General features: G+C 36.4%; 220 protein-coding genes, 2 tRNA genes and 3 pseudogenes (2 of these 225 cut by a window edge). 139 read left to right on the top strand and 86 right to left on the bottom strand.

Annotated features, from left to right (window positions below):
- From G415_RS0104815 to hrcA, 9 genes are all read right to left on the bottom strand, one after another.
- On the bottom strand, positions 1 to 713 hold the 5' end (the start) of the coding sequence (locus G415_RS0104815) for a vWA domain-containing protein (RefSeq protein WP_022670477.1). 5356 nt of this gene lie to the left of the window's left edge; the window shows 713 of its 6069 coding nt (coding positions 1-713); its start codon is at positions 711 to 713; the stop codon falls past the left edge of the window.
- A gap of 257 nt (positions 714 to 970) precedes the next feature.
- Positions 971 to 1591 carry a hypothetical protein gene (locus G415_RS0104810; protein ID WP_022670476.1) on the bottom strand — a complete coding sequence of 207 codons (621 nt, stop codon included), beginning with the start codon at positions 1589 to 1591 and terminating at the stop codon, positions 971 to 973.
- Positions 1588 to 2886, bottom strand: a complete 1299-nt coding sequence (locus G415_RS0104805) for a sodium:solute symporter family protein (protein ID WP_022670475.1) — start codon at positions 2884 to 2886, stop codon at positions 1588 to 1590. The genes G415_RS0104810 and G415_RS0104805 overlap by 4 nt, the downstream gene beginning before the upstream one ends.
- A complete protein-coding gene (gene mazG, locus G415_RS0104800) occupies positions 2871 to 3632 on the bottom strand; it encodes a nucleoside triphosphate pyrophosphohydrolase (protein ID WP_022670473.1) in 762 nt (253 codons plus the stop codon). Before mazG ends, G415_RS0104805 begins: the two co-directional genes overlap by 16 nt.
- A gap of 5 nt (positions 3633 to 3637) precedes the next feature.
- Entirely contained in the window at positions 3638 to 4915 is a 1278-nt protein-coding gene (locus G415_RS0104795; protein ID WP_022670472.1) for a DUF445 family protein, read from the bottom strand.
- Positions 4912 to 6006, bottom strand: coding sequence for a molecular chaperone DnaJ (gene dnaJ / locus G415_RS0104790; RefSeq protein ID WP_022670471.1), 1095 nt, complete (start codon positions 6004 to 6006; stop codon positions 4912 to 4914). Before dnaJ ends, G415_RS0104795 begins: the two co-directional genes overlap by 4 nt.
- A 140-nt stretch (positions 6007 to 6146) precedes the next feature.
- Positions 6147 to 8048 carry a molecular chaperone DnaK gene (gene dnaK / locus G415_RS0104785; protein ID WP_022670470.1) on the bottom strand — a complete coding sequence of 634 codons (1902 nt, stop codon included), beginning with the start codon at positions 8046 to 8048 and terminating at the stop codon, positions 6147 to 6149.
- A gap of 3 nt (positions 8049 to 8051) precedes the next feature.
- Positions 8052 to 8624 carry a nucleotide exchange factor GrpE gene (locus tag G415_RS09885; RefSeq protein WP_022670469.1) on the bottom strand — a complete coding sequence of 191 codons (573 nt, stop codon included), beginning with the start codon at positions 8622 to 8624 and terminating at the stop codon, positions 8052 to 8054.
- A 10-nt stretch (positions 8625 to 8634) separates the two neighbouring features.
- On the bottom strand, positions 8635 to 9642 hold the full coding sequence (gene hrcA / locus G415_RS0104775; RefSeq protein ID WP_022670467.1) for a heat-inducible transcriptional repressor HrcA: 1008 nt from the start codon (positions 9640 to 9642) through the stop codon (positions 8635 to 8637).
- 468 nt (positions 9643 to 10110) lie between these two features.
- On the opposite strand from hrcA, the gene G415_RS0104770 reads away from it, so the two are divergent.
- Positions 10111 to 11745 carry an HDOD domain-containing protein gene (locus G415_RS0104770; RefSeq protein ID WP_162138537.1) on the top strand — a complete coding sequence of 545 codons (1635 nt, stop codon included), beginning with the start codon at positions 10111 to 10113 and terminating at the stop codon, positions 11743 to 11745.
- Positions 11742 to 13199 carry an HD-GYP domain-containing protein gene (locus G415_RS10725; RefSeq protein ID WP_022670465.1) on the top strand — a complete coding sequence of 486 codons (1458 nt, stop codon included), beginning with the start codon at positions 11742 to 11744 and terminating at the stop codon, positions 13197 to 13199. The genes G415_RS0104770 and G415_RS10725 overlap by 4 nt, the downstream gene beginning before the upstream one ends.
- On the opposite strand, the gene G415_RS0104760 is transcribed toward G415_RS10725, so the two are convergent.
- Positions 13170 to 14171: a glycosyltransferase family 9 protein gene (locus G415_RS0104760; protein ID WP_022670464.1), complete on the bottom strand. Its 1002-nt coding sequence runs from the start codon at positions 14169 to 14171 to the stop codon at positions 13170 to 13172. The genes G415_RS10725 and G415_RS0104760 overlap by 30 nt on opposite strands.
- 58 nt (positions 14172 to 14229) lie before the next feature.
- Between G415_RS0104760 and tsaE the strand changes: the two genes are divergently transcribed.
- The 5 genes from tsaE to G415_RS0104735 are packed head-to-tail and all read left to right on the top strand — an operon-like array spanning position 14230 to position 19456.
- Positions 14230 to 14643, top strand: a complete 414-nt coding sequence (tsaE, locus tag G415_RS0104755; RefSeq protein ID WP_022670462.1) for a tRNA (adenosine(37)-N6)-threonylcarbamoyltransferase complex ATPase subunit type 1 TsaE — start codon at positions 14230 to 14232, stop codon at positions 14641 to 14643.
- Positions 14627 to 15448, top strand: coding sequence for a shikimate dehydrogenase (gene aroE, locus G415_RS0104750; RefSeq protein WP_022670461.1), 822 nt, complete (start codon positions 14627 to 14629; stop codon positions 15446 to 15448). The genes tsaE and aroE overlap by 17 nt, the downstream gene beginning before the upstream one ends.
- Positions 15445 to 17136 carry a type IV-A pilus assembly ATPase PilB gene (gene pilB / locus G415_RS0104745; RefSeq protein WP_022670460.1) on the top strand — a complete coding sequence of 564 codons (1692 nt, stop codon included), beginning with the start codon at positions 15445 to 15447 and terminating at the stop codon, positions 17134 to 17136. The genes aroE and pilB overlap by 4 nt, the downstream gene beginning before the upstream one ends.
- A gap of 16 nt (positions 17137 to 17152) precedes the next feature.
- Entirely contained in the window at positions 17153 to 18247 is a 1095-nt protein-coding gene (locus G415_RS0104740) for a type IV pilus twitching motility protein PilT (RefSeq protein WP_022670458.1), read from the top strand.
- Positions 18248 to 18250: 3 nt separating this feature from the next.
- Positions 18251 to 19456: a type II secretion system F family protein gene (locus G415_RS0104735; protein WP_022670457.1), complete on the top strand. Its 1206-nt coding sequence runs from the start codon at positions 18251 to 18253 to the stop codon at positions 19454 to 19456.
- Here the strand turns inward: G415_RS0104735 and mrdA are convergent.
- From mrdA to lptB, 11 genes are read right to left on the bottom strand one after another with little or no spacing between them, the layout of a single operon-like run.
- Positions 19431 to 21248, bottom strand: a complete 1818-nt coding sequence (mrdA, locus tag G415_RS0104730; RefSeq protein ID WP_022670456.1) for a penicillin-binding protein 2 — start codon at positions 21246 to 21248, stop codon at positions 19431 to 19433. The two genes, G415_RS0104735 and mrdA, sit on opposite strands and share 26 nt — an antisense overlap.
- Positions 21235 to 21720 (bottom strand): hypothetical protein, encoded by a 486-nt coding sequence (locus tag G415_RS0104725; protein WP_022670455.1) that lies wholly within the window; start codon positions 21718 to 21720, stop codon positions 21235 to 21237. Before G415_RS0104725 ends, mrdA begins: the two co-directional genes overlap by 14 nt.
- On the bottom strand, positions 21687 to 22433 hold the full coding sequence (locus tag G415_RS0104720; protein ID WP_022670453.1) for a rod shape-determining protein MreC: 747 nt from the start codon (positions 22431 to 22433) through the stop codon (positions 21687 to 21689). The genes G415_RS0104725 and G415_RS0104720 overlap by 34 nt, the downstream gene beginning before the upstream one ends.
- 13 nt (positions 22434 to 22446) lie before the next feature.
- Positions 22447 to 23487, bottom strand: a complete 1041-nt coding sequence (locus G415_RS0104715; protein WP_022670452.1) for a rod shape-determining protein — start codon at positions 23485 to 23487, stop codon at positions 22447 to 22449.
- 4 nt (positions 23488 to 23491) lie between these two features.
- Positions 23492 to 25678 carry a RelA/SpoT family protein gene (locus tag G415_RS09875; protein WP_022670451.1) on the bottom strand — a complete coding sequence of 729 codons (2187 nt, stop codon included), beginning with the start codon at positions 25676 to 25678 and terminating at the stop codon, positions 23492 to 23494.
- A complete protein-coding gene (gene rpoZ / locus G415_RS0104705; RefSeq protein ID WP_022670450.1) occupies positions 25663 to 25866 on the bottom strand; it encodes a DNA-directed RNA polymerase subunit omega in 204 nt (67 codons plus the stop codon). The genes G415_RS09875 and rpoZ overlap by 16 nt, the downstream gene beginning before the upstream one ends.
- Positions 25847 to 26500, bottom strand: a complete 654-nt coding sequence (gmk, locus tag G415_RS09870) for a guanylate kinase (protein ID WP_022670449.1) — start codon at positions 26498 to 26500, stop codon at positions 25847 to 25849. Before gmk ends, rpoZ begins: the two co-directional genes overlap by 20 nt.
- A complete protein-coding gene (locus G415_RS0104695; RefSeq protein ID WP_022670448.1) occupies positions 26497 to 26730 on the bottom strand; it encodes a DUF370 domain-containing protein in 234 nt (77 codons plus the stop codon). The genes gmk and G415_RS0104695 overlap by 4 nt, the downstream gene beginning before the upstream one ends.
- A complete protein-coding gene (gene rnr / locus G415_RS0104690) occupies positions 26731 to 28797 on the bottom strand; it encodes a ribonuclease R (protein ID WP_022670446.1) in 2067 nt (688 codons plus the stop codon).
- The gene (gene rpoN, locus G415_RS0104685; RefSeq protein ID WP_022670445.1) at positions 28779 to 30110 is read right to left on the bottom strand and encodes an RNA polymerase factor sigma-54; all 1332 of its coding nucleotides are present in this window, start codon (positions 30108 to 30110) and stop codon (positions 28779 to 28781) included. Before rpoN ends, rnr begins: the two co-directional genes overlap by 19 nt.
- Positions 30107 to 30823, bottom strand: a complete 717-nt coding sequence (lptB, locus tag G415_RS0104680) for an LPS export ABC transporter ATP-binding protein (RefSeq protein ID WP_022670444.1) — start codon at positions 30821 to 30823, stop codon at positions 30107 to 30109. Before lptB ends, rpoN begins: the two co-directional genes overlap by 4 nt.
- Positions 30824 to 30943: 120 nt before the next feature.
- Between lptB and glgP the strand changes: the two genes are divergently transcribed.
- Positions 30944 to 32593, top strand: a complete 1650-nt coding sequence (gene glgP / locus G415_RS0104675) for an alpha-glucan family phosphorylase (RefSeq protein ID WP_022670443.1) — start codon at positions 30944 to 30946, stop codon at positions 32591 to 32593.
- Here glgP and glgB read toward each other — a convergent pair.
- Genes glgB through G415_RS0104635 form a run of 8 tightly spaced genes read right to left on the bottom strand, consistent with a single transcriptional unit; the run spans position 32590 to position 45614 of the window.
- Positions 32590 to 34482 (bottom strand): 1,4-alpha-glucan branching protein GlgB, encoded by a 1893-nt coding sequence (gene glgB, locus G415_RS0104670; RefSeq protein WP_022670442.1) that lies wholly within the window; start codon positions 34480 to 34482, stop codon positions 32590 to 32592. The two genes, glgP and glgB, sit on opposite strands and share 4 nt — an antisense overlap.
- Entirely contained in the window at positions 34475 to 35938 is a 1464-nt protein-coding gene (gene glgA / locus G415_RS0104665) for a glycogen synthase GlgA (RefSeq protein ID WP_022670441.1), read from the bottom strand. Before glgA ends, glgB begins: the two co-directional genes overlap by 8 nt.
- Entirely contained in the window at positions 35935 to 36729 is a 795-nt protein-coding gene (locus G415_RS0104660; protein WP_026939586.1) for an ROK family protein, read from the bottom strand. Before G415_RS0104660 ends, glgA begins: the two co-directional genes overlap by 4 nt.
- Entirely contained in the window at positions 36726 to 38075 is a 1350-nt protein-coding gene (locus G415_RS0104655) for a glycogen synthase (RefSeq protein ID WP_026939585.1), read from the bottom strand. Before G415_RS0104655 ends, G415_RS0104660 begins: the two co-directional genes overlap by 4 nt.
- A gap of 2 nt (positions 38076 to 38077) precedes the next feature.
- Positions 38078 to 39115: a galactose-1-phosphate uridylyltransferase gene (locus tag G415_RS0104650; protein ID WP_022670439.1), complete on the bottom strand. Its 1038-nt coding sequence runs from the start codon at positions 39113 to 39115 to the stop codon at positions 38078 to 38080.
- The gene (locus G415_RS0104645) at positions 39108 to 41087 is read right to left on the bottom strand and encodes an alpha-amylase/4-alpha-glucanotransferase domain-containing protein (protein WP_022670438.1); all 1980 of its coding nucleotides are present in this window, start codon (positions 41085 to 41087) and stop codon (positions 39108 to 39110) included. Before G415_RS0104645 ends, G415_RS0104650 begins: the two co-directional genes overlap by 8 nt.
- Before the next feature lie 7 nt (positions 41088 to 41094).
- Complete coding sequence (locus G415_RS0104640; protein ID WP_022670436.1) at positions 41095 to 43083, bottom strand: glycoside hydrolase family 57 protein; 1989 nt, start codon at positions 43081 to 43083, stop codon at positions 41095 to 41097.
- Between the two features lie 2 nt (positions 43084 to 43085).
- Positions 43086 to 45614, bottom strand: coding sequence for a sugar phosphate nucleotidyltransferase (locus G415_RS0104635; RefSeq protein WP_022670435.1), 2529 nt, complete (start codon positions 45612 to 45614; stop codon positions 43086 to 43088).
- 165 nt (positions 45615 to 45779) lie between these two features.
- Here G415_RS0104635 and mraZ point away from each other — a divergent pair, with 165 nt between their 5' ends.
- The 17 genes from mraZ to tcmP all read left to right on the top strand — a co-directional run bounded on the left by mraZ (position 45780) and on the right by tcmP (position 64487).
- Complete coding sequence (mraZ, locus tag G415_RS0104630; protein WP_026939582.1) at positions 45780 to 46223, top strand: division/cell wall cluster transcriptional repressor MraZ; 444 nt, start codon at positions 45780 to 45782, stop codon at positions 46221 to 46223.
- 1 nt (position 46224) lies between these two features.
- On the top strand, positions 46225 to 47109 hold the full coding sequence (rsmH, locus tag G415_RS0104625) for a 16S rRNA (cytosine(1402)-N(4))-methyltransferase RsmH (protein ID WP_022670434.1): 885 nt from the start codon (positions 46225 to 46227) through the stop codon (positions 47107 to 47109).
- 1 nt (position 47110) lies between these two features.
- A complete protein-coding gene (locus G415_RS0104620) occupies positions 47111 to 47425 on the top strand; it encodes a hypothetical protein (protein WP_022670433.1) in 315 nt (104 codons plus the stop codon).
- A 56-nt stretch (positions 47426 to 47481) separates the two neighbouring features.
- Positions 47482 to 49119, top strand: a complete 1638-nt coding sequence (locus tag G415_RS0104615; protein WP_162138536.1) for a peptidoglycan D,D-transpeptidase FtsI family protein — start codon at positions 47482 to 47484, stop codon at positions 49117 to 49119.
- A 32-nt stretch (positions 49120 to 49151) separates the two neighbouring features.
- Positions 49152 to 50366 (top strand): peptidase U32 family protein, encoded by a 1215-nt coding sequence (locus G415_RS0104610; protein WP_022670431.1) that lies wholly within the window; start codon positions 49152 to 49154, stop codon positions 50364 to 50366.
- A complete protein-coding gene (rsmD, locus tag G415_RS0104605) occupies positions 50347 to 50880 on the top strand; it encodes a 16S rRNA (guanine(966)-N(2))-methyltransferase RsmD (RefSeq protein WP_022670430.1) in 534 nt (177 codons plus the stop codon). The genes G415_RS0104610 and rsmD overlap by 20 nt, the downstream gene beginning before the upstream one ends.
- Positions 50873 to 51382, top strand: a complete 510-nt coding sequence (gene coaD / locus G415_RS0104600) for a pantetheine-phosphate adenylyltransferase (RefSeq protein WP_022670428.1) — start codon at positions 50873 to 50875, stop codon at positions 51380 to 51382. The genes rsmD and coaD overlap by 8 nt, the downstream gene beginning before the upstream one ends.
- A complete protein-coding gene (locus G415_RS0104595; protein WP_022670427.1) occupies positions 51379 to 52581 on the top strand; it encodes a pyridoxal phosphate-dependent aminotransferase in 1203 nt (400 codons plus the stop codon). The genes coaD and G415_RS0104595 overlap by 4 nt, the downstream gene beginning before the upstream one ends.
- Before the next feature lies 1 nt (position 52582).
- Positions 52583 to 54808, top strand: a complete 2226-nt coding sequence (locus tag G415_RS0104590; protein ID WP_022670426.1) for a tetratricopeptide repeat protein — start codon at positions 52583 to 52585, stop codon at positions 54806 to 54808.
- The gene (locus tag G415_RS09865; protein ID WP_022670425.1) at positions 54805 to 56757 is read left to right on the top strand and encodes a penicillin-binding protein 1A; all 1953 of its coding nucleotides are present in this window, start codon (positions 54805 to 54807) and stop codon (positions 56755 to 56757) included. The genes G415_RS0104590 and G415_RS09865 overlap by 4 nt, the downstream gene beginning before the upstream one ends.
- Positions 56738 to 57652 (top strand): RluA family pseudouridine synthase, encoded by a 915-nt coding sequence (locus G415_RS0104580; protein WP_022670423.1) that lies wholly within the window; start codon positions 56738 to 56740, stop codon positions 57650 to 57652. Before G415_RS09865 ends, G415_RS0104580 begins: the two co-directional genes overlap by 20 nt.
- On the top strand, positions 57649 to 58875 hold the full coding sequence (locus G415_RS0104575; protein WP_022670422.1) for a fibronectin type III domain-containing protein: 1227 nt from the start codon (positions 57649 to 57651) through the stop codon (positions 58873 to 58875). Before G415_RS0104580 ends, G415_RS0104575 begins: the two co-directional genes overlap by 4 nt.
- Complete coding sequence (locus tag G415_RS09860) at positions 58875 to 59810, top strand: magnesium chelatase domain-containing protein (RefSeq protein ID WP_022670421.1); 936 nt, start codon at positions 58875 to 58877, stop codon at positions 59808 to 59810. Before G415_RS0104575 ends, G415_RS09860 begins: the two co-directional genes overlap by 1 nt.
- A complete protein-coding gene (locus tag G415_RS0104565) occupies positions 59807 to 61447 on the top strand; it encodes a hypothetical protein (RefSeq protein WP_022670419.1) in 1641 nt (546 codons plus the stop codon). Before G415_RS09860 ends, G415_RS0104565 begins: the two co-directional genes overlap by 4 nt.
- Positions 61448 to 61451: 4 nt before the next feature.
- Positions 61452 to 62288: a 3'-5' exonuclease family protein gene (locus G415_RS0104560; protein WP_022670418.1), complete on the top strand. Its 837-nt coding sequence runs from the start codon at positions 61452 to 61454 to the stop codon at positions 62286 to 62288.
- A 13-nt stretch (positions 62289 to 62301) separates the two neighbouring features.
- On the top strand, positions 62302 to 62595 hold the full coding sequence (locus G415_RS0104555; protein WP_022670417.1) for a hypothetical protein: 294 nt from the start codon (positions 62302 to 62304) through the stop codon (positions 62593 to 62595).
- An 86-nt stretch (positions 62596 to 62681) separates the two neighbouring features.
- Positions 62682 to 64487: a three-Cys-motif partner protein TcmP gene (tcmP, locus tag G415_RS10945; protein ID WP_022670416.1), complete on the top strand. Its 1806-nt coding sequence runs from the start codon at positions 62682 to 62684 to the stop codon at positions 64485 to 64487.
- A 61-nt stretch (positions 64488 to 64548) separates the two neighbouring features.
- Here tcmP and G415_RS0104545 read toward each other — a convergent pair whose 3' ends face one another.
- From G415_RS0104545 to G415_RS10720, 7 genes are read right to left on the bottom strand one after another with little or no spacing between them, the layout of a single operon-like run.
- Positions 64549 to 67176, bottom strand: coding sequence for a DEAD/DEAH box helicase family protein (locus G415_RS0104545; protein ID WP_022670415.1), 2628 nt, complete (start codon positions 67174 to 67176; stop codon positions 64549 to 64551).
- Entirely contained in the window at positions 67169 to 67768 is a 600-nt protein-coding gene (locus G415_RS0104540; protein ID WP_022670414.1) for a hypothetical protein, read from the bottom strand. The genes G415_RS0104545 and G415_RS0104540 overlap by 8 nt, the downstream gene beginning before the upstream one ends.
- Positions 67769 to 69739, bottom strand: coding sequence for a DNA methyltransferase (locus G415_RS0104535; protein WP_022670412.1), 1971 nt, complete (start codon positions 69737 to 69739; stop codon positions 67769 to 67771). It lies immediately after the preceding gene.
- A 28-nt stretch (positions 69740 to 69767) separates the two neighbouring features.
- Entirely contained in the window at positions 69768 to 70943 is a 1176-nt protein-coding gene (locus G415_RS0104530) for a TniQ family protein (RefSeq protein ID WP_022670411.1), read from the bottom strand.
- A gap of 12 nt (positions 70944 to 70955) precedes the next feature.
- Positions 70956 to 71864, bottom strand: coding sequence for a TniB family NTP-binding protein (locus tag G415_RS0104525; RefSeq protein ID WP_022670410.1), 909 nt, complete (start codon positions 71862 to 71864; stop codon positions 70956 to 70958).
- A gap of 7 nt (positions 71865 to 71871) precedes the next feature.
- The gene (locus G415_RS09855; protein ID WP_022670408.1) at positions 71872 to 73752 is read right to left on the bottom strand and encodes a Mu transposase C-terminal domain-containing protein; all 1881 of its coding nucleotides are present in this window, start codon (positions 73750 to 73752) and stop codon (positions 71872 to 71874) included.
- Positions 73734 to 74423, bottom strand: a complete 690-nt coding sequence (locus G415_RS10720) for a heteromeric transposase endonuclease subunit TnsA (protein WP_022670407.1) — start codon at positions 74421 to 74423, stop codon at positions 73734 to 73736. Before G415_RS10720 ends, G415_RS09855 begins: the two co-directional genes overlap by 19 nt.
- A 184-nt stretch (positions 74424 to 74607) precedes the next feature.
- Here G415_RS10720 and G415_RS09845 point away from each other — a divergent pair, with 184 nt between their 5' ends.
- From G415_RS09845 to G415_RS0104450, 14 genes are all read left to right on the top strand, one after another.
- A complete protein-coding gene (locus G415_RS09845; RefSeq protein WP_022670405.1) occupies positions 74608 to 75312 on the top strand; it encodes an ATP-binding protein in 705 nt (234 codons plus the stop codon).
- A gap of 108 nt (positions 75313 to 75420) precedes the next feature.
- Positions 75421 to 76212, top strand: a complete 792-nt coding sequence (locus G415_RS11130) for an ABC transporter permease (protein ID WP_022670404.1) — start codon at positions 75421 to 75423, stop codon at positions 76210 to 76212.
- Positions 76209 to 77081, top strand: coding sequence for a tetratricopeptide repeat protein (locus G415_RS0104500; protein ID WP_022670403.1), 873 nt, complete (start codon positions 76209 to 76211; stop codon positions 77079 to 77081). Before G415_RS11130 ends, G415_RS0104500 begins: the two co-directional genes overlap by 4 nt.
- Positions 77050 to 77943: an ABC transporter ATP-binding protein gene (locus tag G415_RS0104495; protein ID WP_022670401.1), complete on the top strand. Its 894-nt coding sequence runs from the start codon at positions 77050 to 77052 to the stop codon at positions 77941 to 77943. Before G415_RS0104500 ends, G415_RS0104495 begins: the two co-directional genes overlap by 32 nt.
- A complete protein-coding gene (locus G415_RS09840) occupies positions 77918 to 78976 on the top strand; it encodes a glycosyltransferase family 9 protein (RefSeq protein ID WP_022670400.1) in 1059 nt (352 codons plus the stop codon). The genes G415_RS0104495 and G415_RS09840 overlap by 26 nt, the downstream gene beginning before the upstream one ends.
- 414 nt (positions 78977 to 79390) lie before the next feature.
- Entirely contained in the window at positions 79391 to 79858 is a 468-nt protein-coding gene (locus G415_RS09835; RefSeq protein ID WP_022670399.1) for an AAA family ATPase, read from the top strand.
- A gap of 67 nt (positions 79859 to 79925) precedes the next feature.
- Positions 79926 to 80180, top strand: coding sequence for a hypothetical protein (locus G415_RS0104480; RefSeq protein ID WP_022670397.1), 255 nt, complete (start codon positions 79926 to 79928; stop codon positions 80178 to 80180).
- Positions 80181 to 80269: 89 nt separating this feature from the next.
- Positions 80270 to 80539 carry a type II toxin-antitoxin system Phd/YefM family antitoxin gene (locus G415_RS0104475; protein ID WP_022670396.1) on the top strand — a complete coding sequence of 90 codons (270 nt, stop codon included), beginning with the start codon at positions 80270 to 80272 and terminating at the stop codon, positions 80537 to 80539.
- Positions 80540 to 80544: 5 nt separating this feature from the next.
- Positions 80545 to 80670, top strand: a complete 126-nt coding sequence (locus tag G415_RS11325; protein ID WP_162138535.1) for a type II toxin-antitoxin system RelE/ParE family toxin — start codon at positions 80545 to 80547, stop codon at positions 80668 to 80670.
- 54 nt (positions 80671 to 80724) lie between these two features.
- Positions 80725 to 81513 (top strand): ABC transporter permease, encoded by a 789-nt coding sequence (locus G415_RS09830; protein ID WP_022670395.1) that lies wholly within the window; start codon positions 80725 to 80727, stop codon positions 81511 to 81513.
- Positions 81503 to 82210, top strand: coding sequence for an ABC transporter ATP-binding protein (locus G415_RS0104465; protein WP_022670394.1), 708 nt, complete (start codon positions 81503 to 81505; stop codon positions 82208 to 82210). Before G415_RS09830 ends, G415_RS0104465 begins: the two co-directional genes overlap by 11 nt.
- On the top strand, positions 82185 to 83387 hold the full coding sequence (locus tag G415_RS0104460) for a CDP-glycerol glycerophosphotransferase family protein (protein WP_022670392.1): 1203 nt from the start codon (positions 82185 to 82187) through the stop codon (positions 83385 to 83387). The genes G415_RS0104465 and G415_RS0104460 overlap by 26 nt, the downstream gene beginning before the upstream one ends.
- Entirely contained in the window at positions 83380 to 84726 is a 1347-nt protein-coding gene (gene ispD / locus G415_RS0104455) for a 2-C-methyl-D-erythritol 4-phosphate cytidylyltransferase (protein ID WP_022670391.1), read from the top strand. The genes G415_RS0104460 and ispD (G415_RS0104455) overlap by 8 nt, the downstream gene beginning before the upstream one ends.
- A complete protein-coding gene (locus G415_RS0104450; RefSeq protein WP_022670390.1) occupies positions 84713 to 85423 on the top strand; it encodes a CDP-alcohol phosphatidyltransferase family protein in 711 nt (236 codons plus the stop codon). The genes ispD (G415_RS0104455) and G415_RS0104450 overlap by 14 nt, the downstream gene beginning before the upstream one ends.
- A gap of 8 nt (positions 85424 to 85431) precedes the next feature.
- On the opposite strand, the gene G415_RS09825 is transcribed toward G415_RS0104450, so the two are convergent.
- The 6 genes from G415_RS09825 to G415_RS11320 all read right to left on the bottom strand — a co-directional run bounded on the left by G415_RS09825 (position 85432) and on the right by G415_RS11320 (position 90110).
- A complete protein-coding gene (locus G415_RS09825) occupies positions 85432 to 86289 on the bottom strand; it encodes a UbiA prenyltransferase family protein (RefSeq protein ID WP_022670389.1) in 858 nt (285 codons plus the stop codon).
- An 89-nt stretch (positions 86290 to 86378) separates the two neighbouring features.
- Positions 86379 to 87053, bottom strand: coding sequence for an ATP-binding protein (locus tag G415_RS0104440; RefSeq protein WP_022670387.1), 675 nt, complete (start codon positions 87051 to 87053; stop codon positions 86379 to 86381).
- A gap of 216 nt (positions 87054 to 87269) precedes the next feature.
- Positions 87270 to 89048: a glycosyltransferase family 39 protein gene (locus G415_RS0104435; protein WP_162138534.1), complete on the bottom strand. Its 1779-nt coding sequence runs from the start codon at positions 89046 to 89048 to the stop codon at positions 87270 to 87272.
- Positions 89049 to 89147: 99 nt separating this feature from the next.
- Positions 89148 to 89324, bottom strand: a complete 177-nt coding sequence (locus tag G415_RS11030; protein ID WP_022670385.1) for a hypothetical protein — start codon at positions 89322 to 89324, stop codon at positions 89148 to 89150.
- A gap of 231 nt (positions 89325 to 89555) precedes the next feature.
- Complete coding sequence (locus G415_RS0104425; protein ID WP_022670384.1) at positions 89556 to 89885, bottom strand: hypothetical protein; 330 nt, start codon at positions 89883 to 89885, stop codon at positions 89556 to 89558.
- Positions 89886 to 89897: 12 nt separating this feature from the next.
- On the bottom strand, positions 89898 to 90110 hold the full coding sequence (locus G415_RS11320; RefSeq protein WP_022670383.1) for a prepilin-type N-terminal cleavage/methylation domain-containing protein: 213 nt from the start codon (positions 90108 to 90110) through the stop codon (positions 89898 to 89900).
- A gap of 397 nt (positions 90111 to 90507) precedes the next feature.
- Here G415_RS11320 and G415_RS10715 point away from each other — a divergent pair, with 397 nt between their 5' ends.
- From G415_RS10715 to G415_RS11155, 3 genes and pseudogenes are all read left to right on the top strand, one after another.
- On the top strand, positions 90508 to 90696 hold the full coding sequence (locus G415_RS10715; RefSeq protein WP_026939576.1) for a helix-turn-helix domain-containing protein: 189 nt from the start codon (positions 90508 to 90510) through the stop codon (positions 90694 to 90696).
- Positions 90697 to 90714: 18 nt separating this feature from the next.
- The gene (istA, locus tag G415_RS10445) at positions 90715 to 91263 is read left to right on the top strand and encodes an IS21 family transposase (protein WP_026939575.1); all 549 of its coding nucleotides are present in this window, start codon (positions 90715 to 90717) and stop codon (positions 91261 to 91263) included.
- Positions 91264 to 91292: 29 nt separating this feature from the next.
- Positions 91293 to 91391, top strand: a pseudogene (locus G415_RS11155) (ATP-binding protein); the annotation flags it as partial.
- Positions 91392 to 91486: 95 nt separating this feature from the next.
- On the opposite strand, the gene G415_RS0104405 reads toward G415_RS11155, so the two are convergent.
- Positions 91487 to 92563 (bottom strand): ATP-binding protein, encoded by a 1077-nt coding sequence (locus G415_RS0104405; protein ID WP_022670382.1) that lies wholly within the window; start codon positions 92561 to 92563, stop codon positions 91487 to 91489.
- A gap of 159 nt (positions 92564 to 92722) precedes the next feature.
- On the opposite strand from G415_RS0104405, the gene G415_RS0104400 reads away from it, so the two are divergent.
- Positions 92723 to 92797: transfer RNA gene (locus G415_RS0104400), tRNA-Val, on the top strand.
- A gap of 5 nt (positions 92798 to 92802) precedes the next feature.
- On the opposite strand, the gene aspS is transcribed toward G415_RS0104400, so the two are convergent.
- Positions 92803 to 94590 carry an aspartate--tRNA ligase gene (gene aspS, locus G415_RS0104395; protein WP_022670380.1) on the bottom strand — a complete coding sequence of 596 codons (1788 nt, stop codon included), beginning with the start codon at positions 94588 to 94590 and terminating at the stop codon, positions 92803 to 92805.
- Positions 94581 to 95816 carry a histidine--tRNA ligase gene (gene hisS, locus G415_RS0104390; protein ID WP_022670379.1) on the bottom strand — a complete coding sequence of 412 codons (1236 nt, stop codon included), beginning with the start codon at positions 95814 to 95816 and terminating at the stop codon, positions 94581 to 94583. Before hisS ends, aspS begins: the two co-directional genes overlap by 10 nt.
- A gap of 207 nt (positions 95817 to 96023) precedes the next feature.
- On the opposite strand from hisS, the gene G415_RS0104385 reads away from it, so the two are divergent.
- Entirely contained in the window at positions 96024 to 97316 is a 1293-nt protein-coding gene (locus G415_RS0104385) for an ammonium transporter (protein ID WP_022670378.1), read from the top strand.
- Here G415_RS0104385 and G415_RS0104380 read toward each other — a convergent pair.
- Genes G415_RS0104380 through G415_RS0104370 form a run of 3 tightly spaced genes read right to left on the bottom strand, consistent with a single transcriptional unit; the run spans position 97313 to position 99584 of the window.
- Positions 97313 to 98455 carry an MFS transporter gene (locus tag G415_RS0104380; RefSeq protein WP_022670377.1) on the bottom strand — a complete coding sequence of 381 codons (1143 nt, stop codon included), beginning with the start codon at positions 98453 to 98455 and terminating at the stop codon, positions 97313 to 97315. The two genes, G415_RS0104385 and G415_RS0104380, sit on opposite strands and share 4 nt — an antisense overlap.
- Positions 98452 to 99021, bottom strand: coding sequence for an elongation factor P (gene efp, locus G415_RS0104375; protein ID WP_022670376.1), 570 nt, complete (start codon positions 99019 to 99021; stop codon positions 98452 to 98454). Before efp ends, G415_RS0104380 begins: the two co-directional genes overlap by 4 nt.
- Positions 99022 to 99032: 11 nt before the next feature.
- Positions 99033 to 99584, bottom strand: a complete 552-nt coding sequence (locus G415_RS0104370) for an HD domain-containing protein (protein ID WP_022670375.1) — start codon at positions 99582 to 99584, stop codon at positions 99033 to 99035.
- Between the two features lie 156 nt (positions 99585 to 99740).
- Between G415_RS0104370 and G415_RS0104365 the strand changes: the two genes are divergently transcribed.
- From G415_RS0104365 to G415_RS0104350, 4 genes are read left to right on the top strand one after another with little or no spacing between them, the layout of a single operon-like run.
- A complete protein-coding gene (locus tag G415_RS0104365) occupies positions 99741 to 100229 on the top strand; it encodes a shikimate kinase (RefSeq protein WP_026939573.1) in 489 nt (162 codons plus the stop codon).
- Positions 100226 to 101770, top strand: coding sequence for a glycosyltransferase family 39 protein (locus G415_RS0104360; protein ID WP_022670373.1), 1545 nt, complete (start codon positions 100226 to 100228; stop codon positions 101768 to 101770). Before G415_RS0104365 ends, G415_RS0104360 begins: the two co-directional genes overlap by 4 nt.
- A 19-nt stretch (positions 101771 to 101789) precedes the next feature.
- Positions 101790 to 102581, top strand: coding sequence for a sulfide-dependent adenosine diphosphate thiazole synthase (locus G415_RS0104355; RefSeq protein WP_022670372.1), 792 nt, complete (start codon positions 101790 to 101792; stop codon positions 102579 to 102581).
- A gap of 59 nt (positions 102582 to 102640) precedes the next feature.
- Positions 102641 to 102952, top strand: a complete 312-nt coding sequence (locus G415_RS0104350; RefSeq protein WP_022670371.1) for a flagellar basal body protein — start codon at positions 102641 to 102643, stop codon at positions 102950 to 102952.
- Between the two features lie 51 nt (positions 102953 to 103003).
- On the opposite strand, the gene G415_RS0104345 is transcribed toward G415_RS0104350, so the two are convergent.
- From G415_RS0104345 to G415_RS0104315, 7 genes and pseudogenes are all read right to left on the bottom strand, one after another.
- Positions 103004 to 103387 carry a desulfoferrodoxin gene (locus G415_RS0104345; protein WP_022670370.1) on the bottom strand — a complete coding sequence of 128 codons (384 nt, stop codon included), beginning with the start codon at positions 103385 to 103387 and terminating at the stop codon, positions 103004 to 103006.
- Positions 103388 to 103410: 23 nt separating this feature from the next.
- Positions 103411 to 103578, bottom strand: a complete 168-nt coding sequence (gene rd, locus G415_RS0104340) for a rubredoxin (RefSeq protein ID WP_022670369.1) — start codon at positions 103576 to 103578, stop codon at positions 103411 to 103413.
- Between the two features lie 11 nt (positions 103579 to 103589).
- A complete protein-coding gene (locus G415_RS0104335) occupies positions 103590 to 104093 on the bottom strand; it encodes a ferritin (RefSeq protein WP_022670368.1) in 504 nt (167 codons plus the stop codon).
- 11 nt (positions 104094 to 104104) lie between these two features.
- Positions 104105 to 104611 carry a rubrerythrin family protein gene (locus G415_RS0104330; protein WP_022670367.1) on the bottom strand — a complete coding sequence of 169 codons (507 nt, stop codon included), beginning with the start codon at positions 104609 to 104611 and terminating at the stop codon, positions 104105 to 104107.
- A 204-nt stretch (positions 104612 to 104815) separates the two neighbouring features.
- Positions 104816 to 105268 (bottom strand): annotated as a pseudogene (gene bcp / locus G415_RS09815) (thioredoxin-dependent thiol peroxidase); the annotation flags it as partial.
- The gene (locus G415_RS0104320) at positions 105265 to 106449 is read right to left on the bottom strand and encodes an FprA family A-type flavoprotein (protein ID WP_022670365.1); all 1185 of its coding nucleotides are present in this window, start codon (positions 106447 to 106449) and stop codon (positions 105265 to 105267) included. The gene G415_RS0104320 and the pseudogene bcp, both read right to left, overlap by 4 nt.
- A gap of 14 nt (positions 106450 to 106463) precedes the next feature.
- On the bottom strand, positions 106464 to 107114 hold the full coding sequence (locus G415_RS0104315) for an N-glycosylase/DNA lyase (RefSeq protein ID WP_022670364.1): 651 nt from the start codon (positions 107112 to 107114) through the stop codon (positions 106464 to 106466).
- Positions 107115 to 107258: 144 nt separating this feature from the next.
- On the opposite strand from G415_RS0104315, the gene G415_RS0104310 reads away from it, so the two are divergent.
- The 5 genes from G415_RS0104310 to G415_RS0104290 all read left to right on the top strand — a co-directional run bounded on the left by G415_RS0104310 (position 107259) and on the right by G415_RS0104290 (position 113219).
- Entirely contained in the window at positions 107259 to 108617 is a 1359-nt protein-coding gene (locus tag G415_RS0104310; protein ID WP_022670363.1) for a TrpB-like pyridoxal phosphate-dependent enzyme, read from the top strand.
- Positions 108618 to 108769: 152 nt separating this feature from the next.
- Entirely contained in the window at positions 108770 to 111565 is a 2796-nt protein-coding gene (locus G415_RS0104305; protein ID WP_022670362.1) for a molybdopterin-dependent oxidoreductase, read from the top strand.
- A gap of 14 nt (positions 111566 to 111579) precedes the next feature.
- Entirely contained in the window at positions 111580 to 112188 is a 609-nt protein-coding gene (locus G415_RS0104300) for a 4Fe-4S dicluster domain-containing protein (RefSeq protein ID WP_022670361.1), read from the top strand.
- Between the two features lie 14 nt (positions 112189 to 112202).
- On the top strand, positions 112203 to 113072 hold the full coding sequence (nrfD, locus tag G415_RS10710; RefSeq protein WP_022670360.1) for an NrfD/PsrC family molybdoenzyme membrane anchor subunit: 870 nt from the start codon (positions 112203 to 112205) through the stop codon (positions 113070 to 113072).
- Positions 113073 to 113143: 71 nt separating this feature from the next.
- Positions 113144 to 113219 (top strand) — tRNA-Gly (locus G415_RS0104290).
- Positions 113220 to 113224: 5 nt separating this feature from the next.
- Here the strand turns inward: G415_RS0104290 and G415_RS0104285 are convergent.
- The 11 genes from G415_RS0104285 to G415_RS0104235 are packed head-to-tail and all read right to left on the bottom strand — an operon-like array spanning position 113225 to position 122204.
- Entirely contained in the window at positions 113225 to 115483 is a 2259-nt protein-coding gene (locus G415_RS0104285; protein ID WP_022670359.1) for an endonuclease MutS2, read from the bottom strand.
- On the bottom strand, positions 115480 to 116430 hold the full coding sequence (locus G415_RS10705) for an HD-GYP domain-containing protein (protein WP_022670358.1): 951 nt from the start codon (positions 116428 to 116430) through the stop codon (positions 115480 to 115482). Before G415_RS10705 ends, G415_RS0104285 begins: the two co-directional genes overlap by 4 nt.
- A 3-nt stretch (positions 116431 to 116433) precedes the next feature.
- On the bottom strand, positions 116434 to 116955 hold the full coding sequence (gene cobO, locus G415_RS0104275) for a cob(I)yrinic acid a,c-diamide adenosyltransferase (protein WP_026939572.1): 522 nt from the start codon (positions 116953 to 116955) through the stop codon (positions 116434 to 116436).
- Positions 116942 to 117550 (bottom strand): TorD/DmsD family molecular chaperone, encoded by a 609-nt coding sequence (locus tag G415_RS10700; RefSeq protein ID WP_022670356.1) that lies wholly within the window; start codon positions 117548 to 117550, stop codon positions 116942 to 116944. Before G415_RS10700 ends, cobO begins: the two co-directional genes overlap by 14 nt.
- Positions 117551 to 117567: 17 nt before the next feature.
- Positions 117568 to 118452 carry an aspartate carbamoyltransferase catalytic subunit gene (locus tag G415_RS0104265; protein WP_022670355.1) on the bottom strand — a complete coding sequence of 295 codons (885 nt, stop codon included), beginning with the start codon at positions 118450 to 118452 and terminating at the stop codon, positions 117568 to 117570.
- A gap of 1 nt (position 118453) precedes the next feature.
- Entirely contained in the window at positions 118454 to 119311 is an 858-nt protein-coding gene (gene rapZ, locus G415_RS0104260) for an RNase adapter RapZ (RefSeq protein ID WP_026939570.1), read from the bottom strand.
- Between the two features lie 3 nt (positions 119312 to 119314).
- Positions 119315 to 119785: a PTS sugar transporter subunit IIA gene (locus tag G415_RS10695; RefSeq protein ID WP_022670354.1), complete on the bottom strand. Its 471-nt coding sequence runs from the start codon at positions 119783 to 119785 to the stop codon at positions 119315 to 119317.
- Positions 119782 to 120294, bottom strand: coding sequence for a ribosome hibernation-promoting factor, HPF/YfiA family (hpf, locus tag G415_RS0104250; RefSeq protein WP_022670353.1), 513 nt, complete (start codon positions 120292 to 120294; stop codon positions 119782 to 119784). Before hpf ends, G415_RS10695 begins: the two co-directional genes overlap by 4 nt.
- Positions 120295 to 120313: 19 nt before the next feature.
- Positions 120314 to 120667 (bottom strand): NifB/NifX family molybdenum-iron cluster-binding protein, encoded by a 354-nt coding sequence (locus tag G415_RS09790; protein ID WP_022670352.1) that lies wholly within the window; start codon positions 120665 to 120667, stop codon positions 120314 to 120316.
- A gap of 17 nt (positions 120668 to 120684) precedes the next feature.
- Positions 120685 to 121029, bottom strand: a complete 345-nt coding sequence (locus G415_RS0104240; protein ID WP_022670351.1) for a J domain-containing protein — start codon at positions 121027 to 121029, stop codon at positions 120685 to 120687.
- Positions 121026 to 122204 carry a M24 family metallopeptidase gene (locus G415_RS0104235; protein WP_022670350.1) on the bottom strand — a complete coding sequence of 393 codons (1179 nt, stop codon included), beginning with the start codon at positions 122202 to 122204 and terminating at the stop codon, positions 121026 to 121028. The genes G415_RS0104240 and G415_RS0104235 overlap by 4 nt, the downstream gene beginning before the upstream one ends.
- A gap of 96 nt (positions 122205 to 122300) precedes the next feature.
- On the opposite strand from G415_RS0104235, the gene dnaG reads away from it, so the two are divergent.
- The 8 genes from dnaG (at position 122301) to G415_RS10690 (ending at position 133246) form a co-directional block, all read left to right on the top strand.
- Positions 122301 to 123989, top strand: a complete 1689-nt coding sequence (dnaG, locus tag G415_RS09785; protein ID WP_022670349.1) for a DNA primase — start codon at positions 122301 to 122303, stop codon at positions 123987 to 123989.
- Positions 123970 to 124569, top strand: a complete 600-nt coding sequence (locus G415_RS0104225) for a DedA family protein (RefSeq protein WP_022670348.1) — start codon at positions 123970 to 123972, stop codon at positions 124567 to 124569. Before dnaG ends, G415_RS0104225 begins: the two co-directional genes overlap by 20 nt.
- Positions 124570 to 125118 carry a class II aldolase/adducin family protein gene (locus tag G415_RS0104220; protein WP_022670347.1) on the top strand — a complete coding sequence of 183 codons (549 nt, stop codon included), beginning with the start codon at positions 124570 to 124572 and terminating at the stop codon, positions 125116 to 125118.
- On the top strand, positions 125115 to 125855 hold the full coding sequence (locus G415_RS0104215) for an SIR2 family NAD-dependent protein deacylase (RefSeq protein WP_022670346.1): 741 nt from the start codon (positions 125115 to 125117) through the stop codon (positions 125853 to 125855). Before G415_RS0104220 ends, G415_RS0104215 begins: the two co-directional genes overlap by 4 nt.
- A gap of 120 nt (positions 125856 to 125975) precedes the next feature.
- Positions 125976 to 126752: a nuclear transport factor 2 family protein gene (locus tag G415_RS0104210; RefSeq protein WP_022670345.1), complete on the top strand. Its 777-nt coding sequence runs from the start codon at positions 125976 to 125978 to the stop codon at positions 126750 to 126752.
- Positions 126753 to 126772: 20 nt separating this feature from the next.
- Positions 126773 to 127717 carry a hypothetical protein gene (locus tag G415_RS0104205; protein ID WP_155825434.1) on the top strand — a complete coding sequence of 315 codons (945 nt, stop codon included), beginning with the start codon at positions 126773 to 126775 and terminating at the stop codon, positions 127715 to 127717.
- 12 nt (positions 127718 to 127729) lie between these two features.
- Positions 127730 to 131578: a hypothetical protein gene (locus tag G415_RS0104200; protein ID WP_022670343.1), complete on the top strand. Its 3849-nt coding sequence runs from the start codon at positions 127730 to 127732 to the stop codon at positions 131576 to 131578.
- Positions 131579 to 131590: 12 nt separating this feature from the next.
- A complete protein-coding gene (locus tag G415_RS10690) occupies positions 131591 to 133246 on the top strand; it encodes a WSC domain-containing protein (protein WP_022670342.1) in 1656 nt (551 codons plus the stop codon).
- A gap of 311 nt (positions 133247 to 133557) precedes the next feature.
- Here G415_RS10690 and clpB read toward each other — a convergent pair whose 3' ends face one another.
- Complete coding sequence (gene clpB, locus G415_RS0104190; protein ID WP_022670341.1) at positions 133558 to 136164, bottom strand: ATP-dependent chaperone ClpB; 2607 nt, start codon at positions 136162 to 136164, stop codon at positions 133558 to 133560.
- Positions 136165 to 136240: 76 nt separating this feature from the next.
- Complete coding sequence (locus tag G415_RS0104180) at positions 136241 to 136684, bottom strand: Hsp20/alpha crystallin family protein (protein WP_022670340.1); 444 nt, start codon at positions 136682 to 136684, stop codon at positions 136241 to 136243.
- Between the two features lie 206 nt (positions 136685 to 136890).
- On the opposite strand from G415_RS0104180, the gene G415_RS0104175 reads away from it, so the two are divergent.
- The 10 genes from G415_RS0104175 (at position 136891) to G415_RS0104130 (ending at position 147610) form a co-directional block, all read left to right on the top strand.
- On the top strand, positions 136891 to 137733 hold the full coding sequence (locus G415_RS0104175; RefSeq protein ID WP_022670339.1) for a DnaJ C-terminal domain-containing protein: 843 nt from the start codon (positions 136891 to 136893) through the stop codon (positions 137731 to 137733).
- A gap of 3 nt (positions 137734 to 137736) precedes the next feature.
- Positions 137737 to 138123 carry a MerR family transcriptional regulator gene (locus tag G415_RS0104170; RefSeq protein ID WP_022670338.1) on the top strand — a complete coding sequence of 129 codons (387 nt, stop codon included), beginning with the start codon at positions 137737 to 137739 and terminating at the stop codon, positions 138121 to 138123.
- A gap of 95 nt (positions 138124 to 138218) precedes the next feature.
- Complete coding sequence (locus G415_RS0104165) at positions 138219 to 138662, top strand: phosphate-starvation-inducible PsiE family protein (RefSeq protein ID WP_155825432.1); 444 nt, start codon at positions 138219 to 138221, stop codon at positions 138660 to 138662.
- Position 138663: 1 nt separating this feature from the next.
- Positions 138664 to 140397, top strand: coding sequence for a proline--tRNA ligase (locus G415_RS0104160; RefSeq protein WP_022670336.1), 1734 nt, complete (start codon positions 138664 to 138666; stop codon positions 140395 to 140397).
- Positions 140394 to 141764, top strand: a complete 1371-nt coding sequence (locus G415_RS0104155; protein WP_022670335.1) for an aminopeptidase — start codon at positions 140394 to 140396, stop codon at positions 141762 to 141764. Before G415_RS0104160 ends, G415_RS0104155 begins: the two co-directional genes overlap by 4 nt.
- Positions 141764 to 143872 (top strand): HD domain-containing phosphohydrolase, encoded by a 2109-nt coding sequence (locus tag G415_RS10685; protein WP_022670334.1) that lies wholly within the window; start codon positions 141764 to 141766, stop codon positions 143870 to 143872. Before G415_RS0104155 ends, G415_RS10685 begins: the two co-directional genes overlap by 1 nt.
- Positions 143869 to 145263, top strand: coding sequence for a beta-Ala-His dipeptidase (gene pepD, locus G415_RS0104145; protein ID WP_022670333.1), 1395 nt, complete (start codon positions 143869 to 143871; stop codon positions 145261 to 145263). The genes G415_RS10685 and pepD overlap by 4 nt, the downstream gene beginning before the upstream one ends.
- Positions 145263 to 145757, top strand: a complete 495-nt coding sequence (gene mobB, locus G415_RS0104140; RefSeq protein WP_022670332.1) for a molybdopterin-guanine dinucleotide biosynthesis protein B — start codon at positions 145263 to 145265, stop codon at positions 145755 to 145757. Before pepD ends, mobB begins: the two co-directional genes overlap by 1 nt.
- Positions 145758 to 146798, top strand: a complete 1041-nt coding sequence (locus tag G415_RS0104135; RefSeq protein ID WP_022670331.1) for a glycosyltransferase family 4 protein — start codon at positions 145758 to 145760, stop codon at positions 146796 to 146798.
- Positions 146795 to 147610, top strand: a complete 816-nt coding sequence (locus tag G415_RS0104130) for a lysophospholipid acyltransferase family protein (RefSeq protein WP_022670330.1) — start codon at positions 146795 to 146797, stop codon at positions 147608 to 147610. The genes G415_RS0104135 and G415_RS0104130 overlap by 4 nt, the downstream gene beginning before the upstream one ends.
- A 26-nt stretch (positions 147611 to 147636) precedes the next feature.
- On the opposite strand, the gene G415_RS0104125 is transcribed toward G415_RS0104130, so the two are convergent.
- Positions 147637 to 148620, bottom strand: coding sequence for an Rpn family recombination-promoting nuclease/putative transposase (locus G415_RS0104125; RefSeq protein ID WP_022670329.1), 984 nt, complete (start codon positions 148618 to 148620; stop codon positions 147637 to 147639).
- A gap of 111 nt (positions 148621 to 148731) precedes the next feature.
- Here G415_RS0104125 and G415_RS0104120 point away from each other — a divergent pair, with 111 nt between their 5' ends.
- The 12 genes and pseudogenes from G415_RS0104120 to yihA all read left to right on the top strand — a co-directional run bounded on the left by G415_RS0104120 (position 148732) and on the right by yihA (position 156942).
- Entirely contained in the window at positions 148732 to 149262 is a 531-nt protein-coding gene (locus tag G415_RS0104120; protein ID WP_022670328.1) for a D-glycero-alpha-D-manno-heptose-1,7-bisphosphate 7-phosphatase, read from the top strand.
- Positions 149232 to 149831, top strand: coding sequence for a thiamine phosphate synthase (thiE, locus tag G415_RS0104115; RefSeq protein ID WP_022670327.1), 600 nt, complete (start codon positions 149232 to 149234; stop codon positions 149829 to 149831). The genes G415_RS0104120 and thiE overlap by 31 nt, the downstream gene beginning before the upstream one ends.
- Entirely contained in the window at positions 149819 to 150784 is a 966-nt protein-coding gene (gene moaA / locus G415_RS0104110; protein ID WP_022670326.1) for a GTP 3',8-cyclase MoaA, read from the top strand. The genes thiE and moaA overlap by 13 nt, the downstream gene beginning before the upstream one ends.
- A gap of 1 nt (position 150785) precedes the next feature.
- Positions 150786 to 151259: a cyclic pyranopterin monophosphate synthase MoaC gene (gene moaC, locus G415_RS0104105; RefSeq protein WP_022670325.1), complete on the top strand. Its 474-nt coding sequence runs from the start codon at positions 150786 to 150788 to the stop codon at positions 151257 to 151259.
- 139 nt (positions 151260 to 151398) lie between these two features.
- Positions 151399 to 151791, top strand: a complete 393-nt coding sequence (locus G415_RS09770; RefSeq protein ID WP_022670324.1) for a DUF2914 domain-containing protein — start codon at positions 151399 to 151401, stop codon at positions 151789 to 151791.
- A gap of 13 nt (positions 151792 to 151804) precedes the next feature.
- Positions 151805 to 152344 (top strand): annotated as a pseudogene (locus G415_RS11405) (PAS domain S-box protein); the annotation flags it as partial.
- A complete protein-coding gene (locus tag G415_RS11400; RefSeq protein WP_420319350.1) occupies positions 152321 to 153016 on the top strand; it encodes a methyl-accepting chemotaxis protein in 696 nt (231 codons plus the stop codon). The pseudogene G415_RS11405 and the gene G415_RS11400, both read left to right, overlap by 24 nt.
- Before the next feature lie 12 nt (positions 153017 to 153028).
- A complete protein-coding gene (gene leuC, locus G415_RS0104090; RefSeq protein ID WP_022670322.1) occupies positions 153029 to 154303 on the top strand; it encodes a 3-isopropylmalate dehydratase large subunit in 1275 nt (424 codons plus the stop codon).
- Entirely contained in the window at positions 154300 to 154791 is a 492-nt protein-coding gene (locus G415_RS0104085) for a 3-isopropylmalate dehydratase small subunit (protein WP_022670321.1), read from the top strand. Before leuC ends, G415_RS0104085 begins: the two co-directional genes overlap by 4 nt.
- Positions 154792 to 154799: 8 nt before the next feature.
- A complete protein-coding gene (leuB, locus tag G415_RS0104080) occupies positions 154800 to 155885 on the top strand; it encodes a 3-isopropylmalate dehydrogenase (protein WP_022670320.1) in 1086 nt (361 codons plus the stop codon).
- Positions 155882 to 156355: a metallophosphoesterase gene (locus G415_RS0104075; RefSeq protein ID WP_022670319.1), complete on the top strand. Its 474-nt coding sequence runs from the start codon at positions 155882 to 155884 to the stop codon at positions 156353 to 156355. The genes leuB and G415_RS0104075 overlap by 4 nt, the downstream gene beginning before the upstream one ends.
- Positions 156283 to 156942, top strand: a complete 660-nt coding sequence (gene yihA / locus G415_RS09760) for a ribosome biogenesis GTP-binding protein YihA/YsxC (protein WP_022670318.1) — start codon at positions 156283 to 156285, stop codon at positions 156940 to 156942. Before G415_RS0104075 ends, yihA begins: the two co-directional genes overlap by 73 nt.
- Positions 156943 to 156980: 38 nt before the next feature.
- Here the strand turns inward: yihA and G415_RS0104065 are convergent, their stop codons facing one another.
- The 6 genes from G415_RS0104065 to tig all read right to left on the bottom strand — a co-directional run bounded on the left by G415_RS0104065 (position 156981) and on the right by tig (position 163206).
- Entirely contained in the window at positions 156981 to 158060 is a 1080-nt protein-coding gene (locus G415_RS0104065; RefSeq protein ID WP_022670317.1) for an ATP-binding protein, read from the bottom strand.
- 70 nt (positions 158061 to 158130) lie between these two features.
- Entirely contained in the window at positions 158131 to 159480 is a 1350-nt protein-coding gene (gene hslU / locus G415_RS0104060) for an ATP-dependent protease ATPase subunit HslU (protein ID WP_022670316.1), read from the bottom strand.
- Positions 159481 to 160023, bottom strand: coding sequence for an ATP-dependent protease subunit HslV (gene hslV, locus G415_RS0104055; RefSeq protein WP_022670315.1), 543 nt, complete (start codon positions 160021 to 160023; stop codon positions 159481 to 159483).
- Positions 160024 to 161271: an ATP-dependent Clp protease ATP-binding subunit ClpX gene (clpX, locus tag G415_RS0104050; RefSeq protein ID WP_026939566.1), complete on the bottom strand. Its 1248-nt coding sequence runs from the start codon at positions 161269 to 161271 to the stop codon at positions 160024 to 160026.
- Entirely contained in the window at positions 161258 to 161878 is a 621-nt protein-coding gene (gene clpP / locus G415_RS0104045) for an ATP-dependent Clp endopeptidase proteolytic subunit ClpP (protein WP_022670313.1), read from the bottom strand. Before clpP ends, clpX begins: the two co-directional genes overlap by 14 nt.
- The gene (gene tig / locus G415_RS0104040) at positions 161875 to 163206 is read right to left on the bottom strand and encodes a trigger factor (RefSeq protein WP_162138533.1); all 1332 of its coding nucleotides are present in this window, start codon (positions 163204 to 163206) and stop codon (positions 161875 to 161877) included. Before tig ends, clpP begins: the two co-directional genes overlap by 4 nt.
- A 127-nt stretch (positions 163207 to 163333) precedes the next feature.
- Between tig and G415_RS0104035 the strand changes: the two genes are divergently transcribed.
- The 8 genes from G415_RS0104035 (at position 163334) to G415_RS0104000 (ending at position 171509) form a co-directional block, all read left to right on the top strand.
- On the top strand, positions 163334 to 163981 hold the full coding sequence (locus G415_RS0104035) for a response regulator transcription factor (RefSeq protein WP_022670311.1): 648 nt from the start codon (positions 163334 to 163336) through the stop codon (positions 163979 to 163981).
- Positions 163982 to 164019: 38 nt separating this feature from the next.
- Positions 164020 to 164919, top strand: coding sequence for an ATP-binding protein (locus G415_RS0104030; RefSeq protein ID WP_022670310.1), 900 nt, complete (start codon positions 164020 to 164022; stop codon positions 164917 to 164919).
- 71 nt (positions 164920 to 164990) lie between these two features.
- Positions 164991 to 165350, top strand: a complete 360-nt coding sequence (locus G415_RS0104025) for a hypothetical protein (protein ID WP_022670309.1) — start codon at positions 164991 to 164993, stop codon at positions 165348 to 165350.
- Positions 165350 to 169156: a VWA domain-containing protein gene (locus tag G415_RS0104020; protein ID WP_022670308.1), complete on the top strand. Its 3807-nt coding sequence runs from the start codon at positions 165350 to 165352 to the stop codon at positions 169154 to 169156. Before G415_RS0104025 ends, G415_RS0104020 begins: the two co-directional genes overlap by 1 nt.
- A complete protein-coding gene (locus G415_RS0104015; protein ID WP_022670307.1) occupies positions 169156 to 169614 on the top strand; it encodes a prepilin-type N-terminal cleavage/methylation domain-containing protein in 459 nt (152 codons plus the stop codon). Before G415_RS0104020 ends, G415_RS0104015 begins: the two co-directional genes overlap by 1 nt.
- Positions 169595 to 169963 carry a type II secretion system protein gene (locus G415_RS0104010; protein ID WP_022670306.1) on the top strand — a complete coding sequence of 123 codons (369 nt, stop codon included), beginning with the start codon at positions 169595 to 169597 and terminating at the stop codon, positions 169961 to 169963. Before G415_RS0104015 ends, G415_RS0104010 begins: the two co-directional genes overlap by 20 nt.
- On the top strand, positions 169960 to 170997 hold the full coding sequence (locus G415_RS09755) for a PilW family protein (protein ID WP_022670305.1): 1038 nt from the start codon (positions 169960 to 169962) through the stop codon (positions 170995 to 170997). Before G415_RS0104010 ends, G415_RS09755 begins: the two co-directional genes overlap by 4 nt.
- Positions 170994 to 171509 carry a pilus assembly PilX N-terminal domain-containing protein gene (locus G415_RS0104000; protein ID WP_022670304.1) on the top strand — a complete coding sequence of 172 codons (516 nt, stop codon included), beginning with the start codon at positions 170994 to 170996 and terminating at the stop codon, positions 171507 to 171509. Before G415_RS09755 ends, G415_RS0104000 begins: the two co-directional genes overlap by 4 nt.
- Positions 171510 to 171549: 40 nt before the next feature.
- Here G415_RS0104000 and proC read toward each other — a convergent pair whose 3' ends face one another.
- Complete coding sequence (gene proC, locus G415_RS0103995; RefSeq protein WP_022670303.1) at positions 171550 to 172353, bottom strand: pyrroline-5-carboxylate reductase; 804 nt, start codon at positions 172351 to 172353, stop codon at positions 171550 to 171552.
- 108 nt (positions 172354 to 172461) lie between these two features.
- Between proC and G415_RS10675 the strand changes: the two genes are divergently transcribed.
- From G415_RS10675 to G415_RS0103895, 20 genes are all read left to right on the top strand, one after another.
- Positions 172462 to 173211 carry an eIF2B alpha/beta/delta subunit family protein gene (locus G415_RS10675; protein WP_022670302.1) on the top strand — a complete coding sequence of 250 codons (750 nt, stop codon included), beginning with the start codon at positions 172462 to 172464 and terminating at the stop codon, positions 173209 to 173211.
- A 5-nt stretch (positions 173212 to 173216) separates the two neighbouring features.
- Positions 173217 to 174158: a radical SAM protein gene (locus tag G415_RS0103985; RefSeq protein ID WP_022670301.1), complete on the top strand. Its 942-nt coding sequence runs from the start codon at positions 173217 to 173219 to the stop codon at positions 174156 to 174158.
- A gap of 63 nt (positions 174159 to 174221) precedes the next feature.
- A complete protein-coding gene (locus G415_RS0103980; protein ID WP_238321442.1) occupies positions 174222 to 175760 on the top strand; it encodes an ATP-binding protein in 1539 nt (512 codons plus the stop codon).
- A gap of 63 nt (positions 175761 to 175823) precedes the next feature.
- Positions 175824 to 176810, top strand: a complete 987-nt coding sequence (locus G415_RS0103975; protein WP_022670299.1) for a class II fructose-bisphosphate aldolase — start codon at positions 175824 to 175826, stop codon at positions 176808 to 176810.
- Positions 176811 to 176812: 2 nt separating this feature from the next.
- Positions 176813 to 177994 (top strand): methyl-accepting chemotaxis protein, encoded by a 1182-nt coding sequence (locus G415_RS0103970; protein ID WP_022670298.1) that lies wholly within the window; start codon positions 176813 to 176815, stop codon positions 177992 to 177994.
- Positions 177991 to 179169 carry a hypothetical protein gene (locus tag G415_RS09745; RefSeq protein WP_022670297.1) on the top strand — a complete coding sequence of 393 codons (1179 nt, stop codon included), beginning with the start codon at positions 177991 to 177993 and terminating at the stop codon, positions 179167 to 179169. The genes G415_RS0103970 and G415_RS09745 overlap by 4 nt, the downstream gene beginning before the upstream one ends.
- Positions 179162 to 179548 carry an acyl-CoA thioesterase gene (locus G415_RS0103960; RefSeq protein WP_022670296.1) on the top strand — a complete coding sequence of 129 codons (387 nt, stop codon included), beginning with the start codon at positions 179162 to 179164 and terminating at the stop codon, positions 179546 to 179548. The genes G415_RS09745 and G415_RS0103960 overlap by 8 nt, the downstream gene beginning before the upstream one ends.
- 48 nt (positions 179549 to 179596) lie before the next feature.
- On the top strand, positions 179597 to 181264 hold the full coding sequence (gene ilvD, locus G415_RS0103955; RefSeq protein ID WP_022670294.1) for a dihydroxy-acid dehydratase: 1668 nt from the start codon (positions 179597 to 179599) through the stop codon (positions 181262 to 181264).
- Between the two features lie 18 nt (positions 181265 to 181282).
- Positions 181283 to 183727, top strand: coding sequence for a leucine--tRNA ligase (gene leuS, locus G415_RS0103950; protein ID WP_022670293.1), 2445 nt, complete (start codon positions 181283 to 181285; stop codon positions 183725 to 183727).
- Complete coding sequence (lptE, locus tag G415_RS0103945) at positions 183724 to 184233, top strand: LPS assembly lipoprotein LptE (protein ID WP_081639323.1); 510 nt, start codon at positions 183724 to 183726, stop codon at positions 184231 to 184233. Before leuS ends, lptE begins: the two co-directional genes overlap by 4 nt.
- Positions 184234 to 184584, top strand: coding sequence for a phage holin family protein (locus G415_RS0103940; RefSeq protein WP_022670291.1), 351 nt, complete (start codon positions 184234 to 184236; stop codon positions 184582 to 184584). It begins immediately after the preceding gene.
- Positions 184577 to 185674 carry an NAD(P)H-dependent flavin oxidoreductase gene (locus tag G415_RS0103935; RefSeq protein WP_022670290.1) on the top strand — a complete coding sequence of 366 codons (1098 nt, stop codon included), beginning with the start codon at positions 184577 to 184579 and terminating at the stop codon, positions 185672 to 185674. Before G415_RS0103940 ends, G415_RS0103935 begins: the two co-directional genes overlap by 8 nt.
- A complete protein-coding gene (gene rimO / locus G415_RS0103930; RefSeq protein ID WP_022670289.1) occupies positions 185671 to 186972 on the top strand; it encodes a 30S ribosomal protein S12 methylthiotransferase RimO in 1302 nt (433 codons plus the stop codon). The genes G415_RS0103935 and rimO overlap by 4 nt, the downstream gene beginning before the upstream one ends.
- 89 nt (positions 186973 to 187061) lie before the next feature.
- Positions 187062 to 189011 (top strand): DUF505 domain-containing protein, encoded by a 1950-nt coding sequence (locus G415_RS0103925; protein ID WP_022670288.1) that lies wholly within the window; start codon positions 187062 to 187064, stop codon positions 189009 to 189011.
- A 104-nt stretch (positions 189012 to 189115) separates the two neighbouring features.
- Entirely contained in the window at positions 189116 to 190228 is a 1113-nt protein-coding gene (locus G415_RS0103920; RefSeq protein WP_022670287.1) for a polysaccharide deacetylase family protein, read from the top strand.
- Complete coding sequence (locus G415_RS0103915) at positions 190225 to 191292, top strand: glycosyltransferase family 4 protein (RefSeq protein WP_022670286.1); 1068 nt, start codon at positions 190225 to 190227, stop codon at positions 191290 to 191292. Before G415_RS0103920 ends, G415_RS0103915 begins: the two co-directional genes overlap by 4 nt.
- Positions 191289 to 192275: a porphobilinogen synthase gene (hemB, locus tag G415_RS0103910; RefSeq protein ID WP_022670285.1), complete on the top strand. Its 987-nt coding sequence runs from the start codon at positions 191289 to 191291 to the stop codon at positions 192273 to 192275. Before G415_RS0103915 ends, hemB begins: the two co-directional genes overlap by 4 nt.
- Positions 192272 to 193558: a diguanylate cyclase gene (locus G415_RS0103905; RefSeq protein ID WP_022670284.1), complete on the top strand. Its 1287-nt coding sequence runs from the start codon at positions 192272 to 192274 to the stop codon at positions 193556 to 193558. The genes hemB and G415_RS0103905 overlap by 4 nt, the downstream gene beginning before the upstream one ends.
- A complete protein-coding gene (locus tag G415_RS0103900) occupies positions 193559 to 194899 on the top strand; it encodes an aminopeptidase P family protein (protein WP_022670283.1) in 1341 nt (446 codons plus the stop codon). It abuts the gene before it with no gap.
- Between the two features lie 101 nt (positions 194900 to 195000).
- Positions 195001 to 195963, top strand: coding sequence for a sensor domain-containing diguanylate cyclase (locus G415_RS0103895; RefSeq protein ID WP_022670282.1), 963 nt, complete (start codon positions 195001 to 195003; stop codon positions 195961 to 195963).
- Here the strand turns inward: G415_RS0103895 and G415_RS0103890 are convergent.
- Positions 195956 to 196300, bottom strand: a complete 345-nt coding sequence (locus G415_RS0103890) for a thioredoxin family protein (protein WP_022670281.1) — start codon at positions 196298 to 196300, stop codon at positions 195956 to 195958. The genes G415_RS0103895 and G415_RS0103890 overlap by 8 nt on opposite strands.
- Positions 196301 to 196445: 145 nt before the next feature.
- Here G415_RS0103890 and G415_RS0103885 point away from each other — a divergent pair, with 145 nt between their 5' ends.
- The 28 genes from G415_RS0103885 (at position 196446) to G415_RS0103750 (ending at position 223448) form a co-directional block, all read left to right on the top strand.
- Positions 196446 to 197819: an FAD-binding oxidoreductase gene (locus G415_RS0103885; protein WP_026939564.1), complete on the top strand. Its 1374-nt coding sequence runs from the start codon at positions 196446 to 196448 to the stop codon at positions 197817 to 197819.
- Positions 197816 to 199063, top strand: a complete 1248-nt coding sequence (locus G415_RS0103880) for a (Fe-S)-binding protein (protein ID WP_022670279.1) — start codon at positions 197816 to 197818, stop codon at positions 199061 to 199063. Before G415_RS0103885 ends, G415_RS0103880 begins: the two co-directional genes overlap by 4 nt.
- Entirely contained in the window at positions 199050 to 199526 is a 477-nt protein-coding gene (locus tag G415_RS09740; protein WP_022670278.1) for a LutC/YkgG family protein, read from the top strand. Before G415_RS0103880 ends, G415_RS09740 begins: the two co-directional genes overlap by 14 nt.
- A gap of 8 nt (positions 199527 to 199534) precedes the next feature.
- Positions 199535 to 201649 (top strand): L-lactate dehydrogenase (quinone) large subunit LdhH, encoded by a 2115-nt coding sequence (ldhH, locus tag G415_RS0103870; RefSeq protein WP_022670277.1) that lies wholly within the window; start codon positions 199535 to 199537, stop codon positions 201647 to 201649.
- Between the two features lie 15 nt (positions 201650 to 201664).
- Positions 201665 to 203053, top strand: a complete 1389-nt coding sequence (gad, locus tag G415_RS0103865) for a glutamate decarboxylase (protein ID WP_022670276.1) — start codon at positions 201665 to 201667, stop codon at positions 203051 to 203053.
- Between the two features lie 75 nt (positions 203054 to 203128).
- Positions 203129 to 203911, top strand: coding sequence for an oxygen-binding di-iron domain-containing protein (locus tag G415_RS0103860; protein ID WP_022670275.1), 783 nt, complete (start codon positions 203129 to 203131; stop codon positions 203909 to 203911).
- A gap of 5 nt (positions 203912 to 203916) precedes the next feature.
- The gene (locus G415_RS10670; RefSeq protein ID WP_022670274.1) at positions 203917 to 204756 is read left to right on the top strand and encodes a methyl-accepting chemotaxis protein; all 840 of its coding nucleotides are present in this window, start codon (positions 203917 to 203919) and stop codon (positions 204754 to 204756) included.
- A 10-nt stretch (positions 204757 to 204766) separates the two neighbouring features.
- Positions 204767 to 205237: a 5-(carboxyamino)imidazole ribonucleotide mutase gene (gene purE, locus G415_RS0103850; RefSeq protein WP_022670273.1), complete on the top strand. Its 471-nt coding sequence runs from the start codon at positions 204767 to 204769 to the stop codon at positions 205235 to 205237.
- Entirely contained in the window at positions 205227 to 206066 is an 840-nt protein-coding gene (locus tag G415_RS0103845; protein WP_022670272.1) for an oligopeptide/dipeptide ABC transporter ATP-binding protein, read from the top strand. The genes purE and G415_RS0103845 overlap by 11 nt, the downstream gene beginning before the upstream one ends.
- Positions 206054 to 206881 carry an NHL repeat-containing protein gene (locus G415_RS10665; RefSeq protein WP_022670271.1) on the top strand — a complete coding sequence of 276 codons (828 nt, stop codon included), beginning with the start codon at positions 206054 to 206056 and terminating at the stop codon, positions 206879 to 206881. The genes G415_RS0103845 and G415_RS10665 overlap by 13 nt, the downstream gene beginning before the upstream one ends.
- Positions 206878 to 207993 (top strand): tRNA guanosine(34) transglycosylase Tgt, encoded by a 1116-nt coding sequence (gene tgt, locus G415_RS0103835; RefSeq protein ID WP_022670270.1) that lies wholly within the window; start codon positions 206878 to 206880, stop codon positions 207991 to 207993. The genes G415_RS10665 and tgt overlap by 4 nt, the downstream gene beginning before the upstream one ends.
- The gene (locus tag G415_RS0103830) at positions 207990 to 208658 is read left to right on the top strand and encodes a hypothetical protein (protein WP_022670269.1); all 669 of its coding nucleotides are present in this window, start codon (positions 207990 to 207992) and stop codon (positions 208656 to 208658) included. Before tgt ends, G415_RS0103830 begins: the two co-directional genes overlap by 4 nt.
- On the top strand, positions 208627 to 208956 hold the full coding sequence (locus G415_RS0103825; protein ID WP_022670268.1) for a hypothetical protein: 330 nt from the start codon (positions 208627 to 208629) through the stop codon (positions 208954 to 208956). Before G415_RS0103830 ends, G415_RS0103825 begins: the two co-directional genes overlap by 32 nt.
- Positions 208957 to 208972: 16 nt before the next feature.
- A complete protein-coding gene (locus G415_RS0103820; RefSeq protein ID WP_022670267.1) occupies positions 208973 to 209575 on the top strand; it encodes a LemA family protein in 603 nt (200 codons plus the stop codon).
- Entirely contained in the window at positions 209557 to 210894 is a 1338-nt protein-coding gene (locus G415_RS0103815) for a M16 family metallopeptidase (protein WP_022670266.1), read from the top strand. The genes G415_RS0103820 and G415_RS0103815 overlap by 19 nt, the downstream gene beginning before the upstream one ends.
- Positions 210891 to 212228, top strand: a complete 1338-nt coding sequence (locus G415_RS0103810) for a M16 family metallopeptidase (RefSeq protein ID WP_022670265.1) — start codon at positions 210891 to 210893, stop codon at positions 212226 to 212228. The genes G415_RS0103815 and G415_RS0103810 overlap by 4 nt, the downstream gene beginning before the upstream one ends.
- Complete coding sequence (xerA, locus tag G415_RS0103805; RefSeq protein ID WP_022670264.1) at positions 212215 to 213054, top strand: site-specific tyrosine recombinase/integron integrase; 840 nt, start codon at positions 212215 to 212217, stop codon at positions 213052 to 213054. Before G415_RS0103810 ends, xerA begins: the two co-directional genes overlap by 14 nt.
- A complete protein-coding gene (ispD, locus tag G415_RS0103800; protein ID WP_022670263.1) occupies positions 213051 to 213689 on the top strand; it encodes a 2-C-methyl-D-erythritol 4-phosphate cytidylyltransferase in 639 nt (212 codons plus the stop codon). The genes xerA and ispD (G415_RS0103800) overlap by 4 nt, the downstream gene beginning before the upstream one ends.
- Entirely contained in the window at positions 213674 to 214168 is a 495-nt protein-coding gene (gene ispF / locus G415_RS0103795; protein WP_022670262.1) for a 2-C-methyl-D-erythritol 2,4-cyclodiphosphate synthase, read from the top strand. The genes ispD (G415_RS0103800) and ispF overlap by 16 nt, the downstream gene beginning before the upstream one ends.
- Positions 214152 to 214373, top strand: coding sequence for a DUF2905 domain-containing protein (locus G415_RS0103790; protein WP_022670261.1), 222 nt, complete (start codon positions 214152 to 214154; stop codon positions 214371 to 214373). The genes ispF and G415_RS0103790 overlap by 17 nt, the downstream gene beginning before the upstream one ends.
- Positions 214374 to 214384: 11 nt before the next feature.
- The gene (gene yajC, locus G415_RS0103785; protein ID WP_022670260.1) at positions 214385 to 214687 is read left to right on the top strand and encodes a preprotein translocase subunit YajC; all 303 of its coding nucleotides are present in this window, start codon (positions 214385 to 214387) and stop codon (positions 214685 to 214687) included.
- A gap of 16 nt (positions 214688 to 214703) precedes the next feature.
- Entirely contained in the window at positions 214704 to 216308 is a 1605-nt protein-coding gene (secD, locus tag G415_RS0103780; RefSeq protein ID WP_022670259.1) for a protein translocase subunit SecD, read from the top strand.
- Between the two features lie 9 nt (positions 216309 to 216317).
- Complete coding sequence (secF, locus tag G415_RS0103775; protein ID WP_022670258.1) at positions 216318 to 217292, top strand: protein translocase subunit SecF; 975 nt, start codon at positions 216318 to 216320, stop codon at positions 217290 to 217292.
- A gap of 182 nt (positions 217293 to 217474) precedes the next feature.
- Entirely contained in the window at positions 217475 to 220000 is a 2526-nt protein-coding gene (locus G415_RS0103770; RefSeq protein WP_022670257.1) for a [protein-PII] uridylyltransferase family protein, read from the top strand.
- On the top strand, positions 219981 to 220514 hold the full coding sequence (locus G415_RS0103765) for a Maf family protein (protein WP_022670256.1): 534 nt from the start codon (positions 219981 to 219983) through the stop codon (positions 220512 to 220514). The genes G415_RS0103770 and G415_RS0103765 overlap by 20 nt, the downstream gene beginning before the upstream one ends.
- Positions 220515 to 220576: 62 nt before the next feature.
- Positions 220577 to 222472 (top strand): SurA N-terminal domain-containing protein, encoded by a 1896-nt coding sequence (locus G415_RS0103760; protein WP_022670255.1) that lies wholly within the window; start codon positions 220577 to 220579, stop codon positions 222470 to 222472.
- Entirely contained in the window at positions 222469 to 223122 is a 654-nt protein-coding gene (locus G415_RS0103755; RefSeq protein ID WP_022670254.1) for an endonuclease III domain-containing protein, read from the top strand. Before G415_RS0103760 ends, G415_RS0103755 begins: the two co-directional genes overlap by 4 nt.
- Complete coding sequence (locus G415_RS0103750; RefSeq protein ID WP_022670253.1) at positions 223113 to 223448, top strand: hypothetical protein; 336 nt, start codon at positions 223113 to 223115, stop codon at positions 223446 to 223448. The genes G415_RS0103755 and G415_RS0103750 overlap by 10 nt, the downstream gene beginning before the upstream one ends.
- Here G415_RS0103750 and G415_RS0103745 read toward each other — a convergent pair.
- The 9 genes in view from G415_RS0103745 to G415_RS09720 are tightly spaced (at most 45 nt apart) and all read right to left on the bottom strand, a layout consistent with a single transcriptional unit that may run on beyond the window.
- Positions 223438 to 224613 carry an RtcB family protein gene (locus G415_RS0103745; protein ID WP_022670252.1) on the bottom strand — a complete coding sequence of 392 codons (1176 nt, stop codon included), beginning with the start codon at positions 224611 to 224613 and terminating at the stop codon, positions 223438 to 223440. The two genes, G415_RS0103750 and G415_RS0103745, sit on opposite strands and share 11 nt — an antisense overlap.
- Entirely contained in the window at positions 224601 to 225554 is a 954-nt protein-coding gene (locus G415_RS0103740; protein ID WP_022670251.1) for a glycosyltransferase family 9 protein, read from the bottom strand. Before G415_RS0103740 ends, G415_RS0103745 begins: the two co-directional genes overlap by 13 nt.
- A complete protein-coding gene (gene waaF, locus G415_RS0103735) occupies positions 225551 to 226564 on the bottom strand; it encodes a lipopolysaccharide heptosyltransferase II (protein WP_022670250.1) in 1014 nt (337 codons plus the stop codon). The genes G415_RS0103740 and waaF overlap by 4 nt, the downstream gene beginning before the upstream one ends.
- Before the next feature lie 45 nt (positions 226565 to 226609).
- Entirely contained in the window at positions 226610 to 227365 is a 756-nt protein-coding gene (locus tag G415_RS0103730) for an ABC transporter permease (RefSeq protein ID WP_022670249.1), read from the bottom strand.
- On the bottom strand, positions 227355 to 228290 hold the full coding sequence (locus G415_RS09725; RefSeq protein ID WP_022670248.1) for an ATP-binding cassette domain-containing protein: 936 nt from the start codon (positions 228288 to 228290) through the stop codon (positions 227355 to 227357). The genes G415_RS0103730 and G415_RS09725 overlap by 11 nt, the downstream gene beginning before the upstream one ends.
- Positions 228287 to 229255, bottom strand: coding sequence for a tungstate ABC transporter substrate-binding protein WtpA (gene wtpA, locus G415_RS0103720; RefSeq protein ID WP_022670247.1), 969 nt, complete (start codon positions 229253 to 229255; stop codon positions 228287 to 228289). Before wtpA ends, G415_RS09725 begins: the two co-directional genes overlap by 4 nt.
- 1 nt (position 229256) lies before the next feature.
- Positions 229257 to 229973, bottom strand: coding sequence for a methyltransferase domain-containing protein (locus G415_RS0103715; protein WP_022670246.1), 717 nt, complete (start codon positions 229971 to 229973; stop codon positions 229257 to 229259).
- 34 nt (positions 229974 to 230007) lie between these two features.
- Entirely contained in the window at positions 230008 to 230679 is a 672-nt protein-coding gene (locus G415_RS0103710) for a HesA/MoeB/ThiF family protein (RefSeq protein ID WP_022670245.1), read from the bottom strand.
- On the bottom strand, positions 230676 to 230686 hold the 3' end of the coding sequence (locus G415_RS09720) for a MoaD/ThiS family protein (protein WP_022670244.1). Its footprint extends 256 nt past the window's final position; 11 of the gene's 267 nt are visible here — the last part of the coding sequence; its start codon lies beyond the right edge, outside the window; it ends in the stop codon at positions 230676 to 230678. Before G415_RS09720 ends, G415_RS0103710 begins: the two co-directional genes overlap by 4 nt.

The following is a 230686-nucleotide window of genomic DNA, read 5'->3' as shown; positions in this document are numbered from 1 at the left end:
CCGCCTATTTTATCAGAATTATTTAGTTTCTTTAAGTTGCCATTTTCTATTACCTGTATTTTGAATTGTGCAGGGTATTTTTTTGATGATAGGGTAGCAGAGCATAAAAATACTCCTTCAAGCTGTGGTAGGTCGTATAACATGTATTTTGTTGAATATTCTCCGTTTAATTCTTGATTATAGTGGATGGTTTTTTTTAGTTTACCATGCTTTATCTCGCCTTCAATCTCTATATCAAGCCTTGAGTCTTTTGGAATATTTACTATGAGACTTAGGAATTTATCTTCTGGATGCTCTAAGTAAAAATAGATTGGATTGTCATTTTTTGCTTTAAACTCAATCGAACTTCCGTTTTTAAGTATAACCTGCCTTGCTATTTTTAGTTGATGTTCGTTGTTAGGTGAAAAGTCTATCCATATGTTCTCATCTTTTAGTTTTTTTACTGCAAAGAATCCGCTCTCTTTCTCTTTTATTTTAAAACCCAGCTCTTTAAATAGGTTTTTTATTTCTTTATTTTTATCTCCTTTGCATTTGAAAATGTATCCGTATATCCTTTTTCCGAAAAAATATTCGCTGTCGATTGATTTGCTTGTATTTTTACAGAAGCCGATTTTTGTCAGATTGTCTTTGAAGGGCAGTTTGTAATAATCAGCTGAGAAAGAGTTTACAGAGAAAAATATAAAAAACAGAATCAACAACACCTGCCGTCTCATGTTTCCACTCCTTCAATATTTTTTAAGTTATATATCAAAAATTTATCTATTTGTAAACTTTTGATAACTGCTTGTGAAGACTGTTTTACGGTTTCTTTTACCATACAAAAGAGTTTTTATGGAAAATATAGGTAATTCTGTTGAATCTGTTGAGTGGTATTGAATTGTTTGTCTCCCTTCAGCTTTCCGTGTCAATCTCTCTTTTTTAGAATTGAAAGATCTCGGAAGCGATTTTTATTTGAATTCTGTTTTTTGAGTTAAAAATCAACCGAGAAGTATTTGAGTATCTTGATGTAGGCGTCTCTTTCTTCATCTGATGGTTTGTTCTTTGATTTGTAATCAAGTTTATTGAAGAAGTTTTCAAGTAAACTGGAGCTTTCATGAAAAAAGTCCAATGTTTTTTTTATGAGCATCTCTGATAGATTTGGGTTAGAGATTTTTAAAACAGCAAAGAGATGTCTTCTGCATAGAAGGGCGGCCGATTCAAAATATGCTTTTTGTATGTCTTTATCCTTTACAAACTGTTCAACGGCAAGCTCTTCTATCCTTTTTTCCTCTAAACATAATCTACATTCGAATGGCTGATTTAGAAGTTTTTTTCTTTTTCTGGGATTTGTTTCTTTAAGAAGCATAAGGAATTCAGCATCGTTTTTTATTAAAAACTCAAATGTGTTGTTTAATTTGTCTTTCAATCTCTCTATTTTATCTGCATGTCTTTTGCAGATAAAGGGTGCATCTTTTAGAGCTTTAAGTGACGAAATCTCGTGATATCCTTCGCGTTCAAACCACCATAGGAAGTTGTCAAACTCCATTGAGATTGTTCTGCATATCGGACATCTATTTTTATTTAGACTCTCTTTTAATGTTAATGTTATCATCTCAACGCTATGCTTATTAAAATGTAAAAAAACGGCGCAATGAAAATGATAGGTTTGAGTTTGTTTAAAATTTCCTCATCTTTTATCAGGATTATGAAAAGTAGTGGAAGGAATACCGCAGAGCCCCTTATGCCCATTGAGAGATAGCTCCAGCTTAGAATAGCGGAGTGAAGTCCCGTAACCACTAAAAACATGGATGATGCAAGGACTAAAAAACCTGTGGTTTTTATTTCTCTTATTCCTTTTGATGTATTCTTTTTTATAAGGCTTTTTAATACGTCAACATATAGGTTGGTTGTTACTCCAAGAGTCAGACCCGAAGCCGTTCCCAGTGTTATTATCGTTAGAAACGATAAAAACAGAGCGGTGAGTATGGGGTTAAAGTAAAATTTTAGGAAATACGGAAATACAACAACAGTGTTGTTTATTAGTTCTGGATGGTGAATTCTCATATACATGCCGACCAGTATTCCCATAAGCCCGATTGGTGGAATTAATAGGGCACTTAAAAAAGCTCCGTTTCTTGCCGTTCTGACATCTTTGGCCGAGAATATTGCCTGTAGATAAGTTTGGGTTGAAAGAACGCCTATGACCATTGCTATCATGTCCTGAATTGCTTTTGATTTGCCGTATGAAAAGATACTAAGCATGTTTTTATCCGGCAATGAACCGATTAGATTTGATATTCCGTTTTGTTTTATTATTACTATGGACGCGGATAGTAACATTAAGATATACAGCATGAATGTTTTTATCTCCCCTACCAGAGAAGAACTTACTATTCCGCCGCTTAAAACAAATATCAGTATCAGAATAAAGGTTATTATCATGCTTGTTGTTGCATTGAAACCGAACACTGTCTCTATGATTGACATGGCGGCTAAAAACTGGGCTACTATGTGTATATACATACCTATAGAGCTTAATACGCTTGTATAAACCCTTGCTTTATTTCCAAATCTATTGCCTATAAACTCCGATACGGTTACCACCTCTTCGCTTCTGAGCGCTTTTGAGAAAAAAGCTCCCAAAAAAAGACAAGCTACTCCGCTAAAAAGGGTGAATATCCAGGCTGCCAATCCGTACATATATGCCAACTGAACGGTTCCTATTGTTGCTGCTCCACCAACCAGTGTTCCTATTATTGCATTGGACACTCCGAAAGATGTTAGTTTTCTGTTTGCTATAGTGAAATCCTTTTCGCTTTTTACGGATTTAGATTTTAGTATAACAAAAAAAGAAATTATGATGAGCAGTATTACAAATAATAACCTGGTATTTATGATTTCTTGCATTTATCCCACAACTTATCCATCTCTTCTAAGTTTGACTCGTTCAGGTTTTTGTTTTTCTCTTTTAGTTTATCTTCTATGCAGTTAAATCTCTCTTCGAATCTTATATTTGCTTCTCTTAATGCTTCCGATGGGTCTATTTTGTTTAATCTTGCAAAGTTTATCAAAGCAAACATTAAATCGCCTATCTCATGTTTTAACTCTTTTTCGTTTCTGGCTTCTTTTAGCTCGTTAAACTCTTCTTCGACCTTTTTAAAACACTCTTCTGGGCTACTCCAATCAAAACCGACTTTGGCGGCTTTTTTCTGCAATTTATACGCCCTTTCTATTGGCGGGAGTGAAGGCGGGACAGAATCAAGGTAATGTTTTGGTTTTTCTTTCTTTTCGTTTTCTTTTATCTTTTCCCAATTCTTTAAAACTTCGTCTGCATTTTCAATTTTGACATTGCCGAACACATGCGGATGTCTTCTTATCAGTTTATCGCTTATACCGTTTATCATATCGTCTATGCTGAATAGGTTTTCTTCTTCTGCGATTTGAGAGTGAAATACGACATGAAGCAGCATATCTCCTAATTCTTCTTTTATATTTTCTATATCCTTTCTATCCAATGCGTCGATAAGCTCGAATACTTCTTCTATTACATTCTGTTTTAGGGAGTAAAGCGTCTGTTTCCTATCCCATGGACAACCATTCGGAGACCTTAATCGTTTTACGATATTGACAAGCCTGTCAAAGCTTTCGCTCATTTTTATCACCTCAATATGAGTTCTATTATGCCTATTAAGAATCCTAAAATGCCGCCAAATAGGTTTATGTATTTAAACTGCTCTTTGCTTATGTTTAAAACAATCTCTTCAACTTGTCCTATATCAAGGCTCTTTAGTTTCTTTTTTGCATTCTCGGATATGCTGAAGTCGAATATCTTTTGACTCTGTCCCTTTATAATAATCAGCAGATTGTTTATTATGTATCTTGACATTTTCTTTTTAAATTTCGGATTGATAAACTCTATAACATCTCCAAAGCTAATCTTAGACATATTCAATTTTAAAAATGCTATGGATTTTCTTGCGAGTTTTTTACTATCCAATAGTTTTAATATCTCGTTTTTTATCTTTTCTTTTAGATTTAGGTTATCTATGATGCTATCAAGTTTTTCTGTTAATAGTTTTCTTGTATCTTCTAAGTTGTTGCCCGTGTATTTTATTAAAAACTCTTCTAAATTGAGTTTAAAAATGTTCTCATCCATTGACTCTTTTATGCTTTTTACAACACGCTTTTTTATCTCTTTATCCTTGAGAAGAGCTTGAAGTTTCTCTATGATTATCTCTATGATTCTGTCGTTTTCTTCGATTAGTGGTGCAAGCATGGAGACGAAGCTTGCCGTTAGTATGTTAGACTCATCGATGTATGAATCCAAAGATTCAACAATTTTTTTTCTGATAATCTCTTTTATTTTTGGGTCATCTAAGCTATCGGATAGTCTATTTAGCGCTTCTATTGAGAGAATCTCTATATTTGAGTTTATCTTCTCTTTTGTTTTACTTCCAATCAAACTCTCTACTGTTTCAGTTTTGTCTATCAGTAAAAAGGCATTGTAAGTTATGTAATTTATATCAAGTGTAATGTCTGATATTTTCTCATCAATGAGCGGTTTTAATTTTTCTTCTATTAAGCTTTCTATGATTGGTGTGAATTTTTTGTATGGGATGTTTAACGAAGATAGCTTTTTTTCAAGTAGTTCATTTAGAAGTTTATCTGTGTAATCATACAGGAATATTCTGTTTCTCTTTGAATAAATGTATCGTATTAGTTCATCCTTATTTATAATCTTTTTCTCAACGACATCGGCTATCTTCTCTATGATTTCGTCTCTTTTTTTCGGGATTAATCCCGGCGTAAACGGCACTCTGACTTTGCCAATATAATATGGTTTTTTTGGATAGAAGAGCATTTTTATTGCTACATAGTTTGTGAAGTATCCTATGAAAGCACCAATTAAAGGCAGTGAGACTACATCTATGCTCATTTGAATAGGTTTTTCACCTTTTTGAATAGCGAATCTTGATAGTTGATAGTTTCACCTGACTCTTTTGCAAACTCTTCGAGTAGCTCTTTCTGTCTTTTTGATAGTTTTTTGGGTATTATGACTTTGATTTTTACTATCTGTTTACCCTTTTCTCCGTTTAATTCGACGCCTCTGTGTTTTAGGATGAATGTATCTCCATGTTGTGTGCCTGGCGGGATTGTTAGTTCTGTTTCTCCCCAGATTGTTGGAACCTTTATCGTTGTTCCTAAGGCTGCCTGCGTTATTGAGATTGGCACTTCGACGATAATATCTCTGCCTTTTCTTTTGAAAAACTCATGCTCTTTAACATGAACATAAATATACAAGTCGCCGTTTGGTCCACCATTTATGCCTTTATTACCTAATCCTTGAACCCTTATAATATCGCCATCGTCTATGCCCTGTTTTATGTTTATCTGGAGTCTTTCTTCATCATAAACATAGCCTGTTCCACCACATTCGCTGCACTTTTTTGTTATTATTCTTCCAGTGCCATTACATTTAGGGCAAACCCTTCTAACTGATAAAAAACCTTGAGAGTATGCTATCTCACCTGTTCCATGACAGTATGGGCACATCTGTATGCCGTTTTTGTCGGCACCCGTTCCATTACACTTTGGACATGTTCTTCTTCGTTTGATTCTTATCTCTTTTTTTGCACCGAATACAGCTTCTTTAAAGTCTATCGTCAGGTTGATGCTAATATCTTCGCCTTTCTGCGGTCTTTTCTTTCTTTTGTATGAGTAATCACCAAATAAATCACCAAATACACTTGATAAGTCTTCAAAAAGGTCTTCAAAAACCGAACCAAAATCATAGTTTGCAGAGAAGTCTGCATCACCAACCGTGCCAAACTGGTCGTATTGGGCTCTCTTTTTTGGGTCTGATAAAACAGAGTATGCTTCGTTTATCTCTTTGAACTTCTCTTCGGCTTCTTTGTTATCTGGGTTTCTGTCTGGGTGGTATTTGATTGCAAGTTCTCTGAAGCGCTTTTTTATCTCTTCTTCTGTTGCATCCCTTGAGACGCCCAAGATTTCATAATAGTCCTTCATTTTGGAGCCTCTTTAAGTGAAAGAATTTGCTCATTTTCGAGCGTGCTATTATAACAAAACTTTTATCCTTTTTTCATTAAAAAAACAACCCAACCGCTGCCATCCAACGGTTGGGTTGAGATGGTTTTTGCCTTTTCTAATTATTTGTTTTCGTCTTCAACTTCGGCTTCAACCACTTCTTCGTCTGAGCTGCTTGAAGAAGTTGAAGACGATGACGTTGTGCCGCCTTGAGAACCTTGAGCTTTCTTGTAGGCTTCTTCAGCTAACTTATGCGACTTTCTTGCAAGCTCTTCCATAGCTTTTTCTATTTCTTCTTTCGAGTCGCCTTCCATTGCTTTCTTTAGGTTGTCTATAGCTTCCTGAATCTGCTTCTTCTCATCTTCGCTAACTTTGTCGCCAAAGTCTTTTAAGCTCTTCTCTGTCGAATATATGAGAGAGTCTGCCTTGTTCTTGGTTTCGATGAGTTCTCTTCTTCTTCTGTCTTCTTCTGCATGGGCTTCAGCTTCTTTGACCATTCTTTCGATTTCTTCTTCGGTTAAGCCGCTGGAAGCTGTTATTCTTATGCTCTGCTCTTTGCCTGTTGCCTTATCCTTTGCTGTAACATTGAGAATACCGTTTGCGTCTATGTCGAATGTTACTTCTATTTGTGGAACACCTCTTGGTGCTGGTGGAATGCCAACAAGCTCAAATTTGCCGAGTGTCTTGTTATCCTTTGCAAGTTCTCTTTCACCCTGCAAGACGTGTATTGTAACGGTTGTCTGGTTATCTTCTGCAGTTGTGAATATCTGACTTTTTTTTGTTGGTATTGTGGTATTTCTTGGGATTATCTTTGTCATTACGCCACCGAGAGTCTCTATACCCAAGGAGAGCGGCGTTACATCAAGCAGTAATACATCCTTTACTTCACCCTTCAAAACACCACCCTGAATTGCAGCACCTAAGGCAACAGCTTCGTCTGGATTGATGTCTTTTCTTGGTTCTTTACCGAAGAACTCTTTTACTACTTCTCTAATCTTCGGCATTCTTGTCATACCACCGACTAAGATTACATGGTCGATATCTTCAGGCTTTAGTCCTGCATCTTTCAAAGCCAATCTGCATGGCTCGAGTGTTCTTTCTATCAAAGGCATTACAAGTTGCTCGAACTTTGCCCTTGTTATCTTCATTACAAGGTGTTTTGGGCCGCTTGCATCTGCCGTTATGAATGGCAGGTTGATTTCTGTTTCCATTGCGCTTGAAAGCTCTATCTTTGCTTTCTCGCACGCTTCCTTTAATCTCTGAAGAGCCATTGGGTCTTTTCTTAAATCAACGCCATGCTCTTTCTGGAACTCATCAGCAACATAGTCAATTAAAGCTTTATCGAAGTCATCGCCACCTAAGTATGTATCACCGTTTGTGGCTTTAACTTCAAATACTCCATCGCCTATCTCAAGGATGGATATATCGAATGTTCCACCACCCAAGTCATAGACTGCAATTTTTCCTTCTTTTTCTCTATCAAGTCCGAAAGCCAAAGAAGATGCCGTTGGCTCGTTGATTATCCTTAAGACATTTAAACCTGCAATCCTTCCTGCGTCTTTTGTTGCCTTTCTCTGAGAGTCGTCAAAGTATGCAGGAACGGTTATGACAACATCGGTAATTTTCTCGCCCAAATAAGCTTCTGCATCAGCTTTGAGTTTCATTAAGATTTTTGCTGAAATCTCCTGCGGTGTGTACTCCTTGCCGTCAATCTTTATTCGGCAGTCTCCATTTGGGCCTTCAACAACTTCGTATGGAAGTCTGCTTATTGCTTCTTGAGCTTCTTTTGATGAGAATCTTCTGCCTATGAGCCTTTTTACAGAGAAGATTGTCCTTTTTGGGTTTGTTATAGCCTGTCTTTTGGCAGCCTGACCGACAAGGATTTCGCCTTTATCGGTAAATGCCACAACGCTTGGCGTTGTATTGGCACCTTCTGCATTTGGTATTACGCGTGGCTTTCCACCTTCAATGATTGCCATACAAGAGTTAGTTGTTCCAAGATCGATTCCTAATACCTTTCCCATTTTTTATTCCTCCTTTTTATTATTTGTATTATTTTTTTCTTCTTTTTTGCCTGCACTAACGATAACCTTTGCAGGCCTGATGAGTTTGTCTTTGTAAATGTATCCCTTTTGAACAGTTTGTATTACTGTATCCTTAGGCAGCTCTTCTGATTCTTGAATCATTAAAGCATCGTGAAGATTAGGATCAAATGTCTCTTTGTCAGGTTTTATCTCTTCGACGCCGTGTTTTTTAAGCATATCTTTGAATGATTTGATAGAAAGCTCAATGCCTTCGATGATGGCATCCTTGTGCTGATAAGCCATCTCAATGGCTTTTTCAAGGTTGTCGAGTATTGTCAAAAAGTCGTTTATTATAGCTCTTTTTGCTGACTCTTTTGCATCTTCTATCTCTTTAATCATTCTTTTTCTGTAATTGTCAAAGTCAGCAAGCAGTCTTAGGTATTCGTTTTTGAGTTTGTTGTATTCTTCTTCGTAATTGGGCTCTTTTGTCTCTTCGTTCTGCTTATTTTCTTGATTTTCTTGAGCCTGTTCTTGTTGCTGTTCTTCTTTGAGCTGCTCTTTCTCTTTTTCGCTCATTTTTTCCTCCCTATGCGTTGATAATCTCATTTATTTTCTTTTTGGCTGATTCAACGATGTTTAAAATCTCCGTATAATCCATATTTATCGGACCAACAACGCCCACCACACCAACATTGATATCTTCGTATTTATAAGCCGATGAGACAAAGCCTATCTCTTCAATGCCTTCTATAGGCAACTCATCTCCTATTAAGATGATACGCTCGCTGTTCATAACGCTTCTTATAAGCTCAAGCATCGTTTTTTTGTCTTCAAGCGTTTTTACAAGTTTTTTGAGTTTCTCCAAGTCATTTTGAAACTCTGGATATTTAAAGATGTTCTCTATGCCGTCAATCATGACGGTTGGTTTTTTGGCTTCTTCCATCAGTTTATTAATCAACGCTTCGCAAGTCTCTTTTTTGCTGTTTATGTAAGCTTGTAAGTCTTCGTTTATCTCTTCTAATGTTCTATCTGCATACTTTTCTGTTATATACTCTGAGAACTCTTTAAGCTCGTTGTCGTTTAGTTGCTTATCTGTTGAGACTATCTTTGTCTCTATTACATTCCTGTTTGAGACGATGACGCTCAATATCTTGTTTTCACCTATTTTTACGAACTGTATGTTCTTTATTTTTGTTTTTGAAAAGTCAGGCATTGTTATTAAGCTTACAAGCTCGCTTAGTGAAGACATGGTATCTAATATTCTGTTCATTTTCTCATCAAGAGAACCAAAAGCACTTCCCAAAGGCAATCTTTCAAACTCTTCTCTGAGCTGTGGATTGAAGTTTGACAATATCATATCCAAATAAAACTTGATGCCTTTGGGTGTTGGTATTTTACCGCCTGAAGTGTGCGTATGGGTTAGATAACCCATCTCTTCCAAGTCAAGCATTACATTTCTCATTGTTGCTGGAGAAAAGTCAAGGTTGTATCTTTTTGTTAAAACCCTTGAACCTGCTGGCTGTTTGTTCTTTATATAATTATCAACTATAACACTTAACACCAAAATTTTTCTCTCGTTAAGTTTCTCACTCATTAGCACTCACCTCAATAGTCTGCTAACAAAAATAGTCAAAAATCTGAAATTGTCAAGTTTTTGATTCTTTTTTATTGTAGCGGATAATAAGTAAAGGCGAATTTTTAAACATTATATATTGATTAACATCAATAATAAAAATTTTTCTTTACATTGGTTTGAGATACGAATATATTATATTATATGGAACTTGAGAATAGACTCGTAAAGTGTAGTTGTGGTTATTATAATCCTATAAGTGCTAAAGTTTGCGCTTTTTGTGGCAAATCTCTCCAGAAAAACGAGCAAAAGAGTGCTATTCTCGTGTTTGAAAATGAACGTAAAAGTTTTCCTTTGATACGCAAGATAAAAAAACAGGATATTGACCTTAAAACATTCAAACCGACTACAATATTTTTACGTAACATAAATAGGGTTGATTTTCTGTTCTTTGAAATGAATCCGCAAAGTTTGCGGAATAAAGAAATTGTGGAAAGGCTTAAGAACAAATTTAAAACTGCCAAGAGTATTGCGATTGTCCAGAAAAATGAAGATTTTAAAGAGTGGAGCCTTTTAGGTATTGATTATATTGTTGATAAAGTTTCTGTTATCGACGAGATACTAACTCAAGAAAATACATATAAGTTTGAATTTGATTTACCTATCTATTCGATTAAAGAAGTAGAGCAGATTTTAAGTTCCCTTGATAAGGAGTTAAAGATAGTTGTATTTAAGTTTGATAGATTTGAGAATCCCGAGATAAAGAGTTACGGTTGGTTGCTTGAAAGTATATATAATGATTTAAAAAGGTCTGATATCTTTTTTATAGTATCTAAGTTTGGCTTTGTGATTTTGCCGTTTAATCAGGATAGCCCAAAGGGTATAGAGATACTAAAGGATAAGGTAGAATCGTTTGTTGAAAAGAAAATTTCAGATATAAAGCTTAAAACCGCAGAAGTTATAAGTTTTTATAAGAATAGCAGTCTTATCGAGTTAACAGAAGAGAAAAAGTATGCTCAGATGGATATTTTCAAAGTAGAAGAAAAGACTGAGCATCTTTCTGTTGATGACCCTTATGTAATAATGTTTGCTTTAGAAGATTTGAAAGAAGAAGCCGCGCTTCTGTTTTTCGATGCAGATTATAAGAAAAAAGTTGACCCTTTTCTTACATTGAAAATAGCCAGGAGAATTGTGGAGGTTAAAAATAAAGGTTTTTCAAAAGAAGAACTTGAAAAAACAAAGGAGAGATTCGCAGAGAAGGTAAGAATTATATCCGAGAGTTTTGATAAAACTAAGGAACGAGTATTTCTTGATAAACTCTCTGCAGAAACCCAGCTTCTTAGCCTTCCTGAAGTTCAGGCAAATATTATAATGAATTACAACGAAAACGCTTCATTCAAGAGAATAGTGAGAGAGATAGAGAAAGACCCAGCTATAACATCTAAGATTCTTAGGTTTGCCAACTCTGCATTTTTCGGATTTAAAAAAGAGATAAAGAGCGTTGAAAGGGCTGCGATTGTTCTTGGTATGGAGGAGATTTTGGGTATATCGTTAAGTGTTTCATATTTGAGTATGTTTAAATCACGCCTAACTAAAGAGCTTTACAAATACGCTATAGCCACGCTTGCCATATCAAAATATATAGAGCAGAAAGCCAATATCAATGCTTCTATTACGCTCGGTAGTGTTGTTCATGTGATAGGCAATATGTTTTATGCTCAATATATGGAAGGAGATTATAAAAAGCTTATAAAGAGAGTTAAAAAGGATAAAATAAAATACGAAAGGGCAGAGTTTGAGAGTATGCCTGCAAGGTCTTCAGAAGTCGGTTATAAGCTGTCTTCTCTGTGGTCTTTTCCAGAAAGAATAGGGCAGGTTATAAAAAACTGGCTATTCCCTTCAGTTGTCTCTAAGTTTGATACATCTTTACATCTGATACATGCATCTGCTATGATGGCAAGGGCTTTGGGATACTTCTATCCGGGATACTCTTTAGAAGACTTAAATTACTATACCTATAATCTGTTTTTTAAAAAGTTTGGTGTAAATCTCCTTTCTCTGTTTAAGAATTTTGCCGAAGAGATGAGAAGCAAGATTGAAGAGATGATGTATATCTTATCATGAGTATTCAAAAGATAATTGACTCTTTGAGTAAAAAGCATGCCCATGTTGTGGGCGATATATTAAAGACAGATAAGCTCCTTGAAGAAGATGATTTAAAGAGATTTGTAGAAGGTTTATGCACTATAGGCGCTAAGAAGATTCTCTGCATTGAAGATAATAGGGTGATTTTTTCTGGAGATGAGAAGTTCATAGGAAAAGATATATCGATTGATGAGTTTGAAGGTTTAAGCGAGATAGATAAGTATAAAATAGCAAAGAGTTTGTTTGGAGACCCTGAACTTAGAAAATTTAAGGTTTATAGGATATCTAAAAACAGTGGTTTTGTTGTTGTTTTTGATATGAATGTGCCCGAGTATCAGGTTGCTTTGGTTGATTTACTTATGAATTCAAGAAAGTGGCATACGCGGTTTGAAAACAGTGGTTTTGCACGGTTAAGGGTTGCTATAGGTTTTGTTTATAAATTAGATAAAGAAACTTATATGCATTCTTACAGAACAAAAGAGTATTCAGCTTATATAGCTCGTAAGTATGGTATAGATAAGAAAACATTGCTTGACATAAAGATTGGTGCGATATTGCACGATATAGGAAAGCTCTTCGTGCCTTTTAATATTCTAAAAAAAGAAGAGCGTCTGACAGATGATGAGTTTGAAATTATAAAACAGCATCCTTTGTATAGTTATAGAATTTTAAAGGCATTTGGTTTTGATGATTGTGTATTGGATATAGCGCTTTTTCATCATGAGAAGATTGATGGTTCTGGGTATCCTTACGGTTTAAGGGATATACCGTTGTGTGTGCAGATTGTTGCAGTAAGCGATATTTTAGATGCTGTTCAATCAAGCAGAAGCTATAAAGACAAGATGGGATGCAATGTGATTTTGGAGGAGATGAAAAAGTTTGAAGGTAAATTTGACGATAGACTTATGAAGATGGTGTTTGATTTCATAGAGAGCGATGCATTTTTTGCTTTTAAAAACAAATTCAACAAGGTCTCTTCAAGGTATTTTTCGAATTCGGAGTTAGATAACTGTAGTAATATATTTGAGAGATTGAATGTTTTGAGAAGTGAGAATACCGACCTTAAAAAAGAGGTTGAATTGTATAAGGATGTAGCCGCAAAAGTTCAAAGGAAGTATGAGGAAACCATAGAGCTTTGCGAAGGTAGAAAAAAATATAAAAACACCAAACTTGAGGCGACTGTTGATACGATTTTTAGACTTGCATCGGTTGTTGGTAATTTAAAGACCATTGTTGTTGTTGAGAATGAAGGTGTAAGGTATCTTAAAGGTGAACCTTTAAATTTTGATATTCTAAATGATATTGCGAAAGGATACAAAAGGCTAAACATAGAAGGTGTTGATTTAAAAGATAATCGCAAGGTTTATTTAGTGTTTGACAGCGAGATTAGGCTTTCTCCTTCTTTAAGGTTTACTATTGAAGGCCTGTTCTAAAAACGGTATTGCTCTTTTGAGCACATCTTTATCTTTTAGGGTTCTATAGCACTCAAGATCGTAAGGACACTTATCTGCACTTCCGCAGGGTTGACATTTTAAACCTTTGTAAATAAGAATCGTATTTTCGTTTTCTATAAACCAGCCGGCTGTTGGGCCACAGATTACGATGGTTTTTGTTTGTTGACTGACTGCAACATGTGATGCAAACGAATCGTTGCCTATGAAGAATTTAGAGAGTTTAACCAAAGCGGCAAACTGCTTGACAGAAAAAGGTTTTTCTAAGACTATAGAATCTTTTGCAAACTCTTTAACTTTGAAGGCTATAGGTTTTTCTTTTTCTGTTCCATATACGATGATTGGTGTAAGATTAAAGTGTTCTGATAGTGCTTGAGCTGTTTTGCCGAAATCTTCTGCCTGCCACATCTTATTTGGTTTTCTTGCCGTTGGTGAGACGACAAAGAATTTGTCGAATATGCCTTTCTCTGCAAGATAGTGTTTGACATTCTCTAAATCCTTGTTTGAGGAAAAGAGTTTGGGCATGAATCGTTTGGGTTTGTATATGCCAATTGCCTTGAGCATGTCTAATCTTTCGAATGCTGTATATCCGGATGTTGTTTGGTCTATTATGGTGTTGTAGTAGAATTTGTCTTTTACTTCGTCAAATGCAGCCCTTATCTTTGCTTTGGAAAAAAGGGTTATTCTTTTTGATCTTCCTGTTCTCTGAATATCCAAAACAGCGTCATATTGCTCTTTTCTTACTTTAAACCACACCTTTATCTCGTTTATTATGCCTTCTTCTATTGTGTGTATCTTATCTATGAACGGGTTTAGGCTTACTATCTCTTCTGCTCTTTTTGATGTTAAAAAGTGAACTTCAGTTTTTGGCAAGTGGTGTTTTATCGCTTCTGCTAAAGGCGTAGATAGAAGAACATCGCCCAGCTGCTTTATTTGAATAATCAAAACCTTCATCGCAGAGATTATATCTTTAATGCTTGAATTGTAAAGTTATTCATTGTATAAGTTAACTGTGAAAGCTCTAAAAACATTTCTAAGCAAAAGCGAAGAAGATACAAAGAAGGCCGCATATTGGGTTGTTGAGAATTTGGCAAAGAAGGGAAATAAGTGTATTGTTTTTTTGAAGGGTGATTTAGGTTCTGGGAAAACAAGGTTTGTAAAGTTTGCTTTGGAATCCTTAGGTATAAAGGAAGAAGAGTTTAACGGCAGTCCGACTTTTACTGTTATAAACGAGTATAGAGATGGTATTTATCACATAGACCTTTACAGGGTTGGAATAGATGAGTCTGTTGTTGAGTATTTGGAGAATGAAGAAGGGATATTTTTTATTGAATGGCCAGAAGAACTCAACATTGAGCCTGATATAGTTATCGAGTTTGAAATTGAAGGTGAACAAAGGAGAAGGATAGATGTATATTCAAGCTGATACAGATGTTTATTGCGTAATCGGTAACCCTATAAAACATAGCTTATCTCCTGTTCTACATACATACATGTTTGAATATTATGGAGTAAATGCCGTTTATGTTGCTTTTGAACCAGAAAGTGCAGCTAAATCCTTAGACGCTATTAGAGCTTTGGGCATAAAGGGTGCAAACATTACCGTTCCATTTAAGAATGAAGCTTTTAGGCATGTCGATGAGACAGATGATGATACTGCATTTCTTGAAGCTGTTAATACGATAAAAAATGAAAATGGCAAGCTTTGCGGTTTTAATACGGACTATCTTGGTTTTATGGATATGTTTGAAGAATATTCTAAGTTCTGCAGTTCTGAAGATAACATAGTAGTTGTTGGTGCTGGTGGTGTTGCTGTTTCTGTTGTCTATGCTATGTATAAATTGGGTGTTAAGAGAATATATCTTTTGAATAGGAGTTTTGAAAGGGCTAATAGGTTGAAAGAGAAGTTTGAAGGTAAGGTTGAGATTGTTTTGGGTGAGCTGCACGATAAAGATATCATTTCAAAAGCCGATATAATAGTAAACTGCACACCTGTTGGTTTAAATAGTGAAGATTTGTCGTTTGAACTTGATTGGGTTTTTGAGCCGATAATTATTGATGTTATATATTTCGATACGCCACTTATAAAAAAAGCTCAACAGAAAGGGTTGACAGCAGTAAATGGATTAGATATGTTTATTGGACAAGCTTACTACTCATTTAAAATATGGACAGGGATAGAGTTTGACAAAGAGAACGCAAAAATGCTGTTAGGGGATATAGGGCTATGACTACATTATTGGGGCAATTATTATTATGGAATAAAGTTATAACACAGGAGCAGTTGGAAGAAGCTTTAAAAGAGCAAGAAAGAACTAAAAAGAAATTAGGGACTATACTTGTTGAAAAGGGATTTGTTGACGAGAAGACGCTTAATGAGTTTTTAAGTAAACAGTATGGTGTTGATAGTATAGATTTGAGCTCCATAGAAATTCCAAGAGAAGTTATAAAAAAGGTTCCAAAAAACATCGCTCAAAAATACACACTTATACCTGTTGAAGTTGATAAGAATAAGATAAAAGTTGCAATAGCAGACCCAACCAACATATTTGCTTTGGACGAAGTAAGATTTATAACAGGTTTAAATGTTACGCCACTGTTTGCTAACGAGCGTTCTATAATTAGGGCAATAGATAAGTATTATGGAACGACAACTGAGCTTGAAGAGATTGCAGATACCCTGAAAGAAGCCGAAGATGTCAATGTTTTGAAAGAAACTGAAGAGGAAGTTAATGTTGAAGATTTGGAAAAATCAGCAGAAGAGGAACCCATTGTTAAACTCGCAAACACGATACTCGCAAGGGCAGTTTCAAGTGGCGTTAGCGATATTCACATAGAACCTTACGAAAAGGAACTAAGAATAAGGTATAGAATAGATGGAAAATTAAAAACTATAATGACATTTGCAAGGACAATGGCGCCAAAACTTGTCTCAAGATTTAAGATAATGTCTAAGTTGAATATAGCCGAAAAGAGACTTCCGCAAGATGGTAGAATAAGGATGAGAAGTGCAGGTAAGGATATAGACTTGCGCGTATCAACTCTACCAACGATATTTGGTGAAAAGGTTGTTATGAGAGTTTTGGATAGAAGCAGTGTTAAGGTTGAACTTGAACAGCTCGGTTTTGAATCAAACGATTTATCTCGGTATCTTGCGGCTATAAAAAAACCTTACGGTATGATTTTGGTTACAGGACCAACAGGAAGTGGAAAGACGACAACTCTTTATGCATCTTTGAATAAGATAAACAGGGAAGATGTTAATATAATGACTGTCGAAGACCCGGTTGAGTACAATATTGAAGGTATAAATCAGGTGCATGTTAAAGAAGATATAGGTTTAACATTTGCATCAGCTTTAAGGAGTTTTTTACGACAAGACCCAGATGTTATAATGGTTGGAGAAATAAGGGATTCAGAAACTGCTGAGATAGCAATTAGAGCAGCTCTAACGGGACACCTTGTTTTTTCAACTCTGCATACGAATGATGCACCATCAACTGTCATGAGATTGGTTGATATGGGTATAGAAAGATATCTGATAGCTTCGTCTCTTATTCTAATTTTAGCCCAAAGGCTTGTCAGGAAGATTTGTCCATATTGCAAAAAAGAAGTGTCAATACCACCAGCAGCTTTAGAAGAGATAGGTTTTACCAAAGAAGAAGCTCAAACCGTTAAGATTTATAAGGGTGAAGGGTGTGATAATTGCAACGGTACTGGATATAAGGGTAGGGTAGCTTTGTATGAAGTTATGCCTATATCAGAGAAGCTAAGAAGGATGATATTGGAAGGTGCATCAACGGATGAGTTGAGAGATCAGGCTATAAAAGAAGGAATGTCAACATTGAGAATGAGTGGTTTAAAGAAGATAAAGGAAGGTGTAACAACAATCGATGAAGTAATGAATGTCACCTTCTAACAAAAGGAGGAAAGAGATGGGAAAAAAAGCAACAGATTTAGTTGAACTTTTGGAGATAATGCTTGCCAAAGATGGTTCTGATTTACATATAACAGCGGGTGCAAGACCGAAAATAAGAATTCATGGGGAACTTTTTGATATTGAAGAATATGATGTTCTTTCACCTGCGGATGCTCAAGGGTTGTGTTATAGTGTGATGACGGAACTTCAGAGAAAAACATTGGAAGAAAATCTTGATGTCGATTTTTCTTTTGGTATTCCAAAATTCGCAAGATTTAGAGCTAATGTACACATGCAGCGTGGCACAATCGCTGGTGCCTTTAGGATGATACCGTATGAGATACCACCGTTTGAGAAACTTGGTATTCCACCTGTTGTTCAAAAGTTTGCTGAACTAAAAAAGGGTATTGTGCTTGTTACAGGTCCTACTGGTTCTGGTAAGTCAACCACGCTTGCAGCTTTAATTGATAAGATTAATCGTGAAAGAAGGGTTCATATTATAACTATAGAAGACCCTATAGAATTCACATATTCTCACAAAATGGCTCTAATTGACCAGAGAGAAGTTGGAAGCGATGTTCCAACATTTGCATCAGCCTTGAAACATGTTTTAAGGCAAGACCCTGATGTTATACTGATAGGTGAAATGAGAGACCTTGAGACGATTCAGGCAGCAATCACAACTGCCGAAACAGGGCACCTTGTTTTTGCTACCTTGCACACGAATTCAGCACCTGAAACTATAAATAGGATTGTCGATGTGTTCCCGCCAACTCAGCAAGAGCAGGTTAGAACGCAGTTATCCGTTGCTTTACAAGGCGTTGTATCTCAGACGCTAATTAAAAGGAAAGATGGTAAGGGTAGGGTGCTTGCTATGGAGATAATGATACCTAATGCGGCCATAAGAAACCTAATAAGAGAAAATAAAATTCCTCAGATTTACTCAACGATGCAAATGGGGCAGGCTGAATCTGGAATGATAACGATGAATCAATCTATAGTTGCGTTATATAAAAAAGGGTTAATTAGTTATGAGACTGCGTTGGAAGCAAGCAACGATAAGAAAACCCTGCAACGGGAGCTTGATAAAATAAGGTACATGAAGGGGTAAAGTATGCCGTATTATAGATGGAAGGGTAGAGACCCTAAGGGTAGAATGAGAAAGGGTGAAATAATAGCTGCATCTCAAGCCGAAGCAGCAGCTAAATTGAAGCAAAAAAGAATATCGGTTATAAAAATAAAGCCCGCTCCAAAGGATATAGAGCTACCCTTTTTAAAGCCCAAGATAAAGGAAAAAGAGCTTATGGTAGTAACAAAACAGCTTGCTTCTATGCTTGCAAGTGGCTTACCATTGGATGAGTCTTTAAATATAATGGCTGAGCAAGCTGAAAGTAAAAAAATGGGTGAAATTCTGTATGATATAAAACAGAAGGTTGAAACAGGTGCAAGTTTGTCTCAAGCTTTGAAGTCATATAAAGATGTTTTTTCTCATATGTATGTAAACATGGTGGCAGCTGGTGAACAGACGGGTAATTTAGATGGTGTTTTAAAAAGATTAGCTGAAATGTTGGAGAAACACCTTGCTCTAAAAAGGAAAATAAAAGGTGCTCTAATATATCCTACAATGGTTACTATTGTTGCCACTGGTGTTATAGCTTTAATTCTTACATTTGTTATACCTACTTTTGCTGAGATGTATAAATCAAGTGGGATGAGTCTTCCGTTGCCAACACAGATTGTTATTAATGTTAGTATGTTTATGAAAAAATACTTCTGGTATATGGTAGGTGGAATTATTGCTGTTGCAATTGCTGCTAAAATCGGATACAAGAAAAACTATGCTTTTAGAAAATTTATAGATAAAATGCTTTTACATCTTCCTATTTTTGGTATGTTAGCAAGAAAAGGCTCAATAGCTAATTTTACTGTTATTTTATCTTCTTTGACAGCAAGTGGCATAGATATACTTGATGCTTTGGAAATAAGTTCTAAGACTTCGGGTAATGTCATAATAGAAGAGACTTTGCTTGAAGTAAGGGATATGGTTAGAAAAGGTGAGAACCTTTCTTATGCGATGTCTTATTCGGGGGAGTTTCCAGACATGGTTATTCAAATGGTTGCAGTTGGTGAAGAGACTGGAACACTTGACGATATGATGCAGAAGGTGTCTCAATATTACGAAGAGGAAGTTGATAATACGGTCAAAAATTTAAGCACGATGATAGAACCAATAATTATTGTAGTTCTCGGTGGTATAATAGGGTTCTTAGTTGTTGCTATGTATCTGCCGATATTCAAGATTGGTGAGACAATAAAATGAGCTTGAGTTGAATGAGTTTGTCATAGATTATACCAGCAAATGCTGCGGCTTTGGATGAGTATTCTCCATGTTCTAAGAAGACAACGACAACGACCTGTGGCTTGTTCATAGGAGCAAATGATGCAAACCAGGCATGTGGGAAGTATTTTATAGCTTTTTCGGGTTTTATCTTCTTCTCTTTGAGCAGCTTTTTTATCTTTTTATACACTGAGCTTTTTACGACCTGGCTTGTGCCCGTTTTACCGCATATGTTTAAACCTTCTATGCGTGCATTGTATGCTGTTCCGTAAGGTCCGTTTACAACAAGCCATAGAGCTTTTTTTATGTCTTTGTAATATTTGCTTTTAAAAATATATAGAATTTCCCTTTTTGCATCCTTAACAAGAAATGGCTTATATCCTATACCATCGTTTGCTATTATGCTGAAGGCTAAGGCAACTTGAAGTGGGCTTGCAAGAAAGAAACCTTGTCCTATGGATGTCGATATTGTATCACCAATATACCAACCCTGTTTGTATTTTCTATATTTCCACTCTCTTGATGGCAGATTACCCTTTGTGCAATAACTAAAAAGCTTTGGTGATTTTCCGAACCCAAATTTTGATAGATAATAATCTATCTTGTTTATTCCCAACTTCATTCCCACTTGATAGAAATAGACATCAGATGAGCTTTCTATTGCTCTGTATAGGTTTATCTTACCAAACCCGCCTGGTTTCCAGTCTCTATATATGTATTTGCCTATTTTAACCGCATAAGGACAGAATATCATCTTGTTTGGTGTAATTATTCCTTCTTTCAAAGCTGCAAGTGCCATAAAGGGTTTTATTAGTGAGCCAGGCGGGAATGCACCCTGTGTGGCTATATCGAATAGGTTTAGAAGGTGTTTCTTCTTTAGCTTTTCCCACTCCTTTTTGCTCAGTCTCTCTGTAAAATAGTTGGGATTGAATGTATCGCTGTCAACCAATGCAAGGATTGCACCATCTGGTCTCATAACAACTGCAGCACCGTGTAAACCTTCTTCTTTAAACAGTTCATAGATGTATGTCTGGAGCTTAGAGTTTATTGTAAGCGTTAATGTCTTGCCCTTTTTTGGCGGTGTTTCTGAGAGTGTTTTTATTACCATACCGTTTGATGCTGTTTGAACTTCCTTGTATCCCCATTTCCCTCTTAATACTTTGTCGTATTTCTTTTCTATACCTTTTCTTCCTATTAGTTCACCGACTTTTAATGTTGGGTCTTTCTTTAAGTCATCCAAAGAGACTTCCGTTAGATATCCAACAATATTGGCATAGGCAAAAGCATTTGAAGGATATACCCTTTTTGGTGTTACTTCTATGTTTATGAACCTGTTTATCTCTCCTTTAAAAAGCAGGTTAAATACTTCATTTCTTGATATGTCTCTTTTTATAAGAACACTTCTGTAATATGGCGTTAATTTTAGCTTTTTTTCTATGAGAGATGGCTCTATTGATATAATTTGGGCAATCTTTTCTATCGCCTTTTTTGTTAAGTCTGGTGTTTTGTAAATTGATACGCTAAATGATGGTGTGTTTTTTGCATACAAGACACCGTCGGATGTTTTTATATCTCCTCTTGGTGGTGCTATTCCTATGAGTCTTATTGAGTTTTTTTTTGAAAGGTCTAAAAAATAGTTTCCCTTTATGATTTGTAAATAGAAGAGTCGAGCAATAATAATGATGAAAGATACGGCTATTATTAAACTCAAATAGTCGGCACTCTTTTTTACTATATCTGCTTTGTTTAGGATGTATTTATCACGCTTCGCCACTGTGCCTGTCCGTTATTATCAGTGATGTGATAAGTGATGCCAATCTCCACTGCAGAAAGCTTAAAGCAAATACAAACAGTGATACCCATAATGGCATATCAAAAACAAAGAAAACAAAAACAGCATATATGAAACAGACAGTTATAAATACATGCTGTTTATTTAAAGCAAATGCTTTTATAAGGTAAAAAATTAAATAGGAGAACAGGACAAACCCTAAACATAGAACGAACAATCTCTTTAGACTGATTATATCTGCAATAATACCGTATAAAAACGGTATGACGAAGTTAAAGCTTTCGCTATGGAGCTCTGTCTCTGCAGCGTTTAGGAATAGAAAAAATGCTATAGAAAACGGCACGAGATACACAAAATTGACTATCTCTGCTGCTTCAACTGACAAAACAAAGAGAGTTATGAACAGAATAACACCCTTTGCTATTTTTTTCTGCAAACTATTAACACCTTCCATTTGTTAAAAAAGCTCCTTTTTATATCCACAAAAGCAACCTTATAGTATCCATTTACGCTTTTTACCCTTTTTACGGTTCCTATAAACAGGTTTGGTGGAAATATACCCATCTCACCCGTTGTATATACAGAGTCTCCTTCTTTCACTTCAACATTCGGGTCTAAAAACTCAACCTTTGGTGAGTACTCATTGCCCATGTAGAGAGCTCTGAATGTTTGATTGTCGTCTCCGACTATTTTTACATCCGCAACAAATGAAGGATTGAAAACCGTATAGGCCTTGTAGATGTGATTTTTTATTCTCTCTTTTACAATACCAACAAGATGCATGTTGTCTTCCAAGACAAAACAGTAGTTTTTCTTGATGTTTAGCTCTTTGGCTGTTCTTAGATATATGGTTGTGCTGTCGAAGTTTCCTTTAAATGAAAACGATGCTTCTTGAATGTTGCTATCGTTTTTATCTTTGTTTTTACACTCAAGCATGCATTTTGTTAGCTGTTTTCTTAGGTGTTCGTTCTCTTTTTGAACAGAAATGAGAACGAGATACTCATTTATCAACCGTTGAATCTCGTTTAATCCTTTTGATACGGGCAGGCTCGTGATTACTATGCTCTCTTTTACTATGTTTTTAACTTTATAGAATAATCCACCTGCAGCAAGAACAGAGACATTTAGCAGAATAGCTGTAATCACGTATATGATAAGTGTTCTCATTTAAATCTTGTCTTTAATCTATAGCCACTTCGCTGAGCAAGTCTATGTTGTCAAGAACCATACCCACGCCTTTTACAACGGCAAAAAGGGCTTCTTCAAACACTTCAACAGGCAGTCCTGTCTCTTTGTGAATAAGTTTGTCTAATCCTTTGAGTAATGCTCCGCCACCGGTTAACATTATGCCATTATCGACTATATCACTTGCAAGCTCTGGCGGTGTTTTTTCTAATGCATCTTTTACGCTTGCAACTATAACGCTAACTGGCTCTTTTAGGGCTTTTCTTATCTCTTCTGTTGATATCTCTATTGATGTTGGAACACCTGTTATCAAATCGATACCTTTTACCTGAATGAGCTGCTCTTCTTCACCTTCTTCCAAAGGATATGCACTGCCGTATTCTATCTTTATCGCTTCTGCCGTGCTTTCACCAATCAAGATGCTATACTGTTTTTTGATGTAATTCACTATCGCTTGATCCATCTTATCGCCACCAGTTCTAACAGATACACTGTGAACAATGCCGCCAAGCGATATAACAGCGACTTCTGTCGTTCCGCCACCTATATCAACAACCATACTGCCCACAGCATCCTGAACGGGCAAACCGGCTCCGATAGCGGCAGCCATTGGCTCTTCAACCAAAAACACTTCCCTTGCGCCGGCATCTATCGCAGACTCTTTAACGGCTTTTTTTTCAACCTGTGTTATGCCGTGTGGCACAGCTATGATAATTCTTGGCTTAAATATGCTTTTACTTCCTTTTGATTTCTTTATAAAGTATCTGAGCATTCTCTCGGTTACTTCGAAATCTGCTATAACGCCATCTTTTAATGGTTTTATAGCTTCAATGTTGCCCGGTGTTCTTCCAACCATCTCTTTTGCTTCTTTACCAACACTTAAAACCTTTTTTCCACCTTTACTGTCTGTTTTTACTGCAACGACGCTTGGCTCGTTCAAAACTATGCCTTTGCCCTTAACATAAACCAAAGTGTTTGCCGTTCCTAAGTCAATAGCTAAATCATTTGAAAAATAGTTCATTATTGATTTAAACATTTTATCACCGCCTTACTCTTTTGTGGTTTTTGTGAACAAAAAATGATTTTCCTCTCTCTATTTTGAGTATGTTTTCGTCTTTGTTTAACTCTGCAATAAGCTTTTCAAGTTCAAGCCTGTTTTTTATCTCCACATCAAGGTCAAACAGCACCTTCTTATGGGCTTTGTCCAAGAATATGACCTTCAGGTTTTGAAGGTCTATGCCCATCTGATACAAAAGATTTGTGATTTTTGCAAGTATTCCCATCGTGTTGTTTACTGTTATTTTTAGTTTAACGGGCATGCTTTTTTGTTCTATATCGCTGTCCCATTCAACTTCTATGAGTCTGTCGCTGTCGTATCCTACTTTTGCGATGTTTTCGCAATCAACTCTGTGTATGACGATGCCTCTGTTTTTTGTTATGTATCCAACTATCTCATCACCAACAACGGGGTTGCAGCATTTTGCAAGCCTTATCACAACATCATCTATACCATCAACCTTAATCTTATAAACATCCTTCTTCTCTGTCTGTTTTGTCTGTTTTTTCTTTTGACAAGGGAAAACCCGATTTACGACACTTGATGGGTGTATCTTTAAAAATCCAACCTTTTCAAACAGCTCTTGCTCTGTGTTGCAGCCGAAATAGCTCAAGATTTCTGGGAATTTCTCATCTTTCAGCAAGGATTGAAGCGTCTTGTTGACCTTTGCAAGCTCTTTTGAGAGCATTCCCTTGCCTATTTCTGCTGCTTCTTCCTTCTCTCTCTCCCTTACTTTTTGCTTTATTTTACTTCTTGCTTTGCTTGTTACGACAAACCTAAGCCAGTCTTTTGAAGGCAGGTGATTGGCTTGTGTGAATATTTCAACGATATCGCCGTTTGCAAGTTTGTAATCAAGCGGCACTATTCTGCCATTTACTTTTGCACCAACACACCTGTTTCCAACTTCTGTGTGAATGGCGTATGCAAAATCAACAGGTGTTGAGCCTCGCGGTAGGACCTTTAAGTCTCCAGCAGGTGTGAAAACATAGACTTCCCCTCTGAATAGGTCAACCTTTACGGTGTTTAAAAACTCCTTTGGGTTTTTTATCTCTTTTTGCCACTTCAAAAGATGCCTTAGCCATAAAAACTGCTGGTCGTATTTATCTATGATTGAGAGCTTCTGCTCTTTGTATTTGTAATGGGCTGCAATTCCTTCTTCTGCTATTTCATGCATCTGTTTTGTTCTTATCTGTATCTCGACAACCACATCACTTGGGCCAAAAACTGTAGTATGTATCGACTGATACATGTTTGGTTTTGGCAAGGCTATATAATCTTTAAATCTTCCCGGTAATGGTTTGTATTTTTTATGAATAACGCCCAAAGCCGCATAACAATCCTTCTCGTCGTTTGTTATGATTCTTACGGCAAGTAAGTCGTATATGCCATCAAAGTCAACCCTTTTTCTCTGCATCTTTGTAAATATACTGTATAGATGCTTAACCCTGCCGCTAACCGTGCATTCTATATTTGCTTCTTGCATATCTTCTTTTATTTTGTTCTCTATGAACTTTATGATTTCCTGCTTTTTAGATATTGTCTCTTTTACCTTTTTCTCTAACTCTTCATACTCTTTTGGACATAAATATTTAAAGCTTAAATCTTCAAGTTCGCTTTTTAGCCAATAAATACCAAGTCTGTGTGCTATCGGTGCATAGATGTCTAAGGTTTCCTTTGCTATTCTTTTCTGTTTCTCTTCCTTTAGAAAACAGATTGTCCTCATGTTGTGGAGTCTGTCGGCAAGCTTAATTAGAATAACACGCAGGTCGCTTGCCATTGCGACAATCATCTTTCTGAAATTATCAGCTTGATTTTCTTCTGAACTTTTATACTTGACCTTGCTGATTTTTGTGAGTGCTTTTACTAAAAATAGAACATCTTCGCCAAAATTATCTTTAATCTCTTCTTCTGTTGCGTCTGTATCTTCTAAAACATCGTGCAAGAGTGCGGCTATAAGGCTGTTCTCATCTAAATAGAAGTGATTTACTATTCTTGCTACATGAATTGGATGGATTATATAACTTTCACCCGATGCTCTTGTCTGTCCCTTGTGCTTTTGATAAGCATACAAAAAGGCCTTATCAAGTTTCTCTTCGTCATATTTTATCTTTATCTCTTTTTTAAACTCATCATAAAGCTGTTTGATTAAAGGGTCTATTTTTTCTTCCACAGCCCCTCTTTAATTTCCAAAAGGCTAATAACTGTATTTTTATGCCCGAATGCCTTTCTCTCATCAAGCAGGATTTTGTCTCCTCTTAATAGGGAGTTTGCCCTTATTGCAGCAACCCTTACAAGCTCGTATCTGCTTGGGAAATGCTTCAACGCTCCATTTATCACTTCAGACATGAATATTTCCATTGTTCACCTCCAAAAATTTCTCGGTTTGAGTTTTTAGCTCTTCTGCTTTTTTTACAAACTCATCTTCAAAAAACTCAAGCTTACAAAGGCATGAGTCAATAATCGACTCAACCCTTTTGACAGCATCATCTAATTTATCGTTTATTACGCAAAAATCAAAATTTTTTATCTGTTTGAACTCATCAAGGGCAGTTTTGAATCTTATGCTGAGTTTATCCCTTTTTTTGTCTTTTTTGAGTCTTTCTAACCACTCATCAAAAGATGGCGGCAGTATAAATATGCTTACAACCCTGCCTTTAAAACTCTCCATTATGTTTCTTGCGCCTTGAACATCAATGGCAAGAAGTGCATTTTTGCCCTTGTTTAGCACATCTTCTAAAGCCTGTTTACTTGTGCCATAAAAGTTGCCATGCACTATTGCATACTCAACAAATCCACCCTTTCTTATCTTCTCTTTAAACTCTTCTTTGCTTACAAAGTAATAATCAACTCCGTTTATCTCGCCTTCTCTGGGCTCTCTTGTTGTGTGCGTTATAACCCTTTCTATGTCTTCTCTTTTTTGTTGTATTATCTCACAAATCGTTGTTTTGCCTGCGCCTGTAGGTGATGAGACGACGAACATTAAGCCCTTCATTCGTTTACCCTTTCTGCTATTGTCATTACTGCGATGCCAGATAGGATAACATGTCCTGAATCCATTATTATAATTGAGCGTGTTTTTCTGCCCTGGGTTGCATCTATAACTTTGCCTTCTTTTTCAAGTTGTTCCCTTAATCTTTTTATAGGTGTTGATGATGGATTAACGATAGCAACAATTCTCTCTTTGTTTATAAAATTCCCAAATCCTATATTTACAACAGCCATTTAAACCACCGTAAAGTCTATCTCTCCTGCAAACTTGTCAACCGCAACAACCATTACCCTAACATCATCTCCCAACTTGAAGATGCGCTTTTTTCTTTTTCCAACCATTGCATACATATATTCGATATACTGGTAATAATCATCTTTGAGTTGGTTTGCAGGGACAAATCCTTCAACAAAGTGTTCTTTTAATCTTACAAAAAAGCCCGTTGGTATTATCGTCGTTATTGTGCCTGTGAATATCTCTCCAATCTTGTTTTTCATAAATTGCGCTGCCTTTATGTCGTTCATATAGAACATGGCATTCTCTGTTGTTAGTTCTCTGCTTTGAATGATTTTTACTTCACTTTCAAGGTTTTCAAACTGCTCTTTTGTTCTGTTTAAAACGGCTTTTACCATTCTGTGAACAACCAAATCTGGGTATCTTCTGATTGGTGATGTAAAGTGCGTATAGTTGTCAAAATGCAGTGCAAAATGCCCTTTGTTTTTTGTTGAGTATTCAGCTCTCTTTAATGACCTTAGCATCATTTGAGAAACTATCTTTTTGAGTTTTTCATCTTTTACGCTCTTTAGAATCTTTTGTAAATCTTTTGATGTGAACTCATCAGGCAGTTCAAACCTTATTCCCATTTTTCTTAAGAAAGCCAATAAGTTTGCAAGTTTTACTGGGTCTGGGTCTTCGTGAATTCTGCGTATGTAAGTTTCGTAGTGTTTCTTTAAAAAGTCTGCAACGCATAGATTGGCTGCAAGCATAAACTCTTCGATAATGGAGTGTGAAAACTTATGTGGTCTTTCTTGAATGTCTATTATAGCATCGTCCTGCATGATAAAGTATGGCTCTGGTATGTCTAAGTCGAGACTGCCCTTCTTAAATCTGCGTTTTCTTAGGATTGAAGCAAGCTTTTCCATAGCCTTTAGATTCTTTTTTAGCTCTTCGTCTGCCTGCAGTTTATTGTCTAATATGTCCTGAACTTCATCGTATGTCATTCTGCGTTTGTTTCTTATTATGCTCTCTTTTATCGAGTATTTCTTGATTGCACCGTTTTTTGATATGTCCATCTCAACGCTTACGGTTAGCCTGTCTCTGCCTGGAACGAGCGAGCAAATATCGTTTGAGAGTTTAAATGGAAGCATTGGTATGACACTGCCCGGAAAATAGACGCTAAAACCACGATTTAGGGCTTCTTCGTTTAGTGCGCTTTCTGTTTTTACATAGTTTGAAACATCTGCTATATGGACATACAGCTTAAACGAGCCGTCTTCATTCTGTTTTATATCTATGGCATCGTCGAAGTCTTTGGCATCTGCTCCGTCAATCGTGATTGTCGGTAAGTCTCTGTAATCTGTTCTGCCTTTAAAGTCATCTAAGGAAGGTTCTTTTATTCTGCTTAACTCTTCTTCGATTTTGCTTGAAAACTCAAATGGCAAGCCAAACTTATCTACAACAACTTCTATGTCTATGTCTGGATTAAACGGCTCTCCATATACCTTTACTATTTCACCGTTTACGCTTTTTCCTATGTAAGTTATGCGCGCAAGGACAAGCCATCCTTCCTTTAGTTTCTTATCCTTCTCCTTTACATTTACGACAAATGGGATTTTCCTATCGATAGGAGATACAAGCCAACCTTTGGGTTTTTTTATCAGATAACCAATAATATTTTTTGTGTTTCTTTTGGTTATCTTTACGACTTTTGATGTTATGCCTATGCTTTTTTTCTCAAGTTTTACTATTACTTCATCGCCTTCTGTTGCTTTAGCTGTGTTTATCAATCTTGGCAGTCTTATCTCTTCGTCATCTTTTTGAAGGAAGAATGCACCTTCTTTCCTTATGAGTATGCCTTCAAGTATTGATGTGTCCGATACCTTTTTTGGTTTTGCTATTACATATCTGCTGCGTGATATCTTCTTTATTTTACCTTCTTTTTTTAGTTTTTTTAGTTCTCTGTAAAATGCTGTTTTCTGCTTCTTTGGTATGCCTAATGCCCTTCTTAGTTCAGAACCGTTTAACGGCTTGTAATCATACGAAGATAACAGTTTTATAATGGCTATAGAGTATCTTGACATCTTCTCTCCCGAGAGCTTGGAATGTTAAGCTCTTTTCTGTATTTTGTTATTGTTCTTCTTGTGAGTTTTATGCCCATTTTTTCAAGTTTTGCCTTAATCTGGTCATCACTCAACGGCTGAAGTTTGTTCTCTTTATCTATCATCTCTTTTATTATCGACTTGACATAATCCTTTGATATATCTTCTGATACACCGCTTGAGAAGAACTTGCTCAAAGGGATTATTTTGCCTTCAAACAGCATATATTTGTTTGAGACAGCCCTTGTTATAGTTGAGACATTAAATCCTAAAATCTCGGCTATCTCTTTTCTTGTTAGCGGTTTTATTGTTCCATCTTCAAAAAATTGGCTCTGTTTTTCCAATATTACATTAACCGTCTTTAGAAGTGTTTTGTTTCTTTGGGATATGGCGATGATAAACTCTTTGATTTCCTTGTATTTCTCTTCAATAAACTTTTTTGCATCACTGTTTTTTATGTATTCATTGAGCATCTCTTCGTCTATTGCAATCTTTGAGAGAATTTTGTCTTCAAGTGTGGCTATGAGCTTTCCGTTTATCTTTCTTACATACACATCTGGCTCTATAAAGTCTGTCTGTTTAGGTGAGTGGTAATTTTCAAGTGGATACAGGAGAAAACTTTTGAGTGCATTTAGAATATCTCTAAACTCATCTTTATCAAAGCCCGTTCTTTCCTTTATCTTTTCAAGGTCTGGCCTATTGACATCATCCATAGCATCGATGAGCGTTTTTATTTTATCAATCTCTATACCTTCTTCTTCTGCTTGAATCATAATAAACTCTTTTGTGTCTAATGCTGCGCATCCAATAGGTTCAAGCCTAATAATCCTTTTTCTTATAAATTCAACTCTCTCCAAGGATGAGCCTGTTTTGTCTGCTATTTCGTTTATTGTCGTATCCAAAAAGCCCTTCTCGTTGATATTGTATATAATTTCTTTTGCTATCTCCAAATCCTTCTCGTCCAAGTCTATCTCAAATGTCAACTGAGAGAGTAGGGACTCTTGAAGGCTCTCTTCTTTTGATGTTGTGGCTTCAATAATGTCCGAAACGCTCTCTTCTTGGTGGAAATACTCTTTGAACGATTCGTCTATCTCTTTGATTTTTTCGTCTTTGTATGTCTCTTTTGATATTTTTATATCGTCTTCTATCTTTACTATTGGGTTTGATTCGGCTATCTCTTTGAGTTGTTGTTCTATCTCGGTTATGTTCATAGCCAGAATTTTTAGCGATAAATCTATGCGCGGTGTAAGTATAAGGCCTAAATGCGTATCAACGCTGGTTCTTAACTCTATCATACGCAGAAACTCTTGCCTAAATACATATCTATGACTTCTTCGTCTCTTATTAATTCATCAGGCCTTCCTTCCCTTACAATTTTGCCATCGAACAACAGATAAGCTCTATCAACAATGTCTAATATCTCTCTAACATTGTGGTCTGTTATGATTATGCCTATGCTTCTATTTTTTAGGTTTTTTATTATCTCTTTGAGCTCGTCAACGATTATTGGGTCTATACCTGCAAACGGTTCGTCAAGCAGTATGAATTTTGGTTTTGTTGCTAAGGCTCTTGCAACTTCAACCCTTCTTCTCTCGCCACCGGATACGGCATAAGCTGGTGTTTTTCTTATATGGGCAATGTTTAAATCTTCAAGCAGCTTTTCGAGTATTAGTTTTCTTGTTTTCTCGTCTTTATAAACAAACTCAAGTATGGCGTAAATATTTTCTTCAACTGTCATGCCCCTGAAGATTGACGGTTCCTGCGGCAGATAGGAGAGTCCTTTTTGTGCCCTTTTATACATCGGCAGATGTGTTATCTCTTCATCTTCCATAAATATCCTTCCATCGTCTGGCCTTATAAGTCCAGCAATCATGTAAAATGTCGTTGTTTTGCCAGCGCCATTTGGTCCCAAAAGCCCAACAATTTCACCTTCTTTTGCTTCTATATTCACATTATTAACAGCCATTTTCTTTTTATAGCTTTTCTTTAGCCCCACACACTTTAACATGCCAAATGATACATAAAATTTGCCAGTTTAACAAGATTAAAGAGTTTGTGTTTGACTGATTTATCTTGAAAAAATCCAAAATACAGATTAGACTTTTGAAAAACAAAAAGGAGAGATAGGATGGAAAGAGATAAATTATTCCCCTATTTGATAGATGAGAGATTTTCAAAAAGCGTTGCCTATTTTTCTATGGAGTTTGCAATAGACCAGGCTTTAAAGACATACGCCGGTGGTTTGGGCTTTTTGGCAGGTTCTCACATGAGAAGTGCAAATCATAAAAGGCAAAATATGGTGGGTGTTGGGATATTGTGGAGCTATGGCTATTACGACCAGAGCAGAAACGAAGACAATACGATGAAGGTGGAATTCAGAAGAAAGTTTTACTATTTCATAGAAGATACAGGCGCAAGGGTTGAAGTAAAGATAAACGGCAAGCCTGTAATAGTGAAGGCTTATTTTCTGCCGCCAAATGTTTTTGAAACCGTGCCTGTGTTTTTGCTTACGACAGACTGCCTTGAAAACGATTATCTCTCACGAACGATAAGCTATAAACTCTATGACAACAACGAAAAGACACGCATAGCTCAGGAGATTGTTTTGGGTATTGGTGGCGTCAAGATACTCAAAGAACTCGGTTTGAATATCGATATTTACCATCTAAACGAAGGCCATGCCTTGCCGCTTGCCTTTGAACTTATGAAGGATTACCTTGAGCTTGAAGAGTTAAAGAAACACATCGTCTTTACGACGCATACGCCAGAGAAGGCTGGAAACGAAGAGCACGATGTAAAACTGCTTGAAGAGATGGGCTTTTTTGGTGATTTTAAGGCAGAAGAGATACAAAATAAGCTTGATTATCACGATAAGAACTTCTGTCTAACCGTTGCAGCTTTGAAGCTTGCAAAAAGGGCAAATGCCGTATCCAAAATTCATCACAAGGTATCAAACGAGCTGTGGAAGAATATAAAAGGTAGGTGCGAGATTATCAGTATAACAAATGCCCAAAACATGCACTATTGGGCTGATAAGCACCTGCTTACATATCTTCAGGAGCATGAAGATTATCAGCTTGCGGCATGGAAAAAGCATCTAAAAAGACTTCTGTTTGAAGAAGTTGCGGACCAGACAGGTAAAATCTTTGACCCACATATCCTAACTATTGTTTGGGCAAGAAGGTTTGTTGAATATAAAAGGCCGTGGCTTTTGATATACGACATGGAAAGGTTTAGAAATCTCGTAAACAACAAAGATTATCCTATACAGATTATCTGGGCTGGAAAGCCATATCCAGAAGATTATCGTGGCATAGGTATGTTTAACGAGCTTGTTTTGATGGCTAAAGAGTTCAAAAATGTTGCTGTTCTTACAGGATATGAGCTGAGACTCTCAAAGATGCTTAAACAGGGTGCGGATATCTGGCTCAATACTCCAAAATGGGGCAGGGAAGCAAGTGGCACAAGTGGTATGGCAGCAGCGGCAAATGCAGCCATTCACTTCTCCATTGACGATGGTTGGCATGCAGAGTTCGAAAAGGACGAGATAAACTGTTTCACCATAAGGCATGCAGACCCAAACTTGCCAATAGAAGAGCAGGATAGAAGGGATTATCTAACAATGATGGAAAAGCTTGAGACGACAATTCTGCCGATGTATTACGAAGATGAAGATAGATGGCTTGAGATAGTTAAAACAAGCATGAACGATGTTATGGCGTATTTCGACTCATCAAGAATGGCAGTTGAGTATTATGAAAAACTTTATAATCCTTAAAAAGGCTCAAGATAGACAACGGATAACGGCGGCAAGTTTATCTCTATGCTAAACTCTCTGCCATAGCAGGGTATATTTTCTGCTTCGAAGCCTTTTAACTCCTTTACAAAGCCGCCGTATTTTTCAAGCTGAGAGTTGAATATCTCATGCCACATACCACCAAAGGGCAGGGCGAGTCTGTATCTCTGCTCTATACCTGAGAAATTACATACAACGACAATGGTTTCGTCTATTCTGTCAGATTTTCGCAGGAAGGCTATTATGTTTTGAGAGTGATTATTCACATCTAACCACTCAAACCCTTCAGGCTTTGAATCGTAAAGGTATAAAGCCCGTTTTGTTTTGTAAATTTTGTTTAGCTCTTTTATCAAGGTTTGAACGCCTTTATGCTTGGGAAAGTCAAGCAGATGCCAATCTAAGCTTTCGGCATAATTCCACTCTCTAAACTGTGCAAACTCACCACCGCTGAATAGAAGCTTTTTGCCCGGATGAGCCATCATATACCCAAACAACGCCCTTAAATTGGCAAACTTCGTATCATAATCACCCGGCATTTTGTTGATTAAAGAGCCCTTCATGTGGACAACTTCGTCATGGCTCAGCGGCAGTATGAAGTTTTCGCTGAAAGCATACCAGATGCTGAATGTCAGCTTGTTGTGGTTGTATTGTCTGTAAATCGGATCTGACTTGAAATAGTCAAGTGTATCGTGCATCCATCCCATGTTCCATTTAAAACCAAAACCCAAACCACCCGAATAGACAGGCCAGCTAATCTTTGGAAATGCACTGGACTCTTCGGCTATCGTCATTATGCCGTCAAACATGCCGTAAACCGTCTTGTTGAGCTCTTTTAAAAATTCAATGGCTTCTAAATTCTCCCTTCCGCCGTATTGATTGGGTATCCACTCGCCGGGCTTTCGTGCAAAATCCAAGTATATCATGCTTGCCACACCATCAACCCTTAGCCCGTCTATGTGATACTTCTCAAGCCAAAAGACAGCATTGCTTATCAGAAACTCTTTAACTTCATTTCTTCCATAGTTGAATATCGCACTGTTCCACTGCGGATGATAACCTTTTCGTGGGTCTTCATGCTCATAAAGACAGGTTCCGTCAAATTTTGCAAGCCCATGGTCGTCTAAAACAAAATGACTCGGCACCCAGTCTAAGATAACACCTATACCCGTATGATGCATGATATCGACAAACTGCATAAACTCTTCTGGTTTGCCGTATCGAGAAGTTGGAGCAAAATAGCCTAAAACCTGATAGCCCCACGAACCGTCGAATGGATGCTCCATTATTGGCAGTATCTCAACATGCGTATAGTTCATCTCAACAAGATAATTAGCCAATTCTTCTGCAGCTTCTGTATATGTTAAAAATCGGTTGTTCTCTTCGACTTTTCTTCTCCATGAGCCAAGATGCACTTCATAGATGGAAATCGGAGCGTTTATGTTGTTTTTCGATGCCCTTTCTCTCATCCATTTATCGTCGTTGAATTTATAGTTTTCTATATCCCAAACAACAGATGCGGATTTTGGCGGTTTCTCTGAGAAAAAGGCAAATGGGTCTGCCTTGTATCTTTTTCTTTTGTCTATGTCCGAATAGATGAAATACTTGTATGTTTGCCCTTTTTTAACGCCTTTTATAAAGCCTTCCCAAATGCCAGAGAAGTCTTTTCGTTTTTTCAAAGGATGGGCTTTTGGGTCGTAATTGTTAAAATCACCAACGACGCTTACATAGACTGCATTTGGAGCCCAAACGGCGAAATATGCACCATCTTCAATTAGATGGCAACCCAGCTTCTCAAACAGCCTATAATGCGTTCCTTCTTTGAAGAGATATATGTCGTAATCGGTAAAAAGAGAGAATGAGTAATCAACCATCTTTTAAAGACCTGTAAATCTTTGCAAACTCATAAAGTTTTATATACTTCTCTGACTGTGTTTGCCAGTCAAACCTTACAGACATAGCCCTTCTTTGAAGATTGGCAAATGTATATTTATCGTTGTAAATATCCAAAGCCCATTTGAGCGTATTTAAAAGAGCAGAAGTGTCAAACGAGTAAAACACAAAACCCGTACCCTTTTCGTTTTGAGCATCAAAATTTTCAACCGTATCGACAAGACCACCAACAGCATGAACAATCGGGATTGTTCCGTATCTTAGCGAGTATATCTGATTTAAACCGCACGGTTCAAACGCAGAAGGCATCAAAAACATATCCGAGCCAGCTTCTATCAGATGAGCCAGCTCTTCTGAATATCCTATAAAACAACCAAATTTGCCTTTATACTGCTCTGCCTTCTCTTTAAAAAACTCTTCAGCCCACTTTTTGCCGCTTCCAAGCAGAACAAACTCAAGGTTCATCTGCATCATCCTATCAAACGCTTCGATAATAAGCTGAATTCCTTTCTGTTCATACAATCTTCCGATAAAGCCTATAAGCGGCTTATCACTTTTTTCCAACGAGAAGAACTCCTGCAGTTTTCTTTTTGAGTCTATTTTGTTCTCTAAGCTATCCATATCGTAATTTTTGGGTATGTATCTGTCAGTTGAAGGATTCCAAAGCTCATAATCAACGCCATTTATGATGCCAAACAGCCTGCATGAGTGTGCCTTTAGATGTTCATCAAGCCCAAATCCAAACTGCGGCGTCTGTATCTCTTCTGCATATCTTCTGCTTACCGTTGATATGGCGTCTGAAAACTTTATGCCGCCCTTAAGCAGATTAACCATTCCCAAAGCTTCAAACTCAAACGGGTTAAAGTGCTGCCAACCAATATCCATCACATTCATCAAGCTTGCATCAAATAGACCCTGATGCTGAAGGTTGTGAATGGTTAAAACAGATGATGTATCCTTAAAAAACGAATCATCCTTGTATTTTGTCTTAATGAGTGCATTTACAAAAGCTGCATGCCAATCGTGTGCATGGACTATGTCTGGCTTGAAATTAAGCCTTTTTGCCACTTCAAGTGCCGCTTTGCTTAAAAAGACAAACCTGATGCCATTGTCGGTGTAAGGGTTTCCGTTTTCATCGTCGTATAAGCCCTTTCTGCCAAAGAACAGCTCATAATCAACAAACCACAGTCTCAAATTCTTACTTAACCTTTTCTCAAATACGCCAAAGGATATATCTCCCAATACTCCCATATTGACTTTAAATGCAAAGCCGAAATCTTTAAGCTCTCTTTTGTCGATTATGTAATATCTTGGCAAAACAACAGCAACTTCGTGGTTTTTATTCGACAGAGCCTTTGAAAGTCCATATACAGCATCTGCAAGTCCGCCCGTTTTGGCAAAGCTTCCAAACTCGCTTGCAACCATTAAGATTTTCATTTTAACAATAGCTTTGCTCCTTCTAAAGAGCCGTTTTCAATCTGTGTCTTTTCTATCCTTAAACCGTTAAATGCAGCTGGCATTGCATATCTCTTTGCCCTTTTTCTGACTTCATTTAGGACAAAACCGCATCTTTTTACTATCCCGCCGCCGAGCACAACAATCTCTGGATTAAAAATAGCCACAACAACGCCAACGGCAAATGCCAAGGCTTCTAAATACTCTTCTGCTATCTTGTGCTTTATCTCATACAGATAACACAAATCGCTATTGTCTAAGTTATAAAACTCAGCCCACTTCTCTATGCCGCTGCCAGATGCGTATAACTCAAGACAGTTATCTTTCAAGCAGCCGCACCTAAACGGCGCTTTTTTGTATCCAATATGGCCAATCTCACACCCGTATAGAGCATCACTTAAAATGGGTTTACCGTCCAAAACGACGCCACATCCAAGGCCAGTGCCCGAATAGAGAGCAACTAAGTTGTTAGAGTTAAAAAAGTGTGCTTCTGATAATGCAGCGCAGTAAAGGTCATTTTTTAATATGACTTCAACGCCAAGTTCTTCTTTAAGGTCAATGTTTTTTAAGTTTATGTTTGGTGCACTGATTATCTTGCTGTCTTTAACCTGTCCGGCAAATGATACAGCAACCTTGTTTATTCTGTGTTTTTCTATCAGTTCTTTAAGAAACTCGATTATCTCAATCTCTTTTACTGAAACTTTGCCTTTAAGATTGCTATCCAAAGCTTCGTATTTTAGATAGCTGCCACCTATGTCAACGGCAAGTCTCATAGCTCTTCTAAAACCTTCAGATACTCTTTGGCGCTTCTGTCTGCTGAAAAATCACACTGCATATTGAACTTTCTTATAAGGTTTAGCTGGTTTTTGTTTTTGAATAGCTTTATAGCTTCTTCTATCTTTTGTAAAAACTCTTCTTCCTTCTCAAACAGAAAACCAGCACCGCAGCTTGGTTTATTAAAATCTTCATTTATGGTCTCTTTTAGTCCACCGACAGCCCTTGCAATGGGTATGACACCATATCTAAATCCTATAAGCTGAGTAAGTCCACATGGCTCAAACTCACTTGGCACAAGAATAAAATCAGACGCTGCATACAGGTTTCGTGCAAACGACTCATCGTATCCTTCCTTGAAGTAAAAGTTTGAATATTTGGAAAAATCCTTAAAATCTTGGGTTTTACCATCTCCAATCATCACAAAGTTTATCTCTTTCTCAAGCAACCTATCCATATACTTCTTTAAAAGTTCAATGCCCTTTTGTTGAGTTAGTCTGCCTATGAATGCAAACAGCGGCCTTGAAGCGTTTTTTAAACCTATATCCTTGATTAGTGCCCGTTTGTTTAGCCATTTGCCCTGTAAGTTTTTCAAAGAGAAGTTGAATCTTAAAAATCTGTCATTCTCAGGATTAAACTCATCGTAATCTATGCCGTTTAGTATACCTGTAAGTTTATCTTTGTTTTTAAGAAGAAAACCATCAAGCCCACAGCCAAACTGTTCTGTTAGTATCTCTTCTGCATACCTTTTGCTTACCGTTATAAGCTTATCACAGAAGGCTATACCACCTTTTAGCATGTTTAATTTACCGTAAAACTCAAACGCATCCGGTGTAAAATGCTCATGTCTTATACCAGCTCTTTCCAATATAGATGAGTCAAACACACCCTGATAGCATAGATTGTGGATAACAAGTATGGTTTTTGCTTTTAGGCTTTCAATTTTTGCATAATAGGAAGCAACTGCAGTATGCCAGTCGTTTAGAATCAAAACTTCCATATTCAATCTTTTTGCAATCTCGATTATGCTTTTGCTAAAGATGGCAAAGCGTAAAGGTTCGTTCTCGCCTTGAGTATAGATATGCTCTGCTTTGCTGAGCGTCTCGTTAAAAACAAAGTATGTTTTTATGTTTCCAAAATCATCAAGATACACGCTCACATCTTCGCCAAATACGGAAAATTCAAAGACTTTGCTGCCCAAAAGGCCTGCAAACTCATAAGCTGGAACAACACGCACAGTCTCATGAAATTTACCCAAGGCCTTTGGAAGACTAAATGATACATCGGCAAGCCCGCCACTCTTTGCATAACCCAAGAGCTCAGCTGCAGCAAATAGGATTTTCATTTTTACTCTCCCTCCAACGAATCTCTTAAAAATGCCGCAGCGTCTTCAGGCGAAACAGGGTTGATATGAACGCCACTTTCAAACTCAAACCCACCCAAAGAGAAAAGCCTTGGCAATATTCTTATATGAAAACGCCAGAACAGATTTAGTTTATCAAAAAACTCTTCGCTTACATAGTTTTTATTCAATGGCGGCAGACCAAAGACAAGATTGAAGTCAAAATTCCCAAGCTGCTTGTAAAACGCCCTGATAATTCTTCTTAAAAACTTAGCGAGTGCATTTATGTTTTTATCCGTCAAATCAACAATCGTGGAAGTCTCTTGAATTTTGCTTATTATCATAACTTCAAAGGCAAATGAAGAAGCAAATGGAGCAAAGGCGATAAAATAATTGTCTTCTGCTATTACCCTTACGCTATCGTTTTTTTCCTTTTCTATAACGGTGTCAAAGATACTGCGTGAGTTTCTCTTGTAATACTCAAAGGCATATCTAAACCAGCTCAGCTTCTGTTTTGGAAGAATGGGCAGTGCGATTAGCTGTGTATGTGGATGAGATTGTGTTGCACCTGCGTAATGTCCGTGATTCTTAAACAGCGTTGCATATATCATCTTTTTGTCGTTCTTTAAGTCTGCAACTCTCAACCTTAACACATGCAGCCAGTTGAAATACTCGTCTTTGCTTAGCTGATTCATCTTTGTTATATGTCTTGGCGTGTCTATGATGACTTCATGTGCACCGTATCCGTTCCAGACTTCATAATGACCTGCTTCCTTAGAGCCAAACGGTGTTTCTATCTGAACGGCTTTGTAAAGGTTTGGTATGACTCTAACCTTCCAGCCAGCCTTATTGGGCTCATTGTTTCTCAATGCGAATATCTCAGGTGGTGTTAGATGCTCGTTGCCTTCACAGAAAGGGCAGTCATATTGTCTGTTGTCCAATGTTTTATTACCGACGGTTGCATAGCAGTTCGGTCTGTGCAGCCTTTCTGGTGATATGAGTGCATACTCGTTGTGTATAAGGTCAAATCTGATTTCAGACATAGCTTAATTCCAACTCTCCTTTTAGTTTTAAACTCCTGCTAAACGGCAATACAATAGCAAAACTCAAACCTTGGGTTGTAAGCTCAAAACCCTTCTCGCTCTTTGAGATTGTGTTTAACGGCACAACTATTAGTTTAAACATGTTGTCAAGCCTGAATCTTATCAGTCTATTTGTAAAGCCGTCTTCTATGACAAACATACCTATGCCGCTCTCTTCATAGTTTCCGTTAAACCCTTTTGTGTCTATTTTTACCTTCGAATAGTCGGCAAAGTGCAGATTTAACTCAAGAAAATATAGATAACCATTTCTGCTTTCTGTTTCAAGCAGTATATCAAATTCAAACCCGTTTTTTCTCTTTGTAAATCTTTTGCTCAGATAAGCCTTAAAACTTCCTGTCTCTTCGTATATACCACCGTTTCTGAAAAACTCTATACCGTCATCGTATTTAGAATACTCAAACGGTTGATTGGCAAAATCCGAATACTCCCTAAAGTTGCACTTGTAAAAATTCTCCTGATTGAGCCACTGGTTTGTTATATGGTCTATAAATGAGCGTTTCAGATACCAGTCAAAGTTAAGATGCTCTCTTAGAGAGCCATCAAGCTGCATCTTTGACGAGTGTATCGTATCTATTGCGCCTTTATGTTCTGTCTCTTCTTCATATCTGAGCGTGTAATGATACGGCTCTTCCCTTCTTGTTAATGTGTTTTGAAAGTTAAACAGCGTTTTTCTGTCGTCCAACTCCACAAGCTGACCGCCGTATCTTGAGTCGAATATAGCTATAATTTCTGGTGAGAAAAACTTAACTTCATCATATCCGTCTATGTTTGTATCCCTTATCTCTATGGCATCTATTCTTCTTAGCATATTTTCGCACTCTATTAAGTATCTGTATGCATTATCCCTTAAATTCGGCAAATAAATCCCACCAAAAACGCCATGCCAGAACACATCGTTTGTCTGAAGCCTGTATATGCAATCCTTGTATTTTTCTCTCCTTAAGGGAATTGAAGAGAGTTCAAGCATTCTTTTGTGAATCCAGTTCGACTCTTCATATTTAACAAAAAAGTTTTTCCACTGGCCATCCCTTACTATAAGCTCGCTATCAAATCCATTTGCATTGAGTATCTCTTTTGCTTTTTCTATAATAAGCTGTGTGTTGCTGTTTAGAGACCATTTTCCCATCTCGACATACGAGACATTGTCAAGATAAACAAGGCCTGCGGGTTTTTCGTTTTTAAAGAAGTCTCCAAATAGGCCAGTCTCTATGTTTGACTCTTTTAGTTTTTTCAAAAACTGTTTAAGCCATCCATCTTCAAACACCCACTTGTGTGTATTAGGCCACAATCCAAACTTCTCAAGGTCATCAAACACAGGTGCAAAATTTAAACTTTTTATAAGCTCTATTGCTTCTTGTGAGTTGTAAAAGGGCAGGGCATATCTCAATTTTCTCAATATGGGAAATACGGCAAATCTCTTATATGCGTATTCGGTTAGATAATAGCCTTTAATCTCTTCTATACCTGATACGAAGAAGTGATGGTCGTCAAGGACAGCATATTCAAAATTGGCATCTGTCAGCTGTTCAATGATACTCTCATCCCATACCCTTTCTGCTATCCATACGCCTTTTGGTGAGACTTCAAAGTTATCTTCTATAAACTGATTGAGTTTTTTTAGCTGGCCAATCCTGTCCTTTGGCAGAATAGCAGAAAGTATCGGCTCATAGTATCCGCCACCAAACAGCTCAACCCTTCCAGAAAAGACAAGCTCTTTTATCAGTTCAAACAACTCGTTGTATTCATTTTTTATCTTGTTAAACAACCAGCCGCTGCAGTGCAGTGAAAACTTAAACCCTTTAAACTCATAAACCGTCTCGAAAAACGGCAGATAGCACTCCTTCACAGCCTTATCGATAGCACTTTTGAAGTTATCAACAGGCTGATGCATGTGAACGCCAAACAGAAACATAACCCACCTACACAAACCAGTTTTTTGCAAAGTCTTCTTCTAAGTTAATTGTCATCTCCCTTAAACTTGGCAATATTTGAACAACTCTATCTTCAACAACAAGCTCAAATCTTAAACCAACCCTATTTGATTTAAACATTCTCTTTGATAATGCCATCTCGATAATTTTATAACTTGCAACTTCTATATTCTCTTCAAACACAGGCTCTTTTAAGCTTATGCGCAGTGGCATTTCAAACTCTTTTGCATGAATGAGCAACTCTCCTTTTCTTCTTAATTCATCTATCTCTCCATCAAATCTTACAAATAGCTTCTCTTTATTTTGGCCAAAATAGATTTTATGGATAGGGCCTCTTGTTGTGTCCATTGTTGAGAAGCTTCTGCTTTCGTCTATTACTCCACTGCCAAGCCACTCAAAAAACGATGTTATCTTGCCATCTATCACAGGATTTATCTCAAACTTAGGCTGGACAATAATGGCTGATACATCGCTGTATTTTGTTATAGGCTCAAACAGAGCAGCCGGCGGGTTTATACCCAAGATTTTGTATATCTGAATAAGGTTGTTTCTATAGAGCCTATCGTATTCAAGCTCATGTTCACTGTAATGGCCTTCTCCATACCACCAAAACCAGTCCGAAGCTTCAGCCATTAAAAACAGCTCCTGTATCTTATCTAAGCTCTCTTTGTCAAGCTTGTCTTTGTGTCTTAAGAAATCCTTTTTTGTTAAAAAGAGAAGCTCCCAAGCCCTGTTCTTCTGATTATCTCCTACCCAGGTGCTGAAGTTTCCAAATATCCACGAACCAGAAGATAATGTTTTCAGCTCTTCATCGGCTTCAGGTTCAGATATTCTCACAAGCTCAATAGACTCATCTTCAACCATCTTCTCATACAGTCCACTCAAAAAGTCATAGCCGTTATTGGGATAAAACTCCCAGGCATTCTCACCATCCAATATAACATAGACAATCGCACTTTTATAGTTTTTTTCAATCTTTTTTAAATGATAAATAAAATCATCTATGGCTTTATCTGTAGGATATGCCTTATAGACAAAACCTATTTTGTCGCTGAGTTCTTTGTCTCTGAAGCCCATCAGTATGCCGTTAAAATCGTAAGTTTTGTAAATATCTGCAGAGTCAATAGATTTTTGCAATATGTCTTGGTCGCTGCCAGCCCATTTTATACCGTTGTTTTTAAGCATATTGACTGCATCTTCGCTAACGGAACCTTCAGCAGGCCAAAACCCATAAGGCGTACTTTCAAATGTCCTTTTGAATATATCTATAGCCCTTCTTACATGCTCTTCTGCATCATCTTTAAGAGATAAACCTTCTGATATCTCTTCAAACTCTTCACCAGCAACAGTTAAATCTATCAGAAGTGGCAGGATCGGATGGGCATAAGGCGTTGTTAGAAGCTCTATCTTGTTGTTTTTGTATAGCTCTTTGTAAAAGGGTAAAATCTTTTTTATAAACAAAAGAAGCTCATGAATAAGGGCATTTTTATCATTTTCATCATAATCTTTCTGTTTCTTTAGAAGCTCTGCCACAATTTCGCTGTTCTTTCTCAAATAGTTGCCACACCACGAAAGAAGAAACAGAACTTCCAGTTCTGTAAGCTCTTTATCGTCAAGGCTGTTTTTATCGTAAAGCTCAGCATATTTCTCAAGCGGCTTTACCATTGTATCGAATTGAGAGCTTTTGCATATTTTTACAACCCACTCTCTCTCCTTGCTCGATAGCTCAGATGGTTTCTGTGTAATCAGTTTGAGAAAGCAGTCTGACTTTACTCCATTCTCTGCGTATAGATTCAGCTGTTTTATGAGCGAAGGCGTGATGTTAAACGAGACAGAAGCGTTGTATCTTTCTGCAAGATAGGGCATATCGTAATAGTCTTTAATCGCATGCAGAAACACCCAAGGCAGTCTCATCGAGCCAGCCGAATCTAAATAAAACGGCTGATGCATATGCCACAAAAAAGCAACCCTTACCATAGCTAACTCTCTTTCAGCCAGTTATTTATAAGTGATATGTAGTGCTCATATATCTCCATACCCTTGTTCTCGTTGATAGCCTGTATGTATATGTTCAGCTGTTCGCTGTAAGGGTCTGGCATGACCATAATCCAATCTGTATTACTCTCCCAAACCTTTATGCCGTCAATGGTTGAGTATTGCTTCTTTTTTGCTTCATCGAGAAATCTTTTCATTATTTTACCCTTTTTAAGCTGTGGGCAGCCAACAGACCAGGATTTATAGAAGAAATCCTGCATATCCCTTCCCAATTCTGACAGTCTTGTGGAATTTTTGGCAAGCAACTCCATCAGTTTAAGAGAAGAGAATATTGCATCCCTGTATAGGGAGAATTGCGGAAACGCACAGTTGCCGTCAACTTTTGCTATCATATCAAACTCTTTTAACTGTTTAATACCAAAATCCGTATATTTGCCGCGCATTATAGAGAGATTCTCAAAATAGTTGTCGTTTAAGTCTGCAGACCAGCTTGGAAGAAGTATTTTCATCTTTCTTCCCACTCTCTTTGCTTCCCTATTCATCAAATCCAAAACGGCGTTCAAAGCAAGTGTCATGCTCAATATCTCGCCTTTATCATCAACTAAAACTCTTCTTTGACTGTATGGGTAAATAAGTATTCCCAAATCAAGGCCAAGTCCTTTAACCATCATCGATATGTCGTTTAAGCTCTTCTTTTCGTAATGTGATATGTTTGCAAGTTTAACTTCATCGGTATGGGCATTTAGGGTTATATTGTCTATCTGAAGCATAGTCATAATATATGGAAACACATCTTTTGTGATTCCATAAAGCAAATCAACAACAACCCTTATGTTGCTCTCCCTTATGATTTTGTGGTCTATTAGTCTCTCTATCTCGTGTGAGTATTTGTAAAACTTCTCATCCCTTATAATCTGATTGTCTATTATTTTGCCTATCTGCTTGTAATCTACACGCCTAAACTCTTCCTTAAAAAAGCTTTTATCAACGGCTTTTGAGCTGTTTGTGTCCAGTTTTAAACCGTATTCGTTAAATGGTATAAGCTCAACGGCTGAAGGGTCTGACAAATCCCTTTTAAAATAGGCACCTGCAACTATATTCTCATCCCTGTTTATAGCATGTCTCAAAACAACCAAAGGCACAGTCTTCATGTCAACAACAACAATACCCGTTGCAAGCAGTCCACTGACAAATGCTCTTTTTATCATTCGTGCAGCCGTTGAGTAATCTCTTCCGACTAACACCTTGCTTCCCACGGGCAGTTGACTTCCTAAGGCTTCACCGATTTTGCACGCTACATCACAGCTTAACTCTATGTTTGTTTTTCCACTTATTATACCGTTTTCGAAGAGTGTGTTTCTAAATCTGCTGCCCCATATTATGCTGTTTTTTACGATTGATGCCGCATCTATCTTTTTATTTGGCCAGACAACAATATCCTGTTCAAATGTTGCAAGCTGCCCAACATCGCAGCCTTCTGCAAGCACAACACCGGCCTTTGCCTTTACGCCGTTTCCAATCTTGACATCATTACACACAACGCCGTTGTCCATTATCACTTTATCGCCAACACTCACATTGTGCCATATAATCGAGTTTCTAATATTGCAATCATTACCAACTTTACTGCCTTTCCCTATACAAGCATTACTTAAAATACAGTTTTTTCCAATTTCAACGCCATCGCCTATCACGACGGTGTCTATTATCTTCACATTTTCACCCATTTTAAAATCACCAAATGCATATAAAACACCTTCTGCAAACTCTATCTTTTTACCCTTTGGTTGAATGTTTACCCTTTTGAAAAATATATCTTTGTGAACTTCTCTATAGCTGTCTGGATTGCCCACATCACGCCAGTATCCATCAAGCGTGTATCCCATCAAGTCAATGCCTTCTTTCATTAAGAGTGGAAACAGGTTCTTTGCAAAATCAAAGCTTTCGCCCACGGGCACATAGTTCAGTATCTCTGGCTCTATCACATAAATGCCTGTATTTATTGTGTCGCTGAATACTTCTCCCCAACTTGGTTTTTCAAGGAATTTCTCTATTTTTCCGTCGCTATTTGCTATTACGACACCAAATTGCAGTGGGTTGTCAACAGAAGTCAAGCCTATGGTTAGTTTTGAGTTCTTCTTAAAGTGAAACTCTATTATTTTTGAAAGGTCGAAGTCTGTAATAACATCGCCGCTTACGACGATGAATGTCGTATTTAGAAACTCTTTTGCCTGTCTTACTGCTCCTGCTGTCCCGTAATCTGCATCGGGCAGTACATACTCTATCTTGACATTCCACCTTGAACCATCCTTGAAATACTCTCTTATTACATCTGGCAAGAAGTAAAGCAGTATTACTATCTCGTTAATTCCTGCTTTGATAAGGTTTTCAAGCATATACTCCATCATAGGTATGTTCATAACGGGAACCATTGGTTTTGGAGTTGAGTGCGTCAAAGGTTGCATCCTTGTTCCAAAACCACCTGCCATAATAACACCTTTGACTTTATTCATAACGCACTCCTTTTGAAGTTTGTTTTTATATACCAGAAGTATAGGTGCAATTACCGATATTGTCAACTATGAACTTGCATTAACTTTTTAGGTTTTATTTAAGTTTTTTTCTTGACATCCGATATAAAAATTGGGTAAAAAGTGGGTGAAAGTGGGTGAAAGTGGATGTTTAGGGGCAGGTTCGAATACACATTAGACGAGAAGGGTAGGGTAAAAATCCCACCAAAATTCAAGGAAGTAATCAAAGATAAACATATAAATACGCTGGTTCTGACGGTTTTTGATGAGTGTATATACGCCTATCCTTACGATGTGTGGGAAGAGCTTGAAAAAAAAGCCGTAAATCTGCCATTAACAAACAAGGCTGCAAGAAGATTTAAAAGAATGTTTTTCTCGTCTGCCCAAGACGTAAATATAGACAAGCAGGGAAGAATACTAATTCCTTCTGTCTTAAGGGAAGATGCCGAAATCGATAAGGATGTCGTAATCTTAGGCAATTTAGACCACATAGAGATATGGTCAAAACAGAAGTGGGAAAATGAGTCAAAAGCCTTAAGAGAAGCAGAAGATGAATTAGCCGAAGAGATAGAAAAGTTAGGAATATTCTAAAATGAAGCACAAAAGTGTTTTGTTAAAAGAGAGTATAGTTGCCATTGAGCCAAAAAGCGGTGGTATATATGTGGATATGACGCTTGGTGCTGCAGGACACACAAAGAAGATTCTTGAGCTCTCTTCTCCCGATGGTGTTGTTATTGCATTTGATAAGGATAAAGAAGCAATAAAGCATGCAGAAGATACACTTAAAAAAACCTACGAAGATAGACTGATTTTGATAAACGACGATTATGCAAATTTAAGAGAGCATTTAGACAGACTGAATATAGAGACAGTTGATGGTGTGATAATGGACTTGGGCGTCTCTTTAGATCAGCTAACATCCGATCGTGGCTTCTCTTTTAATGTTGATGCAGAGCTTGATATGAGAATGGACAGAAGAAAGCCTTTAACAGCAGAGCAGATTGTCAACCATTGGGATTTGGAAGATATAGAGAGAATCTTAAGGGTTTACGGTGAAGAGAAGTTTTCAAGGCGTATAGCAAAAGCAATTGTAAAGAATAGGCCTATAACAAGCACAAAACAGCTTGCCGAAATTATCGAGCTTGCTGTTCCAAGAAATGTGTCAAGAAAAATACACCCTGCAACACGCTCATTCCAAGCTTTAAGAATAGTTGTAAATGACGAACTTGAAAGTCTCCAGATAGGACTGAAAAGTGCTATAGAGAGCTTAAGCCCGAAGGGTGTGGTATGTGTAATCTCGTTTCACTCCTTAGAAGATAGAATTGTTAAAAACATTTTCAGGGATTACAAGAAGGAAGGCATTATAAGGCCATTAACCAAAAAACCCATAACGCCAACGGAAGATGAGATTAAATCAAACAGGCATGCTCGCAGCGCCAAGATGCGATGTGCCATAAGATTACCGCAGGAGGCTTAAAATGATGGACTTTGCACAGGTTAAAATCTTAACTCAAGATAGAGCAAAAGAGAAAGAAAAAGTAAGGTCTGTAGCAATAAACCCGCTTTCAATAGCATCAACTGTAATCATCGCCATTATGATATATTTGATTGGCTATCAGAATATGCTCATATCCGAAGTAAAGCATGAGATAAACATAAAAAAGAGCAGGTTAAACTCATTAATGCTTGAGAGACAGTCTCTTGTAAAAACAGAAAAGTCGCTTCTAAATTCAAAGGCAGTGTTTAAAAACTTCCAGATAGCAGGTCCTGAGAACATAACAATAGTCCATTGAATAGAACCCGTTTTAACTTCGTTCTATTTCTTATAGCTTTGCTATTTTTGCTCGCTTTGCTTAAAGCATTCAATATTCAAATTATAAATAATTCTTACTATAAAAAGCTTTATATAAAATCTATATCTCGAACGATAACAGTCTCAGGGTATAGGGGAATAATATACGACTCAAAAGATAGAGCACTCACCGTCAATTATCCATCATATACGCTTTTTGTTGACCCGTGGTATTTTAATAAATTAAACGAGTTATATAGGGATAACCCAAAGTATCAGGTGAGAAAACAGAATTTTTTTGAGAAACTCAAAAAGATAGCGGGCATAGATAAAAATCAAATTGAGCAGATATTAAAAAGATACCCAGAAAGCAGATTTATCAAGTTGAAAAAGTTAACATTCAAACAGTATAAGGAGCTTTCAGAAAGCTCAAGTTTTATAAGGGCATTTGGTTTCATAAAGCGGTATAGCAGATTTTATCCAGATGGTGAGTTTTCAGCCCATATAATTGGCTTCTGTTTTAAGAACGGTAAGGGAGCAGAAGGGCTTGAAAACTATTACAATCAGTATCTTGCTGCGCCAACTTTGAAGGAGAGTGTCGCATTAGACGCATTTAGAAAACTCAATACGGTTATACTGCCACACGGCACAAACATTCAAATATCAATAAATGAAGACATACAGGATTTTGTGCATAAATCCTTAAAGGAGACGATAGATAAGTTTAAAGCCGAAAAAGGTTCTGTTATTGTTATGAATCCTTACGATGGTAGCATTATAGCAATGGATTCATATCCGTTTTACGATAACAATCACTATTGGGAATATCCTTACAAGGATATAAAAAACAGAGCTGTAAGCGATGTTTTTGAGCCGGGAAGTGTGTTTAAACTGCTTACTATGTCTGCAGCCTTAGACAGCGGTATATTCAAAGGTAATGAGATTATTTACTGTGAAAAGGGCAGGTGGAGAGTAAAAAACAAAATTATACACGATGTTCACAGGTTTAAATACCTAAGCTTTAAAAATGTGTTTGTTTTCTCAAGCAACATTGGAAGTGCAAAGATTGCCTTGAAATTGGGTAAGAAGATATTTTACAGATACCTTTATAAATTTGGTTTGGGTCAAAAAACAGGTATAGATACGATCTCTGAGTCGAAGGGTATCGTTAAGGATATATTCAATGTTGGAGATGTTGATTTGGCAAATATGGCTTTTGGCCAAGGAATTGGTGTAACAGAGATTCAACTTGCAGATATGTATAGTGCGATAGCAAACGGTGGATTTAAGGTAAAACCGCATTTTATTGAGAAGATGTTTAATGATAATAAGGTAATCTTTGAGTTTAGACCCAAAAGAGAAAGGATTTTGAAACCAGAAACCGTCAAAAAAGTAAGAGAGATTCTTAGAGATGTTGTAATATACGGAACGGGCAAAAAAGCTCAGCTTAAAGACTACAAAACAGCTGGAAAGACAGGAACAGCCCAGATTGCAAAAAAAGGCAAATATCAGAAGGAGTATGTTGCAAGTTTTGCAGGCTTTGCGCCTTTTGAAAATCCCAGATTTGTCGTTGTTGTATCTATATTCAATCCAAAGGGAAGCATTTATGGTGGCGAAGTTGCAGCGCCATTGTTTGCAAAGATAATGGAATTTGCTCTTCACTATTACGGTGTAAAACCAGATAAAAACGATTGACCTTGACTTCTCTTTTGCTAAAATCCCTTTCCATGAAAGTCTCAAGTGTTGAGCTTTTGGCACCTGCTGGCAATTTAGAGAAACTGAAGTTTGCCATAAATTACGGAGCAGATGCCGTATATTGTGGATACAAGCAGTTTGGTTTAAGAAGCAGAGCAGGTAATTTAGGAAAGGATGAGTATATAGAAGCATTAAGGTTTACACATAAAGCAAAAAGAAAGCTCTATTTGACTTTAAATTCCTATCTGTTTGATAAAGAGATAGATGAGTTTGTTGATTTTTTAAAGTTTTTAAACAACTACCCGCCTGATGCCGTTTTAGTTAGCGATTTGGGAGTATTGAGTCTTGTTAATGAGTTTACAGAAATTCCCATTCATATAAGCACGCAGGCAAATATAACAAACTCTTATGCTGCCAACTTCTTAAAAAAGTTTAGGGTCGAAAGAGTTGTGCTTGCAAGGGAGTTGACGCTTGAAGATATAAGGAGATTTAAAAAGAGTGTAAATCTTGAACTTGAAGCGTTTGTTCACGGTGCTATGTGTATGGCCTATTCTGGTAGGTGTTTTTTGAGCGCCTATTTGACAGGAAGGAGTGCAAACGCCGGTGATTGTGCCCAAAGCTGCAGATGGAGATATACGGTTATTGAAGAAAAAAGGCCTTCAGAGCCTATGGAAGTTGAAGAGCATCCTGAAGGGACATTTATTTTTAACTCTTGCGATATGTGTGCCCTTCCTATTCTGAATGAGCTTATAGATGCAGGTGTTAGCTCTTTTAAGATAGAAGGCAGAATGAAGAGCGTCTATTATGTTGCTATAACAACGGCTGTCTATAGAGATGCGATAGATACGATTTTAAACGGCAAGGATTTTGAAGAAAAAATAGATTTTTATATGAGCGAGCTGAAGAAGGTTAGCCATAGGCCTTACTCTTTGGGATTTTACAAAGGTGAGCCAAAACAGTATCTAAAGTCTTCTGGATACATACGCAACTGCAAGTTTAAAGGTGTAATACTTGGAAGGGAAGGTGATTTTTACAGGGTTGGTATAAGAAACAGGTTTGAGCCCGGAGAGTATGAGATTTTCTCCTTAGGCCTTGATGTTAGAAGAGTTGTTATAGATGAGATGTATGATGAAGAGTTTAACAAAAAAAGTTATGGAAATCCCAACGAAATTGTGTATATTAGGATACCTGAAAAGGTGGAAAAATTTAGTCTAATTAGAAGGTGCGATGAGAGTAATAGCAGGTAAAACAAAATATAAGAAGCTCTATTTTAAAAGGAATCAGCTTTTAAGACCAACGCGTAGCATCGTCAGAAAGTCGTTCTTTGATACGATGATGGGATTGATTGAAGACAGTGTATTTTTAGACCTATTTGCAGGATGTGGCTCCATAGGGACAGAAGCACTCTCTCGTGGTGCAAAGAAGGTTGTGTTTGTTGATAAATCGAAGGAGAGCATTAGTCTAATCAAGAAGAATGTCAAAGATTTTGAAAATGCAGAAGTGATAAAGAGCGACGCCGTTGACTTTTTAAGTAATCCCGTTCTTAAAGAGATAACCATTGCTTATGTTGACCCGCCTTACGATTATGAGATAAACGAGTTTCTGTTTAAGCTGTTTGATGTGATAAATCCTGAAGCCATTGTTTGTGTTGAGCACGATAAAAAGACAAATCTCTTCGACAGTTTTAGAGATTTTAAGAAGTTTAAGAGTCGAACATTCGGCAAAAATATGCTTGATTATTTTGGAGTTGATTATGAGTGAAGTTGTTGCTATTGTTCCCGGCACATTCGACCCAATCACAAACGGGCATATCGACATTATAAAACGAGCCAAAAATATATTTGACAAGATTATCATAGCCGTTGCAATAAATGCAGGAAAAATCCCTTTGTTTAGCTTTGAAGAGAGAGTTGAATTGACAAAAAGAGTTGTTGAGTCAGATAGCGAGCTTCACGGTATAGAAGTAAAAGGTGTCAAAGGCTTACTTGTTGATTTTGCAAGGCAGGAAAAGGCCAAAGTAATAGTAAGAGGCTTAAGAGCAGTCGGAGACTTCGAATACGAACTTCAGATGGCCTTTATGAACAGAAGACTTAACAGCGAAGTTGAGATGATATACATGATGCCTTACATAAAGTATTCGTTTGTCAGCTCATCGATTGTAAAGGATGTCTTTTTTAACGGTGGGGATATCTCTAAATTCGTTCCAGAAGTTGTAATAGAAGCAATGAGCAAAAAACTTTCCGAAAGGAGTGGAAAAATATGAGCAGACCAAAGCTCAACAGAAGGATAGGCTTAATACAGCCTTCCATGACTATTGGTATCAGTGCAAAGGCAAAGGAGTTAAGGGCAGCGGGTGTAAATGTTATCAACTTCTCGGCAGGTGAGCCAGACTTTGACACGCCTGATAACATCAAAATGGCAGCTGTAAAATCAATTGCTGATGGATTTACAAAATATACGGCGGCTGGCGGTATAAATGAGTTAAGAGATGCTGTTGTTGAGAAAGAGAAAAACAAAAACGGCCTTGAGTATAAAAGGGAGAATGTATGCATATCTGTCGGAGCAAAACATGCTCTATTCAACATAGCTGCCGTAATGCTTGAAGAAGGAGACGAAGTAATAATAATAGCTCCATACTGGGTGACATACGAAGCAATAGTAAGTTATGTTGGCGGAAAAGCTGTTATCGTTAATACAACAGAAGAGAATGGCTTTGTGCCAACTAAAGAGCAGCTTGAAAAGGCTATAACACCCAAAACAAAGATGATTTGGGTAAATAACCCAACAAACCCGACAGGTGCAACATACACGGTTGACGATTTGAAGTTTATCGTTGAGCTTGCCGAAAAGAATGATATATGGCTTGTGTCTGATGAGATTTACGAAGATATCGTATTTGATGGATATAAGCCTGTAAGTATGGCAACATTGAGCGATTACGCATACGAGAGAACACTCGTTGTAAACGGTGTAAGCAAAACATACTCCATGACAGGCTGGAGAATAGGATACACTTGCGGCGATGCAGAAGTTATAGGAGCAATGATAAAACTGCAGTCTCAGAGCACTTCAAACCCAACTTCTATTGCTCAGTGTGCAGCTTTAGAAGCTCTAACAGGAGACCAGGACAGTGTTGAGAAGATGAGAGTTCAGTTTGAAAAGAGAAGGGATTACATTGTCGATGCATTAAACAGCATAGAAGGAATAAGCTGCTTCAAACCAAAGGGTGCGTTTTATGTATTCCCTAACATATCTTCATTCTTTGGCAAGGAGTATGAAGGCAAAAAGATAAACGGTTCTATGGATTTTGCAGAGCTTTTGCTTGAGCATCATCATGTTGCTGTTGTTCCGGGTATTGCATTTGGCGATGATAGATTTTTAAGAATGTCTTTTGCTACGAGTCTTGAAGACATACAGGAAGGCATAAAAAGGCTTAAGGAGTTTGTCGAAAAGATAAAGTGATATGGCAGAAGAAGAGAAAGACCTAAAACAAGATGATGAAGAAGTCATAGTAATAGAAGATGAAGAAGAGCAGCAGGAAGAGATAGAAGAGACCCAGCCCGAAGAGACAGAAGAAGGTGTAGAAGCCGAAGAAGAGAAAGAAGAAAAACAGTTAGAAGAGAAACCCAAAAAGAGCAAAAAAACGCTCTTAATAGGCGGGATAGCAGCAGCTGTTTTGGTTGTTGCTCTCCTGCTTTTTTTCGTTTTTCACAAAAAGAGTCCACAACCTAAACCCAAACCACCACCAAAAAAAGAGATAGTAAAAAAGAAGCCAAAAAAGAAAAAGATAGAACTTCCAAAAGCTTACAATCCGATAGTCGATGTTCATTTCATAAATGCAATGAGACTGCAGGAGAAAGGCAAATACAAAGAAGCTATACAGCAGCTTAAACAGGCAACTGTCGATTTGTATGTCTCATATTACGGCATAGCATATATCTATCTAAAAATGGGCGATGTTGAAAAGGCCAAAGAGTATCTGTTTGATAAGACAAAAGATTATCTTCTGCTTGCCATTCACAACAATCCAAATTACATAAACGGTTATGTTAATCTTTTTAGGATTTACATGGCTTTGAAGGATTATAAAAGTGCACAAAACATGATAGATGAGCTAAAAAGAAGAAAATTGGACTTTAAAGATATACAACTTATGCAGACATATTACGACTATGTTGTTGACAATAAGACAGATGAAGTATTCAAACTTTTAGCCGAATATCCAAACTCTCCACTGCTTCTATCTTTAGCTGGTGATTACTATTTAAAACAGGGAAATGTTAAAGGTGCCTTAAAGTATTTAAAAAAGGCGATAAGTCTGTATCCGATGGGAAGTGTCTATTACAACCTTTCACTTATAGAGACGCAAAATAACCAATACAAAGAAGCATTAAAGAAAGTGCCGAAGATGTATTATATGGACATCTCTAAAATACCATGCAAGAATTATCTTGCCTTCTTTCTGTTGCTAAGGGATAATAAGTTTGAAGCAGCAGAAAAATTTTTAAACTTAAACGATAAGTTTTACAAGGCTTGCTTTGAACACTTCAAGATAATCCCAGAAGTTAGCTCACCACTTACGGTTGAAAGTTATTCAATAAGGCAGAATCTCAACTTTGTTATGGCAGCAGAGATTCTAAACATGTATCTTCAGCCTGTTAGCATACTGCCAGATAAAGCAACGCCAAATCTCCAGCTTGGAGCTGTTTATCAGAGCCTTGGCCTGCCACAAAAGGCGGCTGATGAGTTTATGAAAGCTGCCAAATTTTCTGAAGCCGTTCTGCTTTCTCAATATGCTTCAAAGTTCTTTTTAGAAGGCGACTATAAGAAGTCCCTTCAATATTACAAGCTTGCTTTAAGCAGGGTTCCTTCAAACCCAATTCTGATATACGATGCCGGGGTAATGAGCCTAAAAAACCACGATGTTGATGGAGCAAGTGAGTATTTCCAACGGCTCATCTCAACATATCCACTCTTTCCACTGCCGTATTTGGGTATGTTTGTTGTAAAGCAGGTAAATGGAAAGCATATGGATGCTATGAAATATCTGAACTCTTTTGGTCAAAGGGTTAAGTCGTTAGATGAAGAGTCTCAAGAAAAACTAAAGGATTTGAGCATATTTGCCGATTACATAATCGATAAAGTAAATTTCAACATGGACAGGATAAAAAAGCTAAACGATTACGAAAAGAAGGTGTTTTTACTGTTTAGGGCAGCATTAAATCAGGATACAGATTATCTATCCATTCAAAAACCATTTGAAGAGAGCATGCATATTTACTGGGATGCTTCAAGTTTGGAGACTATCTGCAACTATTTATATAACGAATATAAAAACGACTTCTTAAGAAGGACAATGGCAACAATATATCTGCTTGATAACGAACCGCAAAAAGCGTATGAGTCCATGTATAACATAAAGGTTTACTCTGCCGAAGATTATTACAAGCTTGGTGTTGCATACCTTCTAAGTGGTTATCCAGACATAGCCGACAACTTCTTTACAAAATCAATTCTTAAGGGTGCAAACTTCTTTAACTCCTATGTCGCAAAGGCGATTATTCAAGCTCAAAAGGGCAGTCTTACTGGTATTCAGTACTATTTGAAAATTATCCTAAAAAAGAAGGATAAAATGGCTTGGTTTAACACAGATCTGTTCTTATCTTACAAAATAAGGCTTAAGCAGTGAAAAGAATTTTGAAGGCTTTTTTAAAGTTTCTTCTATACACGATTTCGACTGTTGTCGTTATAGGTTTTATAGCCGCAGGTATATATCTTGCATCTGTTTATATTAGTGTTCGTGGTGATTTTAACAAAATAGTCTCGGTAAAAATGCTACCACTTCCAACAAAGGTTTACTCATCAGACGGAAAACTGATAGCAAGATTTGGTCTGCAAAACAGAATTCCCGTCAAACTCAGCCAAATATCACCCTGGATGAGATATGCTATTTTGGCTGCTGAAGATGCCAGATTTTACGAGCATGGAGCAATAGATATCGTTGGCATAGTAAGGGCGTTAGTTGTCGATATAATGCAGGGCAAGATTATTCAAGGTGGCAGCACAATAACACAACAGCTTGTAAAAAATATCTATCTAACACCTGCAAGAACAATAAAAAGAAAAGTAAAAGAGATAATCTTAGCATACAGATTAGAAAAAGAGTTGTCAAAGGATAAGATATTAGAGCTCTATCTGAATACAGTCTATTTCGGTGATGGAGCATGGGGCGTTGAAGCAGCAGCAAGAACATACTTCAACACACATGCAAAGGACTTAACAATAGCTCAAAGCGCACTTCTTGCAGGACTTGTCGCAGCTCCAAGCTATTACAACCCATACAAACATCCACAAAGAGCGAGAAAGAGAACAATCTATGTTTTAAGAAGGATGTATGAGAATCACTTTATAAGCTTGGCTCAGTATAAGAAAGCAATGAATGCAAAAATAGTTTTGCAGAAACCATCAGCCAATCTATTTGGATTGATTATTGCTCCATATTTCACCGATTACATAAGAACATGGCTTATAAAGAGATATGGAGAAGAGATAGTTTACAAGAGTGGTTTAAAGGTTTACACAACACTTGATACCAAACTTCAGCGCTTCGCATTCATAGCTGTAAAAAGCGGCATATTGTCGCTTAAGAAAAAATACGATGGATTGCAGGCTGCGCTTGTTGCAATGGACCCAAAAACAGGTTTTGTAAAGGCACTTATTGGTGGATTCGACTATTCAAAAAGCCAGTTTAACAGAGCTCTTCAAGCAGAAAGACAACCCGGCAGCTCTTTTAAGCCCATCATCTATCTAACCGCTTTGACGGAAGGTTATCTGCCGGATGATACAATAGCAGACAGGCCTATTGTGTTTAGATTTGACGGGAAGGAGTGGCGCCCACAGAATTATGAAAGGGTGTTTCATGGAACAGTTACACTTATGTATGCACTTGTCCATTCTGTAAATGTTGCAACGATAAACCTTTTAAATGCTGTTGGCATAGGAAATGTCATAAGAATGGCTCATCAGCTTGGCATAAAAGAGAAGATACCTTACAACCTATCAATAGCTCTTGGTTCGCTAAGTGTTAAGCCTATTGAGATGGTTAGGGCATACGCTGCCTTTGACAACTATGGACTACTGCCCAAACCCATTTTTATAACGAAAATAGTGGACAAGTATGGACATGTGATTTATCAGGCAAAACCTATACTCAAACGGGTGTTTGATACAACAGATGGCTATATCTTAACGGGCATGCTTAAGAATGTTATTCTGTATGGAACGGGCAGGGCTGCAAGGGTAATAAAAAGACCACTTGCAGGTAAAACAGGAACGACGAGCAATTACAGAGATGCATGGTTTATAGGCTATTCTCCTTCATTGGTCTGTGGTGTGTGGGTAGGTTATGACGATAACAGAATGATATTTAAGGGTGCAACCGGTGCAAGGGCAGCACTACCTATCTGGATAAAGTTTATGTCTGCTGCTTTGAGTGATAAACCAGTCGAAACTTTCCCAATACCAAAGGGTATAACTCCGCAAATTATTCAGATGCTCTCAAGACCACCTGAGAATCCAGAAGATTTACAAAACAACCAACCCACAATTCAGCAGCTTTATGAAGATGCAATCCAGTGATATCGAAATCCATTCAATTGAAGATATATACATAGGCAAAAGGATAGATAAGGTTATCTCAGAAATCCTTGACATACCGAGAAACCAGATTCAGCAGTATATAAAAGAAGGGTTGATTAGGGTATGTGATAAGACTCCAGAAAAGAGCTATAAACTCAAAAAAGACGACTGCTTAAAAATCACAATTCCACCACCAAAAGAGTTAAAGATAACTCCCGAAGATGCACCGATAAGGATAATTTACGAAGATGAGTGGATAGTTGTGGTTGATAAGCCTGCAGGTATTGTTGTGCATCCAGGTGCAGCAGAAGAGAAGATTAGTGTTGTTTCAGCTCTGCTCTTTAGGGATATAAAACTCTCCAATATTGGTGCACCTTTAAGACCTGGCGTGGTTCATAGAATTGATAAAGATACAAGCGGCATCATCGTTCTTGCAAAAAACGACAAGGCTCATTTTCATCTTGCCAATCAGTTTTTTGTTCACTCCATAGATAGAAGGTATATCGGCATAACGGCGTGTAATATGAAAGCTGCTTCAGGAAAAATAGAGAAGGCAATAGCAAGACATAGAACGAATAGAAAGATTTTTAGTGTATCTGAAAATGGCAAACCAGCTATAACGCATTATAAGGTTTTGAAAAAACTTGAAAATATGGATGTTGTTATGTTTAAATTAGAAACAGGCAGAACTCATCAGATAAGGGTGCATATGAAAGCTATTGGTTGTCCGCTTTTGGGTGATGCAGTTTATGGCAAAAGAAGTAGATTGATAGATAGACAGGCTTTGCATGCGTTTATGTTGAAGTTTAAGCACCCTTTTGATGAAAGGATTATGAGTTTTTACTCTAAACTGCCCGAAGATATGAAAAAAGTAATAGGTGGGGGTAAATCATGAAAAGATTGTTTCTGTTGATGGTTTCGGTTTTATTGCTAACAAGTTGTGCTACATTAAATAGGCAGCCTACGGTTATAACGGATTTGCCTGTTGTTAAAGGTATAACAGCAAAAAGTGGTATAAGGAGCGTTGGTCTAAGCTGGCAGCCTGTTATGGACTCAAGGGTTAAAGGATACCTAATTTACAGGGCACCATCAGAGACAGGTCCGTTTGAGAGAATAGCCAAGATAGATGGGAGACTAAAGACAAACTATGTTGATGACGGTGGATTTTTAAAGCACCTTGAAGACAACACCACATACTTTTACAAAATCGTTGTTTATTCGGATAAGGGTATAGGTCCTTCATCAAGAATTGTTGCGGCTACTACGCTTCCTCCTCCTAAGTCTCCGACTCAGATTCAGGCAACAAGCGGTTTGCCGAGAATGGTTGCAATAAGATGGCAGCCGCCCAAGGATAATACAGTTGTAGCATACAATATCTACAGAAGCACTAAGAAAGATGGGCCTTACAAGAAGATAGGAAGGGTAAATGGTTATGTTAACACACTTTATATTGATAAGGGCTTAAAGGATGGAAAAACTTATTATTACTCTGTGGCAAGCGTTAATTATAAAGGTGTTGAGGGTGAACTTCTTGCAATAGCAAAAGCAACAACAAAGTTTAAGCCATTGCCACCTTCAAATTTAACAGCTACAATAGCCGGTGCTGGAAAACTGAAGATTTTCTGGTGGCCAAGTCCAACGGCCGATGTTGTAAAGTATCGCATCTATAGAAGCACAACCGACAATTATGATACATTCTCTATGGTGGGAGAAGTTCCATCTAAGGATTTGTCTTTTGTTGATTCTGGGCTAAAACCAGGCAAAAAGTATTACTATTACATAACGAGTGTTGATAAAGATGGTCTTGAAAGTAAGCCATCAAAAATTTATGGCTTTATGACAAAACCATTACCTTTGCCACCAACGGGTATATCTGTAAAACAGGTTGGTAAATCTGTTGTTCTTAATTGGGATAAAGGTTCAAATGATACGGTTAAGTATGAAGTGTTTAGAAGACATTTTCTTATCTTTACCCAAAAGATAGCAGAGACAACGAATACCTACTACACAGACAACACCGTCTCGCCTAACACGACTTACTATTATTATGTAAAAAGTGTTGATAAGTATGGTCAGGAGAGTGAACCTTCACCCGAAGTTAAGATAGAAGTTAAATAATGTTCATAAGTTTAAAAAGTGCAGTAATAGAAGGCATAGATGCCATACCTATATCAATTGAGATAGATGCGGCTAAGGGTTTACCATCTCTTAACATAATAGGGCTTGCATCAGGAGCAGCCAAAGAGAGTAAGGATAGGGCTATACATGTGCTAAAGAACAGTGGTATAGAACTGCCGCCAAAAAAGATAACGATAAACCTTGCACCAGCTGATTTAAAAAAGGAGACTTCGGCTGTGGATTTACCTATAGCGTTAGGGCTTGCAAGCATATCTGAGAATTTAAAGATAGATACCGAAGGATTCTTGTTTGCTGCTGAGTTATCTCTAAACGGCATTCTAAGGCCTGTTAAAGGTATTTTTCCTATGGGCGTTTTAGCAAAAGAGAAGGGATTGAAACTTATTGTAAGCAAAGAGAATGAGAAGGAAGCAGCTTTAAGTGGTGTTGAGACTTACGGATTTGATACATTTTCAGAAGTGTTAGGATTTTTGCTTGGTAAGGTAAAGAAAAACAAGAGCAGTTTAAATATTGAGCTTGTAAAAGCTAAAGGTGATTACGATTTGGATTTTGCAGATGTTAAAGGTCAATTCAAAGTAAAAAGGGCTATTACTATTGCAGCAGCTGGTTTTCACAATGTCTTAATGATAGGCACACCGGGTGTGGGAAAGAGCATGATAGCTAAAAGAATTCCGACAATTCTTCCAGAGATGAGCGAAGATGAGATTCTAACAACGACAAAAATATACAGCGTTTGTGGGTTTTTGAATAACGATAACCCAATTATAACAACCAGGCCATTTAGAGCACCGCACTCAGGCTCGAGTGATGTAAGTTTAATCGGCGGCGGATGTAGAATACATTATTTCCTGAGACTCTACAAAAGTTACTGCGACTCTACAAAAGTTAATGAGACTCTCCGCGGGAGGTTTTCATGAACCCTGCGGAGATATTCATAGCTGAACTGTCTCACAATGCTGTTTATTTCATTCCTTTGATCCTAGACTACATAAAACCAAACGACCATAGAAAAACTGGTCACCACTTTAGAGTCCCGTTCATTAGGGAAGATGGTTGTATAAATATCTTAGAAATCCCGATAGAATTACTAAAATTCTACCTACCTTTTCAAAGAGTCCTCTATAATCAGAACTCAGTAAAAATTGAAAAAATAGGAGAAGAAAAAATACTATTCCTTAATATAAGTAGAGAACAAAACAACCCTCAAAAAATATCGCAATTTCCAGAGCTTTCAAGGTATTTCAAAAAGCTTTTAAAGATAAGGAATAAAGATGAAATAGACAGACAATGGGTGGTAAGAATTTCTGTGGATAACAAAAACTACTATTTCCCTTCAACGGTTCTAGGGACATTTTTCTGCTTTTTGTCCCACAAGTTCACCACCAATCTTTTTTCAACAAAACTTTCATGTGAAGTTGAAAAGTATGGTAAAAACCCGCCATTCATTCAATTGAAACCAGGATACTCCAATCAATACAACGAGATAATCTCTCTCTACCTGTATTCAACTAATCTAGAGGCAAAAGAGAATTATGATGCAGTCGCCAGAAAACAGCGTGCAAAAGAATTCTACAGCAAAGAAAAAAAGAAAAAAGAGATCAGATACGCTTTTAAGTTTCCATTTCCAACATCTGGAGACTGGGAACTCAGAGCAAGGGTGATCCCTGTGACTGCAAACTCCCTCTTTGTGGCGGAAATTCTATACGTAAACACCGTAAAACTGCTTAAGACAGAATTTGTTGAAGTTAGAACGAGAAGCTCAGTAAAAGGGAAAAGACTGATCTTCTCACCTAAACCGCTGACAAAGTCCAACACGAACAACGTCTACAGCACCTCTGAATATCTAAATGCAAGGGAATACCCTGAAACCATCCATGTTACATTCACATCCCCTCCAGCCGGCAGCTCAGTGAAGATAGTTAAGAAGATCATCAAAGACAATTTTGAGGAGGCCGTATTTGCCCCATCAATAACGAGAGGCGAGGAGGTAAAAAGATTAAGCAACGTTCAGGATCACGTAAAAGAAGGCAAAGCCAAAAGAGTGAGGTCGCAAGCCAAAGAAAAGCCAACCAAAGACAAGAATTCAAGAGTATTTGATCTTGAGACGGTAAGAAAACTGATGAATCACGTTGCTTTGAGTCTCGGCATTAAAATGGAATACAGGGAATTCACCCCTGAGATCTTCATAAAAGTTTCAAAGAAGAATATTCCCAAACTCTACTATCCAAAGGAAGGAAAAAGAAGAGTAGGGGTGTTCTATGCCGACTTGCTAGATGGGAAAAAGATGACGGCAATATTTGTTGATCAAAAATCCCAATCACAGGAAAATTACATAACATCCCCCATACTTATAGGAGAAAGATACTTGGGATTTCCTGATGAGATAGAACGCTTTTTCAAAAGCTTTATGGAGATAAGTAGAAAAAGTTTCAAGGTTTTTTGCAAAAGAAGAGGATTCGATATTTATTACAAGAAACCTTTGCAGGGAAACAACAGAAAGGATTGGGAAAACTGGGTAAAAACAACTGTGCAAATATTGACGAAAGGGGGTTAAACACATGAGTGAACCAGAACACAGGCAAGATAGGCAAGATATCCAAAATGCACTAGATAGAGATGATAAAGTCTTTATAATATTCGATATAGAAACCATTGTTGAAGAAGATCTATTCAACAAAGCGGCAAAAAGGAATCAAATAAAAAGATATATGGATGAAGAGGATGAGTATATACCTTCTGCCGTATATCATAAACCAATATGTCTGTCTTATCTATTGACTACAAGTAAAGATGTCCCTATCTTCAAAAATGGGAAAAGATTTGTATTTAAATCTATATTTTCTTTAAATGCTGTTAATATAGTAAACGAATTTTTTGGGCTCTTACGTTATACTACAAAGTGGATAAATAAAAAATTCGAAAACCTTTACGCTGAACCGCTGTTTTCCTATCCCTTCTTAGTGTCTCATAACGGTTTAAAGTTTGATTTACCTATACTTACCATGAGAGCCATACAGCATTATGATAGTCTCTCTAAGGAAGCGAAAGAAGGACTTAGGAAATATTTGGATGACTCAGATAAGTGGGAAAAAGAGAAAGCAAACTATACAAAGCAGTACTCAACATATCAGATAGACACCTATAACTTTTTCCGTACTAATTTGAAAGCTTTAGCCATTCTGTATGGATTTGAGGCTAAAACTTTTATGGATGGATCAGAAGTAAAAGAATACTACGAAAATATGAGATTCAATGAGATAGCAAAATACTGTGCTGAGGATGTTTTGAATTTGGCCAAAATTTTTAATAAACTATTAATAGCTAAAGAAGGGAAAAATATAGCCGTACCTGAAAGAATTGACGAATGCGAAATTATAGTTAACGATAGCAGATAAGAGGTGACTGTATATGGGCAAAATTTTAAGTTTTCCATACGAAAAGTTGAGTGATTACTACAAAGAAAAGTTAAACGAAATAGAGATGGATATGGCTTACGAAAGGTCTTATCTGAAAAATCACCTAGAAAAATTGGAAGAAATATACGGACATATGCTGGACAATGAAGATGAAATGAACGGAATAATAGAAGAGCTTGTAACAGGGGAATATCTACTTAAAACAGGTTCAGAAATACTAAAAGAAAGAGTGAAAAAACATAAAAGAGAAGATAAAAAAGGATATTATAGAAGAGGAGTTGTTTGAGAGGCTCTTAAAGGAATAATAGGTAATAAAATTAAAACTGTTTCCTATTTTTACGAAATTTACTATAATTTTCGGAGGAGGTAGTTGTGCCCAAAGATTTGTGGGATATAACAGACAGAAAGTCTACAAAAACTAAACTTGAGCTTATAAAAAGTACATTTTATGTATGGCTAACCATATGGCAAGCCCAAAATTGGATTAATAATGAATGGTATGTTATTGACTTATTTGCTGGTCAGGGATTTTACACAGATAAAGGTAAAAAGGTTCCAGGTTCATCCGTTATTTTTCTTAAGCAAATTAAAAACCAAATAAAAAAATTAAAGGATAAGGGAATTGAGATACATTTATTTAGCATAGAAAAGAATAAAAGAAATTTTGAAAATCTCAAAAATGAAATTAATGGTTACTTAGAGGAAAATGCTTGTATAAATGATGTTGTAGATTGTAAAATATTGAATGGCGATTGTAATGAAGAAATAGACTATGTTTTAGAAGAAATTTCAAATAAGAAAGAAAACCCTTTATTTGTTTTGGTAGATCCAACTGGGCTTCAAATAAAAAGAAGGACAATGGATAAGATAATAGATTTAAAAAACACCAAAGATATTCTCTTTAACTATATTCTTGAAGGTGTTAGAAGAACAAGTGGCATAGAGCTTAAAAAAATAAGGGGTGAGAAAATAAGTAGAAGAGAAATTAAAGCAGTTGATACATTAAAGAGTTTTCTAGGAAATGATATAAAAATAATCGAGAGAAAAAAACCTGAAGATTTAAAAGTACTCAAAAGTTATGTCAATGCTACTTACTCTGAAAAGAATCTGTATGTCGTAGGATATAATGTAGAATACCCTGACAGAAAAGACGATCTGTACTATCTACTTTTTGCTTCTAAAAATAAGAAAATAGTCCAAATAGTGAAAGACATATATGCTAGGCAGAAAGAGAAAATAAAAGGAAAGACTTTATTTAATAGTAAGGAATTTTATATAAAATCTATACTGGAAATTACCCCAGTGAGAAACGAGAAAGAGTTAAATTATTATTTTATCAAAAGAAAACACTTATTATACAAGACTAAAGTAGAATACGGTGATTGGACTATAAATCACATCATAGGTTGCTCTCATGGTTGTCGATTTCCTTGCTATGCCATGATGATGGCTAAAAGGTTTGGATGGGTTAAAAGTTATGAAGACTGGAGAAAGCCAAGAATCGCTGAAAATGCTTTAGATCTCTTAGAAAAGGAGATAAAGAAATATAAAGAAAGTATAAGATTTGTTCATCTGTCTTTTATGACAGATCCATTCATGTATGACTTTAAAAAAGGAGAACTTATACCTGAAGTAAAAAATCTCTCTATGCAAATAATAGCTTTGCTAAATAAAAACGGGATCAGAGTTACTACTCTTACAAAAGGGTTTTACCCAATTGAAGAAATAGTTAAATCTGATTTACTGAAGAGTAACGAATATGGAATAACACTTGTATCCTTAAATCAAGAATTTAAGGTAAGATTTGAACCTTATTCGGCTCCTTATGAAAAACGAATTGAATCTTTATATGGATTACACAAAGCAGGCTTAAAAACTTGGGTTAGTATAGAACCATACCCAACTCCAAATCTTGATTATAGTGCTAAGAACATAGAAAAACTTTTAGAAAAGATAAAATTCGTGGACAAACTGGTTTTCGGAAAAATAAATTATAACACCCAAAGTAAACACTTCGAAGAAAACGAGGATTTCTATAAAGAGATTTCACAGAAAGTTATAAATTTCTGCGAAAAAAATGGAATAAAATATCACATCAAAGTAGGAACCCCTACTTCATCTAATGAAATAAATGGTAAAAAAGACACAAAATATATATTTTCCGATTCAAATGAGTAAACTTCTTTCAAACAAACAGAGCAAAAGAGAATAGGTGTGGTTTTCTATTCTCTACTTACACTTACAAATCAAGTTTTTTTCTGAACTCACCCATAAACTTAAATTTTGTATTATCATTATAAAATGGCAACCCAATTAATCTATATTTTTCATTCTCTCCAAATAAAGTAGCCTCAAGTTTATGCTTTTTCTCAATCTCTTTTAAGAAATCTTCTTTCCATTTATCTCTTTCAATTAGATGTTCTCCTTTTGCCTCTATGAATAACTGATACTGCTCTATTTCTTCAGAATTTTCTTTTTTTAAAAACAAAACAAAATCTGGTTCCATAGCCTTACCATCTGAGAATCTATAAATTTTAAACAGGCTCGCATTTCTTAATAAATACACTTCGCTATATTGCTGTTTTAAGTCGTTTATAACACCATCAATAAACTTAACAAAAGATTTCTCTTCAGAAGTCCCATAATTCTCATCATAAACATACCAATCTTTATCGGATAGATTCAACTGTAAGTCTGGATGTTTCGCGTTACTCATAGGTATTCCATATTCTTTATCTCCACACTCTCCAACATTTATTTTGAGTTGTTTATCTTTTACAATTCTCTTAATCTCTACCGGAACAAAAATTTCAGTTCCTTTGTATTCAACATACTCATTCATAATCTCATTTTCCAGCTGTAGTAATACGCTTAAACAGATCTTCAGCTCATCGTCGGGTGTTAGATTATTCAATTTTTCCTTTGAACTGATAACATCAGCATTTATCTTCTTTAGAGACTCAATAAATTCTTTTGAGGAATTCAAATCAGGAAAGTATTTTTTAAGATTGTTGAATCTATAGAAATCAAGTTTTGCCATTGCCTTTCTTATGATTGTGTCTCCAAAATTGCCTAAGCTAAATGTTCGGGTAGTTGTTTCAAAAGAATTTCTACTAGTGTTTTCTTCTTGTAAAACAACATCTTCTCTCGAAAATCCCGTTGGGAGTCTGTATCTGTATGTTCTTTCTATTTCAATATCATCAATAGTCTTAATGCCTTTTCTGTCAGTTTTAACTTTTTTATTTACAAATAAAAATCCTTTTTTCCAAAACTCAGTATTCTTTATATTAGGTTTTACTTTTAATTGAATCTCTTTTTCTTCATAAGGCATAATCCCATATTCTTTAAGTGCAGTTGTAAGTTCCTGTATATATCTTGGATTGTGTTTACTGTGGTAATAAAGCTCTTCAAGAATTTTTAAAGGATTTTCTGGCTGATTATCAAATTTTCTCTTAAAAGGATCATCATCTTCATTGATTTTAAAAGGATAATACCGTGCTCCTCTCCCAATAAGTTGTCTTTCTGCAAGAGTGGTATTTCCAGGGATATATTTTCCATCTTTTATCCATCGCCCATCTCTTGTATCATAAAGTCTGACTATATCAAAGAGATTCAATACATCCCATCCTTCATCAAGCATTTTAACTGCAAAAATAGCTCTAATTTCGTTGTTCTCATCCTCAAGAGTATTAAGTTTAATCTGCTTATTTTTATCCATATTTTCGGAATCAAGCAAAATACATTTTTCTTCGGAGAAATCTTCTTTTAACTCAGTTATTAGATTATCCGTAGTTATACCCTCGTTTTTAAAATAATTAAAGACTCTCTCCAATACTGTCTCATTAGTATTGGCTTTTATATTTTCTATATCCACTTCACTTAGATTGTCCATTCTTTCTCTGAACAGCTCATAATTTTCTTTGGATTCTTTGATACTTCTTGATTTGAAAAGGATTACAGGTTTTAATCTAATCCCATTTCTCTCTGCAATTTTTCTTCTATATTGGCTTAAAATAACTGCCTGCAACATCCTTTCCCAATTGTCTAAATCTGCCTGTAAGACTTTCACTTCTTTAGAATAACCATCAACTCTAAACTGCTTGAGATCGTATTCAAAAATTATCTTATCTTTATACTTTTCGTAAATAGCAGGATTATCTAAATCAATGGTAGCGGTGTATTCAAGCATCATATTTTCAGGATTTGAATTTAAAATTCGCATAACAGTATATTCCCAAGTCTTTTTCATTTCCTCTTCAGTTTTGTTTAATCTATTCCTTGTCCAAGCGTTTATATGATGGGCTTCGTCTGAAATTAAAACGATTTTCTTATCTCTAAAATCTTCAAAAGTGACGGAATTTTCCCTAAAAAGATTTAACTGACTATACAGTCCCTGTATTGTCGTGAAGATTATATTTATATCTTCCTCATTAGCTTCGTCAAAATTGGATACTTCTCTTATGCTGATTTCTTTATCTTCAAATTTAATTCTCTGACTAAATAGATATTTGGGGGAGAGGGGATTTAAAAAGTTGTCCCTTGTTTTCTCTATTATGTTGGTGCTGTTAACAAAAAAAAGAAAGTTCCTATAACCTTTATTATAAAGATAAAGTATATTAGCAGCCATCAAAAGGGTTTTACCAGAACCCGTTGCCATGTTAAAAAGCAATTGTGTTGGTTTATTTCTATTGCTATTGAAATCTTCTTCCATATAGTAGATAAACCTCGCTATTGCCTCAATCTGATATGGCCTTAACTTGAAACGAGGATTAAGATTATCGGTAATATATTTTGGAATATCCTTTTTGATAACTCCATGTTTATAAAGAACATCGTATTCTTGACTTAATGTTTTATTATTATACATATTCAAATCCTTTTTGAAAAATTACTGCTCTTTTATCTAATTTATTTAAATCAGGAATACTTAAAGCGATAAATTCTGAGGAATCATCTTTATTCTTTAATATTGGTGTTATTAATTTTCCATTCTTCAAAAAAGATTCTTTTTTTTGGGAATTTTCATCAATAATAATAATTCCTTTATCTATTAGCTCTTTTATAATCTTCATATCAATAACTGCAAATTTAATAAAATCATTACAATTGAAATTAATTTTATCTTTATTACAGTTTGTAATTCCATATACAAAATAATCAGCTTCTATTTTAAAAAATTCTGACTTTCTTCTATTATGATGAATATTTTTTTCTCTTGTATATCTTATAGTAAAATCATTGTAGTTTTCATACTCTTTGCTTCTAAATCTTTCTTGCACTGTAATCAAGTTATCTTCTGAGTTTTTAAAAATCCTATCTATCCCTTTATTGATGTCTATCTTTTCTATTTCTTTCTTATCTACTTTAATTTTTTCCCAATTTAAGGGTTCATATATTTTTTTTAATGCTATCTTTTTGTGAATATATTCTGTAAATTTTCTATCCTTTTGATAACCCATTTAGATAGCCCTCCCTTCATAAAAATTATAATTCAACATTTTATCTTTTTTGTTTATATTATAAATACTATCATTAATCTCACTATAATTTACATACAACTCATTATATTCTAAGAAATCTAAAAGAATTCTTTTTTGTTTACCTAAATCAAATTTTTTCAATTTTTCTATATTTTTTTCAAACAGTTTAATATTAACTTTGTAACTTAAAAAAGAGTGTTGCTTCATATCAATCCATATCTTTAACAATTCCGTCTCTGTTTGCGCTTCCTCAATTTTTTCAATAAATGCTTCATTATTTTTCATAAGTTCCATAAATACAAACTCGCCCCCACCTTCCCAATTTACATCTTTTGAAATTCCTGTTTTATCACCATTAATCACATTCTTTAATCTAACTACCGCACTATTCTTGCTGTAATCTATTTGTTCTATTCCTATATATTGCCTATTCATCTTGTGGGCTACAGCACATGTTGTTCCAGTACCCATAAAAAAATCAAGAATTATATCATTTTCTTTAGTAGTAAGTTCTAAAACTCTTTTCAATAATTTTTCTGGCTTTTTCCCACCTGGTAAATTAACGCCTCCTTCTGTGCTGTTTGTTTGGAATATTTCATCATCCCATAAATCTGAGATAAGCGTTCCAAAATAGTTCTTCCCATTTTCTTTTACAATTCTTTCTTTTAAGGGAATAAAAACCCCACCTTTATAAATTAAGACCTTTTCACCTTTTGTGTTTATGTATTCTATAACATCATCTAAGTTTTTAGATTCTTGTATCACTTTTTTTATTTTTTCACCTGCTTTCTTATTGTTTTTTTCAAGAGAATATATTTTTTCAAAATTATTTAAGGCATACTCTTCTAACTTGGTTATATCTTTAAAAACTTTCATTAAATCTTTTATGATATATTTCCCATTTTCTTTTGTTATTTCATACCTATAGTTAATGTTAAACTTACTCTTTACATAAAGTGGATTAAATCTAAAAGATGGTTTTTTAGAATAAAAAAGAATATATTCTTTAAGTTTAAACAACCTTTCCCCTCTTTTTACATTAATTGCATTTACACCACTTGGCGTACTTGTTTTAACCACGATATTTTCTCTAAAATTTTCTCTTCCAAAAATCTCATCCATCAATACTTTTAAATATGCATGTTCGTTATCATCTAATTGAACAAATATAGCACCATCTTCCCTCAACAACTCTTTAGCAACTTCCAGTCTATTTTTCATAAAAGTTAGCCATGTAGAATGCTTAAAATTGTCATTATATTGAAACTCATCACTTCCTGTATTATACGGCGGATCAATATAAATTAACTTAACTTTCCCTCTAAATTCTTTTAAAAGAGAATGCAACACTAAAAGATTGTTTCCCTTGATAACCAGGTTATCCGTTATCGTATCTTCAGGCAATCCTCTTTTTCTGTTTATCTCAGCATCTCTTTTAAATTCATCAAGCGGATGCTCTCCGTCTTTATCAATTCTTTTAAAGTTGGTGAAAACCTTCGGCTCCAACAGTCTGTCAATCTCATCTGGAGCAAGTATTACATTGTGAAAAATCTCTCTTCTTTTTTCATCAGGTTTTCCTTGTCCACCTTCAAGCACACAATCTTTGTATGGCCATACCAAAACAACTTCTTTACTCTTTGCTAGATATTTCCCTTCCTCATTGGCAAGTCCAATTTTGTTTTTAAATGCAGTATATGAATCAGGCAAAAACTCTTTATTATCTATAAATTTCATAAACTTTTCTTTATCAAAAACTATTACTCCTACTCCATTTATATCTTTAAAGAAGTGTTTTTTTATTCTATCATTTTGTAAAAGAAGTTTTATTAAGTTTTCATCTAATTTAAGAGCAGATTCTACTATTTTATTTTTTAGAAGGTTTCCCTGAGAATCTATAAATGTTTTATCTTTAATAAAAATGTCTTTTAGTTCATTAAATATCGAAGCCATACAGAATGTCCTCCTTAAGGTATTCGTGTTAGTTTTTAACGCTATTTAAAACCCTCTTTATATCCTTCCTCTTCTTCGCCTCCACCCATACCCCCAATATTTCCCTCAAGTTATCCCAAGTTCTTTTAATTCCCTTCCTATCCATATATTTCAAAGCATTTTCAACTTCCAGTAAAATCGGCGAATACGATTCACCAGTGTATTTATCAACAAATTCTTTATACCAAAAGGGGTAATCTACAAAATCCCTTGTCAGATACGCTTTTTTAAGATTATTAACGGCAATAAATCTCTCGATGTTTTCTCTGGACGATAATATATCAACCACCACGCTGAACAGTACATACTGCTCCTTTAAAGGGACTTTGTAATAAACAACTCCTTTAGCCTGGTTAGAAAGATTAACACCTATAATGTTTTCCTCCTTTTTCAGTAAATTCCAGCTCCTCACAGACAAATTGTAAACCATTTTAACAAAGTGTGCCAAGACCTTGAAATAAGATATAGAATAATAAACCCTTCCCTCAAACTCAAAGTATCCCTTATCCAAAATCTCGTAAAGCTTGCTTACCGCCTCTACTCCTTTGGACTCTTTAGGAACTTTGTCACTCTCTGCGTTCCTAAATTCAAAGCCACAATTCCAGCAGTGAAAGTTCACCTTGTCGCTTCTCCACTTTTGCAGAGTTATGGGCTTTCCGCACTCAGGACATCTATCAAGCAGAAACACCTTATGCTTTGGACACACCGTTGAGAAAGTCAATCTCCACTCTTTGCGAAAGTACTCTTTTTCTCTGAGACAGTAAGGGCAGTACCTCAACCCGTAATTCCTATTGCTGCCGCCCCTGAAGTTAACAGGATTAATAAAAGGTTTACTGCTACTGAATCTGTTTTGAGATTCAAACAAATACCCTTCGTAGCTCTTAAGCGTCATGAATAGTATTTTGCTTTTTGAAAAGCCGACTTTTTCCGACATAGCACTTACAAACTCGCCATTGGGCCAGTCCAAATCAGCACTGAAGACAGCCTTGAAGTCCCTAAGATGCAAACCGAAGAACGTGGAAGGAGTTGAAAGGTTCTTGACCGACATTCTGCAAAACCACGACGATAAAAGCTCATTTTCAAAAGGCTGAGGATGAATCGGTATCTTCCTATCCCTTAATCTGTTGGCTCCAAGAGAATTGAAGCAGTACAAACCACTGCTCACTTTCAAACAACCTCAGTCAAACGGATTTGCCTCTTTAAGGATTTTCAGAGTTACCCTCTCCTCACCAGAGAGTATAGCTCTTCTGGCACCTAGCTTTATAAGGTGTATTATTTCAGATAATATCCCATCAGTGCTTTTTATGAGCCACCTGACAAGCTCTTCGTCTTTCCACATGTAAGACGGCAATCTCAGCGGGAGCGTGGCCTCTACAGTCCTCAACAGTCTTAAAAAATCTTTATCTTCGCTCCATGGATGCAATTGGTAAGGATCAAACCTTCTTTTTATCTCATCGTCGGTCTCAACTGCTACAAGAACGTCTTTAGTTCCAACCAAGACTATGGGTATCCACAGCCTGTTTGTCAGGCTTTTTATTACCGACAGCACTCTCCTCTGCTGAATGGCCGTCCCGTTGAGTATGTTGTGAAACTCATCGAATATGATCATTTTCACGCGCATAAAGTTCACGTAGTGCTCTATGTTTCTCTCTTTGTCCAATATATCCTCACTCTTCTTGTAAGGGAAACCCAGAGTGTCCGCTATTTTGTCGTAAATCATTCTCTCCTTGGGTTCTGTGGGAGTTTCCACCAAAACAACAGGAATCTCGTCTGCGTCTTCGTCTTCATTTTCTTTGGGAGCAAACTTTTCAAAGAAGTGCCTAACTATCATGGTTTTGCCAGTGCCAGACTCTCCGTAGAGTAAAACGCCTTTCATTCTCGGTTTTCTGGGCAGTTTTATAAGCAGTTCAAAGTAATCCAGTATCTCTTTTGCCCTACTGTAATTTATGAATTTATCTGTCATAGCGAATACCACTCTCTCTTCTTTTGGTGCAGTCAGCACTTCTCTGGTTTCTGGGATTAGGGAATTTATGTGCTTTTTTATCTCTTTATCGCTAAATTTGTCTTTTTTAGCAACTGCTTTCACTTTGCGTCTACTCCACTTCAAAGGGCTCTATATCATCCAGGTCTTCATCTCCATCAAGATTATCAGGCTCTCGATAGATGTTATTTTTTTCATCCACCACGCCAGTTGTATTTAAGCCTTCTATCTTCTCTTTCTCCCTGTACAGAACTCTGGAGTTTCTTTTTCTCTTTAGTTTTTTGCTCTTTTTTTCAACCTCTTCTTCGAACTCCAGCAACTCTTTTATGTTTTCTATAAGCTGAGTCTCGTTGTATCTTTTGTTTACTCCGATCTTCTTTTTGAGTTCACGCAGCTCCCATATGGACAATCTTGGAAGTCTTCTGTCCCTGCAAGGTATTTTGTAGTATTCTTTAGTTTCCGGATGCTGAAAGTAAATGAATCTCATATCTCTGGGATCATACTTGAAAGTGTATTTCTTGGGCTGCTCACCCCTTCTTAGGTATCCTATAAAAGGCTTTAGAACATTGTCAAAATACCTCACTCCAAAAAAGTGAACGCCGTCTTTCTGTATGGTTCTCTTAAAGGACGGAAGTATTGCAATCCTTAACTTATCTGCCTCCTCTCTGCTTATCATTTTAGGAAACCCGCTGCCCAGTTTGCCGTTTCCACCAAATATTCCCTCTGCAAACTTTTCCTCGGGGGTCATTTCAAGTTCACTGTGAACGCTTTTATGGTACTGAGTTACTATATATCTGATCAACCACTTTTCAAGATCAAACAGGGTATAAACAGCGTGTTTCTCAGACTTATACTCTTTCCTCTCAACCGTATTGGAAAAAGTGGTTCCTGGCAAGTTGTGTATCTCTCTATTGATAGTCCCTATAAGTCTTTCCACATGTCCACCATAGTGAGGTGTTTTTCTTGGACGGTAGTTTATTGAGATACCATACTCATTGCAGAAACTTTCCAGATATGAGCTTCTGAATTCCTTTGCATTGTCAACATGGATGCTTTTTGGAAGTCCCCATATTTCCCACTTATCGTCTATCCCAAGATTTTTCAGCAAAGTATCCTTTGGAAGTATTCCTGTAAGCAAAGTTTGGGCAACAGAAAAGTAACCGGGTGCATCAAGAGAAAGGTAATACCCATAAACCATTCTGCTGTAAACATCCACAGCCAGTGTTAAGTAAGGTCTTCCTATCGGCTCTCTGGTTTTCTCGTCAACAACAATTATATCGAGCGGCGTATGATCTATTTGAACAACCTCAAGTGGATTTTCAACCTCAAAGTGTCCTGTAGATGCCCCGTATTTACCTTGAGAAACAGCTCTGCCTTCTCTCTTCTTGCTTATATATTCAGGAGATAATTCTCTTATCCTGTTTCTCAAAGTGTTTATGTGAGGAGGCTTCAATCCAAGTTCCTTGCACCTGATAAGTAGAACTTGATATGCTCTTTTTACAGAAACCCTTCTTGATGTACTCAAATACACATCATTTATAATTTCATCAACAATCTCCTCCACCTCTCTGGGCAAACGCTTTTTACTTTTACCTCCTCTGTCATAGTACGAAGGCACAAGAGAAGAAAGGCGTTCCCCTGATTCCTCATACTTTTTTATCCATCTGTAAAGAGTAGCGGGGCTTAGGTTGAACTCTTTCGCTCTCTCTTCAACCTTTGTTTTGTCTCTGGAATCCAGCAAGGGTTTTATTATTTCCAGCCTTTTGTATGCTATATCAAAATACCTGGATTCTGGAGACTCTGGGTCTATAGGATGATATGGTTTGCTTTCCTTCTCTTTGATTTGCTCAATCTCAGAAATGGGAATCTTAAAGCTGTTCCCTGTTTCAATATCAACAACTTCTAGGTTGGATAGATCTATAATATTATCAATTACAACCTTTCTACCCTTGTATAGTACAACCACTCCTTTTTTTATTTCCAAAGGAGACATAATCTTTCCTCTTCGGTGTTATTATTTAAAAACACTTTAGATTGTTCCGCTATATTTTCATCAAGATTTACCCGAAGAACTGATGTGGCTATAAGATGCCATAGACAAGACAGGCAAACAGCCCTTTTGTGGGGATTTTCTTTATTAAAGATTCTGATAATCTCTTCTATTTTTATTGGTTGATGCTCCTTGACCAACTGCAAAATTTCAGAAACGAATTCGGCATCTTTAGGCTGGGGATTGATGTAACCGTATAGAAATCTATAGTTTTTTGTTCTTGTTGTCTTTAACTCCTTATCAGTTATTATTTTAAAATCATAGCCATTACCAAATGCGTACTCTCTAAGAGTCTTAAACTTTACGGACAGTCTCTCAAAATTTTTCTCTATATCCTCAGTGGATTTAATCTCAACAAGCAAGGGTTTATAGCTAGTGGAATTTTTAAAAACCACCAGAAAATCAGGTATATAAAACTTCCCTGTAGGTGATTTAATCTTGCACGGTTGTTCAAGGTAACTCTCAACCTCTGGAGAAAACTCCAGGTGATATATAAAATCAAGTTCTAACTGGGATTCGTAATAAACTGTTCTTTGATTTTTTATGCTTGGGAACTTCCCAGATACGGAAAAGCTCTGTATAGGGATATCTCTGACAGGTCTTTTACTCTCCATACTTAAGTATAACACATTATTAGATTTTTTTCAATAACTAATATTAAAATTTCAATTATTCTCAACAATTTTTATTATATTATCAATATCTTTTGTGCAAAACTTTAAGGGTTTATTTTTGATTAATTTGCGAAAATTTCCTATACTTATATAGAAAACCATTAAACGAAGAGAGGTTAGGAGTTTGGCTCTGGTTTCAATAAATAATGTATTCTACAGCGGAGCAAATGCCATACCAGGTGAGATAACACTTGCCCATAATGGTGTTTTGTTTTTGGATGAGTTTCCTGAGTTTAAAAGGAATGTTATAGAGTCTTTGAGACAGCCACTTGAAGATGGTGTTATAACAGTCTCAAGGGCAAAAGCAAAGATAACATATCCGTCTCGATTTCTGCTTGTTGCTGCTATGAACCCATGTCCGTGTGGTTATTATGGTTCGAAGAGAAAGGAGTGCACCTGCACTATTCAGCAGATAAGAAAATACAGAAGCAAGATATCAGGCCCTATTCTTGACAGGATTGATATTCAGATTAATGTTCCAGAAGTTGATTATGAGAAGCTTTCAGATATGGATGTTGATTTATCATCTTCTCAAATGAGAGAGATGGTTAATATTGCTGTTGATGTTCAGAAGGGAAGATTTAAGAACCTGTCTATAAACTTCAACTCTCAGATGAACGAAAGAATGATTAAGGAGTATTGCAGTATCGATGAGCAATCTCATCAGCTGTTAAAAATGGCTTTAGAAAGGTTCGGCATGTCACCAAGAAGTTATGCAAAAATTCTTAAAATAGCAAGAACTATAGCGGATATTGAAACATCAAACAAAATTAAACCATCCCACATAAAAGAAGCAATCTCATACAGGCTCCTTGAGTGGGATGTGTGATATTTCCAAAAGTGTTTTCTAATATTGATAAAGTCGTGTTTTTGTCTATAATTAAAGATGATCAAGTTAATGATTTTGTTTAAAATAAAGTATAAGAGGAGTTAATGAATGCTAACGATTATCTCTCTTACATTTAAGAGTGCCTTTAAAGATAGAATAGGAATAGTTATATTGAGTATGGTTTTGCTTTACATAATTGTTCCGGTATTTAGCTCTTTTTCGATGAGACAGCTTCAGGAAGTTTCTATAACAATGTCTATAACCTTAAACTCATTCATACTCCTTTTGCTTGCCATTTTTGGCTCTGTTGCCACCGTTTTTAGAGATATAGAGAGAAAGTTTGTATATACATTGCTGTCACATCCCTTAAAAAGGAGTGACTATTTTATAGGCAGATTTATAGGGTTTGCCCTTGCTATGCTCGTTGTACTCGTTATTAACTTTGTTCTTTCTGTTATCTCAATAAAGATTTGTGCATCTATGTATAAATCAAGACTGCCGCTGTTGTGGAGTAATATAGCCATAGCCTTTATATTCTCATACCTTCAGTATTTACTTCTAATGGCTTTTGGTTTTCTGTTTGCATCGTTTGCAACATCGTTTTTTATGCCGTTTTTTGCAACAATAGCAACGTTTATAGCAGGCAATGCATCGCAAGGAATTTACGATTACATATTTCATTCTGCATCAAAGGAGTATTCGGAATTGTTTAAAGGTATTATAAAGGTTGTTTACTATGTTTTACCTAATTTCTCATCATTTGATTTTTCAGCTTATGCAGCCTATGCTCTTAAAATAAGCTCAACTCAACTAATAAATAGCTTAATGTATTTTGCTTTATACTTCACAATTGTAATAAGTGTAGCTCTAATTGTATTCAACAAAAGAGATTTGACATGATGAAGTATATAGTGTTGGTTATTTCGTTTTTGTTGATGATAATGTTTATGCCGCATTTTTCAGAAGTTATGCAACAAAGGGCGTCTCTTGTAAAATTAGGGTTTGTGCCAAAAGGTAAGCTATATAAAGCCGTTATTGGCAGTTTCAGATGGTTTGAAGGTGAGTATTATACATTCAAGTCTATAGTTTATTATGGCAGCAAAGCAAAAGCTGTGATGGAGAGAAGGTATAATGAAATTGAGTATTACAATCTCTATAGAACCTTGAAAGCTGCGATAATTCTCGACCCATATAACGAAGACGCATACTACTTTGCTCAGGCTATACTTGCGTGGGATGTAAGGCAAGTCAAAGCAGCCATTGGGCTTTTAGAGTATGTTTACAAATACAGACCTTGGGATTTTCAAATACCGTTCTTTCTTGGTTTTGATTACGGATATTTTCTACATGATTATAAAAAAGCTGCAGAATACTTCAAAGATGCTGCCAATTTGACGCATGCTTCTCTATTTGTCAATTTAGCGGCAAGGTACTTTTATGAAGGCGGTGATACAGAAGCTGGTATAGTATATCTAAAATACATTATAAGCCAGACAAGAAACGAAAAAATAAAAAAGATTTATCAGAAAAGGCTTGATGCCTTACAAAAGATTGAATTTTTACAAAAGGCTGTAAAAGAGTATGAGAAAAAATTTGGTAAGAAACCAACAAACTTAAAGGAGCTAATTGATGCAGGTATAATAGATAAAATCCCGAAAGATCCATACGGTGGAAGGTTTTATATATCAAAAAACGGAACAATAGAAACCACAAGCAAACTTGCCGAAGGGTGGAGACATGGCAGTAATAGAAGTGATAAATCTAAATAAGACCTATAAGCAGAAGTTGAAAAGGGTTAAAGCTTTAAACAATATGAGTTTTAAAGTGGAAAAAGGACAGATTTGCGGATTCTTAGGCCCTAACGGAGCAGGCAAAAGCACCACACTTAAAATAATGATGGATCTTATAAGAGCAGATAGTGGTAAAGTTTTAATAAATGGCGTTGAATCGACAAAAACGGATTCAAGAAAAAAGGTTGGCTTTATGCCAGAGAATCCACCCTACATAGACTCTTTGACAGGGAGAGAGCTTCTATTGTTTTCAGCTAAGATGCACGGTATAAACTATCAAAAAGCAAAGAAGAAAGCAGATGAGCTTTTAGAGATGCTTGACCTTTCAAACTCTGCCGACAAAAAATTAAGAAATTACAGCAAAGGAATGATTCAAAGAATAGGGTTTGCATCGACACTCATTATAGAACCAGACCTTTTGATACTCGACGAACCTATGAGCGGGCTTGATCCGATAGGCAGATACAAATTTAAGAATATACTCAAACAAGTTAAAAGTAATGGAACAACTATATTTTTCAGCTCTCATATCATAGCGGACATAGAAGATATTTGTGATAGTGTGATAATAGTAAAAGATGGCAGGGTGGTTAAAGAGCTAACCCAACAAGATATGAAGTCTATGACAATTGAAGGGTATAGAATACTCGTTCCTGAAGATGCAAAAATTGAAGGAATGGAAGAAATAGAAAAGCTGGAAAATGGCATTCAAGTAATATATATAAGACGGGAACTGCTAAATAAAACGATTCACAACCTTAAAGATGTCAAGATAATATCTATAGAGCCCGTAAAAAGGAGCTTGGAAGAGATATTTGTTAAAGAAATTGAACAAAATTGAGATTATAAAATCCTTAGACCGAACAGTAGGTAATCTTACCTTAAAATTTTTGCCAACTAAGAACTCGACTTTTCCTGATAAAATAGAGTCTGTTTTAATAATTAGACCTGGCGGAATAGGCGATGCGGTGTTGCTTGTTCCTATGATAAGAAAGATAGAAAAGATTTTTTCTGAAGCTAAAATACATATATTGGCCGAGAAACGAAATGTAGGAGTGTTTGATTTATTTGACTGCAATTGTAAGATATTCAGATACGATGAGCCAAATGAGTTTTTGAGTATGCTTAAATACAAAAAATACGATTTGGTATTCGATACTGAACAGTGGCATATATTATCTTCTGTTATTGCTCGTTATGTTGGAAGATTTGTTGTTGGATTTGATACCAACGAAAGAAGAAAAAACCTTGATATAAGGGTGGGCTACTCCCACACGAAATATGAAGTTGAATCTTTTTTAGACCTGTTGGAAGAGTATTGCAAGCACGCAGGATTGAATATTGACAGAAGGTGGAGCTATCCTTTCTTGGATATTAAAGCTAATAGATTGCTTTACGATATTGTAATTTTCACTGGTGCATCAATTAAATATAGAAAGTGGGATGTAAATAGGTATATAGAACTCATTAATAAACTCAATGAATTAAACTTAAGAATAGCCTTAATCGGTGCAAAAAGCGATGTGGATTTTAATAAGAAAATTGCAAAAAACTGCAGAGTTAATGATTTTACAGGCAAAACGAGCCTAAAAGAGACGGCCAAAATAATGGCGTTTTCAAAGTTGCTTTTTTCTACCGATTCTGGCGTTCTTCATATAGGTGCTGCTTTGGGCGTGAAAACCGTATCGCTTTTTGGCCCGGGTATTGAATACAAATGGGCGCCAAAAGGCAAGAACCACAAAACTATAAACAGATATCTACCATGTTCTCCTTGCACAAGATTTGGTTATACACCGAGATGTCCTTATTGGGTTAAATGTATGAAAGGCATCGATGTTGAAAGCGTGCTTAAAACATTAATATCGTTGCTATAATATATAAAAACTCCCAACCTTACACTTCGAGAGCGAGAGAATAAATAGAAGGTTTTTTGATGCAGGTATTGTATTATTGCTGTGGAGATAATATAATTAAAACAAGAAATTGACGACAATATGTATTTAGGTTTGTTTTGATTAGGGATATATAGAATGACGAAAGAGAAAGATGGTGTTTGAAAGGAAGTGAGTGAATTATATTTAAGGTTTTAGAAGATGAAGAAAAAATAAATTGTCCATACTTCAGTCTTCAAAGTGAAAATGTGGGAGAGAAATAGAATACACTATGTTCAAAGAGTCTATAATATAGGAATGTTGAAGGAGTTCATAAATTTTATAACAGAAACGAAAAAATTGAGTAATATTCGTTTCTATGTTATAATAATCTAAAAACGAATAGGAATTTAAGCTGTGTTTGTAAACAGGGAAAAGGAATTAAAAATTTTAGAAAATGAATACAATAGAGATGGTTTTAAATTTTGCATTATCTATGGCAGAAGAAGAGTAGGAAAAACTACTCTGATAAGAAAGTTTTTGAAAAACAAAAAGCATATCTATTTTCTGGCAACGCTTGAGAATGAAAAAATTTTGCTTGAAAAATTTAAAGAGATTGTTGCTGAAAGCTTGGAAGACGAGTTTTTAAAAGGGATAAATCTAACATCTTTTGAAAGCATATTTAAATATATAGCAAGAAAGAAAGAAAAACTTGTTGTCGTTATAGATGAATTTCAATATCTTTCCAAAGTCAATCTTGCAATAGCTTCAATATTTCAATCAATTGCAGAAAATTTAAACACAGAATTGCCAAAAAATATATTCTTTTTTCAAAGGAAGGATTTGAAAAAAGGCTTGAAGAGATTGCAAAAAGGGACGGTTTGATTTTGGTTAATGCCGAAGATATGAGTTTTTAGAAGAGTCGCATAAACTAACGAATGAGGTCAAAAAGATGCTGTATATGACAATGGCCGAAAGAATAGGCATTGAAAAAGGTATTTTAGAAGGCATAGAAAAAGGTATGCAGCAAGGTTTAAAACAGGGCTTGCTTGAAGCCATAGAGTTAGGTTTGAAACTAAAATTCAAAACAAAAGGGCTTAAACTATTTTCTGAAGTATCTAAGATAAACGATAAAGATGCTGTTGAGACAGCCAAAGATTTGAGCAAGATAGAAATTATGAATCTATTTTTTATTCGAGCAAGTTGAAATATCATTTTCACGGTAATTATTAGTTTAGATGCTGAAATATTGACAGTCAGTTCACATTCAGTATCATAAAAACAGGAGGTAGTGCTATGAACATCTCGGAAGATATAAAGCCTATTAGCTATTTAAAATCAAAAACGGCGGATTTATTAAAACAGGTAAACTCAACCCATAGACCTGTAATTATCACTCAAAACGGTGAGCCAAAAGCTGTGCTTCAAGACCATGAAAGCTACGAAAAAATGAGAAACGCAATAGGTTTGCTCAAGATTCTTTCTATATCCGAAAAAGAGATAAAAAATGGTTCTGCAATAGATAACGATAAGGCGCTTGAGAAAATAAAAGACAAATTGACATAGTTTTTATGAATAAAAAATACAAAATAGTATGGACAAATTCTGCTGTTTATGACATAGAAAGTATAATTGAGTACATAGCAAAAGACAACCCTTCGACTGCTCGTTCTTTGATATATTACTGGAAGAAATAAAAAACTTTAGATGTTTTTTTGAAAACTATACAAACTAAAATTTGAAAGGATAGAATGCTCAGAGACCCTTTGCTTAAGAATCTCATAAAATACAAAGATTTACTACTTGTTTTTATCTGGAGAGAGTTCACGATAAGATATAGGCAAAGTATGTTGGGCATTTTATGGGCGGTTTTGCAGCCTTTGAGTATGATGCTTCTGTTTACATTTATCTTCAGTGTCGTTTTGAAATACAAGGTTTCAAACTATCCGCATGTTCTGTTTTTTTATTCGGGCTTGCTGCCCTGGACATTTTTTTCAAGCTCAATCAATTTTTCAATCTCGTCTTTAGTAAATCATCGCACCCTTATTACAAAAATATATTTCCCGAAAGAAATTATACCGATTTCCGGCGTTGCGGTCTCTTTTATAGATTTTTGCATAGCGTTTTTTATATATCTTGTTCTTATGATTGTTTACGGCGTGCATTTTAGTTTAAACTTTTTGTGGTTTTTCCCGCTTCTTTTTATACTTGTTGTATTTACCGTTTCTTTAGGGCTTCTTTTTGCGGCTTTGAATGTTTATTATAGAGATGTAAAACTGTTTTCTGGATTTTTGCTTCAATTATGGTTTTTTGCAACGCCCGTGTTTTACTCGATAGATAAAGTATCCATGAAGTGGAAACTTATCCTGTTTTTAAACCCTTTAACCTTCATAGTCGAAAATATGAGAAGGGTTACGCTTGAAGGCAGGGGGGTTGTTCTGTGGCAGCTTGGGTTTGTGCTTGTCGTGATTGTGATTTTTTATATAATATCAAGAACTGTCTTTTTAAAGATAGAAAGGAAGATGGCCGATGTCATCTGACATAGCGATAAAGATGAAAAATGTATGGAAAAAATACTCAAAGAGCGCGACATTTCATAACAGTTTGAGAGAAGAAATCGTAAAATTATTCAAATCGAAAAACAAAAACGAATTAAGACAAGATGAATTCTGGGTTTTAAAAGATTTTAATTTGACGGTCAAAAAAGGCGAGTCAATAGGATTTTACGGACCAAACGGAAGCGGAAAAAGCACGATTTTGAAATTGATAGCAAATGTTACTTATCCCGATAAGGGAGATATAAAGATAAACGGAAAAGTCGCTCCTTTAATAGAAATCGGAGCGGGTTTTCATCCCGATTTGACAGGAAGAGAAAACATCTTGATGAACGGCGCAATTTTGGGCATGAGCATAAATGAAATAAAAAGAAAAGAAAAAGATATAATCGCTTTTTCAGGTATTGAAAGATTTATCGACATGCCGGTTAAAAAGTATTCATCGGGTATGTATTTAAGATTGGCTTTTTCGATTGCCATCCATAGCGACGCCGATATATTTTTGTTTGATGAGATAATAGCCGTGGGAGATGAAGAGTTTAGAAAAAGGTGTAACCAAAAAATTTATGAATTAAGGAGAAAAAATAAAACTTTGATTGTCGTTAGTCATAACTACAATTTGCTCAACGATATGGTTGATGAGGTTTTGTTTATAAATGTCACAAATTCTATTTCCAATTAAAAGAAAAATCAAAAAAATCAAAGGAAATTGGAGAAAGATTAAGAAAGATATTATTTTAATATTGATTAATATTTTTATACTATCATTTTTAAAAAAAATATTAAAAGTAAATAAGAGTAAAGTAGTTTACATACCCGTTCATTTTCAATGCCAAGGTAATACGTATGAATTATTGAAAAAATGGAGTAATCTTTTTGGAAATAAATTTATACATATCTATTTGTGTGAAGAAAGCAAAAGAAGTAATAAGCATAATATTAAGTATGTTAAGTTTGGATTAAAGTTCTTATTTCATTACTCTACCGCTAAATATATTATTAGAGAGTCAGAATTTAATTCTGTTGGTTTATGGCCTTCAAAAAAAAGTGTTGTTGCTCAATTATGGCATGGTGCTGGTGCTTTTAAAAAATTTGGACTTCACACAAAAAGAAGCAGATGGCTTAAGTTTTGGAGAAAAAAAGATATTGAGAGTTGGGATATTGTTTTTTGCTCTTCGGAATTTATCAAAGATATTTATTCGGTTGCCTTTGGTGATTTTGATAGAGATAGAATTTTTGTAAATGGTTTGCCGAGAAATGATTTTCTTTTTAGTCTCAATCAAAAAAGAAATGATTTAAAAAGTCAGATGAATATTGAAAACAAAAAAATTATTCTATTTGCTCCAACTTTTCGGGACAAAGAGTTTGAAGAATATTACTTAGACATGATAGAAGATATCAATTTTATATCAAAAAAATTACCGAAGGATTTTCAATTGGCAATAAGATTACATCCAAGTGTCCCGCAAAGAGTGTTTGATTTTATAGATTTTTCGGATATTTTGGATTTTAATGCTTTTAAAACAGAAGAATCCTTGGTTATTGCTGATATTTTAATTACGGATTATTCTTCCATAATTTTTGATTTTGCACTTTTGGAAAAGCCTATGTTGTTTTATGCTCCTGATTTAGATGTTTATTACGATAAAAGAGGTTTTTACTTTGATTATAAATCTTTTGTCCCCGGACCGATATCTTATTCAAAAGAAGAATTGTTAGAAAATATAAAACAGTATGATTGGTTGAAGTGGCAAAATAAAGTAAAAGAATTTAAAGAGAAATTTAATCCTTATTTTGACGGAAAGAACTCAGAAAGAGTAATAAATAAAATTTTAGAAATTGGAGAAAAATATGGTTAAAGCAATAATTCTTGCTTCAGGCATAGGCGAAAGGTTTTCTTCCGATTTGCCCAAGCAGTTCACAAAACTTGCGGGCTTGCCTGTTATTGTCCACACTCTCAAGGCCTTTGAAAGAAGTAAATATATAGATAGCGTTATTGTCGTTACAAATGCCAGCAATGTCGAAAGGGTTTGGGAATATGCAAGGAAGTATAATCTTAAAAAGATAGAGAAGGTTCTTTGCGGCGGAAAGACAAGACAAGAGTCGTCATTTATCGGTATAAATGCGTGCGATGATGAAGACTATGTGATAATACACGATGGCGTTAGACCTTTTGTTTCCCAAAAAATCATTGAAAATGTTGTTAAAGCCACAATCGAACATAGTGCCGTTGATGTTGCTATTGCTTCTGCCGATACTATTATTAAGGTAAACGATAAAAATTTTATAGATGAGATTCCAAATCGAAAATATATGAAAAAGGGGCAAACACCTCAGGGTTTTAAATGTAAGCTTATAAAAAAAGCTCATAGAATCGCATTAAAAGACGGTATAAGTAATTCGCCTGATGATTGTTCTTTAGTGTTAAGAATTGGTATTCCTGTGTATGTTGTTGAAGGCGACGAGCAAAACATAAAAATTACATATCCCATCGATTTGCACATAGCCGATAAACTGTTTCAATTAAAAGTAGAAAATAGCACCGAAGATATTTTAAGCGATAAGATAAAAAATAAAGTTTTTGTAGTAATAGGCGGAACGAGTGGTATAGGATTGGAAACGGTAAGGTTAATTGAAACATATAACGCAAAAGTAGTGGTTCTTTCCAGAAACACGCCTATTAAAATTGATATAAAAGACATAAATATGCTAAAAAATGCTTTTGAGTCTATTTTAGATGAACATGGAAGAATGGATGTTGTTATAAACTGTGCCGGTGATTTAATCAGAAAAGATGTTGAGTTTATGAGTGAAAAAGAATGGGATTATATATACGATATGAATATAAAAGGTGCTTTTTTGTTGTCAAAGGTTGTAATTCCTATTTTTAAAAAACAGGGGTTTGGAAATTTGATTTTTGTTGGCTCGAGTGCATATACGAGAGGACGAGCCGGATATGCAGCATATTCCAGCTCTAAGGCAGCTTTGGTAAATTTTGCTCAAGCATTAGCCGAAGAAGTCGAACCTTTCAATATAAGGGTGAATGTTGTTGTGCCGTCAAGAGTGGCAACGCCTTTAAGATTTAGAAATTTTGGCAAAGAAGACCCAACAACGCTTTTAAGTCCAAAAAAAGTTGCCGAAGAAATTTTAAAAGCTTCATATCAAGATGTGACGGGGAGTATTTTTGAAGTCAAATAACCGGATAACCTTGCAAGATATTGAAAAAGTTTTGCCTTTAAAAACGTGGTATGCGTCAATATTTGTTTTGCCTGTTTCAAGGATCTTTATATTGTTTTTTAGTAATTATAAAATCTTAACGCCAAACCAGATTACTTTCATCGCAATATTTTTTAGATTGATTACGGCAGTAATGTTTTTAAAAGGATTTTTTATCATTGGTGCCGTTTTTTATTATTTTGCTTATGTTTTGGATTGTGTGGACGGTGCCGTTGCAAGGCTAACAAATCAGACATCCGCTTTCGGGCGTTATTTAGACCATGTTTCCGATTTAGTGGGTGATATTGTTGTTTTGTGTTCCCTTGCATTTTCTCAAGGTTTGCTTTTTAGTTACATACTTTTTGGTATGGTTTTTATGCATATAGCCGAAAGCTATATAAGTTATCTGATGAGTTTTGTTTGTATTGAAAAAAAGAGTGATGATTTAGTTGGTTTTTTGGGACTTTTTGAACGATATAGACAATTTTGGTTTAAAAGAAATTTTAAATCCTTTCTATCCTCTCCCGATTATGCGGCTTTTGTGTTTATTTTAATGCCGATATTAGGCGAGCCTAAAAAAGGTATTGAATACGGTTTCTTTTTTCTTTTTATGGTTGTTTGTTATACAATATTTTCGACATTTATGTCTCTGCATACGGGCAATAAAAGGTTTCCTTAACCAGTAAACTAAAATAAATACACCTTTCTAAAAAACAATAAAACCCACAAGAGTAATAAAAATATATTGAGCCTGTTTTTCACAAAAAAATCCGTTGGCTCACCCTGTTTGAATTTTATTACACTATACACATAATTAAATACGAGGGCTGAAGAGTCAAGAAAAAGTAAAAAATCAAATCCGCCCTTAAAATGCAAATAAAAACCGAAAATCGATACGGATAAGACGGCCGTTGATATAAGTATAAAATTTACGATATTCTTTTTGTATTTTTTCAAAGAATCCCTAAACGGTTCGTTGCTTTGCGAAACTTCCAGTTCTTCAAGCCTTTTTCCTGATGCAAGCATAACAGCAACAGTTAGCGTCAAGCCTATAAGCCACCAAGACAGTTTTATGTTTGACAATATATGCCCTGCGTATAATCTTAAACCGAAACCAATGGATATGATAACCATATCGAGATACGGAATTCTTTTTAAATAGACGGAATAAATCAGGCTATTTGCAAGATATATAAGAGCAATAAACAAAAAGTATTTATTCAAAAAGAGCGAGCCCAAAAAACCTATTAAAAAAAGAAAAGTAGCAAATAGCGCAGCGTTTTTTGTGTTTATTTTGCCCGACGCTATGGCTCTGTATTTTTTCTTTGGGTGTCTTGCGTCTTTTTCTTTATCTATTATGTCGTTTATTATGTAACCCACGCTTGAAATAAGTGAGAACAGAAAGAAACCGCAAACAAGTTTTTTTAATAAGTTAAAATCAAGAATTAATCCGCCAAAAAACGCGGGAAAGAATATTATAAGATTCTTTATCCACTGTTTAGGCCGCATTATGAGTATATATCTAAATAAAATGCTATGTCTCATTAATCTTATTTTATATAGATATGAGAATAATTCAAACGAAAACAAATTTTTGTTGCTTTATTTGGAGACCCTTCTTAGTCTGTTGCGAATTATAACTCCAACTTCTCCATCCCTTTCTCATAAATCCTGCTATTTCCTTTAACTTCCAATGTAAGCGGGTCATAAAAGAGTATCTCTTTTTCAGCGTAAAAATTTATAATCTTCTTCACCTGCGTTGGTAATTCTTCTTTTGCTATAAATCTGCCGTTTTTTACTATCTCTTTTGCTATCTCTTTAAATATCTTTCTTTTGTTGAAGTCTTCTTCGTTTGTGAGTAAGTCAACCATCTCAGTATATGCCAAAAACGCCCTATGCTCTAAATACTCTTTCAATGTCTTAAACTCTTTCTTCTCAAACATCATTCTTTGTATATCTGGAATACAACCACCAAGATAGTCATAGATAAGATTTATCTCTTCTTCTGTGTATCCTTCAGAACTTAACCACTCTACAACTATACTCTTATCAAGATGGTCAACCTTGAAGAATTTACTTGTCTTCTTCAATTTTGCATCATTATAAATCCTATCTATAAACACAGTGTTTGAGCTTAGGATAACAACATGAGACAGATGTGTCTCTTTTGTTAAAGAGACACAGAAGTTTAGGAACTCTTTGAGTAGTTCTCTATCTCCGTTTATGTATATATCTTCAAGTGTTTGAATTTCGTCAATGATGATTATAGGTTGTCTGTTTTTCTTTGTTCTGTTTTGTATCTCTTCCATTTCTTACGGTATAAAATTTCTTAATGTATAAATTTACCTATTCCCCAATTATAATTATATTACTATGAAGAAGTTTAGCTTATCTATATTTGAAAGTTTAAAATTTTATTTTACAAGAGATAATGATATGAAGAGATTTATTTATTAAAATATGATGGTATGATAGTGTTGTGTTTAAGATTTACCACAGAAAAGATATTTGCAGACAGAGTAATCTCAAAAATCTAACGCTTTGTTATTGTTGTTATTGATTCTTTTTAAGATTTTGCACGAAAACTTCCTGTATATGTTCTTTGTATCTGGACTTTTGCAAGTCAAACTAAAAAATAAAATGGCATTTTTTTTGTTTTTATTCTCTAAAAATAGCTTACCTATGCTGTACAAAACTGACGGGCTTTTTATTACATATTTTGCATAAGAGTTTATGAATTTCTTGAGCTGTTTAACAGTCTCAGTATTAATTTTATCGTTTTTTAGCATAAGATAATAAGTTTTTAATATCATCCTGACTGCTTCTTTTCGTGGTGTTTTTGTTTTACCGGTGGCTATTGTTTCTTTTTTTGTCTTGTTCAGAATTTTATGAAAACATTCAAGTGCTTTTTTATAGTTTTTTTCCTTTAAATAAACTATTCCTAAATGGTAGTCCAACTGATAATGGTAAATAAAGGAATAAACTTTCTCTCCTGCAAGATAGTATTTTTTTGCTTTTTTTAGATTTCCTTCTTCATAATTGGCGTCACCGGCAAGTATGTAAGCAACCTGATAATTTGGAGATTTTCTCACTGTATCGTCATAAAGTCTTGCATTATTGCCCCATATGTAAGCTCTATGAGCCGAAGATACAAGGAGAGACAATAGATACGCAAAAAACATACAGTAAATAGCGTTTTTCGTCTTCTTGTTGTTTAGATTCTCCAAAAACTTAAACAAGTAGTAAACAAAAAACGCAAAGATAAAAGCAGAAGATATGAAACAGTACCTTTCAGCATAAGATGTCCAAGCTATCTGGCCAAACGATATAGGATATGCAGGCAAAAGAAAAAGCAATCCAATCAGAAACAGACGATTAGTTAGACTATTTTTAAAAAACAGATATAAAGAGAACAGAAATACGACAAACCCTAAAATATCGTATCCTGGGTCAGCACCAATGATAGCAAAATTCAATGGCCAAGGAATAAGCAACTTTTTAATATAAAAGCCAAAAAGCCTAAAGAATTTCATTACGGGATACACTGTTCCGTTAGAAATTATTTGTAGAGTTGTGTGTATGTTTTTGCTATTGCTTATAAAAGCTGAATTTCTCAACAAAAAGAAGGCGACTCCAAACAAAACAGGAATCAAAGCAGAGAAAATCAAAATACTCTTTTTATGTTTGAATCTTTCAAGTATCTCCTTAGATGTCAGTATCAATGGAATAGCAAAAATAAACATAACTGCTGTTTCTTTCGATAAAGATGCAAGCAACATAAAAAAACCAGAAGCAAACAATAAAAGCAACTTTTTATCTTCGGTAAATTTAATAAAGTAATAAAACCCTATAATTAAAAACATGAAAGCTATTAAATCCGTTCTTCCGGATATCCAAGCCACAGATTCAACAGCCATAGGATTAACGATAAACCAAATAGTCGAAATAAGCGGCACAAAATCACCTTTAAAAACCAACTTCAAAAATTTATAAAGAAAAACGGTGCTTATAAAAAACATTAACAGATTTTCGTAATACATAACAGGAAAGAAAAAACCAAATAGAATTTTGTCTATTTGATAAGATAAACTTATGAGTGGTCTGTAATAGAGTCCATTTTCAACATGTCTGATAAATATGTGATACAAATCTATATGATTTAGGTGTGAGTATCGGTTTACTAAATCTATGTCGTCTTGAAGGTTAATGTTATGAAAACCATGAAAAACATATATAATGAAAATGATTAAAAAGAACAACCAATAATGATTTTTGTATTTTTTCAATTTACTAAACCTTAACATATTTTTTCCGAATCCAGAGTTTTCCACAGACTCCAAGACCATAAAAGGTTTTTTAGGTAATTTTTAGAAAGCAATTGTTTGCCTTTATATTTGCTATTTTCATGTGTTTTTGCATATTGAATATTGAATATAGTTTGCTTCTGAAAAATCAAGTGCAAGTATATAGTTATTCTGTTTCTTATTTCTTTTATCTTTTACTTCTTTCATTATTTTATCTCTTAGTTGTTTGTTTGATTTGATTGTGTGTTTTGTCTTTTGGGTTATTCCAATAAGCATCCACTAAACAAAAGAGTTTATTGATAAGATTAATAAATATAAAAACATCACAAACTTCACCCTCTTTTTTATCGTGTATTCCAACTCATCAATTATCTATCAACTTACTGCTTATTTCTGTAGTAAGTTTATGTGTATATTATTTCCCTCGAAAAAATAAGCCTTTTTCTTATTTACCAAATGTTTAAAAGAGAGGGAGTAACTCCCTCTCTTTTGTTTGTTTCTATTGCGTTATTGAACCCATGTCCATGAGGGTAAAGTACCAGCAGTTGGCTTATCTCCGTCTATCTCGGTACCACAAGGATCGTTAGTGCATTTTGCTTTTTTTACCTCATCATTATTTGTTGTTGCATATTTGTATCTTCCCTGTTTGTGGTCACTTTCCATTGTGTATGCATTACTATTTGATACAATTACCAATGATACACCTTGTGAAGGAGTGAATGTATCTCCACTAACTATTGTGCTTCCGGATTGAAACAGTTTAGCACGGGCTGTTGTTGAAAAAGTGGCGAAGAGTAGACTAATAGCTATAATCCCTAAGAAAACATTCTTCTTCATATTGGCCTCCTTTTAGTTTATAGTTGGGTATTCTTGGTTATCAGAAAAATACGCCTCAAATACGGTTTTAGCATTTTTAATATCACTTAATGCAGCAGCGTCGTATGCTTTTTGCCTATATTTCGCATACTGAGGTATCGCGATTGCAGCCAAAATTGCAATAATTGCAACAACTACAAGCAGCTCAATCAGAGTGAAACCTTTTTTACCCTTTAACTCTTTCACTTCTCCCTCCTTTTTTGAGATTTTTGTTTTACATAAAATTTCCAAACTTACTTTACCCCAATTTATACCTTTATAAGCACCTTAACTTTCTTGTTTCTATCACCCCCTTCCGTTTTTTAACCCTTGTGTTTTTTTGTTAAACTTTCTAATTCTAAAATAACACTAAATTTAATCTAAGTCAACCCTTAAATTCAAAATTCAATAACTTTGTAATATATACCCACAGCACTTTAAAAATTAGGTCTTTAGTCATTGAAGAGCCAATTAAGACACGCCCATTGTGTCAAAGCTACAATAAACTCCCCACCAAAAGGGCTTATAAATTCCCCACCCTTTTGGTAGCATGCCCTCATCTTTTTAAATAGAGGGAGGGTAAATAAAATTGTTGGGGGTTTGTATGTACTATTCGGTAAAAGCACTACTAGGTCTTGGGAAGAATATCTCACAGATTGCAAGGGAATTAAATATTGACAGAAAAACAGTAGAAAGATTAAGAAAAAGGTGGAAGAAGGAAAAATTGAGACACCCACTGTCAGAAGGAAAAGCATCCTTGACCCATACAGGGATGAAATCATGGAGTATTTGAGAAATAATCTTTGCTGTATTGATACATCAGAAGTTAAAAGAAAAGCATTGCCTCGATGTGAGCTATAGTTCTGTAAAACGGTATATAAAAAAGATAAAGCCAAGTGAACCCTTCATTGTCCTATTAAGCCCACCTGGCCAGGAAGCACAAGTAGATTTCGGTTATGCAGGATATTTCTATAATAGCAAAAAGAGAAAGAAGGTAAAGTATTGGATATTCTCAATGGTTTTGTCTTACTCAAGGTACAGATACTATGAGCTTGTAGACAACCAGAGCATACCTACATTCATAAACTGTCATATCAATGCATTTGAATACTTTTCTGGTTCACCTAAAATCGTAAAGATAGACAACCTAAAAAGCGGAGTTTTGCATGTAAACTTCTATGAACCTGAAATCCAGCATGAATATACAAGAATGCTTGAATACTACAACTCATCTGCTGTTGCTTGCAGGGTAAGAAAGCCTCAAGAGAAAGGCAAGGTAGAATCCAGTATAAAGTATGTAAAGAACAACTTTATTAAAAAGTATACGCTCAGAAGGAGTAGAGGATATAGAGAAGGTTAAAAAAAGACTTCTATTTTGGCAGGACAATATCTGCAATACTGGATAGGCTTATTCACCGCTCTCACATTATCAACATTCAGGGTGAAAGCTACAGGCTAAAGCAGAAAAGAAAGGCCGGGGTTATTTAAAAACCAATGGAAAATATGTTTAAAAAAGTGGTGCATTTTTACTATGCGTATTGGTGCATATTTGGATTGCAGTTGACATACTTATCCGTCTAAACCTACAATTCCAACTTCTCCATCCCCTTCTCATAAATCCTGCTATTTCCTTTAACTTCTAATGTAAGCGGGTCAAAGAAGAGAATCTCTTTTTCTGCCCACTTGGAGATGACTTCTAAGTATTTTGAATCTCTGTCTTTTGAAAGAACAAATGAGCCATTGTTTAAAATCTCTTTGCAAATATTCTCAAATATTTCTATCTCTTCTTTTGGAAACTTACCTTGATGATAGAACATTACTATCTGCGAATAAGCCAAAAACGCCCTATGCTCTAAATACTCTTTAATGCTTTTGTATTTGTCTTTTAACATCATCATTCTTTGTATATCTGGAATACAACCACCAAGATAGTCATAGATGAGATTTATCTCTTCTTCTGTGTATCCTTCAGAACTTAACCACTCTACAACTATACTCTTATCAAGATGGTCAACCTTGAAGAATTTACTTGTCTTCTTCAATTTTGCATCATTATAAATCCTATCTATAAACACAGTGTTTGAGCTTAGGATAACAACATGAGACAGATGTGTCTCTTTGGTTAAAGAGACGCAGAAGTTTAGGAACTCTTTGAGTAGTTCTCTATCTCCGTTTATGTATATATCTTCAAGTGTTTGGATTTCGTCTATGATGAGAATTTTATGTTCTGCTTCTATGTTCTCTATCTCGCTGATTATTACATCAAACAGGTCTTTTTCCCTTGTCTTTACTTCTTTTAGCAATTTTGCTTCTATTTGAAGAATGCTTACTGATACCTTTGCAGATAAGCTCTTTGTCTTTTTCTCTTCCTTTTCTTTCTTTGGCTTTATGAATGATTCAAGAAAGGAGTCATAGCTTGTTATGAGTTTGCCTCTTAGATTGACATACCTAACCCAATATCCTTTTTTGGGTTTTAAGTTCTCAAAATCTTCAAACAACTCCTTTTCAACAACATACTCAATGAGTGTTGTTTTGCCTGAAGATTTTGGGCCATAAACCCAAAGGATTAACTCTGGTAATTGATTGAACCAGTCAAGGAAGAAGTTTATCTCTTTATCTCTATCTATGAGTTTTTTGTTTCTGAAGATACGGGTTTGCATCTCAATCTCCTTTCTTGAATCTTCATAATAGCCTTTGTTTTTTGTGTTTTCACTGTTGAAAGTTTACTATTTATTCAAAAAATTGCAAATATGATTTTCTCTTCTCTCATGTATTGACATAGTTATATTTTTCGGTTAATCTTAAAGTTAAAATCTGGCGGGCGGTTAGCTCAGCGGAAGAGCGCTTGCTTCACACGCAAGAGGTCACAGGTTCGACCCCTGTACCGCCCACCATTTTTTTATTCCTTTTTGGGCTTTTTTACCCTGATTGATAGTTCGAGAAGCTGCTTTTCATCAACTTCACTTGGTGCATCAGTCAGCATACATACGCCTTTTTGAGTCTTCGGGAAGGCTATAACTTCTCTTATTGATTTTTCTTTTAAGATTAAAGCCACAAGTCTGTCAAAGCCTATTGCCAAGCCGCCGTGTGGTGGTGCACCGTATTTTAGTGCTTCGATTAAGAATCCAAATTTTATCTGAGCTTCTTCATCGGAAATACCCAAAGCTTTAAACATCTTCTGCTGAACATCGCTTCTGTGAATCCTGATACTTCCACCACCTATCTCAACACCGTTTAGCGTTATATCATAAGCCCTTGCCTTAACCCTTGCCGGGTCTGTTTCTAAATACTCTAAATCTTCTTCTTTTGGCGAAGTGAATGGATGATGCATTGCTTCCCACCTGTTCTCATCTTCGTTCCACTCAAACAGTGGGAAATCAACAACCCAGACAAAGTTGAACTCATCTTCGTTGGCAAGTTTTAGCTTTTTGCCTATCTCAAGCCTTAAAGCGCCGAGTGAATCATAAACGACCTTTGGCGTATCTGCCATAAAGAAGAGTAAATCACCAGGCTCTGCTTCCAATCTTTTGAGTATTCCGTTAATCTCTTCTTTGCTGAAAAATTTAACGATTGGAGACTGCAACTCATAGTTTGCCTTGACCTTAATCCAGGCAAGTCCTTTTGCACCGTATACGGCAACAAGATTTGTAAGATCGTCTATCTCTTTTCTTGAAAAATCGATACAACCTTTGGCGTTTAATCCGTAAACTATACCACCTTTGTCAACAACATCCTTAAACACTTTGAATTTTGTATTCTGAACAATGTCTGTAAGTTTTTTTAACTCAAGGCCAAATCTCATATCCGGTTTGTCAGAGCCGAATCTATCTAAAGCTTCCTGATATGTTATTCTTTTGAATGGCGGGTTTACATCAACGCCGATTGTCTCTTTAAACACGCTTGCTATTATGCCTTCTGTTATCTCCATAACATCGTCTTCTTCAACAAAGCTCATCTCAAGGTCAATTTGGGTGAATTCTGGCTGTCTGTCTGCTCTTAAATCTTCGTCTCTAAAGCATTTTGTTATCTGATAGTATTTGTCAAAACCAGCAACCATCAATAACTGTTTAAATAGCTGTGGTGATTGTGGCAATGCGTAAAATTTACCCGGTGATAGTCTGCTTGGCACTAAAAAGTCCCTTGCACCTTCGGGCGTGCTTTTTGTGAGAACAGGTGTTTCAAGCTCTATAAAGCCTTGAGAGTGTAAATACTGTCTTGCTGCAAATGCAGCCTTTGAGCGAACTATTAGGTTTCTTTGCATCTGTGGTTTTCTTAAATCGAGATATCTATATTTAAGCCTTAACTCTTCGTTTACATGAACATACTCTTCAACAGGGAAGGGCAGGTTTTCGCACTCTGAAAATACCTTTAATGTGTCTGCAACAACTTCAACTTCGCCTGTCTTTAGGTTTGGATTGACTGTGCCTTCTGGTCTTGCTCTTACAGTTCCTTTAACGCCTATGCAGTATTGACTTCTCAGCTTTGATGCTCTTTTGTGTATCTCTTCATTTACCGATGGGTCGAAAACAACCTGAACCAGGCCCTCTCTGTCTTTTAGGTCGATAAAAATTACACCGCCATGATCTCTCCAATTTTGAACCCAACCGAACAAGACAACTTCTTTGCCTATGTCGGATGCTCTTACATCGCCGCAGTAATGTGTCCTTTTTAGCTCTCCTATTGCCATCTTTTCACCTCGTTTGTGATAAAGTTATCTAAATTTAACTCTTCTTGAGACGATGTCTCCATGTCTCTCAAAATTACCTTATTGTTTTTTCTCTCGTTTTCTCCGACTATAACAACAAACCTTGCGCTTATCTTGTTTGCCTTTTTCATCATTGCTTTTAAGCTTCTTTTCTCATATTCTACATATACGCTTCTTTTGGTTTTTTCTATCAGCTCTTTTGCTATATTTATTGCGTATAAATCTTCGCTTAGGTTGGCTATGTAATAATCTATATTGAGTGTCTCTTCGGTTTCCATTAACTCAACAAGACGCTCACAGCCTGCTGCAAAACCTATACCGCTTGTTGGTTTTCCGCCAAGCTGCTCAACGAGATTGTCGTACCTGCCGCCTGCAAGCACCGTTCCCTGAGCTCCAAGCTTATCTGTTATCGTTTCAAATACAAATTTTGTGTAATAGTCAAGACCTCTTACAAGATGAGGATTCTCTTCAAACTCTATATTTAGTTTGGTTAGATAATCTTTAACCTGCTCGTAATGGGTTTTGCAGCTTTCACATACGAATTGAGTAATTTTTGGTGCGTTTTTGGCTATGGTTTGACAGGTTTTGTTTTTGCAGTCCAGTATTCTTAATGGGTTTCTTGTTAGCCTTCTTTTGCAATCATCACATAGGCTCTCTTTGTGTTGCTCAAAATACTCTCTTAATTTTTCTAAATACTTTGGTCTGCAGTTTGGGCAGCCTATGTTGTTTATCTCTATTCTTAAATCTGTGATTCCCAAATTATCAAGCAGCGTTTTATTTACAAGCACAACTTCAGCATCAACAGCCGGGTTATCTATGCCAAATATCTCTATGCCTATCTGATGGAATTGTCTGAGTCTGCCTTTCTGTGGCCTCTCGTATCTAAACATTGGGCCAATGTAATAAAACTTTCTAAATGGATAATTCTCAAGGTGATTGTCTATATATGCCCTTACGACTCCTGCCGTGCCTTCTGGCCTTAAGGTAACCGATTCGTTGCTTTTGTCTAAAAATGTGTACATCTCCTTTTCAACTATGTCTGTTGCTTCACCAACACCACGAGCAAAGATAGAAGTTTTCTCCAATATTGGTGTTCTTATCTCTTTGAAGCCAAACGATTCAAGTGTTCTTCTTGCTGTCTCTTCTAACCTTCTCCATTTTGGTATCTCATCTGGCAGGATATCCTTAAATCCCCTTAAGATTTCCACTTTTTACCTCCCTAAAACAGTGATGAGTATTAAAAAGAAAAGCTGTTTTGTCAAGAAAGAAATAAAAAAGACTATAAGTGTAAAAGTGATTACAAAATTGTGAAATTTTTGTTTGATTTCTAATGCGTAAATTCTAAAAACAACTATAATAACAACAATGGAACTACATATGCTAATAGAATCACAGAAGAGAAGATGGAGGTGGTTATGAGCTTGTTGAAGAGAGTCTCTCTTGTTGTGTTTTTCTTGATTTTGCCTGTTGAAGTTTTTGCTGCGAATTCTGGTATAGACTCAGGTGATACGGCTTGGCTTCTTGTCTCTGCTGCACTTGTTATGATGATGACACCAGCAGGGCTTGCCATCTTTTATGGTGGTATGGCAAGGAGTAAGAATATTCTTAACTCAATGGGTATGTCCTTTGTGACTTACGGAATTGTGAGTGTCTTGTGGATAGCCTTTCAATTTAGTTTAGCTTTTGGTGGAGACATTAGTGGTTTGATTGGCAATTTAAAGTATCTATTTATGGGAAGGGATATTAATGCCGTTTTTGTAGGCACACATGTGTCTGTTATGGCTTTTGCTGCCTTTCAGCTTACCTTTGCTGCTATAACAACTGCCTTAATAAGCGGCTCTGTTGTTGAACGGGTAAAGTTTAGCTCTTGGGTTGTATTCAGTATAATCTGGTCAACGCTTGTCTATGCTCCACTTGCCCATTGGGTATGGGGTGGTGGGTGGCTTGCCAAGATGCACATAGCCGATTTTGCTGGTGGTCTTGTTGTTGAGACATGCTCTGGAATTGCTGGTCTTGTGTTTGCTTTAATGCTTGGCCCAAGAAGAGGATTTGGAAAAGTTGCTATGCCACCATCGTCAATTGCTCTGTCAATTTTTGGTGCTGCAATGTTGTGGTTTGGATGGTTTGGTTTTAATGCAGGAAGTGCTATATCTTCTGGCGCCTTAGCGTCTAACGCTTTTCTTGTAACCAATACAGCTGGTGCTATGGGTGCTATAAGCTGGATGTTGATGGATTGGATGGTTCATGAGCATCCTACGATGCTTGGCTTTGCATCTGGTGCCGTTGCTGGCCTTGTTGCTATAACACCTGCTGCTGGATTTGTAAACAATGTTGGTGCCATGTTCATAGGGTTTGTTGCTGGAATTATAAGTTGGGTTGCAACTGGTTATTTGAAGTATAAATTCGGGTATGATGATTCTTTAGATGTGTTTGGCGTTCATGGTTTAAACGGTATATGGGGTATGATAGCTATAGGGCTTTTTGCAGACCCTAAGGTTAATTTTGCGAAAGGTATTATGTATGGAGGAACGCATCAAATAATTATTCAAATTATTGGAGTTGTTGCAACTATTGCATTTGTTAGTGTTGGAACATTTGTAAGTGTTAAATTGACTTCCTTTATTACTAAAGGTTTAAGAGTTAACGAAGAAGATGAAGTGAAAGGTCTTGATATAGCAGTTCACACAGAAAAGGGCTTTGAGCTTTAGTTTTCTGCCGAGCTTCTGCTCGGCTTTCTTTTTATGGTTAAAGCCAACAAACTTCCTGTGAATGCTATTGCCACATTAAAACCAAAAGCCACCTTGAAACCAAATGAATCAACCAATGCTCCTATAACGCTTGGTGCTATACTTGAGCCTATCATTACCATACCAAACACGACGGCTATGTTTGAGTTTACCTTTTCACCACCCACTTCTGCAGCAAATGCATGTCTTACAGGTATCGATAAAGACATAAAGAATCCCATGAAAAACAAAAATACCAAGCTTGGCTTTAGTAAGAATAGAACCAGAAAGACTCCCATAAGGAAATAGCTCAAAGAGATTGTTATTCTTCTGCCAATTATGTCAGATATTGTTCCACCTAAGGGTTGGGCTATCAAACCCGCAAGCAGCATGACAGAAGCTTTTAGGTTTGCATTTAGTATGTTTGAGCCATGAGCGTAAAAGTAAGCTGGTAAAAAAGAAGATATGCCGCGAGAGAAGAAGGGTATGACAATAGCAACTATGCCCAAAAGGAGAAGCTCCTTAGTTATCGTGCTTTTGAAAGGCTTTTTGGTTGGAGTCTCTTCTATCTTTATTACGGAAAAAATAATAAAAGCCATAATTAGGCCTGGCATAGCAACGATAAGAAACGCTTTAAGTCCAAAATACTCAAGCAAGAAACCCATTGATATTGGAGCAAAAAAGTATCCCAAAGCTCCGCCTATGCCATTTAAACCTATTGCCATACCTTTCTTCTCTTTAAATACGCCACTTAGAATGCCCATGCCTTGTGGATGATATGTGCCAAGACCTATACCTATAAGAACAGTTGCAAGTAGGGCTGCGTAGTAACTGTTGGTTAAATAGAATGTTAAATATCCTGTCGAAAGGGCTAAAAATCCAAAAATTAGAGCTGTTTTTCTTTTTGCGTATGTTTCTGATAGGTGGGCTATTGGAGCCTGAAGAAGAGCACTCAACAGATAGGGCACGCTCAAAAGCATGCCCGATTGAAAGTAATTGATTTGATAAGCCTTTTTAAGAACAGGAATTGCCGGTGCAATTAATAGAGAATACCAATCGTTTACAAAATGAGCCGTTGCAATAATAAAAAGCAATAGAAAAGGGTTTGTTAAAACTCTCATTTATTCACACGCTCTACATACTCTCCTGTTCTTGTGTCGATTTTTATAATATCACCTTCTTTTAAGAAAAATGGCACTTGCACGACTGCACCTGTCTCAAGTGTTGCTGGCTTTGTGCCCGTTGCTGCTGTATCACCCTTAAATCCCGGTTCAGTCTCGACTATCTTTAGCTCAACAAAGTTTGGCAGAGCAACACCAATTGGTGTGCCTTTATAGAGCATAACCATAACTTCTTTATTCTCTTGGATAAACAAAGCGGCATTACCCATAACACCTTCGGGAATTGTGTACTGGTCATAGGTGTTTAAATCCATAAAGTTATAGCCTTCGTTATCCTTGTATAGATACTGCATCATTCTCTCTTCAACATCAGCTTTAGGCAGTTTTGTGCCAGATTTGTATGTTTTTTCAACAACATTGCCCGTTTTTAAGTTCTTTAGCTTCACCCTTACAAAAGCCTGTCCTTTGCCTGGTTTTACATGCTCATAATCAACGATTTCATAAGGTTCGTTGTCAATCTCGAGTTTTACTCCTCTTTTGAATTCGTTTGTTGCTATCTCTGCCATCTTAACCCCCTTTACTCTTCAAGTCCTATCTTCTTTGCATTTTTCTGCAAACATTCTGCAACAAAAAGAATATGCTCATCTAAATCAACGCCAAGTTCTTCTGCACCCTTTTTTATATCATCTCTGTTTACGCCTTTTGCGAAGGCTTTGTCTTTTAGTTTTTTCTTGACAGATTTCATTTTTAGCTCTTTTAGGTTTTTCGTTGGTCTTACTAAAGCATAGGCATATAAGAATCCGCTTAACTCATCAACGGCAAATAGTGTTTTTGCCATTAAGGTCTCCCTTTTTACACCAGTGTAATCAGCATGACCCAGAATTGCCTGAATCATATCTTCGTCAAGACCCTTTTCCTTTAAGATTTCTGCACCCTTGTATGGATGCTGGTCGGGATATTTCTCATAGTCAAAGTCATGAAGCAGGCCAACAATCGCCCACTTCTCTTCGTCTTCTGAAAACTTTTTTGCATAGCATCGCATTGCTTCTTCAACGCAGTATGCATGCCTTATTAAGCTTTCGCTTTGCGTGTACTCTTTGAGCAAAGACAAAGCTTCCTCGTAAGTCATTTTGCACCTCCTTTTTTGACTCTTTTAGTTTATAAGAATTTTTGCATTTTTCAAGTAAAGTGGTTGTAATTTTTTGTTGCATAAGGTTCTATAGTTTTTACTTTGTTTGATATTTTTGTATAATCATTGATTAAGAAAAGAAAGGGAGAGAGCGAAATGAGTGTTTCTTTGATTGGTCTTCCGTCTTCTGGAAAAAGCAGCGTAGGTGTTATTTTAGCCAAAATCATGGCTTTTGAGTTTATTGATACGGATATTCTAATTCAGACAAAATACAAGGCTACGCTTCAGGAGATAGTTGATAGAGAAGGGTATAAAAGGTTGAGAGAGATAGAAGAAGAGATTGTGCTTGGTATCGATTGTTCAGACTGTGTTATAGCAACTGGTGGAAGCGTGGTTTACTCCAAAAAGGCTATGGAATATCTAAGGGATATCTCAACGGTTGTCTATTTGAAGATAGGTTTTGATGAGATGATTAGACGATTGGGCGATTACTCAAAAAGGGGGCTTGCCAAACCTAAGAATCAAACATTGAACGAGCTTTACGAAGAGAGAGTTGCACTTTATGAGAAGTATGCCCACTTTACGGTTATTAACGATAAGTCAGCAACTGATGCGGCTTTAAAGATTTATGAGCTTGTAAGATGATTCTAAAGAGAGAAATTCTTGCCCTTTTAATCGGACTTTATATATTTTCTGCTCTTTTTAATCTTGGCAGGATGTATTTTCAACATGAAGAGCCAAGAAGGGCTATAATTGCTTTAGAGATGAACTATACTCGTAATTATGTTGTTCCGCATGTGCTCGGTAGGCCTTATTTTAAAAAACCGCCACTGCACAATATTGTAGTCGCTGCGTTTTTTAAGATATTGGGCTCAAATGAGTTTGCAGCAAGGCTTGTTTCTGTTTTGTCGATGTTTGGTATTGCGTTTTTGATATATCTTGTATCTAAGGATATTATCGGTTTTGAAGCGTCTGTTTTTGCAGCATTCTCGTTTGGTTTGTCTATTATAGCATATTTCCAATACGGCAGATTGGCCGAAACCGACATGTTTTTCTCATTTCTTTTATTTGCTTCGATGGTTTGTATATTCAAAAACAGGATAATCTTGGGCAGTTTTTTTACAGCGTTAGCTCTGCTTACAAAGGGTTTTCCTGCTCTTCACTATTTCTATCTTACACTGTTTTTCTATCTGCTTATCAATGAGCAGATTAAAAGGATTTTTTCAAAAGAGATTTTTATTGGTGGTTTTTTGATTGTTTTTCTGTTTTTAGGATGGCTTCTCTTTGTGTCAAAAGGTAATATTCATAGGTTCAATTATGCTTTAGGTTTTCTTATTAATGCGAGCGGCAGCAGGGTTTTGAGTATCACACATTTTGGCAGTGCAGTTGTTCATTTTCTAAAGTTTCCCGTTAACTTTCTTATTCATTTTTTGCCGTCTTCTATGTTTCTTTTGTTTTTTGCCAATAAATACTTTAGAGATGGGTTTGTTGAGCTTATAAGGAGTAATTCAGAGATAAAAAAGCTCTTTAAATTCTCTTTGGCGGCTTTTATACCGAATTTTCTAATTTATGCGATTGTTCCTGATGGCAGAATACGATATACGCTTGTTCTGTTTGCCATCTTTTCGTTTTTTGTTGGGATTGTCTATTATCAGCTTGAATATGATAATCTGTTTGATTTTAAGAGACTGTTTAAGTTTCTTTTTGTTGTGGCTATTGTTGTGTCTTTAATTGCATTTGTTTTTAATATTAGCTTTTCTAAATCTGGCTGGCTTATGCCCAATATTTTTGCTTTTGTTTTGTCTTTAATAGGTTTTATTCTAACTGGCAGAATGTTTAAAAACTGCTGTGCAGATGTTATTGTTCTAATGGTTTTGTTTGTTGTCTCTTTTAAGTTTTTATACGATTCAACATACATGAGCCATCTTTATACATACTATACCAACTACAGAGAGAAGGGTAGGCAGGCTGCAGAAATCATTTTACAACACCACCCGGATTATGTTATGAGTAATGGTGGAAATTTGAGATTCTTTTTTTACTTGGAAAGGGATTTGGGTATGCAGATTCATCCTATAAAGAGCAATAAAAACGGCATAGTTGTCTCAAAAAACGGTAATATACTTAAAAAGATTTTTGCCAAAATAGAGCTACCAGACCATATCTATTACATAGGAGAAAAATAAAGAAGGAGGGTTTATAACAATGAACAATCTTGATGAAAGGATAATTTCAAAGGCTATAGTTGAGCGCTATATGAACAAACTGCTTGATTATCTGCAGTGCGATGTTGCTATTGTTGGTGGTGGTCCTGCTGGTCTTGTTTGTGGTTATTATCTTGCAAAGAATGATGTAAAGGTTGCAATCTTTGATAAAAGGCTCACCATCGGTGGTGGAATGTGGGGCGGTGCCATGTTCTTCAACGAAATTGTTGTTCAGGATATAGGAAAGGCGATTCTTGATGAGTTTGGTGTGAATTGCGTGAAGTATCAGGATGGTTATTACACTGCCGATGCAATTGAAGCAACAACAACGCTTATCTCAAAAACTGTTAAGGCTGGTGCAAAGATATTTAATGCTATAGAAGTTGAAGATGTTGTCTTTAAGAAGATTGATGGAGAATACAGGGTAAACGGTCTTGTTGTGGGTTGGACTACAATGTACATGGCTCATCTTTTGGTTGACCCACTTGTTATAACAAGTAAGTATGTTGTTGATGCAACGGGTCATGATGCCGATGTTGCATCTGTTTTAACTAAGAAGGGTGGCGTGAAGCTCAATACGGAGTTTGGAGAAGTTGTTGGAGAGAAGCCAATGTGGGCAGAAGTTGGCGAGCAGTCAACCATAGAGCAGACAAAAGAAGTTTATCCGGGACTTGTCGTTGCTGGCATGGCTGCAGTTGCAGTAAGCAGGTCTCATAGAATGGGTCCTGTCTTTGGTGGCATGCTCAACTCTGGTAAAAGGGCTGCAGAGATAATACTAAAGGGCTTAAAATAGTTGACTTTTCATCGTTGCGGTTTAAACTCTAAAGAAAGAGAGAAGAAAGGGGGTGTACTATGAATATAAATACATCACTGAGCGGGATAAAGAACGCATTTTACAGGCAAGATGTAACGGCAAACAATGTGGCAAACATAAACACAGAAAATTACAAACAGATTAATGTAATAAATGAAGAAGCCAAAAATGGCGGTGTTGTTGCAAGAACGCAGGTTTCTAAAGCTGCAGCAAACAGAAATGGAAATAATGTAAATTTAGTTGACCAGATGGTTAATCAGATAAACAATCCGAATTATGAGAAGGCAAACATAAATGTTTTAAGAACTCAGAATGCTATGATAGGTAGTCTTATAGATTTAAAAGCTTAAAATTGTTGAGTGACAAAAAATTAAAGGGGGCTTTAAGCCCCCTTTTTTTATTTACTTTTTCTCCCACAAGCCGTGCAGGTTGCAGTATTCCCTTGCTGATACTTCTTTGCCTTCTGACACTTCGAATACAGCTTCTGGTGCATCACCAGGTTTTAAGAATTTTCTATAAACGGCACCATCGACGATAAGCTCAATCCATTCGATGTAGTGATTCTCTTCCATTGGGTGGGCTGTATTCTCGCCAACCTTTACAATGTAGGCATTGCCTTCCCTTTTGATGAATGGCACATGCTTCTCTGTTGATGTATCAGCCGTCTTTTCTTCCAATAACTTCATTGGCTGGCCGCAGCATACCAAAGCATCTGCACCTTCATGCAATACTTCAATAATGTTTCCACAAATCTCGCACTTGTAAACCTGTAATCTCTTTGTCATTTTGACACCTCCCTTAAAGTTTTTTATTCTTCAGTGTACTCTTCGAAGTCTTCCTTAGATACGCCACAGATTGGGCAAGTCCAATCATCGGGTATGTCTTCAAATGGTGTTTCAGGAGCTATTCCGCTGTCTGGGTCGCCTTCTTCAGGGTTGTAAATATACCCACAAACCGTACATCGGTACTTTTTCATAGAGTGCTCCTTTAAATTTCTGGCGTGTATTTCCTCTGAGCAAGTTCTCTATCTATCATGTATATTCCGTGTCTGCTTCCTTCAATTAGTTTTAGTTTGTCTATAATTTCTCTGTCGTTTTCTTCTTCTTCAACCTGCTCGTTTATAAACCATTGAAGCATATTGTAAGTGGCTCTGTCCTTTAACTCTTCTGCTAAGTCAACGAGTTCATTTATGCATTTTGTTATGTGCTGTTCGTGTTTTAGAGTCTCTTCAAACGCATGGAGCGGTGAATCCCAGGAGTGTGGAGGCTCTTTTATTGCAAATAATTTGACTTCGGCACCCTGAGATTGCAGATAGTTGTAAAACTTCATAGCGTGGTCTGTTTCTTCTTTGTACTGAACCATCATCCAGTTGGCAAAACCCTTTAATCCTATAGAGTCAAACCATGCTGACATTGAAAGATAGAGATAAGCCGAGTACAGCTCCTCGTTAATCTGTTTGTTAATTGCTTCTTCCATTCTTTTGTCTATCATCTTTTACCTCCTTAAAATTTTTCGAAAGTTTCTTTTTTAGCACCGCATACCGGGCATTTGTCCGGAACATCATCCCCAACATGAGTGTATCCGCAGATAGGGCAAACATAGATATTTTCCTTTTCAAAATCGTCGCCTTGTTTTACTTTTTCTTTTGTTTGGTCAAAGAGCTTCTCGTGGATTTTTTCTGCCTCTATGGCAAACCTTATTGCTCTTTTTGCCTGATTATCATTGAATAGCTCGGCTATTGCCATGTATGCCGGGTACATATCGTCGATCTCAAACTCTTCACCACTTCTTGCGCTTTCTAAGTTTTCGAGATTATCCTTTGAAATTCCAAGTGCCACAGCGTGGTTTTTTGCATGAACAAATTCAGCGTGAGCAACAGCTCTAAATAGCCTTGCAAGATTCTCTTTTCCGCTTTTTTGGGCAATTTCTGCGAATATGAGATACTTCATGTGAGCCATGCTCTCGCCGGCAAAGGACTCCTCCAATGCTTTCTTTACCATTTTTTTCACTTTTCAATCTCCTTTCTTTGGTGCGTAGTAGCACCTTTTCGGGCTTTCTATTTTTCCGACTTTTTTAAGTTTTCTTATAAGTTTTTCTACCTCTTTTTTGTCTGCGTTTAATATTTCTGCCAACTCCTGAGTTTTTAAAGGTTTTCCCGATTTTTCTAAAGCAGAGAGTACTGTTTCTTCGTTTATTTCTTCTTTTCCATTTTGGAGTTGTTTTAAAGTTTCCAAAACTTCATCTATGTGATTTTTGACCTTAACCTTCTTCCACTCTTTGCGTATGTTGCCATCCGGGTCAATAATAAATGTGCTCCTTATTGTGCCGTAATACTCTTTGCCGTAATTCTTTTTCAACCCCCAAGCCCCATAGGCTTCTAAAACCTTATGCTCTTCATCACTCAGGAGCAAAATTTTAAGATTGTGTTTTTCTATGAATCTTGCGTGAGATTTTGGTGAGTCTTTACTTATTCCTATTATTGTTGCACCGAGCTTTTCAAACTCTTCCTTTTTTTCGCTAAATCCAACAGCTTCCTTTGTGCAGCCTGAAGTGTTATCTTTTGGATAAAAATACAACACAACCCATTTGCCTTTAAAATCTTTCAGGCAGTGCTCTTTTAAATCTTTATCGGGAAGACAAAAATCAATCGCCTTTTTACCTATCATTTTATTATTCCTGCTTCTTTGTGTTTTTGATAGATTGTCTCTGCAAGCTCGTCCAGTTTTGCTAAATCTTTATCCTTTGCATCGCCTTTTATGAATACGGGTTCGAGCAACTCAACTTTGAGATTAGAGAGATTGGCTTTTATAACATCAACGGCTTTGCCGCCCCAACCAAATGAGCCTATGATGCCTGCAAATTTTGCCTTTGGTCTTAGAACATTTGCAAGATATGCGCCATAAACGGCGTTTGGATGAGCGCCAGCTAATACCATAGGTGTTGCTATGATTATTGTTGCAACATCAACTAAGTCCATTGCTATCTCACCGACATCACCTGTCGTTAAGTTTCTTATCTTTACATCGACGCCTTTCTGAACGAGCGCATCTGCGAGATATTCTACCATCTTTCTGGTGCTCTCATGCATTGAGACGAATGCGATTAGAACCATGTTCTGTGGTGTTGGGTCAATCCACTCCTTGTATGCATTTATAATGTATTCTGGGTTGTCAAATGCTGGTCCATGACTTGGTGCTATAATGTTTATCTCTTTTGCTTCAACCTTTTTAATGTTTTTCTCGATAAAATTTCTAAATGGCATCATTATCTCGGCATAATACCTTTTTGCTTCGTGATAGACCTTGTCGTAATACTTTGCGAATGTATAGGATGTTGCAACATGAGAGCCGAAGAAATCGCAACTAAATAGGATTTTGTCTTCTATTAGATATGTGCTCATTGTTTCTGGCCAGTGAACCCAGGGTGTGAAGATAAACTCAAGTGTTTTGCCACCTAACTTTACAGTGTCGCCTTCCTTTATTACCTTAAACTTTTCTTCTGGAATGTGGAGTAAGTCCATCTCGAAGCCTTTGCACTTCTCATTTGTTATTACTATTGCTTCTGGAAACATCTCAAGAAGCGCTGGTATGCTGCCTGAGTGGTCTTGCTCTGCGTGGTTTGAGATGATGTAGTCTATCTTTTTTACATTCAGCTCTTCTAAATTCCTTTTTAACTCGTCTAATTTATATGGCTCTACCGTGTCGATTAATGCTGTTTTCTCTTTTCCAAACACAATATAGGCGTTGTAGCTTGTTCCCTGTGGCGTTGGCACTATCTCGTCAAACAGCGTTCTACCCCAGTCAATTGCACCGACATTGTAAACACTTTCTGTAAGTTTTTTAATCATCTTTTTACCTCCATCTATTTAAATATTCTTCCTGTCTGGATTTGCCATAAAACAAAGTCTAAGTGAGAAAGTGACATGTTTATCTCATCTGCAAACTTTTTCATTTTTAACTCTATATCTTCGTATCTTTTTGATGTTAATGTTTTTGGTATCTCGTCTATTATTTCTAATTCTTTTAAAGCCCTTAATATGTGTCTATCTAAGATGCTTAAATTTTCGCCTTTGCCAATGTTTCTTAAAAAATGACTTGCTTCTTTCATTCCCAGACCTTTAACATTATTAATTAGCCATCTTCTAATTTCTTTTTCATCATTAAATTGCTCAATTATCTCTTTTAAAATAATCCTTTTGCCTTTTACAAACCTATCTTGAGCTTCTTTGATGTATTTTGTTTTGTTAAACCTGAACCTAACATTCTTTAACTTTTCTTCTAATATATCCTGTGGCGTTTCTAATATCAAGTTTTCTTTTTCTAAATCTTTTATTATTTGCCATGCTTTCTCTGCTTTGGATTGTGGCGTTAAAATGCAGAACAGAAGCTCTTTGAATATTTCTAAATCACTTTTTTTGTAGGTGCTTCTAAATTCTTTCAATCTTGTTTCTATCTGACTTTTTAGCTGCTTGTATGTTTGAACTATCTTTTTTTGTAAGAGTTTTTTCTCCATCGCTTCTCCTTTAAAAGGATAAAAATTATTATTTGCAAAGAATTATACATAGAAAGTTTTAGATGTCAAGTGAAAAATTAAAAATTTGAAAAGATTAAAAATTCTGATACCATTATTCGATTTTAAGGTCTAAGGGGGGAGAAGATGGAAAGAAAAATATTCTTATCCGAAGATGAGATGCCAAGATACTGGTATAACATTCTGCCAGAATTACCAACTCCTTTAAAACCGCCTTTGAATCCGCAAACTAAGGAACCTTTAAAACCTGAAGATTTAAAAGCCATATTCCCAAACGCCATAATAGAGCAGGAGATGAGCAATCAGAAGGAGATACCAATTCCTGAAAAGGTGCTTGAGATATACTCACTTTGGAGACCTACACCGCTTGTTAGGGCATACAACCTTGAGAAAGCCTTAGGAACACCCGCAAAGATATATTACAAAAACGAGTCTGTCTCTCCGGCTGGAAGCCATAAACCCAACACCGCAATAGCGCAAGCCTATTACAACAAGATTGAAGGTATAACAACACTTACAACAGAAACGGGTGCAGGTCAGTGGGGCAGTGCGCTTGCTTTAGCCGGTGCTTTACTTGGTTTGAATGTAAGGGTCTATATGGTTAAGGTTAGCTATGAGCAAAAACCCTTTAGGCGTTCGATGATACACTTATGGGGTGCCGAAGTCTATCCGTCTCCAAGCGATAGAACAGAAGCGGGTAGAAGAGCTTTGAAAGAAGACCCGAACAATCCTGGCAGTCTTGGTCTTGCCATCAGCGAAGCTGTTGAAGATGCAGCAACTCATAATAATACGAATTATGCATTGGGCAGTGTTTTAAATCATGTGCTTCTGCATCAGACAATCATAGGTTTGGAAGCAAAGAAGCAGTTTGAGAAGATTGGCGATTATCCTGATGTCGTGCTTGCACCGTGTGGTGGTGGGAGTAATTTGGGTGGCATAGGTTTGCCTTTTATAAGGGATAAGATTAATGGAAAAGATGTTAGAGTAGTTGCCATTGAACCTGCAAGCTGTCCAACTCTAACAAAAGGTGTATTTACCTACGATTATGGTGATGTTGCACAGATGACACCGCTGCTTTATATGTACACGCTTGGACATAAGTTTATGCCGCCAAAGATTCATGCTGGTGGTTTAAGGTATCATGGAGACTCTCCTATTTTGAGCCAGTTGAGAAAGGATGGCTTACTTGATGCTGTTGCATATAAGCAGAAGGAAGTATTTGAAGCTGGTGTTCTTTTTGCGAAGACAGAAGGTGTGGTACCTGCTCCTGAGACCTGCCATGCGATAAAGGGTGTGATTGATGAAGCTTTAAAAGCAAAAGAAGAAGGTAAAGAAAAAACGATTCTATTCTGTTTCTCTGGACATGGGCATTTCGATATGGCAAGTTATGACTTGTATTTAAGTGGCAATATGGAAGATTATGAGTTACCAGAAGAAGAGATAGAAAAATCTATAAAAGAGCTGGAATTAAATAAAAAATTGTAAGTAAGATTTTTATTAAACTCTTAACTACTAATTTTGTTATGCTTGACTTTAAAGTGAAGGTTTTGTATAAGCTAATAGATTAGAATACAAAAGGAGCTTTAGGAAAGGTAATTTTTAGATAAAATCTTTAAAGCCAAGGGCGGAGGTTGGTTATGATTTCGTTAAATAGAAGAAGCTTCTTGAAGCTTTCATCTTTGGTTGGTGGTGGTTTGCTCTTCTTCAAACCATCTGCCAAGGCTGGTCTCTACACACCGCATTACAAGAAACCTGCAGGTGAGATTAAATACTATCCAAACATCTGTAGCTTTTGTTCAACAGCATGTGACATAATGGTTAGAACAAGGGTTGATGGCAAGTTTAAAAAGCCACAAAAAATTGATGGGAACCCAAAATCTACTCTCAACAGAGGAAGGATATGTGCAAGGGGGCAATCAGGTATAAGAACTGTTTATAACCCTGACAGGATTAAATATCCTCTTATAAGGGTTGAGGGTTCAAAAAGAGGTGAATGGAAGTTTAGAAAGGCGACTTGGAAAGAAGTTGAAGAGTATATAAGGAAAAAGATAACTGAGCATAATATACAACCTCATGAGCTTGCTGTATTTATGGGTCAGCGTGCTTGTGCTTATGAGAAACTTGGAGCTTTTGCTTTTTCTGCTTCTGTTGGGACACCGAATATTATCGGTTCTCCTATGCAGAATTGTGTTATGGCAGAGCATGCTGGTGCAGATGTTACTGTTGGAACAATGATTACTCACGACGAGCTGCTTGTAGATATGGATAATGCAAAGGTTATGCTCGTTGTGGGAAGTAACGCTGCTATAGCTGGAATATCCGTTTCAAGAGCAGTTAGATTTGCTCAGGGTAAAAGAAATGGAATGAAAGTTATCGTATTGGATCCAAGGCTCAGTGAGACAGCCGCAAAAGCTGATAAATGGATTCCTATTAAGCCGGGCTCTAATATGCCGTTTTTGATGGCAGTTATACATCAACTGATAAAGAATGAGTGGTATGAAGATGAATTTTTAAGAAGACACTCAACAGCTCCGTTTTTGATTTATGAAGAGAATGGTGCACCTGTTGCTTTGGGCCAGAATAAAAACCCAAACGAGTTCCCATTCTCAGAAAAATACTATGTTTACGATGAGATTTCTGGTCAGATCGTTGAGGTTGAAGGATTTACTAATGATAATATAGGAAATAGAAAGATAAGACCTGCTCTATTTGCCCCAAAGGGTCTAACTTATGAAGGCAAACCGGTAAAGACTGCATTTGATTATCTCTGGGAGAAGGTAAAAGACGCTACACCTGAGTGGGCAGCTAAATACTGTGATATTCCAAAAGAAGACATTGAAGAGACAGCAAGGATGCTTGGCACGATTAGACCTGCAACGGTTCATCCGGGCTGGCTTGATGGAAGATATGAAGATGTTGTTCAAGCAAGGAAAGCAGCAGCTATAATTAATGTGCTTGTAGGTGGTTTAGATAGAGAAGGTGGTTGGCTTTATAACCCTGAAGATAGGGAAGGTATAGAAAGATTCCACAAGGCATATGAGTCTGGAAAGCTTAATAATCCTATGTCTTTGATGATGGCAACCGCTATGGCGCCGGGACTTCTTGGTGTTATAGGTAAACTTGAAGGTATGATGTATTCGGGCAATTTCCCTCTGTTTAGAGGCTATCCTCATTTTACAAGAGCTTATTTTGAATACAGAAAGAAACAAGGAGAAAAAGGCATTCCTTTCTCTTTGTTTATAAATGCTGGTTTCCAGGAAGCCGTTGAAGGAAAGCTAACGTGGAATGGTAAACCTTATAGAATCAAGTTCGCATACATATACTCAACTAACCCACTTAAGGATTATTTTGGTTATAAGAGTTGGGCTAAAGCATTTGCAAATCCAAATCTTAAGCTTGTTGTTGTTGATGAAATATTGCCGTCTGATATTGCGGCATTTGCGGATGTTATATTGCCAGACAAGACCTATCTTGAGAAGTATAGCGGAATATGGCCAGATGGTCCTAATACAGATATGGCCATAAGAACAAGGTTCCCAAGTGTTAGCCAAATTGGTGACACCAAAGGTGGAGATGAAGTATTCTGTATGATATCCAATGCTATGGCTGGTAAGAAAGGCGGAGATTACGGCTCTGCTGCTATGATTGTAAGCCAATTTACTGGTTGGGATATGGGTAAGCTAATGAAAGAGATGGCAGCTGCATGGAAAGGCAAACAGCCATTATATGAGGCTTACAGAAAGGCAGGCTTGTATTCTGTAAGCAAGAAGCTTGGCATGACGCCAGAGCAACTTGAAAAGAAGTTAGAAAAAGATGGTGTCTTGATTCTTGAGAGAAAAGAAGAGTTGTTAGAGAAAAAGGGTATGCCTTACAAGCTACCTGTTCCGACATTCTCTGGAAGAGTAGAGATTTATTCTACACTGTTGTCTCACTTCAACTATAAATACGGAGTTGACCCACATTGGAATCCTATACTTGAGTTTATAGACTTTGAATATAGAAAAGGTGCGAAGAGAGACTTTAAACCTACTGGTAATGAATTCTTCTTCGCGTTCGGTAAGGTACCAGAGATGACTTACTTAACAACTGCCGACAATCCGCTTCTGCATGCGCTTGTCACAAGACATGCCGAAGAGAATTATGGGTTCTGGATGAATCCAAAGGCTGCAGCAAGGTTGGGATTGAAAGAAGGCGACAAAATAGAAGTTGAGAACACTGTTTCTGGTCAGAAGATAACATCGTTTGTCCATATAACAGAAGGTATAAGGGAAGATACGATTTACACTATGAGCGATTTCGGTCTTGAAAATCCAAGATTGACATATGCTCATGGAAAAGGTGTAGATTTAGGTAGAATTATACCTTATAGATTGGGTCCGGTAACTGGCGCTTCACTAAGCTGTCAGTTTACAGTAAAGGTGAGAAAAATATAAGCGGAGGATAGAAAATGGCAAGATATGGAATGGTAATGGATGTGACATCATGCTTGGGCTGCAGAGCTTGTATGGCGGCATGCTCCCAGTGGAATCAAACGCCGTTTTGGGCTGAAGATTTCAAGGGAAAGTGGAGAACAAGGGTTACGGAGTTAGAAGAGGGCAAATTTCCAGAAACTCATAAGGTTTTCTTCCCGACTATATGTATGCATTGTGAAAATCCACCATGTCATTCGGTTTGCCCAACAGGTGCAACATATATCAATAAAGACGGTATAGTTCTTATTGATTACGACTTATGCTTGGGTTGCGGTTACTGTATTGAAGCATGTCCTTATGATGCAAGATATGAGTATGAAAAAGAAGACCTTGAGAAGGATGAGTTCTACTTTGGTGAAGACGCAAGACATCATCAGGTTCATGTTGATAAGTGTACATTCTGCGTAGATAGGCTTGCTGAAGGTATAGAGCCAAGCTGTGCAGCGACCTGTGTTGGGCATGCAAGAATTTTCGGTGATTTAGATGACCCTAACTCTGAAGTTGCTAAGTTGGTCAATAGTGGAAAGGCTAAACCATTAAGCCCATACTTGGGCGTGCATCCTAAAGTTTATTACATTAAATAAAGAAGGAGGAGAAAATGGATCTTGTTCAGCAAACCTTATGGGGTTGGAATATAGCCATCTATTTGTTTTTGGGTGGTTTAGGTGGCGCTACGGTTGCTTTGGCTATTTTGGGAGAGTTAAGGTTCAACATGGGTAAGTGGTTTGGGATAATTGTGTCTATATTAGGTATGGCTATTTTGGCATTTGGATTAATCTTTCTGATTATCGATTTGATTAATCCTTTTAGATTCCTGTTAGCTTTCTGGATAAAAGGTATCGGGCATTCTTGGATAGCTCGTGGTATGATAGTTATTACGGGCGTGTTTATTTTTGGTCCACTTTATGCATTGGCTACTTTTTTCGATTGGCCAAGATTTAAAAAATGGATGGGTTATATAGCTATGTTCTGTGGATTTGGTGTAACGACTTACACCGGTCTTCTGCTTAACGCTAATGTTGGTATTCCTTTCTGGCATACACCTGCTTTACCGGTTCTGTTTACTGTTAGTGCGTTTTCAACAGGTTGTGCTCTTATAATGCTAATTCTTGCTGCTATGAAATCAGAGGAAGCTCATCATTTCTTCCACTTTATAGAGGGATTCGACATTTTCTTGATTTCTCTTGAATTGTTGCTAATCTTTGCTTATTTCGATTTTGCAAGGCTCGGAAATGCAGCCGTTATGAAGAGTGCTCACTTACTTCTTAATAATCCTCTCTTTACGATTGGTTTTGTTATTCTCGGTCTTGTATCTCCGCTTATTCTTGAAGCTTATGCTTCAACAAAGGAGCACTCAAAAGGTCTTGCAGCTTTTGCTTCTGTTTTAGTTCTAATAGGTGGATTCTTGCTTAGATATCTAATTGTTTGGGCTGGCGTATTTCAGTATCCACACGGAATAGCAGGGTAATGTATTAGTCTGGCTCCCAAGAGGGGGCTGGACTTTTTCGATTTTTTGATTAAAATTACTTCTGCATAAGAGCGGATGTAGCTCAGTTGGTAGAGCGCAAGCTTCCCAAGCTTGATGTCGCGGGTTCGATTCCCGTCATCCGCTCCATTTTTTTATTTTAGTTCAATAATTGTTGCTCCATCTCCGCCTTCTTCTGGTAGTGCAGGATAGAATCTTTTTACAACAGGCATCTCTTTAAGTGTTTCTCTTACCATACTTTTGAGTATTCCGCTGCCGTGTCCATGCACGATGCGTGCTTTTTCTATAGAGTCCATAGCAAGAGAATCAATAAACTTCAAAAGCTCCAATTTTGCTTCATCGCTTCTTTTACCTATTAGGTTTAGCTCTAAGCTCTTGACTGTTTTTGAAGTGTTTATCTTTACCTGCTGGGCTTTTTCTTCTTTTTTAGCTTTTTTTAGTTTGTGAATGTCAACGATGAGCATCTTTCCTTCTATTTCAACTGTTGCCTTATTGTTCTTTATGTTTATCAATTTTCCGATTATGCCATTAAACTCAATGGAGTCTCCTTCTTGTAAATCGGGTTTTTCTTGGATGGTTTTTTCTTTTTTGAAAACTTCTTCTGCCTGTTTTTTTATTCTATCCAAGTTTTTGTGGGTTTTTGATATGTTTTTCTCTTTTAGAAGTGTGGCAATCTCGTTTTTTAGCTCTTCTATGAGTTTTTCGAATTCCTTTTCCTTTTCTTCTTTTGTTTTCTTCAGCTCTTCTAAGAATCTTTCCTTCTCTTTTTGCTCTTTTTGGACAATTTCTGAATAGATCTTTTTTAGTCTATCTAACTCTTCTTTTCTTTTTCTGTAGTGTTCTATGTTTCTTTCAAGCTGCGATTCCAGTTTTGCAAATGTTGATGAGCTATCCTTATAGAATCTTTTTGCAGTTTCAACAATCTCCTTTTCTAAACCGAGTGTCTTTATTATCTCTATACCATAGCTCTTTCCTATCCTGCCGTATGTTAGTCTGTATGTTGGTTTTAGGGTTTTTGAATCAAACTCGAATGATGCCGTATTAAAGCCTTCTGATTGGAGTATGTATGCCAATTTTTTGTAATGGGTTGATGCACAGACAACGCATCTCTTTGCTGTCTCTTTGATTATTGCATAGGCAACAGCTTCTCCTTCGTCTGGTGATGTGCCAGAGCCTATCTCATCAAGCAGGATAAGTGTGTTTTGTGTGGCTTTTTCGAATGCCTTTTTGAAGGTTGCTATCTTTGATGAAAATCCGCTTAGGGATTCAAATATGTCTTGCTGGTCTCCTATAACTGCAAACAGGTTATCGAAGTTTCCTATGGTTAGTTCTTCTGCCGATGGTGGAATGGCAGAATACACACTTAGAATTATAAGGCCTATTGTTTTTAAAAATACGGTTTTTCCACCGGTGTTTGGGCCTGTTATTATCAGTTTTGAGTTTGATTTTAAGTCTATATCAACAGGTTTTGTGTCTTCTTTTATGTATGTTAGTATCGGATGTTTCGATTTTTTTGCGTAGATTATAGGTTTATTTGAGAATTTAATATCGCACTCTGGCAATTTCTTTGAGTATAGATATTTTGCTATGTTTAAGTCTAAAAAGCCTATTTTTCTTTCGTTGATTTTTAGCCGTGATACATTCTCCCTTACGAGATTTGTTATACTAAAAAGTATCCTTCTTCTTTCTGCTTCTTCTTTTGCTTCTAACTCTTCTAATCTTGAGTTTAAGTTAAACACTGCATCTGGCTCGACAAAGAAGCCACCGCTTTTTCCTATATCTATAATTCTTCCGTTTATATACTCTTTGAAATTGGGTTTAAGCAGAATTGTATATCTTGAGCGTTTCAAAAAAACGGCTGTATCCAGAAGAACATCCCTTGCCCGTGAGTGCATTATATTTTTTAAAACCCGCGTTATATTTTGCTGAACCTCCTTTTTTTCGTTTCTTATCTCAAATAGATGTGCAGAAGCAGAATCTTTCAATAGACCATGCTCATCTATCGCCTTTGTTATCTCATCGAGAAGATTATACGGTATGTCGAAGTTTATAAAGTTAGCATAAAACTCCTTCTCGTTGCTTTCAATCTCTTCTTTTATTCTTACAAGTTGGGATATAAAATCGCCAATGTTTTTTAATTCCTTCTCATCGAGCATACCAACAAAAGAATCTTCGATAATATCGCTTATGTATATGTCGTCGATAGTCAGTGTGTGCCATTTGTTAAAGTGTTCTAAAAATGCTTTGAGCGTTTTGAACTCTTTTTTTGCCTTTTCGAAATCGAATACGGGTTTTAGTTTGTCAAGTGCCTTTTTTCCATACTCTGTTTGTATCTGCTTTTTTATAATCTCTTTTAGTTTGTCGTAATCCAGTAGGCTTAAGGTGTCTCTCATCGTCTATTGGGTAGGCTAAAGCAGGTTACGAAAGCTTCATACATATCCCGTCCGAACTCGCTTACAAAGAAGTCTTTATTGTCTTTTAAAGCGTCAAATGTTGTCTTTGGTAGTTCGTTTTTGTATTCTCTTTTTGATGTTATGGCATCAAATACGTCGCACATAGCACATATCTGTGCAAACTGGTTTATCTCCTTTTTGCCAAACGGATAACCGGAACCATCTTTTCTTTCGTGGTGCTCTAATATGATTTTTTCAACAATGGGTGAATGTATTTTTAAGTCTTTTTTTATTATCTCAACTCCATATATTGGGTGTTTTTTAATCTCTTCGTACTCTTCTTTTGTATATTTTGCTGTTTTTTGAAGAATCTTTTTGTCTATTTTCAACATGCCTATGTCGTGCAAGAAGAAGCCCTTTGAAATCTCTTCGAGCTTTTGAGATGATAAATCTTCGAACATCTTTTTTGCAAGCATAGATGCATAGACACCGACATTAAACATGTGGACGGCTAAGTTGTGTATATCGCTTCTTATAAAGGACATGAATATGGATATTGCAACTGCATCGTTTATGGCGTGAGCAACGAATCTTCCAACATCTTTAAACACATTCTTTGCAAGTGATAAATTTTGATTTTTAACCAAGTTCTCAAGGTTGTCTATCATTGAAACATATAGGGCATACATTTTGTTTTTCTTTGAAAGCGTGCTGTCGTTTAGTATATCGTCTATGTTGTTGCTTATGTATCTTTTGTAGGATGCGAGTTGATTGGCCGGTATGTATGCTATAAAGTTTGAATTGTATTCTAAGATAGGACTATCTTCTTCAAGTGGAGTGTTTTTGCCAAGCAGTAAAACGGGTTTTGTCTCTTCAATTAGGTATATGTCAAAATCCCTTTTAGGGGATGGCTTTATAACCTTTAACCTGATAGGCACAAACTTCATTGCTTACTTTTCTATACCAACCCTTGCCTGCACGCCTTTCTGATAGTAATGCTTTATTTCTCTCATTTCTGTAACCAAGTCTGCTTTCTCTATCAATTTATCCGTTGCGTATCTGCCTGTTATGACAAGTTCGGTATTAGAAGGTTTCTCTTCTATCAATTTTATCAAATCGTCATCGCTAAAGAGATTAAAGAAGACTGCTATATTTGCTTCGTCCATTATGATTACATCGTATTCGTTGTTTTTCAAGGCATTTTTTACGAATTCGTATCCTTCTTTAGCCTTTTTTATGTCTTCTTCTGTTGGCTTTGAGTGTATGAAACCTTCCCTTCCAAACTGTTTGACTGTTATATTGTCGAATTTTTCCAATGCTTTGTGCTCGCTGTATGGGAGGCCTTTTACAAACTGCGCAAATAGCACTTTGTATCCTGCACCTGCTGCTCTAATGGCGAGTCCTATGGCTGCCGTTGTTTTGCCCTTGCCATTTCCTGTGTAAATTTGAACATATCCTTTATCCTTCATCATATAACTCCTGAAAGAGCTTTTTCTCTTTTGTTAAAAAACTATATCCCATTTCTCCTAAGGATTTATAAAACAGTGGCACATCACCGCCAACTTTTACATCTTCAAAAAACGACAAAGCCCAGCTGAAAAGATGATTTTCGAAAAACTCTTTTATGACAGGTTTGCAACCGCTCTCATTTTCCAGTAGGAATGCTGCAAACTCAAGCTCAAACACTAAATAATCTGCAAACTCCCTTTCATCAAATATTTCTAATCCGCACGATTCATAAATTTCTCTTACTTCATCGGACACATCACCGCCAACGAGTCCTTCTTTGTAAAACGACTCATACGGATGAAACGGCGTTTTTGGGAAGTTCGATATAAATAGGCCTGTATATACGCCTTGCCACTCATGAAGCGTCATCTCTTTTAACTCTTCAAGGCCTTTTTTTAGATTTCTTATGCCTGTTATTTTGTATCCATTTTTGTTTAAATTTGTGTATGAACTATGAAATAGATCAATAGCTTTATCTATGACATCTTCGAATTTATCTTCTGGATATGTGAAACCAATACTTAGAAATCTATACATTGCTATCCTATCTTCTTTCATTTTTGCTCCTTCCTTTTTTAGATAAGACAAAATTCGTAAATCGACATTCTGGCAAATACACCATTCTCAACCTGCTTGGTTATCAACGACTTGTTGAAACTGTCTAAAATTTCAGATGATAACTCAACATTTCTATTTACAGGACCTGGATGCATTAGATATGAATCCGGAATATTTGAGCTGTTTATACCGAAGAACTTGGCATACTCTTTTAAGGAAGGTATATTACTGCCGCTTTCCCTTTCAAGTTGAATCCTTAAAAGCATAATGAAATCTTTACCCGACAGGGCGTCTTCAAGACTCTTTTCTATCTTTATTCCATCAAGCCATCTTCTATCCGGTAGCATTGTTTTTGGTCCATAGAAGCTTAGCTTCCAGTTGAGTAGTTTTGACATCCATATATGGCTTTTTGCCACTCGGCTGTTTACTATATCTCCAATTATGCAAACTTTTAGGTCTTCCAGTTTTCCTTTTGCTTCGAGCATTGTTGTTGCATCCAGAATTGCTTGAGAAGGATGCGCTGCTGTTCCATCACCAGCATTGATGATTGGAATATTAGTAAATCTGCTTAAAAAATAGGGATAACCAGAGTGGTAATGTCTTACAATAAATGCATCTGGCTGCATAGCGCTTAGGTTTATTATTGTGTCGTAGTCTGTTTCGCCTTTTTTTATGCTCGACTGATTGTGGTCTATATTTATGAAACTTGCACCCATTCTTTTGGCAGCTATCTCGAACGATGTTCTCGTTCGTGTGCTGTTCTCAAAGAATATGCTGATAATGGTTTTATCCTTCAGTTTGCCTTTGTACTCTTCAGGGTTTTGTTTGAATTTTAAAGCCCTTTCTACTAAATGTTTAACTTCTTCCTTTGATAAGTCTTTAATTGAAATAAAGTGTCTCATTTCATCTCTCCAAATCTCTATGTATTACTTCGATATTGTAATCATTTTTTTCAAGAAAGTTTCTAAAATATTCTACAATGGCAACAGACCTGTGCTTTCCACCTGTGCATCCAAAAGCCAATGAGAGATAGCTTTTGCCTTCTTCTGCATAAAATGGGATCATTTTTGTCAAATACTCTTCTATGAGTTTTAAAAATAGTTGGGTTTTCTCTTGATTAATTACAAACTCATAGGTTTCTTTATCAAGGCCTGTTGTATCTTTTAGTTCGTCTATAAAATAAGGGTTTTGAATAAACCGAACATCCCACACATTGTCTGCTTCTGGTGGTAGTCCGTATTTAAATCCGAATGATATTAGCTGAATTATTAATCCCTTGTCTGATTTTTTGCCAAATTTTTTGAGTATCAATCTTCTGAGCTGGTTTACATTTAGGCTTGTTGTATCAATTATCTCGTCTGATGAGTTCTTTATCTCTTCAAGCAGTTGCTTCTCTTTCTCTATTGCTTCTGCTAATGTTAATCCTTCTAATATGCTTAAAGGGTGGCTTCTCCTTGTCTGTTCAAACCGTTTTATTAGCTCGTTTTTATCAGCCGTGAGAAAGACGAATTTAGAAGAGTAGGGCAGTTTAGAGACCCACTTTTTTATGTATTTTATTACTTCTTTGATGCGTGGCTCTCTTATATCGCAGACTATAGCGACTTTATTCAAATGATTGCTCGATATTTCGAGTATGTCAAGCAGCTTCTTTATCAGTTCGAATGGAAGGTTGTCGATGCAAAAATACCCTGCATCTTCAAGCGCCTTAAGCGCTGTGGTCTTACCACTTCCAGATAAGCCGCTTAAAAATATTATCTCCATTAGTTAGCTTTTCTTTAGAGTTTCTTCTTTTTCTTTTATTAACTGTATTACTTCATTTTCGTCTTTTGCATTAATTATTTTGTCTTTTAGATGGGTATCTTTGAATATCTTTGCTATTTTAGCTACGGCTTTAAGCAGGATTGATGGTTTGGAAGATGGTGCCAATACAACAAAGAATATTTGAGATGGCATACCATCTAAGGAACCAAAATCTATCGGTTCTTTTGTCGTGAATATACCGCCTATTAGAGAGCTTAGCTTGTCCATTTTTGCATGTGGAAGGGCAAAGAGCCCTCCCAGTGCAGTTGAGCCAAACTTTTCTCGTGCTTTAAGGAGAGAGAATGTCTCAGACGGGTCGAGATTGTTTTTTTGAGCTATTTTTTCTGCCATCTTTTTTAGGCACTCAAATTTTTCAGAACATTCTATGTTTAAATCCACAGTCTTTATAAATTCCGATATAGTATAATCTTTCATCTTGTTATAATATACCCGTAATCGCCGTTTTTCTTTCTATAGATTACACATACTTTACCGTTTTCGGAGTTATTAAACACAACAAAATGTTTATCTTCTTCATTTAGCTTCATTATCGCTTCTTCGACGGTTAATGGTTTTGGTATAAACTCTTCTTCGACGATTACTGGCTCTCTCTCTGTTGGTGCTTCTGTGAACTGCTCTTGCTGAGCTTGTCTTCTTTTGGATTTGTATAACTTATCTTTCATCTTTTCTATCTGTTTTTCAAGAACTTCATAAACCAGATCTATTGATGAAAACATATCCTTTGATGATTCGTTTGCTTTTATCATCTCTCCTTCAATGTTTAGATTTACATCCACTATATGTCTGTATTTTTCCACCTTCAAAACGACATCGGCATAGGCTGTTCCGTCTATTTTTCTCTCAAGTCTGCCAATCTTTTTCTCTACATACTCCTTTAAAGCCGGTGTAAGCTCGGTGTTTTTTGCTGTGATAGTGATTTTCATACAAAACCTCCCTTAAAATTTAGTGATGATGATGCTCATGGTCGCAAACTTCTTCGTATGATACATCTAACTTATTGTTTATAAAATCTTCGATGATTTCCCTTGCGTTTTTCGGCACAACATTGGTGATAACCCTTATTCCTGCATTTTCAAGCATCTCTTTTGCTTTAGGTCCCATTCCAGCAACGATTACAACATCTGCATTTTTGCTTTTTATCCATTCTGGAAAGCTGCCTTCATAGTGTTCTGGTGCTGGCTCAATCTCAACAGTTAGAATCTTTCCGTCTTCTATCTCATAAGTAGCAAATTTTGGTGCATGTCCGAAATGTTCACACAATCGGTCATTTTCAATAGGCATGATGACTTTTATCAATTTTTACCCTCCCTTTTTTAGAAGAATCTGTTTTTCCAGTAAGAGTAATAGTCATTTGTCTTTCTTTCGATGGCGTATTCCCTTTCCATCTCATCTATCTCTGCTTCACTTATGGTTAAAAATTTTGCATTTTCTATGTCGAAATCCTTTTTTGTCAGTATCATATATGCCGTATTGATATCTCTAAATAAGTCTTCGCTGTCTTTGTTTACATCTGGATGGTATTTTTTTGCCAATTTTAGGTATCTGTCTCTTATAATCCACTCTGGATCTGTCTCATCCACACCCAATATCTTTCTTGCTGCTATCTCGTATCTTCTTATCTTGTTAAATCTGTTGTGGAATGTGAAATCGTAAATCATAGATAAACAATCTCCCTTGGGAATCTTGTTAAAGATTCAACTCCATCCTTCTTAACTAAATAGGTATTCTCAACACCGACAGCCCACTTACCTTCAAAAGCAACCTTTGGTTCAAAAGCAAAAGTCATTCCTTCTTTAAGCTCAAAATCCAATCCCTTTGCTATGAACGGATACTCGTCAACTTCTAACCCTATTCCATGTCCAACAAACGGCACCTGATTATCCTTTGCTCCCATGAAGTTATCTTCGTATCCTGCTTTTTTTGCTTTTTCTATACAGCTGTTATAAATCTCAAGCGTTGATGCACCTTCTTTTGCTGTCTCTTCCAAGAAGTTCATAATTTCCAAGCAGAAATAATAGGCTTTTTCCATCTCTTTATCAAGTTTTCCGATTACAAATATGCGAGTCTCATCGCTTAAGTATCCCTGATAGTTGCCCAAAAAGTCAACGATTATAGAAATATTCTCTTCTATCTTGAACTTCGATGCACCATCGGGAAAGTTTGGTGATATGCCGTATCCTGTTGTTGGCTTTAGCAAGCCGTTTGGGTATGTGCTTCTCGGTCCGCTGTGGACATGTCCCATCAGCATCTCACCATTGAACCCACGCATTCTGCATCTGCCTTGATGGTGTCTAAGTCTTGCTCTGTATTCTAAATATGCGCTTATCTCTATCTCTGTTTGATGTGGCTTTATAAACTCTTTTGCATCCTGCATTGTGCAGTCCAGCATTCTTGCTGACTCTCTCATTAACTCTATCTCTTTTTCGCTCTTTATGGCTCTTTGTGAGCGTATTATAGGTGAGATATCGACAAATTCGGCATCAGGAAAGGCTTTTTTGAGTCTAAAGAACATATCAGTCGGCAAAACATCCATCTCTATGCCTATTTTGTTGTGTTTTATCTCTCTTTCTTCAAAGAGTTTTGGAAGCTGGCTTACGCCTTTGAATGCAACCATATCGTCTTTATTAATCGGACTTTCTTCTTCTGCTCTTTTTAGGCCCTTTCTTATGGCAAAAAGCACCTTTTTATCACTTGATACAACAAGGGCACCGTTTGGCATTGTTCCGCTGTAATAGTAAATATCGGTATTTTGCATAATAATGGCTGCATCTATCCCATCTCTGTCAAGGTTTACTGAGAGTTTTTCTATTCTTTTTAAGATTTCTTCTCTCATTCGAAGCCCCCTGCAGGTTTTTCCCATTATATCACTAAAGAGCAATAATTCAAAAATTTATCCCACCAGAGTGGTTTTTTTGTTAAACTAACAGATGTGAAAGAGTTGGTTGAAGAGATAAAAAGAAGGGTTGATATTGTTGAATTTATATCTCAATATGTTCAGCTAAAAAAAAGAGGTTCCAATTACTTTGGTTTGTGTCCATTTCACCATGAGAAGACACCGTCGTTCTCTGTAAACCCAAAGGGTGGTTTCTTTCACTGTTTTGGATGCGGTGAAAGTGGCGATGTAATAACATTTTTGATGAAGATAGAGAATCTTGATTTTAAAGATGCCGTAAAGGAGCTTGCAAGAAGATACAATATCCCCATCTCTTTTGAAGAGAAGTCCATATATGATGATTTGGTTGAAATTCATAGAATAGCCGCTGATTACTTTAAGGAGAAGCTTTTTGCAAATAGCGTTGCACTTGAGTATTTAAAGAGCAGATATATAGAGAAAGAACATATAGAAGAGTATGGTTTGGGTTATGCTCCAGAAAGCAGTGAGCTTGAAAAACTCCTAAAATCTAAAGGTTTTAGTGAAGAGCAGCTTTTAAAAAGCGGTATTTTTGTCAATGGCTATAAAGGTCTGTTTAACAGATTTTCTGGCAGGGTTATATTCCCTATTTTTGACGAGAGTGGCCGTGTTATAGCCTTTGGCGGCAGAATTTTAACAAATGATAAGACCAAAGCAAAGTATTTAAACTCACCAGAAACACCAATATTCTCAAAACAGAAGGTTCTTTTTGGCCTGAATTGGGCAAAACAGAAGATAAGAGAGACGAAAGAAGTGATTATAACTGAAGGTTATATGGACTGTTTAAGGCTGCATATAGTGGGTATTAAGAATGCAACTGCAACACTTGGTACAGCATTGAGTAAGTTTCATTTATCAACCCTATCTAAGTATGCAGAGAAGATTTATTTAAACTATGATTCAGATGAAGCTGGTTTTAGGGCGATGGTTAGAAGTGCACCTATCGTGCTCTCTTCAAAACTTAAGCCTTTTGTTGTGGTGCTTAAAAAGGGTGAAGATCCAGACAGTTTTATACTGAACAACTCAAAGGAAGCTTATCTTGATAGGGTTAAAAATTCCAAAGAGTATTTTGATTATCTGATAGAGTTTTTAAAGACGAAATATAATATAGAAGATCCGTCAGAGAAGTTAAAGGCTATAGAAGAGATAAAACCTATAATTTTAAGTGTGTTTGACCCTGTTGTTAGGGCTGCATATATGAACAAGGCAGCTAATATATTCAAGGTTTCTGAGAGTATCTTTAGTATAAGGAGTGCGTCGTTTTCGTTTCTATCTTCCATAACCAAGCAGGATGCTTTTTTGAGTATAATATTAAAAGACATAGAGCTTATGGGATGGATAGAAGATTTTGATGAGTTTGCCGATAATCTTGATGGTTTGTATAAGACGCTCTATTTTAAACTGGTTAACTTTTATCTAACTGGTGAAGAGTTTGACTTAAGCGAGTTTGAGAAGGGTTTAAGTGAAGATGAGAGAAGATTATGTTATAAGCTTTTGAGTCTCACTCAAACAGATATAGAAGAGAGATTTGAAAGAAGAAAAGTGCTTTTATATCTTATAGCTCAGTTTAAGATAGAAAGGCTCAAAAAAATGTTGAACGAGATTAAAGAGAAGCTAAAAAGTGAGCCAACAAAAGAGAATATAACAAGATACAATGAGATATTTAAAGAGTTGAAGGGAGTGCTGAATGGTTGGGCAGATAGCTAATTTCATAGTGAATGCGATAGGATATGGTGGATATACGGGTATTTTTTTACTTATGTTTTTAGAGAGCACATTTTTCCCTTTTCCCAGTGAAGTTGTTGTGCCGCCTGCTGCCTATCTTGCAGCAAAGGGTAAAATGGACATTGCTCTTGTCATTTTAAGCGGAAGTTTGGGCAGTCTTTTCGGCGCTTGGTTTAACTATTGGCTCTCTTACAAGTTTGGTTATCCGTTTCTTTTAAAATATGGCAAGTATGTTGGGCTTGGTAAAAAAGGCTTGGATAGGGTTGATAAGTTTTTTAAAGAACACGGAGAGATAAGCACATTCATAGGCAGATTGCTTCCCGGTATTCGTCAGTATATCTCTCTGCCTGCTGGTGTTGCGAGAATGAATTTTTTTAGATTTAGCCTGTTTACATTTTTTGGCGCTTTAATCTGGGTTTGCGTGCTTGCATTTGTAGGTTTCAGTGTTGGCAACAATGTGCAGCTTGTAAAAAAGATGGTTCATGAAGCTTATGTGTATATAATCGCTTTTTCTGTGATTGTTGTTGGAGTTTATGTAATGATAAAAAGAAGGAGAGCGTAAATGATAGGAGAATTCAGACGCATTGGAAATATGATGTTTTTAAACCATCTTGTTGATGCATCAAGCGGAAATTTGAGCTGCAGGGTAAAAGATGGTATCTGGATAACAAAAACAGGTAAAAGCCTATTTAATCTGCGCGGTAAGGATATAGTGAAAATAGGGTTTGAGAAGGATGTTAGATGGAATGCAGCATCAAGTGAAGTGGAGTTGCATGTGAATATTTATAAAGAGATAGACGAAGCAAAAGCTATAGTTCATGCACATCCACAGGCTACGGTTGCTTTATCGTTAAAAGGATACAAAACGATAGAGCCGATAGATTATGAAGGCTCTCTCTTTTTAAAAAGTGTTGATGTGCTTGATATACCCTACAACAACTGGCAGCTTGCAAAAGACGAGATACCAGCATATTTAAAAGAGACAAAAAGAAGTATAGTTATTGCAAAGGGACATGGCGTATTTGCCTATGCCGATAGCCTGTTTAAGGCTTTGCAGCTTGTGAGTGCTTTGGAGAACTCATCCAGAATAATACTGGAGGTAAACCGATGAATGAAAAGCTAAAAATAGTTGCAGATAGAATAAAAAACGCTAAAAAGCTGGTTGTCTTAACAGGCGCTGGTATATCCAAAGCAAGCGGCATTCCAACATTTAGAGGTAAGGATGGCCTGTGGAGCAAATATTCTCCGAGTGAGCTTGCAACCTATGAAGCCTTCAGTAAAAACCCGAAACTTGTATGGCAATGGTATAATTACAGAAGAAAAATAATAAAAGAAGCAAAACCCAATCCTGCACATTACGCTTTGGTTGAACTTGAAAAGATGTTTGGTGATAATTTTGCTCTGATTACCCAGAATATAGATTCGCTTCATAAAAGAGCAGGTAATAAGAATGTTTATGAACTTCACGGCAATATTTTTGAGACTAAATGTTTGATATGCGACAAGATTTACTTTGACGATAAGATTTATTCAGACGATGAGCTGCCACCAAAGTGTGTTTATTGTGGTGGCAAAACAAGACCCAATGTTGTCTGGTTTGGCGAGAATTTAGATAGGGATATTCTTGATAAAGCCATGAGCCTTGCTGCCCAATGCGATGTTATGCTTGTTGTCGGAACAAGCGGCATGGTTCAACCTGCTGCAAGCCTTCCCAAAATAACTCACGATATAAAAGGCGTTGTTTTCGAATTTAATACGGAATATTCCGGTGTTTCTGTTTATGCTGAAGAAGTGATAATAGGCAAGAGTGAAGAGAGTTTGCCAGAGTTGGTGAAATTATTAAAATAATTATTACGAAATAACATATTTTTTGACATATTTTTAGAAATATTTTATACTTTTAAAAAAGGTAAGGTTAATTTTTTATTTTTTGGAACTTTTATTTAATTTATTAAATGGAGGTTTTAAATGAAAAAATTGTTTAAGGTTTTGGTTTTTCTTGTTTTTCTCGCTGTTATTGGCTTTGCTGCTGCAATGTTCTTTACTTCGGATTTAACTGATGTTGCTAATAACTTTTTCACAGCTATAAAGAATGGAGATTATAGTAAGGCTCAAATGTATGTTTCTAATGATTTCAAAAGAGTTACATCTGTATCGGCTCTAAAAAAGGTTTTCCCTTATAATAGATTTAGGAATTACTCAGGTTGTTCTTTTAGCAGCAGAGAGAAGAATGCAGATGGAACAGCCAAATTGAAGGGTAAAATAGAGTTTTCTGATGGCTCTTCTATGCCTGTTGAGATAGTGTTGGTGAAAGAAGGAGAAGAGTGGAAGATAAACTATATTTCTTTATCACCCACAGGTGTTGATGTTGCATCTAATAGCAATAATTCGTCTGATAGTAATTATAATTTTCTTGTGAAAAAGACAATGGATGCTATTGTTGATGGCATATTAAACAATGATTATTCTAAGGTTTACATGCTTGCATCTGATAATTTCAAAAACCAGATTCCAAAGGAGAGACTCGCATCTGTATTCAAAAGGTTTGCATCCGTTAATATAAATTGGAATGATATAGATTCAATGCAGCCTGTTATAAAGAGAACGAATGTTCTTGAAAATGGCGTTTTAAGAGTAGAAGGCTATTATCCTACATCACCCAAAAAGGTAGGATTTAGATTTGAATACTCCAAAGATGGTTCAAGCTGGAAGATTGAAGGTCTGTTTTTGAGATTTGAGAAGTGAGAAGTTTTCTTTTATTTTTATTGTTTGTAATTTTCTTTACATATTCATGCAAAAAAGAAGCGACAAGTAAACAAGAAATTGACATTGTAAAAGCAGAGTCTGATGGTAAGTTTTTGTCTGTGAATGTTAGGAGTGTTGGATATGATGGGTTGTTTTTAAAACTTGATAAAAAGCATGCCTATTTTGTCAATTTTACCAGTTCTGTTTTATATGATGCTGTTCCTATTGGTTTTTCTGCTTTTAATCCTGTTTCAAAGAGCGGTGTGTCGCTTGGCGTTGATGGACATATAAGGGATTTTGATTTTGATGGCTTTGTTTTAAGCGAAGAATCAAGGATTATTGATGAAGATAGCGGTTTTTTGGTGTATTTTAATGTTAAACTGCCAACTCCTTTGCGTGAAGTTGAAATATATCCTGCCGATTACTCAACGGTTAAGTATATTAATTTTGACCGATATGATGAGTGTAAAGATGTATATTTGCATCTTATTGAGAAACCTGATGTTTTTGAGAAGGAGCCCAAAAATTATACAATTGCTAATTTAGATGATTTTTTAAGGGTATGTATGTCTCAAGAGAGCAAAGAAAAAGGAAATCTTGTATCTGTTTTTAGAGTTGATAGAAGTCTTATTTCAAAAGTTAAAGGTGAAGGTAAGTTTGAACTTGCAGATTTTCTGAAGCGTAAATTTTTTGGCAATAGAAACCCAAAGGTTTTGAGTAGTTGCAATGTTAAAGTAATTATAGTGGGTAGCAACTTTTATCGGCTAAAAAGTAAAGTAAAGCTTATACTCAATAAATTGACTAAGGAACAGTATCAAACCGAGTTAAGTAGCAACGCATTTAAAATAGGAAAAGGTGTTTATCAGTTAAAGGCTTTTTCTAAGAGAATGTATGGTTCGAGCAGGCCGTTTAAATGCGACGGCAAATACATTTATGTTGTTGTGGTGTTAAATCCTGCTATTTAAAAGGAGTTTTGTATGAGAAGACTCAAAATTATTGTTGTGATTGTTGTTGTTTTTATATTCCAAGTTAATAGTTTTGCTTTGAGTTCAAAAGAAGTAAAGAAATATGCGTGGGAAGCCGTCAAATATGAGCTTCATAATGAACTCAATAAAAGATTAGGAACAGATATTCCCGTTGAAAATATATTGCAGGCAATTGACCATATGTCACACGGAGAGTTTGATAAGGCTAAACAAGTCATAAGTGAAGAAGTTGCGAGTCAAGTGCTTGGCATTCTTGTAGGTTCTGCCGGGGCTTCAGTTATTGGTGTTGCGTGGAATTTCACCAAGAGTGTTTACGGTCAAATGATAAAATTTAATGAAAAAACGGATATTCTCCATTTCAAAAGAGACTTCCTAAAAGAGCAGGTGGAATCTTGGAAGGTTAGTAAGTCAGTGCCTAAGTGGAAGGATTTTATTGCCAGAGTTAATGCATGGTTTGATGATAGGATAGGGAATAGTGAACTTGGAAGGAGTGTTCCTTATGCATACAGAAAAAAATACTATGAGCAGTTAAGAAGTAAAATATGGGCTGAGGCTTTGTTGATTCATACACGTTATAGAAGATATTTTTATGCTATTGATAAGGCAAAGCGCGCGGCAGAAAGAGCCAAAAGGGAGATTTATCAAAAGGTTGCAAACTTGCAGATGCATTATGACATTATTTCGTGGAGATTGAAGGCTGCTAAAGAGCCTGTTAACGAGAGAACATTAAACAGATATGATAATGATGAAACTTACAGAAAGTTGGTTGATACTGTATGGACAATAAATAGTAGTCTGCCCAAAGATAAAGAAATAACTATTGCTACGTACATTTCTCTTTTAAAGACTCTAAATAAAGCGAACAGAAGATATATTGCAAAAGCCTATTCTGCTCTTGTGTCTGCCGAAATTCCAGCAACAGAACAAAATGTTAGGCTTTTTATATTAAATGATAAATTTAGAAGCAGAGTAATTGAAGAAGCAAGTAAAAAAAAGAGAGAGTGGGAAAAGCTAATTAAGAGCAGAGATACAGAGAAAATAGCAAAAAGTATAAAAAATAAAATATTAAATGTAAAAGGTGTTGAATATTCAGAATTAATAGAAGGTCTAAATGGCGAAATAGACAGCAAGTTAAAAAGGACTATAAAAGATGCTCAGAAAAAGACAGAGAAAGTTATAGAGATGGAGTCTAAAGGTATTAGTCCTTCAAAAGTGCTATTTTTCGAACCTTATATTGAGTTTGAAAGGAGGCTTGCAAACGATTATATAAGCGAGTCTATAAGTTTCTCAACTTTTATCTCTTATAGTGAAAGTGCTTACAAAAGTGCCCAAAATTATTATCGTACTTATAGGTCAACTCAACTGGATGTGAAAAATTGGGATAAGTTTAAATCTGATTTTAGAAGTATACTGAATATGGTTAGAAATAAACGAGCTGATGCTATGAATAAACTTGAAAAAATAAAAGAGAGTATTTGTAAAAGAGACAATATTCCCGATGTTGTAAAGTCTGAAGTTAAAAAGCTGAAGAACGATAGAAGCTTAAATGATGTAGAAATTTATCAGATAGAAAGAAGTGCTGAAGAGTTTAAGGAGTTAATGGAGAGTAAACATAAGATAACATTTGAGGCTCTTAAGAAGAGAATAGAAATATATGAAAAATTGAGAAGAAAGCTTGAGCATGATGTAGAACTCTACTCTAAGGCTGTAGAAGACTTTAGTAGATATATTGAAGATTTTTATAAAGATGAAATTGAATTGATATCAGATTACAACTCGAAACAAGTAGAGCTTTCTAATTTTATCGATAATTTTGGCGCAAAGTATATCTTTTCTAAGATGAGTGGTGATGAAGATGAAATGGTATATTCGGATAAACGTATGGTTAGTTCTTGTGAACCGAAAGTAAAAAAACATTATATGAGAGCAGAAAGTATATTGTCAAACATGGAAGACAGAAGTTTTAAACTTGCATTTTTGTATCAACAGTTGCTTGATTATATCGGGTTTCTGAAGACTCAACAGAATTTAAATGAAAGAGTTTACAATATGACTTTTTTTAATTACTGTAAAATTGTGAAAAATATAAATAGCATCGATAAAAGGCTTGGTGAAGCTGAGGATAAAGCTGGAAAAATCAATGCTATTCTATTTAAGCTTTATCTAAAATATGGAGAAAATTTTGAAATTATAAGCAGTGAAATAATGCCGCGTCAGAAATCTTTGAAGATAGCTATGAGTAGAATAGATAAGAGATTTTATAAACCTTTATCTTTTTATGAGTCAGAGCTCAAGAGTGCGGAGAGGGTTTTTGCAAATTGTCTGTCGGTAGAGAAGAGAAGGGCTAATAAGTATAAAGAGTTCATCTGGTATTTTGGAATGGTAAACTCGACATTTAGTCGAATTAAATTAATTACAGAAGAAGCAGAAGATGCTGTATATAGGTTTGAAAGTTGTATGAGAGGACTCTATAAACCGAATTTAGGGTATTGCGATTGGGTAAAAAGTAACGTTTTTAAGAATGCTTATAATTTACTTTATAAACTCAAAAGAGTAGAAAAACAATTATACGATATTTTGAGTCAAGGTGTTGAAAAAAATCCTTATGAGTTTAGCATAGCTTTAGATAAGGCTAAAGTTCTGCCGTTCAAGCCTTTCTTTGATATAGCCATTTATGAGAGAATGTTGAATGACTTTAACGATAAACATCCCGCCTGTGGTGCAATGAGAATAAAAGCACTTTATGTAAACGGTAGAAGAGTATTTAGAAGTTTAATGATAACATCAAATAATTTGACAAATCAAGGTTATCTTACAATAAACGGTGATTATGAAGCATATGGTAATAATAGAAAGTGTAGAGTAAAAACAGTCGGGTTTTTGGTTGATGGCAGGTTTAAGAAATGTAAGATAGATGGAAAAGGCCATTTTGTATGTGATTTTTACCCAACCAAGAATAAAAGCTTTTATGTGCTTAAATTTAGCATCAAAAACTATGCAAATTACAAAGGTGATGGAACATATATTCTCATAACATACAAACGGAAATTTTCTTCGTTGGAGAGATTTTTGAATGATTTTGAGAACACATACAATTCCGGTAAATCTATTGATAAATTTTTTGCAAGAGGTTCAAACACAACGGATGTTCTTGTCAAGATAGCCAATGAAAATAGGAGTAATTTCAAGCATAGGCTCGTGTTCTATCCGTTTACTGTGGTTAATTTTAAAAGTTTTGAGAGGAGTGGGCGGTTTTGGAGTGCAACAATTAGGCTTCCGTGGAGAGTTGATGGTGATATAAATAGAAAAGGTGTAGCTATTGTAAAGATTGTGAATTGTTTTAATATTCAAAGCACGAGAACGTTTTTTATTATTGATCAAATAGAGGGAGATTCGTTTTTGTCTCCATTTAAAATATCCAACAACAAGAAGAATAACGATAAGAACGGTAGAGTTAAGATAGCTGTATTGAGTCATGCAAAATCTACGAAATGGGTTGGTTACTCATTAGATTTCGAGACTGGCAAATACTCAAATAGGGAGATGGATATAGCTGCTGGTTTTGTGAATCCAAAGGTAAAGGGTTATGATAAACCTTACTTTAATGTCGGGATGATAAGGGATATGGGTAGAGTAAGTTTAGGTAATGTTAAAGTTTGTCCAAAGAGTGGATATAGTGACTACTATGCTCACACATTAGCTAAGGTTGGTCATACATACTGCGTTAGAACCCAAGAAGGGCACTATGCTAAACTTGAAGTTATCAAAACAGGTGGCACAGGTTTTAAAGCGTTTATAAGGTTCAAATGGGTTTATGGTGGTGGCTCAAATAGGTTTTAAGGGAGGAAAGCAGTGAGTAAAAAAAGCGTTATATTAACTATTTTGCTTATTTTTGTTTTGTCGGCTTTCTCTTATGCGAAAGTCACAGGTATAAGGATAGATAACTTCAAAGCAAAGCCTTCGAATAGTAAGATTCTAATAGAAGTTAAATTTACAGCTTATGGATTAAATACACCTATACCCGAACAGGATAGTGTTGAAGCATGGCTTGAAGTTAAAGAGTCTTCGCATCCTATATACCCTGTATTCTGGGAGTATTATAATTTGGCCAAAGGGTGTCTTGCAAAGGGAAAATGGTGTATTAACAAACAGGATAAGGATGGTGTGGGCATAAAAAAGATTTCTTTGGGTTCTTTGGTTATAAGGCCACCTACTGTTTGGTTAAGATATGGTGGTTTAGGTCAGTGGGAGAAGAAGGCACCCGATTCTATTTCTGGAGAGATTAAAAAAATTATATCTGCTGAATATCAAGGTAAAGAAGCAAGAGTTCATCTTGCACTCAAACATATTACAGGTGGTCCAAATGCGGCTTGGCCTTCTATTGTCTATTATCATACAGCTAAAATAATTCATTTGCCTTTTGTTGGAACTGTGGCTAATAATCGTCCAAAAGTGAGCGTTGCAGCTCAAAATAGCGAAGGCACACCAACTAATAGCAAAAAACAGGCTAAGCAAGTTTTAAGCATCTCCTATCTTGGTTGTTTTAAAGATGGTTCAGCAAGGGATTTATCTGGCTTTTCTGTTCAAGATTCCAAAATGAGTATCGGAAAATGTAAAGATATATGCAGAAAACATGGATTTTTATATGCGGGTGTTCAGTATGCGTCTTGGTGTTTCTGTGGCAACTATTATGGAAAATATGGCAAAAGTAACAATTGTAATATGAAATGTTCAGGCGATAAAAGTCAAATATGTGGTGGAAGCTGGGCTAATAGTGTTTATCTTACAGGATTAATTAATCCAAAGAGTGAAATAGTATTTGAGAGTGATATTGATAGGATGGGTATGGATTATAAAAACTTTGAACTTAACAGTGCTAATCCAATACTTTGCAAAAATGCGTGTTATAGAGAGTCTAAGTGTGTTGCTTGGACTTATGTTAAGCCGCATGTTCAATCGAATAGTGCAAAATGTTGGCTAAAATACGCTGTTCCTACACCTTCTTTTAACAAAAACTGTGTGTCTGGTGTTAAGGATATAGTTAAATTAATGCCTGAAAAATTTAAGATAAGGGAAAGTTGGGGGAGCATATTTAAGGTTTATCGATGCAATCCAACAATGATACCTAACTCTAATCAATATTTTGGATGGAAAAATAGGGCTATAAAAATCGGCGATGCTAACCCGCCATCTTTTGCTTCGGGTGTCTTGTATTTGCATCCTATTACAATAGTTGACCCAGCTGTTTTGGAAGGAGATATTAAGATAACAAGACCCGATGAGAAGATGATTGTAAGAGTTGCAGGTAATAAAAATGGAGATTTTCTCTTGATTGTTAATGTAAATAGAGTGAATATCTTTAGAAAAATTATAGACGGCAGAAAATGGCATCTCGTCAGTGTGCCCTTGTCAAAATTCTACGGCAAAAATGCTCATATTAGGATTATAGGATATGCCAACAACTGGTATTTTGAATACATTTTTATAGATTATGTGAAGTTTGAATAATTATGTTGGGGGAAGAATAAGCCGCATTTTATATTTTCCCTTTGATTTGGTTTTATCAGCTCAAAGTAAATATCTCCCGATCTTTATTTGGGTGCTGGTGTTATGTTGCGCGCTATGCCGTTTATTATTCCTATCCCTCGTTGTCTTGCTAATTTTTATAGTCTTCGTAGGTGTATTTTTTATCTTCTGCTTCTGCCCATTTGGTCTTCTTGATTTTGTCTATATTATTTGGATTGAAGGCTTAAAGTTAAGGTGGGTAAAATAAAAAGGGATAGCCGCAAAACTGCGACTATCCCTTGTAAGTTTTTCAATTAGGCTTTTTTGAAGACTATCTCGTTGTTTTCTATGTCTGCGAAAATCGTGTCGCCTTTTACAAAATCGCCTTTTAGGATTGCTCTTGCTAATGCGTTCTCAAGCTTGTTTTGTATGTATCTTCTTAGTGGCCTTGCGCCATAGACTGGGTCGAATCCTTCATCTGCAATTCTCTCTATCAGAGCATCGCTTACTTTAAGCTTGTATCCAGCTTCTTCAACCTTCTTCATTGTCTTGTTGAGCAGGAGTTTTACGATTTGCTTAATCTCTTTTCTGCCGAGCGGATTGAATACTATAATCTCATCAACCCTGTTTAAGAACTCTGGTTTAAATCTTCTCTTTAGCTCTTCTTCGACAGCTAACTTAGCCTTTTCGAACTCTATTTGATACGCTTCTGTGCCAGGTTCACCTTTTATGCGTGTCAAATACTCACTCCCTATGTTGGATGTCATGATGATGACGGTATTTCTAAAGTCAACTGTAACGCCTTTGGAATCCGTTAATCTTCCATCATCAAGCACCTGCAATAGGATGTTAAATACATCTGGATGAGCCTTCTCTATCTCATCGAGCAAGATTACAGAGTAAGGCTTCCTTCTTACTGCTTCTGTGAGCTGTCCACCTTCGTCATATCCAACATAGCCGGGTGGTGCACCGATTAGTCTTGCAACGGAGTGTTTCTCCATATATTCGCTCATGTCTATTCTTATCATTGCTCTCTCGTCGTCAAACAGATACTCGGCTAATGCTTTGGAAAGCTCAGTTTTACCTACACCTGTTGGACCTAAGAACATAAACGATGCTATAGGCCTGTTTTTATCGGACAATCCAGCTCTTGAGCGTAGGATTGCATCGCTTACGGCTTTTACAGCGTGGTCTTGACCTACAACCCTTTCTTTGAGCTTCTCTTCCATCTTTAAGAGTTTTTCTTTTTCGCTCTCAAGCATCTTAGAAACTGGGATACCCGTCCATCTGGAGACGATTGCAGCAACTTCTTCTTCTGTAACTTCTTCTTTAAGCAGTCTATTTTCTATTGAGTTAAGCTCTTTCTGTTTCTCTTCAAGCTCTTTCTGTAATGTTGGCAGTTTGCCGTATTTTAACTCACTCGCCTTTTCAAAATCGCCGTTTCTTTCTGCTATTTCTATCTGAGTTTTTACCTTGTCTATCTCTTCTTTTATCTTTCTTATCGATTCTATCAAGCCCTTCTCATACTGCCATCTTGCTTTTATCTGGTTAAGCTCTTCTTTGAGCTGGCTCAACTCTTTTTCGAGTTCTTCGAGTCTCTTTTTGGAGTCTTCGTCATTCTCTTTCTTGAGTGCCTGACGCTCTATCTCAAGCTGGGCAATCTTTCTGTTTAGGTTATCTATTGGCTCGATATCACTTTCAAGCTGAGTTTTTAGACTTGCTGCTGCTTCGTCTATTAAGTCTATTGCCTTGTCCGGCAAGAACCTGTCTGTTATGTATCTATGACTTAGAACCGCTGCTGCAACAAGTGCAGAATCCTTTATCCTTACGCCATGATGAAGCTCGTATTTCTCTTTCAATCCTCTTAGAATTGATATTGTGTCTTCGACGCTTGGTTCTTTTACGAATACTGGTTGAAATCTTCTCTGAAGAGCAGCATCCTTCTCTATATACTTCCTATACTCTTTCAGCGTTGTTGCACCGATACAGCGCAGCTCTCCCCTTGCGAGCATTGGCTTTAACATGTTAGATGCATCCATTGCACCTTCTGCTGCACCGGCTCCAACGACTGTGTGAAGCTCATCAATGAATAGTATGATTTTACCTTCTGACCTTTTTACTTCGTTTAAGACAGCTTTTAGTCTCTCTTCGAATTCACCTCTAAATTTTGCACCTGCAATCAGTGCACCCAAGTCAAGCTCAATTAATATTTTGTCTTTCAAACTTTCTGGAACATCGCCGTTTGCTATTCTCTGAGCTAAACCTTCTACTATAGCGGTTTTACCCACGCCCGGTTCACCTATTAAAACAGGATTATTCTTTGTTCTTCTTGAGAGTATCTGAATTGTTCTTCTTATCTCTTCGTCCCTTCCGATAACCGGGTCTAATTTTCCGCTTCTTGCAAGTTGGGTTATGTCTCTTCCGTATTTTTTCAAAGCTTCGTACTTCTCTTCTGGGTTTTGGTCTGTAACCCTAACACCGCCTCTTATATCAACTAAGGCCTTTAGAAGTTCATCTTTTTTGATGTTGAAATATTTGAAAACTTCAGCTGCATCGCATTTTTCGGATAGAGCAATCAAGAAATGCTCAACCGAGATATACTCATCTTCCATTAAGCGCATCTGCTCTTCGGCTCTTTTGAACACATCATCAAGTTCTTGAGTTATATAGAACTGTGTTGATGTTGAGCCTGTAAGCTCAACCTTTGGTATTCTCTCAATAAGCTCATCTGTGTATGATGCAAATGCTGATACATCGATGCCTAATTTCTTCAAGATAGAGACAGCAACACTCTCTTTGTCAGAGATTAATGCTCTTAAAAGGTGTAAAGAACCTATCTGCTGATTTTTGTGAGAATCTGCAATCTCTTTTGCAGTTTGTAGGGCTTCCTGCGATTTTACCGTTAGTCTGTTTATATCCATCTCTTCCTCCTTAATATTTTTTTATTTTTGACGGCAAAACCAAAAGGGGCTAAAGCCCCCTTCAGCATTACCGTCATTACTTTTCTTCGCTTTCAATAGGAATTTCTTTTGGTTTGGACTCTGGTTTCTTTGGCAGAGTGATGGTTAATACACCATCCTTATATTTTGCCTTAATACCTTCAACATTTACATTGTCCGGCAGCAAGAAGCTTCTTGAGAAGGAACCGTAGCTTCTCTCCATTCTGTAGTAATTCTTGCCTTCTTCCTTCTTCTCGAACTTTCTCTCACCGTAAATTGTAAGAGTGTTGTTCTCAAGGTTAATCTTTATATCTTCCTGCTTCATTCCAGGAGCTTCAACTTCAATGTTTATTGCATCCTTTGTCTCATAGATGTCAACTGCTGGTATCCACTCACTGGTCTCTCTGCTTTTTAAAGCATTTGGCAAAAGGTCATCAAATACCTTGTTTAATCTCTCCTGAAGAGTTGTTAACTCTCTGAAAGGCTCCAATGCGTTCAGCATGGCTTTTCACCTCCTTCATTCTTTTTTTGTTTCCGAGACTAAATATAACCCTGATAGTAATATTGTCAAGGTCAGAAATAAAATTTTTTTGAATTTTTTGTTTTTCCTATTATAAATAGGAATTTTTCATTTTTTCTAACCTTGACAATTATACTATTAAGGTTATATTAATAGGTGCAACTTTAAGAGAAAAAGGAGAGTGAGCCATGAGAGACCCATACGAAGTATTAGGAGTTTCAAGGGATGCAACAGAAGAAGAGATAAAAAAAGCATATAGAAGGCTTGCAAGGAAGTATCATCCTGACTTAAACCCAAACAATAAAGAAGCTGAAAAGAAATTCAAGGAGATAAACGAAGCATACTCTATACTTTCTGACCCGAAGAAGAAAGCCCAATACGACCAGTTTGGATTTGCTGGTTTTGAGTCTGAAGGTAATGCCAACTATGACTTTAGCAACTTTAAGAATTTCCACTTTGATTTCAATTTCGACAATGCAGCAGGTTTTGATATAGGTGATTTGTTTGAGAATCTCTTTGGTGCAAGGAGATACTCAAACTTTAGAGACACCTATGAACCAAAGGGTGCCGATATCTATTATACGATGGACCTTGATTTTGCAGATGCTGTAAAAGGCACGACTATAACATTAAATATTAACGGCGAAAAGGTAAAGGTTAAGATACCCGCTGGCATTAAAAATGGAACGAAGCTGAAGGTTAAAGGTAAGGGTCAACCAGGCCCTGGTGGTCGTGGAGATTTGCATATAATCGTCAATGTGAAGGAAGACCCGAATTTCGAGCTAAAAGATGGTAAACTTTATACAAACTTTGAGATACCTTTGACGACTGCTCTGTTTGGCGGTTCTGCTAAGGTTAGAACGCTTGATGGCGAAGTTACGATAAAAATACCGAAAGGAACTCAGTGCAATCAAGTGTTTAAGATTAAAGGTAAAGGAGTAAACGGAGAGCCGCTTTATGCTAAGGTTAAAGTCAATATTCCAAAAAATGTGAAAGAGACAGAAGAACTAAAAAGAGCATTAGAGGGTTAAGCCATGAGAGTAAAAAAGGGTTATTATACGATAGGTATGGTTGCTGAGATTTTGAATATCCATCCGCATACTTTAAGGGAGTACGAAAGGGAAGGGCTTATACGACCCAAAAGAACAGCCGGAAATATAAGGCTGTTTACCGAAAAGGATATAGAAGATATAAAGTTTATTCGTGAGATGACACAAGAGCTGGGTGTTAATTTAGCGGGTGTTGATATAATTATGAGAATGAAAAGACAGATAGAGCAGTTGCATCAGGTTATTGAAAACTTAGAAGAAGCCCTAAGAAAAAGGATAGAAGAAGAGATATCACGCAAGGGCTCTTTGGTTGAAAAGAAGGCTTCTCATCCTGCAAGGGTTATCGAGATAAAGATAGAAAGGGAAGAGTAGGCTCTCTTCTTTTCTCTTTCTCTTCTATTACTCTTGGGAATTTATTATCACTATAACTCTTGACCTTAACTTCTTTTTTCTATATCCTGCTTAATGTGAAGGTTGACCTTGTAAAGAAGGCAATGGATGTTATTTTATACATACTCTCTATTCTCATTCTAATAGTAATAGTTTTTTATTTAATCAAACTTGTTTGGGAATTAAAAGATGTTGTTATGAACTTCCCACCTTCGAATAAAACCATGTCCAAGGCTGTTGAAGAAGTGTTAAATCTGTTCGTGCTGATAGAGTTTTTTAGAGGGGCTATATCGTACTTTGACTTTGAAAGAATCAAACTCTCATACATTGCAGATGCTGCCATTGTGTTTATCTTAAGAGAGCTTATGATAGCCACATTCTATCATGAGCTTGAGTTTAAGATGGCGATAGCCTATTCAATAGTTATTGCAGCTGTAATAGGTATGAGAACATTAACAATAATATACACGCCAGATAGAGAAAAATTTAAAAAGTTAATAAAAAACGCTCGGGAGAGGTAAGATGCGCTATTCTAAAAGTTTCATATATACTTTGAAGGAAGACCAGAAAGAAGCTGCTATTGTAAGCCACAATTTACTTTTGCGTGGTGGGTTTATTATCAAACTTGCAAGCGGTATTTACAATTACCTGCCATTAGGTTTGCGTGTTATAAGGAAAGTTTCCGATATTGTAAGGGAAGAGATGAATAAGGCTGGTGCGATTGAGATTTTAATGGCTGCTATTCAGCCTGCAGAGTTATGGAAGGAATCCGGCAGATGGAACGATTATGGCAAAGAGCTTTTAAGAATAAAGGATAGAGGAGATAGAGATTTTGTTTTTGGTCCGACACATGAAGAAGTTGTAACAGATATCGTAAGGCGTTTTGTTAAAAGTTATAAGCAGATGCCTATAAATTTGTATCAGATTCAGACAAAGTTCAGAGACGAGCTAAGGCCAAGGTTTGGCTTAATGAGAGGACGAGAGTTCATAATGAAAGATGCTTACAGCTTTGATAAGGACGAAGCGGGCATGGATGAGAGCTATGAGAAGATGCGCATTGCTTACAACAACATATTTAGGCGATGCGGACTTGCTTTTAGAAGCGTTGAAGCTGATACGGGCTCGATAGGTGGCAAAGACTCAGAAGAGTTTATGGTTTTGAGCAATACAGGAGAAGATGAGATAGTTGTCTGTGATAGTTGCGATTATGCTTCAAATACAGAAAGAGCAACAAGTATCTTAGAAGATGAAGCAGGTGAAGAGTTAAAACTTGAAAAGGTTAAAACACCAAACAAAGAGACAATAAGGGATGTGTGTGAATATTTAAATGCGAATCCTGAGTTTTCTGCTAAAGCGCTTGTTTATAAAAATGAAAAGGGTGAAGTATTCTGTTTCTTTATTGAAGGTGATGATGAATTGAATCTTGTTAAAGCTATGCGTGCAACGGATAGTGTTGAACTTGAGATGGTAAGCGATGATGAACTTGAAAAGCTAAATCTAAAGAAAGGTTATATTGGGCCTATAGATTTTCCAAATAAGGATATAAGAGTTATTTGTGATTACAGATTGAAGAATAGAAACAACCTTGTTGTTGGTGCAAATGAAGAAGGTTATCACTATGTCGGTGCAAAATATGGCAGGGATTTTGAGTGTGAATTAGCTGATTTAAGGGTTGTTAAAGAAGGTGAGATTTGTCCTAAGTGCAAAAAGGGAAGACTTAAAAAGATTAGAGGCATAGAAGTCGGACATATTTTCAAACTGGGTCAGAAGTATTCTAAAGCTATGAATGCCACATTTTTGGATGAAAACGGTAAAACAATTCCATACTTTATGGGTTGTTATGGCATAGGAATAGGTAGAACTGCTCAGGCTGCAATTGAACAGAATCACGACGAATACGGTATTATCTGGCCGATTTCCATAGCGCCCTTTGAGATAGAGATTGTCTCCCTTGATACAAGAAACAAAGAGCTTGTTGATTTTTGCGATAGGCTTTACGATGAGATGGTTGATAAGGGTCTTGATGTGTTATATGATGATAGGGATGAAAGGGTAGGTGTAAAGTTAAATGATATGGATTTAATAGGTATTCCTATTAGAGTTATCGTTGGTAAGAAGGCGTTTGAGAGCGGAAAGGTTGAAGTCTCTTTAAGAAGGGATAGAAACAAAGAGCTCATAGAAAAGGACGATGTGATAGATAAGGTGTTAAAGTTAAGAGAGATGCTTTACAAAGAGATAGAGGAGGGCAGAAAATGACAAAGGATGAGATAAAGGAGTTGAAAGAGAAGTTATCTTATAAAAACAGGAATGGTTGGATTGGAAAAGATGATGAGTATCATAAAAATGTTTTTTACTTTGCTGAGAAATACAAAGAGTTTATAGGAAGCTGCAAAACAGAAAGGGAAGTTGTCAGGTTTGTTGAAGAAGAGTTTAGAAGCAGGGCAGAAAAGGACGACTTTTTTATCGTCAATAGAGGCAAGTCTGTTGCTCTAATAAGGATTGGCGACGGTTTTGGTGCAAAAATCATAGCAAGCCACATAGATGCACCAAGAATCGATTTAAAACAGAATCCATTGTTTGAAGATACGGGTTTTGCTCTATTTCATACGCACTATTATGGTGGTATTAAAAAGTATCACTGGTTTAACATTCCACTTGCCATTCATGGAATTATAGTGAAAGGCGATGGTGAAGTTTTGAATGTTGTCGTTGGAGAAGACGATAACGACCCAATCTTTGTTTTGCCAGACCTTCTGCCACATCTCTCTCACAAGATACAGGACGATAAGAAGGTAAAAGAAGCCTTTGAAGCAGAAAAGATGAAGCTAATCGTTGGAAGTATTCCAATAGATGACGAAGAGAAGGATACTGTAAAACTGAATATTTTGAAGATTTTGAACGAGAAGTATGGTATTGTTGAAGAAGACTTTATATCCGCAGAGCTTACGCTTGTTCCAGCATTTAAACCAAGAGATATTGGCTTTGATGAAGGTTTAATTGCTGCATACGGTCATGATGATAGGATTTGTGCATATTGCTCAAAAGAAGCATTCTTTGATGCAAACTCGAAGAAGACAATTGTTGCTTTAATGGTTGATAAGGAAGAGATTGGTTCAGACGGCAACACAGGTGCAAAGTCAAGGTTTTTGCTTGATGTTGTTGTTGAAATCTTGAAGAAGAAGGGCATAGAGCCCAGTTTTGAAAATGTGGGTGAGTTTTTGAAGAGTTCAGAAGTTCTAAGTGCAGATGTGAATGGTGCTGTAAATCCTATGTATAAGGAAGTGCACGAAAAGGATAATGCGAGCTATGTAAACGGTGGCGTTGTTTTGACGAAGTTTACAGGACATGGCGGAAAGTATATGGCAAACGATGCATCAGCTGAGTTTGTTGGCAAAATAAGAAAGATATTCAATGATGCAGGTGTGAATTGGCAGATAGGCGAGTTGGGTAAAGTTGATGAAGGCGGCGGTGGAACAATAGCCAAATATTTAGCTGCATGGAATATGGATGTTGTTGACTGCGGACCTGCTTTAATTTCTATGCATTCACCTTATGAGATTGTTTCAAAAAGCGATTTGTATGAGACATATAAGGCTTATAAGGCGTTTTTTGAAAGTTATTGATGAAAGAGAAGCTGTTTTTAGAGATTATAGAAGATTTACATAGTGGTGAGTTTGAGAAGAATGGTTGGCAATATATACTGAATAAAATTAAAAAGTTGTTCAATATAAATGCGGCGTTTTTTGCGAGCTATGAAGATGAAAGTTTGCTTATTTGTCATTCTTCAGAAGAAGATTTAGACGGAAACAAGGTTGAATCAGATACTGTAGCTGCGAAGACTATTCTCGAAAAGAGTACTTTTGTTGTTAGAAATTATGCTACATGTCAGTTTGCAAGTCAAAAATGGATAGAAAAGGGGATGAAAAGCCTGCTGAGCGTTCCTGTCTATTTCAAGGATAAGGTTTTTGGCGCTTTGCAGGTTGCATCGTTTAGCGATATTAAAAAATTTACACCAAATCAGGTATCTCTGCTTGAAACAATTGCAAGAGTTATTTCTTTTGTTCTTTATCATAAATCTAAAATAGATACTTCAGACAAAATTCTCTCTTTAATGATTAAGGAGTTTGAGTTTTTTTATAGTCAAAATCTGCCGGATTTTTTCAATAGAGAAAAGCTTAAGAGTTGGGTGGTTGCTTATCTTAAAAATATACTTCATATCACAGATGCTAAAGCTGTAGGTTTTATCTTTCCCAATGAGAATATATATGTTGCCATCCATAAGGAAAATAATGAGCTTAGAGTAAGGTTTAGTTTTGAAATAACAGATGAGATAAAAGATTATATTTTGTATCAGATATACGAGAAATCTATAGGTGATATAGTTAGTTTTGATGAGCTAAATAAATACGGGCTCAAACCTTCTTCTGTCTCTAAGCAGATAAACATAAAATCTGGACTTTTTGTCCCTGTTAAATTTAACGATAGGGTTATTGTTGCCGTTGGTTTTGGGTTTGATAGGAAGATAAACATAGATAGGGATTATAAACTTGCTCTTCAAAATTCAGCAGCACACCTAACTTTTATGCTTATTGCTTCAAAGAATGTTTCAATTTTAAACAATGAGCTTGTTGATACGCAAACCAGCTTTCTTGAGTCGTTTATTCTCATGATGGAAGCAAGGGACACATATACGAAAGGACACTCTCAAAGGGTTGCATTCTATGCTAAAAGTATAGCTAAGGCTTTGGGATATAATCAGATTGAGCAGGAGAAGATTTACACGGCTGGCCTTCTGCACGATATAGGTAAGATTGGGATTCCAGATAATATTCTTTTAAAGCCGGGTAAACTTACACCCAATGAGTATAAGATAATAAAAAATCATGCTGAATTTTCGTATCAAATTATAAAAAACATAAAACAGTTTAAGGATATATCGGATTGTGTTAGGTATCATCATGAGCGCTGTAATGGGAGCGGATATCCTAAGGGTTTGACATGTCAGGAAATTCCAGAGTGTGCAAGGATTTTGGCTATTGCTGATGTGTTTGATGCTATAACAACGAACAGGCCTTACAGAAGAAGTCTTGCGCTTGAGAGAGCGCTTGAAGTTATACAAAAGCACATGTCAGATGAGCTTGACCAGAAGATAGTTGAGAAATCCATAGACTCATTAAGGGAAGCATACGAATATCTGAAGAGTGCAAGCAAGGAGAAGTCATTTGTTCCAGAAGAGATAGATAAAATAAGGGAGCAGATATTTACAACGGATTACATGACAGGCCTTTTAAGAAGAAAACAGTTTGTAAGGGCTGTTTCGGATTACATAAAAGAGAGCAGACGGTTTGTTATGTTCTATTTCGATATAAAAAACTTAAGTTATATAAATTACGGATACTCAATGGAGATAGGTGATAAAATAATAATTCATACAGCTGAAGCGTTGAAAAAGAGAGAAGAGATAAGGTTTCTTGCAAGGACGGAGCCTGATGCTTTCTATTTTGTTGTTGTTGGCGTTAGTGAGCCTGCTTTGTATTCTGCAGAGCTTAAAAAGTATGTTAAGGATTATGTTATAGATAAGCTGTCAAAAGAAGAATTTTTTATGAAGGGTTGGAGTAGGATAATTAGTTATTATGTATCATTTTCAGAGTTTGTGCCGGGTAAGAGTGCAGAGGACATGATGTATGAGTGCAAACAGAGAAAAAAGGAGTTTGAGGAGTTGTTGATGTGAGTAGGGTAATAGAGATTTTTAAAGAGATATCAAAGATTCCAAGATGCTCAGCAAAGTGTGAGAAGATTGCAGAGTGGCTTTGTGAGTGGGCCAAAGAGCATGGGTTTTCTTGCAAAAAAGATAAAGCTTTGAATGTTCTAATAGATGTGCCTGCAACGGAAGGCTATGAGAGTAAACCTGTTTATGCTCTTCAAGGTCATATGGATATGGTGTGCGTAAAAGAAGATTGGTCTGAGCATAACTTTGATTCAGACCCGATTGAAGTAATTGAAGAAGACGGCTGGCTTAAGGCAAATGGCACAACGCTTGGTGCTGATGATGGTGTGGCTATAGCAATAGCTCTTGCTATAGCGGAAGATAGAACGGCTAAACATCCGCATCTAAAACTGCTGTTTACAAGCGATGAAGAGATTGGATTAAAGGGTGCTTTAGCTTTAGAAGAAGGGTTTTTTGAAGCAGACAGATTGATAAATATAGATTCTGAAACGGAGAATAAGTTTGTTGTTGGTTGTGCAGGTGGTGAAGATATTGAGATATTTTTGCCCGCAAGGAAAGGCGAAAAAAGGTTTGATAGTGCTTTTAGGGTTGCGATAAGCAATCTAAAAGGTGGTCATTCGGGTCAAGAGATAAACAAAAACAGAGCGAATGCGATAAAACTGATGAAGGAAATTCTTAAAGATGCTGTGTATAACCTTCAGCTCTGTGAGATAAATGGCGGCAAGGCAAGAAATGCTATACCTGATAGATGTGAAGCAGTGGTTTTAGCAAGTTCATACGATACACTTAAGTCTTCGGTTGATAGGATGCTTGATAAGGCAAAAGAGATGTATCCTGATGAAGATGTGAAGGTTGAGATAGAAGAGTTTGAAGCTTGTCAGGAGCCCTTCGAACATGAGAGTTTTAAGAAGTTGATTGACCTTTTGGATAGATTGCCGCATGGTGTATTTGAGATGCTTGATAAAAAGACACCCAAAACTTCAAACAATCTTGCCGTTGTGAAAAGTGAAGATGATAGATTTTTTATAGCAACCAATCAAAGGAGCTTATCCGAGAGTGGATTGGACGAGATAGGTATGTTGATTGAGATTACTGCAAGGGAATTTGGTGCTGAGTTGAAGAGACACAGCAGGTATCCGTCATGGACGCCAAACTATCAATCCGAATTACTTAAAGAAGCAGTTGAGACATACGAAAATCTGTTTGGTGTAAAGCCAGAGATCGAAGTGATACATGCAGGCCTTGAGTGTGGAATTATCTCCGGTAAGGTTAAGGGTATAGATATGATTTCTGTTGGGCCTGATATGGAAGGTGTGCATACGCCGAAAGAGAGAGTAAAAATAGACTCTATTGAGAGAATTTATCAATTTATAAGGGAGCTTCTTCAAAGATAATGGCACTGTTTTTGGGTTTTGTTGGTAATTCTGGCTCTGGAAAGACAACGCTTATAGAGAAGCTTATAAAGATTTTCTCTGAAAAGGGCTATAGGGTTGGTGCAATAAAACACGATGCACACAATTTTGAGATAGACTATCCGGGCAAAGACTCATACAGAATGAAGCATGCAGGTGCGAAGAAGGTTGTTCTTGCAAGTAAAAGTAAAATAGCAATGGTTGAAGATTTGGACGAAGAAATACCACTTAAGGAGCTAAAGGGTATGTTTAAAGGGTTTGATTTGGTGTTGGTTGAAGGCTACAGGCTTGAAGATCTGCAGAAGATAGAAGTGCACAGGAGTCAGGCATCCGAAGGTTATCTGATAGAGCAGGGTATAAAGAACATTGTTATGGTTGCAAGCGATGAGAAGGTTGAGCTTGGTGTTCCTGTTGTTGATTTAAACGAGATAGAGAAGATTGTGGAGTTTGTAGAGAATCTTATATCAAAAATTTAAATGCATATATTGAATATAGAGTCTGCCACAAATTTTTCAGGTGGTGTAAATCAGCTAATAATAAATGTTCTAGGCTTGAAAAAGAAAGGACATAAAGTCTCTGTTGCCTGTGTTTATGGTTCGCCTGTTTATGAAAGGTTGAAGGATAAGGGAATAGAGTTTGTTTTTATTGATGAAGATAAGGTTTTTAAGTCTGCACTTATAATCAGGAATTTTTTGAAAAACAACGATGTTGATATAGTTCATACGCATCACTCAAAGGGTCATAAGATGGGTCTTATTGCCTGTCTATTTAGAAAAAAAGAGAAGCTTGTTGTTCAGAGAAGCGTTATGTTTCCTGCCCTTGATTTGTTTAAATATCACAATCCGCGCATTGATATGTTTTTGGCAAACTCTATAGCTGTAAAGGATGTGCTTGAAAGGTATCTTGTTAATCCAAAGAAGATAAGTGTGATTTACAGTGCTGTTGATTATGAGAAGCTTAAAGGTGTAGATAGAAATAAGGCAAGAAGAGAGATAGGTGTTGAAGGTTTTACATTTGGTGTTGTTGGTAATTATTCTGATTTTAAAGGGCACGATATTGCACTTAGAGCTTTTGCAAAGCTAAAAAGGGATGATGTAAGGCTTGTTTTTATTGGTAAAGATACAGAGAAACTAAAAGATAAGGTTATCTCTTTGGGCGTTGAAGATAGGGTGAAAATCTTTAGTTTTGTCCCTGATGCTTATAGGTTAATAGCGGGATTTGATGTGTTGGTTATTCCGTCTTTGAAGGAGAGTTTTCCCAATGTTGCTATAGAGTCGTTTCTTTTAAAAACGCCAGTTATAGGAACAGATGTTGGCGGGATTCCAGAGCTTCTAAAAGATGGTCGTGGTATAATAGCAAAACCCTATGTTGATGGTTTGAAAATGGCTATGGAGAAGGCTTTGGAGATTGACCTTGATGGTATAAGGAATAAGGCATTTGAGTTTGCTATAGATAATCTAACTGCCGATAAAAAGGTTGAGAAGCTTGAAAAACTCTATTATGAGCTGTTGAAATGATTGTTTATAAAATCCTTAAACTTTTGCCTTTTTGGTTTTTGAAGGCTTTGTTTAGATTCTTGATTTTTGTTGTTTATATCGCACTTCCAAAAAGGAGAAGGATAACGCAGGAGAACATAAAGCTTGCTATAGGTGGCGATTATAAGAGATTGGCTTTGAAGAGTTATTTTTACTTTGCAGATATGATTGCTTTTAATCTGAAGTTTTTGGGTGATAAGGAGTTTATAGAAAAGCACTTCAGGGTTGAAGGCTATGAGAATTTTTTGAAAGCAAAATCTTTGGGTAAGGGTGTTATATTCACAACAGCCCACTTTTCCAATTTTGAGTTTTTGGTTTGTGGATTTGCTGTTTTGAAGGAACCGATTTATATTATGGTTAGGCCGATTGACTCGAAATTTGTGGATAACATTGTTGAGACGGTTAGAGAATCCTGTGGTAATAAAGTGCTTTCTTCTCGCTTAAGTGCGTTTGAGTTTATTAAGCTTTTAAAAAAGAACAGCGTTCTTGGGATTTTGATAGATCAAGCTGGCGGCGATGGTTCGTTTAAGGTTGAGTTCTTTGGAAGAAAAGCTAAGGTTAGCGAGAGTGTCGGAGTGTTTTCATGCAGACTTAAGGTTCCTATTCTGCCTGCATATTTAAAGGAAGAAGACGGAGTATTTACAGCGGTGATAGAAGAGCCTATAATGTGTGATGATAACAAGCCCAAGATGGAAGCTGTGCAGGATGTTATGGATAGAGTATATAGAAGATTTGAAGAGTGGATAAAGAAAGAACCGCATAAATACTTCTGGATGCATAACAGGTGGAAGTAAAACACTTATGTGTTTTAGATGCTGCTTTAGTCTTTTGGTAAAAGCTTCTCTATCTCATCAACACTCTTTGCATCAATAATTGCATCCTTTATGAGTTTAAGTTTTTCAATATCTTTGATTGCTTTTACTGACTCAAACAGAGTGAGACTGTTATTGCCAAATTTAAGCTGCAAGCCTATCTTTATTGCTTCGAGTAATCCCTTTTTCAATCCTTCAACTTCACCTTCCTGCCAGCCTATATATTTGCCTTCTTCTAATCCTTCTTCAAACCATTTCTGTGCAAGTGTTGGCACTTTATCACCTCCAATCTCTTTGAGTGCTTCTTTTAGTTTTTCTTCATCAACAGATCTGCTAATTACAATATACTCCAAAAACAGAAGAAGTCCATTTTCTCCGAAACTTATCAGTGTTTTGAATATAGGTTTGAGTTCTTCTATGTCATCAAATATGTGTTTAAAACTTAAAAGGGCAGCAAGGAGATTTAAATTGTCTATCTTCTCTGTGAGTGTTTTGTCATCTATTCTGTTTGTATCGAAGATTATGCTTTTGAAGTTTAATAGATACTCTTTTATGTTTTTATCTTTTACTGAAAAGTAATCAGAGAAATTCTCAGCCAGATCAAACTTTCTCTTTCCATGATAGAAGATAAAGGGAATAATAGGAGTAAGCTCTTCTTTGTTTTCTATGTTCTTCTCCCAGATAGTCATCATGTATGAGAGTATTTGAATGAGAGTAAACTTATCTGGATATGATTTGTGTTCAAAGAGTATGTAAATTTGAGCTTTTTTATCTTCTTCTCTTGTTTTGCATTCGACAATCAGATCAATATGATGCCTTTTATACTTCTTTGAAATCTTCTCTGTGTCTATAACCTTTATTGAGTTTAGGTCAAGCGATTGCTTGAGTTTTTCTGGCAAAAAAGAGAGAAGAAAATCCCTTACATTTTTCTCATTGCTGAATAGTTTTTTGAAGAATGTATCGTGTGGTTGGGTGAGTTTTGGGTGTTTCATACAAAAATTTTAACATATAAGTGAAGATTAAGCAAAAGAATAAGGTTAAACTTGTTTCATTTTTCTTGAATTTGTATTATCATTGAAAACCTGAGTAGGGGTGTTTAGAAAATGAACAAAGCTGTATTTTTAGACAGAGACGGCACAATCATAGAAGATGTGAATTATTTAAGCAGAATAGAAGATATTAAATTAATAAAAGGTGTCAAAGAAGCGCTTAAGCTTTTGAAGGACGATGGTTATCTGCTTGTTGTTGTTTCAAACCAGTCTGGCATAGGTCGCGGATATTTTACAAAAGAGTTTGTTGATAAGGCTAATGCTGTTTTAAATGAGATGCTTGACGGTTTGATTGATGCGTTTTATTACTGTCCGCATAAACCGGAAGATAACTGCTCATGTAGAAAGCCGAAAACAGCGCTTGTTGATGAAGCAGTTGAAAGGTTTGAAATAGACAGAAGCAAGTCTTTTGTGATTGGCGATAAGGAAAGCGATATAGAACTTGGTATAAATGCTAATATAACACCTATTTTGGTGCTTACCGGTTATGGTAAGAAGTATAAGGATTCAACAAAGGCTAAACTGATTTTTGATGATATTTTAGGAGCTGCTAAATGGATTTGCCAAAAGGGTTTTATGGAATAGTTGACGATAGATTTGGCTGTATTGAATCTGCAAAAAAGCTTATAGAGTTTGGTGTTAAGATTATTCAGTATAGGTGCAAAGGCAAAAGCGATAGAGAGATGTTCTATGAAGCAAAAAAGATAAGAGAGATGACAAAGTCAGAAGGCGTTGTTTTTATTGTTGACGATAGGGTTGACCTTGCCTTGACTGTTGAAGCTGACGGTGTTCATTTAGGTGATAAGGATTTACCTGTATGCGAAGTTAGAAGGATAGTGCCTGAAGGCTTTATTATAGGTTTAAGTGCGCATAGTATTGAAGATGTAGAAAATGCTGACTGTTGCGATTATATAGGTGTTGGACCAGTATTTGAAACTACAACAAAGAAAAATCCGCATCCCACATTGGGTATTGATTTGGCTAAGAAAATGGTTGAGATAAGCAGATATCCAGCTTTTCTTATTGGTGGTATATCACTTGAGAATATTCATCTGATTAAGGATATAAAGGCTTACGGTTTTGTTAGTGTAAGGGATGTGCTTGCAAATGATAAAGAACACTTTGAAAGGATGTTGAAAATATGGCAGAACTGATTGATAAATTCGGTAGAAAGATAAATTATTTGCGTATTTCTGTTACGGATAGGTGTAATTTTAGGTGTATTTATTGCATGCCAAAGGAAGGCATAGAGTGGAAGCCTATGAGTGAGATTTTAAGCTATGAAGAGATAGCTCTTTTTGTTAAAGTGGCTGCAGGATTGGGTATAAGAAAGATAAAGCTTACAGGTGGTGAGCCGCTCGTAAGAAAGGGTGTAGAAAATCTTATTGAGATGCTAAAAAGCATAGATGGGATTGAAGAGATATCTTTAACAACAAACGGCAGTTTGCTTAAAAAATATGCAAAATCGTTAAAAGAAGCTGGCCTTGATAGGATTACTGTTAGTCTTGATACGCTAAAAGCTGAAAGGTTTAAGTTTATAACACGAATGGGTGATTTAAGGGATGTGCTTGATGGTTTTGAAGCAATTGAAGATGCGGGTTTTAAAGACACAAAGATAAACACCGTCGTTATGAAAGGTGTAAATGATGATGAGATATTAGACCTTGTTGAGTTTGCTTTGAAGGTGAAGTGTGATATTCGATTTATTGAGTTTATGCCAACTGATATAGTCAAGGATTGGAGAAGGTATTTTATAAGCATTAGTGAGATAAAGCGTATTATAAAGGACAAATATGAACTTGAGCATTCCGATAAGAAAACCAACGGTCCGTCAGATTATTTCAAAATAGACGGTGGTTTTGTGGGTTTTATTACGCCTTTGTCGAGTGCTTTTTGTTCTGTTTGCAATAGAATAAGATTAACGAGCGACGGTTTTATTCTGCCGTGTCTTGGTCATCCAGATAGGGTTGGAGTAAGGGAAGCCTTAAAAGAAGAAAATGAGATAAAAATAAGCAAGCTTATAAAGTATGCGGTTGAGATAAAACCAAAGGAGCATGCACTTTTAAAGGAAGGCATACACTCAAGCATGGCAGCAGTGGGAGGATAAAATGGAATTTACGCACTTTAATGAACAGAAAAGAGCAAAGATGGTTGATGTTTCGGCTAAGGACTATACTCTGCGTATAGCTAAGGCTTATGGTGAAGTGAAGCTCTCTAAGGAAGCCTATAGTGCCGTAAAAGAAGGAAAGGTGAAAAAGGGTGATGTTCTGGCTGTGGCTCAAGTTGGCGGAATAATGGGAGCAAAACAGACTCCATATCTTATACCAATGTGCCACCCTTTGAATCTTGAAGGTGTTGATATAAACTTTGAGATGGATGATGAGAACTGCACTATAAAGATATTCTCAGAAGTCAAGATAACCCACAAAACGGGCGTTGAGATGGAAGCAATGACAGCTGTGAGTATTGCAGCTTTAACTATATACGATATGTGTAAAGCCATTGACAGGGCTATAGAGATAAAGAACATTCGTCTTATTTACAAAGAAGGTGGCAAAAGCGGTAAATTCGAAAGACTTTAATGGATAATATATATAGTGATTTTTGAGAGTAAGCAGAGAATAATTTGAGTAGTTAGAAGTTAAAGAAGGTGGATTTTTTATTTAATTTTTTATATAAATTTTCTTAAGAATTAAAAAATTATTTCCAAGGAGTGTTGCAATGTTGAGAAAAGTGTTTAAATTTATCATCTTGATGTTTTTTGCAACTGTTATTATGGGTAGTTTTAAGACTTATTCTATGTCTGTTGGTAATATAATTTGTGGAACTGGGGTTAAAAATAGAAAAGTAGTGAATCCTTCTGATGAGTTTAGAGGAGCAAAAAGAATTTGGTGTCTTGTTGAACTTAAAAATGTAAAAAACTCCACTTATATAGTTATGAGATGGGTGCTTAACGATAGGCACTTTGATATAAAACTTCCTGTTAAACCTTATAACAGATTTAGAACTTGGTCTTATAAAACTATTTATCCTTCGATGAAAGGTGTATGGAAACTTGAAATTTTTGATAAAAATAACAAACTGTTAAAAGAGAAAGTTTTTGTTGTTAAATAAAGGGGGAGGAGTTATGTTTTTCTCTAAGAAAAGGGAGAAGATTGAGAATCATCAGATGAAATCTGAGGTAATAGAGAGGTTAGTTAATGAAGTTTTGTCTGATAAGGCTAAGGAGCTTTCTGAAGAAGATAAAAAATTACTAAAAGAAGGCGACTTTGTAGAAAGGGTTGAGAAGCTTTGCAAGATTTATTCCACAGATGTCTATTGTTGGCGATTTTTTAGAGAAAACTTTTTTATAATTTTTGCTGTCAGCCCTGAGAGAAGGTTTTTGTATTTCAATAAGGCTTTCGAAGAGATAACAGGTTGGAGCTATAACGAGTTATTTAATATTGATTCTGCTGCTAAGGTACTTTGGCCTGAGAATCCACCAGAATGCAGTGTTTGTAAACTTGTTATTAAAAGTTTAAATGAAAAGAAAGTTGTTGTTGGTGAAGCAACCATAATGCATAGAGGTGGTGAAAAGATTCCTGTTTTTGTTAATGCAATGCCGATTGTTGAAAACGGACAGGTTATATATGTTTATGTTATAATGAGAGATTTAAGGGAGGAGCTCGAAGAGAGGAGAAGGTATCTTGAGCAGAATATAGAGATAATAAGGGATATTCTAAACAGGGTTGCAGAAGGCGATGTGTCTGACACGATTGAGATACCAGAAGACAATCAGCTTAAAGATTTGGAAGGTCCAATCAACTCAATTATAGAGAATCTAAGAGTTGTTGTTAAAGGCATAAAGGACTCTGCCGAAGTTGCAAATGACATATCATACAAAACAGCAGAAGGAGTGCAGCAGGTTGCAGACTGGAATGAGAATGTTTTCCAAAAATCACAGAGCGAGCTTGTTGAGTTGGCAAAACAGTTAGGTGAAGCAACCAAGAATATAGAAGGCATTGTTGGATTGATTAGAGATATAGCAGACCAGACAAACTTGCTCGCCTTAAATGCTGCAATTGAAGCAGCACGAGCTGGAGAAGCCGGCCGTGGCTTTGCTGTTGTTGCAGATGAAGTTAGAAGCTTAGCTGAAAAATCACAAAAAGCAACAGGCGATATAGCAGATGCAATTAAAGCAATAGAGAAGAGTTCAACAGATATGATTGAGAAGATTCAATTTAACTCAGATGAGTCCAAAAAACTTGTCGAAGCTGTTGCATCCTTAAAGGATAATGTTGAAGCTTTAAACGACCATATCAAAGAGCTTGTCGATAGTGTATCGATATTCAATGTGTAAGGAGTGGTTTTTATGGCGGGAATGACCATTTCTCAGAAGATATTGGCTAAAAAGAGCAATAGGGATTTTCTAAAAGCTGGCGAGATTGTTTTGGCTGATGTTGATTTGGCTTTTGCAAACGATATAACAGCACCTATTGCCATAGATTTTGTTAAAAGACTTGGCGTTGATGTGTTTGATAAAAATAAAGTTGCTTTAATTCCAGACCATTTTACACCGAATAAGGATATCAATTCTGCAAATCAGTGCAAAATAATGCGTGATTTTGTTAGAGAAAAGGATTTACCGTTGTATTGGGAGACAGGAGAAGTCGGGATAGAGCATGCACTTCTGCCTGAGCAGGGCTATATTAAACCTGGCATGCTTGTTGTCGGTGCTGATTCTCATACCTGCACACATGGTGCTTTGGGTGCTTTTGCAACTGGTATGGGCTCAACGGATGTTGGTTTTGCCTTTGCAACAGGCAAAAGCTGGTTTAGGGTGCCTGAGTCTATTAAATTCATCTATAAAGGTAAACGCAATAAATGGGTATACGGCAAGGATTTGATTCTTTATACGATAGGTAAAATCGGCGTTGCAGGAGCTTTATATAAATCAATGGAGTTTACAGGAGATGCGATAAAAGAATTATCTATGGAAGATAGGCTTACAATGTGCAATATGGCTGTTGAAGCTGGAGCAAAAAACGGCATCATTGAGCCTGATGATATAACGATTGAGTATCTGAAAGAAAGAGATATCGACAGAAGTGAGTATGAGATTCTAAAAAGTGATGATGATGCAGAATACAGCGATATAATCGAGATAGATGTTTCAAATATAGAGCCGCAGGTTGCTTTTCCGCATCTGCCGTCAAACACAAAGGGCATAAGCGAGATAAAGGAAGATATAAAGATAGACCAGGCGTTTATCGGCAGCTGCACAAACGGCAGGATCTCCGATTTAAGAGAAGCGGCTAAGGTTTTAAAGGGCAATAAAGTTGCAAAATATGTGAGACTTATCATTATTCCTGCGACAGTTGAAGTATATAAGCAGGCATTAAAAGAAGGTTTGTTTGATATTTTTCTTGAAGCTGGTGCTGTTATCTCAACACCGACATGTGGGCCGTGTCTTGGCGGCTATATGGGTATTCTTGCTGACGGTGAAGTCTGTATATCAACATCAAACAGAAACTTTGTCGGAAGAATGGGCTCTAAAAAAGCCTATGTCTATTTAAGTTCGCCTGCTGTTGCTGCTGCAAGTGCTGTAGCTGGCAAAATAATTCATCCAGATGAGGTAATAAAATGAGAATAAAAGGAAGAGTTTGGGTATATCCCGATAATGTTGATACAGATGTTATTATACCTGCAAGGTATCTGAATACTTCAGACCCGAAAGAGCTTGCAAAACACTGCATGGAAGATATAGATGAGAACTTTGCAGAACAGGTAAAAGAAGGTGATATAATTGTTGCTGGTTATAACTTTGGTTCGGGCTCAAGCAGGGAGCATGCACCAATAGCCATAAAAGCAAGCGGTGTTGCGTGTGTGATTGCTAAGTCTTTTTCAAGGATTTTTTATAGAAATGCGTTTAATATAGGGTTGCCCATACTTGAGTCTGATGTTTCAGACGAGCTTGAAAAGGGCGATGAGATAGAAGTTGATACGCAAAAAGGCGAGATTGTTGTTTTGAAAAACGGCAAGATTTTTAAATCGAGTGTAATACCCGAATTTATGCAGCAGTTGATAGAAAGCGGCGGTCTTTTTGGTTATGCAAAGAAACTATTAAATGTATGAGGTGAGATATGGCTAAGTTTAAAATAGCTGTTGCAGAAGGCGATGGAATAGGGCCTGAAGTTGTTGCAGAAGGTTTGAAGGTTTTAGATGAAGTCGGAAGCAGATTTGGGCATGAGTTTGAGTATGAGAAGGTTTATATTGGTGGATGTGCAGTTGACAAGTTTGAAGACCCATTACCTGATAGCGAAGTTGAGAAGATTTTAAAATGCGATGCTCTGTTTTTTGGTGCTGTTGGCGGGCCTAAATGGGATAATCTGCCACGAGAGAAAAGGCCAGAGACGGGAATGTTGAAGATAAGAAAAACACTTAACGCTTTTGCCAATTTAAGACCAGCTAAAGTATTTGATGAACTTGTCGATGCAAGCACACTAAAGCCAGAAGTGATAAAGGGTATCGATATACTCGTTGTCAGAGAGCTAACCGGTGGAATCTATTTTGGTCAGCCCAAAGGCATTGTTGAAGAGAATGGCGTAAAAAAAGGCATAAATACGATGATTTATACTGAGCCAGAGATAGAGCGTATCGTAAGGCTTGCATTTGAGCTTGCAAGACAGAGAAGAAAGAAGTTAACAAGTGTTGATAAGGCGAATGTGCTTGATGTTTCTCAATTGTGGCGTGATGTTGTTGAAAAAGTGGCGAAGGATTATCCCGATGTTGAGTATAATCATCTGCTTGTTGATAATGCGGCTATGCAGCTTGTTAGGGACCCGAAGCAGTTTGATGTTATCGTGACGGGTAATATTTTTGGCGATATCCTGTCTGATGAAGCGAGCATGTTAACCGGTTCAATCGGAATGTTGCCTTCTGCTTCAATTGGTGGAGAAGTAGGTATGTTTGAGCCGATTCATGGTTCTGCGCCTGACATTGCCGGCCTTGGCATAGCAAACCCAATTGCGCAGATTGAGTCTGCTGCTATGATGTTGAAGTATGGATTTAAACTTGACAAGGAAGCCGAAGCAATAGAGAAGGCAGTTGATATGATTTTAAAGATGGGTTATAGAACTCCGGATATTTACAGTGAAGGCACAAGAAAGGTAAATACCCAGCAGATGGGTGATTTAATAGCAAAGGCTGTGGGTGAAGTTGAAATATGAGAATAGGAATAATCTCTGACTCTCATGATAATATTGAAGCAATAAAGCTCGTCGTTGATTTATTGAATAAAGAGAGTGTTGACTTAACTATCCATCTTGGTGATATTGTGTCTCCATTTTGTTTCGACTATTTTGATAAGTTGAATAGTAAATTTATCGGTGTATTTGGCAACAATGACGGCGAAGTGTTATTTTTGCAGCAAAAGAGTGAAGGGAAATTGCATAAGCCGCCGTTTGAGATTGAGCTTGACGGCAAAGAGTTTATTCTGATGCATGAGCCGTTTGGTATAGATAAGCTTGCAAGAGAGTATAACTATGTGCTTTATGGCCATCTTCATAGGATAGATTTAAGAGAGACTGAAAAAGGGTATATTATCAACCCGGGAGAGTTGTGTGGATGCTTGACGAACAGAAGAACATTGGTGATTCTGGACACGAAGAAGAACGAAGTGAGCCTAAGGGTTGTTTAGCTTTTAAAAAGGCTGAATTCAAGGGCAGCTTCGAGTCAGCTGCCCGTTTGCTTAGTCTTCCGCAGTTTGCATTTGCAGGCAGAAGTAATGTTGGTAAATCTTCTTTGATAAATGCTTTATTAAGAAGAAAAATAGTCTATGTGAGCAAAAATCCCGGCAAAACCATACTGATAAATGCTATTGAAGTAAATGAGAGATTTTATTTTATTGATTTGCCGGGCTATGGTTATGCAAGAAGGTCTAAAGAGATGAGAAACAGATGGAGAATAACGATTGAAGATTATCTGAAAAACTCAAACCTTCTTTATCATGTGTTTGTTTTAATTGATTCGCGTCATAAACCGATGGATAGCGATGTGATGTTTATTGAGTGGCTTAAGTTTTACAAAAGACCATTTAGTGTCGTTTTTACAAAAACCGATAAAAGCACCCAAAAAGACATATCATCAAATATAAAGTATTTGAAAGAAAAATTCGGCAGTTTAAATTACTTTCTCACATCTTCCAAAAAGAGAAAGGGAATAGACAAACTCTGCGATTTTATAATGGAACTTTCTGAATCTTTTCCTGTTAATAAACCAACTTGAATCCGCTTCATAAACATTAAGTATTCAAAATTCCTAATCTATAACTCCAACTTCTCCATCCCCTTCTCATAAATCCTACTATTTCCTTTAACTTCCAATGTAAGCGGGTCATAAAAGAGTATCTCTTTTTCAGCGTAAAAATTTATAATCTTCTTCACCTGCGTTGGTAATTCTTCTTTTGCTATAAATCTGCCGTTTTTTACTATCTCTTTTGCTATCTCTTTAAATATCTTTCTTTTGTTGAAGTCTTCTTCGTTTGTGAGTAAGTCAACCATCTCAGTATATGCCAAAAACGCCCTATGCTCTAAATACTCTTTAATGCTTTTGTATTTGTCTTTTAACATCATCATTCTTTGTATATCTGGAATACAACCACCAAGATAGTCATAGATGAGATTTATCTCTTCTTCTGTGTATCCTTCAGAACTTAACCACTCTACAACTATACTCTTATCTAAATGGTCAATCTTAAAAAACTCACTTGTCTTCTTTAGCTTTGCATCATTATAAATCCTATCTATAAACACAGTGTTTGAGCTTAGGATAACAACATGAGACAGATGTGTCTCTTTTGTTAAAGAGACACAGAAGTTTAGGAACTCTTTGAGTAGTTCTCTATCTCCATTTATGTATATATCTTCAAGTGTTTGGATTTCGTCTATGATGATTATAGGTTGTCTGTTTTTCTTTACCCTGTTTTGTATCTCTTCCATTAGAACTTTGAATAAGTCTTTCTCTTTGTTTTTTACTTCATTTAGCAGTTCTGCTTTTATGTTGAATACTCCAATGTTGAAGCTTGCTGAGAGTTTCTCTTCTTTCTTGCCTTTGTCATCTTTCTCTGGTGTTAGTATTGCTTCTATAAAACTTGAATAGTTGCTTATTAGATATCTTCTTAAGTTTATATACTTCACCCACCAATTACCTTTGGGTTTTAAGTTCTCAAAATCTTCAAATAACTCTTTTTCAACAACATACTCAATGAGTGTTGTTTTGCCTGAAGATTTTGGGCCATAAACCCAAAGTATTAACTCTGGTAATTGATTGAACCAATCAAGGAAGAAGTTTATCTCTTTATCTCTGTCTATGAGTTTTTTGTTTCTGAAGATACGGGTTTTCATGGGTTGCTCCTTTAGTGTATTTTTTATAAGTTTAGCATTTATGATGATAAAATTGAAAGTCTTTTTTATTTTAGAGTATGTATCTGCTTAAGTCTCTATCTTCAACGATGTTTGCAAGTTTGTTTTCTACATAGGCTGCATCGATTGTTATCTGTTTGTCTGTATCTGGTGCTTCAAACGAGATATCTTCAAGCAGTTTTTCAAGGAGTGTATGAAGTCTTCTTGCTCCGATGTTTTCTGTCTCTTTGTTAATCTTTTCTGCTATCTCTGAGATCTTCTCGATTGCATCGTCTGTAAAGTTTATCTCAATGCCTTCTGTCTCAAGCAGGGCTTTGTATTGCTTTATTAGAGCATTTTTTGGCTCTTTTAGGATTCTTACAAAATCTGCCTTTGTTAGTGGTTTTAACTCAACCCTTATAGGGAATCTTCCCTGCAATTCGGGAATCATATCGCTTGGTTTTACCTGATGAAATGCACCTGCTGCGATAAATAAAATGTGGTCTGTCTTTATAATGCCGTATCGAGTATTTACACTTGAACCTTCAACAATAGGTAATAGATCTCTTTGCACACCTTCTCTTGATACATCAGGCCCACTTGTCGATGACGATTTGCTCACGATTTTGTCTATCTCATCTATGAATACTATTCCGTCGTTTGATGCTTTTTCTATAGCTTTCTCTTTAACCTTATCTTTGTCTATTAGTTTTTGAGCTTCTTCTTCTTGGAATATCTTTAGAGCTTCTTTGACTGTTACCTTTCTTGTTTTCTTTCTGCCTGGTATAAGGTTATCAAGCATATCCCTTAGACTTGAGTCTATCTCATCAATTGGTGCTGCCGCTATCTCTATAAAAGGCATTGGCTGTTCTGCTCTCTGTGGGCTTACTGTTATCTCGATAATCTTATCGTCAAGCTCACCGTTCTTTAATTTTTCTCTAAACTTTTCCCTTGTGCGGTTTAGTCGCTCTTCTTCTTCGTTGTTATAGATGGACTGGTTTTTAAGTGGTGGCACAAGTATATCTAAAACCTTCTCTTCTGCTTCCTTTTTTGCTTTATCTTCAACCTTTTTTAGCTCTTCTTGTTTTACCATCTCATAGCTGATTCTTGCTAAATCTCTGATAATTGACTCAACATCTCTTCCCACATATCCAACTTCTGTAAATTTGCTTGCTTCAACTTTAACAAATGGTGCATTGGTTATCTTTGCTATTCTTCTTGCAATCTCTGTTTTACCCACGCCTGTTGGACCTATCATTAGTATATTTTTGGGCATTATCTCGTCTTTTATGTCGCCTTTTACTTTGTGTCTTCTGTATCGTGTTCTTAGGGCTATGGCTATAGCTTTTTTTGCTTCTGCCTGTCCTACTATGTATTTGTCTAATAGCTCGACTATCTTCTTAGGCGTGAGTTTCTCTTCCATTTAATCTTCTCCCAGTGTTTCTATTGTTATATTCTCGTTTGTGTATATGCAGATTTTTGATGCTATTTTCATTGACTCTTCAACTATCTCTTTTGCCGATAAGTTGCTATGCTTTATGAGTGCTAAAGCTGCGCTTAAGGCATAATTGCCGCCTGAACCTATAGCAACAACATCTTCATCTGGCTGAAGAACATCGCCTGTTCCACTTATTAAATAGATGCTGTCTTTATCAGCAGCTATAAGCATCGCTTCCAATCTTCTTAGAATTTTGTCTGTTCGCCACTCTTTTGCAAGTTCAACAGCTGCCCTTGTTAGATTGCCTGCATACTCGTTAAGCTTGTCTTCAAGCTTCTCAAAAAGCGTAAAAGCATCGGCTGTAGCACCTGCAAAGCCCACAATAACCTTATCGTTGTAAAGTTTTCTTATCTTTCTTGCTTTGGATTTAATAACCGTGTTGCCAAGTGTTACCTGCCCATCACCAGCAATGGCAACAGTTGAGCCTTTTTTTAAGCAGATAATCGTTGTTCCTTTAAACTGTTCCATTTATGCACTCTTTTTGCTTTTTACTAATACTGGCTTTTTGCCTTTTAAGACAACATCTTCGTTGATGATGCACTCTTTAACATCCTTCATTGATGGTATTTTATACATTAAGTCAACCATTATGCTCTCCATGATGCTTCTTAGGCCTCTTGCACCGACTTTTCTCTCTATCGCTTTTCTTGCTATTGCTCTTAAGGCATCATCTGTTATCGTAAGCTTTACATCATCCATCTTAAGCATCTTTGTGTATTGCTTTACTAATGCATTCTTCGGCTCAGTTAAAATTTTAACTAGTTCATCTTCGCTTAACTCTTCAAGCGTTGCAACAACATGCAATCTTCCGATAAGCTCTGGGATTAGTCCGTATTTCATCAAGTCTTCTGGCGTTACCTGTTTTAATAGGTTGTATTTCTCCTTTTTATCAACTGTTACAGGGTTTGTGAATCCTATAGCTTTTTTGCTTATTCTTCTTGCTATGATGTTTTCCAACCCTTCAAATGCTCCACCACAGATGAACAGAATGTTTGTTGTATCAACCTGTATAAACTCCTGCTGCGGGTGTTTCCTGCCGCCATATGGTGGGACATTAACGATGCTGCCTTCGATTATCTTAAGCAGAGCCTGTTGCACTCCTTCACCTGAGACATCTCTTGTGATTGAAGGATTTTCACTCTTTCTTGAGATTTTATCTATCTCGTCTATATATACTATGCCTTTTTGAGCAAGGCTGACATTGTAATCTGCTGCCTGAAGCAATCTTACGAGTATGTTTTCGACATCTTCTCCGACATAACCTGCTTCTGTTAAGCTTGTTGCATCAGCAATTGCAAAAGGCACATTGAGTATTTTGGCAAGCGTTTTCGCTATTAAGGTTTTGCCTGTTCCTGTTGGGCCTATGAGCAAGATATTGCTCTTTTCTAACTCGACATCGTCTTTCTTTCTGTTTATCTGGATAGAGTTTATTCGTTTGTAATGGTTGTATGCTGCAACGGCTAAAATCTTTTTTGCTTCATCTTGAGCTATTATATACTCATCAAGCTTTGCTTTTATCTCTTCGGGCGTTAATGGGACTAATTTGTCGTCTTTTCTGCTTATCTCTTCGTCTTCTGCCAGTATCTCTTCGCACAAAGCAACGCACTCATCACATATGTAAACACCTGGCCCTGCTATCAATTTCCTTACTTCATCTTGTGTTTTGCCGCAGAATGAACATCTTAATGGTCCTGCAGGCCCGTCATTTCCGTCCATTGGTCTCATTGTTTTTCTCCTCTTCTTCCCTTGAATAAATTATTTTGTCGATGATACCGTATTTTAAAGCTTCTTCTGCGTCCATAAAATAATCCCTTTCGGTATCTTTTTCAATGGTTTTAACCCTTTTTCCTGTATGTTTTGCTAAAATCTCATTTAGAATCTTTTTAAGTCTTAGAATCTCCTTTGCATGTATCTCTATCTCTGTTGCCTGTCCTGTTATTCCACCAATGGGCTGGTGAATCATTATCCTTGAGTGCGGAAGCGAGAATCTTTTGCCTTTTGCTCCGCTTGCAAGGATTAATGCTCCCATTGACGCTGCAGAACCTATGCAGATTGTATTAACATCGCATTTTATATACTGCATTGTATCATATATGGCAAGGCCTGCTGTTACTATACCGCCAGGTGAATTTATGTATAGGAATATATCTTTATCTGGGTCTTCACTTTCTAAAAACAACAATTGACTTACGATAACATTTGCAACATCATCATTTATTTCGCCGTTTAGCATTACAATTCTATCTTTTAAAAGGCGCGAGTATATGTCGTATGCCCTTTCTCCCTGTGGTGTTTTCTCTATGACTATCGGTATAAGATTCATGCTTTCTCTTCCTTCTCCTTGTTTTCTTCTTTATTCTCTTCTGGTTTTATAATTTTTGCGTTTTCATAGACAAAGTCAAGGGCTTTATCGCCCAGTATCTCCATCTGAATTAAAGGTAAAATGCCTTTTTCCTGATACTCTTTATACATCTCGTCGAATGTCTTTCTATTTGCGTTTGCATGTTGAGATACAACTTCGTTTATCTCTTCGCTTGATACATCGATGCCTTCTTTTTTTGCTATCTCAAGCAGTATGAATGTTGCTTTTACCCTTCTTTTTGCTTCGGGTTCAAATTTTTCTCTTAGGGCTTGTGGTTTGAAGTCATCTGAGCTTACATCAACGCCTGCATAGTACATATTTTTTACATACTCCATTATCATCTGGTTTGTCTCTTGACCAACAAGGCTCGGCGGCAGCTCAAAATCATACTCTTCAAGCAACTTATCTAACAGTGCATTCTTCTGTCTTTCTATCTCTTCTAACTCTTTGTTCTCTTTTAATCTTTTCTTGATGTCTTCAATTAAGTCATCATAGGTTTTGAACTCTTTGTTGATTTTCTGTGCAAACTCGTCGTTTAGTTCTGGCAGTTTTTTCTGTTTTAACGATTTTAGCGTTACTTCAAATACGACATCCCTGCCTTTTAGTGCTCTTAAAGGATACTCCTTGTCAAAGCTTGCTTCTATCTTTTTGGTTTCGCCAACCTTCATACCCGCAAGCTGGCTTTCTATCTCTTCAATGAGCTGTTTTTTACCAAGTTCGACAGGCAAATTTTCTCCGCCAAAGTCGTTTATTGGGTAGTGTGTCTCTTTTGTAAATGTCTTTATGTCGATAATACCTATATCACCTTCTTCGAATACACCATCTTCTTTATCTTCGAGTGTTGCAAATGCTTCTCTTAACTGCTCTATAACTTTGTTTATATCTTCTTCTGTGATTTCTATAGGTTTTGCTTCTATCTCAATGCCTTTATACTCTTTAAGTTCAAACTCTGGTTTCACATCGACTGTGGCTGTAAAACTTAGGCCTTTCTCTTCGTCATAATTAATTTCAGTAAATACTGGGTCTGCAACTGTTTCAATTTTGTTATCTTGAATGGCAAACTCATAAGCTTCTGCAATCAATTCTCTTTTTGTGTTTTCTATTATATCTTCCTTGTATGTTCTTAAGATAATCTCTTTTGGCACTTTACCTTTTCTAAATCCTTTTATATTTACGCTTTTTCTGAAGTCGTTTACAATCTCGTCCTTTTTCTGTTTAATTTTCTCTGGTTCAACCTTTATCTGAAGTTTCTTTCTTGAAGGTTTAACATCTTCAATTGCTACTTCCACCATACTTCCTCCTACTTGCCTTTTAGTTAGCAGAATATACCAAAAGCGTTTAGGTTTTTCAATTTTATTTGTTGGAGCAAGTGTAATATGATAAAAATAATAAAAGGATTTCTACAGGAAGGTTCTTATGAACAGGATAATGCTTGTTGAAGATGATAAATATCTCGGTGATGCTTTAAAGAGATATTTGAATAAGAATGATTTTTTATGCGATTGGATAGAAGATGATAGAGATGTAATGATTATTCTCAATTCCAAACACTATGATTTGATTGTTTTGGATTTGATATTGAAATTTTCAAAAGGCGAAGAGTTGCTGGCTAAAATAAGAAAAAAATACTCAATACCTGTTATTGTTTTGACGGCTAAGGTTGGGATAGAAAGCAAAGAAGATTGCTTTAATCTTGGAGCTGACGATTATATAACTAAGCCGTTTGAACCAAGGGAACTCATCTTGAGAATAAATTCCATTTTGAGAAGAGTGTATTCAAATAGGTATATTATTGGTGATGTTTGTATAGATTTAGATAATAAGATAGCCAAAAAGAACAGCGAAGTCGTTGGATTTACTCAGAAAGAGTGGAGTATGTTGGAGCTTTTCGTAAAGAATAAGGGAAAAGTTGTGTCTGTGGATGAGATTTTAAGGTATGTATGGGATGGTAGTGATGTGGGAGAAGATTCTATAAGGGCATATGTAAAAAGGTTAAGGAATGTTTTGGGTAAGGATAGGATAAAGAACATAAAAGGAAGGGGATATATTTTATTAGAAGGATAGCGTTTGAAGATAAGGTAATCCTTATTACGATAGCAAGCGTGATTTTTTGGCTTGTGGCTATAGATGCTATTGTGGTGTTGTTTTTTAAAAATGGTATAGTTGATTATTACAAGAGAGAGATAGAAGCCTATATAAAACTTTATAAGTCTGAAGGAGATAAACATTTGCCTTCCTATATAAAGATAGTTGAGACTCAGCAAAAACCTGAAGGGTATGTACTCTACCGATTGGAAGGGAGTAAGTATGTATTTGTGAATATAGATAGAATAAAAAATAAACTCTTGAAATTTCTCTACACTTTGCTTTTGTGGGAGTTTGCTTTGAGTTTAACTGTTATTCTTATTGTTCATTTTCTTCTTAAGAAAATGCTTAAATATAAGCATGAATCAGAAGAGTTTTTAAGATTTGTGGTGCTTTCTTTGTCTCATAAACTTGGCAATTTTATAGCGGCTCAAAAGGTCAATATAGAAATGATAGGTAGTGATGTAGATGCTATTGAGAGACTAAAGGCTGTTGTAGATGAGTTTGAGTGTGATTTGAATTTGCTTAAGAGTGTTATAAAGTTTGAAGAAAATTTGAAACCAGAAGAGACAAATATATGCAAAGAGTTAGAAGAGTTAAAGAATGTGTATGAAGATAAAAGTGTAGCTATCTTGGTTGAGTGTGATAATATTAGAGTTAAGCTGAATTCTGCGGATTTTAAGATTGTAGTTGATGAGCTTTTTAGAAATGCATACAAGTATTCGATGAATTTTGTAAAGGTAAAGGTATGGGTAGATAAAAAGGTTGTTATGAGTATTGAAAACGATATAAAAGATATATCCACAGGTTCTGGGTTGGGATTGAAAATCGTTGAATATGTAGCTAAAAGGAACAGATGGTTTGTGGATTATAAAGTGGAAGGGAATATTTTTAAGGTTGTGGTTATTTTTGGGTGATTGATTCACGATTTTTTCACGGTTAATGTGTAACAATAAATTCAGAAAATTGTGAATTGAGGTGATAAAAAATGAAAATCTTACGGTTGTTTTTCTTCTCTATTTTGCTCATTTTTGCCACAGGGAATTTAGAGAGTAAGGCAAAAAAATATGAAGTAATAAAGGTGAATAATATTAAAAAGATAAAAGTAGAACTTTTTGATATTGTTGGTATTAAGAACTTGCACTGCAAACCTGTTTTTGTTAGAGCTAAGATTATAAAAATAGACGCCAAAAGAAAGATTACCTTTTTAAAGGTTGTGAGCAAAACATACAGGGGTCTGCTTTTTGTACTTAATTTTGTTATTAGAGAGAAAAAAGGTAAACACTTAGTTGGAATGATTTGTAGACAAAAAAGACAATTTGCTTTTTATTCTGTAAGGGGGCAATAATGAAAAAAAAGTTAATATTTATATTTTTTGGTGTGTTGATTTTTGTTATATCCAACTTTTCTCTTGCTGAAAATATCCCATATTGCGCAAAACCACCGTTTATACAAGCAAATTTACCATCTAATGTGATGCTTGTTTTAGACTATTCGGGAAGTATGTCGTTTCCTGCTTATTACTCCGCTAATTATAAGATAAGAGAAAATAGTCCCTCCTACGAAGAACCTTATTATGATAATTCTAAGACTTATTATGGATATTTTATTCCGGGTGAAAATTACAAAAAAGTAAATGGTGTATGGGAAATAACAAATGATACAAACTCGTGTGATATAGAGTGCTATAAAGATTACAATAATGAAGGTTACTATATTACTATGTGTTCAGCTTCAGGGGTTTGTAGTGGTAATGAGTTAAATTTTGCATATATGACGAGAATGGATATTTTAAGATGGATTTTAACAGGAGGAAGTACTCAAAAAATAAGTGAATGTGTATATAGCAAGAATGGTTGCAGTATATACGACAATTGGCGGAACTGTGAAAACAATTATGTGTGTTCATGGTCGTGGTGGTATGGAGAATGTCAGAATGGTGGTTGGTATAGCTGTTCAGATTATACCAATAAGTATAATTGTAATAATAATCCAGTGTGCACTTACATTGAAGAATCAGTTGTTAACACATTAGAGAATAATGCCTTAATAAAAATGGAAGATGTCTCATCATATAATCCTGCAGATAAAAAAGTTGAAGGAATTTTGCAGCGGATAGAAAAACAAGAGCAAAAACCAAGGATAGGGGCTGTATTTTTTAGTAGTGACATTAAAGATAGAGTTGGTCTTTCTGATAATTATACTGAGTTAATTAGTAGCATAAACACCAAAAGCCCTGGTGGAGGCACATGTACTGCATGTGCTGTAGATGAAATGAAAGAGCTTTTTTCTCAAAAAAGTGACACCATAGAAAAATATGGAGATGTGAACCCTTATGAGTTTAATATAGATGATAAGGAAGTGAAAGTTCCTTGCGCCAAAAATTTCATTCTTTTGATGTCTGATGGCGAATGGAATATACCCGATACAACAACAAAGTCTGATCCTATAAAGCCTATAGACGACATGTGGAAAGGTGGGACGGCTGACTTGGTTAAGGATTTGCCGGGCAAACAACAGGTTGAGACATATACTGTGAGTATGTTTGCTAATCCTGATGATAAGGGAACAAATGCCCTTAAATGGATGGCTGTTTATGGAAATTACATTGATTCTAGAGATCATAGTGTGGTTTACCCTTGTAATCAGAGTAGTTATCCTAACACAAGCTTAACTGTTGCTGAGAATCTTGAGAATAATTGCTCAAACGGTGAAGTAAAGCAGAATAAAGATGGCACTGGCCCTTATGGCTTTTATGAAGGTGATAACCCTGAAGAATTGAAAAAAGCTATCACGGAAGCCTTTAACGAAATTTTAAAACAAGCTTCTTCTGGCACGGCCGCTTCTGTTTTATCTGAGAAAGAGAGAGTAAATATGGGTATAATTCAAGCAGCTTTTTATCCTGAAAAAGTATTTGTGGATTCTTCTAATACCTATAAAGTGAAATGGATAGGTTCTTTATACAATTGGTGGTTTTATGGCGCCTATACATTTAACGGGTATGTAAGTAATATAAGAGAGGATACAATAGATAACAAATATCTTGATATTTGTAGTAACGGAAAACCAGGTGGTGATTATATTATAGAATATGATTTTGAAAATGGAGAATTAAAGATAAAGGGCTATAAAAGTAGTTGTGGCGGAGTAGAATATTCTGACACACCCGCTGTTGTTTATAACGGTTTAGATAGTGCTCACTATGTATGGGAAGCAGGGAAAAAGCTTGCAGAAGAAAAGCCTTCTGACAGAACCATATATACATATGTTGGTGATACATTGCCGAAAGATTCTGAAAAACCGCTTGAGCAACTGCAAAGTTTAAATAACTCTGATACTTATAAGCCATCAACCCTATTTGGTGATTCTAATAAGGATGGAGTTATTGTTATAGATAATAGTAGTGATAAAGTTATCACCTTTGACAATCTTAAAAGCTATATATACGGGAATGATATAAGTGGATATAGAGAAAGAGTTATAGATGATAAGGGAGATACTTGGAAGCTTGGCGATATTATATATTCAACTCCTAAGGTAGTTAATTATGACGATTATTCTGTGGCTTTTGTGGGTGCAAATGACGGTATGTTACATGCATTTTTGGTTGGTAAGTATAGGTATGATGGTTTAGGCCCTTACCAACTTGGAAGGCTTACAAATAGTGTTTTTGATTCTGGAACTGGTAGCTTAGGTAAAGAGTTGTGGGCTTTTATTCCTAAAAATGCTCTACCTTATCTCAGGTTTCTTGCAGACCCTGATTACTGTCATATGTATTTTGTTGACCTTACACCATACATAATAGAAATGAAAGATAAATGGGGGAATGTAGAGAAAAGAATTCTAATAGGCGGAATGAGACTCGGCGGAGCTGTTGGATGTGATAATTCTACCTATTGTATTAATCCGCCTGAAGATACATGCCCTGATCCAGAAAATTACAGTTCTACTCATGATCCATCTACTTCTCCTGAGGGATGCTTAGGATTGTCTTCGTATTTTGCTCTTGATATAACCGATCCTACGCAACCGAAGTTTTTATGGGAGTTTAGTAATCCTGATTTAGGTTTCTCTTATTCTGGGCCAGCTTTTATTAAGAAGAAAGATGATAAAGGAAACTGGCATTACTATGTAATGTTTTCTTCTGGACCTACGGACTATAATGGAGATGTTGGGCAACATTTTTATGTATTTGTTCTGTCTTTAAACAGCACTTTAAAAAATAGTGATGGTAGTTATAATCCTGCTTTCTTTACTGTAACTGATGTGTATAAGAAAGATTTGTCTAATATAGTGGATTCGGACTATGCATTTGGCGGTAGGTTGTTTACTCAAGGAGTAGATTTTAATGGAGATGGTTCCACGGATATTTTATTTGAAGGAGTAGTTGAGTATAAAAACGGCGAATGGAAGGGAAATGTAATAGGTATAAGGCCTTCTGATTTAAACCCTGCAAATTGGGATTATTTTAAGTTGTTTACAACTCCTATAGGCCCTGTTGTTGCTTCTATAAATTACGAGAAGTGTTTCAAAAAACATTTTATATATTTTGGCAGTGGAAGGTATTTTTATAAAGATGATACTCCGGATGGAGAAGTTGAGAAACTATATGGTTTAGAAATAGACGATTGTTTGAATAATGATTGTTCCTTTACTCCGTCAGGTCTGTATACATCAGATGATTCTTGCTCACATATAGGTGAGAACGGATATGGTTGGTATCAAAATCTTCTCGAAGAAGGAGATGGGTATAACAAGGAAAGGACAATCACTGGAGCAACAACTACAGATGAAAATGTTGTTTTCTTTACTACAACCCAACCAACATCAGATGTGTGTGGATTTGGTGGAAGGTCAAGATTGTGGGGTATGAACTGTGCAACTGGAGAATCATTGACCAATCAGCAGTGTAAAAACTATCAAACGGGCAAGATAATAGGAACATTACTTCTTCAAACATCTGTTGGAGAGATATCAAAATTTGATATAAATATAACCAATGTCACAAAACCTGAAGGAAATATTACTCCATTTACTCAAGAAAACGGTAAGGCTACGGAGTGGAAAAGTGGTGTTGCTCCTGAGAATAAGTCTAATTGGACTCCTCCACCAACTAAAAAACCAGCAAAGATTTTGTATGAGATTGAGAACTGATGAATAACAAAGGCTTTAGTCTGATTGAACTTATAGTAGTTATAGTTATAATTTCTATCTTGCTGTCTATTGCTGTGCCGATGTATAGCAGTTGGGTGAAACGACAAGGTATAGCTAAGGATACCAAAAAGATATTCTCTGAGCTTAATTATCTTAGACTTAAGGCTTTTACGACTAAAGATGAATACTCTCTTTGTTGGGAAAACAACCCTTTCAAGGTTGTTTACATAAAGAAGAATGGAAATAAAGAAGGCAGTCTGTCTTTAAAGTATGAGTTTGTGGGTGATATTGGTTTAGGGTATAATTGTGTAGATTTTTCTCCAGATGGAACAGCTGATCATACAGGCAATATAAGGATAAATGATGTAAATTCCAAAGCGAGTATAGATTGTGTTGATGTTTCTCGTTTTAGAATAAGTTTAGGAAAATGGAGTGAAGGTGAGTGTAAAAACTATTAAAGGATTTACCCTTGTAGAGTTGCTGGTGAGTATAGTTATAGCTTTAATTGTTTTTGTAGCTTTATCTAAGGCTCTTGTAGTGTATACAAAGTATAATGTTCTTAATTCTTTAAGAAATTATGCTATAACTATAGCTCAGTCTTGCATTAATAATTTAAGGTCGGGGCATAAATGTTCTGATAATGTTAGTGTCAGGTACAGAAATTTTACAGAGGTTTTTAAAATAACTGCGCCAGACCCGTTAGGATTTGATAGTGGGAGCTACAATAGTGTAGTTGTGACTGTTTCTTATAAATATGGCGGGAATGATTACTCTTATTCTATAACTACCACGGTGTACAAGCCATGAGTAAAAAAGGTATAACTTTAATAGAATTATTAGTAGTTATAGCTATTTTGGGTATTGTTTTAGCTATAACCTTTAAGAGCTATATATCTATTTTAAAGATTCAAACTCAACAGTCTGGTATAGCAAGCGGTAATCTGAATACGGATATAGCTTTGGAAGTTCTCAGAAAGGATATTGAAATGGCAGGTTTTGGTTTGCCAAGGATTACTAATGGTAGCTGTAGCGAAGCTGTTTCTGATTCAACTTATACACCAGACCCTTCTACATTGAATACTAATTGTGATCCACTCGCGCCTTTTAGTTTGTCAGATAATACAGGACCAAATCAATCTGACGTTCTTGCTATAAGGTCTTCAGTTGCTGCTTTGAATAGTTCAACAGAACATTGGGGATATGTCTCTTCTAATGGTTATAAAGAATTGGGAAAGAGTGGAGATGTGAGCGATGTTGTCTTTAATATAATTGATCCTAAAAGTATGGAGCCTTTGCAAATATCTCCTTGCAAACTAAGCAGTTTGACTCTCGTAGGTGGTAAGGTTTATCTGGTGTTTGGACTTGGTGACAAAAGCGTTAATATGCCATTTAACAGAGTTGATTACTTTCTTTACAGACCTGCAAACGGTATGCCATCAAGGTGTAGTCCTAATAGTTATGAATTATATAGAGCCACTATAGATCAATCAGATGGCAAAAGAAATAGACAGCCCATTTTTGATTGCGTTGAAGATTTTCAGGTAGTATTTGGATTAGATACAAATGATAATGGGACAATAGATAAATGGAGTTCATCTTTACCTTCCGACCTTTACGATTTAGATAAGCAATTGAAGCAGCTTAGAGTGTTTATAGTTTATCAGGAAGGAAAGAAAGATCCCAATTTTTCTTTCTCTGGTTCTATATCCATAGGGGATAGTGATACAGGTGAGATAAAAAAATTCACTCCAACAGGAGATGATGTTCATTATAGGTGGAGAATGACAGAGCTTGTTGTTTATCCTATGAATATAACCTTAAGGGAAAGGAAGTTGCAATGATAAAAAACAAAAAAGGAATAGCTTTGATAGTTACACTTGTTCTGGCTGCTATTTCTGTTATATTAATAGGTGTATTGATGAATCTTGTTATAACTGGGACGAAAATATCTGGTGTATTTAAACAGTATACTTCGGCTTTGGAAGCAGCAAAAGGCGGAATGGAAGACTTTATATCGTCAATGGGAACTTTTGTTTATTACAAAGGTCTTTCTACTGACAATGAGTCTATATGTAAAATTCAACAGGATACAGATAATTGGGGCGAAAGCTGTAAAAGTTATATGAAAGCGAAGGGTTATACTGAAGCTGAGCTATCGAGCCACTCTTCGGTTGAAGATATAATAGATTACCCTGATATGGTAAAAGACTTCGGAAACTATAAAGTATATGTTAAGCTTATTGATGCTAAAGGTGCCGCCGATGGTTGGTATTATACTGTAGATGTAGTCTCTCAGAGTAAAAGTGATAGTAGAGAAAGAGCATGGCTAACCGTATTTTTAAAAACGGATTAATAGCTCAATCTAATGAAGCTATGGCTGTGGCTGTATTGGTTTAGCTACCCAGTTCTTCGCTTCTCTTTGTTGCTGCCCAGACAGCTTCTATGAAGCCACCGCGGGTGCCTCTCTTTTCTAACTCGGCAAGGCCGTAAATTGTTGTTCCGCCGGGTGATGCAACCATGTCTTTTAGTTCTGCCGGGTGTTTGCCTGTTTTTAAGACTAACTCTGCTGCGCCTTTGACTGTTTGGGCTGCAAGCTTTAGAGCATCTTCTCTGCGCAAACCCACCTTTACGCCGCCATCTGCTAACGCTTCAATAACTTCAAACACATAAGCAGGACCAGAACCAGACAATCCTGTTACTGCGTCCATGTATCTTTCGTTGTGAATTACAACAACTTCACCAACAAGGCCTAAAATTGCCATGGCAACTTCTTCATCTTCTTTTGTTGTTCTTGGGCCACAGTATATCGCACTTGCAGCCTGTTTTACGATTGCTGCTATGTTTGGCATTACACGAATAAATCTTCCCTTTTTTAGTATTGATCTCATAACTTCGACTTTTATACCTGCTGCTATTGAGATTATGAGTTTGCTGTTGTCAACAAAGGGATAGATATTCTGCAAGCATTCGAATATATCGATTGGCTGAACGGCCAAAATGATTATATCTGACTCTTTTGCAAGCTCTGGGTTTGTCATAAACCTAACACCATATTTCTCTTTGATTACTTCTGCTTTGTCTGATATATCTGAAACTATAATATTCTTTTTGTCTATACCGACATTCAATAGACCTGTAAGAAGTGCACTGCCCATCTTACCGACACCGATTATGCCTATGGTTTTGTCTTTTAACATTTAATCCTCCACATTTTTTTGGTTTTGGTGAAAATTTACTAAGTTTTTTATAAAAATGCAAGACTCATTTGGGTTGTAAATGAAAAAGTATTAAATTAAAATGCTTGTATGAGTTGCATAGAGATTTTGGAAAAACTTGCTTACGATAGGGTTTCATCATCCAACCAGATAGCTTTGAAAATGATTGATTGCGCTATTGAGCTGTTTGATTCTGAGCCTTTGGGTGAATATATGGAAAAGATGATGAAAACTCAGTCTGGCATGGCTGTGGTTTTGAATGTAGCTGACAGAATTTGCAAAGCAAAGAGTAAGGATGAGCTTAAAAGGTTGAAGTTTGAGCTTTTAAAAGCAGAAGAGAGTGCAATTGATGAAGCCTATGAGCACATTAAGGGTGCAAAGAATATAGCGACAATTTCTTTTTCGAATAGTGTATTGAAACTTTTAAAAATGATAAAGCCGCAGAAGGTTTATCTATCTATTTCGCATCCAGCAAGGGAAGGAGAGCTGTTGGCTGAGAATCTGATGAAGGAAGGGATAGAAGTTGTTTTATTTGAAGATGCCGCATACTCCTTAGTTATGAGAGATGTTGAAATCTCTATAATTGGAGCGGATGCAGTTTTTGATGATGCTGTTGTAAACAAAATTGGTAGTTATGCTTTGGCTTTATTGTCGAGAGAGTTTGATGTGCCATTTTATGTTGTTGCAAATAAGTTTAAGTTATTGAGTGAGAACCTTAGAAACTTTTATAAGATTTTGAGAATGGATAAAAGTGAGATAAGCAATCTAAACTGTGATGTTTTAAATGTTTATTTTGAGCATGTGCCTGTGAGATTGGTGAAAAAAATATTTATGGGGTGATAGAGATGGAGTTTCTTTTTGGTCCTGTGCCTTCAAGAAGGTTGGGTTTGAGTTTGGGTGTAAATATAATACCCTATAAAACATGCACATACAACTGTGTCTATTGTGAAGCAGGGAAAACGACAAAACTCACTGTAAAAAGAGAGAGCTTTTTTGAACCTGCCGACATAGAGAGAGAGTTTACTGAAAATGTTGATAAGATGGGCAGGATAGATGTTGTTACATTTTCTGGCGGTGGCGAGCCAACGCTTAATAAAGATTTGGGAAGGTTTATAAGGTTTGTTAAGGATAAGGGTTTTAAGGTTGCAGTCCTGACGAATGGCAGTCTCATGTTTATGGAAGATGTGAGAGAAGATTTGATGAGCGCTGATGTTGTTATACCAAGTCTTGATGCTGTGTTGGAGAGTAGTTTTATAAAGGTAAACAGGCCGCACGGTAGCCTTAAGATTGAAAGGATAATAGATGGTTTGGTTGATTTTTGCAAAGACTTCAAAGGCGAAGTGTGGCTTGAAGTTCTACTTGTGAGAAGTTTGAATGATTCTAAGGATGATTTGAAAGCCTTAAGTGATGCAATAGAGAGAATAAAGCCATCAAAAGTTCAGGTAGGCACGGTTGATAGGCCGCCTGCTGAGAGTTGGGTCGAAAAACTCTCAGATAAAGAGATGATGGATGTTTATGTGTATTTGAGTGCGCATACTTCCGTTGAAGTTGAGCTTATAGGTGGGTTTAACAAAGAGAATGACGCATTTAAAGATGATGTGGAAAGGGCTATATTAAAACTGATAAATATAAGGCCATGCTCTAAAGACGAGTTGAAGAGTATATTCTCGCTGGATGAGAGTAGGCTGAATGAAATATTGGAAAAGTTTGAGAAGGAAGGAAGGGTATATCGCTATACTTATGGCAATAAACAGTTTATAGCTGGAAATGTGTCGTTGGTTAAATAGTTAACTGTTTACTTTTTGTTTATTGATAGGTATAATCTTTACGATAACTTAAAAATGGAGTTGATGATGAAAAAACTCCCCATCGGCATCTCAACCTTCAGAAAGATAAGAGAAGATGATTATGTCTATATAGACAAGACAGATTTAGCCTTAGACTTAATCAAGAATGGGCAGTATTACTTACTATCCCGTCCCAGACGCTTTGGTAAGTCTTTATTCCTTGACACACTCAAAGAGATATTCCAAGGCAACAAAGAGCTATTCAAGGGTTTATATATATACGACAAGTATGAGTTTGAGAGCTATCCTGTGATATCTATCTCTTTTGGCTCTGGCGGTGTAAAGGACAAAGAGAGCTTACAAAAGAGAATTAAGGAAATATTAGAAGAAAACTCCCTGCTTCTTAATGTGGAATTACCAGATGCTGAAACAACACAGGGAGTGTTCAGGAAATTCATAATGAAGATAGTCAACCACCGCCACAAACCCGTTGTCATCCTTATCGATGAATACGACAAACCCATCCTTGACAACATAGAAGACAAAGAAGCAGCAAGAGAGATAAGGGATGAGCTAAAGAACTTCTATTCTGTAATCAAAGACTCAGATGCCTTCATCAGGTTTGTCTTCATCACAGGAGTAAGCAAGTTCTCAAAGGTTAGTCTATTTTCTGGTTTAAACAACCTAAACGACATAACAGTCAATCCCAGATATGCAACAATATGCGGCTATACCCAAAGGGATGTTGAGACATCATTTGCAGAACATCTCAAAGGAGTTGATTTTGACAAGATAAAGAAGTGGTATAATGACTATAGATGGCTTGGTGAACCAGTCTATAACCCATTTGACATTCTTCTTTTCATCTCCAACCAGTGCAGGTTTGGCAATTACTGGTTCTCAACAGCTACACCAACATTCCTGCTTAAGCTCATTGAGAAGAACAGATACCACCTGCCAAACTTAGAGAGAGCAGTCAAGGATTACAGAATGCTTGACAGCTTTGATGTTGACTTCATAGACATTGAAACACTGATGTGGCAGACAGGGTATTTGACAATAACAGAAGCAAAAGATACACCAAGAGGCATTCTCTTCTATCTTGGCATACCAAACCTTGAAGTTGAACTATCCCTTTTTGGAAGCATAGCAGACTTTATGACAAGAACAAGCAACTCAGCTATCATAAGCAACAATATGTATATGGCTTTGATAAACCAAGACTTAGAAACCTTCAAACAAGAGCTCATCTCTCTGTTTGCTTCTATCCCTTATGCAAACTTCACAGGTGAGAAGCTCTATGAGTATGAAGGATACTATGTCAGTGTATTCTATGCCTATATGAAGGCATTGGGTGTTGAACTGATAGCAGAAGATATAACAAACAAGGAAAGGATAGACTTAACCTTAAAGTTTGACAATGCAATCTATATTATAGAGTTCAAAGAAGAAGGCAAGAATGCCTTAGAGCAGATTAAACAGAAGAAGTATTATGAGAAATACATGAATGAGAATAAACCAATTTATCTAATAGGCATGGAGTTTGACAAGAAAGAAAGGAATATAAGTAGGGTGGAGATGGAGAAATACCCTTTTACTTGAAGAAGGTTGAGTTTCATAATATAAATTAAAGCAAACTCTAAAGACGGAAAAGGAGGTCAAAAAATGGTTCATTACACAGAGTTGGGATTTGTAAATACTAAGGAGATGTTTAAAGATGCGATGGCGAACGGTTATGCTGTTCCTGCTTATAACTTCAATAATATGGAGCAGCTTCAAGCTATAATTACCGCTTGCACATTAACACAGTCTCCTGTTATCTTGCAGGTTTCAAAGGGTGCAAGGAAATACGCCAACCAAACATTGTTAAGATGGATGGCGCAGGGTGCTGTTGAGCTAATGAAAGAGATAGCAAAGGAGAACAATCTAAAAGAGATTCCAATAGCTTTGCATCTTGATCATGGTGATAGTTTTGAACTGTGTAAAAGCTGTATAGAGATGGGATTTTCATCTGTTATGATTGATGGAAGCCATCTGCCTTATGAAGAGAATGTCGAAATCACTGCAAAGGTTGTTGAGTATGCACATAAATACGATGTAACTGTTGAAGGTGAACTTGGTGTTTTGGCTGGTATAGAAGATGATGTTAAGGCTGAAAAGAATATTTACACAAACCCAGACGATGTCGAAGATTTTGTAAAGAGAACAGGAGTTGATTCTTTGGCTATAGCTATTGGAACATCTCATGGTGCATATAAATTTAAGGTAAAACCAGGTGAACAACCACCACCATTGAGATTTGATATACTTGAAGAGATAGAAAGGAGAATCCCTGGATTCCCTATAGTTTTGCATGGTGCAAGCAGCGTATTACAAGAGTATGTTGAGATTATCAACAAATACGGCGGCAATTTGGAAGGTGCTGTCGGTGTTCCAGAAGACCAGTTAAGAAAAGCTGCGAAGAGTGCAGTTTGCAAGATAAACATAGACTCAGACGGTAGGCTTGTTATGACGGCTAAAATTAGAGAGTTTTTGTGGAATAATCCGAAAGAGTTTGACCCAAGAAAATACTTAGGTCCTGCAAGAGAAGAGTTAATCAAAATGTATATGAGAAAGAATAAAGAAGTTTTGGGTAGCGCAAATAGGGTATAGCCGTGAGTTATACAAAAAAGCTGTTTATTTATATGGTGAGCTTTGGAATAGGTATGGGGATTGTGTTCCCCATATTTGCTTCTTTTTTTGTTGATGTAAAAGATGGATACGGGATTATTTTTGATATTAGTTGTGTAGTGGCAGGGATTGTTGTTGGTCTTAGTGGTTTTTACATAACAAAGATAACGATCTTAAAACAACTCAGCAATATGAGCTTTGTGGTAAAAAAGATAGAGAGTGAAGACTTGACTTCAAAAATAGAAGATGAGTCGATTTTGTTATCTAAAGACGAAATAGGCTTGCTTGCAAGGAATTTTAATAAAGCCATAGAAACTCTTAAAAGCGTTATAAAACGCACATCTGAACTTATATTATCTGTATTTTCTTTGTCTTCTGAAGTAGAGAACGATGTTGAGTCTATAAAAGGTGTATCGGTTGATGCTTTAAACTATTCCCGTCAGGTTAAAGAGTCTGTAAGTAGGTTAAATGAAGTGTATTCTGAACTTGGTGGCAGACTTGATATTGTTAGAAAAAAGCTTGAAAGGTCAAATAATACATTCAATGAGAGTTTTGATTTGATAGAAAACAATCTAAACGATGTTAGCAGTTTTTCTGCTTCGTTTTATGAGATGAAAAAAGATGTTGAACAACTAAAAAACATTGTAAATCTTGTAGTGGATTCTGTGCTTGTAATAGATGAGATTGCAGATCAAACAAACTTACTCGCTTTAAATGCTGCAATCGAAGCAGCACGAGCTGGAGAAGCTGGTCGTGGTTTTGCCGTTGTTGCCGATGAAGTGAGAAAATTAGCTGAAAAAACGCATTTCTCAACTTCAAATATAAGGGAAGTGATAACTAAGCTTGTAAACATGTCTGAAGATTTTTACAAAATCATGGAAACAGCAATAAAAAAGGCAGAAAAGAGCAGAAAAAACAGCGAAAACTTGATGGAGAAGACAAGGTTTCTTCAGGCTGATATGAACGATGTTTATAGGGAGTTGCTCTCATTCTTTGAAGAGGTAGAAGAGTTATCGTCTGTCATGAATTATGTTGAAGAGAATGTAAACAAGATTGCGGCTATTGAAGATGTATCGGTGAGAATAGAGAAGATAAAAGACGGATTGGCTGAGCTCGTAAGTAAGGTTGACTCATTGAGAAGAACCATAGAGGTTTTTAAGTTATGAAAAAAATCAAAGAAGTACTTTTAATGGAAGAGATTTTTGAGTTTTATTATGAGAAAAGGCATGATTTTGGGCTTAAATTTCTTGCCCATTACGGGTTTATAAGGAGCTTATGCGTTAAAGGTCAGAAAGAGAAGATAAAAGAGATAGCAAAAGAGTTTTCTGATAGATATGAGAACTTTGTTCAGATAGGTATTGGTGGTTCGGCTTTAGGGCTTGAAGCTGCACTTAGATTTTTTGATTTTGACGGTTTTGGTAAGAATCTATTTATGCTTGATAATATAGACCCTTGCAGAATAGATAAGGTTTTAAAACTCAATCTAAATAAGACGCTGTTTCATGTTGTTTCAAAGAGTGGCTCAACAATTGAGACGCTTGCTGAGTTTTTTGCTATTTGGGATAGGATAAATAGCAATCAGGTAGTTTTTACGACATCTGAAAAGGGTTTTCTTTACGATTTTGCACTGAAAAATGATATAGAGCTGCTTTTTATACCCGATGAAGTTGGCGGCAGATACTCTGTGTTTACACCTGTTGGCTTGCTTGGTTTGGCATTTTTTGGTTTTGATATTGATGGGTTTATTGAAGGTGCAAAAGCTGCAGTAAGGGCATACAGAAATGGCTGGAGCTTTCCTAATGACTTTGTCAACTTCTCCATAGGTGCATACAAAGAAGGTAAAAATATGCTCGTTGTCTTTGCCTATAAGGATTATCTGTTTGGTATTGCTGATTGGTTTAGGCAGCTGTGGGCTGAAAGCTTAGGCAAAGAGTCGAAAGGTCAAACACCCATCAAAGCTCTCGGTGTTACAGACCAGCACTCACAGCTCCAGCTTTATCAGGATGGACCTAAGGATAAAGCTATCCTTGTTATTGATAGCAGTCCAAGATGCGATTTTAAGATAGAGAATGATTACGGTTTTGGCTATCTTAAGGGAAAGACGCTTGGTGAGATTATGGAGATTGAGAGAGACTCGACAATAAGGGCATTGAAAGAGAGCGGTGTTGATGTGGCTTATTTGAAGCTAAAGAGAAATGATGAGTTTGCTCTTGGAGCTTTGTTTATCTCTCTTATGATTGCAACGGCAAAGGCTGGTGAAGTGTTAGGTGTTAATCCATTTGACCAGCCGGGTGTTGAACTTGGCAAAAAATACACAAAAGAGGCACTAAAAAATGGCTGAACTATCTTACAAAACAAATATTTATTATGATGATACCGACGCTGGTGGTGTTGTTTATTATGCAAACTATTTAAAGCTGTGCGAAAGGGCAAAACAGGAGTTTTTTCTAAAGAAGGGTTGCGATTTATTTAAGTTGCATTACGAAGGTATATATCTTGTTGTGAAGGAAGTTAAGGCGAATTACATCTCGAGCTTAAAGCTTGGAGATGAAGCCGAAGTGTATGTATCTATAAAAAGGATAAAAAGGGCGAGTGTTGACCTGTTTTTTGAGATAGTGGCAGGTGGTGAGAAAAAAGCAGAGATAGAGATAAAATCTGTATCGGTTGATAAGGATTTAAAAATAGTAAAACTTCCAGATTGCTTTAGCCACTTGACATAAATTCATTTTTGTTAATAATCGTTCTAACTAAACGCAGGAGGCGTGAAAATGGCAAGAAGAAGTGATATTATGCTGAAAGGCCCAGAAAGGGCACCACACAGGTCTCTATTTAAAGCTGATGGTTATACGGACATTGAACTAAACAGGCCAATAATAGCAATAGCAAACTCTTACAATACAATTGTCCCAGGCCATGTACATATGCAGCAGCTTGTTGAAGCCGTTAAATATGGTATTTACATGGCTGGTGGAACACCGATTGAGTTCAATGTTATAGGCGTTGATGATGGTATAGCTATGGGTCATTTAGGCATGCATTACTCGCTGCCTTCAAGGGAACTCATTGCAGACAGTGTTGAGACGATGGTTAATGCCCATCCTGTTGATGGTCTCGTTATTTTGCCTGCTTGCGATAAGATTGTTCCGGGTATGATGATGGCTGTTGCAAGGGTGAATATTCCTTCGATTATGATTTCTGGTGGGCCTATGCTTGCCGGCAGATACAACGGCACGGATATTGACCTTGCACAGGTGTTTGAAGGTGTAGGTAAATACTTAAATGGTCAGATAACAGAAGAAGAGTTAAAAGAGATAGAAGATGCAGGTTGCCCATCGTGTGGCTCTTGCTCTGGTATGTATTCTGCAAACTCGATTAACTGTATAAGCGAAGTGCTCGGTTTGTCTCTGCCTGGAAATGGCACAATCCCAGCGCCAATGGCTGCAAGGGTGAGACTTGCCAAAATAGCGGGTATGAAAATAGTTGAGCTTGTAAATAGAGGGATTAAGCCCAGAGACATAATGACAAAGGAAGCATTCATGAACGCCATAGCTGCCGATATGGCTATGGGTTGCTCAACAAATACGGTGCTTCATCTTTTGGCTATAGCCAATGAAGCAAAGGTTGATTTAACCCTTGATGATTTTGATAAGATGACTGACATTGTGCCTGATTTGTGCGCCTTTTCACCTGTTGGGCCTTATCATTTGCAGGATTTGGACGAAGCAGGCGGCATGATGGCACTTTTAAATAGGCTTGAGCCTTTGGGTATTCTAAACCATGATTGTATTACGGTTACGGGCAAGACGATCTATGAGAACTATAAGGATGCAAAGGTTTACAGGGATGAAGTGATAAGGCCACTTGATAAGCCTTACTATCCAAAAGGTGGTTTGACGATTTTGAAAGGCAACCTTGCACCTGATGGTGCTGTTTTGAAGCAGTCTGGCGTTGATACTTCAATGAATAAATTTGTTGGAAGGGCAAGGGTATTTGACTCAGAAGATGAAGCATTGAAGGCAATATTTGGCAAGCAGATAAACAAGGGCGATGTTGTTGTTATAAGGTATGAAGGTCCTGCCGGTGGGCCAGGAATGAAGGAGATGCTGCAGCCTACAAGTGCTATAGCGGGAATGGGCATGGATAAGGATGTGGCTTTGATTACAGACGGCAGGTTCTCTGGTGCAACAAGGGGTCTATCAGTTGGTCATATATCGCCAGAAGCAGCAAGGGGCGGCCTTATAGCCCTGATTGAAGAAGGAGATAAGATTGAGTTTGATGTTGAAAAGAAAACGATGAATCTGCTTGTTGATGATAAAACAATCGAAGAGAGAAAGAAAAACTTTAAGCCAAAACCACCAAAAATTACAGAAGGTTGGCTTGCAAGGTATTCCAAAATGGTTGGACCTGCAAGCAAGGGAGCAGTATTAGAATACTAATGGACGGAGGGTTCCAAGTTGAAAAAATACAATCCAGCAGAGATAGAGATTAAGTGGCAGAAAATCTGGGAAGAGAAAGGCGTTTTTAAGGCAAAAGACTTTGATGAGAAGCCAAAGTTTTACCAGCTTGAGATGTTCCCGTATCCTTCAGGCAGAATTCACATGGGACATGTCAGAAATTACTCTATAGGTGATGCAATAGCAAGGTATAAATTCGCTCAAGGATACAATGTGCTCCATCCTATGGGCTTTGACGCATTTGGAATGCCTGCTGAAAATGCCGCTATAAGCAATAAGACACACCCGGCTAAATGGACATACTCAAACATTGATTACATGATAAAGGAACTCAAAAGATTGGGCTTTTCATACGATTGGGATAGGCTTGTTATTACATGCGACCCGGATTATTACAAATGGGAACAGAAGATTTTTATTGAGATGTTCAAAAAGGGTATGGTTTATCGTGCAAAGAGCACGGTAAATTACTGCCCAACATGTAAGACTGTTCTTGCAAACGAGCAGGTTGAAGATGGCAAGTGCTGGCGATGTGGCGATGAAGTTATACAGAAAGAGATGGATGAGTGGTTCTTGAAGATTACAGATTATGCCGACCAGCTGCTTGATGATATGAAGCTGATTGAAGAAGGCTGGCCTGAGCGTGTTTTGGTTCAGCAGAGAAACTGGATAGGAAAGTCCAAAGGTGCTTTTGTTAAGTTTAAGATAAAAGGCACAGATGAGTATTTGGAAGTATTTACAACAAGACCCGATACGCTGTTTGGCGTGACATTTGTAAGTATTGCTCCGAACCATCCTAAACTGATGGAACTTGTAAGTGATGAACAGAAAGAGACTGTTGAAAGATTTATCGAAGAGTTTAAGAAGGTTGATAGGGATTTCTCAAAAGAGAAGGAAGGTGTGTTTACCGGTGCTTATCTGATAAATCCAGCAACGGGTGAAGATGTGCCGCTTTATGCTGCAAACTTTGTTTTGATGGATTATGGAACAGGAGTTGTTATGGCTGTTCCTGCTCATGATCAGAGAGACTTTGAATTTGCAACAAAATACAACTTGCCTAAGAAGATAGTTATCTGGTCTGATGAGCTTGATAAAGATGTCTCAAGGTGGGAGAAAGCATACACAGATAAAGGTATTCTGGTTAACTCCGGTCAGTTTGACGGAATGGATAATGAGAAGGCAAAGTGGGAGATAGTTAAGTGGCTTGAAGAGAAAGGGCTTGCGCGTATTGGTTATCAGTATAGGCTTAGAGATTGGAATGTATCTCGCCAAAGATATTGGGGTGCTCCAATTCCTGTTATTTACTGTCCAAACTGTGGCATAGTGCCAGAAAAGGAAGAGAACCTTCCAGTTAAATTGCCCGAAGATGTTGAGATTACCGGTGAAGGTGGCTCGCCACTTGCAAAGGTTGAAGAGTTTGTGAATGTTAAATGTCCAATTTGTGGTGCCGATGCAAAAAGAGAGACAGACACCTTTGATACATTTGTTGAGTCTTCCTGGTATTTCTTGCGTTATTGCTCACCAAAATACGACAAGGGTATATTTGAAAAGGATAAAGTGGATTACTGGATGGATGTTGACCAGTATGTTGGCGGTATTGAACATGCCGTAATGCATCTGCTCTATGCTCGCTATTTTACAAAGGTTTTGCGTGATTTGGGTTATACAAGCTCGACAGAGCCTTTCAAACGCCTGCTTACTCAAGGTATGGTTATAAAAGACGGCGCAAAGATGAGTAAATCCAAGGGTAATGTTGTTGACCCTGACGATATTATCAATCAATACGGTGCAGATACGGCAAGGCTATTTATCCTGTTTGCTGCACCGCCAGAGAAGGACCTTGAGTGGTCTGACGAAGGCGTTGAAGGTGCATATAGGTTTTTAAATAGGCTTTGGAGATTGGTGCTTGAGTATAAGGATTTGAAGGCTTCTGATGTTGAGATTAATACAGACAGACTCAAAGAGTTGAATTATATGATACACTCAACGATTAAAAGGATTACACAGGATTTTGAAGATTATCACTTTAATACGGCGATTGCTGCAAGCATGGAGTTTGTAAATTTCTTGTATGATTTCAAGCCTGAGACGGAAGATGAGAAAAAACTGTTTGCAAGGGCTATTGAAGTGTTGTTGATTATGCTTAATCCTATTGTGCCGCATATAGCTGAAGAGTTGTGGCAGATAACAGGCCATGATGGGTTGATAGCATTTGAGAGATGGCCGGAATACGACGAAAAAGCAACAATAAAAGATACTGTCACAATAGCGATAACGGTTAATGGAAAATTGAGAGATGCACTTGAGTTTTCTCGTGGTGCAGAAGAAGATGAAGTATTCAAAAAAGCTCTTGAGAGTCAAAAGGTTAAAAGGCATGTTGAAGGTAAACAGATTATAAAGAAGATATTTGTTAAAGATAAGTTGTTGAATATTGTGGTGAAATGATGAAAAGGATTTTGATTGTTGTTGTGGCTTTTATACTCTCATCCTGTGCATACTCGTTTATAGGACAGGGTGGCAGGATAAAGGGTGATATAAAAAGCATATATATCGAAAATGTTGTGAATGAGACATCTCAACCGGATTTGCAGGTCTATTTAAAAAGGGATTTGATAGATGTTTTGAATCTTGACTCAAGGGTATCTCTTGCAAAGAGTAAGGATTTGGCTGATGGTTTTTTGAAGGTTTCTATTGTTAAGTATGATGTAAATCCGATTTCGTATGCTGAAAGCGGCCTTGCAATACGTTACAGATGTGCAATATCGGCTAATGTTAGTCTCATTGATAGTAAAGGCAAAAAGATTATAAGCTCTATGGTTGTGAGCGACTTTGAAGACTATTCGGCGAGTGATAGCGTTTCTGCAACCGAGATGGCAAGGGATAAGATATCTAAGGATGTGCTTAAAAGCTTAGCTGAAAAGATAAGGGATTCTCTGTTTGTAGGGTTTTAGATGTATTTTCTTCTGCGATGGGCGATAAATACGATAGCTTTAGGTGTTGCCGTTTTAATTGTTAAAGGTGTCCATGTAAGCGGTATTGTCAGTCTCTCTGTAGCATCGCTTGTTATAGGATTACTCAATGCATCGCTAAAGCCCGTTATGATACTTTTTACTCTGCCTTTGAATATACTGACATTGGGATTTTTTACGCTTGTGATTAATACGATAATGATGCTTATTACTTCCCAGCTTGTAAGGGGATTTGATGTTGACGGATTCTGGGCTGCCTTTGTTGCTTCAATGTTTATGAGTATTGTAAGTTTTCTTCTAAATCTTTTCGTAAAAGAGGGTTCAGATGAGTAAAATACCTGCTTTAAAAATAGGAGACCTTGTCGCTAAAGTTCCCATAATTCAGGGTGGAATGGGTGTTGGAATATCGCTGTCTTCTTTGGCTGGTGCTGTTGCAAAAGAAGGTGCCATAGGTGTTATCTCTGCTGCTGAGATTGGTATGATTGAAGAGAAGGACTTTTTTCAGCATCCGCAGGAAGCCAACAAAAGGGCTTTAAGAAAAGAGATTAAAAAGGCAAAAGAGATAAGTGGCGGTGGGATTATCGGCATAAACATAATGGTTGCAATGACTGAATTTGAAGAACTCTGCGTTGTTTCAGCAGAAGAGAAAGCCGATATAATCTTTGCTGGTGCGGGTTTGCCACTCACTGTACCATTAAAAGAGATAAGAAGAAATGGTACAAAATTTGGTGTCATTGTATCTTCTGCTAAAGCTGCAGAGCTTATATTTAAGTATTGGGACAGACATTATAAGGATATACCTGACTGTGTTGTTGTTGAAGGTCCGAAGGCGGGTGGACATTTGGGTTTTAAATTGGAGCAAATATTTGACCCGAACTTTGCTCTTGAGAGGATAACGCCGCCCGTGATTGATGTGGTAAAGAAGTATGAAGAGAAATACTCTAAAAATGTTCCTGTTGTTGCTGCGGGTGGTATATACACAGGTGAAGATATATACTTCTTTATGAACGAAATAGGTGTTGACGGTGTCCAAATGGCAACCAGATTTGTTGCAACATACGAGTGTGATGCTGACATAAAATTTAAAGAAGCTTACATTAATGCAAAAAAAGAAGATGTTGTTATCATAAAAAGCCCTGTAGGATTGCCGGGAAGGGCAATAAATAACAAGTTCTTAGAAGATGTAGAGAAGGGTAAAAAGCAGCCGTTTAAGTGTATCTGGCAGTGTTTGAAGGGGTGCGATTATAGAAAGGCTCCATACTGTATAACACAGGCTTTGGTTAATGCACAGAAGGGAAGGTTTGCGGGCGGTTTTGCATTTGCAGGTGAGAATGTGTATAGGGTTGATAAGATAGTCTCAGTAAAAGAGCTAATCGATGAGCTTGTTGAAGGCTATCTAAGGGCTGCAGATAGGTCTCAATGAAGGTCTATTTAGAGTCGCTTGGCTGCCCTAAGAATACAGCCGATAGCGAATACATGCTTGGGCTTTTGGCTCAGGCTGGCTGTAGAGTTGTCAGTAATCCTGAAGATGCCAATTGCCTTATAGTTAACACCTGCGGGTTTATTCAGCCTGCAAAGGAAGAGTCCATAGATACGATACTTGAGCTTGCACAGATAAAGAAGAAAAACAAACAGAAACTCATAGTTTGCGGCTGTCTCTTTGAGCGTTATAGAGAACAACTAAAAGAAGAGTTGCCAGAAGTTGATGCGTTTTTGGGTGTTTATGAGCTTGACAGAATAGTCGATGTGGCAAAAGAAGAAAAGTTAAAAGATTTTAAGTTTGTGCGGTATCCTGTTGCGCCTAAGCATATTGGCTATCTAAAAATAGGCGATGGTTGTTCAAACAACTGCACATTTTGTGCTATTCCGTTGATAAAAGGCAGATTTTGGAGCAAACCGATAGAACAGGTTGTTGAAGAAGCTAAAACTCTGATTGAAAGTGGCGCTAAAGAGATAAATCTTGTTGCCCAAGATACAACAGCCTATCTGATAGAAAAGGGCGTTAAAAATGGACTTGTTGAGCTTTTAAAGGAGCTTGAGAAAGTCAAGGGTATAGAGTGGATAAGGCTTCTTTATACATATCCGACATACATAACGGATGAGCTTATAGATTTTATTGCATCGTCAGATAAGGTTGTTCATTACATAGATGTGCCATTTCAACATGCATCGGATAAGGTTTTAAAAGACATGGGCAGAAGTTATAATCGCTCTTATATGGAGAAGTTGGTTGAGAACTTAAGAAAAAGAATTCCAGATATAGCTATAAGGTCAACATTTATCGTTGGTTTTCCAACAGAGACTGATGAAGAGTTTGAAGAGCTTGTAGATTTCATTAAAGATGTTAAGCTTGATTGGTCTGCTTTCTTTAGTTATTACCACGAAGATAGAACAAAGGCGTTCGAAATGTTTGACGATTTGGATGAGCTTTTAAAGGAAGAAAGACTTATAGAAATTCAAAACATTGCGACATCTATAACCGAAGAGAAGAATATAGAGCTTTTAGGAGAAGAGTTTAAAGTGGTTGTTGATGGAGAAGATGATGAGTTTGAAGGATTTTATAAGGCAAGAAGCTATAGGAGTGCTTATGAGATAGACGGCGTCTTTTTGTTAAAGGGAAGCTTTAAAGCAGGTGAATTTTTGAATGTGAAGGCTAAAGAGCTCATCTCACCAACAGATATTTTAGCTGAAAAAGTAAAAAGTATAAATCTATTTACTTAAATACTTGTAAAAATATTCAACCACAATTGAAAATTTTCAGTTTAGAATTATATTGTTGATAGAAAAAAATAAAAAGTGGAGGGTGAAACATGGTCATTAAGAAGAATCATGCCGAGATGCTTCTGAAACTTCTGAAGGAAAAAGAAACAGACAGACATCTGACGGTGCTTGAAAAAGAGAACGATGAGGTCGTAAGGACACTCGAAAGGGCAGGACTTGTATCATTAGATTCAAGGTTAAATGTCTCTTTGACTTATGCTGGTGTTGGTATAGCACAGCAGCTTGATGCTTTAATTGAGAAGGGTGAGCTTAAACATTTTAATCAGTGGGATGATGATTGGAAGTGGATAGGTTCAGAAATCATAGAGATGCTTGATAGTGCAGAAAAATCAGAGAACATAACAGATATAACATTACCATATCTCAAAGAGAGAGGATTCGTCGAAGAAGATAAACTAAAAAAGAAGTTTGTTTTGAATAAAGAAGCAGAGTTTATCTTGCATACATACAAAGCAACATCACCGCTGCTTGTTGTATCTGCTGAGTTGGCTGAGGAGATTAGAAAGCTGCCATTTGGTCCTGCTTTGAGTTCAAGATTGCATGTGGGTGAGTATTATGAGAGCCTGCTTGAAGCAATGAGATTAATCGCTTATAGCGTTCCTAAGAGTGATGTTTACTCTTTCACTGCTTTGGGTCAGGCTGTAAAGAACACGCTTGAGCTTGGTGGATTTGTTAAGGAAGGTTATGTTTTAAGTCCACACATTTTGATAAACCTTGCAGCTTTGGCTGATGGTGAAGAGATTGATAATGATGCTAAAAGTTGGCTTGAAGCATTGGGTTATGTAAATGCAGATGGTGAACTTTCACCGGCTGGCGAGTGGGCACTTGAAGTTTACAGGCTGTGGAAAAAGGATGCAAGGGTTGATGTCTGGTCTTTCTCTATAGAAGATGAAGAGATAGCCGTTTTGGAAGTTATAGATTATCTTTGGAAGAAGAATAAGGAGAATAAAGAGATTCTGCCAACATTTGAGCAGATTAAAGCTGAGCTTGTTGACAGGAAGGTAAAGGAGTATGAGAAGTTAATTGAGAAATATGGAAAAAAGATTAAGGAGATGCCAGAGAAGTTTAGAAGGATTGCAGAGCAGTTTCAACAGACAAAGAACTATATCAAATGGTTTGAAGATAACTTCAATTTAAGGATAGCTCTCTTCTCGCTTGAGTCGTTTAACTTGATAAAGACAATAGAAAAAGATGGGCATAATGAAGTGTTTGAATTAAGCGAATTTGGAAAAGAAGTGCTGAAAGACCAGCAGGTTAGAAGAAGGTCTATAAGCTCAACAGCTGTTAAGGCTATAACGATGACGAGAAAGGCATTTTCTGCACCAAGCATAGAGTGGTATGAAAAGGCAAAAGAGACAAGCTTGGTTGGAACAGCCGAGCCAACAAAGTCTGGATACTTCTATGCATACTTAGCTGAAGAGATAAAGAGAGAACCGTATCTTACAAAGTATGAGCATGAGATATTTAAGATGATTCCCGATAAGGGTATGACTGTTGATGAGCTTTTAGGCAGAGCCAAAAACGATGACGAGAGAAGAAAAATGCAGTGGGCTTTGGAGAAATTGGAAGCTCGCCATCTGATAGAAATTTTACCGGATAATAATATCGTTGAGACAGAAGCAGGTCAGCTCATGGATAGGGCTTTATCTGGCGTTCCTACAAGCTTTGCAACACCGATTACACCTGTAATGTATAGGGTTATAAAGGCTCTTTCTGAAGTTGGCTCTCTTTATGAGAAAGAGAAGAAAATAAGAATTTTGCCAAAGAAACATAAAGAAGCGATAAAAAGAAGCGGTTTGTCAGAAGATCTATTCAAGGAAGCGTTTAATGTTTGCAAAAGAGCTGGGTTTGTAGGTGTGAATACGGTAAATGAAGCTGGTCTTTTGATACTTGAAGCCACAAAGCTTATGAATCCACAAGAGTCGCTTATTGGATATGCAGATATGTATGAATACAAAAAAGAGCATTTAAGCGAATAACCCACCAAGCGGGCATCACAAGCCCGCTTTTTTTGTTTTCTCTCTTGAATGACTCTCCTTTATGTGTATAGTATTTGTCTTAGAAAACAATAAGGGGGAGTAAGATGCAGACGAGTGTTCCTGTTTTGCTTTACCATCATATAAATTACGACGATGATGTGCTCTCTATTCCACCTGAGCTGTTTGAAGAGCATCTCAAGTTTTTAAAAAGCGAAGGTTATGTTTCGATAACAAAGGAACAGCTTGGCGAGTATTTGGAAACCGGTAAAAAGGATTGGGATAAGGCTGTTTTGATAACATTTGATGATGGTTATTTAGACACCTGGGTTCATGCGTATCCTTTGCTTAAGAAGTATGGTTTTAATGCTATTCTGTTTTTGGTTACCTGGACGGTCGAAGAAGACGAGTTTACCGGTTTGAATTTGGAAGATTACTGGTCGGGCAAGATTCCAAAGGAGAGAATTCCAGACTGCTCATCAACCTATATCAAAGAGCATGGGTGCAGAATAAAAATGATAAGAAGGCTCTGCTGGGAAGAGATAAGAACGATGGAGAGAAGCGGAATTATAGATGTTCAACCACATACAAAAATGCATAAAAAGGTGTATGCAGATAGTAAAATCATAGGTTTTAACAGGCCAAGAGATAAGCATTCGGCATGGCAGATGGTCAAGGGTGATGAGAGATTTGGAACACCGGATTTTGAGAGAAAACCAGAGCTTGCAGCAAGGGAGTTTACAGCAGATAAAGAGCTAAGGGATATGCTTGCAAAGTATGTTGAAGATAACGGTTTTGTTGAGTTTTTTAAAAAACCTAATTGGGAGAGTGAACTTAATCAGATAGTTGAAAGATACAAGAAAGAGAAGGGAAGTGAAGAGATAGGCAGGTTTGAGACAGAAGAAGAGCAGGCTTCAAGAATAAGGATGGAGCTTGAAGTTGCAAAGGGTGAAGTTGGATATGAAGTCAAGAAACGATGCAATGCCTTTAGCTGGCCCTGGGGTGCATACAACGACTTATCACTCAAGATAGCAAAGGAAGTTGGTTTTAAATATCTCTTTACAACGAAGGTTGGTGCAAACTCGCCCGGCGATTCAACATACGAGATAAAGAGATTTGGTGTATGGAAAAAGGATTTAGACTGGTTTAAATCACGAGTAAGGCTGTATTCGAACAAGATGCTTGCAAAGACATACTCAATGGTTCACAGGAAGATATGAGAATTTTGCATGTTGATACAGAAAAAGGTTTTAGAGGCGGTGAGCAGCAACTTTTGTGGCTTGTCGAAGGGCTCATAAAAAATGGCATAGATTCGGCTGTTGCAACAGTAAAAGATGAGCTGTATAACAGGTGCAGAAAGAAAGGAATAAAAACAGTAAGATTAACAGGAAATCAGCTAACTGACTGGTTAAGGCTTGCAAAAGAAGGTAAAAATTACGACATCATACATGCCCATACGGCAAAAGCACTCAACATATCTGCTTTAGCAAAAAAGATTAACAAAAAACCACTCATATACACAAGAAGGGTTGATTACAAGCCGAAAAATAATATTTTTACCAAGTTTAAATACCGTTTGTCAGATGTTGTTGTCTGTGTATCTGAAGCTGTAAAGGATACATTGGTTGGCTTTGTTGATAGCAAGAAGTTAAGGGTTATTTACTCTATAACAGACCCAAAACTTGAAGATAGTGTTGATTTAAAAAGGGTTGAAAAGATAAGAAATTCTTACAAGGGTAAATTTATTGTTGGGACAGCTGCAGCTCTAACAAAGCAGAAAAACATACCGAATTTAATAGAAGCGGCATCGATGGTTTTAAAGCAGGCTAAGGATGTGGTGTTTATTGTTGCAGGAGAAGGCAATCTGAAAGAGCAGCTTGAAAAACAGATAAAAAGTTTGTCCATAGAAGATAGATTTTTTCTTATAGGTTTCAAAAGGGATATTCAAAATTATATAAAGGCTTTTGATTTGTTTGTATTGGCATCGGATAATGAAGGTTTTAGCGGTGCCATTCTAAATGCCATGATTCTGAAGATACCAGTCATAGTTACAGATGCTGGCGGCGCAAGAGAGATAGTAGAAGATAACAAAAGTGGTTTTATCGTAAGAAAAAGGGATTCAAAGCAACTTGCAGATGCCATTTTGAAACTTTACAGGGAGCCCAATTTAAGAGACAGATTTGTTGATAATGCATACAAAATTGTAAAGGAAAAATTTTCCGTGAAAAAAATGGTTGAGAGTTATATAATTGTTTATAATGAGCTTATGGAGGTCAAAAAATGAAATTCCCAGAAACACGAGCAAGAAGGCTAAGAAAAACAGCCCAGCTTAGGGATATGGTTGCTGAGACAAAGCTCGATTTGGATGATTTTGTCTATCCTATTTTTGTAAGAGAAGGAGAAAATATAAAAAATCCCGTTGAGTCAATGCCGGGTATATATCAGCTTTCTATTGATAACGCTATAAAAGAAGCAAAAGAAGCCTTTGATTTGGGTATAAAAAGCGTGATTCTGTTTGGTATTCCAGATAAGAAGGATGAGTTTGGTTCTCAAGCTTATGCCGAAGATGGTATTATTGCAAGAGCAATAAACAGCATAAAATCAGCAATACCGCAGCTTGTTGTTATAGCCGATGCGTGTTTGTGTGAATATACATCACATGGTCATTGTGGAGTATTGGATAAAAACGGTAATGTGCTTAACGATGAGACGCTAAAGCTCTTAAAAAAAGAAGCTTATGTTTATGCAAAGATGGGTGCAGATATAATCGCACCAAGCGGCATGATGGACGGCATGGTTAAGGCAATCAGAGAGTCGTTAGACGAGAATGGATTTTACGATGTGTCGATTATGTCGTATGCCGTTAAATACTCATCTTCCTTCTATGGACCATTTAGAGATGCAGCAGAGAGTGCTCCTGCCTTTGGCGACAGAAAGAGCTATCAGATGGATTTTAGAAACTCAAAGGAAGCCATAAAAGAGTGTATGCTTGATATGGAAGAAGGTGCCGACTTTCTTATGGTTAAACCAGCTTTGGCTTATTTGGATGTAATAAGAGCAGTAAAAGAGAAATTCCCTTATATGCCGCTTGCTGCATACAATGTGAGTGGTGAATACTCAATGATAAAAGCTGCGGCTTTGAAGGGTTGGATTGATGAGAAAGCTGTAATGATTGAGACACTGACGGCTATAAAAAGGGCTGGTGCAGATATTATTATTACCTATTTTGCTAAGGATATAGCTAAAATGCTCAGAGGTGAAACATGAGACGCATACTTGTATGCGACGATAGCTCGTTTATTCAGAAAATGGTGAAAAGAGAGCTTGAAAGTTCATTTGAAGTTGAAGTTTTTTCAAACGGTGAAGAAGCCTACGAGTTTTTAAAAAATGACAGCAATTTTGATTTTGCCATCATAGATGGTGAGATGCCGGGTATGGATGGTTGGGAGTTGATAAAAAAGATAAAAACAGAGCTTAATCTTGAACAATTGCCTGTTGTCATGCTTACTGCAAGTGATGATGACTATTTTAAGAATAAGGCATTTGATTATGGTGCTTTTAACTATTTGAAAAAGCCCTTTAAACAAGGTGAGCTTTACGAATACTTGAAGGCGTTTTTCGAAGAAGAGAAGAATATTATCGGGACTGTTTTAGTGGTTGAAGATTCAAAGATACAGAATCAGACCATGTGCCACCAGCTTAAAGAGAAGAACATAAAGCCTTTAAGTGCATATACCGGCGAAGAAGCATTGAGACTTTTGCTTGAAGGCAGCGAAGTTGATGCCATTCTGCTTGATATAAATTTGCCCGGTGCGAGTGGTTTTGAAGTGGCAAAGGCATTAAAGAGTGATGAGAGATTTAGATATATACCCATAATCGGTGTTACGGCAGCTGAAGGTTCAGAAGGCTTTAGCGTTATGAAACAGGCGTTTGATAGCGGCGTTGATGATTTCATAAGAAAACCATACAGCATGATAGAGTTTTATGCTCGTATAAGAGCCAATATACACAGGGGCCAGCTAATTAAAAAACTAAAAGACGAATCCGAAAGGGATTTCTTGACAAAACTTTACAACAGACGCTCGATTATAACCTTTCTTGAAAAATTTATTGCTCTATCGAAGAGAAACAACAAGCCGCTCTCGTTTATGATTTTAGACCTTGATAAATTTAAGCGAATAAATGACACATACGGGCATCTTGTGGGTGATGATGTTTTAAGGGAAGTTGCAAGAGTTATAGAGAAATCTATAAGAAGCTCAGATATTGCTGGCAGGTTTGGTGGTGAAGAGTTTTCTGTAATTTTGCCAGAGACAGAGTTGGATAAGGCATGCGAAGTTGCAGAAAGAATAAGGGCAAACATTGAGAGCATGAGAGTCAAAAGTGAGAATGGAGATGTGTCGATAACAGTATCTGCAGGCGTGTCTGAGTATAACAACGAGACAATCAACGAGTTCATAGGTAGGGCTGATAAATCGCTTTATAAGGCAAAGGCAAACGGCAGAAATAGGGTTATGAAATCTGAAAGTGGAGAGATAAAGGATTGCTGAGTGTTTAAGAAGGAAGTTTACATAAAAAGAAGAAACTATTTGAAGGATAGATTAAAGGAAGGAGTTGTTCTTCTTTTAGGCAATAGTGAAGAGCCTATAAATTTTCCTGCAAACTGCTATCGTTTTAGACAGGACAGCACATTTTTATACTATTTTGGCATAGATGTGCCGAATATCGCAGCTGTTATAGATATTGACAACGATAGAGGTATTGTTTTTGGCGATGATTTAGATGAAGATGAGCTTATCTGGATAAAAAGGGAGAGTAATTTAAAAGAGCTTACAGACAGAAGTGGCGCAGAGTTAAGACAGTCAAAAGAGCTCAAAAACTATTTTAGAAACAGAAGCGTTAGAATAATTCCACAATACAGAAGCTCGAATATTATAAAGCTTGCCGAAATATTTGATATTAAATGTCATGAAGTTGAAGGATTGGTAGATATTGAGCTTGTAAGAGTTATAGCCAATCAGCGTTTAGAGAAAGAAGAAAGAGAAATTTATGAGATAAAGAAGGCTATAGAGATAAGCAAGGGCATGTTTGAGATAGCTTTTGAGAAGGCAAAAGATGGAACAAAAGAAAGAGAGATACTTGCAGAAGTTGAAGGCTATGCCATCAAAAATGGTGTTTGGCTCTCATTTCCAACGATTTTGACAAAGGATGGTGCAATTCTTCACAATACGACACACGAAAATACGCTAAGAAAGAACGACATGTTTATACTTGACTCTGGAGTTGAGACTAAAGAGCATTATGCAAGCGATATAACAAGAACAGTTCCAGTTGATGGTGAGTTTACGCCGCTTCAGAAAGATATATACCAGATTGTCAAAAAAGCGCAGCAGGTATCGTTTGACAGTATAAGAGAAGGTGAGATGTTTATAAATTTGCATCTTAAAGCTGCAAGGGTGATAGCAGAAGGGCTTAAAGAGTTGGGATTTTTGAAGGGTGGCATTGATGACATTATGCAGAATCACGCTTATGCTCTGTTCTTCCCGCATGGATTGGGTCATCCGTTGGGATTGGATGTTCACGACCTTGAAGCGCTGGGTGAAAATTATGTTGGGTATGATGAGAGTGTAAAAAGGAGTAATATATTTGGGCTTAAATCTTTAAGGTTTGCTCGTAAGCTTAAAGAGAATTATGTTATGACTATTGAACCTGGAATTTACTTTATCCCTAAACTCATAAAAAAGTGGTATGAAGAAGCTAAATTCAAAGAGTTTATAAATTACGATAGAGCTTTTGAGATGCTTGATTTTGGTGGTATAAGGCTTGAAGATGATGTTTTGGTTTTAAAGGATTCTTGTGATGTTTTAAGTGAATCTATAATTAAAACATAAGTTAATTAAGAAATTAAAACTTGCTTGAAATTTAATGTTAAATCAGATAAACTTTCACTTAGAGATTTGATTGTAAAAAGGTATTGGAAAGTAAAAAATTCATGCTTGAACTTCTGATTAAAAATAAAAAAGCAACAGAATACACTTTTGATTATCTGCTTTCTTATTATCGTGTTCTGTTTGAGAAAAATCCTGCGGCAATATTTGTCGTTGATAAAAACAGAAATTTAATAGATGTAAATCCTTCAGTTTATAGACTTCTCGGTTATAAAAGAGAAGAGCTGATAGGTAAAAATGCGTCCATATTACATCCAAATGAGAAGTCGTATTTTAGGCAACAACCCTTATTTGAAAAGATTTTAGATAGTGATATTGTTGTTACCTTTGAAAGGAGTCTCAAACGCAAGGATGGTAGAATTATATGGACTCAAATGACGGGCTCAAGAATAATGTTGCCAACTGAAGAGTTTGGAGTTTTGTGGAGCGCTGTTGACTCAACAGAATTGCATAGATTAAGAAAAAAGCTTGAATATTCGGCAGGTCATGATTATTTGACAGGTCTTTACAATAGAAGCAGTCTTGAGTGCGAACTTGAAAGGGTAGCGGCAAGGGCGCAGAGAACCGGTGAAAAGATAATGGTATGTATAATAGACCTTGATGATTTTAAGCAGATAAATGATGAGTATGGGCATCATGCAGGTGATGTTGTTTTAAAGACTGTGGCAAGAAGGCTAAGAACAAACTTAAGAAGCAGTGATTTTATCTCAAGGTTTGGCGGCGATGAGTTTGTTCTGATTTTTGAAGGTGTAAAATCGAAGCGTTCTGTGGATGTTATACTCTCAAAGATAGATAGGTCTTTTAAGCAACCTATGAGAATATCGCCTTCTGCAAGTAATATTGAGATAGAATACAGTATGGGTGTTTACATATATGTGCCATCTTCTTCTATAACGACAAATGTTGCATTAAGGTTTGCAGACTCTGCTTTGTATAAGTGCAAAGAACTCAAGGGAAAAAGAAAAATCAACTGGGTGTTTTCAGACAAAAGCTTCAGGTTTACTTAAAACCAAACAGCCTTTTTATCTTTTTGACGAACTCTCCATCTTTTATAAGCTCTTCAAGTTCTAACTCTATGGCTTTTATGGATACGGCTCCCGCTTCCTTACCAACAAGCTTTTTACCATTCATGAAAACAGTGAAGGGAACTGACATAATGTTGTATTTTAAGGCTATCTCCTGATTTCTTGAGATGTTGATAGTGTAAAACTCTATTCCTTTTTCTTGATATTTCTTTTCTATTTGCTTTAGATTCTTTTCCATCTTTTTGCAGTGTGGACAGTGGTCTGATGTGAAAAGCACAACAAATTTACCATTTTCAGGTAATTCTTTAATTTGTTTCATTACTTTTGCCTCCTTTTACACATTAATTATTTATCAAAAAGAGAAAAAAATAGCAAGTGGGCGACTTGACAGGCAAGAAAAATTGGAGTATTTTGCTAAATATATTAAGAATTTTTTAAGAATTTTAGGTTTAAGGGGTATTGTTATTAAAAAGAGTATTGTAAAAGATTTTGAGAATATAGTGGGAAAAGAGCACTGTTTTACAAATCCTTTGGATCTCTCTTTTTATAGCTATGATGCTTATCCTGAAAGGCCTATTTTTCCAGATATTGTGGTCCAGCCTACAAATTATGAGCAAGTTGAGAAGATAGTAAAGCTGTGCAACAAAGCTTCTATACCGCTAACAGTGAGAGGTGCTGGAACAAATCTGAGCGGCGGTAGTGTTCCTGTGAAAGGTGGATGTGTTTTATTAACCACAGCGTTGGATAGAATAATAGAAATAAATACCGAAGACTTATATGCAATAGTGCAAGCTGGCGTGGTAACACAAAAATTAGCAGATGCAGTTGCCGAGAAAGGCTTGCTTTATCCTCCAGACCCGGCAAGCATGAAAGTTTCTACTATCGGTGGAAATGTTGCAGAGAATTCTGGTGGGCTTAGAGCTTTAAAATACGGCGTTACAAGTAACTATCTTATGGGCGTTAAATTTTTTGATTCAGATGGCAACTTTGTTGCTGGAGGTGGGAAACCCGTTAAGCTGGTTAGTGGCTTTAACTTGCCCGGTTTGATGCTGTCATCTGAAGGTCTATTTGGCGTTATGGTAGAGTTTATATTAAAGCTTATTCCGCCACCTGAAGCTAAAAAGACAATGCTTGTATATTATTCGGATATAATAAAAGCATCTGAAACTGTCTCTAAGATTATAGCTTCAAGGATATTACCTGCTACTTTAGAGATTTTGGACAATTTTACCATAAGAACAGTGGAAAAGTTCCACAGAATAGGGCTTCCTACATCGGCCGATGCTATACTGCTTATAGAGATAGATGGTCATCCTGCTGCGATTGAGGATGAATATAAAAAGATTTATAAAATATGCAGATCTTTGAAGGGAGAAGTGCATATAGCCAGAACAGAAGAAGAGAGAGATAAACTATGGCAAGCAAGAAGAGATGCTTTGAGCAGCCTTGCTCTTCTTAGGCCAACTTTGATTTTGGAAGATGCTACTGTACCTCGTAGCAAAGTGCCAGAAATGATGCAACTAATACGAAAGATTTCAAAAAAATACGAAATAATAATAGGAACGTTTGGTCATGCTGGTGATGGAAATCTTCATCCTACCATCCTAACTGACAAAAGGGATAAAAAGGAAATGAAGAGAGTTAAAGCTGCTATAGATGAGATATTTGAGGAGACATTGAAATTAGATGGGACTCTAAGCGGAGAGCACGGCATAGGTATAGCAAAATCTAAGTATTTAGAAAGAGAAATTGGCTTAGACACCATAAAGTTCATGAGAAAATTAAAAAACGGTATAGATGAAAAAGGGATATTCAATCCAGGTAAGGTATTGAGATGATTCTTTCGCTTAAAAAAATAGTTAAAGAGTTAAAGGAATTAGAAGAACTTACACTTCAGTGCATGAAGTGTGGTATATGTCAGTCTGTTTGCCCGCTTTATGAAAAAGATAGATTGGAGCAATCCGTCTCAAGAGGCAAAATTTCGCTTATTGAGGCTATATACGAAGGTAGGCTAGATAGTCTCAAAGGAGCTATTAAATATTTAGATTATTGCATATTGTGTGGTAGATGCAAAAGATTTTGTCCAAGCAGTGTGAAGACGGATGAGATATTTGTTGGAGCTAAAAGTGTTCTAAGAAGAATAGATAAACTACCAGTGTCTCAAAAGATTTTTCTAAAGACAGCGATGAATAGACCCAATTTTGTAGAGAGTATTCAGCCAACAGTGAGTGTAGGTATGCGTTTGATCTCATCTAAGCTTGATGAAAGCACAAGAAAGCTTAAGATTCCTATAGAGATTAATGTGAAAAACATAAAATCGGTATCGTTCACAAAGATGTATGGTGGATTAAATAAAGCAAAAAATGAAAAAATGAGAGTAATATTCTATCCTGGGTGTGCCATAAACTATGTTTACACTTCATGGGGAGAAGCTATAGTTGAGACTTTAAAGATGTTTAAGGTATCTGTATATGTTCCGAAAGTAAATAACTGTTGTGGAATACCTGCTGCAACTATGGGAGATATGGATTTATATAAAACCATGGTTGAAAGAAATTTCGATTGGTTTGACTCTATAAATGATGCAGATTACATAATAACGGCATGTCCAACATGTCAATGGGGTTTGTCCGATTTAGGAGTTAGGGTTACAGACAGAAAGATAAGGCAGAGAATGATAGATGTGCTTGTCTTTTTAAAAGAGGTGTTGAATGTAAAAATAAACCCTAACAGTGAAAATTCTACCCTGCATGTGCCGTGCCATTATGAGCATTCAAAAGATAGTGTAATGATAGATTTTTTGAAAGAAAGTGTTTCAAAGAATCTAAAACCCTTAAAAAATCAGAGTTGTTGTGGGTTCGGAGGGACTTTCAGGCTTAAACATAATAAAACATCAAGAGAGGTCGGAAGTAAAAAGCTGAATGAGATAAAGAGATACGATGTTTTGTATACACCTTGTCCTGGGTGCGTAATGCAGTTTACCGACTTGGTTTCTGAAAACTCATTAAACGTGGAAGTTAAACACCCGATAGAAACTATATACAAGCAGCTACTAAAGGAGAGGTTAAATGGAAGAAATTGAGCTGTTTATGGAATTCTCAAAACTTGTTGGCAATGATAATAAGATAGTGGAAAGAGTAGATGTGGGTAGTATTTTGGAAAAGAATCATTATGATTTTATACATATACCTTCCTTGAATTTGGAATCAATAAAAATTGTTGAAAAAGAAGGCATAGACAGAACCATAGTTGAGGCGTGTTTGGGTATAGCTGAAACTGGAAGCGTGGTTCTGTGCGAGGATTCAGAGGAGTATAGAAGGGCTACAGCTTTGTGTGATGATTTACATGTTATCTTACCTGCGTCTCGTATCGTGAGAAGAATGGAGGATGCAGCCAGTATTTTAAAAGATATAACTTCAAAAGATGGTGGTTCTTATGCTGTTTTTATAACAGGAGCAAGTAGAACGGCCGATATAGAGATGTTTTTAACTCTGGGTGTTCATGGTCCTAAATCTATGAAAATTTTTATAGTTAAAGATTTGTGAGGGATAAGATGCACAAGAGATTAAAAGAGAAAATAGAAAATTCTATAAAAGATAGTGTTCTTGGTAATAATCTTGAAACATTTTATCATAATTACAAGGAAGCCCAAATCAAAGCGTATAAGGGTTTAAGTTTTCAAAAGCTTAGAGAAGAAGTATCGAGCCTGAGAATTAGGAATGCGGATAAAATCGGTGAACTGTTTGAAAAGTTTAAGAAAGAAGTTGAAAAGACAGGTGCTAAGGTTTATCAAGCCGAAAACTCGGTCGATGCCTGCGAATACATTCTAAGCGTTTGCAAGAAGCACAATGCGGAGCATGTTGTAAAGTCAAAATCTATGACTGCCGAAGAGATAGGCTTAAATAAATATTTAGAAAGCAATGGAGTGAAACTTGTCGAAACCGACTTAGGAGAATGGATTATACAGCTTGCAGGAGAAACCCCTTCGCATATGATTATGCCAGCAATACACAAAAATAGGCAGCAAGTAGCTAAATTGTTTAAACAACATCTGAATGTAGAAGTAGATGAGGATGATATAGAAGGAATGGTTAGTATAGCGAGAAATTATTTAAGGGAGTTCTACTTTAGGGCTAAGGTGGGAATAAGCGGTGCAAATGTGGCAGTAGCGGAGACAGGAACTATAGGAATAGTCACCAATGAAGGGAACGGAAGACTCGTCACTACCATACCACCAGTTCATATAGTGGTACTGGGATACGAAAAATTAGTTGGAAGTTTTGATGATGCTTTGAAAATCCTAAAGGTTTTGCCGAAGAATGCTACTGGTCAAGTTATGTCTGTTTATGTTAGTTGGATAAAGGGGGCTTTGAACTCTTTAGCTTCCGAAAGTGGAAAAAAAGAGCTACATTTTGTATTTGTTGATAATGGTAGGTTAAATTATTTGAATAATTCTATACTTAAAGAGGCGTTCAAATGTATAAGGTGTGGTTCTTGTGCCAATGTGTGTCCTGTTTATGGAGTTGTAGGAGGGCATGTTTTTGGGAAGATTTATACAGGTCCCATAGGTCTTATACTTACAACTTTGTATCACCCTACGGGTGATACAAAGGACCTTCTTAGTCTGTGTGCTGGTTGTAAAACTTGTAATGATATATGTCCAGCAAAAGTGGATATTCAAGGTTTGATAGAGAAACTCAATGTAGGTTTAGCAGAGCAATATGGAATAAATCCTGCAAAAAAGTTTCTCTTCTCTTCAATTTTATCTAAACCTGTGAATTTAAAGGGTGCAGCTAAGATAGGAAGCTTGATTTTAAAAACATCAAGGCAGGATAAACTGCTTCCAGATAAGTATAACTTTAGGAAATTGCCGGAAATAAGCAAAAAGACATTTAGTGAAAGGTTCAAAAAGGAGATAAAAAACCCAAAGAATCCAGAAAAAAGAGTGTTTTTTTATCCTGGGTGTGCCATAGAATTTTTGTATCCTGATGTAGGTATATCGATGGCTAAGTTGTTGGTTAGAATGAATATAGCTATTGATATACCTACATCAAGCGTATGTTGTGGATTTCCGGCTTTGCATTCAGGAGATAAAGAAAGTGCAAAAAAGAGCGTAATAAAGGCTTTAGAATATATGAATACTCCTTCTGATTACGATAGTTATGTAGTGTTGTGTCCGACATGTGGCTCTATGATAAAAAAGTTTCCAGATATGGTGGCCGATATACCAGAGATTTATAGAGTTTCTAATCAGATAGTGAGTAAACTGAGGATGTTCTCAGAGTTTATTAAAGATTTAGGAGTGAAAGTAAAAGCAGATAAAAATAAGAAATTCACTTATCATACTCCATGTCATCAAATTAGGGGCTTTGGGTTTTCTGCTGATAGTTTTTTGCGTAAGATATTGGAAGATGCGTTTGTTGAGTTGCCAGATTCAGATAGATGTTGCGGTTTTGGTGGTAGTTTTTCTATAGACCATCCTGAAATATCGGCATCTATCCTTGACAAAAAAATAAAAAGCATAAAGTCTACAAATGTTAATGTTGTTGTAACGGAGTGTCCAGGATGCATGATTCAGATAAAAGGTGGGATAGAAAAGAGAGATTTGCCAATAGAGGTAATACATATCTCAGAGCTGTTTGAAAAATATATTTTTATATCAAAATAAGGGAGGTTGTTTGTAATGCTTTCAAGAAAAAGAAGAAAAAGAGGAGCCAAAGTCTCTGCTACTTATGCTAACAGGGCGTTTTCAGAGCCAATACCAAAATATGAGATACCAAATAATGGGATAGGGCCAGATGTGGCCTATCAACTTATACATGATGAGATGAATCTTGACGGTAATCCTTTTTTGAATTTGGCTTCATTTGTTACTACGTGGATGGAACCACAGGCGGAAAAGTTGATAATGGAGACGATAAACAAAAATTTGGTTGACCAAGAAGAGTATCCCCAAACAGGCGTAATTCAAGAGAGAGTAGTTAATATGTTAGCTAAACTATTTAATGCTCCAGAAAAAAATGACTATGTTGGAACATCTACAATAGGCTCTTCTGAAGCGATAATGCTTGGGCTTTTAGCTCATAAGTGGAGTTGGAGAAAAAGAAGAGAGAAGGAAGGTAAAGATACAACAAAGCCCAATCTGGTAGTTGGTGCTGATGTCCATGTTGTGTGGGAGAAGTTTGCTAAGTACTTTGATGTTGAGCTTAGGCTTGTTCCTATGGAGCATGGAAGATATACAATGGATGTTGAAATGACAAAAGAACTGATAGATGAAAATACGATATGTGTTGGAGCTGTACTTGGAACTACGTTCACAGGTCAGATAGATCCAATAAAAGAGATAAACGAGATGCTGGTGGATTTAAAGAGTGCTAAAGGTTTAGATATACCGATACATGTTGATGCTGCAAGTGGTGGGTTTATAGTGCCATTTTTATATCCTAATATGGAATGGGATTTCAGATTGAATCAGGTGAAATCTATAAATGTATCTGGTCATAAATATGGTTTGGTATATCCTGGTGTGGGTTGGCTAATATTTAAGGATAAAGAATTTTTACCAGAAGATTTAATATTTTATGTTAATTATCTTGGAAGTGAAGAAGCAACTTACACACTAAACTTTTCGAGAAATAGTGCTATGGTGATAGCACAATACTACAATATGCTAAGGTTGGGCAAGAGCGGGTATAAAGCCATAATGAAAACATGCATGGAAAATGCAAAATATGTTGCAAAAGAGATAAGAAAGATGAGTGTTTTTAAGCTAACTCATGAAGACTTGAAACTTCCTGTTGTAACTTTCTACTCCATTGATAATGAGATAAGCGTGTATGAAGTTTCAAGAAAGCTAAGAGAGAGGGATTGGATAGTGCCAGCTTATAATTTACCTAAGAATGCCGAAGATATGCATATCTTGAGAGTGGTTGTTAAAGAAAACTTTAGTAGGGACATGGCTGATATGTTAATAGGGGATTTGAAAAGAGCAGTTGATACTATAAAGGGTGAGTGTATTGTTAGAGCACCACAAAAAAAGAAAAGTTCCCAGATTCATAACAAAATATGTTAAGCAATTCTCGTTGACTTTCGTTTATCCTTATGTTATCAAAGTAAATAGAAAAAAGTCAAAATTTGGAGGTAAAAAATGGAATACTGCACGAAGTCAAATGCCGATGTGGATATAGAGAATGGTGAATTATTATATGATGATGGAGAGCATAAGTTTGTCTGGCTTGGGTGGGGCAGGCTTGAAGATGGACTGATTCAGACAAACCAGTATCTGATAGTTCACGGTAAAAAGGGAACTCTGCTTGATCCAGGTGGTATTCACATATTTCCAAAGGTTGTCTCGAATGTTACGAAGTATATAGATTTAGACGACATAGAGTATATATTCTTCTCACATCAAGACCCAGATGTCAGCTCTGGTATTCCTATGTGGCTTTCTGTTACCAATGCAAATGTTTACATATCAGAGCTTTGGGTAAGATTCTTGCCGCATTTTGGAATTACGGACTTGTCAAGAATAAAGGGTTTGCCTGACTCTGGTGGAAGGGTTGGAGAGCTTGAAGTTATACCAGCTCATTTCCTTCATGCTCCTGGCAATCTTATAGTGTTTGACCCTATCTCTAAGATTCTGTTTAATGGAGACATAGGTGCTGCAGTATTTAGCGATACAAACAAGTATCTGTTTGTTGATAAGGATAACTTCAACAGTCATATAAATTTAATGGAAGGGTTCCATAAACGATATATGGCATCTTCTAACGCATGCAGATACTATGTGAATAAAATTAGAAGCCTTGCACCAAAGATGCTTGCACCACAGCACGGAGCTGTCTTTAGATTTGAAGCTGTCGATATGTTCCTGAATTGGTTGAATAATCTCAAATGCGGTGCTGATATAATAGACGAGATAAGCAGGTGATAGCCATGAAGGAGAATAGCAAGACTGCAAACGCCATACGAAAGCTATCGAAGGGTGTTGTAAAAAGCTCATTTGTTTCAACAGCAACAATCGAGAGCTTTAAAATAATAGCAAACGACATTGAGTTTTTAGAAGACCAGATGAAGACATTTTCTGCATCGTTGGAAGAGATGGAAGGCAACCTAAAGGGTATGGCAACGAATGTCTCAAAAATCAACAGCGACTTTGAAGAGTTTAATCTCAATATAAACGATATCTCAAACAGGGTAATGGAGCGCAACGAAGAAGTTGAAAATAGGAAGAGTGAAGTTGATGAGTTTGTCGCAAGCATCAAGGGTTTAACGACGATAACACAGAATATAAACAAAGCCGCAAGCAGTATATCTGATATTGCAAAACAGACGAATCTTCTTGCCTTGAATGCTGCCATTGAGGCTGCAAGGGTAGGTGAAGCCGGTAAGGGTTTTGCCGTCGTTGCAGACGAGATTAAAAAGCTTGCAAATAAGACAGACAATATAACGGATAATATTCAGGAGATTCTTTACGATTTTAACGCAAAGCTGATGTCAACCGTTGAGAAAGTCGAATCTGTTAAAGAGTTTCTCGATGAGTTGAGAAAGGATTTTAATGACTTTGCTGAGATATTCTTAAAAATAAATGAGAAGTCAAATGATATAGCAGAGTCGTTGAATGAAAACAGTCTTGCTATAAATGAGCATGCAGAAGTTATAGATGATTTGACAGCAAGAATCGTAAAGATTTATGAGCTTTTGAGCACAATTATAAAGATTGTCAATACGCTTCAGGATGCCAATGTCAAGATAGAACAGTTGATAAAACTTTAGGGGTATTGTTATGAGAGTTGCTATTGTTGCTGGAAGCGTTTCGGATAAAGAGATAATGGATGCTGCAAAGGGTGTGCTTGATGAGTATGAAATAGAGAACAAGACATTTATAACTTCTGCGCATAGGTCTCCAAATTTAACAAAAGAAGTGGCAGAGATAATAGATAGGGAGTTTGATGCGGCTATAGTGATTGCTGGCCTTTCAGCTGCCTTACCTGGCGTTATAGCTGCCCACACTCAAAAACCTGTTCTTGGTGTGCCGGTTGCAAGTGATTTGCTTGGACTTGATGCACTGTTTTCTATAGCTCAAATGCCAAGAGGCGTTCCTGTTGCGACATTTGGAATAGGCAAAAAGGGAGCAAAAAATGCCGCTCTGTTTGTTTTAAGAATGCTTGCTTTGAATAACGAGAAGTTAAGAGAAGAGCTTAAGAGAAGGTCGAAGCAGGAAGAAGATGAGTTAAGAAAACTCAATGGTATGTAATATAAACATAGAAGAAGCCTATTACGATGATAAGAAGGTTCTTGAAGATATACGGCTAAATGTGAAAAAGGGTGATGTGTGGGCTATAGTTGGAGAATCAGGTGCAGGTAAAACCACACTTGCAAGAATAATCAGTGGAATGTGGCGATTTTACCCATTGAGATTTGAAGGAGAAGTATCAATAGATGAAGATACAGGCCTGATTCCACAGAATATTACAGACTCCTTAGATCCACTCTTTAAGATAAGAGAGCAGCTTCTTGAGATAGAAAGTGATTTAGATAAGATTAAAGAGACGCTTAGAAAGGTTGGTTTTGAAGATGTTGAGTATGTGCTTGACTCATACCCACATAACCTAAGTGGTGGTATGAGACAAAGGGTTCTTATAGCTGCTGCGCTTTTGAAGTCTAAAATTATACTGGCAGATGAGTTTACAAGTGCTCTTGACAGCATGACGAAAATGAAGGTTGTAAATCTCCTAAAAGAGCTAAACAGAACAGACAATATTACGCTTATATTCATAACACATGATGTTGAGATGTTGGCATTTGATGGTAAACTTGTTGTTCTGTTTGACGGTAAAATCGTTGAGATGGGCAGCATAGAAGAGATAAAACTTGCTCCAACTCACCCATATACGCGTTTTTTATTTGGTTCTGTTCCCAAGATTGATATGCATTATAAAGATTTTAGGTTTAGCGAAATAGAAGCAAAAAGGGAGTATGCCTGTCCTTTCTATTTAAACTGCCCTAAAGCAGAAGAGAAGTGCAAAACAGAACAACCACCACTGAAAGAGAGAAACGACAGGTTTGTAAGATGTCATTTCTGAAAAGCCAGAAGGTTTTGGTTCTTATAGCTCTATTGGTTTTGGTGGTTTTGAGCAGTTTTAAGTTTATGGAAGAAGGTGAAATTGTAGGTCTTCATCATCCAGAAAGCGTGTATCCTTACGGCAATTATATCTATGTGTCAAACATTGGAAACTCGCCTGTTTCACCAAATAAGGATGGATTTATTACAAAGCTTGATAAATACGGTAATATATTGGAGTTTAAGTTTATTGACAATCTTCAGGCACCAAAGGGTATATATCCTTTTGATAACAAGCTTTACATTGCAGATTTAAATAGATTGTGTATAGCCGATTTGACGAGCACAAAGACAAAGTGCATAGACATTAAAGGCTCTAAGTTTCTAAATGATATTGTTGTTCTGAATGGAGTCTCTTATATAACCGATACGGTCAATAACTGCATATACAAGGTTGACAAGAAGGGTAAGGTGTCTCTGTTTTTTAAAAAGGATAATTTCTCGCCAAATGGTATTATTTTCATAAAAAAGCAGAATGTATTTGCCGTTGTATCATTTAATAGTCCAACTATTAGCCTTATCAGTTTAGCTGGTGAGTTAAAGAAGAGTATAACATTCAAGGGTTTGACGGGTTTTGATGGTATATCGCTTTTGGGCGATAAGCTGTTTATCTCAGATTACAGAAGCGGAAAGATTATACAGACGGATTTAACATTAAAAAAATACAAAATAGTAAAAGAGTTGAATACACCTGCAGCTGATATATTCGTTTCGAAAGATAAAATATACTTGCCGCTTATTGAGAAGAATAAGCTTATCATAGGTCGCCTGCAATGAGTTTCTCCTTTAAGCTTATAGCAGAAGACGGCTCAGCAAGGGCTGGTGTTATAGATTTGGGTAATGTTAAGATTGAAACACCTGTGTTTATGCCTGTTGGGACAAATGCGACTGTAAAGGCTATTTTGCCCTGCATGTTGAAGGCTGTTGGAGCAACAATCATACTCTCAAATACATACCATTTATACCTAAGGCCGGGCATTGAGACCATAGAGAAGCTTGGTGGATTGCATAAATTCATGGGCTGGAAGCGTGGCATATTGACAGATTCCGGTGGCTTTCAGGTTTTTAGCTTGAGTGATTTAAGAAGTATAAACCCAGAAGGCGTTAGTTTCAAATCACACATAGACGGCTCTATGCACTTTTTTACGCCTGAGTATGTTGTTGAGCTTCAATCAAGGTGGGGCAGCGATATAGCGATGGTTTTGGATGAGTGTCCGCCCTATACACAGGATAAAGGATATGTGAAAAAGTCGCTTGAGATTACAATAAACTGGGCTGAAAGGTCTTTAAAAGCAAGAAGAAGTTATCCTATTAAAGCTCTGTTTGGTATCGTTCAGGGTGGTGTGTTCGATGATTTGAGAAGAGAAGCAGCTTTGAGAATGAGAGATATGGAGTTTGAAGGTTTTGCTATTGGCGGATTGAGTGTTGGTGAGCCTATTGAAGATATGTATAGGGTCGTGCCAATAGTGAATGATATTTTGCCCAAAAGTAAACCAAGATATGCGATGGGAATAGGAAGGCCAGAAAATATCATCGAGCTTATCGGAATGGGTGTTGATATGTTTGATTGCGTAATGCCGACAAGAAACGCAAGAAACGGAACACTATTTACCCGTTTTGGCGTTGTCAATATAAAAAGACAGGAATACAGAGACGATGATAGGCCGATTGAAGAAGGATGCAGATGTTATACCTGCAGAAATTTCTCTCGTGGCTATCTAAGGCACTTACACAAAGCAAAAGAGTTATCTTTCTATACACTTGCTTCAATTCACAATCTTTACTATTACATTCATCTTGTAAAATCTGCAAGAAACGCTATATTAGAAGGGAAATTTGAGCAGTTTAAAAGGGAGTTTTACTTAATGCAAAAAGAAGGAGAACAATGAGAGACGCACTTGTTGAAAAATTGAAGGATGAGTTTGGCGATAGGTTGATATCGGTTGGTTTGCATAATGTTGGTGTAACTTCCTTCATAGAGAAAAACGGGCTTTTTGTTGTTTTAGATGCTGTTGAGCCAGAAGATATATTTGCAGTAAAAAGGGTTTATATAAAGTATAAAAAGAATTTTACAACGCCGCTTGTTGTTGATGAGCACTTCTTTGAGAACTCAAAGGATGTATTCTGTATGGAGATACTCGAAATGAAAGAGAATTCAGAGATTATATACGGCAAAAATCCGTTCAAAAATATAGAGATATCGGATGACGATTTAAAAAGTCAGATAAAACATGAGCTTTTTAGTAAATTTCTTGCTTTGAAGGGTGCATTTGTCGATTTGCCGCTTGAAAGAAAGGTGATAGATAGCATCACTTACAGGTCTCTGTATAACTTTTTGCTTATTATGAGAAACATGTTGAGATTGAAGGATAAATTGATAAACGATGAGACGCTGATTGAGAAGTTTGAAGAGATGTTTGATGTTAAGCTTGAAGCGTTTAAAACATTGAGAGACTCTTCAAAAATGCCGTTTGATAGATTGATAGAAGTTTTTAAAAAATACTTAAAGGAGATAGAAACCATTGAAAAAGTTTTTAATACCCATTTTTCTTAGTATTGCTTTTGTTTTGGGTAGTTTGAGCTTTTCATATTCGCACACTTCAAATACACACAAAGAAGCAGTTGTAAAGGTTGAAAAGAAGAAGGTTAGCTCAAAATCTAAATGGGTAAAGGTTGTTCTTGCTACTGCGCTGATTTTTCTTGTTATGCCTTATCTGTTTGGCTTTTTGGCTGCGAAGTTGCTTGGTGGATACAAAAGCGGCTGGGATTCAACTCTGGGTGGCTGTTTCAGTGGTGTTTTGGGCGGTGGATTTGGTGGATTTCTCGGTGGATTGAAGGATGCAGGCTGGTAAGTGGAGGTAAAAACCAATGAAAAGTGTTCTTGCCGTTATCTGGGTTATTCTCTTTATCGTCATAATGGTTGGCCTTTATTACTATTCAACATACAATAATCTTTCGAAAACAAATGCAGATATTGAGAAGAAGTGGGAAACTTTAAACTTGTATCTTAATGATAAAGCTGAAATTTTAATGAAAATAAAGGATTTTATGGTAAATGCCAACAGTGATAACAATACGCAGGACTTTAGCTTTTTGGATAGTGCCGTTAAAGTTCTTAAGTCTGCCAAAACAAAGCAGGAGAAGATAAAGGCGGCAGATGAGCTTGAAAAGGCTGCATCTAAATTGCTGAGCATGGTAGAGAATTACCCGCAGTTGAAGGTTAATGACAAGTTTACGCAAATGTTGACTAAACTTGAAAATATTGATAATAAAATTGAAAAAGCAAAGGCGGAATACAACAGCCTCGTTAAGGATTTTAATAAAAGGTTGAATAAGTTTCCGTTGAATTTGATTGCTTCTAAGATGGGATTTAAGGTAAAAAAACTGTTTAGCTTTAAAAGTGCAACAAAGGAAAAGCAAAGACGGAATTTAACTCTTTGGGAGATTGAAAAATGCGCAAAATTTTCTTAGCTGTTTTGGTGATTTTTCTGATACCTGCTTTTTCGTTTGCAGGTTTTAAACATTACAAACTGAAAAACGGGTTGAATGTTTATATAGAAGAGAATCACGCACTTCCTATAGTAAATATTACTATTTTGTATAAGGTTGGATGCGTCGATGAGTATAACTCTATAACAGGCATATCGCACATGCTTGAGCATATGAACTTCAGAGGTTCAAAGCACTTTCCCGATGGTTATATAGATAGATTGACATCAAGGTATGGTGGTATAAACAACGCTCAGACATCGTTTGATTACACTGTTTATTTTGCAACAATTCAGAAAAAGGCTTTAAAGGATGTGCTTGGCTTTTTTGCGGATAATATGAATAATCTTCTGCTTGAGAAGAGTAAATTTCTAAAAGAGAGAAGCGTTGTTTATCAGGAGAGACTTTGGCGTATAGATAATTCGGCTGATGGGTTTTTGTATTTCACTCTTCACAATATGGCATATAAGGCTTCGCCTTACAGATGGACTCCTATCGGTTTTGCATACGACATTCAACACTATACGATTGACGAGCTAAGAAGTTATTATGAAAAATACTATGCTCCTAATAACGCTGTGCTTGTTGTATCGGGAGATTTGAATACAACAAAAACGATAGCAATGATAAAAAAACTATTTAGAGATAAAAAACCAAAGAGAATTGTAAGGCGTATAACGAAAGAGCCTGCACAAAACGGCAGAAGGATAGCTTATATATCCAAGCCTTCACAATTTAGAAAAATAGCCGTAGGATTTAAGATACCTTCTGTTTATAGCCACGATACACCCGTTTTGGATTTGATAAGTTACATTCTATTTGATGGTAAAACGGCTCTTGCATACAATGATTTGGTAAGGGATAAGAAAATATTTGCAGATATAGATGGTGGAAATGAAGAAAGGGTTTGGGATAAAGGGTTGTTTGAGATTTTTGGTGATATAGAGAAGGGTATAAGTTTTAAACAGGCACGAGAATCTATATTGAAAGAGCTTAATAAAATTAAAAGCGGTAGGTTTGACCCAAGACTTCTTGAGATGGCAAAGCAGAAGGCTAAGATGGATTATCTGCTTTCTGAAGAGACTTTGAGAAGCAAAGATATGAATAAGGCGTTTTATGCTGCTTTTGGTTTAGATGATTATTACGAAAATTATCTTAAGATTATTGATAAAATCACAATAAAGGATGTGGAAAGGGTGGCAGAAAAATATTTTATAGAAGAGCATGAGACAGATGTTTATCTTGTGCCTTCTAAGGGTAAAATCTTTAACAATCCTAAGTTTAAGGGAAGTTTGAGATGATGAGAAAATTGATTTTTGCTGTTTTGTTTGTGATACTCTCTCTGCAGTTATCCCATGCTTCGAATCTAATAGAAGGGAAGTTGAAAAATGGGCTTGCGTATAGGATATATTTAAAATCAAACCTGCCTATTGTTGGTGTAAATATAAAAGTCAAAGCTGGAAGTGTTTTTGACCCTAAGGGTAAGTTTGGCCTTGCCTATGTTGTGGGTCATTCTCTTGAGAATTGCGACACACCTATGTTAACGGCTGAAAAACTGAGAGAGATGTTTGATAAATATGGAATAGAAAGTTCTGTGAGAGTTAGTAAAGGGTTCATAGATATAAATTTTGTTGGTTTAAGTGAGAATCTGGATAGGATTTTCTGCATTATTAATGAGATTATGAACAGTAAGTTTGATGAGAAAGGCATAGATTTTGTAAGAAGGGATGCTTTAAACAGCGTCTATTCTTTAAAAAACGACAAAGATTATCTCTCTATACATGCTGCTTTTGTTGGTTTGATTAAACAGAAGTCTATAAATCACACATCAATTGGAGAGATAAGCACTTTGCAGAAGATAAAAAGAGACGATGTTGTTAGGTTTTTTAAAACTTATTTTAAGCCAAACAATATGGTTATATCAATAAGCGGTGGCGGTTTTGACCCAAAAGAAGCGATAGAAGAGATAGAGCTTTATTTTTCGAAGTTAAAGGAAGGCAAAAACGAAGAATTTGAAAAACCTATCTTTAGAAAAGGCCTGCACATAAGCGACATAATAAAACCGCAGACAAAACAGAGCTATATCTATTTTGCATTCCCTTCGTTTGGGTGCTGCTTAAAAGAATACTATGCGACCCTTATTCTTGGGCGTATTTTGGGTGGTGGACTTGATTCTGTCCTGATGAAAGATATAAGGACAAAACACGGTTATGCCTATTCGTCTTTTGCTTTTAATTATAGGCTTCCGAAGGGTGGTGTTTTTGTGATAGGTTTGCAAACGGAGAATAAATTTACACTGAAGGCGATAGAAAGGGTATTTACTGATATAAAAGGGATTGATAAATTTATAACGCCAAAGAGTGTTGCATTGGCTAAGGATTACTTCAGTGGAAGCATACCAATTTCACTTCAGCGTCCAGAAGCTATAGCTGCTTACCTTTCTGATGCCTATTTCAAAGGCATAAACTCTTTACCGTGGATTCACTTTGAAAAAAAGATAAAAGATATTAGTGTTGATGATGTAAAAAGTGTTGCACATAAAATCTTTAGTGGCTCTGTCTCAATTGGTATAGTAAGTTATAAAGATTTCAGCCAGAAGATAGAAGAGATAGCAAGGCAGTATGGATATAGATAGCCTTATAGATAGGTTTATCTTTAGCCTGCAGACTAAGGGCTTTTCTGAGAATACGATAAGCAGCTATGCTGCAGATTTAAAAGAGTTCTCTAAATTCTTCTCAAAGCGTGATTTAACAAAGGATAACCTGATGGAGTTTATAGAAAATGTGCTTGTGAATAGATACAAGCCTTCAACAGTTAACAGGAAGCTCTCAAGCATTCGTGGCTTTTTAAAATTTCTTCTAAAGTATGGTCATACCGATATAGATTATTCAGATTTGAAGAACATAAAAACGAAAAGGGTTCCGCCTGATTATATACCGTTTGAAGTTATAAAAAAGGCTATAGGTGAAGATAGAGATGGGCTTATTGTAAGGCTTATGTATGCTTCTGGGTTAAGAATTAGCGAAATAGTTAATCTCAAGATATCTGACATTATGTTTGAGAGTGGTTTTGTAAAGGTTAAAGGCAAGGGCAATAAAGAGCGATTCGTTCCTGTTGATTTGAAGACAATAAATGCAATAAGGCATTACATAGAGAGTTTCAGAAAGCAGATAAAGGGATATGCAAACAGCGACTATCTGTTTATTTCTAATCGTGGTAAGCCGTTTAGCAGGCAGGGTTTGTGGAAAATAATAAAAAAGAGATTTAACAGGCTTGGATACAATATACATCCACACATGCTCAGACACATGTTTGCCACCCACATGATAGAGAATGGTGCGAATATCAGAGCTGTGCAGGAGATGTTGGGTCATGAGAATATAACGACAACCCAGATATACACTGATATTTCTGATAATGCAGTTGAAGATGCTTTTAGGAAGGCTGATATTTTGAAATGAGAGTGGTAAGTGTTATTGTTGCTGCAGGAAAAGGAGAGCGTTTTGGCTCAAAGAAGCAGTTTGAAAAGATAAACGGTAAAATGGTATTGGATTATAGTGTTGAGATTCTATCTGAGTTTGGTGAAGTTGTTATAGTTGCAAGCAAAGAAGATTTGGAATTTGTTAAGAGTTTTTATCCCCAAGCAACTGTTGTTGAAGGCGGAAAAGAGAGGATGCACTCTGTTTACAATGGACTTAAATCTATAAAGGATTGCGATATTGTTTTGATTCATGATGCAGCAAGGCCGTTAATCTATAGAGAAATGGTTAGTGCTGTTATTGATGCTGCAGGAGAGTTTTCAGCCGCAATACCTGTTATAGGGGCATTTGAGACACTAAAAAGAAAAAGAGACGGTTTTGTCGTTCAAACCATAGACAGAAGCAGCATTGTTATATCTCAAACACCGCAGGGATTTGAATTTAAAAAGCTTCTTAAAGCCTTAAATGAGTGTATTTTAAAGGGTGAGATATATACAGATGAGTCTGCTGTGTGGGAGAAGTATTACGGAGAAGTTAAAACTGTTGAAGGCAGCAGAAAAAATATTAAAATTACAACGAAAGAAGATTTGGAGCTTGTAAGGTGTCTTTTAGGATAGGCTTTGGATACGATGTGCATAAGTTTGGCAAGGGTAGGGATTTGATACTGGGTGGTGTTAATATAGATTATGAGCTTGGGCTTATAGGTCATTCTGATGCAGACTGTTTAACACATGCGATATGTGATGCCTTGATAGGTGCTTTAGGTTTTGGTGATATAGGAGAGCTTTTTCCCGATACGGACCCGAAGTATAAGGACATAAGGAGTCTGTTTTTCTTGCAGAGAATAAGAGATTTAATAGATGAAGCTGGCTTTGAGATAGAGAACATTGATGCAACTGTTGTGCTTCAGAAACCCAAACTGAAGCCTTACAAGAAAGCAATGGAGAAGAATATAGCAAAAGCTCTGAAAATAGAGCCAGAAATAGTAAATATAAAGGCTTCGACGACAGAGTTTTTGGGATTCGAAGGTAGAGGAGAAGGTATTTCAGCCTATGCAGTTGTCATGTTGAGGGAGGCCTATGAGCGAGTTTGGTAAGCTTCTTATAGGAATGGGCGTTTTACTTATTATAATAGGGCTGTTTTTCACATACTTTCCACAGATTACAAAGATTCCCTTTGGTAAACTACCGGGTGATATAGTGATTAAAAGAGATAACTTTACTTTTTACTTTCCACTTGCAAGCAGCATTATTTTGAGTATAATCCTTACGGTTATTTTTTACTTTTTAGGAAGAAGGTAGGAGGAGATTTTATGTTATCCTTTGTAAATGTGGCTTATGCAGCTGCTCAAACAGAACATCCGTCAATGATTGCACAGCTTGTTCCATTAATTTTAATTGTCGTTGTTTTTTATGTATTTTTAATTTTACCACAGCAGAAACAAAGAAAGAAACATCAGGAATTTATCAACTCTTTAAAAAGGGGAGATAAAATTATCACTTCAAGCGGTATCTATGGAACAATTGTTAAAGTCGGTGATAACGATTTCACAATTGAGATAGCTGACGGTGTTCAAATTAAAGTAACAAAGAGCAGCGTTGCTGCAAAACAGTAGGAAAGGTTTTTAGAAAATGAAGTCGTCAACTTTGATAAAACTTATCACTGTTTTGATTGTTGTTGCAATCTTTGGCTCGTATGCTTTACCAACATTAATTGGCAAGAAGAATGCAAAGTATTTCTCTGAACTTGTGGGTGGTTTTCTGCCAACAAATACTATTAACTTGGGTTTAGACTTAAAAGGCGGAATGCACCTTGTTTTGGGTGTGGAGACAGACAAGGCTGTGTTTGCCGTTTTATCAAGGGCTGCCAATAATCTTCAGCAGCAACTCACAAACGCTAAGATAGCAGCAGACCAGGTTGTCCCATCAACTCAAAACGGTTATATTATAAAAATTCATCTTGTAGATAATTCTGATTTAAACAGAGCATTGAACCTTATAACAGCAAACTATCCAAACTATGTCGTTGTATCTGACAGTAATCCGATAGTTATAAAACTTAAAGATAAGATTGTTCAGCACATAAAAAGAGAAGCAGTTCAACAAGCTATAAGTGTTATAAGAAACAGGGTTAATCAGTTTGGTGTTACAGAACCAACTGTTGTTCAAGCAGGAGAAGATCACATTGTTGTTGATTTACCAGGTATTAAGAATGCAAACAGGGCAGTAAGACTGCTTGGTGAGACAGCAAGGCTCGAGCTTCATCTTGTTGACGATAGTGTAAATGTCGCAGATGCTTTAAGTGGTAATTTACCCGAAGACGATGAGATTTTGTATGAGATAAAACACAACCCGACTACCGGTGAAATAACAAAAATACCTATTGTTGTTAAAAAGGAACCAGTTATAACAGGTGATATGATAACAAACGCTTCGGTTAGATTTGACAATCTCAATAGGCCGTATGTTGCCTTCGAATTAAACTCCGAAGGCGCGAAAATATTTGCCAAATTTACAGCTACCCATATAGGAAAAAGATTAGCTATAGTTTTAGATAATGTAGTTTACTCAGCGCCTGTAATTCAAAGTGCTATAACAGGCGGCAGTGGACAAATAACGGGTAATTTTACACTTGAAGAAGCACACGATTTGGCTTTGGTTTTAAGGAGCGGCTCTTTGCCTGCACCTGTTAAGATACTTCAAAAGGTTACAATAGGACCATCCTTAGGTAAGTTGTCTATTGAAAAAGGTAAGAAAGCAATGATATTTGGTGCGATTATCGTTGTGCTATTTATGATATTCTATTACCGGCTCTCGGGTCTGCTTGCAGATGTTGCTATGGCTTTGAACATATTGATTATATTAGGTGCTATGGTGATGCTTAATGCAACTTTGACGCTACCTGGACTTGCAGGAATAGCTTTAACTGTTGGAATGTCTGTTGATGCAAATGTTCTTATTTATGAGCGCATTAGGGAAGAATTGCTTATTGGTCGAAGTGTTCATGACGCTGTAAATACGGGTTATTCACGGGCATTTATAACAATCTTAGATGCTAACATAACAACTTTAATTGTTGCTTTAATTCTTTATCAGTTTGGCAGCGGCCCTGTTAAAGGTTTTGGTATAACTATGGCAATAGGTTTGTTGGCTAATATATTTACTGCTGTAACATTTACGAAGATGGTATTTGAGATAGTGCTCGATAAATTCAAACCACAAAGGTTGAGTATTTAGGAGACTGGTATGATTCAAATTGTCAAGCCAAATGTTTTTATAGACTTTGTTTCTAAGTTTAAGATAGCTATTTCTATTTCTATTCTGTTGATAATTATAGGTATAGGAAACCTAATAGTAAAAGGTCCTAAATTTGGCATAGAGTTTAAAGGTGGAACATCTATACAGGTTGAGTTTGACAAGCCCATTAATGTTGCTCAACTTAGGGATGCAATAAAGAGCGATAAAATTTTTACTGATTCTCGTATTCAAAATATAGGTAACAGTAATAGAAGATTTATTATTTATACAAAGGTTTCAACATCATCAACAACAAGCAGTATAGAAGGAAAGCTAAAGAAGTTGTTAGATAAAAGATTTGGTAAAGGATATAAAATTTTAGAAGTAGATATGGTGGGTCCTAAGATAGGAAAAGAGTTTAGAGATAAGGGTATTATAGCCATTGTATTATCCTTGCTTGCTATTTTAATTTACATAAGCTTAAGATTTCAATATAGATTTGCGATTGGAGCTATTGTTGCTCTTGTTCACGATGTTCTGATAACAATAGGTTTTTTAAGTCTGTTTGGGTATGAGTTCACATTGGATGTTGTTGCAGCTATTTTGACGATTGTTGGTTATTCGGTTAACGACACAATAGTTATCTTTGACAGAATTAGGGAAAAAGTTAGAGAGAATAGAAAATTAAGCAGTGTTGAAGCAATAAATAAAGGCATAAGTGAAACACTTTCAAGAACTGTTCTAACCGCTGGAACTACTCTGTTTGTCGTAATTGCTCTTTATTTATTTGGTGGACACGCATTAAAGGGTATGTCGTTTGCATTGCTTGTTGGAATAATATCTGGAACATACTCATCAATTTTTATAGCTTCGCCAATATTGCTATTGTTTAAAGGCGAGCTTATGCCCGAGAAGAAGGAAGAAGATTCAACGGATAGATTTAAGCAAAGAATTGAGTTTGACATAAAACAAAGGGGTGGTTAAAAGTAACTCTCAAAGAGTTCATAGACCTTTTTGAAGATAAAAAGAGAGCCTTCAGGATTCTGCTCCATATCACATCGGAGTATAAGCTGTCCCATGAGTTTAAAACACTTTTTGATAGAATAGCCCAGCTCATCAAAGAGAGTGCCGACCCTGACAACGCCTTTTTATACTTTGATGATTTTTTGAAAAATAGTCCGTCAAAATCGACAATCCTTGAGCTACTTGTCTCTTTTAGGGTTGTTGGAGAAGTCCTGTTTGGTATATTCTCTCAATCTCATACATTATCCCTGTTTTTGATAAATAATCCTGAGTATATCTTTTGGCTTATAGAGACAGAGACATTATCAAAAAAGAAGACAAAACTTGAATATTACAAGGAAGCTGTTGAATTTTTAGACTCTTTACCTTTTCCAAAGAAGGAGTCGAAACTTAGACATTACAGAAAAAGAGAGTATTTAAGGATAGCAGCAAAAGAGATAATAAAAGCGTGCAGTTTCGAAGAGACTATGGAAGAGCTTTCCAATCTTGCCGATGCACTTGTTGAAGTTGCTGCTGATATGGCATTTGAAAAGTTAAAGAAAGAAGATTTGAAAGATGGTTTTGCCGTTATAGGATTGGGTAAATTGGGTAATAAAGAGCTAAACTTCTCTTCGGATATAGACATTATGTTTGTACATAGAGAAGAAGATAAATCTGACATATACAACAGAATAGCATCTCTAATTGTGAATATTTTAAATCAGAATAAGGAAGGTGGTTTTGTATTTAGGGTTGATACAAGGCTAAGACCGAATGGGGCATATTCGCCGCTTTCTCTGTCGATAGAAGAGTATGAGAATTACTATGCGACATTTGGTCAAGTTTGGGAGAAGCTTGCTTTGATAAAGGCAAGGTGTGTGGCTGGAAGTAGTAAATTGGGTGATGAATTCTTAAAAGTTGTTGAACCGTTCGTATTTAAAAGAACCATAGACATTGAATACATAGACGAAATTAGACGGTTAATGTTTAAAATACATAAGTCGTCTAAAGGGACAGAAGGCATCATACCGCAGGAAAAACAGGACATAAAAAAAGGGAAGGGCGGAATAAGAGAAATAGAGTTTGTTCTCAATTACTTTCAGCTTCTATACGGTGGAAAAGTCAAGCAGCTAAGAAAAGTAAGGACAATAGATGGTTTAAAGCTTCTTGCTGAACTTGGTTTGTTGAAGGCTGAAGAGAGTAATTTTTTGTCAGATGCCTATCTGTTCTTTAGAAGGATGGAGCATAAAATTCAGTTGTTGAACGAGCAACAGACACAGAATTTGCCGACGGATGAGAAGTCTTTGAAGGCTTTGGCTAAAAAGCTGAATATGGAGTTAAATGAGTTTGTTTCTAAGTATCTCAGTTATACGGATAGGGTGCATGAGATTTTTAGAAGCATCTTTATTGTTGACAAGGGCGTGCCTGTTTTTAGCACAGCGGATGATATTGAAGGTTTTTTAAAAGAGTTTGGTATAGATGATGCAAAAACCGTTGCTTTGAATATAGAAGAGAGTCTAAAGAAGTTTAAGGCAACGGATATGAAACCAGACGAGATTCAAAGCATTTTTGATTTTGCTTTTGAATTTACAAAGGATATCGGCAGATTTGATAGGGTTGTTGCTGGATTTGGCAAGATAGACCCTATATACATAAAGACGATATTCAAAAACAGAAAGCTGTTTGAACTGTTCTTAAAACTTTTATCAATAGACTATGCAGAGAAGTTTATAAAGTATCCTTCACTATTGGATAGTCTTGTTGCACCGTTAGAGCTTGGGTTTGACTCTTTGGATAAAAAAGAGAAGGAAAGGCTCGAATTTGAGATAATATTGAAGCTTTTAACAGACTCTTATAGACACGAAGACCTTGTTATAACAACGGAGTTTGCAAGGGCATTGATAAGGAAAGTTTCGTCTGAGTTTGATTCAAATGGTGGTCTTACGGTTTTGGGATATGGAAAGCTTGCAACAGGTGAGCTGTTTGTTGGAAGTGATTTGGATATCGTATTTGTAAGCAAAAATCAGCCTTATATGTATGAGCCTATTGTAAGAAGAATAACAAAAGAGTTAAAAAGTTTTTATGAGATAGATTTAAGGCTAAGGCCGTTTGGGGATAAAGGAACACTTGTTTGTGATGTTGATTATTTGAAGAAGTATTTTGATAAGGATGCTCAGAGCTGGGAGAAACAGGCTGCTCAGCGTTCTGTTGTTGTCTATTCGGGTTTTGAAGATGATGAGCTTAGAAAAATTATAAAAGAGTTTGTTTTGAATAGGCCGCCTTCTAAATGCGAGATATTCTGTATGCTTAAAAAAATCGTGGAGAATAAGGGTGTTGGTTTTGATATAAAAAGTTCGTTTGGTGGATTGACTACGATAGACTTTTTTGTTCAATCCCTATCCTTTGAAAATGAGTGCGCAGATATTGGTTCTGGCACGCTCAAGCTTATAGAGAAATTGAAGAAGAAAGACATAAAAGGGCTTGAAGAGATTGAAGATACTTACAGATTTCTCTTTAAGGTTTTGAATACGGCAAGGATTGCTGGTCTATCTTCAAAACTGAATGAGCAGGGCATAAAGTTGGTAGAATTTCTTTTGAGTGAAGATAGTCTAAAGCTTAAGATAGACTCTAAATTTAAAAGGGTGTCGGATTTTGTAAGGAGTTATTTTGATGATTGTTCTTGCGACTAAATCGCAAGCAAGAAGAAGACTTTTGAAGAAGTGTAAAAGGAATGCAATTATAACGGTATCGAATATAGACGAGAAGCGCTTTGTTGGAGAGAGTATAGTGGAGTATCTGCTAAGGGTTAGTTTTTTAAAGGCTTTGAGCGTAAAGAGAAAAAATCAGATTGTAATAGGTGCTGATACGGTTATATATTTTGATGGAAGGGTGATAGGCAAACCAAAGGATAGAGAAGAAGCCTACCAGATACTCTCGATGCTTTCTGGAAAGATTCATCAGGTTTATACGGGTGTAAGTGTGATAAGTGATAAGTGGTGCGAAAGGTTTGTTGAAGTTGCAAGCGTTAAAGTTGATAAATTAACAGAAGATGAGATAAATAGTTACCTTGATACAAACGAATATATGGGAAGAGCTGCAGGTTATGCAATTCAGGGCAGAGCCAGACACTTCATGCACCTTATAGAAGGAGACATAACAACCGTTATAGGTTTGCCCATGAAGAGACTTTGCAAGATTATTTGATAGATTGAAAATCAAAATGTATAATTTGCCGTATTTCTATTACAGAAGAGTAGGGGGTTTGTATGCTTGACTTTTTGAGAAAAAACATAAAGAAGTTTGCTATTTTGTTGTGGATTGCAGCAGCAGCTTTCATAATTGGTGGTGCATATCTATTTGTTAGAGGCCCATTTACTATGGGCAGTAATACAGCCATTGAAGTGGGGGATATAAAGATAAGCATTCCAGAGTATGAAAAAACATACAACGATATATACAAGTTTTATATACAACTGATTAGCCAACTAAAGGGCGGAAATATAACGGAAGAAGACATAAAGAAACTCAATATAAAACAGAAAACAATAGATATGCTTATCGAAAGGGCACTTCTAATTGAAGAAGCAAAAAGGGAAGGTATAAAGGTCACAGATGAAGATGTGATAAAGGCTATTCAGTCAAATCCAGCCTTCTTTGTAAACGGCAAGTTTTCAAAAGAGAAGTATCTTGCACTTCTTAAGGCAAACAACATAAACCCAAAGGAGTATGAAGAGAGTTTAAAAACTTCGCTTTATATAACTAAATTGAAAGAAAAGCTGTTTAAGAATGTAAAAATTACGGATAAAGAAGTAAAAAAGTTTTTTGATAAGAATTATTCCAAAGTGAATATAGAGTTTGTTGTATTCAATTGGAAGGATTTTGAAAAAAGCATAAAAGTTAATGATAAAGAGCTTAAAAAATACTACCTTTTGCATAAAGAGAAATACAGAGTGCCGACAATGGTTAAGTTTGAGTATATAGCTGTTCCGTTGAGTTATGTTGAGAAGAAAGTAAAGGTATCAGATGAAGAAGCCAAAAAGTTCTATGAAGAGCATAAATCCTATTTTAAAGTTCCACTAAGAATAAGGGTTGCCCATATTCTGTTTGCCAAAAAGGATAACCAGACAGATGAAGAGCTCAAGCAAGAAGCTGAAAGGGTGTATAAACTTTTGAAGGATAAGAAAATAACCTTCAAAGAAGCCGTTAAGGAATATTCGGCTGATAAACTTACAAAAAATGTTGGCGGCGATTTGGGGTATATTACAAAAAATATGGTTATAGACAGCTTCTGGAATGCTATTGTTAAACTGAAAAAAGGCGAGATATCCAAACCATTCAAAACAAAGTTTGGCTATCATATAGCTTTAATTGAAGATATTAAAGAACCATTTATCAGACCGTTTGATAAAGTTAAAAAGGATATAATCAATTATCTTAAAGAAACAAAAGCGAAAAAGATTTGGTTTGTTGAAGCGGATAAAATATTTGTTAAAATTAGAGACTCTAAAGAGAGTCTAAAAAAGGCAGCCAAAGAATACGGACTAAAACTTAAAGAGAGTCCATTTATCTCTTTGAAGAATCCAAAGCAGCCGTTTACTGAAGCTATGATTCAAAATGCTATACTTGCTCAGAAGGGCAAACTATTTGGGCCTGATTTGTCTTCGGAAGGATACCTTATATACAAACTTGTTGATAAGAAGCCTTCGTATATACCAAAGTTTGAGCAGGTTAAAGATAAAGTAAAAAAGGATTATATAGAAGAGCAGGCAAAAAAACTGGCTTATGAGAAAGCAAAAGAGATTCTAAAACTTGCAAAAGAAGAGAAAAGCTTAGAGAAAGTAGCCAAAGAGAAGAAGCTAAAGATAAAAACAGTCAAAAATATGACGAAGCTTACGCCGACAAAAAAGTTTGCTTGTTCTTTTAATGAGAAGGCTATTGAAGATATATTTTCTCACGACAAAGGGTATCTCAATCTATGTAAAACAGATGGTAATGTGTATGTTTATCAAATAACAGACAAGATATTCGACAAGAAAGAGTTTGAAAAACTAAAAGATAGTATAAAACAGCAGCTCCTTGCCCAGAAAGAAGATGAGATACTTTCCAATCTAATAGAGAAGCTGAAGAGAGAAACAAAAATTAAGATAAATCCGAAATTATGAAGAAGGAAGATATAGACGAAGTTGTAAGGATTTTAAAAGAAGCGTATAAAAGCTTTAAAGAACCTGTAGTAACGGAAGTTGCAAAGGATAAAGACCCGTATAAGGTGCTTGTCTCGACAGTCTTAAGCTTAAGAACAAAAGACGAGACAACAAAAGAAGCGTCTTTAAGGCTGTTTGAGAGAGCACCTGATATATTTACACTCAAACAGCTGAAGCAGGAAGAGATAGAAAAGCTAATATACCCTGTCGGTTTTTATAAAACAAAGGCAAAGAATCTAAAGAAGATTGCCCAGATAATAGTTGATGAGTATGACGGTGTTGTGCCGTCGAATCTGAACGATTTACTTAAACTTCCTAATGTTGGATTAAAAACGGCGAATCTTGTGCTTGCAAAGGGATACAACATACCTGCAATCTGTGTTGACATACATGTTCACAGAATCTCGAACAGACTTGGTCTTGTAAAAACAAAGGCACCAGAAGAAACAGAAGTTGCTCTTTCAAATATTCTTCCAAAAAAATATTGGATAGAGTTTAACGATTTACTTGTCCCATTTGGCCAAAATATATGCAGACCGACTTCTCCGTTCTGTTCAAAATGCCCGATATACGATTTCTGCGACAGAGTGGGCGTTCAAAAATGGAGATAGAAAAGAACAGAGAGTTAGAAGAGTATATAAAGAAGGGTAGGTGGCTTGCCTGGTTATCATACTTTGGACTTCTTATGATAATTCCCGCCGTTATTCATAAAGACAACCCTTTTGTTGTATATCATGTCAAGCAGGGATTGGTACTTACGATAACAAACTTGGTTTCCGCATTTATTCTCTTTATACCCGATGTAGGCAAAGCGCTTGACCTGTTTGTTAGTGTATTTTTAATGTTTCTTACAATTACAGGCATTATAAACGCTATAACGGGCAAGATAAAACCGCTTCCCGTGATTGGAAAGATAGCAGAGAATCTCAACCTTTAACAACAGCCAATGGAGAAAGTTCAACCTTAGGTTCTATTAAATCCAACTGGTTATTTATTACTTCGTTTATATTTTTATAGGCGCTTGGTGCTTCGTCTAAGTCTCTTTTTGAGCGTATAGAGTGGATAATACCGAGTTTGTTGAGTTTTTCCACTTCTTCTTTCAAGGATAAACTTTTTCTTGCTTTATGTCTGCTTAAAACCCGTCCAGCACCGTGCGAGCAACTTTTGAAGCTTTCAGGATTACCCAAACCTTTGACTATGTAAGATTTAGAACCTTGAGAGCCTGGAATTATACCTATCTCTCCTTCGAATGCCCTTGTTGCTCCCTTTCTGTGAACCCATACATCTTTTCCAAAGTGTTTCTCTTTTGCTGCATAATTGTGAATAACATCATACTCTTCCAATACGATATCACTTTTTCTTAGCACAACTTCGAATATTGCTTTTATTCTTTCGGCCATCAGTGTCCTGTTTGCTTTTGCGTATTTTATGCAGAAGTTCATCTCTTCAAGATAGTCTTTACCTTCTTTTGTCTCTATAGGTAAATAGAATAACTCATAGGATGGTGGAACGGGATAATTCCACGATGCGTTAAGGTTTTTTGCTACTTTGTTGTAATGGTCTGCAACCTGTTTGCCCAAGTTTCTGCTGCCTGAGTGTATCATGAACCATATATGTCCATCACTCCCCTTTTGAATTTCGATAAAATGATTGCCGCCACCAAGAGTGCCAAGCGAATACAAAGCGTTATCATACTCTTTGAATGTTATGAAGTGTTTTGGCAATTTTACTTTGGGTTTCGGCATTAGGTTTTTATCTTGAGCTGTTTTATGTTTCTCAAATCCTAAGGGTATGGCTTCTTTAATCAGTTTTACTATTGCTGCAAGCTCGTTTCTCTTTATATCTTCAAAAATCGTTTTGACTGCATGCATACCGCAGCCTATGTCAACGCCTACGGCATGTGGGATTAGCGTATCTTCAAGTGCAACAACGGCACCTATAGGCATACCAAACCCTTCATGAACATCGGGCATTATTGCAACATGACTAAAGGCAAATGGCAGGTTAGATAGGTTTATAGCCTGTTTGAGTGCACCTTCTTCTATGTTTTCTGTCCACATTTTTATAGGTATTCTGCCCTTTTTAATAACTAATTTAACCATTGCATAACCGCATTATAGACTTCTTCTGGTTTTATCTCTTTTAGGCATTTTAATGTGCCGTTTGGGCATCTATCTGAACCGTGAAGAGAACATGGTCTGCATGGTAAATCCTTCTCAAGCACAATCACATCTCTCTTTGGGTAAAATCCAAATCCTTTAACCGTAGGCCCAAAAATGGCAACGGTTGGTATGTTTAAAGCATTGGCAAGGTGCATCAAAGCAGAGTCGTTTGAGATGAATACCTTACATGCCGTCATTTTCTCTGCCGTCTCTTTTATTGATAACTTGCCTGCAAATGATTCAACCCTATCCAATCCTTCGGCTATAAAGTTTGCCACCTGCTCTTCTTCTTTAGAACCAAATATATAGACATAAAAGCCTTTCTCTGTTAGCATTTTTGCAACTTCTCTGTAATACTCTTTTGGCCACATCTTTGTATGCCATTTTGCACCCGGTGCAATGCCGATTACTGTTTTATCTGTTTTGCTTTTTTTGACTTTGATATAGGGTTTTGCTTGAGAGTTTTCCTGATTTATAAGTTTTAGCTGCTCTTGAATATTATCTCTGCTTTCTCTTTCAAATATCTTTGTGATACTTTTTAGCTTTAAAACAAGTGCGTATCTATAAATCGTATTCTTGTTTACCCGTTTTATGCAGGCTGGGTTGAGAATATTGCATAAAGCAGTGCTTCTTAGATTTTTATGTAAATCAAATATACAGTGGACCTTGCCTATCCTTTTTGCAAAATTGGTTATGCTTTCACTTTTTTTTAGTCCTATTAATCTGTCTATATATGGCTGTTCTTCTAAAATCTCTTTAAACTCTTCCTTTGTTGCATAGATAATTTCACCATTTGGATAAATCTCTTTAAGTTTTTTTACAAATGCCGTTGTTTGTATTATATCTCCTAAGGATGAAAACCTTATAACAAGAAACTTCATAATAGCTCTAACGCAGCGTTAATTACCGTTTCTGGTTTTATATCTCTCATGCATTTGAAATGTTTTTGCGAACAAGAAACACTTCCATGCTTTCCACATGGTCTGCATGGTAGGTCAACCTGGACAATCTTATGCTTTTCGCTCAAGGGATAAAAACCAAACTCTGGCACTGTTGGGCCATATATCTCAATCGTTGGCGTGTTAAATGCACTTGCTATATGCACTGGTGCAGAGTCGTTGCTTATTAGAAGTTTTGCCCAAGCTATGAGATAAAACAGGTCTTTTATGCGTGTTTTACCTGCCAAATCGACAATTCTTTTGTTTTCACCCTTAACAAAACTGCAAATCTCTTTATCCTTCTCTGTGCCGATTAGGATTACCCTGTATCCTTTCTTGCTGAGCTCTTCTGCTGTTTCTTTGAAATACTCTTTTGGCCATCTCTTCGTAGGCCAGACAGATGATGGGCTTATCACAACAACTTTATCTGTTGAGCTTATGTCGTTTGCTTCAAAGATGCCTTCTATAAAACGCTTGTTCTCTTCAGACCAGTATAGCCTTATCTCTCTTACGATGTTGTTAAAGTTAAAAGGCTCAAGGAGTCTTAGGTTTTTATCGACTTCATGAATATTCTTTGGCCTTTTTATGCGGTGTGTATATAGAAAGCTTGCTTCTGCATCCTTAAACCCTATTCTCTTTTTTACGCCACTTAAAAAAGAGATTACGGCCGTTCTAAAGCTTCTGTGCGGTGATATGATAGAGTCAAACCTGTATTCTTTAATTGTTTTTATGATTTTTGCAAAACCAACAATCCCGTTATCTTCGCCATGTTTATCATACGGTATTATTACATCAACCTTTGGATTTAAAGAGAAAACTTCAACATTTGCCGGTATGACAATAACACCTATAAATGCATCTTTCTGGTTTGCCTTTATTGTCTCTATGATTGGCTCTGTAAGTATTGCATCGCCCAAGAAGGCAGTCTGAATAATCAGATAACGACCAGACATCTTTAAATAATATCAAAAAAGCTACTGTGTTTTCAATTAAATTGGTTACCTATTAATAAACCTTGCTATTGTGAAGATTGCTAAAGAGACAAGAATTAAAATTGTTGTCACTGGAAGGGCATAGGTTAGGCCGAAAGATGTGAATCTGTCGTATATCATTACTGTTGCAGTCATAGGGTGATAGGCTATTATAACAATTGCACCAAACTCGCCTATGCCTCTGCCCCACATGAGAAGTGCTCCGTTGATTATGTCTTTTTTTGCAAGTGGCAGGGTTATGCTGAAGAATGTGGATATATCACCTGCGCCGAGTGTTTTTGCTGCGTGTTCTAACCTTACATCTACCTTCTTGAAGCCTTCTTTTGCTGCGTCTATTAGATAGGGTGCTGATACGAACATCATTGCTATTGTTATACCTATAGGGTTATCTAAGATTGTTATGCCGATTTTTTTTAAAATCTCTCCGAAGTATCCATTTGCACCAAAACTCAACAGTAAAGCTATTCCCGCTGCGACATGCGGTATCATTATTGGTATGTCTATTATGCCTTCTGCCAAGCCCTTTAATGGGAAGTTGAACCTTGCGATTATATAGGCGAGTGGAATGCCAGTTAAAAGAACGATTGTTGTTGACAGTAGTGAGAGTGTTATGGTTAGCAATATAGAATTTATTATAGATTTGTCTTTCAGGGATAATATAAGTTCATTGATTGGCAAGCCTGTTAATATATTTAACACAGGAACAACGAGGAAAAGAAGTATGATGATGGCAAATATCCAAAACAATATTTTAACTTTCATCAAGCCACATCATATCACTTTTATTAAAACCGATTAGGACTTCTCCTTCAATTTGTTTATCCGAAAATGCTGTTATGTTGTTTTCTGTTTTTATCTTGAAACCGTTTCTCGTTGGTCTTGTGGTTTTTACTTTGGATTTAAGGATTATGTCTGTTTTAAGGTTGTTTTTGCTTATTCTTACCTTGTAAGGGTCTATTGTAAACCATCTGCCATTTTTATCTTTTAGAATGTTTTTAAAGCTTAAGAATTCGGCTTCTCTTTTTGTTTTGGGTCTGTTTATTACCTTGAGTGTGTTTCCAAATCTTATAAGCTCACCTTTATCTAATATTGCTGTTTTATTTGAGAGTGTGTAAGCCTCTTTTATGTTGTGTGTAACATAGATTGTGGTTAATTCGTATCGTCTGTGTATAGATGTGATAAAATCTAAGAACGCTTCTCTGAATGAGAAATCAATGGAACTTAAGGGTTCGTCTAATAGGAGTAGCTTTGGTTTACTTATGAGTGCTCTTGCTATGGCAACTTTTTGTTTTTCTCCTCCTGATAATGTCTTTACATTGCGATTGAGCAATGGTTTTAAATCAAAAAACTCAATGAGTTCGTCAATCATGTTAGCATCTCTTTTAAAAAATCTTGTTGAAAATAGAATGTTCTCTTCAACACTCATATTGGGGAATAACATGGAATCTTGATAAACGATTGATATTTTTCTTTTTTGAATTGGCTTCTTTGTTATTTCTTCTCCTTCGAGATAAATTGAGCCTTTGGGTTTTTTAAAACCTGTTAAACATTCGAGAAGTGATGTTTTACCTGAACCTGTTCTGCCTAATACTGCTAAAAAATCACCTTTATCTATCTCAAAACTTATATTTTTAAGCTCAAAATTGCCCAGTTTTAGACTTAAATCTTTTACTGACAGAAAGCTCACTTTGAGTTTAGTATAGATGCATCACCTTCTATAATTGGTGGATTTATGATACCCTGACCACACTCTTTCATTATTTTCTGGCCTTCTTTTGATAAAATAAATTTCGCAAACAAGACAGCTCCTTTTTTGTTTGGTGGTGAATTAAAGTTTTGTGGAATTGTAAGGCCATAAATCATTGGAGCGCCTTTTTTGACTATGAACTGACCAGGTTTTTTGCCGCTGACCTTAAATGATACAGTTTTATAAAAATCTTCAAACTTTTTGCTTTTTAAAGATATTTCTGGTGGTAGTGTTATATATCTTAAATGATGTTGAATGGCGACAGACTTATAAAGAAAAATGTAATCTATGTAGTGCATCTGAAGAAGAGCTATCAAGTCTGTCTCTTTGGGTCTTACTATAACCTTTCCTTTTTTTTCAAAACCTGGTTTGTAATAGTCGGGATAGCCAAAGAGTTTTTTGAAAAATCCAGGAATATGATAGTATTTTTCAGCTAACTTAGCAACAAGCATAGCTCTATATCCGCAGGGGTCATCGTTAGGATTTGAGTGTCCAACAATGACATCTTTCTTTAGTAGGATTTTATACCAGTTTTTTGAGTTTATGATATTAGCATATCTTGATTTGTCTGTGAAAACTATTGCCATCTCGTTTGTTGCAAATAGAGCATTAAATTTTGCATTTCCCGTATCTATGAGCAGATTATTGATAACCGTATAATCAGCAGAACCCATAACATCGCAGGGTCTGTGTAAGTCTGCTATCTTTCTTGCTGCCATTCTTGAGCCACTTGCTTCTAAGACAACATGATACTCTGGATGAAGTTTTTCAAGCTCTTTTGCCATTTTTTTAAATGGCACAGAGAGACTTCCAGCATGGAATACGATAATATCCTTTTTGGCAAAAGCAGGAAGTGTAAATGCTAAAATAAAAACTAACACAAAACTGAAAAACCTTTTAAGCATCTTAACCTCCCAATCTTTGAAAGATAAATATACCTTTTTTATCGGTGTATGATACAACCTTACCGTCTTTTATCTCAACCTTGAGCTCGTTTTTAATATCCCTGTTTAGCTCTAAAAACGCATTTTCTATTCTATTGAATGTATCTTTGTCTGGCGAGAGTCTTGCTGCCCACTCTTCAAAATTATGCCTTTTAAAAATCGTGTGAAAACTTATAAGCCTAAAACCCTTTGCAAATGAGAGAATCTCTTCTACGGTATGGCTTTTGTAATGTGTTTTGTCCCTTATCTTCTCTATTCTGTTTAGCTCTTTATCGTCGATATCAACGATGCTGTCTATTAATACAAAAAAAGCTTTTAGTTTCAAAATTCTGTGCACTTCTTTGAAAAATTCAAAAGGTCTTCTAAAATGATGAAATGCTATCCTGCATGTTGCAATATCAAAACTATTGTCTTTGAAAGGCAAGTTCATAGCATCGCATCTTACAACTTGCTCAAATCCATAATGCTTTTTAGCAGTTTTAAGCATGTTTAAGCTTATATCACTTATCACTTTCGAATTGGCATCAAAAATGTTTGCAAAATGACCAGCACCAGATGCAATATCAAGCAACTTTTCAAACTTTAATCCTTTAAAATACACCCTAATAAACTCTAAATCTTCACCTACTCTATGGTCCGAACTTACAAGGTAATTCCAAGCGTTTTTGTCAAAACCCATGTTGAGTTTTTATACAACACATAAGATGAATTAGTCAATCGATAGATAACGGAATCTTTGATAACGAAAAATCGCTTAGGTTTGCTACAAGAAGAGTGTTTTTGAGTTTGGGCTTTAACAGAATACAGTTTATTATTTCTTCTGCCATCAGTGTTCCAACGAAGAATACAGCAGGTGTACTGACGGCTATTTCTTCTTTTTCTTTTAAACCAAAGTATAGTTCCTTTAATTTTACCGTTTCCTTCTTTTTTATTGTTGTTATTTGTCCGTATGAATTTTCAACACTTCCATGGACTAAAAATTGATGCTCTTTTATGATGTTTTCAAGTGAATATCTTGAAGAGTAGTTATCCAAACAATCTGCAACTACACTAACTGTTTCCAAAAAATCAAGGTTATCATTTTGTATATCAACCATATAAGATTCGATCTTAGATGTTCTTATTTTAATAAGCTTTTCTTTTGCTGCAGCTACTTTCTTTTTCCCTATGTCGAAATAGTCATACAAAAGTTGTCTTCCTATATCTGGTTCGTCCACTATACCTTTATCTAAAAGTTTTATTTTTCCCACGCCCATTCTCGTTAGGATGTCAGCTACAACACATCCAAGACCGCCGACTCCGCATACTGCAACTTCTGAATTTTTTATCTTATTTACCGATTCTTTACCGAAAAATTGAATATTTCTAAAAAATATTTTTCTCATCCGCCGC

It is taken from the genome of Hippea alviniae EP5-r (assembly GCF_000420385.1).
Taxonomy (GTDB): domain Bacteria; phylum Campylobacterota_A; class Desulfurellia; order Desulfurellales; family Hippeaceae; genus Hippea; species Hippea alviniae.
The sequence above is the reverse complement of the archived record's forward strand: the minus strand, read 5'-3'. Positions and strand labels throughout refer to the sequence as shown.

What these genes read in the sequence shown, in the direction of transcription:
- pilB (WP_022670460.1), top strand. Translation starts at nt 15,445, where the DNA reads ATGACTACATTATTGGGGCAATTATTATTATGGAATAAAGTTATAACA.
- G415_RS0104335 (WP_022670368.1), bottom strand. Translation starts at nt 104,093, where the DNA reads ATGATAGACAAAAGAATGGAAGAAGCAATTAACAAACAGATTAACGAG.
- G415_RS0103730 (WP_022670249.1), bottom strand. Translation starts at nt 227,365, where the DNA reads ATGAAAGTTAAAATATTGTTTTGGATATTTGCCATCATCATACTTCTT.
- G415_RS0104120 (WP_022670328.1), top strand. Translation starts at nt 148,732, where the DNA reads ATGAACAAAGCTGTATTTTTAGACAGAGACGGCACAATCATAGAAGAT.
- G415_RS0104810 (WP_022670476.1), bottom strand. Translation starts at nt 1,591, where the DNA reads ATGATAACATTAACATTAAAAGAGAGTCTAAATAAAAATAGATGTCCG.
- G415_RS10720 (WP_022670407.1), bottom strand. Translation starts at nt 74,423, where the DNA reads ATGGAGAGTAAAAGACCTGTCAGAGATATCCCTATACAGAGCTTTTCC.
- rd (WP_022670369.1), bottom strand. Translation starts at nt 103,578, where the DNA reads ATGAAAAAGTACCGATGTACGGTTTGTGGGTATATTTACAACCCTGAA.
- G415_RS0104025 (WP_022670309.1), top strand. Translation starts at nt 164,991, where the DNA reads ATGAAAATCTTACGGTTGTTTTTCTTCTCTATTTTGCTCATTTTTGCC.
- yajC (WP_022670260.1), top strand. Translation starts at nt 214,385, where the DNA reads ATGTTATCCTTTGTAAATGTGGCTTATGCAGCTGCTCAAACAGAACAT.
- G415_RS0103980 (WP_238321442.1), top strand. Translation starts at nt 174,222, where the DNA reads ATGATGAAAAAACTCCCCATCGGCATCTCAACCTTCAGAAAGATAAGA.
- G415_RS0104215 (WP_022670346.1), top strand. Translation starts at nt 125,115, where the DNA reads ATGAATGAAAAGCTAAAAATAGTTGCAGATAGAATAAAAAACGCTAAA.
- G415_RS0104545 (WP_022670415.1), bottom strand. Translation starts at nt 67,176, where the DNA reads ATGTATAATAATAAAACATTAAGTCAAGAATACGATGTTCTTTATAAA.
- lptE (WP_081639323.1), top strand. Translation starts at nt 183,724, where the DNA reads ATGATGAAAAGGATTTTGATTGTTGTTGTGGCTTTTATACTCTCATCC.
- aroE (WP_022670461.1), top strand. Translation starts at nt 14,627, where the DNA reads ATGTATATTCAAGCTGATACAGATGTTTATTGCGTAATCGGTAACCCT.
- G415_RS09745 (WP_022670297.1), top strand. Translation starts at nt 177,991, where the DNA reads ATGAAAAAAATCAAAGAAGTACTTTTAATGGAAGAGATTTTTGAGTTT.
- G415_RS0104130 (WP_022670330.1), top strand. Translation starts at nt 146,795, where the DNA reads ATGATTGTTTATAAAATCCTTAAACTTTTGCCTTTTTGGTTTTTGAAG.
- G415_RS0104085 (WP_022670321.1), top strand. Translation starts at nt 154,300, where the DNA reads ATGAGAATAAAAGGAAGAGTTTGGGTATATCCCGATAATGTTGATACA.
- G415_RS0104435 (WP_162138534.1), bottom strand. Translation starts at nt 89,048, where the DNA reads ATGTTAAGGTTTAGTAAATTGAAAAAATACAAAAATCATTATTGGTTG.
- G415_RS09770 (WP_022670324.1), top strand. Translation starts at nt 151,399, where the DNA reads ATGTTGAGAAAAGTGTTTAAATTTATCATCTTGATGTTTTTTGCAACT.
- G415_RS0104225 (WP_022670348.1), top strand. Translation starts at nt 123,970, where the DNA reads ATGGTTGGGCAGATAGCTAATTTCATAGTGAATGCGATAGGATATGGT.
- G415_RS10685 (WP_022670334.1), top strand. Translation starts at nt 141,764, where the DNA reads ATGAAAGAGAAGCTGTTTTTAGAGATTATAGAAGATTTACATAGTGGT.
- hpf (WP_022670353.1), bottom strand. Translation starts at nt 120,294, where the DNA reads ATGAAAATCACTATCACAGCAAAAAACACCGAGCTTACACCGGCTTTA.
- G415_RS0104715 (WP_022670452.1), bottom strand. Translation starts at nt 23,487, where the DNA reads ATGTTTAAATCAATAATGAACTATTTTTCAAATGATTTAGCTATTGAC.
- G415_RS0104345 (WP_022670370.1), bottom strand. Translation starts at nt 103,387, where the DNA reads ATGACAAAGAGATTACAGGTTTACAAGTGCGAGATTTGTGGAAACATT.
- G415_RS11400 (WP_420319350.1), top strand. Translation starts at nt 152,321, where the DNA reads ATGAGAGATTTAAGGGAGGAGCTCGAAGAGAGGAGAAGGTATCTTGAG.
- G415_RS0103985 (WP_022670301.1), top strand. Translation starts at nt 173,217, where the DNA reads ATGGAGTTTCTTTTTGGTCCTGTGCCTTCAAGAAGGTTGGGTTTGAGT.
- G415_RS0104320 (WP_022670365.1), bottom strand. Translation starts at nt 106,449, where the DNA reads ATGATTAAAAAACTTACAGAAAGTGTTTACAATGTCGGTGCAATTGAC.
- G415_RS11325 (WP_162138535.1), top strand. Translation starts at nt 80,545, where the DNA reads ATGAATAAAAAATACAAAATAGTATGGACAAATTCTGCTGTTTATGAC.
- dnaJ (WP_022670471.1), bottom strand. Translation starts at nt 6,006, where the DNA reads ATGAAGGACTATTATGAAATCTTGGGCGTCTCAAGGGATGCAACAGAA.
- G415_RS0104160 (WP_022670336.1), top strand. Translation starts at nt 138,664, where the DNA reads ATGCGCTATTCTAAAAGTTTCATATATACTTTGAAGGAAGACCAGAAA.
- G415_RS0103750 (WP_022670253.1), top strand. Translation starts at nt 223,113, where the DNA reads ATGGAGATAGAAAAGAACAGAGAGTTAGAAGAGTATATAAAGAAGGGT.
- G415_RS0104460 (WP_022670392.1), top strand. Translation starts at nt 82,185, where the DNA reads ATGTCACAAATTCTATTTCCAATTAAAAGAAAAATCAAAAAAATCAAA.
- G415_RS0104015 (WP_022670307.1), top strand. Translation starts at nt 169,156, where the DNA reads ATGAATAACAAAGGCTTTAGTCTGATTGAACTTATAGTAGTTATAGTT.
- G415_RS0103765 (WP_022670256.1), top strand. Translation starts at nt 219,981, where the DNA reads ATGATTGTTCTTGCGACTAAATCGCAAGCAAGAAGAAGACTTTTGAAG.
- G415_RS0103710 (WP_022670245.1), bottom strand. Translation starts at nt 230,679, where the DNA reads ATGAGAAAAATATTTTTTAGAAATATTCAATTTTTCGGTAAAGAATCG.
- G415_RS0103810 (WP_022670265.1), top strand. Translation starts at nt 210,891, where the DNA reads ATGATGAGAAAATTGATTTTTGCTGTTTTGTTTGTGATACTCTCTCTG.
- G415_RS0103860 (WP_022670275.1), top strand. Translation starts at nt 203,129, where the DNA reads ATGGAATACTGCACGAAGTCAAATGCCGATGTGGATATAGAGAATGGT.
- G415_RS0104310 (WP_022670363.1), top strand. Translation starts at nt 107,259, where the DNA reads ATGGAAAGAAAAATATTCTTATCCGAAGATGAGATGCCAAGATACTGG.
- G415_RS0104220 (WP_022670347.1), top strand. Translation starts at nt 124,570, where the DNA reads ATGATAGGAGAATTCAGACGCATTGGAAATATGATGTTTTTAAACCAT.
- thiE (WP_022670327.1), top strand. Translation starts at nt 149,232, where the DNA reads ATGGATTTGCCAAAAGGGTTTTATGGAATAGTTGACGATAGATTTGGC.
- gad (WP_022670276.1), top strand. Translation starts at nt 201,665, where the DNA reads ATGCTTTCAAGAAAAAGAAGAAAAAGAGGAGCCAAAGTCTCTGCTACT.
- G415_RS0104265 (WP_022670355.1), bottom strand. Translation starts at nt 118,452, where the DNA reads ATGAGACACTTTATTTCAATTAAAGACTTATCAAAGGAAGAAGTTAAA.
- G415_RS0104180 (WP_022670340.1), bottom strand. Translation starts at nt 136,684, where the DNA reads ATGCTGAACGCATTGGAGCCTTTCAGAGAGTTAACAACTCTTCAGGAG.
- G415_RS0103745 (WP_022670252.1), bottom strand. Translation starts at nt 224,613, where the DNA reads ATGGTTAAATTAGTTATTAAAAAGGGCAGAATACCTATAAAAATGTGG.
- G415_RS10670 (WP_022670274.1), top strand. Translation starts at nt 203,917, where the DNA reads ATGAAGGAGAATAGCAAGACTGCAAACGCCATACGAAAGCTATCGAAG.
- G415_RS0104020 (WP_022670308.1), top strand. Translation starts at nt 165,350, where the DNA reads ATGAAAAAAAAGTTAATATTTATATTTTTTGGTGTGTTGATTTTTGTT.
- G415_RS0104575 (WP_022670422.1), top strand. Translation starts at nt 57,649, where the DNA reads ATGAAAAGATTGTTTCTGTTGATGGTTTCGGTTTTATTGCTAACAAGT.
- G415_RS0104305 (WP_022670362.1), top strand. Translation starts at nt 108,770, where the DNA reads ATGATTTCGTTAAATAGAAGAAGCTTCTTGAAGCTTTCATCTTTGGTT.
- leuC (WP_022670322.1), top strand. Translation starts at nt 153,029, where the DNA reads ATGGCGGGAATGACCATTTCTCAGAAGATATTGGCTAAAAAGAGCAAT.
- moaA (WP_022670326.1), top strand. Translation starts at nt 149,819, where the DNA reads ATGGCAGAACTGATTGATAAATTCGGTAGAAAGATAAATTATTTGCGT.
- G415_RS0104555 (WP_022670417.1), top strand. Translation starts at nt 62,302, where the DNA reads ATGGGCAAAATTTTAAGTTTTCCATACGAAAAGTTGAGTGATTACTAC.
- G415_RS09755 (WP_022670305.1), top strand. Translation starts at nt 169,960, where the DNA reads ATGAGTAAAAAAGGTATAACTTTAATAGAATTATTAGTAGTTATAGCT.
- rsmD (WP_022670430.1), top strand. Translation starts at nt 50,347, where the DNA reads ATGAGAGTAATAGCAGGTAAAACAAAATATAAGAAGCTCTATTTTAAA.
- G415_RS0104360 (WP_022670373.1), top strand. Translation starts at nt 100,226, where the DNA reads ATGATTCTAAAGAGAGAAATTCTTGCCCTTTTAATCGGACTTTATATA.
- cobO (WP_026939572.1), bottom strand. Translation starts at nt 116,955, where the DNA reads ATGATGAAGGATAAAGGATATGTTCAAATTTACACAGGAAATGGCAAG.
- hslV (WP_022670315.1), bottom strand. Translation starts at nt 160,023, where the DNA reads ATGGAACAGTTTAAAGGAACAACGATTATCTGCTTAAAAAAAGGCTCA.
- G415_RS0104175 (WP_022670339.1), top strand. Translation starts at nt 136,891, where the DNA reads ATGAGAGACCCATACGAAGTATTAGGAGTTTCAAGGGATGCAACAGAA.
- G415_RS0104655 (WP_026939585.1), bottom strand. Translation starts at nt 38,075, where the DNA reads ATGAAAATCCTATTTGCTGCAGCTGAGCTCTTGGGTTATGCAAAGAGT.
- glgB (WP_022670442.1), bottom strand. Translation starts at nt 34,482, where the DNA reads ATGGTTGATTACTCATTCTCTCTTTTTACCGATTACGACATATATCTC.
- G415_RS0103890 (WP_022670281.1), bottom strand. Translation starts at nt 196,300, where the DNA reads ATGAAACAAATTAAAGAATTACCTGAAAATGGTAAATTTGTTGTGCTT.
- G415_RS0104495 (WP_022670401.1), top strand. Translation starts at nt 77,050, where the DNA reads ATGGCAGTAATAGAAGTGATAAATCTAAATAAGACCTATAAGCAGAAG.
- G415_RS10715 (WP_026939576.1), top strand. Translation starts at nt 90,508, where the DNA reads ATGTACTATTCGGTAAAAGCACTACTAGGTCTTGGGAAGAATATCTCA.
- G415_RS0104740 (WP_022670458.1), top strand. Translation starts at nt 17,153, where the DNA reads ATGGGAAAAAAAGCAACAGATTTAGTTGAACTTTTGGAGATAATGCTT.
- G415_RS0103820 (WP_022670267.1), top strand. Translation starts at nt 208,973, where the DNA reads ATGAAAAGTGTTCTTGCCGTTATCTGGGTTATTCTCTTTATCGTCATA.
- G415_RS10725 (WP_022670465.1), top strand. Translation starts at nt 11,742, where the DNA reads ATGAGTATTCAAAAGATAATTGACTCTTTGAGTAAAAAGCATGCCCAT.
- G415_RS0103895 (WP_022670282.1), top strand. Translation starts at nt 195,001, where the DNA reads ATGCTTGAACTTCTGATTAAAAATAAAAAAGCAACAGAATACACTTTT.
- G415_RS0104035 (WP_022670311.1), top strand. Translation starts at nt 163,334, where the DNA reads ATGAACAGGATAATGCTTGTTGAAGATGATAAATATCTCGGTGATGCT.
- mazG (WP_022670473.1), bottom strand. Translation starts at nt 3,632, where the DNA reads ATGAGCGAAAGCTTTGACAGGCTTGTCAATATCGTAAAACGATTAAGG.
- efp (WP_022670376.1), bottom strand. Translation starts at nt 99,021, where the DNA reads ATGGCAGAGATAGCAACAAACGAATTCAAAAGAGGAGTAAAACTCGAG.
- G415_RS0103760 (WP_022670255.1), top strand. Translation starts at nt 220,577, where the DNA reads ATGCTTGACTTTTTGAGAAAAAACATAAAGAAGTTTGCTATTTTGTTG.
- hrcA (WP_022670467.1), bottom strand. Translation starts at nt 9,642, where the DNA reads ATGAGTGAGAAACTTAACGAGAGAAAAATTTTGGTGTTAAGTGTTATA.
- G415_RS0104370 (WP_022670375.1), bottom strand. Translation starts at nt 99,584, where the DNA reads ATGACTTACGAGGAAGCTTTGTCTTTGCTCAAAGAGTACACGCAAAGC.
- G415_RS09830 (WP_022670395.1), top strand. Translation starts at nt 80,725, where the DNA reads ATGCTCAGAGACCCTTTGCTTAAGAATCTCATAAAATACAAAGATTTA.
- G415_RS0103915 (WP_022670286.1), top strand. Translation starts at nt 190,225, where the DNA reads ATGAGAATTTTGCATGTTGATACAGAAAAAGGTTTTAGAGGCGGTGAG.
- ispD (WP_022670263.1), top strand. Translation starts at nt 213,051, where the DNA reads ATGAGAGTGGTAAGTGTTATTGTTGCTGCAGGAAAAGGAGAGCGTTTT.
- proC (WP_022670303.1), bottom strand. Translation starts at nt 172,353, where the DNA reads ATGTTAAAAGACAAAACCATAGGCATAATCGGTGTCGGTAAGATGGGC.
- dnaK (WP_022670470.1), bottom strand. Translation starts at nt 8,048, where the DNA reads ATGGGAAAGGTATTAGGAATCGATCTTGGAACAACTAACTCTTGTATG.
- G415_RS0104385 (WP_022670378.1), top strand. Translation starts at nt 96,024, where the DNA reads ATGAGCTTGTTGAAGAGAGTCTCTCTTGTTGTGTTTTTCTTGATTTTG.
- G415_RS0104595 (WP_022670427.1), top strand. Translation starts at nt 51,379, where the DNA reads ATGAGCAGACCAAAGCTCAACAGAAGGATAGGCTTAATACAGCCTTCC.
- lptB (WP_022670444.1), bottom strand. Translation starts at nt 30,823, where the DNA reads ATGTTAAAGTGTGTGGGGCTAAAGAAAAGCTATAAAAAGAAAATGGCT.
- rnr (WP_022670446.1), bottom strand. Translation starts at nt 28,797, where the DNA reads ATGTCAAGATACTCTATAGCCATTATAAAACTGTTATCTTCGTATGAT.
- G415_RS0103880 (WP_022670279.1), top strand. Translation starts at nt 197,816, where the DNA reads ATGATTCTTTCGCTTAAAAAAATAGTTAAAGAGTTAAAGGAATTAGAA.
- G415_RS0104610 (WP_022670431.1), top strand. Translation starts at nt 49,152, where the DNA reads ATGAAAGTCTCAAGTGTTGAGCTTTTGGCACCTGCTGGCAATTTAGAG.
- G415_RS0104075 (WP_022670319.1), top strand. Translation starts at nt 155,882, where the DNA reads ATGAGAATAGGAATAATCTCTGACTCTCATGATAATATTGAAGCAATA.
- G415_RS0104170 (WP_022670338.1), top strand. Translation starts at nt 137,737, where the DNA reads ATGAGAGTAAAAAAGGGTTATTATACGATAGGTATGGTTGCTGAGATT.
- G415_RS09825 (WP_022670389.1), bottom strand. Translation starts at nt 86,289, where the DNA reads ATGAGACATAGCATTTTATTTAGATATATACTCATAATGCGGCCTAAA.
- clpP (WP_022670313.1), bottom strand. Translation starts at nt 161,878, where the DNA reads ATGAATCTTATACCGATAGTCATAGAGAAAACACCACAGGGAGAAAGG.
- G415_RS0104695 (WP_022670448.1), bottom strand. Translation starts at nt 26,730, where the DNA reads ATGGCTGTTGTAAATATAGGATTTGGGAATTTTATAAACAAAGAGAGA.
- G415_RS10695 (WP_022670354.1), bottom strand. Translation starts at nt 119,785, where the DNA reads ATGAAAGATTATACTATATCGGAATTTATAAAGACTGTGGATTTAAAC.
- G415_RS0103815 (WP_022670266.1), top strand. Translation starts at nt 209,557, where the DNA reads ATGCGCAAAATTTTCTTAGCTGTTTTGGTGATTTTTCTGATACCTGCT.
- G415_RS0104235 (WP_022670350.1), bottom strand. Translation starts at nt 122,204, where the DNA reads ATGAGAGAAGAAATCTTAAAAAGAATAGAAAAACTCTCAGTAAACCTT.
- secD (WP_022670259.1), top strand. Translation starts at nt 214,704, where the DNA reads ATGAAGTCGTCAACTTTGATAAAACTTATCACTGTTTTGATTGTTGTT.
- rimO (WP_022670289.1), top strand. Translation starts at nt 185,671, where the DNA reads ATGAAGGTCTATTTAGAGTCGCTTGGCTGCCCTAAGAATACAGCCGAT.
- G415_RS0104240 (WP_022670351.1), bottom strand. Translation starts at nt 121,029, where the DNA reads ATGATTTACGATTTCACATTCCACAACAGATTTAACAAGATAAGAAGA.
- G415_RS0104285 (WP_022670359.1), bottom strand. Translation starts at nt 115,483, where the DNA reads ATGAGAGACACCTTAAGCCTACTGGATTACGACAAACTAAAAGAGATT.
- G415_RS10700 (WP_022670356.1), bottom strand. Translation starts at nt 117,550, where the DNA reads ATGAAAGAAGATAGGATAGCAATGTATAGATTTCTAAGTATTGGTTTC.
- G415_RS0104380 (WP_022670377.1), bottom strand. Translation starts at nt 98,455, where the DNA reads ATGAGAGTTTTAACAAACCCTTTTCTATTGCTTTTTATTATTGCAACG.
- G415_RS0104560 (WP_022670418.1), top strand. Translation starts at nt 61,452, where the DNA reads ATGAGTGAACCAGAACACAGGCAAGATAGGCAAGATATCCAAAATGCA.
- yihA (WP_022670318.1), top strand. Translation starts at nt 156,283, where the DNA reads ATGCTTGACGAACAGAAGAACATTGGTGATTCTGGACACGAAGAAGAA.
- G415_RS0104200 (WP_022670343.1), top strand. Translation starts at nt 127,730, where the DNA reads ATGAGAAGACTCAAAATTATTGTTGTGATTGTTGTTGTTTTTATATTC.
- G415_RS0104210 (WP_022670345.1), top strand. Translation starts at nt 125,976, where the DNA reads ATGAAAAAATTGTTTAAGGTTTTGGTTTTTCTTGTTTTTCTCGCTGTT.
- G415_RS0104645 (WP_022670438.1), bottom strand. Translation starts at nt 41,087, where the DNA reads ATGTTTCTGTTTGGCGTTCACATGCATCAGCCTGTTGATAACTTCAAA.
- purE (WP_022670273.1), top strand. Translation starts at nt 204,767, where the DNA reads ATGAGAGTTGCTATTGTTGCTGGAAGCGTTTCGGATAAAGAGATAATG.
- G415_RS0104735 (WP_022670457.1), top strand. Translation starts at nt 18,251, where the DNA reads ATGCCGTATTATAGATGGAAGGGTAGAGACCCTAAGGGTAGAATGAGA.
- G415_RS0104565 (WP_022670419.1), top strand. Translation starts at nt 59,807, where the DNA reads ATGAACCCTGCGGAGATATTCATAGCTGAACTGTCTCACAATGCTGTT.
- ilvD (WP_022670294.1), top strand. Translation starts at nt 179,597, where the DNA reads ATGGCAAGAAGAAGTGATATTATGCTGAAAGGCCCAGAAAGGGCACCA.
- hslU (WP_022670316.1), bottom strand. Translation starts at nt 159,480, where the DNA reads ATGGAAGAGAAACTCACGCCTAAGAAGATAGTCGAGCTATTAGACAAA.
- G415_RS09740 (WP_022670278.1), top strand. Translation starts at nt 199,050, where the DNA reads ATGGAAGAAATTGAGCTGTTTATGGAATTCTCAAAACTTGTTGGCAAT.
- G415_RS10675 (WP_022670302.1), top strand. Translation starts at nt 172,462, where the DNA reads ATGAGTTGCATAGAGATTTTGGAAAAACTTGCTTACGATAGGGTTTCA.
- G415_RS0104725 (WP_022670455.1), bottom strand. Translation starts at nt 21,720, where the DNA reads ATGGAAGGTGTTAATAGTTTGCAGAAAAAAATAGCAAAGGGTGTTATT.
- rpoN (WP_022670445.1), bottom strand. Translation starts at nt 30,110, where the DNA reads ATGATAGAGTTAAGAACCAGCGTTGATACGCATTTAGGCCTTATACTT.
- G415_RS0104465 (WP_022670394.1), top strand. Translation starts at nt 81,503, where the DNA reads ATGTCATCTGACATAGCGATAAAGATGAAAAATGTATGGAAAAAATAC.
- G415_RS0104720 (WP_022670453.1), bottom strand. Translation starts at nt 22,433, where the DNA reads ATGAGAACACTTATCATATACGTGATTACAGCTATTCTGCTAAATGTC.
- G415_RS0104640 (WP_022670436.1), bottom strand. Translation starts at nt 43,083, where the DNA reads ATGGTAAGGGTTGCTTTTTTGTGGCATATGCATCAGCCGTTTTATTTA.
- G415_RS0104590 (WP_022670426.1), top strand. Translation starts at nt 52,583, where the DNA reads ATGGCAGAAGAAGAGAAAGACCTAAAACAAGATGATGAAGAAGTCATA.
- G415_RS0104135 (WP_022670331.1), top strand. Translation starts at nt 145,758, where the DNA reads ATGCATATATTGAATATAGAGTCTGCCACAAATTTTTCAGGTGGTGTA.
- G415_RS0103940 (WP_022670291.1), top strand. Translation starts at nt 184,234, where the DNA reads ATGTATTTTCTTCTGCGATGGGCGATAAATACGATAGCTTTAGGTGTT.
- glgA (WP_022670441.1), bottom strand. Translation starts at nt 35,938, where the DNA reads ATGAAAATCTTAATGGTTGCAAGCGAGTTTGGAAGCTTTGCCAAAACG.
- G415_RS0104365 (WP_026939573.1), top strand. Translation starts at nt 99,741, where the DNA reads ATGAGTGTTTCTTTGATTGGTCTTCCGTCTTCTGGAAAAAGCAGCGTA.
- G415_RS09860 (WP_022670421.1), top strand. Translation starts at nt 58,875, where the DNA reads ATGTTCATAAGTTTAAAAAGTGCAGTAATAGAAGGCATAGATGCCATA.
- G415_RS0104355 (WP_022670372.1), top strand. Translation starts at nt 101,790, where the DNA reads ATGAACAATCTTGATGAAAGGATAATTTCAAAGGCTATAGTTGAGCGC.
- G415_RS0104480 (WP_022670397.1), top strand. Translation starts at nt 79,926, where the DNA reads ATGCTGTATATGACAATGGCCGAAAGAATAGGCATTGAAAAAGGTATT.
- coaD (WP_022670428.1), top strand. Translation starts at nt 50,873, where the DNA reads ATGAGTGAAGTTGTTGCTATTGTTCCCGGCACATTCGACCCAATCACA.
- G415_RS0104760 (WP_022670464.1), bottom strand. Translation starts at nt 14,171, where the DNA reads ATGAAGGTTTTGATTATTCAAATAAAGCAGCTGGGCGATGTTCTTCTA.
- G415_RS0104425 (WP_022670384.1), bottom strand. Translation starts at nt 89,885, where the DNA reads ATGAAGAAGAATGTTTTCTTAGGGATTATAGCTATTAGTCTACTCTTC.
- rsmH (WP_022670434.1), top strand. Translation starts at nt 46,225, where the DNA reads ATGAAGCACAAAAGTGTTTTGTTAAAAGAGAGTATAGTTGCCATTGAG.
- G415_RS0104805 (WP_022670475.1), bottom strand. Translation starts at nt 2,886, where the DNA reads ATGCAAGAAATCATAAATACCAGGTTATTATTTGTAATACTGCTCATC.
- xerA (WP_022670264.1), top strand. Translation starts at nt 212,215, where the DNA reads ATGGATATAGATAGCCTTATAGATAGGTTTATCTTTAGCCTGCAGACT.
- G415_RS0103740 (WP_022670251.1), bottom strand. Translation starts at nt 225,554, where the DNA reads ATGAAGTTTCTTGTTATAAGGTTTTCATCCTTAGGAGATATAATACAA.
- G415_RS0104650 (WP_022670439.1), bottom strand. Translation starts at nt 39,115, where the DNA reads ATGTCTGAAATCAGATTTGACCTTATACACAACGAGTATGCACTCATA.
- moaC (WP_022670325.1), top strand. Translation starts at nt 150,786, where the DNA reads ATGGAATTTACGCACTTTAATGAACAGAAAAGAGCAAAGATGGTTGAT.
- mraZ (WP_026939582.1), top strand. Translation starts at nt 45,780, where the DNA reads ATGTTTAGGGGCAGGTTCGAATACACATTAGACGAGAAGGGTAGGGTA.
- G415_RS0104620 (WP_022670433.1), top strand. Translation starts at nt 47,111, where the DNA reads ATGATGGACTTTGCACAGGTTAAAATCTTAACTCAAGATAGAGCAAAA.
- G415_RS09885 (WP_022670469.1), bottom strand. Translation starts at nt 8,624, where the DNA reads ATGAGCGAAAAAGAGAAAGAGCAGCTCAAAGAAGAACAGCAACAAGAA.
- clpX (WP_026939566.1), bottom strand. Translation starts at nt 161,271, where the DNA reads ATGGACGGAAATGACGGGCCTGCAGGACCATTAAGATGTTCATTCTGC.
- G415_RS0104155 (WP_022670335.1), top strand. Translation starts at nt 140,394, where the DNA reads ATGACAAAGGATGAGATAAAGGAGTTGAAAGAGAAGTTATCTTATAAA.
- leuB (WP_022670320.1), top strand. Translation starts at nt 154,800, where the DNA reads ATGGCTAAGTTTAAAATAGCTGTTGCAGAAGGCGATGGAATAGGGCCT.
- gmk (WP_022670449.1), bottom strand. Translation starts at nt 26,500, where the DNA reads ATGAAGGGCTTAATGTTCGTCGTCTCATCACCTACAGGCGCAGGCAAA.
- G415_RS0104500 (WP_022670403.1), top strand. Translation starts at nt 76,209, where the DNA reads ATGATGAAGTATATAGTGTTGGTTATTTCGTTTTTGTTGATGATAATG.
- G415_RS0103925 (WP_022670288.1), top strand. Translation starts at nt 187,062, where the DNA reads ATGGTCATTAAGAAGAATCATGCCGAGATGCTTCTGAAACTTCTGAAG.
- G415_RS09855 (WP_022670408.1), bottom strand. Translation starts at nt 73,752, where the DNA reads ATGTCTCCTTTGGAAATAAAAAAAGGAGTGGTTGTACTATACAAGGGT.
- rpoZ (WP_022670450.1), bottom strand. Translation starts at nt 25,866, where the DNA reads ATGGAAATATTCATGTCTGAAGTGATAAATGGAGCGTTGAAGCATTTC.
- G415_RS0103845 (WP_022670272.1), top strand. Translation starts at nt 205,227, where the DNA reads ATGGTATGTAATATAAACATAGAAGAAGCCTATTACGATGATAAGAAG.
- G415_RS0103905 (WP_022670284.1), top strand. Translation starts at nt 192,272, where the DNA reads ATGAGACGCATACTTGTATGCGACGATAGCTCGTTTATTCAGAAAATG.
- G415_RS0104660 (WP_026939586.1), bottom strand. Translation starts at nt 36,729, where the DNA reads ATGAGACTTGCCGTTGACATAGGTGGCAGCTATCTAAAATACGAAGCT.
- G415_RS10705 (WP_022670358.1), bottom strand. Translation starts at nt 116,430, where the DNA reads ATGAAGTTTGTGCCTATCAGGTTAAAGGTTATAAAGCCATCCCCTAAA.
- G415_RS0103935 (WP_022670290.1), top strand. Translation starts at nt 184,577, where the DNA reads ATGAGTAAAATACCTGCTTTAAAAATAGGAGACCTTGTCGCTAAAGTT.
- G415_RS10665 (WP_022670271.1), top strand. Translation starts at nt 206,054, where the DNA reads ATGTCATTTCTGAAAAGCCAGAAGGTTTTGGTTCTTATAGCTCTATTG.
- nrfD (WP_022670360.1), top strand. Translation starts at nt 112,203, where the DNA reads ATGGATCTTGTTCAGCAAACCTTATGGGGTTGGAATATAGCCATCTAT.
- G415_RS0103975 (WP_022670299.1), top strand. Translation starts at nt 175,824, where the DNA reads ATGGTTCATTACACAGAGTTGGGATTTGTAAATACTAAGGAGATGTTT.
- G415_RS0104350 (WP_022670371.1), top strand. Translation starts at nt 102,641, where the DNA reads ATGAATATAAATACATCACTGAGCGGGATAAAGAACGCATTTTACAGG.
- mobB (WP_022670332.1), top strand. Translation starts at nt 145,263, where the DNA reads ATGGCACTGTTTTTGGGTTTTGTTGGTAATTCTGGCTCTGGAAAGACA.
- G415_RS0104795 (WP_022670472.1), bottom strand. Translation starts at nt 4,915, where the DNA reads ATGAGCATAGATGTAGTCTCACTGCCTTTAATTGGTGCTTTCATAGGA.
- G415_RS0104065 (WP_022670317.1), bottom strand. Translation starts at nt 158,060, where the DNA reads ATGAAAACCCGTATCTTCAGAAACAAAAAACTCATAGACAGAGATAAA.
- G415_RS0103755 (WP_022670254.1), top strand. Translation starts at nt 222,469, where the DNA reads ATGAAGAAGGAAGATATAGACGAAGTTGTAAGGATTTTAAAAGAAGCG.
- aspS (WP_022670380.1), bottom strand. Translation starts at nt 94,590, where the DNA reads ATGGCAATAGGAGAGCTAAAAAGGACACATTACTGCGGCGATGTAAGA.
- wtpA (WP_022670247.1), bottom strand. Translation starts at nt 229,255, where the DNA reads ATGCTTAAAAGGTTTTTCAGTTTTGTGTTAGTTTTTATTTTAGCATTT.
- ldhH (WP_022670277.1), top strand. Translation starts at nt 199,535, where the DNA reads ATGCACAAGAGATTAAAAGAGAAAATAGAAAATTCTATAAAAGATAGT.
- G415_RS0104300 (WP_022670361.1), top strand. Translation starts at nt 111,580, where the DNA reads ATGGCAAGATATGGAATGGTAATGGATGTGACATCATGCTTGGGCTGC.
- G415_RS0103790 (WP_022670261.1), top strand. Translation starts at nt 214,152, where the DNA reads ATGAGCGAGTTTGGTAAGCTTCTTATAGGAATGGGCGTTTTACTTATT.
- secF (WP_022670258.1), top strand. Translation starts at nt 216,318, where the DNA reads ATGATTCAAATTGTCAAGCCAAATGTTTTTATAGACTTTGTTTCTAAG.
- ispD (WP_022670391.1), top strand. Translation starts at nt 83,380, where the DNA reads ATGGTTAAAGCAATAATTCTTGCTTCAGGCATAGGCGAAAGGTTTTCT.
- G415_RS0103960 (WP_022670296.1), top strand. Translation starts at nt 179,162, where the DNA reads ATGGCTGAACTATCTTACAAAACAAATATTTATTATGATGATACCGAC.
- G415_RS0103920 (WP_022670287.1), top strand. Translation starts at nt 189,116, where the DNA reads ATGCAGACGAGTGTTCCTGTTTTGCTTTACCATCATATAAATTACGAC.
- G415_RS11130 (WP_022670404.1), top strand. Translation starts at nt 75,421, where the DNA reads ATGCTAACGATTATCTCTCTTACATTTAAGAGTGCCTTTAAAGATAGA.
- hemB (WP_022670285.1), top strand. Translation starts at nt 191,289, where the DNA reads ATGAAATTCCCAGAAACACGAGCAAGAAGGCTAAGAAAAACAGCCCAG.
- rapZ (WP_026939570.1), bottom strand. Translation starts at nt 119,311, where the DNA reads ATGGAGATAATATTTTTAAGCGGCTTATCTGGAAGTGGTAAGACCACA.
- G415_RS0104440 (WP_022670387.1), bottom strand. Translation starts at nt 87,053, where the DNA reads ATGGAAGAGATACAAAACAGAACAAAGAAAAACAGACAACCTATAATC.
- G415_RS11030 (WP_022670385.1), bottom strand. Translation starts at nt 89,324, where the DNA reads ATGCTTATTGGAATAACCCAAAAGACAAAACACACAATCAAATCAAAC.
- G415_RS0104540 (WP_022670414.1), bottom strand. Translation starts at nt 67,768, where the DNA reads ATGGGTTATCAAAAGGATAGAAAATTTACAGAATATATTCACAAAAAG.
- G415_RS0104315 (WP_022670364.1), bottom strand. Translation starts at nt 107,114, where the DNA reads ATGGAGAAAAAACTCTTACAAAAAAAGATAGTTCAAACATACAAGCAG.
- clpB (WP_022670341.1), bottom strand. Translation starts at nt 136,164, where the DNA reads ATGGATATAAACAGACTAACGGTAAAATCGCAGGAAGCCCTACAAACT.
- glgP (WP_022670443.1), top strand. Translation starts at nt 30,944, where the DNA reads ATGGAAAGAGATAAATTATTCCCCTATTTGATAGATGAGAGATTTTCA.
- tgt (WP_022670270.1), top strand. Translation starts at nt 206,878, where the DNA reads ATGAGTTTCTCCTTTAAGCTTATAGCAGAAGACGGCTCAGCAAGGGCT.
- G415_RS0104125 (WP_022670329.1), bottom strand. Translation starts at nt 148,620, where the DNA reads ATGAAACACCCAAAACTCACCCAACCACACGATACATTCTTCAAAAAA.
- G415_RS0104635 (WP_022670435.1), bottom strand. Translation starts at nt 45,614, where the DNA reads ATGAATAAAGTCAAAGGTGTTATTATGGCAGGTGGTTTTGGAACAAGG.
- G415_RS0104000 (WP_022670304.1), top strand. Translation starts at nt 170,994, where the DNA reads ATGATAAAAAACAAAAAAGGAATAGCTTTGATAGTTACACTTGTTCTG.
- G415_RS0104580 (WP_022670423.1), top strand. Translation starts at nt 56,738, where the DNA reads ATGAAGATGCAATCCAGTGATATCGAAATCCATTCAATTGAAGATATA.
- G415_RS0104475 (WP_022670396.1), top strand. Translation starts at nt 80,270, where the DNA reads ATGAACATCTCGGAAGATATAAAGCCTATTAGCTATTTAAAATCAAAA.
- G415_RS0103830 (WP_022670269.1), top strand. Translation starts at nt 207,990, where the DNA reads ATGAGAGACGCACTTGTTGAAAAATTGAAGGATGAGTTTGGCGATAGG.
- G415_RS0103715 (WP_022670246.1), bottom strand. Translation starts at nt 229,973, where the DNA reads ATGGGTTTTGACAAAAACGCTTGGAATTACCTTGTAAGTTCGGACCAT.
- waaF (WP_022670250.1), bottom strand. Translation starts at nt 226,564, where the DNA reads ATGTCTGGTCGTTATCTGATTATTCAGACTGCCTTCTTGGGCGATGCA.
- G415_RS0104405 (WP_022670382.1), bottom strand. Translation starts at nt 92,563, where the DNA reads ATGCAAACCCGTATCTTCAGAAACAAAAAACTCATAGATAGAGATAAA.
- G415_RS0104535 (WP_022670412.1), bottom strand. Translation starts at nt 69,739, where the DNA reads ATGGCTTCGATATTTAATGAACTAAAAGACATTTTTATTAAAGATAAA.